187 protein-coding genes and 1 pseudogene are annotated in these 227316 nt (G+C 65.0%); 111 read left to right on the plus strand and 77 right to left on the minus strand.

Going from position 1 to position 227316, the window contains the following annotated elements; translation table 11 throughout:
• From SCA01S_RS13670 to SCA01S_RS13680, 4 genes are all read left to right on the plus strand, one after another.
• Positions 1 to 775 (plus strand): cytochrome ubiquinol oxidase subunit I (locus SCA01S_RS13670; protein WP_174544803.1); only part of this gene is annotated, 775 nt, incomplete at its 5' end.
• Positions 776 to 787: 12 nt separating this feature from the next.
• On the plus strand, positions 788 to 1936 hold the full coding sequence (cydB, locus tag SCA01S_RS13675; protein ID WP_062786458.1) for a cytochrome d ubiquinol oxidase subunit II: 1149 nt from the start codon (positions 788 to 790) through the stop codon (positions 1934 to 1936).
• A 12-nt stretch (positions 1937 to 1948) separates the two neighbouring features.
• Entirely contained in the window at positions 1949 to 2059 is a 111-nt protein-coding gene (gene cydX, locus SCA01S_RS21860; RefSeq protein WP_022674874.1) for a cytochrome bd-I oxidase subunit CydX, read from the plus strand.
• Positions 2060 to 2288: 229 nt separating this feature from the next.
• The gene (locus SCA01S_RS13680; RefSeq protein ID WP_062786461.1) at positions 2289 to 4607 is read left to right on the plus strand and encodes a TonB-dependent receptor; all 2319 of its coding nucleotides are present in this window, start codon (positions 2289 to 2291) and stop codon (positions 4605 to 4607) included.
• Between the two features lie 65 nt (positions 4608 to 4672).
• On the opposite strand, the gene SCA01S_RS13685 is transcribed toward SCA01S_RS13680, so the two are convergent.
• Positions 4673 to 5977, minus strand: a complete 1305-nt coding sequence (locus tag SCA01S_RS13685; protein ID WP_062786464.1) for a metal-dependent hydrolase family protein — start codon at positions 5975 to 5977, stop codon at positions 4673 to 4675.
• Positions 5978 to 6127: 150 nt separating this feature from the next.
• Here SCA01S_RS13685 and SCA01S_RS13690 point away from each other — a divergent pair, with 150 nt between their 5' ends.
• A complete protein-coding gene (locus tag SCA01S_RS13690; protein ID WP_062786466.1) occupies positions 6128 to 7486 on the plus strand; it encodes an amidohydrolase in 1359 nt (452 codons plus the stop codon).
• Between the two features lie 17 nt (positions 7487 to 7503).
• Here the strand turns inward: SCA01S_RS13690 and SCA01S_RS13695 are convergent, their stop codons facing one another.
• Genes SCA01S_RS13695 through ptsP form a run of 4 tightly spaced genes read right to left on the minus strand, consistent with a single transcriptional unit; the run spans position 7504 to position 14165 of the window.
• Complete coding sequence (locus tag SCA01S_RS13695) at positions 7504 to 8892, minus strand: carbohydrate porin (protein ID WP_062786469.1); 1389 nt, start codon at positions 8890 to 8892, stop codon at positions 7504 to 7506.
• Between the two features lie 45 nt (positions 8893 to 8937).
• A complete protein-coding gene (locus tag SCA01S_RS13700) occupies positions 8938 to 10584 on the minus strand; it encodes a PTS fructose transporter subunit IIC (protein ID WP_062786471.1) in 1647 nt (548 codons plus the stop codon).
• 42 nt (positions 10585 to 10626) lie between these two features.
• The gene (gene pfkB / locus SCA01S_RS13705; RefSeq protein ID WP_062786473.1) at positions 10627 to 11577 is read right to left on the minus strand and encodes a 1-phosphofructokinase; all 951 of its coding nucleotides are present in this window, start codon (positions 11575 to 11577) and stop codon (positions 10627 to 10629) included.
• Positions 11577 to 14165, minus strand: coding sequence for a phosphoenolpyruvate--protein phosphotransferase (gene ptsP / locus SCA01S_RS13710; protein WP_084391003.1), 2589 nt, complete (start codon positions 14163 to 14165; stop codon positions 11577 to 11579). The genes pfkB and ptsP overlap by 1 nt, the downstream gene beginning before the upstream one ends.
• 162 nt (positions 14166 to 14327) lie before the next feature.
• On the opposite strand from ptsP, the gene SCA01S_RS13715 reads away from it, so the two are divergent.
• Positions 14328 to 15314: a LacI family DNA-binding transcriptional regulator gene (locus SCA01S_RS13715; protein ID WP_062786476.1), complete on the plus strand. Its 987-nt coding sequence runs from the start codon at positions 14328 to 14330 to the stop codon at positions 15312 to 15314.
• Here the strand turns inward: SCA01S_RS13715 and SCA01S_RS13720 are convergent.
• Positions 15311 to 16483, minus strand: coding sequence for an acyltransferase family protein (locus SCA01S_RS13720; RefSeq protein WP_062786479.1), 1173 nt, complete (start codon positions 16481 to 16483; stop codon positions 15311 to 15313). The genes SCA01S_RS13715 and SCA01S_RS13720 overlap by 4 nt on opposite strands.
• 486 nt (positions 16484 to 16969) lie before the next feature.
• Here SCA01S_RS13720 and SCA01S_RS13725 point away from each other — a divergent pair, with 486 nt between their 5' ends.
• From SCA01S_RS13725 to SCA01S_RS13735, 3 genes are all read left to right on the plus strand, one after another.
• Positions 16970 to 18046, plus strand: coding sequence for a class 1 fructose-bisphosphatase (locus SCA01S_RS13725; RefSeq protein ID WP_082349994.1), 1077 nt, complete (start codon positions 16970 to 16972; stop codon positions 18044 to 18046).
• 36 nt (positions 18047 to 18082) lie between these two features.
• A complete protein-coding gene (locus SCA01S_RS13730) occupies positions 18083 to 19027 on the plus strand; it encodes a LysR family transcriptional regulator (RefSeq protein WP_062786482.1) in 945 nt (314 codons plus the stop codon).
• A 147-nt stretch (positions 19028 to 19174) separates the two neighbouring features.
• Positions 19175 to 20407, plus strand: a complete 1233-nt coding sequence (locus SCA01S_RS13735) for an MFS transporter (RefSeq protein ID WP_369405412.1) — start codon at positions 19175 to 19177, stop codon at positions 20405 to 20407.
• A gap of 99 nt (positions 20408 to 20506) precedes the next feature.
• On the opposite strand, the gene purU is transcribed toward SCA01S_RS13735, so the two are convergent.
• Positions 20507 to 21394 (minus strand): formyltetrahydrofolate deformylase, encoded by an 888-nt coding sequence (gene purU / locus SCA01S_RS13740; RefSeq protein ID WP_051146502.1) that lies wholly within the window; start codon positions 21392 to 21394, stop codon positions 20507 to 20509.
• A gap of 158 nt (positions 21395 to 21552) precedes the next feature.
• On the opposite strand from purU, the gene SCA01S_RS13745 reads away from it, so the two are divergent.
• The 5 genes from SCA01S_RS13745 (at position 21553) to SCA01S_RS13765 (ending at position 28054) form a co-directional block, all read left to right on the plus strand.
• The gene (locus SCA01S_RS13745) at positions 21553 to 22839 is read left to right on the plus strand and encodes a sarcosine oxidase subunit beta family protein (protein WP_062786484.1); all 1287 of its coding nucleotides are present in this window, start codon (positions 21553 to 21555) and stop codon (positions 22837 to 22839) included.
• 15 nt (positions 22840 to 22854) lie between these two features.
• Positions 22855 to 23118: a sarcosine oxidase subunit delta gene (locus SCA01S_RS13750; protein WP_022678459.1), complete on the plus strand. Its 264-nt coding sequence runs from the start codon at positions 22855 to 22857 to the stop codon at positions 23116 to 23118.
• Positions 23115 to 25994, plus strand: a complete 2880-nt coding sequence (locus SCA01S_RS13755) for a 2Fe-2S iron-sulfur cluster-binding protein (RefSeq protein ID WP_062786487.1) — start codon at positions 23115 to 23117, stop codon at positions 25992 to 25994. The genes SCA01S_RS13750 and SCA01S_RS13755 overlap by 4 nt, the downstream gene beginning before the upstream one ends.
• Positions 25987 to 26481 (plus strand): sarcosine oxidase subunit gamma family protein, encoded by a 495-nt coding sequence (locus SCA01S_RS13760; RefSeq protein WP_167542903.1) that lies wholly within the window; start codon positions 25987 to 25989, stop codon positions 26479 to 26481. The genes SCA01S_RS13755 and SCA01S_RS13760 overlap by 8 nt, the downstream gene beginning before the upstream one ends.
• 256 nt (positions 26482 to 26737) lie before the next feature.
• On the plus strand, positions 26738 to 28054 hold the full coding sequence (locus SCA01S_RS13765) for a spinster family MFS transporter (RefSeq protein ID WP_412103068.1): 1317 nt from the start codon (positions 26738 to 26740) through the stop codon (positions 28052 to 28054).
• Here the strand turns inward: SCA01S_RS13765 and SCA01S_RS13770 are convergent.
• A complete protein-coding gene (locus tag SCA01S_RS13770; protein WP_062786495.1) occupies positions 28051 to 29634 on the minus strand; it encodes an AMP-binding protein in 1584 nt (527 codons plus the stop codon). The genes SCA01S_RS13765 and SCA01S_RS13770 overlap by 4 nt on opposite strands.
• 237 nt (positions 29635 to 29871) lie before the next feature.
• Between SCA01S_RS13770 and SCA01S_RS13775 the strand changes: the two genes are divergently transcribed.
• Genes SCA01S_RS13775 through SCA01S_RS13795 form a run of 5 tightly spaced genes read left to right on the plus strand, consistent with a single transcriptional unit; the run spans position 29872 to position 36910 of the window.
• Positions 29872 to 32139: a TonB-dependent receptor gene (locus SCA01S_RS13775; protein ID WP_062786498.1), complete on the plus strand. Its 2268-nt coding sequence runs from the start codon at positions 29872 to 29874 to the stop codon at positions 32137 to 32139.
• A gap of 17 nt (positions 32140 to 32156) precedes the next feature.
• Positions 32157 to 33395, plus strand: coding sequence for a cytochrome P450 (locus tag SCA01S_RS13780; RefSeq protein WP_062786800.1), 1239 nt, complete (start codon positions 32157 to 32159; stop codon positions 33393 to 33395).
• A 32-nt stretch (positions 33396 to 33427) separates the two neighbouring features.
• Entirely contained in the window at positions 33428 to 34312 is an 885-nt protein-coding gene (locus tag SCA01S_RS13785) for a helix-turn-helix domain-containing protein (protein WP_022676838.1), read from the plus strand.
• 7 nt (positions 34313 to 34319) lie between these two features.
• Positions 34320 to 35786, plus strand: coding sequence for an aldehyde dehydrogenase family protein (locus SCA01S_RS13790; RefSeq protein WP_218016411.1), 1467 nt, complete (start codon positions 34320 to 34322; stop codon positions 35784 to 35786).
• 23 nt (positions 35787 to 35809) lie between these two features.
• Positions 35810 to 36910 (plus strand): NAD(P)-dependent alcohol dehydrogenase, encoded by a 1101-nt coding sequence (locus SCA01S_RS13795; RefSeq protein ID WP_062786501.1) that lies wholly within the window; start codon positions 35810 to 35812, stop codon positions 36908 to 36910.
• 11 nt (positions 36911 to 36921) lie between these two features.
• Here the strand turns inward: SCA01S_RS13795 and SCA01S_RS13800 are convergent, their stop codons facing one another.
• Positions 36922 to 37458, minus strand: a complete 537-nt coding sequence (locus SCA01S_RS13800; RefSeq protein ID WP_022677949.1) for a TlpA family protein disulfide reductase — start codon at positions 37456 to 37458, stop codon at positions 36922 to 36924.
• 195 nt (positions 37459 to 37653) lie between these two features.
• Between SCA01S_RS13800 and bchI the strand changes: the two genes are divergently transcribed.
• The 4 genes from bchI to SCA01S_RS13820 are packed head-to-tail and all read left to right on the plus strand — an operon-like array spanning position 37654 to position 41421.
• Positions 37654 to 38649 (plus strand): magnesium chelatase ATPase subunit I, encoded by a 996-nt coding sequence (gene bchI / locus SCA01S_RS13805; RefSeq protein ID WP_062786503.1) that lies wholly within the window; start codon positions 37654 to 37656, stop codon positions 38647 to 38649.
• On the plus strand, positions 38646 to 40355 hold the full coding sequence (locus SCA01S_RS13810; RefSeq protein WP_062786506.1) for a magnesium chelatase subunit D: 1710 nt from the start codon (positions 38646 to 38648) through the stop codon (positions 40353 to 40355). The genes bchI and SCA01S_RS13810 overlap by 4 nt, the downstream gene beginning before the upstream one ends.
• Positions 40352 to 41245, plus strand: coding sequence for an alpha/beta fold hydrolase BchO (gene bchO / locus SCA01S_RS13815; protein WP_062786509.1), 894 nt, complete (start codon positions 40352 to 40354; stop codon positions 41243 to 41245). The genes SCA01S_RS13810 and bchO overlap by 4 nt, the downstream gene beginning before the upstream one ends.
• On the plus strand, positions 41242 to 41421 hold the full coding sequence (locus tag SCA01S_RS13820; protein WP_062786511.1) for a hypothetical protein: 180 nt from the start codon (positions 41242 to 41244) through the stop codon (positions 41419 to 41421). The genes bchO and SCA01S_RS13820 overlap by 4 nt, the downstream gene beginning before the upstream one ends.
• Before the next feature lie 326 nt (positions 41422 to 41747).
• On the opposite strand, the gene SCA01S_RS13825 is transcribed toward SCA01S_RS13820, so the two are convergent.
• Together SCA01S_RS13825 and crtD are read right to left on the minus strand one after the other, a co-directional pair.
• On the minus strand, positions 41748 to 42653 hold the full coding sequence (locus tag SCA01S_RS13825; protein ID WP_084391024.1) for a carotenoid 1,2-hydratase family protein: 906 nt from the start codon (positions 42651 to 42653) through the stop codon (positions 41748 to 41750).
• The gene (gene crtD / locus SCA01S_RS13830; RefSeq protein ID WP_062786514.1) at positions 42587 to 44143 is read right to left on the minus strand and encodes a 1-hydroxycarotenoid 3,4-desaturase CrtD; all 1557 of its coding nucleotides are present in this window, start codon (positions 44141 to 44143) and stop codon (positions 42587 to 42589) included. The genes SCA01S_RS13825 and crtD overlap by 67 nt, the downstream gene beginning before the upstream one ends.
• A 90-nt stretch (positions 44144 to 44233) precedes the next feature.
• Here crtD and SCA01S_RS13835 point away from each other — a divergent pair, with 90 nt between their 5' ends.
• From SCA01S_RS13835 to SCA01S_RS13880, 11 genes are all read left to right on the plus strand, one after another.
• Positions 44234 to 45373 (plus strand): methyltransferase, encoded by a 1140-nt coding sequence (locus SCA01S_RS13835; RefSeq protein WP_062786809.1) that lies wholly within the window; start codon positions 44234 to 44236, stop codon positions 45371 to 45373.
• A 125-nt stretch (positions 45374 to 45498) separates the two neighbouring features.
• A complete protein-coding gene (bchC, locus tag SCA01S_RS13840) occupies positions 45499 to 46458 on the plus strand; it encodes a chlorophyll synthesis pathway protein BchC (protein ID WP_062786517.1) in 960 nt (319 codons plus the stop codon).
• Positions 46455 to 47441: a chlorophyllide a reductase iron protein subunit X gene (locus SCA01S_RS13845; protein WP_062786519.1), complete on the plus strand. Its 987-nt coding sequence runs from the start codon at positions 46455 to 46457 to the stop codon at positions 47439 to 47441. The genes bchC and SCA01S_RS13845 overlap by 4 nt, the downstream gene beginning before the upstream one ends.
• Entirely contained in the window at positions 47428 to 48972 is a 1545-nt protein-coding gene (gene bchY / locus SCA01S_RS13850) for a chlorophyllide a reductase subunit Y (RefSeq protein ID WP_062786521.1), read from the plus strand. The genes SCA01S_RS13845 and bchY overlap by 14 nt, the downstream gene beginning before the upstream one ends.
• Positions 48969 to 50429: a chlorophyllide a reductase subunit Z gene (gene bchZ / locus SCA01S_RS13855; protein WP_022677063.1), complete on the plus strand. Its 1461-nt coding sequence runs from the start codon at positions 48969 to 48971 to the stop codon at positions 50427 to 50429. Before bchY ends, bchZ begins: the two co-directional genes overlap by 4 nt.
• Before the next feature lie 139 nt (positions 50430 to 50568).
• Positions 50569 to 50724 carry a light-harvesting antenna LH1, beta subunit gene (gene pufB, locus SCA01S_RS21865; protein WP_022677062.1) on the plus strand — a complete coding sequence of 52 codons (156 nt, stop codon included), beginning with the start codon at positions 50569 to 50571 and terminating at the stop codon, positions 50722 to 50724.
• Positions 50725 to 50803: 79 nt separating this feature from the next.
• Positions 50804 to 50989 carry a light-harvesting antenna LH1, alpha subunit gene (gene pufA / locus SCA01S_RS13860; protein WP_022677061.1) on the plus strand — a complete coding sequence of 62 codons (186 nt, stop codon included), beginning with the start codon at positions 50804 to 50806 and terminating at the stop codon, positions 50987 to 50989.
• A 118-nt stretch (positions 50990 to 51107) separates the two neighbouring features.
• Positions 51108 to 51932 (plus strand): photosynthetic reaction center subunit L, encoded by an 825-nt coding sequence (gene pufL / locus SCA01S_RS13865; protein WP_054131572.1) that lies wholly within the window; start codon positions 51108 to 51110, stop codon positions 51930 to 51932.
• Positions 51933 to 51946: 14 nt separating this feature from the next.
• Entirely contained in the window at positions 51947 to 52921 is a 975-nt protein-coding gene (gene pufM / locus SCA01S_RS13870; RefSeq protein WP_062786811.1) for a photosynthetic reaction center subunit M, read from the plus strand.
• The gene (gene pufC / locus SCA01S_RS13875; RefSeq protein ID WP_062786524.1) at positions 52918 to 54030 is read left to right on the plus strand and encodes a photosynthetic reaction center cytochrome PufC; all 1113 of its coding nucleotides are present in this window, start codon (positions 52918 to 52920) and stop codon (positions 54028 to 54030) included. The genes pufM and pufC overlap by 4 nt, the downstream gene beginning before the upstream one ends.
• A 261-nt stretch (positions 54031 to 54291) precedes the next feature.
• Entirely contained in the window at positions 54292 to 54819 is a 528-nt protein-coding gene (locus SCA01S_RS13880) for a c-type cytochrome (protein ID WP_157088981.1), read from the plus strand.
• Positions 54820 to 54989: 170 nt separating this feature from the next.
• On the opposite strand, the gene SCA01S_RS13885 is transcribed toward SCA01S_RS13880, so the two are convergent.
• From SCA01S_RS13885 to SCA01S_RS13895, 3 genes are read right to left on the minus strand one after another with little or no spacing between them, the layout of a single operon-like run.
• On the minus strand, positions 54990 to 55439 hold the full coding sequence (locus SCA01S_RS13885) for a nuclear transport factor 2 family protein (protein WP_062786530.1): 450 nt from the start codon (positions 55437 to 55439) through the stop codon (positions 54990 to 54992).
• The gene (locus tag SCA01S_RS13890) at positions 55436 to 56773 is read right to left on the minus strand and encodes an aromatic ring-hydroxylating oxygenase subunit alpha (protein ID WP_062786533.1); all 1338 of its coding nucleotides are present in this window, start codon (positions 56771 to 56773) and stop codon (positions 55436 to 55438) included. The genes SCA01S_RS13885 and SCA01S_RS13890 overlap by 4 nt, the downstream gene beginning before the upstream one ends.
• 13 nt (positions 56774 to 56786) lie before the next feature.
• Complete coding sequence (locus SCA01S_RS13895) at positions 56787 to 57980, minus strand: aromatic ring-hydroxylating oxygenase subunit alpha (RefSeq protein ID WP_062786535.1); 1194 nt, start codon at positions 57978 to 57980, stop codon at positions 56787 to 56789.
• Between the two features lie 164 nt (positions 57981 to 58144).
• On the opposite strand from SCA01S_RS13895, the gene SCA01S_RS13900 reads away from it, so the two are divergent.
• Positions 58145 to 59803, plus strand: a complete 1659-nt coding sequence (locus SCA01S_RS13900; RefSeq protein ID WP_245652620.1) for an AMP-binding protein — start codon at positions 58145 to 58147, stop codon at positions 59801 to 59803.
• On the opposite strand, the gene SCA01S_RS13905 is transcribed toward SCA01S_RS13900, so the two are convergent.
• Positions 59769 to 60899, minus strand: a complete 1131-nt coding sequence (locus tag SCA01S_RS13905) for an AI-2E family transporter (RefSeq protein ID WP_062786538.1) — start codon at positions 60897 to 60899, stop codon at positions 59769 to 59771. The genes SCA01S_RS13900 and SCA01S_RS13905 overlap by 35 nt on opposite strands.
• Positions 60900 to 60955: 56 nt before the next feature.
• The gene (locus SCA01S_RS13910) at positions 60956 to 61753 is read right to left on the minus strand and encodes an SDR family NAD(P)-dependent oxidoreductase (RefSeq protein ID WP_062786540.1); all 798 of its coding nucleotides are present in this window, start codon (positions 61751 to 61753) and stop codon (positions 60956 to 60958) included.
• A gap of 151 nt (positions 61754 to 61904) precedes the next feature.
• On the opposite strand from SCA01S_RS13910, the gene SCA01S_RS13915 reads away from it, so the two are divergent.
• Positions 61905 to 62666, plus strand: a complete 762-nt coding sequence (locus tag SCA01S_RS13915; protein ID WP_062786543.1) for an SDR family NAD(P)-dependent oxidoreductase — start codon at positions 61905 to 61907, stop codon at positions 62664 to 62666.
• 149 nt (positions 62667 to 62815) lie between these two features.
• On the opposite strand, the gene SCA01S_RS13920 is transcribed toward SCA01S_RS13915, so the two are convergent.
• Positions 62816 to 63847, minus strand: a complete 1032-nt coding sequence (locus tag SCA01S_RS13920; RefSeq protein ID WP_062786546.1) for an NADP-dependent oxidoreductase — start codon at positions 63845 to 63847, stop codon at positions 62816 to 62818.
• A 217-nt stretch (positions 63848 to 64064) separates the two neighbouring features.
• On the opposite strand from SCA01S_RS13920, the gene SCA01S_RS13925 reads away from it, so the two are divergent.
• Positions 64065 to 66338 carry a TonB-dependent receptor gene (locus SCA01S_RS13925; RefSeq protein WP_245652622.1) on the plus strand — a complete coding sequence of 758 codons (2274 nt, stop codon included), beginning with the start codon at positions 64065 to 64067 and terminating at the stop codon, positions 66336 to 66338.
• 81 nt (positions 66339 to 66419) lie between these two features.
• On the plus strand, positions 66420 to 67199 hold the full coding sequence (locus SCA01S_RS13930) for an SDR family NAD(P)-dependent oxidoreductase (protein WP_062786552.1): 780 nt from the start codon (positions 66420 to 66422) through the stop codon (positions 67197 to 67199).
• Between the two features lie 79 nt (positions 67200 to 67278).
• Here the strand turns inward: SCA01S_RS13930 and SCA01S_RS13935 are convergent, their stop codons facing one another.
• Both SCA01S_RS13935 and SCA01S_RS13940 read right to left on the minus strand, forming a co-directional pair.
• Positions 67279 to 68079, minus strand: a complete 801-nt coding sequence (locus tag SCA01S_RS13935) for a ThuA domain-containing protein (protein ID WP_062786555.1) — start codon at positions 68077 to 68079, stop codon at positions 67279 to 67281.
• Positions 68079 to 68507 (minus strand): nuclear transport factor 2 family protein, encoded by a 429-nt coding sequence (locus tag SCA01S_RS13940; protein WP_062786557.1) that lies wholly within the window; start codon positions 68505 to 68507, stop codon positions 68079 to 68081. Before SCA01S_RS13940 ends, SCA01S_RS13935 begins: the two co-directional genes overlap by 1 nt.
• Positions 68508 to 68801: 294 nt before the next feature.
• Here SCA01S_RS13940 and SCA01S_RS13945 point away from each other — a divergent pair, with 294 nt between their 5' ends.
• Both SCA01S_RS13945 and SCA01S_RS13950 read left to right on the plus strand, forming a co-directional pair.
• A complete protein-coding gene (locus tag SCA01S_RS13945) occupies positions 68802 to 70271 on the plus strand; it encodes a GH1 family beta-glucosidase (protein WP_062786560.1) in 1470 nt (489 codons plus the stop codon).
• A 16-nt stretch (positions 70272 to 70287) separates the two neighbouring features.
• Complete coding sequence (locus SCA01S_RS13950) at positions 70288 to 71277, plus strand: alpha/beta hydrolase (RefSeq protein ID WP_062786563.1); 990 nt, start codon at positions 70288 to 70290, stop codon at positions 71275 to 71277.
• A gap of 1 nt (position 71278) precedes the next feature.
• On the opposite strand, the gene SCA01S_RS13955 is transcribed toward SCA01S_RS13950, so the two are convergent.
• The 3 genes from SCA01S_RS13955 to SCA01S_RS13965 form a co-directional block, all read right to left on the minus strand.
• Positions 71279 to 72148 (minus strand): hypothetical protein, encoded by an 870-nt coding sequence (locus SCA01S_RS13955; protein ID WP_157088982.1) that lies wholly within the window; start codon positions 72146 to 72148, stop codon positions 71279 to 71281.
• Between the two features lie 215 nt (positions 72149 to 72363).
• Complete coding sequence (locus SCA01S_RS13960; RefSeq protein WP_062786567.1) at positions 72364 to 72717, minus strand: Rieske (2Fe-2S) protein; 354 nt, start codon at positions 72715 to 72717, stop codon at positions 72364 to 72366.
• Positions 72718 to 72748: 31 nt separating this feature from the next.
• A complete protein-coding gene (locus SCA01S_RS13965; RefSeq protein ID WP_062786817.1) occupies positions 72749 to 73792 on the minus strand; it encodes an NADP-dependent oxidoreductase in 1044 nt (347 codons plus the stop codon).
• Positions 73793 to 73947: 155 nt separating this feature from the next.
• On the opposite strand from SCA01S_RS13965, the gene SCA01S_RS13970 reads away from it, so the two are divergent.
• From SCA01S_RS13970 to SCA01S_RS13985, 4 genes are all read left to right on the plus strand, one after another.
• Positions 73948 to 74355: a nuclear transport factor 2 family protein gene (locus tag SCA01S_RS13970; protein ID WP_022677902.1), complete on the plus strand. Its 408-nt coding sequence runs from the start codon at positions 73948 to 73950 to the stop codon at positions 74353 to 74355.
• Between the two features lie 21 nt (positions 74356 to 74376).
• The gene (gene bktB / locus SCA01S_RS13975; RefSeq protein ID WP_062786570.1) at positions 74377 to 75567 is read left to right on the plus strand and encodes a beta-ketothiolase BktB; all 1191 of its coding nucleotides are present in this window, start codon (positions 74377 to 74379) and stop codon (positions 75565 to 75567) included.
• A gap of 106 nt (positions 75568 to 75673) precedes the next feature.
• Complete coding sequence (locus SCA01S_RS13980; protein ID WP_062786573.1) at positions 75674 to 77035, plus strand: malonyl-CoA decarboxylase; 1362 nt, start codon at positions 75674 to 75676, stop codon at positions 77033 to 77035.
• Positions 77036 to 77285: 250 nt separating this feature from the next.
• Positions 77286 to 79670, plus strand: coding sequence for a TonB-dependent receptor (locus SCA01S_RS13985; RefSeq protein ID WP_062786575.1), 2385 nt, complete (start codon positions 77286 to 77288; stop codon positions 79668 to 79670).
• Between the two features lie 53 nt (positions 79671 to 79723).
• Here SCA01S_RS13985 and SCA01S_RS13990 read toward each other — a convergent pair whose 3' ends face one another.
• Both SCA01S_RS13990 and SCA01S_RS13995 read right to left on the minus strand, forming a co-directional pair.
• Complete coding sequence (locus tag SCA01S_RS13990; protein WP_062786578.1) at positions 79724 to 81265, minus strand: carboxylesterase/lipase family protein; 1542 nt, start codon at positions 81263 to 81265, stop codon at positions 79724 to 79726.
• 3 nt (positions 81266 to 81268) lie between these two features.
• Positions 81269 to 82795, minus strand: a complete 1527-nt coding sequence (locus SCA01S_RS13995; RefSeq protein WP_062786820.1) for a malonate--CoA ligase — start codon at positions 82793 to 82795, stop codon at positions 81269 to 81271.
• Positions 82796 to 82951: 156 nt separating this feature from the next.
• Between SCA01S_RS13995 and SCA01S_RS14000 the strand changes: the two genes are divergently transcribed.
• From SCA01S_RS14000 to SCA01S_RS14015, 4 genes are all read left to right on the plus strand, one after another.
• Positions 82952 to 83632: a GntR family transcriptional regulator gene (locus SCA01S_RS14000; protein ID WP_022674637.1), complete on the plus strand. Its 681-nt coding sequence runs from the start codon at positions 82952 to 82954 to the stop codon at positions 83630 to 83632.
• A 52-nt stretch (positions 83633 to 83684) separates the two neighbouring features.
• On the plus strand, positions 83685 to 84050 hold the full coding sequence (madL, locus tag SCA01S_RS14005) for a malonate transporter subunit MadL (protein WP_062786580.1): 366 nt from the start codon (positions 83685 to 83687) through the stop codon (positions 84048 to 84050).
• The gene (madM, locus tag SCA01S_RS14010) at positions 84043 to 84804 is read left to right on the plus strand and encodes a malonate transporter subunit MadM (protein ID WP_062786583.1); all 762 of its coding nucleotides are present in this window, start codon (positions 84043 to 84045) and stop codon (positions 84802 to 84804) included. The genes madL and madM overlap by 8 nt, the downstream gene beginning before the upstream one ends.
• 347 nt (positions 84805 to 85151) lie before the next feature.
• On the plus strand, positions 85152 to 87518 hold the full coding sequence (locus SCA01S_RS14015) for a TonB-dependent receptor (protein WP_062786586.1): 2367 nt from the start codon (positions 85152 to 85154) through the stop codon (positions 87516 to 87518).
• 49 nt (positions 87519 to 87567) lie between these two features.
• On the opposite strand, the gene SCA01S_RS14020 is transcribed toward SCA01S_RS14015, so the two are convergent.
• Both SCA01S_RS14020 and SCA01S_RS14025 read right to left on the minus strand, forming a co-directional pair.
• On the minus strand, positions 87568 to 88668 hold the full coding sequence (locus SCA01S_RS14020; protein WP_022674641.1) for a DUF475 domain-containing protein: 1101 nt from the start codon (positions 88666 to 88668) through the stop codon (positions 87568 to 87570).
• A gap of 180 nt (positions 88669 to 88848) precedes the next feature.
• Positions 88849 to 91320, minus strand: a complete 2472-nt coding sequence (locus SCA01S_RS14025) for a TonB-dependent receptor (protein ID WP_245652623.1) — start codon at positions 91318 to 91320, stop codon at positions 88849 to 88851.
• 213 nt (positions 91321 to 91533) lie between these two features.
• Between SCA01S_RS14025 and SCA01S_RS14030 the strand changes: the two genes are divergently transcribed.
• On the plus strand, positions 91534 to 92538 hold the full coding sequence (locus SCA01S_RS14030) for an NADP-dependent oxidoreductase (protein WP_062786591.1): 1005 nt from the start codon (positions 91534 to 91536) through the stop codon (positions 92536 to 92538).
• The gene (locus SCA01S_RS14035) at positions 92535 to 93068 is read left to right on the plus strand and encodes a nuclear transport factor 2 family protein (protein WP_233250817.1); all 534 of its coding nucleotides are present in this window, start codon (positions 92535 to 92537) and stop codon (positions 93066 to 93068) included. Before SCA01S_RS14030 ends, SCA01S_RS14035 begins: the two co-directional genes overlap by 4 nt.
• 7 nt (positions 93069 to 93075) lie before the next feature.
• Here SCA01S_RS14035 and SCA01S_RS22575 read toward each other — a convergent pair whose 3' ends face one another.
• The 5 genes from SCA01S_RS22575 to SCA01S_RS14055 all read right to left on the minus strand — a co-directional run bounded on the left by SCA01S_RS22575 (position 93076) and on the right by SCA01S_RS14055 (position 96271).
• Positions 93076 to 93216 carry a hypothetical protein gene (locus SCA01S_RS22575; protein WP_022674645.1) on the minus strand — a complete coding sequence of 47 codons (141 nt, stop codon included), beginning with the start codon at positions 93214 to 93216 and terminating at the stop codon, positions 93076 to 93078.
• A gap of 69 nt (positions 93217 to 93285) precedes the next feature.
• Positions 93286 to 93900: a pyridoxamine 5'-phosphate oxidase family protein gene (locus tag SCA01S_RS14040; protein ID WP_062786593.1), complete on the minus strand. Its 615-nt coding sequence runs from the start codon at positions 93898 to 93900 to the stop codon at positions 93286 to 93288.
• Positions 93900 to 94523, minus strand: coding sequence for a TetR/AcrR family transcriptional regulator (locus tag SCA01S_RS14045; RefSeq protein ID WP_062786596.1), 624 nt, complete (start codon positions 94521 to 94523; stop codon positions 93900 to 93902). The genes SCA01S_RS14040 and SCA01S_RS14045 overlap by 1 nt, the downstream gene beginning before the upstream one ends.
• On the minus strand, positions 94520 to 94984 hold the full coding sequence (locus tag SCA01S_RS14050; RefSeq protein WP_062786598.1) for a nuclear transport factor 2 family protein: 465 nt from the start codon (positions 94982 to 94984) through the stop codon (positions 94520 to 94522). The genes SCA01S_RS14045 and SCA01S_RS14050 overlap by 4 nt, the downstream gene beginning before the upstream one ends.
• 183 nt (positions 94985 to 95167) lie before the next feature.
• Positions 95168 to 96271 (minus strand): LysR family transcriptional regulator, encoded by a 1104-nt coding sequence (locus SCA01S_RS14055; protein ID WP_022674649.1) that lies wholly within the window; start codon positions 96269 to 96271, stop codon positions 95168 to 95170.
• Between the two features lie 82 nt (positions 96272 to 96353).
• On the opposite strand from SCA01S_RS14055, the gene SCA01S_RS14060 reads away from it, so the two are divergent.
• The 15 genes from SCA01S_RS14060 (at position 96354) to SCA01S_RS14130 (ending at position 117458) form a co-directional block, all read left to right on the plus strand.
• Complete coding sequence (locus SCA01S_RS14060; RefSeq protein WP_022674650.1) at positions 96354 to 97619, plus strand: aromatic ring-hydroxylating oxygenase subunit alpha; 1266 nt, start codon at positions 96354 to 96356, stop codon at positions 97617 to 97619.
• On the plus strand, positions 97609 to 98865 hold the full coding sequence (locus SCA01S_RS14065) for a cystathionine gamma-synthase family protein (protein WP_062786601.1): 1257 nt from the start codon (positions 97609 to 97611) through the stop codon (positions 98863 to 98865). Before SCA01S_RS14060 ends, SCA01S_RS14065 begins: the two co-directional genes overlap by 11 nt.
• Before the next feature lie 2 nt (positions 98866 to 98867).
• Positions 98868 to 100460 (plus strand): FAD-dependent oxidoreductase, encoded by a 1593-nt coding sequence (locus SCA01S_RS14070; RefSeq protein ID WP_062786826.1) that lies wholly within the window; start codon positions 98868 to 98870, stop codon positions 100458 to 100460.
• 17 nt (positions 100461 to 100477) lie between these two features.
• Positions 100478 to 101635, plus strand: a complete 1158-nt coding sequence (locus tag SCA01S_RS14075; RefSeq protein WP_062786604.1) for an NAD(P)/FAD-dependent oxidoreductase — start codon at positions 100478 to 100480, stop codon at positions 101633 to 101635.
• 102 nt (positions 101636 to 101737) lie between these two features.
• A complete protein-coding gene (locus tag SCA01S_RS14080) occupies positions 101738 to 103675 on the plus strand; it encodes a CocE/NonD family hydrolase (protein ID WP_062786606.1) in 1938 nt (645 codons plus the stop codon).
• Positions 103676 to 103886: 211 nt separating this feature from the next.
• A complete protein-coding gene (locus tag SCA01S_RS14085) occupies positions 103887 to 104885 on the plus strand; it encodes a LysR family transcriptional regulator (RefSeq protein WP_082209252.1) in 999 nt (332 codons plus the stop codon).
• A gap of 349 nt (positions 104886 to 105234) precedes the next feature.
• Positions 105235 to 107496 carry a TonB-dependent siderophore receptor gene (locus tag SCA01S_RS14090; RefSeq protein ID WP_062786609.1) on the plus strand — a complete coding sequence of 754 codons (2262 nt, stop codon included), beginning with the start codon at positions 105235 to 105237 and terminating at the stop codon, positions 107494 to 107496.
• A gap of 17 nt (positions 107497 to 107513) precedes the next feature.
• Positions 107514 to 109316 (plus strand): ABC transporter ATP-binding protein/permease, encoded by a 1803-nt coding sequence (locus SCA01S_RS14095; RefSeq protein WP_245652625.1) that lies wholly within the window; start codon positions 107514 to 107516, stop codon positions 109314 to 109316.
• Complete coding sequence (locus SCA01S_RS14100) at positions 109313 to 110662, plus strand: TldD/PmbA family protein (RefSeq protein ID WP_062786612.1); 1350 nt, start codon at positions 109313 to 109315, stop codon at positions 110660 to 110662. Before SCA01S_RS14095 ends, SCA01S_RS14100 begins: the two co-directional genes overlap by 4 nt.
• Complete coding sequence (locus SCA01S_RS14105) at positions 110659 to 112119, plus strand: metallopeptidase TldD-related protein (protein WP_062786614.1); 1461 nt, start codon at positions 110659 to 110661, stop codon at positions 112117 to 112119. The genes SCA01S_RS14100 and SCA01S_RS14105 overlap by 4 nt, the downstream gene beginning before the upstream one ends.
• 28 nt (positions 112120 to 112147) lie before the next feature.
• The gene (gene trxA / locus SCA01S_RS14110) at positions 112148 to 112471 is read left to right on the plus strand and encodes a thioredoxin (protein ID WP_062786617.1); all 324 of its coding nucleotides are present in this window, start codon (positions 112148 to 112150) and stop codon (positions 112469 to 112471) included.
• The gene (locus tag SCA01S_RS14115) at positions 112472 to 113359 is read left to right on the plus strand and encodes a hypothetical protein (protein ID WP_062786620.1); all 888 of its coding nucleotides are present in this window, start codon (positions 112472 to 112474) and stop codon (positions 113357 to 113359) included.
• Positions 113356 to 114369, plus strand: a complete 1014-nt coding sequence (trxB, locus tag SCA01S_RS14120) for a thioredoxin-disulfide reductase (protein WP_062786622.1) — start codon at positions 113356 to 113358, stop codon at positions 114367 to 114369. Before SCA01S_RS14115 ends, trxB begins: the two co-directional genes overlap by 4 nt.
• An 11-nt stretch (positions 114370 to 114380) precedes the next feature.
• A complete protein-coding gene (locus SCA01S_RS14125; protein WP_062786625.1) occupies positions 114381 to 116414 on the plus strand; it encodes a M3 family metallopeptidase in 2034 nt (677 codons plus the stop codon).
• A gap of 129 nt (positions 116415 to 116543) precedes the next feature.
• Positions 116544 to 117458, plus strand: a complete 915-nt coding sequence (locus tag SCA01S_RS14130; protein ID WP_082209250.1) for a sterol desaturase family protein — start codon at positions 116544 to 116546, stop codon at positions 117456 to 117458.
• A 338-nt stretch (positions 117459 to 117796) separates the two neighbouring features.
• Here SCA01S_RS14130 and SCA01S_RS14135 read toward each other — a convergent pair whose 3' ends face one another.
• The 12 genes from SCA01S_RS14135 to SCA01S_RS14190 all read right to left on the minus strand — a co-directional run bounded on the left by SCA01S_RS14135 (position 117797) and on the right by SCA01S_RS14190 (position 132145).
• Positions 117797 to 118804: an NADPH:quinone oxidoreductase family protein gene (locus tag SCA01S_RS14135; protein WP_062786628.1), complete on the minus strand. Its 1008-nt coding sequence runs from the start codon at positions 118802 to 118804 to the stop codon at positions 117797 to 117799.
• Positions 118804 to 119976 (minus strand): acetyl-CoA C-acyltransferase, encoded by a 1173-nt coding sequence (locus SCA01S_RS14140; RefSeq protein WP_062786832.1) that lies wholly within the window; start codon positions 119974 to 119976, stop codon positions 118804 to 118806. Before SCA01S_RS14140 ends, SCA01S_RS14135 begins: the two co-directional genes overlap by 1 nt.
• A 17-nt stretch (positions 119977 to 119993) precedes the next feature.
• Complete coding sequence (locus tag SCA01S_RS14145) at positions 119994 to 120446, minus strand: MaoC family dehydratase (protein WP_062786630.1); 453 nt, start codon at positions 120444 to 120446, stop codon at positions 119994 to 119996.
• A complete protein-coding gene (locus SCA01S_RS14150; RefSeq protein ID WP_062786633.1) occupies positions 120443 to 122164 on the minus strand; it encodes an acyl-CoA dehydrogenase family protein in 1722 nt (573 codons plus the stop codon). Before SCA01S_RS14150 ends, SCA01S_RS14145 begins: the two co-directional genes overlap by 4 nt.
• Positions 122164 to 123282 (minus strand): acyl-CoA dehydrogenase family protein, encoded by a 1119-nt coding sequence (locus SCA01S_RS14155; protein WP_062786636.1) that lies wholly within the window; start codon positions 123280 to 123282, stop codon positions 122164 to 122166. Before SCA01S_RS14155 ends, SCA01S_RS14150 begins: the two co-directional genes overlap by 1 nt.
• 3 nt (positions 123283 to 123285) lie before the next feature.
• Complete coding sequence (locus SCA01S_RS14160; RefSeq protein ID WP_022677731.1) at positions 123286 to 124485, minus strand: acyl-CoA dehydrogenase family protein; 1200 nt, start codon at positions 124483 to 124485, stop codon at positions 123286 to 123288.
• A 79-nt stretch (positions 124486 to 124564) separates the two neighbouring features.
• Positions 124565 to 126217 carry a long-chain-fatty-acid--CoA ligase gene (locus SCA01S_RS14165; protein WP_062786638.1) on the minus strand — a complete coding sequence of 551 codons (1653 nt, stop codon included), beginning with the start codon at positions 126215 to 126217 and terminating at the stop codon, positions 124565 to 124567.
• 35 nt (positions 126218 to 126252) lie between these two features.
• Positions 126253 to 128286, minus strand: a complete 2034-nt coding sequence (locus SCA01S_RS14170) for a 3-hydroxyacyl-CoA dehydrogenase NAD-binding domain-containing protein (RefSeq protein ID WP_062786641.1) — start codon at positions 128284 to 128286, stop codon at positions 126253 to 126255.
• A 13-nt stretch (positions 128287 to 128299) separates the two neighbouring features.
• Positions 128300 to 129097, minus strand: a complete 798-nt coding sequence (locus tag SCA01S_RS14175; RefSeq protein ID WP_062786644.1) for an SDR family NAD(P)-dependent oxidoreductase — start codon at positions 129095 to 129097, stop codon at positions 128300 to 128302.
• Positions 129094 to 129870, minus strand: a complete 777-nt coding sequence (locus tag SCA01S_RS14180; protein ID WP_022677727.1) for an SDR family NAD(P)-dependent oxidoreductase — start codon at positions 129868 to 129870, stop codon at positions 129094 to 129096. The genes SCA01S_RS14175 and SCA01S_RS14180 overlap by 4 nt, the downstream gene beginning before the upstream one ends.
• Before the next feature lie 14 nt (positions 129871 to 129884).
• Complete coding sequence (locus tag SCA01S_RS14185; RefSeq protein ID WP_062786647.1) at positions 129885 to 130901, minus strand: phosphotransferase family protein; 1017 nt, start codon at positions 130899 to 130901, stop codon at positions 129885 to 129887.
• Positions 130898 to 132145, minus strand: coding sequence for an acyl-CoA dehydrogenase family protein (locus SCA01S_RS14190; protein ID WP_062786650.1), 1248 nt, complete (start codon positions 132143 to 132145; stop codon positions 130898 to 130900). Before SCA01S_RS14190 ends, SCA01S_RS14185 begins: the two co-directional genes overlap by 4 nt.
• 255 nt (positions 132146 to 132400) lie before the next feature.
• On the opposite strand from SCA01S_RS14190, the gene SCA01S_RS14195 reads away from it, so the two are divergent.
• The 3 genes from SCA01S_RS14195 (at position 132401) to SCA01S_RS14205 (ending at position 135592) form a co-directional block, all read left to right on the plus strand.
• Complete coding sequence (locus tag SCA01S_RS14195; RefSeq protein WP_062786653.1) at positions 132401 to 133630, plus strand: TetR/AcrR family transcriptional regulator; 1230 nt, start codon at positions 132401 to 132403, stop codon at positions 133628 to 133630.
• Positions 133631 to 133724: 94 nt separating this feature from the next.
• Positions 133725 to 134423, plus strand: coding sequence for a response regulator (locus tag SCA01S_RS14200; RefSeq protein ID WP_082350005.1), 699 nt, complete (start codon positions 133725 to 133727; stop codon positions 134421 to 134423).
• The gene (locus tag SCA01S_RS14205) at positions 134420 to 135592 is read left to right on the plus strand and encodes an ATP-binding protein (RefSeq protein WP_062786656.1); all 1173 of its coding nucleotides are present in this window, start codon (positions 134420 to 134422) and stop codon (positions 135590 to 135592) included. Before SCA01S_RS14200 ends, SCA01S_RS14205 begins: the two co-directional genes overlap by 4 nt.
• 34 nt (positions 135593 to 135626) lie before the next feature.
• Here the strand turns inward: SCA01S_RS14205 and SCA01S_RS14210 are convergent, their stop codons facing one another.
• On the minus strand, positions 135627 to 136403 hold the full coding sequence (locus SCA01S_RS14210; protein ID WP_062786659.1) for a class II aldolase/adducin family protein: 777 nt from the start codon (positions 136401 to 136403) through the stop codon (positions 135627 to 135629).
• 256 nt (positions 136404 to 136659) lie between these two features.
• On the opposite strand from SCA01S_RS14210, the gene SCA01S_RS14215 reads away from it, so the two are divergent.
• On the plus strand, positions 136660 to 137724 hold the full coding sequence (locus tag SCA01S_RS14215; protein WP_231627623.1) for an amidohydrolase family protein: 1065 nt from the start codon (positions 136660 to 136662) through the stop codon (positions 137722 to 137724).
• A 121-nt stretch (positions 137725 to 137845) separates the two neighbouring features.
• On the opposite strand, the gene SCA01S_RS14220 is transcribed toward SCA01S_RS14215, so the two are convergent.
• The 3 genes from SCA01S_RS14220 to SCA01S_RS14230 all read right to left on the minus strand — a co-directional run bounded on the left by SCA01S_RS14220 (position 137846) and on the right by SCA01S_RS14230 (position 141104).
• Entirely contained in the window at positions 137846 to 138196 is a 351-nt protein-coding gene (locus SCA01S_RS14220) for a cupin domain-containing protein (protein ID WP_062786662.1), read from the minus strand.
• 79 nt (positions 138197 to 138275) lie between these two features.
• On the minus strand, positions 138276 to 139703 hold the full coding sequence (locus SCA01S_RS14225; protein ID WP_062786664.1) for an aldehyde dehydrogenase family protein: 1428 nt from the start codon (positions 139701 to 139703) through the stop codon (positions 138276 to 138278).
• Between the two features lie 123 nt (positions 139704 to 139826).
• Positions 139827 to 141104, minus strand: a complete 1278-nt coding sequence (locus tag SCA01S_RS14230; RefSeq protein WP_062786667.1) for a cytochrome P450 — start codon at positions 141102 to 141104, stop codon at positions 139827 to 139829.
• Between the two features lie 164 nt (positions 141105 to 141268).
• Between SCA01S_RS14230 and SCA01S_RS14235 the strand changes: the two genes are divergently transcribed.
• From SCA01S_RS14235 to SCA01S_RS14265, 7 genes are all read left to right on the plus strand, one after another.
• Positions 141269 to 141916 (plus strand): class II aldolase/adducin family protein, encoded by a 648-nt coding sequence (locus SCA01S_RS14235; RefSeq protein WP_084391009.1) that lies wholly within the window; start codon positions 141269 to 141271, stop codon positions 141914 to 141916.
• A 237-nt stretch (positions 141917 to 142153) separates the two neighbouring features.
• Positions 142154 to 143449 (plus strand): aminotransferase class III-fold pyridoxal phosphate-dependent enzyme, encoded by a 1296-nt coding sequence (locus SCA01S_RS14240; protein ID WP_062786673.1) that lies wholly within the window; start codon positions 142154 to 142156, stop codon positions 143447 to 143449.
• 22 nt (positions 143450 to 143471) lie between these two features.
• Positions 143472 to 144413, plus strand: a complete 942-nt coding sequence (locus SCA01S_RS14245; protein WP_062786675.1) for a carbohydrate kinase family protein — start codon at positions 143472 to 143474, stop codon at positions 144411 to 144413.
• A gap of 70 nt (positions 144414 to 144483) precedes the next feature.
• Positions 144484 to 145188: a TetR/AcrR family transcriptional regulator gene (locus tag SCA01S_RS14250; protein WP_062786678.1), complete on the plus strand. Its 705-nt coding sequence runs from the start codon at positions 144484 to 144486 to the stop codon at positions 145186 to 145188.
• Positions 145189 to 145301: 113 nt separating this feature from the next.
• Entirely contained in the window at positions 145302 to 146483 is a 1182-nt protein-coding gene (locus SCA01S_RS14255) for an MFS transporter (protein WP_157088984.1), read from the plus strand.
• Positions 146484 to 147086: 603 nt separating this feature from the next.
• The gene (locus SCA01S_RS14260) at positions 147087 to 149399 is read left to right on the plus strand and encodes a TonB-dependent receptor (protein WP_167542904.1); all 2313 of its coding nucleotides are present in this window, start codon (positions 147087 to 147089) and stop codon (positions 149397 to 149399) included.
• Between the two features lie 93 nt (positions 149400 to 149492).
• On the plus strand, positions 149493 to 150698 hold the full coding sequence (locus SCA01S_RS14265; RefSeq protein WP_158273586.1) for an SGNH/GDSL hydrolase family protein: 1206 nt from the start codon (positions 149493 to 149495) through the stop codon (positions 150696 to 150698).
• A gap of 45 nt (positions 150699 to 150743) precedes the next feature.
• Here SCA01S_RS14265 and SCA01S_RS14270 read toward each other — a convergent pair whose 3' ends face one another.
• The 3 genes from SCA01S_RS14270 to SCA01S_RS14280 are packed head-to-tail and all read right to left on the minus strand — an operon-like array spanning position 150744 to position 154988.
• Positions 150744 to 151742 (minus strand): Rieske 2Fe-2S domain-containing protein, encoded by a 999-nt coding sequence (locus SCA01S_RS14270; RefSeq protein ID WP_062786688.1) that lies wholly within the window; start codon positions 151740 to 151742, stop codon positions 150744 to 150746.
• Complete coding sequence (locus tag SCA01S_RS14275) at positions 151742 to 152512, minus strand: EthD domain-containing protein (RefSeq protein ID WP_062786691.1); 771 nt, start codon at positions 152510 to 152512, stop codon at positions 151742 to 151744. Before SCA01S_RS14275 ends, SCA01S_RS14270 begins: the two co-directional genes overlap by 1 nt.
• Before the next feature lie 19 nt (positions 152513 to 152531).
• Positions 152532 to 154988, minus strand: coding sequence for a TonB-dependent receptor (locus tag SCA01S_RS14280; protein WP_062786693.1), 2457 nt, complete (start codon positions 154986 to 154988; stop codon positions 152532 to 152534).
• 204 nt (positions 154989 to 155192) lie between these two features.
• On the opposite strand from SCA01S_RS14280, the gene SCA01S_RS14285 reads away from it, so the two are divergent.
• The gene (locus tag SCA01S_RS14285; protein ID WP_167542905.1) at positions 155193 to 156104 is read left to right on the plus strand and encodes a LysR family transcriptional regulator; all 912 of its coding nucleotides are present in this window, start codon (positions 155193 to 155195) and stop codon (positions 156102 to 156104) included.
• A gap of 97 nt (positions 156105 to 156201) precedes the next feature.
• The gene (locus SCA01S_RS14290) at positions 156202 to 157422 is read left to right on the plus strand and encodes a GGDEF domain-containing protein (RefSeq protein ID WP_062786696.1); all 1221 of its coding nucleotides are present in this window, start codon (positions 156202 to 156204) and stop codon (positions 157420 to 157422) included.
• A gap of 48 nt (positions 157423 to 157470) precedes the next feature.
• Here SCA01S_RS14290 and SCA01S_RS14295 read toward each other — a convergent pair whose 3' ends face one another.
• Together SCA01S_RS14295 and SCA01S_RS14300 are read right to left on the minus strand one after the other, a co-directional pair.
• A complete protein-coding gene (locus tag SCA01S_RS14295; protein WP_062786699.1) occupies positions 157471 to 158673 on the minus strand; it encodes an MFS transporter in 1203 nt (400 codons plus the stop codon).
• A gap of 86 nt (positions 158674 to 158759) precedes the next feature.
• Complete coding sequence (locus tag SCA01S_RS14300; protein WP_199223762.1) at positions 158760 to 159578, minus strand: TetR/AcrR family transcriptional regulator; 819 nt, start codon at positions 159576 to 159578, stop codon at positions 158760 to 158762.
• Between the two features lie 77 nt (positions 159579 to 159655).
• Between SCA01S_RS14300 and SCA01S_RS14305 the strand changes: the two genes are divergently transcribed.
• Both SCA01S_RS14305 and SCA01S_RS14310 read left to right on the plus strand, forming a co-directional pair.
• A complete protein-coding gene (locus SCA01S_RS14305) occupies positions 159656 to 162004 on the plus strand; it encodes a TonB-dependent receptor (protein WP_062786702.1) in 2349 nt (782 codons plus the stop codon).
• 35 nt (positions 162005 to 162039) lie between these two features.
• Positions 162040 to 162891, plus strand: coding sequence for an SMP-30/gluconolactonase/LRE family protein (locus tag SCA01S_RS14310; RefSeq protein WP_062786705.1), 852 nt, complete (start codon positions 162040 to 162042; stop codon positions 162889 to 162891).
• 57 nt (positions 162892 to 162948) lie between these two features.
• Here the strand turns inward: SCA01S_RS14310 and SCA01S_RS14315 are convergent, their stop codons facing one another.
• Entirely contained in the window at positions 162949 to 163773 is an 825-nt protein-coding gene (locus tag SCA01S_RS14315) for an SDR family NAD(P)-dependent oxidoreductase (protein ID WP_054131511.1), read from the minus strand.
• Positions 163774 to 164002: 229 nt separating this feature from the next.
• Here SCA01S_RS14315 and SCA01S_RS14320 point away from each other — a divergent pair, with 229 nt between their 5' ends.
• The 4 genes from SCA01S_RS14320 to SCA01S_RS14335 are packed head-to-tail and all read left to right on the plus strand — an operon-like array spanning position 164003 to position 167070.
• Entirely contained in the window at positions 164003 to 164464 is a 462-nt protein-coding gene (locus SCA01S_RS14320; RefSeq protein ID WP_167542906.1) for a VOC family protein, read from the plus strand.
• A complete protein-coding gene (locus SCA01S_RS14325) occupies positions 164461 to 164934 on the plus strand; it encodes a RidA family protein (protein WP_062786710.1) in 474 nt (157 codons plus the stop codon). The genes SCA01S_RS14320 and SCA01S_RS14325 overlap by 4 nt, the downstream gene beginning before the upstream one ends.
• The gene (locus SCA01S_RS14330) at positions 164931 to 166247 is read left to right on the plus strand and encodes an amino acid deaminase (protein ID WP_218016412.1); all 1317 of its coding nucleotides are present in this window, start codon (positions 164931 to 164933) and stop codon (positions 166245 to 166247) included. Before SCA01S_RS14325 ends, SCA01S_RS14330 begins: the two co-directional genes overlap by 4 nt.
• 25 nt (positions 166248 to 166272) lie before the next feature.
• The gene (locus tag SCA01S_RS14335) at positions 166273 to 167070 is read left to right on the plus strand and encodes an HpcH/HpaI aldolase family protein (RefSeq protein WP_062786713.1); all 798 of its coding nucleotides are present in this window, start codon (positions 166273 to 166275) and stop codon (positions 167068 to 167070) included.
• A gap of 50 nt (positions 167071 to 167120) precedes the next feature.
• Here the strand turns inward: SCA01S_RS14335 and SCA01S_RS14340 are convergent, their stop codons facing one another.
• On the minus strand, positions 167121 to 167891 hold the full coding sequence (locus SCA01S_RS14340; protein ID WP_062786716.1) for a class II aldolase/adducin family protein: 771 nt from the start codon (positions 167889 to 167891) through the stop codon (positions 167121 to 167123).
• 94 nt (positions 167892 to 167985) lie between these two features.
• On the opposite strand from SCA01S_RS14340, the gene SCA01S_RS14345 reads away from it, so the two are divergent.
• The 3 genes from SCA01S_RS14345 (at position 167986) to SCA01S_RS14355 (ending at position 170490) form a co-directional block, all read left to right on the plus strand.
• On the plus strand, positions 167986 to 168684 hold the full coding sequence (locus SCA01S_RS14345; RefSeq protein WP_062786719.1) for a Crp/Fnr family transcriptional regulator: 699 nt from the start codon (positions 167986 to 167988) through the stop codon (positions 168682 to 168684).
• Positions 168685 to 168783: 99 nt separating this feature from the next.
• The gene (locus tag SCA01S_RS14350; protein ID WP_157088989.1) at positions 168784 to 169083 is read left to right on the plus strand and encodes a hypothetical protein; all 300 of its coding nucleotides are present in this window, start codon (positions 168784 to 168786) and stop codon (positions 169081 to 169083) included.
• A 126-nt stretch (positions 169084 to 169209) separates the two neighbouring features.
• Entirely contained in the window at positions 169210 to 170490 is a 1281-nt protein-coding gene (locus SCA01S_RS14355; RefSeq protein WP_084391017.1) for a cytochrome P450, read from the plus strand.
• A 12-nt stretch (positions 170491 to 170502) separates the two neighbouring features.
• On the opposite strand, the gene SCA01S_RS14360 is transcribed toward SCA01S_RS14355, so the two are convergent.
• Positions 170503 to 171246 carry a maleate cis-trans isomerase family protein gene (locus tag SCA01S_RS14360; RefSeq protein ID WP_062786726.1) on the minus strand — a complete coding sequence of 248 codons (744 nt, stop codon included), beginning with the start codon at positions 171244 to 171246 and terminating at the stop codon, positions 170503 to 170505.
• Positions 171247 to 171276: 30 nt separating this feature from the next.
• The gene (locus SCA01S_RS14365) at positions 171277 to 172461 is read right to left on the minus strand and encodes an FAD-dependent oxidoreductase (protein WP_327196005.1); all 1185 of its coding nucleotides are present in this window, start codon (positions 172459 to 172461) and stop codon (positions 171277 to 171279) included.
• Between the two features lie 170 nt (positions 172462 to 172631).
• Here SCA01S_RS14365 and SCA01S_RS14370 point away from each other — a divergent pair, with 170 nt between their 5' ends.
• Both SCA01S_RS14370 and SCA01S_RS14375 read left to right on the plus strand, forming a co-directional pair.
• Positions 172632 to 173645, plus strand: coding sequence for an isocitrate lyase/PEP mutase family protein (locus tag SCA01S_RS14370; RefSeq protein WP_245652627.1), 1014 nt, complete (start codon positions 172632 to 172634; stop codon positions 173643 to 173645).
• A 140-nt stretch (positions 173646 to 173785) separates the two neighbouring features.
• On the plus strand, positions 173786 to 174577 hold the full coding sequence (locus tag SCA01S_RS14375; protein ID WP_062786735.1) for an IclR family transcriptional regulator domain-containing protein: 792 nt from the start codon (positions 173786 to 173788) through the stop codon (positions 174575 to 174577).
• 70 nt (positions 174578 to 174647) lie between these two features.
• Here the strand turns inward: SCA01S_RS14375 and SCA01S_RS14380 are convergent, their stop codons facing one another.
• Positions 174648 to 175571 (minus strand): polysaccharide deacetylase family protein, encoded by a 924-nt coding sequence (locus tag SCA01S_RS14380; RefSeq protein ID WP_062786738.1) that lies wholly within the window; start codon positions 175569 to 175571, stop codon positions 174648 to 174650.
• A 215-nt stretch (positions 175572 to 175786) separates the two neighbouring features.
• Here SCA01S_RS14380 and SCA01S_RS14385 point away from each other — a divergent pair, with 215 nt between their 5' ends.
• Both SCA01S_RS14385 and SCA01S_RS14390 read left to right on the plus strand, forming a co-directional pair.
• Positions 175787 to 176437 (plus strand): isochorismatase family protein, encoded by a 651-nt coding sequence (locus tag SCA01S_RS14385; protein ID WP_062786741.1) that lies wholly within the window; start codon positions 175787 to 175789, stop codon positions 176435 to 176437.
• Positions 176434 to 177165 carry an SDR family NAD(P)-dependent oxidoreductase gene (locus SCA01S_RS14390; protein WP_062786744.1) on the plus strand — a complete coding sequence of 244 codons (732 nt, stop codon included), beginning with the start codon at positions 176434 to 176436 and terminating at the stop codon, positions 177163 to 177165. The genes SCA01S_RS14385 and SCA01S_RS14390 overlap by 4 nt, the downstream gene beginning before the upstream one ends.
• A gap of 120 nt (positions 177166 to 177285) precedes the next feature.
• On the opposite strand, the gene SCA01S_RS14395 is transcribed toward SCA01S_RS14390, so the two are convergent.
• Entirely contained in the window at positions 177286 to 179463 is a 2178-nt protein-coding gene (locus SCA01S_RS14395; protein ID WP_022677686.1) for a TonB-dependent receptor, read from the minus strand.
• A gap of 188 nt (positions 179464 to 179651) precedes the next feature.
• Between SCA01S_RS14395 and SCA01S_RS14400 the strand changes: the two genes are divergently transcribed.
• A complete protein-coding gene (locus SCA01S_RS14400; RefSeq protein ID WP_022677685.1) occupies positions 179652 to 180917 on the plus strand; it encodes an MFS transporter in 1266 nt (421 codons plus the stop codon).
• Positions 180918 to 180941: 24 nt separating this feature from the next.
• On the opposite strand, the gene SCA01S_RS14405 is transcribed toward SCA01S_RS14400, so the two are convergent.
• The 4 genes and pseudogenes from SCA01S_RS14405 to SCA01S_RS22300 all read right to left on the minus strand — a co-directional run.
• On the minus strand, positions 180942 to 181391 hold the full coding sequence (locus SCA01S_RS14405) for a DUF3429 domain-containing protein (RefSeq protein ID WP_028658232.1): 450 nt from the start codon (positions 181389 to 181391) through the stop codon (positions 180942 to 180944).
• Positions 181392 to 181446: 55 nt separating this feature from the next.
• A complete protein-coding gene (locus SCA01S_RS14410) occupies positions 181447 to 183834 on the minus strand; it encodes a membrane-bound PQQ-dependent dehydrogenase, glucose/quinate/shikimate family (RefSeq protein WP_211183200.1) in 2388 nt (795 codons plus the stop codon).
• Positions 183835 to 184179: 345 nt separating this feature from the next.
• Positions 184180 to 184536 (minus strand): transposase, encoded by a 357-nt coding sequence (locus tag SCA01S_RS14415; protein WP_051146323.1) that lies wholly within the window; start codon positions 184534 to 184536, stop codon positions 184180 to 184182.
• A gap of 551 nt (positions 184537 to 185087) precedes the next feature.
• Positions 185088 to 185863: pseudogene (locus SCA01S_RS22300) on the minus strand (IS5 family transposase); the annotation flags it as partial.
• Positions 185864 to 185960: 97 nt separating this feature from the next.
• Between SCA01S_RS22300 and SCA01S_RS14430 the strand changes: the two are divergent.
• Positions 185961 to 186245: a hypothetical protein gene (locus SCA01S_RS14430; RefSeq protein WP_062786745.1), complete on the plus strand. Its 285-nt coding sequence runs from the start codon at positions 185961 to 185963 to the stop codon at positions 186243 to 186245.
• Between the two features lie 192 nt (positions 186246 to 186437).
• Here the strand turns inward: SCA01S_RS14430 and SCA01S_RS14435 are convergent, their stop codons facing one another.
• Entirely contained in the window at positions 186438 to 187217 is a 780-nt protein-coding gene (locus SCA01S_RS14435; RefSeq protein WP_245652629.1) for a FadR/GntR family transcriptional regulator, read from the minus strand.
• A 413-nt stretch (positions 187218 to 187630) separates the two neighbouring features.
• Here SCA01S_RS14435 and SCA01S_RS14440 point away from each other — a divergent pair, with 413 nt between their 5' ends.
• The 4 genes from SCA01S_RS14440 to SCA01S_RS14455 all read left to right on the plus strand — a co-directional run bounded on the left by SCA01S_RS14440 (position 187631) and on the right by SCA01S_RS14455 (position 193201).
• Positions 187631 to 188233: a DUF3237 family protein gene (locus SCA01S_RS14440; RefSeq protein WP_084391018.1), complete on the plus strand. Its 603-nt coding sequence runs from the start codon at positions 187631 to 187633 to the stop codon at positions 188231 to 188233.
• Between the two features lie 202 nt (positions 188234 to 188435).
• The gene (nov2, locus tag SCA01S_RS14445) at positions 188436 to 189962 is read left to right on the plus strand and encodes a lignostilbene-alpha,beta-dioxygenase NOV2 (RefSeq protein WP_245652631.1); all 1527 of its coding nucleotides are present in this window, start codon (positions 188436 to 188438) and stop codon (positions 189960 to 189962) included.
• A gap of 96 nt (positions 189963 to 190058) precedes the next feature.
• Positions 190059 to 192581 (plus strand): TonB-dependent receptor, encoded by a 2523-nt coding sequence (locus SCA01S_RS14450; RefSeq protein WP_084391019.1) that lies wholly within the window; start codon positions 190059 to 190061, stop codon positions 192579 to 192581.
• 77 nt (positions 192582 to 192658) lie between these two features.
• Positions 192659 to 193201, plus strand: coding sequence for a nuclear transport factor 2 family protein (locus SCA01S_RS14455; protein WP_084391020.1), 543 nt, complete (start codon positions 192659 to 192661; stop codon positions 193199 to 193201).
• 55 nt (positions 193202 to 193256) lie between these two features.
• On the opposite strand, the gene SCA01S_RS14460 is transcribed toward SCA01S_RS14455, so the two are convergent.
• The 3 genes from SCA01S_RS14460 to SCA01S_RS14470 form a co-directional block, all read right to left on the minus strand.
• A complete protein-coding gene (locus SCA01S_RS14460) occupies positions 193257 to 194180 on the minus strand; it encodes an alpha/beta hydrolase (RefSeq protein WP_245652633.1) in 924 nt (307 codons plus the stop codon).
• 107 nt (positions 194181 to 194287) lie between these two features.
• Positions 194288 to 195892: a carboxylesterase/lipase family protein gene (locus SCA01S_RS14465; RefSeq protein WP_062786752.1), complete on the minus strand. Its 1605-nt coding sequence runs from the start codon at positions 195890 to 195892 to the stop codon at positions 194288 to 194290.
• A gap of 63 nt (positions 195893 to 195955) precedes the next feature.
• Positions 195956 to 196888: a poly(ethylene terephthalate) hydrolase family protein gene (locus SCA01S_RS14470; protein ID WP_167542907.1), complete on the minus strand. Its 933-nt coding sequence runs from the start codon at positions 196886 to 196888 to the stop codon at positions 195956 to 195958.
• A gap of 281 nt (positions 196889 to 197169) precedes the next feature.
• Between SCA01S_RS14470 and SCA01S_RS14475 the strand changes: the two genes are divergently transcribed.
• Entirely contained in the window at positions 197170 to 198024 is an 855-nt protein-coding gene (locus SCA01S_RS14475) for an alpha/beta hydrolase (RefSeq protein WP_158441970.1), read from the plus strand.
• Between the two features lie 94 nt (positions 198025 to 198118).
• A complete protein-coding gene (locus tag SCA01S_RS14480; RefSeq protein WP_245652639.1) occupies positions 198119 to 199141 on the plus strand; it encodes an alpha/beta hydrolase in 1023 nt (340 codons plus the stop codon).
• 255 nt (positions 199142 to 199396) lie between these two features.
• Here SCA01S_RS14480 and SCA01S_RS14485 read toward each other — a convergent pair whose 3' ends face one another.
• Genes SCA01S_RS14485 through SCA01S_RS14500 form a run of 4 tightly spaced genes read right to left on the minus strand, consistent with a single transcriptional unit; the run spans position 199397 to position 204994 of the window.
• Positions 199397 to 200440, minus strand: coding sequence for a Rieske 2Fe-2S domain-containing protein (locus SCA01S_RS14485; RefSeq protein ID WP_022676243.1), 1044 nt, complete (start codon positions 200438 to 200440; stop codon positions 199397 to 199399).
• A 17-nt stretch (positions 200441 to 200457) separates the two neighbouring features.
• Positions 200458 to 201411 (minus strand): PDR/VanB family oxidoreductase, encoded by a 954-nt coding sequence (locus SCA01S_RS14490; protein WP_062786754.1) that lies wholly within the window; start codon positions 201409 to 201411, stop codon positions 200458 to 200460.
• A complete protein-coding gene (locus tag SCA01S_RS14495; protein WP_062786755.1) occupies positions 201408 to 202481 on the minus strand; it encodes a Rieske 2Fe-2S domain-containing protein in 1074 nt (357 codons plus the stop codon). The genes SCA01S_RS14490 and SCA01S_RS14495 overlap by 4 nt, the downstream gene beginning before the upstream one ends.
• A 2-nt stretch (positions 202482 to 202483) precedes the next feature.
• Positions 202484 to 204994, minus strand: a complete 2511-nt coding sequence (locus SCA01S_RS14500; protein WP_062786756.1) for a TonB-dependent receptor — start codon at positions 204992 to 204994, stop codon at positions 202484 to 202486.
• 198 nt (positions 204995 to 205192) lie between these two features.
• Between SCA01S_RS14500 and SCA01S_RS14505 the strand changes: the two genes are divergently transcribed.
• On the plus strand, positions 205193 to 206995 hold the full coding sequence (locus SCA01S_RS14505; RefSeq protein WP_062786759.1) for a sigma-54-dependent Fis family transcriptional regulator: 1803 nt from the start codon (positions 205193 to 205195) through the stop codon (positions 206993 to 206995).
• Here the strand turns inward: SCA01S_RS14505 and SCA01S_RS14510 are convergent.
• Positions 206981 to 207898, minus strand: a complete 918-nt coding sequence (locus SCA01S_RS14510) for a LysR family transcriptional regulator (protein ID WP_028657838.1) — start codon at positions 207896 to 207898, stop codon at positions 206981 to 206983. The two genes, SCA01S_RS14505 and SCA01S_RS14510, sit on opposite strands and share 15 nt — an antisense overlap.
• A 109-nt stretch (positions 207899 to 208007) precedes the next feature.
• Here SCA01S_RS14510 and SCA01S_RS14515 point away from each other — a divergent pair, with 109 nt between their 5' ends.
• From SCA01S_RS14515 to SCA01S_RS14550, 8 genes are all read left to right on the plus strand, one after another.
• Positions 208008 to 209165 carry a muconate/chloromuconate family cycloisomerase gene (locus SCA01S_RS14515; RefSeq protein ID WP_062786761.1) on the plus strand — a complete coding sequence of 386 codons (1158 nt, stop codon included), beginning with the start codon at positions 208008 to 208010 and terminating at the stop codon, positions 209163 to 209165.
• Positions 209166 to 209170: 5 nt separating this feature from the next.
• Positions 209171 to 209461 carry a muconolactone Delta-isomerase gene (gene catC / locus SCA01S_RS14520; protein WP_062786764.1) on the plus strand — a complete coding sequence of 97 codons (291 nt, stop codon included), beginning with the start codon at positions 209171 to 209173 and terminating at the stop codon, positions 209459 to 209461.
• A gap of 47 nt (positions 209462 to 209508) precedes the next feature.
• Complete coding sequence (locus SCA01S_RS14525) at positions 209509 to 210420, plus strand: dioxygenase family protein (RefSeq protein ID WP_062786765.1); 912 nt, start codon at positions 209509 to 209511, stop codon at positions 210418 to 210420.
• A 53-nt stretch (positions 210421 to 210473) separates the two neighbouring features.
• Entirely contained in the window at positions 210474 to 211181 is a 708-nt protein-coding gene (locus tag SCA01S_RS14530) for a CoA transferase subunit A (protein ID WP_022676234.1), read from the plus strand.
• Positions 211181 to 211873 (plus strand): 3-oxoacid CoA-transferase subunit B, encoded by a 693-nt coding sequence (locus SCA01S_RS14535; protein WP_062786861.1) that lies wholly within the window; start codon positions 211181 to 211183, stop codon positions 211871 to 211873. Before SCA01S_RS14530 ends, SCA01S_RS14535 begins: the two co-directional genes overlap by 1 nt.
• Positions 211861 to 212631: an alpha/beta fold hydrolase gene (locus SCA01S_RS14540; RefSeq protein WP_062786768.1), complete on the plus strand. Its 771-nt coding sequence runs from the start codon at positions 211861 to 211863 to the stop codon at positions 212629 to 212631. Before SCA01S_RS14535 ends, SCA01S_RS14540 begins: the two co-directional genes overlap by 13 nt.
• Before the next feature lie 6 nt (positions 212632 to 212637).
• A complete protein-coding gene (gene pcaF, locus SCA01S_RS14545) occupies positions 212638 to 213840 on the plus strand; it encodes a 3-oxoadipyl-CoA thiolase (protein WP_062786770.1) in 1203 nt (400 codons plus the stop codon).
• Positions 213841 to 214257: 417 nt separating this feature from the next.
• Positions 214258 to 214521, plus strand: coding sequence for a hypothetical protein (locus SCA01S_RS14550; protein ID WP_062786779.1), 264 nt, complete (start codon positions 214258 to 214260; stop codon positions 214519 to 214521).
• Between the two features lie 183 nt (positions 214522 to 214704).
• Here SCA01S_RS14550 and SCA01S_RS14555 read toward each other — a convergent pair whose 3' ends face one another.
• The 6 genes from SCA01S_RS14555 to SCA01S_RS14580 all read right to left on the minus strand — a co-directional run bounded on the left by SCA01S_RS14555 (position 214705) and on the right by SCA01S_RS14580 (position 223073).
• The gene (locus SCA01S_RS14555) at positions 214705 to 215181 is read right to left on the minus strand and encodes a MarR family winged helix-turn-helix transcriptional regulator (protein WP_022676230.1); all 477 of its coding nucleotides are present in this window, start codon (positions 215179 to 215181) and stop codon (positions 214705 to 214707) included.
• A 150-nt stretch (positions 215182 to 215331) separates the two neighbouring features.
• A complete protein-coding gene (locus SCA01S_RS14560) occupies positions 215332 to 216657 on the minus strand; it encodes an MFS transporter (RefSeq protein WP_084391022.1) in 1326 nt (441 codons plus the stop codon).
• Positions 216657 to 218360 carry a thiamine pyrophosphate-requiring protein gene (locus SCA01S_RS14565; RefSeq protein ID WP_022676228.1) on the minus strand — a complete coding sequence of 568 codons (1704 nt, stop codon included), beginning with the start codon at positions 218358 to 218360 and terminating at the stop codon, positions 216657 to 216659. Before SCA01S_RS14565 ends, SCA01S_RS14560 begins: the two co-directional genes overlap by 1 nt.
• Positions 218360 to 219271 carry a ketopantoate reductase family protein gene (locus SCA01S_RS14570; protein ID WP_062786781.1) on the minus strand — a complete coding sequence of 304 codons (912 nt, stop codon included), beginning with the start codon at positions 219269 to 219271 and terminating at the stop codon, positions 218360 to 218362. The genes SCA01S_RS14565 and SCA01S_RS14570 overlap by 1 nt, the downstream gene beginning before the upstream one ends.
• A 25-nt stretch (positions 219272 to 219296) precedes the next feature.
• Positions 219297 to 220214, minus strand: coding sequence for a DUF8021 domain-containing protein (locus SCA01S_RS14575; protein WP_062786784.1), 918 nt, complete (start codon positions 220212 to 220214; stop codon positions 219297 to 219299).
• Between the two features lie 57 nt (positions 220215 to 220271).
• Entirely contained in the window at positions 220272 to 223073 is a 2802-nt protein-coding gene (locus SCA01S_RS14580; protein ID WP_245652641.1) for a TonB-dependent receptor plug domain-containing protein, read from the minus strand.
• A 170-nt stretch (positions 223074 to 223243) separates the two neighbouring features.
• On the opposite strand from SCA01S_RS14580, the gene SCA01S_RS14585 reads away from it, so the two are divergent.
• From SCA01S_RS14585 to SCA01S_RS14595, 3 genes are all read left to right on the plus strand, one after another.
• Positions 223244 to 224644, plus strand: coding sequence for an aldehyde dehydrogenase (locus tag SCA01S_RS14585; RefSeq protein WP_062786790.1), 1401 nt, complete (start codon positions 223244 to 223246; stop codon positions 224642 to 224644).
• Between the two features lie 185 nt (positions 224645 to 224829).
• Positions 224830 to 225750 (plus strand): LysR family transcriptional regulator, encoded by a 921-nt coding sequence (locus SCA01S_RS14590; RefSeq protein ID WP_062786792.1) that lies wholly within the window; start codon positions 224830 to 224832, stop codon positions 225748 to 225750.
• Between the two features lie 139 nt (positions 225751 to 225889).
• Entirely contained in the window at positions 225890 to 227080 is a 1191-nt protein-coding gene (locus tag SCA01S_RS14595; protein ID WP_233251117.1) for an acyl-CoA dehydrogenase family protein, read from the plus strand.
• Positions 227081 to 227316 lie beyond the last annotated feature (236 nt).

Genomic DNA, 227316 nt, shown 5'->3' on the forward strand with positions numbered 1-227316 from the left:
GATCACGCTGGTCGGTCTGCCCGACGTGGCGGCGCGCACCACGCACTTTGCAGTCAAGGTGCCCTATGTCATGGGCCTGATCGGCACGCGCAGCCTGACCGGCAAGATCGATGGGATCGAGGAACTGGTGCTGCGCGCCGACGGGCGCATCCACAGCGGGCTGATCGCCTATGACGCGGTGGAGCGGCTCAAGGCCAACCGCACCGACCTTGCCGCGCGTGCCGCGTTCGAGGCGCACAAGCAGGACATCGGCTTTGCCATGCTGCTCAAGCGCTATGTCGCCGATCCGCGCCGCGCCGATGACAAGCTGATCCTCAAGGCCGCCTGGGACACGGTGCCCAACGTGCCGGTGATGTTCTTCCTGTTTCGCGGCATGGCGGCGCTCGGCTTTGGCTTCATCGCCTTGTTCGGTGCGGCATTCTGGTGCGCGTCTACCTGCCGGTTCCGCCGGCGCTGGTTCCTGAAACTGGCGGTGGTGGCGATCCCGCTGCCATGGCTGGCGATCGAGGCGGGCTGGGTGCTGGCCGAGATCGGCCGCCAACCCTGGGCCGTCGATGGCGTGCTGCCCACGTTTCTGGGTGCGTCCTCGCTCACCGTGCCGCAAGTCTGGGCCACGATCGTGGGCTTTACCGCGCTCTATGGCGGGCTTGCCGTGATCGAGGTGCGGCTGATGCTGGCACAAATCCGCAAGGGGCCGATCGAACACCACGACACCGACGATCAAGACGCAACGCAACCCCTGGACGCGGGCTTTGCCCCGCTGCCGGCAGAATAAGGGGCAAGGGCCATGCATATTCCCCTCGATTACGAAACCCTGCGGGTCATCTGGTGGGCGCTGTTGGGCGTGCTGCTGATCGGCTTTGCCCTGACCGATGGCTATGACCTGGGCGTGGCCGCGCTGCTGCCGTTCGTGGGGCGCAATGACAGCGAACGCCGCCTGGTGATCAACGCCGTGGCGCCGCATTGGGAAGGCCACCAGGTGTGGCTGATCCTGGGCGGCGGGGCGATCTTTGCCGCCTGGCCGTTCGTCTATGCCGTCAGCTTTTCCGGGTTCTACCTGGCGATGTTCCTGGTGCTGGCGGCGCTGATCCTGCGGCCGGTGGCGTTCAAGTATCGGTCCAAGAAGCCCGATCCGGCCTGGCGCACGCGGTGGGACTGGGCGCTGTTCGTCGGTGGCTTCGTGCCGGCGCTGGTCTTTGGCGTGGCCGTGGGCAATGTTCTGGCCGGCGCGCCATTCCGCCTCGATAGCGATCTGCGCATGACCTATGAAGGCAGCCTGCTCGGCCTGTTCACTCCGTTCACGCTGCTGACCGGGTTGCTGTCAGTCACCATGCTGGCGCTGCATGGCGCGGGCTGGCTGGCGATCAAGATCGAGGAAGGGCCAGTGCTGAACCGCGCCCGCGCCATTGCCCGCGTGGCGGCGATTGCCAGCATCGCGCTGTTCGTGATCGGCGGGGTGATGGTAGCCAAGGGGCACATGGGCATGGCCCTGGCCGGTACGGTCGATCCGCAGGGGCCGTCAAACCCGCTGCTGTCCGCCAGCGTGGCCACGCCCGGCGCGTGGCTAGCCAACTATGGCGCGCACCCCTGGATGATCGCGGCGCCGCTGTTGGGCCTGGCCGGGCCGATCGTGGCGCTGTGGGGCATCGCGCGCCGGCAGGGCCTGGTAAACCTGGTGGGCACGGCCATGGCCACCACCGGCATCATCGCCACGGTGGGCTGCTCGATGTTTCCCTATATCCTGCCGTCCTCGATCGATCCGCGGTCCAGCCTGACAGTGTGGAATGCCTCGTCCAGCCATCTCACGCTGTTCATCATGCTGGTGTGCACCATCGTGTTCCTGCCGATCGTGCTGGCCTATACCGCCTGGGTCATGACCCTGCTGAGCGGGCGCATCACCCTGCGCGATGTGCGCACCAACCCTGACTTTTACTGAAAGGACGTCGCCATGTGGTATTTCACCTGGGTGCTCGGTCTGGGCCTGGCCGTGGGCTTTGGCATCATCAACGGGCTGTGGCACGAATTCAATTCGCCGATCGACGATGACCCGGCGATTTGACCGTAAAGCCTGATGCGCCGCGCCGGTTTGCGCGGTGACAGGGACCTGAAAACGCGGCGCCCGGCCTTGGCCTGGCGCCGTTTTTCGTTGCGGGTGCAGCAACTTGGCAACAGATCTTTGCGATATGATGCGGTGCTTGCGGATTCAAAGTTGAAAGTCGGTTCACCTTTCAGTATTGTGCCCTCACCAAGCGACGGCAAGGCAAGACCGTCGCGCCAAGGAGAGGACCATGGCCCTGACCGCCAGCACCCGCATTCGTTCGATTTCCGCCATTCTGTTTGCCGGCGTGGCGCTGGGCGCGCTGCCGGCCCCGGCCCTGGCGCAGGACACCAGCGACGCGGCCGCGCAGGCTGGCGCCGCCAGCGACGGCGAGATCATCGTCACTGCCCGCCGCCGCAGTGAAACGCTCAATTCCGTGCCGATCGCCATCACCGCGTTTTCCGGCGATGAACTGCAGGCCAAGGGCGCCGGAGACATCACCGCGCTGGCCGACGAAGTGCCCAACGTGACGCTGGAGCCTTCGCGCGGGACCAACTCCACGCTGTCTGCCTTCATTCGCGGGGTGGGGCAGCAAGACCCGGTATCGGGGTTCGAACAGGGCGTGGGCATCTATCTCGATGATGTCTATCTCAACCGCCCGCAGGCCGCCGTGCTCGATATCTATGACGTGGAGCGGGTCGAAGTGCTGCGCGGGCCGCAGGGCACGCTCTATGGCCGCAACACCATCGGCGGCGCGATCAAGTATGTGACCCGCAAGATCGACGATGCCTTTCATCTGCGTCTGCGCGGCACTTATGGCAGTTATGACCAGGCCGATGGCGTCGCCACGGTCAGCTCGCCGCTGACCAGCGATGGCGTGCTGCGCGCCAGCGGCACCGTGGCGCGGCTGACGCGCGGCGGCTTTGGCCGCAACCTGACCACGGGGCTTTCGAACTACAACAAGGATATCTGGGCCGGCCGTGGCACGGTGGAAGTGCACGGCACCGATTTCTTCGCGCGGCTCACCGGCGATTATACCCACGATATGTCCAACCCGCGTGGCGGCCACCGCGAAATTCCCGGCCAGCTGACCGGTGCGCCGGTGCTTGCCAACGTGTTCGATACCCAGGCCGGGCTCAACAGCCCCAAGCAGGACGTCAAGGCCTGGGGCTGGTCGCTGTTCATGGAAGCCAAGCCGACCGACCACCTCACGCTGCGGTCGATCACCGCGTTCCGCAAGGATGACAGCGCCTCGCCGATCGATTTCGATGCCACCGCCTCGCAAGACGTGGACGTGCCGGCCTATTACCGCAACAAGCAGTGGAGCCAGGAAATCCAGCTGCTCTACAACTCGGGCAAGTTCAACGCGCTGCTGGGCTATTACTATCTCTATGCCACGGCGCTGACGCAGTTCGACGTGCGGCTGTTCACCACCGTGCCGGGGCTGGCGGCGTTCACCGGCGCCAATATCCGCACCGATACCTCGGCCGCGTTTGCGAACCTCAGCTATGATTTCAGCGATCATCTCAGCCTGGAAGCGGGCGGGCGCTATACCTGGGACAAGCGCTATGCCCAGATCCTGCGGCAGAACTACCTGGGTGGCGGCTCGCCGGTGTTTGGCGGGGCCGGCGTGGCGTTTGGCGCGCCCAGCACCAATTTCCTGGGCAGCGCGGACTACAAGAAGTTCACGCCGCGCGTGTCGCTCAACTGGAAGCCGAACACCGACAACACTGTCTATGCCAGCTTCAGCCAGGGCTTCAAGGGTGGCGGGTTCGATCCGCGCGGGGTGGGCGTCAATGCGCCGCCGGGGATGAGCCAGGGCGAATTCCTCAGCTTCCGCCCGGAAAAGGTCAACAGCTATGAACTGGGGGTCAAGACCCGGCTGCTGGACCGGCGCCTGTCGCTCAATCTGGCCGCGTTCCGCATGGACTATACCGATGTGCAGATCCCCGGCTCGGTGGCCTGCACGGTGGGCGGGCTGCCCAGCTTCTGCGGGGTGGTGTCCAACGCCGGCAAGGCGCGGATGCAGGGCGTGGAAGCCGAAGGGCGGCTCAAGCTGGGCGGCTTCACGCTCAATGGTTCACTTGGCTATATCGATGCCAAGTACTTGAAATACATCACGCTGATTGCTGGCCAGCCAACCGATGTGGCCGCCTATCGCAAGGTGCAGAATACCCCGGCGTGGACCGGCAGTGCCTCGGCCAGCTATTCCATTCCGGTGGGCACGGGTGCGGTCGACGTGACCGGCGGCGTGTCGTGGAAGAGCAAGACCTATCAGTTCGAAGTGCCCAACCCCTATCTCGACCAGCCCGGCTATGCCCTGTTCGACGCCAGCGTGTTCTACCGCGCGCCGGGCGGGCGGTGGACCTTTGGCGTCTATGGCAAGAACATCCTCGACAAGCGCTACAAGACCTCGGGCTATACCTATGTCGCGGGCAATGCCACGACCGGGGCGCTGACCTATACCCCGGCGGGCAACCTGATCCCGACCCTGGGCAAGGAAGGCGTGCTGACCACCTACTGGGGCAATCCGCGCCAGGTGTTTGCAACGGCGACGCTCAACTTCTGAGTTCAGCAACTGCAAAAAGGGGGGGATGGGGCAGCGCTGCCCCATCCCCCCTTTGGTCATGGCGCTCAGATGCGCGGTTCGCCGTGATCCTTCACCACGCGGCCGCCCTGCATGACAAAGCGCACGCGCTGCAGTTCGGTGATATCGGTCATGGGGTCCTTGTCGGTGGCGACGATATCGGCGAAGGCGCCCGGGCGGATCGCGCCGATGCGGCTTTCCCCGATCAGGTTGGCCGCGCCAGTGAACGAGCTGCGCAGCACGTCAGCCACGGGCATCCCGGCCTTGACCATCAGTTCGAACTCGCGCCCGTTCTGGCCATGGTGATAGACGCCGGCATCGGTGCCGAACGCGATCTTCACGCCCGCTTTCCATGCGGCATAGAGGTTCTTGGCCATGATCGGCCCTACCGCCATGGCCTTTTCCGCCATCGACGGGCCGAGCAGTTCGGGATGCTTCTGCGCGAATTCCACCACCGTAGCCCCGGCGATCAGCGTGGGCACCAGATAGGTGCCGTGTTGCTTCATGATCGCATAGCTTGTCGGGGTGGCAAAGCTGCCATGCTCGATCGAATCCACGCCGATCGCGCTGGCATGGTCGATCGCCTGGGCGCCATGGGCATGGGCCGCCACGGGCAGGTGCAGGGTGTGGGCAGTATCGACCACGGCCTTGATTTCGGCGTCGGTCATCAGCTGGGCCTGTGGATCGTCACCCACGCTGGCGACGCCGCCCGAGGGCACGATCTTGATCAGGTCGACGCCGTCGCGGAAATGCTCGCGCACTTTCTTCACCGCCTCGTCCGGCCCGTCGACAATGCCATCCTGCCAGCCGGGCTTGGTCAGCGCCGGATCAAAGCCGTTGGCCGGATCGCCATGGCCGCCGGTGGGGCTCAGGATGCTGCCTGAAACCCACATGCGCGGGCCTGCAATGGTGCCTGCCTTCTGCGCGCGCTTGAGCGCCACGACCACGGCGGTATCGCCGCCCACATCGCGCACCGAAGTGAACCCGGCCAGCAGGGTGAGGCGGGCATTGCCCACGCCATCGAGCGTTTCGTCATAGCTGCTGTGCGTGACGCTTTGCAGCAGGGCATTGCCCTTGGTGAGATCGAGCGTGAGGTGCACGTGCGCATCGATCAGGCCGGGCATGACCGTGCCCTGCGACAGGTCGATCACCTCGGCCCCGGCGGGCGTGACAAAGCCATCCTGCACTGCGGTGATCTGGTCATCGTGCACCACGATCGAGACCTGGCTGCGTTCGCCAGGATTGACGCCATCGATGAGGTGCCCGGCATGGATGACATAGTCGCGCGCCATGGCCGGTCCACTCGCCAGCGTGAATGCCAGCGCGACACCGGCCAGCAAGGTCTTCTTCATTGGCTAAGCTCCCCTGAAACGAATGGCTTGGTTGTTGTGCTTGCGGCACAGCCCTACCCGTCACGCTAGCCAAGCGGGGCGTCGTTTGGCAAGCTGGCGGGCAATGAGGGCAGCACCCGCAGGCCGCAATCTGCAAGCAAAGGAACCGTCATGGCTTTTACGCACACATTCCGCCGCCGGCTGGCGCGGGCCAGCGGCCTTGCCCTGGTGCTGGCCGCCGTGCCGCAGGTGGCCCAGGCCGCGCCGCTCGATCCCGTGGCGGCGCGCGCCGCGATCGATGCGCAGCTCGCCAAGATCTATCCCTCGCTCGATGCGCTGTACAAAGACCTTCACCAGCATCCCGAAGTCGGCTTTCAGGAAACCCGCACCGCCGCACTGCTGGCGGCGCGGATGCGGGCACTGGGCTTTACCGTGACCGAGCATGTCGGCCAGACCGGGATCGTGGCGGTCTATCGCAATGGCGATGGCCCGGTGGTGCTGGTGCGAACCGAGCTGGACGCGCTGCCGCTGGAGGAAAAGACTGGGCTGCCCTATGCCAGCCATTATCAGCAGACCATCGATGGCAAGCTGACCCCCACCGATCACGCCTGCGGCCATGACAGCCATATGGCCTGGTGGGTGGGCACGGCGCAGACGTTGCTGGCGCTGAAAGACAAGTGGCACGGCACGCTGGTGTTCATCGGCCAGCCGGCCGAGGAAAAGGCCGGCGGCGCCAAGGCGATGCTGGCCGATGGCCTGTTCACCCGCTTTCCCAAGCCCGACTATGCCTTTGCCGCCCATGTCGGCCCGGATGTGGCCGGGCATGTGACGGTCAAGCAGGGCGCGGTCAGCTCTGCCTCGGACTCCGTGATCGTCACCTTCCATGGCCAGGGCGCGCACGGCTCCATGCCGGACAAGAGCATCGATCCGATCGTGATGGGCGCGCACTTTGTCGATGATGTGCAGACGGTGATCAGCCGGCAGAAAGACCCGCAGAAGTTCGGCGTGATCACCGTGGGCGCGTTCAACGCCGGTTTCGTGCCCAATATCATTCCCGATACGGCGGTGCTCAAGCTGACGCTGCGATCCTATGATCCCGATGTGCGCAAGCTGCTGCTCGATGGCGTGGGCATCACCGCGCGCGCCGTGGCGAGCATGGCCCGCGCGCCCGAACCGGGGGTTGACCATACCGAGGCGACAGCATCGGTGGTCAACGATCCCGCACTGGCCGGGCAATTGGCCGGTATCCTCAAGACCGCGCTGGGCGAGAACCAAGTGGCGCTGGTGCCGGCGATGATGCCCGGCGGCACGGCGAGCGAGGACTATTCCGAATACGTCAACGCCGGGGTGAGCAAGTCGGTGTTCTTCGGCGTGGGCGGCAGCGATCCGGCGATGCTCGCGCGGCTCAAGGCCGAGGGCAAGCCAGTGCCGGTCAACCATTCGCCATTCTTTGCGCCGCAGCCCGAACCGACGATCCGCGCCGGGGTGGAAACGCTGACCCTGGCGGTGCTGGGCGTGGCGGGGAACTGATCCCCCGCCACTGCGCGTCAGCGGCCGAAGAAGGTCGGGCCGTCGAGCGTGAACTTGAAGCCGAACACCAGCGCATCGCGGGTGTTGGTGGTGTTGAACGGCGCCCCGGTGTTATCGGGGTGCAGGACATATTGCACATTGGGCGAAATGCGCAGGCCCGGCATCACATCGGCGCCATAGGCCAGCTCCATCATCACCTCGTGGCGGTGCACGTTGTCTTCGCCGCCGGCGGCCAGGCGCGCGGCGCGCATGCGCTGCATCGCCAGGTCGGAAAAGCGCTGGTCGTTGATGACAAAGCCCAGCGTATCGGTATCGCGCCCCTTGAACGTGCCGGTCTGGACGATCCCGAAATCGAGATAGCGGCTTTCCTCCACCTGGCCCGACAGGTTGGTCATCGCCACGCCAAAGATCGAAAGGCCGCGCCGGGTGGCGGAATCGGGCCGGGTCAACTGCTGGTCAAAGCGGGCATAGATGCCGCTGCGACCGTGCAGCGTGCGCGCCGGTCGGCCGGTAAGGATGGCGATGCCGCCGGCATCGTCGCGCAGCGGATCGGCATAGTCGGCGCGGTCGAACCAGCCGCCCAGGATATAGTGGCCGGGCAGGCGGGTTTCACCCTTGTCATCGGCATAGCCCACTTCCCACGGCACGATCACCCCGGTGCGGTTGGCCGAGGAGAAGTTGAAGCCATCATCGTTCCAGCGCTTGCGATCGGGGTTCACTTCATAGACCCCGGCATGGGCGAACCAGCGCGGCGCCACCCACAGCTTGGCCTGGGCCATCCAGCTGGACGCCGGGAAATAGGTGAAATTGCTGTTCTTGAACACGAAGGTGGGGTTGCCGCAGGTCGAATTGGTCTGGAACAGGCAATAGAGCGGCGAATTGAGGAAGTGGATGTTGGCTTGGCTGCGCCCGGCCTCGATCACCAGGCGATCATTGAGCAGCTTCTGCTCCCAGGTCAGGATCGCCAGGTGGGTGTTCTGCGTGCCCCACACTTCCTGGACCGAGGTATTGTTGCCCAGCGCAATGCCCGACAGGCTCTTGCCGTGGCGGTTGGTCACGGCAAAGTGGATTGTGGCGCCACTGATCCCGGCGATGCGATCCATGTCGAGATCGGCACCCAGATAGACCTGGCCGGTATAGGCGCTCTTGCGTTCCAGGCCGCCGGTCACGTTGCCGGCGGCTTCGCCGGTATAGCTCCATTGCAGGGTGACGCCTTTGTCGGCCAGCGGTTGCAGCGGCTGGCGCGCGGCGGGCGTCTGCCCGGTTGCCGGAAGCGTCGCTGGAAGCGTTGGCGGGGGCGGGGGAGCGGCATCATCGGCCAGCGCCGGGGCGGCAGAGGCGAGGAGAGCAGGCAGCACGAGGGCGAGGGCGCCTGCGCGGCAGGCACCATGGGGCAGGGCGAACATGGGTTTTGCTCCTTGCGGCCGGGGGCTGGCCGCATGTGAAAGGGTTCAGGCGGTGGCGGGCAGCGTGGCCGGGTCTTGGGCGGGGTTTGCGGCCAAGGGGCGGCGCAGCAGCCCGGCGAGCAGCGCGGTGGTGAGCGTGCCGGCGGCAATCGCCACGGCATAGGCGGCCAGGTGGGTGACCGCGCCGGGGATCGGCAGCACGAACACGCCGCCATGCGGTACGCGCAGTTCCACGCCCATCGCCATCGAAATGGCCCCGGCCAGCGCCGACCCGGCAACGAAAGCCGGGATCATGCGCAGGGGATCGCGCGCGGCAAACGGGATCGCCCCTTCGGTGATGAACGCCAGGCCGAGCACCGCCGTGGCCCCGGCGCCATCGCGTTCCTCTGCCGAAAAGCGGTTGCGGAACAGGACCGTGGCCAGCGCGATGCCAAGCGGCGGGGTCATCCCGGCGGCCATCGTCGCGGCCATCGGCGTATAGACCTGGCTGGCGATGAGGCCGACGGAAAAGGCATAGCTGGCCTTGTTGACGGGGCCGCCCATGTCGAACGCCATCATCGCGCCCAGGATCAGGCCCAGCGCAATGGCGCTCGATCCCTGCATGCCGCGCAGCCATTCGGTCAGGAACGACAGCACCGCCGCCACCGGCGTGCCCACGGCATAGACCATCAGCAGCCCGGTCAGCAGCGTGCCAAGCAGCGGCAGGATCAGCATCGGCTTCAATCCGGCCAGGTTGCGCGGCAGGCGGATGGCGCGGTTCAGCGCGTCCACGCCATAGCCGGCGATGAAGCCCGCGACGATTCCGCCGAGAAAGCCCGCGCCCTGGCTGGCCGCGATCATGCCGCCGATCATGCCCGGGGCAATGCCCGGCCGATCGGCGATGGAATAGGCGATATAGCCTGCCAGTGCCGGCACGATCAGGGCAAAGCCGCCCTTGGCGCCGATCTCGAACAGGGTGTGCGCCAGGGTGCCGGCGGCGGCATCGTCATTGGCGTGAATGCCGCCCAGGGCAAAGGCCAGCGCGATCAGCAGGCCGCCCGCCACCACGAAGGGCAGCATGAACGAAACCCCGGTCATCAGGTGCTTGTAGGGGCCGGTGCGCTCTGCCTTGGCCGGCGCGGCGGTTCCTTCACCGCCTGCCTGCACGCCTGCTTCGGCGAGGGCGCGGGTGATCAGCGCGGCCCCGCCGGTGATGGCGGGCTTGGTGTTGCTGGCAAACACGCGCTTGCCGGCAAAGCGGGCGCGATCGACCTCGCGGTCAGCCGCGATGATCACCACCTCGGCCTCGGCAATTTCCTGCGCGGTGAGCGGCGTGCCGGCGCCTACCGACCCTTGCGTTTCCACGCGGATGGCATGGCCCAGTTCAGCAGCGCCCTGTTGCAGCCCTTCGGCCGCCATGAAGGTGTGGGCAATGCCCGTGGGGCACGAGGTGATGGCGACAATGCGTGCTGGCGCGGCGGCGCTGGCCGCCGGAGCCGCCGCCAAACCACCCAGCACAGCGGCGGGATCGGCCAGCACGGCATCGACCGGGACCACCCGCGCGGACGGATCGGCCAGCGGCGCGGCATCGTCGAGGGCAAGCTGCACCTCGACGTCGAGCCCGGCCTCGCGCGCGGCCTTGCGCAGCGCTTCGGCGGCAAGCACCGCTTCCACATCGCGCCCCGGCGCGGCGATCAGCACATGATGTTTCATGGTCAAACCCAATCCCAAGGTCATTTCTGTTGCAGCCGCGCGTTACGGACGCGGGCCGATGATCACGTCTTGCGCCAGCGCCATCACGCTGGCCTTTTCCGGCAGGTTCGGCCCGGCCATGCCCAGCTTGGCCACGGCAAAGGCAGTGGCGAGCCGTGCGGTTTCCGCCAGGCCCAGCCCGGCGACATGCGCGGCGGCGAGGCCTGCCACCATGGCATCGCCCGCACCCACCGTGCTGGCCACGCCCAGCGGGCCGAGCGGGGGCAGGGCAAGCTGGGCATGGACCGCGCCATCGCCGGTCACGAACAGCGCGCCCTGGCTGCCCATCGACACCACCACCTGTTCCACCCCGCGCGCATGCAGCGCCCGCGCCGCAGCGAGCACGGCAGTGCAATCGGGCAGCGCCTCTCCGGCCCAGGCGGCCAGTTCATCGCGGTTCGGCTTGATCACGTGTGGCAGCACCGGCGCGGCCAGCGCGCGCGCCAGCGGATCACCACTGGCATCGAGCAGCACGTGCACGCCCTGCCCACGCAGCCGCGCCACCAGCGTGGCATAGCAGGCTGGCGGACAGCCGGGGGGAAGGCTGCCCGCCAGAACCACCATGTCACCCGGCGCGGCCATGGCCGTCAGCCCGTCGAGCACGGTGGCAAGGGTTTCATCGGTCACCGCCAGGCCATCAAGGTTGATGTCGGTGGTATCGTCGGCATCGACCAGCTTGAGGTTGACGCGCGTGGCGCCATCCACCCGCACCATCGCATCGGTGATTGGCTTGGCGGCAAACAGCGCCTCGAACGGGGCGGCATTGTCGCGGCCGAGCAGGCCATGGGCCGAAACCGGGGTGCGCCAATCGGCCAGGCAGCTGGCCACGTTGATGCCTTTACCCCCGGCATTCTGGCGCACGCCACGGGCGCGGTGGACCTGGCCGGGCACCAGGCGATCGAGCGTGATGGTCTCGTCGATCGCGGGATTGAGCGTGAGGGTATGAACGCGCATCAGGCCGCTCCTGCATCGAGCGCGCGCACTTGCGCGGCGCCGGGCTGGGCCAGCGCGCGGCGCGCCAGGTCTTGCAGATCAGCCAGGCTGGCGCCGCGCAGCCGCGCCTTGACGGCGGGAATGTCACGCGGGGTCATCGACAGTTCGCTCACCCCCAGGCCGGTGAGCAGCGCGGCGCCGAACGGGTCGCCGGCAAGGCCGCCGCACACCCCGACCCAGCGGCCGTGGGTGGCGGCGCCTTCCACCGTCAGCGCGATCAGGCGCAGCACGGCGGGGTGCAGGCTGTCTGCCTCGGCGGCCAGATCGGGGTTCTGGCGATCGATCGCCAGGGTATATTGCGTCAGGTCGTTGGTGCCGATCGAAAAGAAATCGGCATGTTCGGCGAGCGCCGCTGCCTGGACGGCGGCGGCCGGCACTTCGATCATGATGCCGATCGGTACGGCAGGCGCATCCAGCTCGGCGCGGATTTCCTCGCAGCGGGCGCGCAGCCGCTGCAATTCCCAGGTAGAGGTGATCATCGGGAACATGATCGACAGATCGCCGCCCTGCCTGGCGGCGCGATAGAGCGCGCGCAGCTGCGGATCGAGCAGGTCGGGCCGGCGCAGCAGCAACCGCGCGCCGCGCACGCCCAGAAACGGGTTTTCCTCGGTCGGCAGGTCCAGATGCGGCACCTGCTTGTCCCCGCCGATATCGAGCGCGCGCACGATCAACGGGCGATTGCCGTCCGGTCCATCACCCAGCGCAGTGATCATCGCGCGATAGATCGCTTCCTGTTCGTCCTCGCTCGGCGTGTCGCCGCGCTCCAGAAACAGGAATTCGGTGCGCATCAGGCCGACGCCTTCGGCGCCTTCGGCGAGGGCAAAGGCCACCGAATCCGGGCGGTTGACGTTGGCGGCAATGGCCACCTGGTGCCCATCGGTGGTGATCGCCGGGCGGCTGCGTTCGGCCTCTTGCGCGCGGCGGCGCGCGGCGATGCGATCGATCCACCCTTGCGCGCTGGCGATGTCTGCCGCCGTGGGATCGAGCCAGACGCGGCCGGAATCGCCATCGACGATCACCGTGGCCCCGGCGCCCAGCGCCAGCAGGTCATTGCCCAGCGCCACCACCGACGGCAGCCCCAGGGTGCGCGCCAGGATCGCGCTGTGCGAGGTGGGGCCGCCCAGCGCCGTGGCGATGCCCGCCACTTTGGCGGGATCGAGCGTGGCGGTGTCGGACGGCGAAAGATCGCCCGCCAGCAGCACGCAAGGCGCCGCATCCGGGCCATCGGGCAGGGTTTCGAGCGAGCCTGTGGCCAGTGCCGGATCGATCGCGGCCAGCACGCGGCGGCCCACATCGTGCAAGTCTGCCGCGCGGGCGGCGAGCACCGGATTGCCCAGCGCGGAAAGCTGCCCGGCAATGCGGCTGACGGCCTGGTGCCACGACCAGGCCACGCCATGACCTTCGACCATCAACTGGCAGGTGAGGGTGATCAGGTCGGTATCATCGAGCAGGTCGGCCTGCGCCTTGAAGATCGCCGCATCGCCCGCGCCCAGACGGCGCGTGGTATCATCGATCAGCGCGGTCATCTGCGCGCGGGTGCGGCGCAGTGCCTCGTCCAGCATGGCGCCGCCCCGGCCCAGATCCACCGGCTCGTCCGGCACCGTGAGTTCGGCGGCGGCAACTACATGGACGCGGCCGATCGCCAGGCCCGGGCTGGCTGCCACGCCCGCCAGCATGGCCAGCGGTGTTTCCGGCTGCCAGCCCTTGCCGCCATTCTGGGCGGCAGCGGCGGCGACCTTGGCGGCGGCACGGGCAGCGTCTTCCTTTTCGCGCGCGGTCAGGCGGCGGGCCACGGCCAGGAACTGGTCCACCGCGGCGCGGCCCTGCGGGCCATCGGCCGACACGGTGATCGTGTCACCCTGCTTGAGGCCCAGTTGCAGCAGGGACACCAGGCTTTTGGGATCGGCGCTGTCATTGCCGTGGCGGACGCGCAGCGCGGCGGGCGCGGCGCGGGCCGCATCCATCCAGGCAGAAGCGGGGCGGGCGTGGAGGCCTGCGGGATAGTCCACCGTCCACTGCGCGCTGTGGGCCAGATCGGCCACTGGCGCTGCGGATGTCGGGGCGGCGCCATCTTCGCCCAGGGCGCGGGCAATGGCATGGGGATCATCGCTGGCCATCAGCGCGGCCAGGCGTGCCTCGTCCTGGATCAGGCGGGTCAGCCGGCGCAGGATGGCGATATGGCTGTCGGAACTGGCGGCAATGCCCACCACCAGCTGCGCGGTTTGCCCGGGGTTCCATTCCACCCCGTCGCGCAGTTGCAGCACGGCGATGCCATCGCGCCGCACCAGGCCCTTGTCTTCGCCCAGGCCATGCGGGATCGCCACGCCTGCGCCCAGGAAGGTGTTGGCCACGTCCTCGCGGCGGACCATGCTGTCTTCATAGCCCGGCGCCACGCATCCGGCCGCCACCAGCATCTGCCCGGCCTGGCGAATCGCGTCTTCCTTGCTCGTGGCCGTGGCGGCGATGCGCACCAGAACGGCATCGCCAGCGGCTGCGCCATGTGGCGCATCTTCGGGCAAAATCGCGGGGTTGGGCTGCATTTCGCGCATCTCTCCTGGGGCCATTGGTCGGCGAGCTTGGGCCGCCGCTGTGCATTGAGAAAACGTTTTCTCGTGAATTTTGTCAAGAGGCTTGCGTAAATGGGCGGATTGGGGTCATGCTTGCCACGAAAACAGGCTGCAAGGCCGGGGGTTTGGAGAGAACGTTTTCTGATGGCGGTGGGGATCAAGGATGTAGCGCGGGTGGCCGGCGTTTCGGCGGCCACGGTTTCGCGGGTGCTGGCGGGCAAGGCGGTGGATGCCGCCATGCAGGCGCGCGTGCTCGATGCAGTGAAAAGCACCGGCTATCGTCCCAACCTGGCGGCGCGGCGGCTGCGTTCGCGGCATTCCAACGTGATCGGCCTGATCGTCGCTGATATCCGCAACCCGTTTTTCACCGCCGTGTCGCGCAGCGTGGAAACCGTGGCGGCGGCGCGCGGCATGCAGGTGATCTTGTGCAACACCGATGAAGACCCCGCGAAAGAGGCGATGTACCTTGACCTCATGCACCAGGAACGCGCCGCCGGCGTGATCCTGGCGCCTTCGCGCCAGCGCGTGGCGCGCACCGAATGGCCGGGGGGAGAGCGCCCGGTGGTCCTGATCGACCGCGCCATTCCCGGCGCCGATCTCGATTGCGTGCTGCTCGACAACGAACGCATGGCCGCTGTTCTGGTGGAGCATCTCCACACCCAGGGCCATCGCCGCATCGCCGGCCTGTTCGGCGCGATGAGCATGACCGGCCTGGAACGCCGCGCCGGGTTCGAGCGCGCGGCGAAGGCGCTTGGGCTGGAGACGCAGGCGATCGCCGTGCCCCACAGCGCCGGCGAGGCCGAGCGCGCGCTTACCGGCCTGCTGTCTGGCCCGCACCGCCCCGATGCAGTGGTGGCGAGCAACGGGGTCATGCTGCTCAACGTGCTGCGCACCCTGCGCGCGCAGGGCCTGTCGGTGCCCAACGACATGGCGCTGGCCGGGTTTGACAACAACGACTGGATGGATTTCGTGGGCCAGGGCGCCAGTGGCGCGGGCGGGATCAGCGTGATCGAGCAGCCGGTGGAGGAAATCGGCCGCACTGCCACCACCATGCTGCTCGACCGGCTGGACAATCCGCGGGCGCCCACCCGCAAGGTGGTGCTCGCGGGCAAGTTGGTGGCGCGAGGTTAGACCACGACAACCTCGCGAGAAGGACGGCGCACCCGGCTAGCGATGCGCGCGCCCAACTCCATCCCCGGACGCTCGACCAGGCGATAGGCATAGCGTGCCACGGTCACGATGACGAAGAGGTAGAGCACCGTCACGCCATCCATGATGAACGGCGATTGCTTGATCGTGGCCAGATCGGTGCCGGGCACCACGGCGGGCGAGTGCAGCAGCTTGGCCACGACTTTCAGCACGTTGGCGACGACGAAGGCGATGAAGAAATGCACCATGTAGATCGAATAGGAGGTGCGCCCGAGGAACAGGCAGAACGGCTTTTTGAGGAGCTTGGCAACCGCGCCATCTTCGAACGACACGGCCGCGATCACGAGCAGGAACACGATCGGCCCCACCATGAACAGGCCATAGCCCGCGCCGAAAGTGAGCATGGCAAAGGCCGCCGCGATGGCGACGATCTGGAACGGCGTGGCCGGAATGCGCGAGAACGTGCCACGATAGTTCCACAGCGCCACGCCGATGAAGAACGAATAGATGCAGCGCGGTAGAAACGCATAGAAGCCCGGTTCGCCATCGGCATGGATCAGCCAGGCCAGCCCAAGCGCGATGGCAGCAAACTGGCACAGCCGCACGTGCCGCTTGGCCAGGAGCAGGATCAGGGCGAACAGGACATAGCTGACCAGCTCGACGCTGATGCTCCAGCTCGGCCCGTTCCATTCCGATCCGGGAATCGGCAGGAAGCCGTTGAGCAGGAAGAAGTTGGCTGGAACGCCCGACAGTGTGCGATTTTCGCTGAACGGCGGGCGGGCCAGGGGCAGCGCGATCTTGTGCGAGAGAATATAGAGCGTGGTTTCCGCGCAGAGGAACGCGGCCAGCATGACGAGATGGAGTGGCCAGACCCGGGCAATGCGCTTGATCGCGAAAATCTTGAAGTCTTGCTGGTTATGGATCTTGTCCTGATAGGCGCAGGCGATGACAAAGCCGCTCAAGACGAAAAAGAATTCCACGAACAGGAACGAATTGCGCACATAGTGCCAGAAATAGATGTGGCTGCCCACTTGCAGATGATGCAGCGCCACCGACAGCGCCGCGAAACCGCGCAGGCTGTCGATCGCTTCGAAACGATGGGGCGAGGGCCTGCTGCTGATGGCGACGTTCGAGATTGGCTCTTGTGCCATGGTCTAGCGATCCTGAAAGGGGGCAGGGATCAGTCGCGTCTCGGCCCTGTTGGGCGAGATTGCGGCAGGGCCATTTGCAAAGCATGCAAATAAAGGCCGATATGGCGTTCAGAATTGCTGATTATTATTTTTTAAAATCATTCCGATATAGCAGTTTTATAAGTCAAAGCCGATGACGGTCACAAGACGTGCGGCGGAAACCTGTAAAAAAGTTCATGTTGTTTTGGAAATATTCGGCAATGTTGCTGATGTGGGCGGCATAATTCCAAGCGCATGACGATTTTTTAATACCGAGTTCATGCGTTTTTGCCGGCCTTGCCGGCGCTTCGCCTCCCGCAACGTGCGCTTGGCCGCACACGCCGCAGGGGGCAGGCAGCACCGCTGGGCGCAAATCATGCCCTTTCGTCTTCGCATTTGCACAAGACTTGGCCTAGAGAGGGCCGCATTGCCCGGCCAGGCCGGGCCCAGGCAGGAGAGATTCGCCCGATGAGCACCCAGACCCCCGTGATCGACAGCGCCCCCGCCGCACCCGCTGCGCCGGCGCCCAATCCGCAATCGGGGCAGCCGGTCACGCTCACCCGCTTTCTGATCGAGCAGCAGCGGCGGCCGGATTCGCCCTGTCCGCCGCAATTGCGCCTGTTGCTGGAAACCGTGGCGCGCGCCTGCAAGGCAATCAACTTTGCCATTTCCAAGGGCGCGCTGGGCGATGTGCTGGGTTCGCTGGGCAGTGAAAACGTCCAGGGCGAAGTGCAGAAGAAGCTGGACGTGATCGCCAACGACCTGCTGCTCGATGCCAACGAATGGGGCGGGCAACTGGCCGCGATGGCGTCGGAAGAAATGGAATCGCTGCATCCCATTCCGGGCCGTTTCCCCAAGGGCGAATACCTGCTGGTGTTCGATCCCATCGACGGGTCGAGCAATATCGACGTGAACCTGTCGGTCGGCACGATCTTTTCGGTGCTGCGCGCGCCCGAGGCCTGCGCCGGGCGCGACGTGGCCGAGGCCGATTTCCTGCAACCCGGCACCAGCCAGGTGGCCGCCGGCTATGCCATCTATGGCCCGCAGACGCTGCTGGTGCTGACCGTGGGCACGGGCGTCTATGAATTCACGCTCGACCGCGAGATCGGTTCGTGGCGGATGACCGACGGGCCGATGCAGATGCCGCGCGGCAACCGCGAATTCGCCGTCAACATGGCGCGCCGCCGCCAGTGGTCGCCGCACGTGGCGCGCTATATCGAAGAGCGCATTCAGGGCAGCGAAGGCCCGCTGGGCGTGGATTACAACATGCGCTGGCCGGCCTCGATGGTGGCCGACGTGCACCGCATCATCAAGCGCGGCGGGATTTTCCTCTACCCGGCCGATCACCGCAAGGGCGGCAGCGCACGCCTGCGCCTGCTCTATGAAGCCAACCCGATGAGCATGCTGATCGAACAGGCGGGCGGCGCATCGAGCAATGGCCACGCACGCATTCTCGATCTGGTGCCCACCGGCCTGCACGAACGCGTCGGCGTAATCCTGGGCGACCCGGAAGAAGTGGCCGCCGCCAGCGAGCCGCAGGGCTAAGCGCCGGGCGCGCGCGCGGCGGCGGGGGCCGGAGCCATGGATATGTTCGCCGCGTTGCAGGCCTTCGTGGCGGTGGTGGACGAGGGTGGCTTTGCCCCGGCAGCGCGCCGCGCCGGGCAGGCCACGTCATCGTTCACCCGCCATGTCGATGCGCTCGAAGCGGCGCTGGGCACCCGGCTGTTGACGCGCACCACCCGCCAGGTCAGCCTGACCGAGGCGGGCGAGGCCTATTACCCGCGCGCCCGCGCCATCCTCGATACTCTGGCCGAGGCCAACCGCACGGTGCGCGAGGGGCCGGGCGCGGCGCGCGGGCTGTTGCGGGTGAGCCTGCCGGTCAGCTTTGCCCGGCTGCATGTCACCCCGATCCTGCCCGCGTTCATGGCGGCCCATCCCGATATCACGCTCGACGTGGTGGTAACCGACACCCCGCTCGATCTAGCGACGCAGCGCATAGACGTGGCTGTGCGGCTGGGCGCGCTCGATTCCTCCAGCCTGGTGGCGCGGCGGCTGGCGCCGCAACGCCGCCTGGTCTGCGCCAGCCCGGCCTATCTTGCCGCGCATGGCACGCCCCAGGTGCCGCAGGACCTGGCCGATCACGCCTGCCTGACCTTTGCCTTTGCCGATGGCGAGCGGCGCTGGCGGCTGACCCGCGACGGTCAGCACGAATGGGTGCGCGTGGCCGGGCCACTGCGCACCAACCACGCTGATACGATCCGCGAAACCGCGCTGGCTGGGGCGGGGCTGGCGCTCTTGCCCACCTGGCTGGTGGGTGAAGACGTGGCGCAGGGGCGGCTGCGCCCGGTGCTGGCCGAGTGGCACGGCGACATTGCCCGCCCCGGGGCGCCGCCGCCCGGCGATCCGGGCATCCACGCGCTTTACCTGCCCGATCGGCGCGGCATGGCCAAAGTGCGCCTGCTGGTCGATTTCCTGGCGGAAAGCTTTGGCACGCCGCCCTATTGGGAGCGGTGTCTGCCGGGCTGAGCTCTGCCCTGCATCATTGCGTGAAATGCAATAGTGCGTGCCACTTGGGGCAGATTATCATTTGCCGGCCAATGGTGCATAGGGGGTGCAACCAAGCCCGGCAGCAACCGTTTCCCCCCGGCCTGCCCCTGCACGAGAGCCCTGATCATGTCGGACACCATCCTTGCCGGCGCGTCCGCGCGCCAGGCGTCTCAGCCATCGGCGCAAACGCCACGCCCGGTTCTGGGCAATGCCCTGATCCTGGCGATGGCCGCCACCACCGGCCTCGCCGTCGCCAATATCTATTACAACCAGCCGATGCTCGGCCTGATCGAGACCAGCATGCCCAGCGGGCTGACGGCGCTGGTGCCCACGGTCACCCAGCTGGGCTATGCCCTGGGGCTGTTCCTGCTGGTGCCATTGGGCGACCGGGTCGAGCGGCGCGGACTGATCGTGCTGCAATTCCTGCTGCTGTCGGTGGCACTGGTGCTCGCCGCCGTCGCGCCCACGCCCGCGCTGCTGCTCGGTGCCTCGCTCGTGCTTGGCGCGCTGGCCACCGTGGCGCAGCAGATCGTGCCCTTTGCCGCGCATCTGGCCCCGGCCGAACGCAGCGGCGCGGTGATCGGCAAAGTCATGGCCGGGTTGCTCTGTGGCATCCTGCTCAGCCGCACCTTGGCCGGCTTCGTGGCCGAACATGCCGGCTGGCGCGCGATGTTCTGGCTAGGCGTGCCGCTCGCGCTGATCGCGGCGGCGATCCTGCGGGCGATGCTGCCCACTTCGCGCGCCAAGGGTGACCACCACGGCGAAGGGCCGCGCTATGCCCAGCTCCTTGCCTCGCTGTGGCACCTGTGGCGCCGCCACCGCGCGCTGCGCCTGGCGACGCTGACGCAGGGCCTGCTGTTTGCCGCGTTCAGCGCATTCTGGAGCATTCTTGCCCTGCGCCTGGCGCAAGTAGGCCAGGGCGCGGGCGTGGCCGGGCTGTTTGGCGTGATCGGCGCCGTGGGCATTCTCGCCGCGCCGATGGCCGGGCATGTTGCCGACCGGCGCGGGCCCCATGCCACGATCGTGGTGGGCGTGGCGCTGATGGTGGTGGCCTGGATCATCGCCATGACCTTTTCGGGCGTGGTTGGCCTGGCGCTGGCCTGCGTGGTGCTCGACCTTGCCGTGCAAAGCGCGCTGATTTCGCATCAGCATATCGTCTATGCGCTGGACCAAGGCGCCCGCGCGCGGCTCAACACGCTGTTCATGGGTGGCATGTTCCTGCTGGGTGCGGCTGGCTCTGCCCTGGCGGCGCTGGCCTGGCACGGCGCGGCCTGGACCGGGGTGAGCGTGCTCGGCCTGGCGCTGGGCATGGGGGCGGGGCTGGTCAACTGGCTGGCGCGGCGTCCGCAGGAAGCATAAAAGAATAATAATTACAGATGTATATGGGATTTCCCCGGGGAAACCTTGCGGTTGCTCCGGGGAAATTCCTAAAAATGCTGCACTGCACAATAATGCAGTTCAGCCAAACACGATGGTCTTGTTGCCATCGACCATCACGCGCCGTTCGATATGCCACGACACCGCGCGGGCCAGCACCTGGCATTCCACGTCACGGCCCAGCGCCACCAGCGTGTCGGGCGCATGGACATGGCTGACGCGGCGCACGTCCTGCTCGATGATCGGCCCTTCATCCAGGTCGGTCGTGACATAGTGCGCGGTGGCGCCGATGATCTTCACCCCGCGCTCGTGCGCCTGGTGATAGGGCTTGGCGCCCTTGAAGCTGGGCAGGAAGCTGTGGTGGATATTGATGCAGCGCCCCGCCACCTTGGCGCAGAGCATCGGCGAGAGTATCTGCATGTAGCGCGCCAGCACCACCAGATCGGGCTGCGTCTCGTCGATCAGCGCGGCAAAGCGGGCTTCCTGCGCGGCTTTGCCATCCGGCTTGGTCGGCAGGTGGTGATAGGGCAGGCCGCTCCATTCGACAAAGCTGCGCATGTCATCATGGTTGGAAACCACGCCGACGATATCGACCGGCAGCAGCCCGGCGCGCCAGCGGTGCAGCAGATCGAACAGGCAGTGCCCGAATTTCGATACCGCCAGCAGCAGGCGCGGGCGTTGGGCCATGTCGTGCAGCGACCAGTCCATGGCAAAGCGATCGGCGATCGGGGCAAAGCGCTGGCGCAGCGTGGCCACATCGGGCAGCGGCGCGCCATCGCCGGCAAACGCGGTGCGCATGGCGAACTGGCCCTTGGTGCCGTTGTTGAAATGATTGGATTCGGTGATCGTGGCCCCCTGTTCCGCCAGGAAGCCGGCCACCGCCGCGACGATGCCGCGCTGATCGGCGCAGCGCAGCAAGAGGGCCTGACCTGGCATGGCCAGCGCCCCCGGATCAACAATTCCGGTCATGCTTTGCATTCCCCCCGGCGGGCCGGCCGTGTGCCGCCCGCGCTTTCACGCCCTGCAAAGGCCGGTCGCCGCGCGTTTTTGGCAAATCACATTTTCGGCCATGGGGATGACATTTTTAGACGCGACGGGATCGCCCTGCGCCACTTACCCATGATGGCGTGACAGGAACCCGATCAACCCGCTGGCCACAGGGCCGCTATTCCGCGCTGGCCTTGCTGCGTGGCGCGCTGGGCGGCCATCGCCACTGGGGCCGTGCCTGGCGCGCGGCAGAGCCACGCGCGAGCTATGACGTGGTGATCATCGGCGGCGGCGCGCACGGCCTGGCCACGGCCTATTACCTGGCGAGCCAGCACGGCATCCGCAATGTGGCGGTGGTGGAAAAAGGCTGGATCGGCGGCGGCAACACCGGCCGCAACACCACGATCGTGCGGTCCAACTATCGCCAGGCCCCGCTGCAGCGTCTGCTCGAGCATTCGCTCAAGCTGTGGGAAGGCCTGTCTGACGAACTGAACTACAACGTCATGTTCTCGCCGCGCGGTGCGCTGTTCCTGGGGCATTCCGATGCCGACATGACGCGTCTGGCCGAACGCGGCGACAGCTTGCGGGCGATGGGCATCGATGCCGAACTGATGGACGTGGATGCGGTGCGCCGCCTGGTGCCGCTGCTCGATTTTTCCCCCCATGCGCGCTGGCCGATCCAGGGCGGGATGATCCAGCATCGCGGCGGCACCGCGCGGCACGATGCCGTGGCCTGGGGCTATGCCCGCGCGGCCGACAACCTGGGCGTGGACGTGATCGAGAATTGCGAGGTGACCGGCTTTGTCCGCGAGGGCGACCGCGTGACCGGCATCGAGACCACGCGCGGCGCAATCGCGGCGGGCAAGGTGGCAATCTGCGTGGCGGGCAACAGCGGCCATGTCGCGGGCCTTGCCGGACTGCGCCTGCCGATCGAAAGCCACACGCTGCAGGCCTATGTCACCGAGCCGGTCAAGCCGATGATCGATACGGTGATCATGTCGCAATCGCTGCACTGCTATATCTCGCAATCCGACAAGGGCGGGATCGTGGCGGGCGGCGATCCCGATGGCTTTCCCAGCTATGCCCAGCGCGGCCAGCCAGTGCGGCTGGAAGATGCGATCGCCCAGGCGATTGCCCTGGTGCCGGCGCTCAGCCGGTTGCGCATGGTGCGCTGCTGGTCGGGCGTGACCGACATGAGCTTTGACGGCTCGCCGATCATCGGCGACCTGCCGCTGCGCAACCTCTATATCAACGGCGGCTGGTGCTATGGCGGGTTCAAGGCGACGCCGGGATCGGGGCATCTCTATGCCCACCACCTCGCCACGGGCCAGCCGCACCCGATCGCCGCGCCGTTCGACCTGCCGCGCTTTGCCCAGGGGCGCACCATCGACGAAGCGGGCGTTGGCCCGATGCCGCAGCACCGCTGAGGGGGAGAGCAGGCCATGATGCTGATCGATTGCCCCCATTGCGGGCCGCGCGCGCAGGAAGAGTTCACCTATGAGCGCACGCGCGACAGCGTGGTGCCGCTCGATGCCGCGCCGGCCGCGGCGATGGCCACGCTCTATGCCCGCGCCAATCCGCGCGGCGAGGAGGACGAGATCTGGCGCCACACCCTGGGTTGCCGTGGCTGGCTGGAACTGCGGCGCCACCGCATGACCCACGCCATCGTGGCAGTGCGCCCGCTGGGCCCGGCGGTGCTGCCATGAGCGGCGCTGCGCTGACGTTCACGTTCGACGGCAAGACCTATGCCGCGCGGCCGGGGCAGACCCTGGCGGCGGCGCTGCTCGACAACGGCGTTGCCGTGGTGGCGCGCAGCTTCAAGTATCACCGCCCGCGCGGCGTGATGGCGGCAGGCGTGGAAGAACCATCGGCGCTGGTCACAGTGGGTGAGGGCGGGCGGGCCGAGCCCAATACCCGCGCCACCGACGTGTTCGTCTATCAAGGCCTGGTGGCGCGCAGCCAGAATGTCTGGCCCAGCCTGGCGTTTGACGTGGGCGCGATCAATGGCCTGGCATCGCGGCTGATCCCGGCAGGCTTTTACTACAAGACCTTTTTCGGGCCGCCGCGCCGCTGGATGGTCTATGAGCGGTTCATCCGCAAGGCCGCTGGCCTGGGCCCGGCACCGGCCGATGCCGATCCCGACAGTTTTGACCACCGCGCCGCGTTTTGTGACGTGCTGGTGGTGGGCGCCGGGCCAGCCGGCCTGGCTGCCGCGCTGGCTGCGACGCAGGCGGGCCAGCGCGTGATGCTGGTGGAGCAGGACAGCGTGCCCGGCGGCGCGCTGCTGCGCGAGGATGTGCGCATCGATGGCGTGGGCGGGCCCGAGTGGGCCGCGCAGGCCGTGGCGCAGATTCGCGCGGGCGGCGGGCGCGTGCTGCTGCGCGCCACGGCGACCGGCTATTGGGATGGCAACCTGGTTTCGGTGGTGCAGCGCCTGGCCGAGCCGGGGCAGGTGCCGGCGGCGGCCGCGCCGGTGCAGCGCCTGTGGAAAGTGCGCTGCGGCAAGGTCTTGCTGGCCACCGGCGCGATCGAGCGGCCGCTGGCCTTTGGCGGCAACGACCGCCCCGGGGTGATGCTGGCGCAGGCCGTGCGCGCCTATGTGCGGCGCCATGGCGTGGTGCCGGGGCGCCGCGCGGTGGTGGCGACCAGCAACGACGATGGTTATCGCACCGCCTTTGCCCTGGCCGATGCCGGGGCGCAGGTGGTGGCGGTGCTCGACAGCCGCGCCGCGCCTGACAGCGCGATCGTCGATCAGGCGCGCGGCCGCTTTGCCGTGCTGACCGATGCCCGGCCGATCGATACCCGCGCGCGGGGCCAGCGGCTGGCCACGGTGATCGCGCAAGTGGGCGGCGGCGAGCAGCGCCTGGCGGCCGATCTGCTGGCGATGTCGGGCGGGTTCACCCCCGTGGCGCATCTGCACAAGCAGGCCGGGGGCGATCTGGCGTGGGACGCGGCGGCCCAAGCCTTTGTGCCCGGCACGGCGCGGCAGGCGCAGGCCAGCATCGGCGCGGCGGCGGGCGGGCACGACCTGGCCGCGATCCTGGCGCAGGGCTGGGCCGCGGGCAGCGGCGGGGCGCCGCGCGGCTTTGCCGTGGACGATCCGCTGGGCATGGGCACGCCGGCCGGCGCGGCCGAGGTGCCGCAGGCCGCGCGCGGCAAGGCCTTTGTCGATTTCCAGAACGATGTGACGCTCAGCGATATCGATCTGGCCTGGCGCGAAGGCTATCGCTCGGTCGAGCATCTCAAGCGCTATACCACGCTGGGCATGGGCACCGACCAGGGCAAGACCGGCAATATGGCGGCGCTGGCCCGGCTGGCCCAGGCGCAGGGCGTGGATATTCCGCAGGCCGGGCTGACCACGTTTCGTCCGCCCTATACGCCCACCACGCTGGGCGCGTTTGCCGGGGCGGCGGTGGGCGAGCATGCCGGGCCAGTGCGGCGCCTGCGCCTGCACCAGGCGCACGATGATCTGGGCGCGGCGTGGCAGCCGGTGGGCTATTGGTTTCGCCCGCGCAGCTATCCACGCGCCGGGGAAAGCCTGGGCGCGGCATCGCTGCGCGAGGCGCGCATGGTGCGGCAAAGCCTGGGCATGGTGGATGTTTCCACGCTGGCCACGTTCGAGGTGAGTGGCCCGGATGCCGCCGCGTTGCTCGAAATGGCCTGCGCCACCACGATCGGCCGCCTGGGGGTGGGGCGCGGGCGCTATACCGTGATGCTGCGCGAAGATGGCCTGGTGATGGACGATGGCACCGCCTGGCGCCTGGCCGAGCAGCGCTATCTCCTCACCAGTTCGACCGGCGGGGCAGACCGCATGGCGCAGCACCTGTCGTGGTTGCGCAACGTGATGGCGCCGCATTTGAAGGTCAGCGTGGTCAACGTGCAGGAGCATCTGGGCGCGGTGGCGCTGGCCGGGCCACAAGCGGCGCGCGTGCTGGCCGGGCTGACCGGTGCGGAAGCACCGGCGCACATGCGCTGTACCCGCGCGGTGCTGGCCGGGGTGGACGTGCTGATCCTGGCGGCAAGCTATAGCGGGGAGCGCGCGTTCGAGGTCTATGCCCCTGGGCACCAGCTGCGCGCGGTGTGGAATGCGCTGCACGGCGCGGCGGTGGCGGCCGGTGGCGGCGCCTATGGCCTCGATGCCATGGACCACTTGCGCGTGGAAAAGGGCCACGTGGTGATTGGCGCTGAAGTGGACGGGCGCGTCAGCGCGCACGACATTGGCCTGGGCGGTATGCTGCGCAAGAGCGGCGGTTTTGTTGGCTGGCAGGGGCAGCAGCGCCTGGCGATCGCCACGGCCAGCGGGCGGCGCCAGCTGGTAGGCCTGACGGTGATCGGCGGCCAGGCCCTGCCCGAAGGCGCGATGCTGGTGACACAGGAAGGGCAGGAACCGCTGGGCCATGTCACCACCGCCGCGCCGCGCGTGGCGGGCGAGGGCTGGATCGGCCTGGCGCTGTTGAGCGATGGCAGGGCCCGCGATGGGCAGGAACTGCTCGCCTGGTCGGCCACGCGAAACCTGCGCGTGCCGGTGCGGGTGTGTGATCCGGTGTTCTATGACCGTGAAGGGGCGCGTTATCGTGATTGAGCTTTCGGTTCACGATGCCGCCGATGTACTGGCGCTGGAGCTGTGGGATACTGCTGGTGCGCCTGCGGTGGCGCAGGCGCTGGGCTTTGCCCTGCCGCCGGCCGGGCGCAGCGCCGGCGATGATCAGCGGCGCGCCATGCGTTTTGAACCCACGGTGTGGCTGGTGGAAGGCGCCGCGATCGACCGCGCCGCGCTGGACGCGGCCGTGGCGGATCATGGCGCAGTGACGCCGATTGGCGGCGGGTTGGTGCGGGTGCGGCTGGTGGGTGCCGCCTGGCGCGGCCTGCTGATGCACGATGGCGTGTTCGATGCCGAAAATCCCGCGTTTGCGCCGGGCTGTACGGCCGCCACGGTAATCGCGCATGTGGCGGTGCGCCTCAACGTGGTGGCGCCCGATCGCTGCGACGCGCTGGTGCCGGCGAGCCTCGCCGATGGCCTGATCGCGCGCTGGCGCGAGGTGGCGGCAAGGGTAGATACGCCGGCATGACCCTGCGAAGGTGAAAGGATTAGGCACAAGAGACTGGATTGTATCGCATTGATCTCGTCATCCCGGGCTTGACCCGGGATCCCGCTGCCTGTTCCTGCGAGAAGGCAAGAAAGCGGGACCCCGGGTCAAGCCCGGGGTGACGGAATTGCGATAAATTCGGGTTTTGCCATGCTGGGCGAACGAGAACAGAGCCAGTGGCCGGGGAGAAAAGACAATGCGCGATGGTGAGGCAATGCTGGCCCCGGTTCCGCCCGTGATGGGTGCGCGCGGGCCTGCGCCTGTGGCATCGGCCCGGCAATGGTATGTGCTGGTGCTGCTGTCGCTGGTCTATGCGATGAACATTGCCGATCGCTATGTCATCACCACGGTGATGGAATCGATCCGGCTCGATCTCAAGCTGACCGATTCGGGCGTGGCCCTGCTCACCGGCGTGGCGCTGGCGCTGTTCTATGTGACGATCGGCATTCCGGTGTCGGCGCTGGCCGATCGCTTCAACCGGCGCAATATCATTTCCGGCGCGCTGCTGCTGTGGTCGGGCCTGACCATTCTGACCGGGCTGTCTGCTACCTTTGGGCAGATGCTGCTGGCGCGCATTGGCGTGGGCATTGGCGAAAGCGGCGGCACCCCGCCATCCACCTCGATGCTGGCAGACTATTTCCGGCCGGCGCAGCGACCGGCGGCGCTGACCGTCTATGCCCTGGGGTCGTGCCTGGGGGCATGGATCGGCGCGGACGTGGCCGGGCGTGTGGCCGATCTCTATGGCTGGCGCCATGCGTTCCTGGCGCTGGGCGTGCCCGGCGTGGTGCTGGCGGCGCTGATTTTCCTGACCGTGCGCGAGCCGCGCCGCGGGGCGATGGATGCGCCGCGTGCAGCCGACGCCGCACCTGCCGCGCCGCGCCTGCCCTTGTTGCGCGCGCTGGCGTTCCTGCTGCGCCAGCGCGCCACCATGCACCTGATGATGGGCGGCGCGGTGACGGCGCTGTGGGGCTGGGGCCTGATGTGGTGGACGCCCACCTATCTGCAGCGCGCCTATGGCCTGACGGCGGGCCAGGCGGGAGAGATCCTGGGGCCGATGCACCTGATCGCCGGCAGCCTGGCAACCGTGGCCACGGCCGTGCTGATGGCCAGCAAGGCCATGGCCGATCCGCGCCGCGTGCTGATCCTGATGGCGGTGGTGGTGGCGGTGATCACCGTGCCATCGTTCTTCATCTTCTGGACGCATGATCTGGGCGTGGCCAAGCTGTGTCTGTGGCTGTTCGTGCCGGCGATGTATTTCTATATCGGCCCTTCGTTCGGACTGTTGCAGAACGTGGTGCCCGCGCAGATGCGCGCCACGGCCTGTGCGCTCACGCTGCTCATGGCCAATATCGCCAACCTGGTGATCGCGCCGCAGTTCGTCGGCCTGGTCAGCGATCATATGGCCGGTGGCCATGGCGCCGATGCCGCATCGCTGCGCATCGCGCTGCTGATCCTGGCGCCCACCGGCCTGTGGGCGGCATGGCATTACTGGGCCGCGACGCGCAATATCCTGGCTGAACAGGCGCGCGCCACCGCCGGTGACCACGCCGCCTAACGCGGGTTTGGCGGCGCGGCGGCGCGCAATTCGGCAATCAGGCTGGCTTTCATCAGCTTGCCGGTGGGCTCGCGCGGGAGAGTGTCGCGAAACAGGATGCGCTTGGGCGTCTTGATCGCGCCGAGGCCGGCGCGGGCAAAGGCGGTGAGGCTGGCGGCCAGGGCATCGTCGGCCACGGTGCCTGGCGCCGGCTGGATCACGGCGACGGCCACTTCGCCCAGGTCGACATCGGGCGCGCTGACCACGGCGACATCGGCCACGGCATCATGGCCGATCAGCAGGTTTTCGATCTCTTGCGGGTAGATGTTGACCCCGCCCGAGATGATCATGAAATGCTTGCGGTCGGTCAGATAGAGGAACCCATCGGCATCGAGATAGCCGATATCGCCCAGAGTCGCCCAGCCCTGGGGCGAAAGCGCGGCGGCGGTCTTCGCCGGATCGTTGTGATAGGCAAAGGCCGGGCCATTGGCGAAATAGACATTGCCCGGCGTGCCGATGGGCAGTTCGTGGCCATCATCGTCAAGGATATGCACCTCGCCCAGCACGGCCCGGCCCACTGATCCGGGATGGCTGAGCCATTCGGCGGCGCTGAGCGCGGTGATCCCGCAGGTTTCGGTGCCCGAATAGTATTCGTGCACGATCGGCCCCCACCAATCGATCATCGCCTGCTTGACCGTCACCGGGCAGGGCGCCCCGGCGTGGATCGCCGCGCGCAGCGATGACAGATCGTGCCGCGCCCGCTGCGCCGGATCGAGCTTGAGCAGGCGTACGAAATGGGTGGGCACCCAGGTGCCATGCGTCACGCGCCAGCGCTCCACCAGGGCGAGCGCGGCCAGGGCATCGAACTTGTCCATCACCACCACGGTGCCGCCGAGGCGGTGGATGGTCATCGCCCAGCGCAGCGGCGCGGCATGATAGAGCGGCGAGGTGGAGAGATAGACGGTGTCTGCCGCCATGCCATACAGCGCCTGCCCCATGTTCACCAGCGGCGTGGGATCGCCCAGCACGCCATCGGGCAAGGCCGGCTTGACCCCCTTGGGCCGCCCCGTGGTGCCCGAGGAATAGAGCATGTCGGTGCCCGGGCTTTCATCACCCACCGGGGCAGCGGGCATGGCCTCCACCAGCGGCGCCCAGCCGGGCAGGCCATTGCCGCCCGCGCCGGTCAGCAGCACGGTAACCGCCGTGCCCTGCGCGGCGAGCAACTGCGCCACCTGCGCTGCCAGGGGGGCGAGGGCATCGGCCACCACCAGCAGCTTGGCGCCGCTGTCGGCGACGATATAGGCAGCGTCTGCCGGGCTGAGCCGGGTGGAGATGCTGGTAAGATAAAGCCCGCTGCGCTCTGCCGCCCAGCCAATGGTGAACACCTCGGCCGTGTTGTGCAGCATGACCGCGATCACGTCTCCGCGCGCCAGGCCCAGCCGGCGCAGCGCCTGCGCGCCCTGGTTTGCTGCAGCCTCGAGTGCAGCATAGGTCAGCACGGGCGGCTGGCCGGCCGTGGCATCGGCAAAGATGCAGGCGGCCTTGTCGGGGCTGGTCTGGGCGTGGGCGCGGGGGTGAAACACCGGTGATTCCTCTTCCATGACGGGCGCCGGGGTCGCTGCCCTGGCCGTTGCCACCGACAAGCCGCTCCACGCGCGATCAGGCAAGCGCAGAGCAGGAAATGCACAAATCGGCGACAACCACGACTAAAGCCAGTGCCGCGCCGCGCGGCTAGAACAGGCAAATGAGGACAGCGGCCCCGGCACTGGCCTGGTGCCGCTGTCTTCACGCCAACAACAAGAATGACCCGGCCCAAGCAGGACGGGAGGAGAGGAATCATGAAGGCATCTGCCCGCGCGCAGTTTCACGTCTTGGCCAGCCTTGCAGCGCTGGCCGCCGCCACCGCCGCGCCGCGCGTCGCGCTGGCCCAGGATGCCCCAGTCGCCCAGGATGCTGCACCCACGCCGGCGCCGCCCGTTGGCGAAATCGTGGTGACGGCGCAGCGCCGCGCGCAATCGGTGATGGACGTGCCGCTGGCGATTTCGGCGGTTTCGGCGCAGGGCCTGGTGGCCAAGGGCGTGACCAATTCGGCCAACCTGGCCCAGGCGGTGCCCAATCTGCAGGTCAGCACCAATTTCGGCGCGGCGCAGCCCAATTTCTCGATGCGCGGCATTTCGGTGGCCAACGAATACAATTCCAACCAGGTTTCCCCCGTGGGCGTCTATATGGACGACGTCTATCTCGCCGCGCGCGCCAGCCATGGCATGGGCCTGTTCGATCTCGATCGCGTGGAAGTGCTGCGCGGGCCGCAGGGCACGCTGTTTGGCCGCAACACCACCGGCGGGGCGATCAACTTCATCACCCGCGCGCCCTCGCTTTCGGGCAGCAATGGCTATGCCGAAGTGGGCTATGGCAACTTCAACACCTTTACTGCGCAGGGTGCGGCCGAAACCACCCTGGCCGATGACCAGGTGGGCCTGCGCGCGGCCGTCAACTATGTGAAGGGTGACGGGCAGATCCACAACGTCTATCCCGGCGGCCGCGATGCGATGAGCCTGGATACCCTGCAAGGCCGCGTGGCCCTGCGCATCAAGCCGACCGGGTCTGGCCTCGACATCAAGATCCGCGCCTATGCCGGGCGTGACAATCCCGTGGGCGCCGGCACGATCGGCCTGCAGGCAGCCCGCACCGGGCTGGGCTTCTTCGAGGTGAACGAAAAGAACCTGGGCGATTTCCGCACCCGCGCCTGGGGCGTGGCCGCCAACGTTTCCTATGAACTCTCGCCCGCCGTCACGCTTACCTCGATCACGTCATACGATGGTGGCAGCCTGGACATGGGGCAGAATGCCGATGGCGCGCCGGCCGATATTCTCTTCATCAACTGGAAATCCAATTTCCGCCAGTTCGCCGAAGAAGCGCGCGTCAACTATTCGTCTGACAAACTCAAGCTGGTGGCGGGCGTGTTCTATGGCTGGGACCGCACGATCACCGACAACGATTTCAACATCGGTAGCGCGCTGGCGCCGGGTGTGAACGGCGGCTTTTTCCAGCACTTTCGCCAGAGCCGCTTTTCCATGGCCGGGTTCACCCAGGGCGATTACAGCCTGACGCGCAGCCTCACGCTGACGCTCGGCGGGCGCTACACCTCGGACAAGGCGCGCTATCGCGATGGCTATGCCTATCTCTTTGCCGGCGGGTTCGGCGCGGGCGAAACGCCGCTGGCCACGACTGTGCCATGCGCAACCGGGCCGGGCACCTGCGCCTATGATCCCAACGCGCGCTACAACCTTGATGGCAACAACAACGCCTTCACCGGCCGCGCCGCGCTCAGCTACAAGTGGGACAGCGGGCTGCTCGGCTATGTCAGCTATAACCGGGGCTATCGCTCCGGCGCGTTCAACGGCGGTTCCTATACCTCTTCGGCGGGGATCAACTTCGTCAAGCCCGAGACGGTCAACGCCTATGAAGTGGGGCTCAAGGGCCGGCTGTTTGACCGCACGCTGTCGTTCTCGACCGCGGCATTCTATTACGACTATTCCAACCAGCAGCTGCAGGACACGCGCCCCGGCCCGGTTTCGATCCTGGTCAATGCGCCCAAGTCGGAAATCTATGGCGCGGAAGGCGAGTTTACCTGGACGCCGAGCACGCGCTTTTCGATCAACGGGTCGGTGGGCCTGCTGCATGCCACGTACAAGGAACTGACGCTCCAGGGCACCAACCTCGCCGGCAACGACCTGCCGTTTGCCCCGCACGTGACCGCGCAACTCGGTGCCGATATCGTGCTGCTCGACAATGGGCCCGATCGCGTGACGCTGTCGCCCAACGTGGCCTATGCCGGGCACCAGTATTTCACGCCGTTCAACCTGACCAATGCTGCCGGCACGGCGCAGAACAACGCCGAATTGCAGCAGGACGCCAATGCCAAGGTGAACGGCCAGATCACCTGGCAGCACGCCAACCTGCAACTGCGGGCATGGATCAAGAACGCCTTCAACGCGCGCACTTATGCCTATGGGCTCGATCTGCGCGGCGCGGGCTTCCCCTACAACTTCCTGGTGCAATCGGCCCCGCGCACGTTCGGCGCCAGCGCCAGGGTCACGTTCTGATGCAGGATACCCCGGCCATGACCACAGCGACCAGCACCCGGCCCGATTTCAAGAACCCCGATCTCTATGTAGCCGGGGTGCCGCACGACCTGTTTGCCCAGGTGCGCGCGGATGAGCCGGTCTATTGGAATGCGGAAGCGGACGGGCCGGGGTTCTGGGCGGTGTTGCGCTATGCCGATATCGTCGAGGTATCGCGCCAGCCGCTGCTCTATTCCTCGGCCTATGCCAATGGCGGCCACCGCATTTTCAACGAAAACGAGGTGGGCCTGACCGGGGCGGGCGAAAGCGCGATCGGCGTTCCCTTCATCTCGATCGATCCGCCGGTGCACACGCAGTATCGCAAGTTCATGATGCCGGCGGTGGCGCCGGGCCGCCTGGCCGGGATCGAGGAGCGCATTACCGAGCGCTGCCGCGCCCTGCTTGATGCTATACCGCTGGGTGAGCCGGTGGACCTGGTTCAGGCCCTGTCGGCGCCCCTGCCGCTGATGACGCTGTGCGAGCTGTTCGATCTGCCGCCCGAGATCGGCTGGCATGATCTTTATGACTGGACCAACGCCTTTGTCGGCGAGGATGACCCCGAGTTCCGCCAGAGCCCGGAGCAGATGGCGCAAGTGCTCGGCAGTTTCTTTGCCCTGATGCAGACGCTGTTCGACACGCGGCGCCACCAGCCCGGCGCCGATCTGGCGACGCTGCTCGCCAATGCCGAGATCAACGGGCAGCCGGTGCAGTTTCGCGATTTCTTGGGCAATATGATCCTGGCGCTGGTCGGCGCCAACGAGACGACGCGCAATTCGTTGAGCCACACCGTGGTGAACTTTGCCGCCCATCCCGCGCAGTGGCAGATGGTGCGCGATGATCCGGCGATCCTGGCCACGGCGGTGCGCGAAATGGTGCGCCATGCCAGCCCGGTGATGCACATGCGCCGCACCGCCACCGCCGATACCGTGCTGGGCGGCCAGGCCATCGCCAAGGGTGACAAGGTGGTGCTGTGGTACACCGCCGCCAACCGCGACGAAAGCGTGTTTGCCGATCCCGACACCTTTGACATCACGCGTGGAAATATCCAGCATCTGGCATTCGGCAGCGGCCAGCACGTGTGCATCGGTTCGCGGCTGGCCGAGATGCAATTGCGGGTGGCGTTTCGCCTGCTGGCGGAGCGGGTCAAAGGGTTCGAGCTGGTTTCGGCCCCGCGCCGGTTCCGTTCCAACTTCATCAACGGGCTCAAGAACCTGGACGTGAAGCTGGTGGCAGGATGAAGCAGGCGGCACCGCAAGGCGGGAGAGATGGGATGCAGGAATTGCCGCGTTTCAATCCGGCGGGCACCAACGAGGCGATCATTTCCGATGCGCTGGGGCGTGGCCCAGACATGCAGCTGGGCTCGCGCGAGGATGGCTGGCAGCTGTGCCGCTGGCGCCAGTTCGTCGGCTCCTACACCGTGCCCGCGCTGCCCGAGCCGCTCTATACCATGCATATCGCCGGGCAGCAGCACAACCGCACCTGGCTCAACGGCGGGTGGAGCGAGCATGCCTCGATGCCCGGCTGCGCCACGATCGTGCCGTCGGGCCAGCAGACCGGCTGGCTGGTGGATGGCGAACTCGACGTGGTGACGCTGAGCGTGTCGTCGCAGCAGTTGCAGCGGGCGCCGGCGGCCGACCAGTTCCGCACCATGCGCTTTGCCTTTTCCGATCCGCTGGGCGCGGCGTTGACGCGGCAGGTGCTGTCCGAACTCTATGCCCCGCAAAGCGCGGAGCGCGAGGTCTATATCGGCGCGCTGGTCAATGCGCTGAAAGCCCATATCCTGCGCGGGGCCAATTCGGTGACGGCGCAGGATATCCCGATTTCCTCGTTCTCGTCCTATCGCATTCACCATGTGATGAACGCGATCCTGCAAAAACCCGAGGCGCAGCATTCGCTGGAAGAAATGTCGGCCGTGGCAGGCCTGACGCCATCGCATTTCTGCCGCGTATTCCGCAAGGCCACCGGCCTTTCGCCGCACCAGTATGTGATGAAGACCCGCCTGGATAAGGCGCAGCAGATGCTGCACCAGAGCGACCTTTCCATTGCCGCCATTTCCGAAAGCCTGGGCTTTACCAGCCAGAGCCATTTCACCCGCGCCTTTCGCCAGTTCACCGGCGAGGCGCCCAGCGATTTCCGCAAACGCACCAGGAATTGAACGCCTCATGACGATGCAGCCCGGCTTTGCCGATCTTGCCCTGCCGGACCTGCGCCTGCGGGTGGGAGATGATATCCTGCCCGCGAACGGCGCGGTCGATGTGGAAGACCCGAGCACCGGCGCCACTGTGGCGCAAGTGCCGCTGGCCGGCGATGCGGCGGTTGATGCCGCCGTGGCTGCCGCGCGCGCCGCGCTGGTGGCGCCGGCCTGGCGCGACCTGGCCCCGCTGGCGCGCGAGCGGCTGCTGCACCGCCTGGCCGATGCGATGGAGGCAGACCTGCCGCGCCTGGCCGCGCTGGAAGCGCTCGATACCGGCAAGCCGCTGACAATGGCCGAAACGGTGGACATCCCCTCGGCCATTGCCTGGCTGCGCTGCTATGCCGGGTGGCCATCCAAGCTGGCCGGGCGGGCGGGCACGCTGAGCGCCACGCCGGGGGATTATCACGTCTATACCCGGCGCGAACCGGTGGGCGTGGTCGCGGCGATCACGCCGTGGAATTTCCCGCTGGTTCTGGCGATGTGGAAGATTGCCCCGGCGCTGGCGGCCGGCTGCACGCTGATCCTCAAGCCGGCGGCGGAAACCCCGCTGTCGGCGCTGCGCCTGGCCGAACTGGCCCGCGCGGTGGGCTTTCCCCCTGGCGTGTTTACCGTGCTGACTGGCGATGGCGCCACGGGCGCGGCGCTGTCGCGCCATCCCGGCGTGGCCAAGGTGGCGTTCACCGGCTCCACCGCCACGGGCGGGGCGATCCTGGCGGCGAGCGTGCCCGATTTCAAGCGCGTGACGCTGGAACTGGGCGGCAAGTCTCCTTCCATCGTCTGCGCCGACGCTGATCTGGCCAAGGCGATCCCGCAGGTGGCGATGGGCTGTTTCTTCAACAGCGGGCAGATCTGCTATGCCGGGTCGCGCGCCTATGTGCACCGCTCGATCTATGACCAGGTGCTCGATGGGCTGGCCGATGTTGGCGCCGCGCTGCGCCTGGGGCCGAGCGCCGATCGCGAGAGCCAGCTTGGCCCGCTGGTGAGCGCGCGGCAGCAGGCGCGCGTGGCCGGCTTTGTCGCGCGCGCACGGGAGGCTGGCATTGCCGCGGTGGAACGCCGTGTGACGCTGCCGGAAACCGGGCATTTCCTGGCGCCGACCGTGCTGCGCGATGTGCCACCCGATGCCGAGGTGGCGCGCGAAGAGGTGTTTGGCCCCGTCTTGGCAGTGACCGCGTTCGACGACCTGGACGAGGCGATCGCGCTGTCCAACGACAGCGCCTATGGCCTGGCCGCGCATGTGTGGACGCGCGACCATGCCACCGCGCACCATGCCGCAGCGCGGCTGGAGGCCGGCACGGTCTTTGCCAACTGCATCCTGGTGGCCGATCCCGCCTTTCCCTTTGGCGGGATGAAGGCATCGGGCATCGGCCGTGAAAACGGCAGCGAAGTGCTCGACGCCTATCTCGAACCCAAATCCGTGATCATGGCGCTGTAAGGCGCCGCGAAAGGACGATGCCGATGAAGATTACCGCAGCCCTGGCCGTGGCGCCGCACAGCGATTTCAGCGTGGAAACGGTGGACCTGGGCGCGCCCCAGGCCAACGAGGTGCTGGTGCGCATTGCCGGGGTGGGGCTGTGCCACACCGACCTGGTGTTTCGCGATCAGTTCGTGCCGCTGCCGCTGCCGGCCGTGCTGGGCCATGAAGGCGCCGGCGTGGTGGAGGCGGTGGGCAGCGCGGTGACCGACCTGGTGCCCGGCGACACGGTGGTGCTGGGCTTTTCCAGCTGCGGTCACTGCCCGCGCTGCGCCGAGCATCTGCCCAGCTATTGCCGCGAGTTCGTGCCGCGCAACTATGCCGGGGCGCGGCCCGATGGCACCAGCCCGATCAGCCGCGATGGCAGTGCGGTAACGGCGGTGTTCTTTGGCCAATCCTCGTTCGCCAGCCACGCCATTGCCGATCGGCGCAACGTGGTAAAAGTGGCGGCGGGCGATGACCTGGCGATCATGGGGCCACTCGGCTGCGGCCTGCAGACCGGGGCCGGCGCGGTGCTACGCTCGCTCGATTGCCCGGCGGGCAGCACGCTGGCGGTGTTTGGCGGCGGGCCGGTGGGCCTGGCGGCAGTGATGGCCGCGCGCTATCGCGGGTGCAGCCGGATCATCCTGGTAGAGCCAGTGGCGGCGCGGCGCGCACTGGGCCTGGAGCTTGGCGCGACCGACGTGATCGACCCGGGCGAGGGTGACGTGGCCGCCGCGATCCGCGCGCTGCTGCCCGATGGCGTGGATTTTGCCGTGGAAAGCAGCGGCCGGGTGGCGGTGATGGAAACAGCATTGGCGAGCCTCGCCAGCCGGGGCGCGCTGGGCTTGGTTGGCGTGCCGCCGCGCGCCGAAGATGCCCTGGCGATCAACATTGCCGGCATGATCACCTTTGGCCATCGCGTGATCGGGATTATCGAGGGGGACAGCGACCTGCAGGGCTTCATCCCCGAACTCGTCGCGCTGTATCGCGCCGGGCATTTCCCGTTCGATCGGCTGATCAAGACCTATCCCCTGGCGCAGATCAACGAGGCGGTTGCTGCGCAGCATCGCGGCGAATGCGTCAAGGCGGTGCTGATTCCCTAGCCCTGTGCCTCCTAACCCTGGGGCGGCGCCTCGCGCAGCAAGGGGACCAGCACATTGTTGAGATCATCGAGATCGAAGGCGCCGGCCTTGGCATAGCGAACCACGCCGGCGCGATCGATCACGAAGTTGGTCGGCACGCCGGTGAGCGGGGCATAGGGCCCCTTGAGCGTGCGCACTGCCGGAATGTGCATGACTGCAAACAGCTTTTTCAGCTGATAATTCGGCAGCGAATCCTCGGTCGTTACGGCAAAGACGCGCAACCCGTGCTTTTGCTGCAGGGCATAATATTGATCGAGCAGGGGCAATTCCGCCTTGCACGGGCCGCACCAGGTGGCCCAGAAATTCAGGACCACGACCTGGCCCTTGAGATCGGCGAGCGACAGCTTGGTGCCATCGATCAGGCGCAGGTCAAACGGCGGGGCGGGCTGGCCGACCACGGGGTCTTTGGCCAGCGCCGGCGCGGTTGGCGCAAACGCCGTGGCGGCAAGCAGGGCGGCGGCGCCAGCCATGGCCAGGCGGCGCGGAACGGCAAAGCGGATCGGCATCATCTCGGTTCCTGTTGGTGCGCGCGGTGCCGGTGCCCCCGGTCGCCCGCGCAGACTGTCACACCGCGCCGATTGTCGCCAGTCTTGCCGCTGATATTCCCACCGTTTCGGCACAAATCTCGTCCCGCGCAGATGGGCGTTGCAAGCATGGCGATTTTGCTTGTTCTTACACTCATTGATGTCCAGAGTGTTGGACATATGTCCCGCTTCCCTTTCTCTGCGATCGTCGGCCAGGACGAGATGAAGCTGGCGCTGCTGATTGCGGCGGTCGATCCGGCGATCGGCGGAGTCATGGTGTTTGGCGATCGCGGCACGGGCAAATCCACCGCCGCACGCGCGCTCGCGGCGCTGCTGCCGCCGATCATGGTGGTGGAGGGCTGCCGCTTTGGCTGCGAAACGCCGGGCCAGTGCCCCGGACCGTGCACCGGTGGCAAGACCGTGCGCCAGGCGGTGCCGTTCGTCGATCTGCCATTGGGCGCGACCGAAGACCGGCTGCTCGGCGCGCTCGACCTGGAACGCGCGCTGCGCACGGGCGAGCGGGTCTATGAACCCGGCCTGCTGGCGCGCGCGCATCGCGGGTTCCTTTATATCGACGAGATCAACCTGCTGGAGGATCACCTCGTCGACCTGCTGCTCGACGTGGCGGCATCGGGCCAGAACGTGGTGGAGCGCGAAGGGCTGTCGGTGCGCCATGCCGCGCGCTTTGTGCTGATCGGCAGCGGCAATCCCGAAGAGGGCGAACTGCGCCCGCAACTGCTCGATCGCTTTGGCCTGTCGGTGGAGGTGCGCACGCCGCGCGCGATCGATACGCGGGTGGAGATCATGCGCCGCTGCGCCGCCCACGATGCCGATGCGGCGGCGTTTGCGGCGCAATGGGCGCAAGAGGATGACAAGGTATTGCAACAGATCGCGCGCGGGCAGCGGCGGCTGGCGCGGATCACCGTGCCCGATGCGGTGATGACCGATGCCGCGCTGTTGTGCAGCGAACTGGGCGTGGATGGCCTGCGCGGGGAATTGACGCTGATGCGCGCCAGCCGCGCGCTGGCTGCGCTCAAGGGCGCCAAGCTGGTGCGGCGCGAGCATCTGGTGGCAGTGGCGCCGCTCGCGTTGCGCCATCGCCTGCGCCGCGATGTGCTGGACGAAAGCGGATCGAGCGCGCGGATCGAGCGCGCGCTGGCTGAACACTTATCATGAGCGGCGGGCTGGCAGATGCGCTCATGGCAGCGCGCCTGCTGGCCCATAATCCTGCGGCGCTTGGCGGAATGTGCCTGCGCGGCGGCGGCCCGGCGCGCGATCTGGTGACGCAGGCGCTGGCTGCGCTGTTGCCGCCTGGGACGGCGTGGCACCGCCTGCCCGGCCATATCGACGAAGAACGGCTGTGCGGCGGCACCGATATCGCCGCGAGCCTGGCCAGCGGCACGCTGGTGCACCAGCGCGGCCTGCTGGCGGCGGCGCGCGGCGGAGTTCTGGTGGTGCCGATGGCCCAGGGCCTGCGTGCCGATATTGCCGGCCGCGTGGCGCAGGCGATGGATGATGCGGGCGGGCCGATCCTGGTTTTGCTGGACGATGGCACAGCGGACGAACCGCGCCCGCCCGCCGCGCTGATGGAACGCATTGCCTTCGACATTACGCTGGATGGGCTGCGGCTGGCGGACCTGGCAATGCCACTGCCGCACGCTCTGGCGGCAACGCCTGTTCCACCCGCGGATAACGCCATGCTGGCCGCGCTCGCGGTGGCGGCGCAGGCGCTGGGCATCGCCTCGATGCGGCCGCTGTTGCAGGCCGCCGCCGTGGCGCAGGCCCATGCCGCGCTGGCGGCGCACGCAGCGGTGGACGCAGAGGATGTGGCGCTGGCGGCGCGGTTGGTGCTCTCGCCCCGCGCGACGCAAGTGCCGCCCGACAGCGCGCCACCCCCTGATGCCCCGCCCGATATACCGCCCGAGCAGGAGCGGGACACGCGCGATGGCGAGCAGGAAGGCGAGGGGTCGGAGATTCCCGAAGACCTGGTGATCGACGCGGCGCGCGCGGCGATCCCGCGCGACGTGCTCGATCGTATTGCTGCCGGGCAGGCGGGTCGGGCCAAGACCGGTGGCGGCGGTGGCTCGGGGCAGCGCTTGCGATCGGGCCGGCGTGGCCGGCCGCTGGGCGCGCGGCCTGGCATGCCCGGTGGCGGGGCGCGCCTGGCCCTGATTGACAGCCTGCGCGCGGCCATCCCCTGGCAACCGCTGCGCCAGCGCGATCCCGCGCCGGATGGCGCGGGGCCGATCCGCTTTCGCCGCGACGATCTGCGCGTGCGCCGGTTTGAAGAGCGGCGCACCACCGTGACGGTGTTCTGCGTCGATGCCTCTGGCTCTACCGCGATGGCGCGCCTGGCCGAGGCCAAGGGCGCGGCCGAGCTGATCCTGGCGCAGGCCTATGTCAAGCGCGCGGAAGTGGCGGTCTTGGCGTTTCGCGGCGAGGGGGCAGAGGTGCTTTTGCCGCCGACCCGCTCGCTCACCCGCGCCAAGCGCGCGTTGGCCGCGCTGCCCGGCGGCGGCGGCAGCCCGCTGGCGCATGGACTGGTCCTGGCGCGCCAGCTGGCAGAGGCGGTGGCCGCGCGCGGTGGCACGCCGATCCTGGTGTTCATGACCGATGGCAGCGCCAATATCGCGCTCGATGGTGCGCGCGGCCGTGCCCGCGCGCAGGATGATGCGCAGCGCGCGGCCCGCGCTATTGCCGTGGCCGGCCACGATGCCGTGGTGATCGATATCGCCGCGCGTCCCCGGCCGGAGGCAGCGGCCCTGGCCCAGGCGATGCGCGCGCGCTATCTGCCGCTTCCCTGCGCCGATGCGCGCGCGCTGCATGCCGCTGTGGCCCAGGCCACCCCGCCAGAGCCGGCGCTACGCCGGGCGCGGGCATGAGCAGCGGGCCGCGCTGGGCCGTGGAGGGCCGGAACTGGCCGCATCGCGCTGCCAGCCGCTTTGTCGAAACGCCTGGGCTGACCTGGCATGTGCAGCAGATGGGCGATGGCGCGGGTCCAGTGGCGCTGCTGCTGCACGGCACGGGAGCGGCCACGCACAGCTGGCGCGATGTCATGCCGCTGCTGGCGCGCGATTATACCGTAGTGGCGCCCGATCTGCCCGGCCATGGCTTTACCCGGGGGCGGCCGCAAGGCGGGCTGACACTGGTGGCGATGGCGCGGGCGGTGGATGAGCTGCTGCGTGCGCTGGGCCAGGTGCCGGCGGTGGTGGTGGGCCATTCGGCCGGCGCGGCGATTGCGCTGCAACTGGTGCATGGGCGGGGGGATGGCGTGCCGGTGGTGGGCCTCAACCCCGCGCTGATGCCCTTTCCGGGCCTGGCCGCGCAGCTGTTTCCCTCGCTGGCGCGTATGCTGTTCGTCAACCCGCTGGTGCCGCGCATGCTGGCGGGGATTGCCCGCCTGCCGGGAGAGCCGGAACGCTTTCTGCGCCGCGCCACCGGCTCTGCCCTCGATGCCCAGGGCCTGCGCTGCTATGCCGCGCTGCTCGGCAATGCCGGCCATTGCGCCGGGGCGATGGAAATGATGGCCAGCTGGGATCTCGATACCCTGAGCCGCACTTTGCCGGCGATCACCGCGCCGGTGCAACTGGTGCATGCGCGCGGCGACGTGGCCGTGCCGCTGGCATCGGTGGAAAAGGCCGCCGCCCTGCTGCCCCATGCACGGCTGGAGGTACTGCCTGGGCTGGGCCATCTGGCGCATGAGGAGCGGCCCGACCTGGTCGCGGCCTTGATCCACGCCCATGCCCGGCAACAGCGGGAGAGAGTGGGATGAGCGGCTGGAGCCAGCATTTCGGCTGGGTGGAAATCGTCTTTACCGCCACGATCGCCATCGGCTTTGGCGTGTGGCAGCTGTGGTCAGTCAACCGCGAAATCCGCCACGACCGTGCGCGCAAGGCCGAGCAGGAGCGGGCGGATGCCAGCGATGATGGGGCGCCGCCGGCTGTTTGAGCAAAGATTTCGCGCAGAGGCGCAGAGGCGCCGAGAAAATCTGAATCTCCGCGCCTCTGCGCCTCTGCGCGAACCAAATTATGTTCGGCACTGCCCGTCGTAGACGTGCGCGCGTTGCGTCAGAAGAACAGCTGGACCCCGGATCAAGTCCGGGGTGACGAATAAACAGAGATATAATTCATCGTCACCCCGGACTTGATCCGGGGTCCAGCTTGATAACTTGCGCTATCCTTGAATTCATCGCTGGAACGCCAAACCGCGCCGTCAAAGAATGCGCTGTCCATCCAATATCGCGGTCTCAATCGGCGCCATGACTCAACCCCGGCCTAAACCACCCGTGGAATGCGATAGGGGAGCATGAATTGCACGATCGGCGAGGAGAAGCGATCCATGTCGAGGCTTTCCTGGACCGAGACGACCGGTTCGCCCAGCAGCGTGGAGCGCAAGGTGGAGCGGGAATAGAAGGGGGCGTCTTCCCAGGTGCGGACCACGCTGGCGTGGCCGCGATCGGCGCGGGTCTTGCGTTCCATTTGCCATAACGTGTTGGGCAGGGGCGCCACGGGTGGCAGTTCGGCCTCTTCGTGCGGGGTGCCATCGGCGGCAAAGCGCAGGGCGCTGGCAAAGGGGCGGCCGTCGCGGCGGATGCCTTCGTAGAATACGAAAGAGCCGTGGCGGCCATGGGCGCGAGACCAGTGCCACACGCGAAAGCCCTGTTCCAGCGCCTCGCTGCCGAAATTGGAATCGAGATAGGCGCTGCCCTGCCAGGCCAACCCTGGCTGCTGCATCGTCACCTCGATCCGCGCGCGCGGGGCGAGGCAGTGCCAGCGGTGCCGCCCTTGGGGGTCGAGCGCGAAGGCCTTGGCGTTCATCGCCTCGGGAATGACGCGCACGCGCCCGGCCACGCGGCGCTGCCATGGCACGCCGACGCGCTTGTCCATTTCCTCGATCTCGATTTCCAGCGCGTCGCCGGTCCAGCGCATGGCACTGGGGCCGATCTGCAGGCAATCGGCATCGCGGCGAACGGCGCCGCGTCCGCGCTCGGTCATTGTCCAGCGCGCCCCGGGGCCATAGAGCGCGACGTTGAGCGCGCAGTGATCCAAGGGCGTGCCCCGGCCGCTTTTCTTGTAATAGGGGGAAAACACGCTGCCGATGAAGGCGATGATCGTCAGCCCGTGGCGCCCGCACTGGCTGATGGCATCGACATACCACCAGCCATAGCCACCGGGTGGAATCGCCGCATCGAAGCGAGGTCTTGCAGCACCGCCCGGCTCGCCAGCCGTGCCGACAAGGCGGCCATCGGCACCCCCGCTCCGGGGTGGGTGCTTCCACCCGCGCAATAGAGCCCAGGGATCCGGGTCCGCGTGCCCTGCCGCAGGAATGACGCCGCCCAGCCGTGCGAGGCCCGTCCATAGATCGCTCCGCCGGTCGAGGGCAAAAAGGTCTCGAACTCGTTCGGCGTCAGCAGGATGCGGGGACAATCCGTTTCCAGCTCCAGCCCGCAGCGGCGCAGCGTCTTGCGCATGGCCAAGGTGCATTGGTCCCTCTCCTTTTCGCTATAGGCGTGGCTGTCGCCGTTGGCCGGGGCATTGACGATGATCTGCAGGCGCTCGCGCCCGCCGGCCTGCGCAGTGGTGCCATCGCGATCCTGCGCGCAGGCATAGACGCTGGGATCGCTGGGCGGGTGGCCGCCGCGAATATCGCTGAATTCGCGCGGGTAATCGGGCGAGAACAGCACGTTGTGCCGTTGCAGGGGGAAGCCGCTGGTCTGCGCATGGGCGAGCCAGACCATGGCCGAAAGCGAGCGGTGACGCACGCCGTGGCTGCTGACCGCCATGGCGCCGATCGGGCCAAGGCGCCCGGCAGCAAGCGCTTCGGGATCGGCATTGGTGATCACGGCATCGGCCGGCACATGCTCGCCATTGGCCAGCACCACGCCCGAGGCGCGGCCATTGTGCGTTTCCAGCATGGCCGCACCGGTGCCAAAACGGAACTGCGCGCCATGGCGCTGCGCCAGGTTCATCAAGGCCTGGGCCAGGGCGCTGATGCCGCCATCGATCAGCCACACGCCCTGCGCCTCGACATGGGCGATCAGCATCAGTGTGGCCGGCGTGGCAAAGGGCGAGGAGCCGCAATAGGTGGAATAGCGCGCGAAAAGCTGACGCAGCCGTTGATCGGCAAAGTGCTCGCCCAAGACCTTCCACAGGCTTTCATAAGGGCGGATGGCGAGGAGATCGCCCACCCGCCACAGCCCGATGCGCCACATCAGCGAGGGCGGCCAGGCGAGCTTTGATCCGCGCAGCATGGTGGCATCGAGAATGCCGTGGATGCGCGCCGCCTCTGCCCGGAAGGCGCGAAAGCCAGCTGCTGCCGCAGCCCCGGCAAAATCGCCGATCGCTTCCTCGCTGCGCGCGGGATCGGCATGGAGATCGAGCTGACCGTCCCCGTCCCAGGCATGGCGGGCGAGCACCTGGGCGCGGCGGATCGTGACATGATCGGTCAGGTCAGCGCCGCAATCGTGGAAGATATCGGCAAACACATCGCGCAGGGTGAACACGGTGGGGCCGGCATCGATGCCCACGCCATCGACGGCCAGTTGCCGCGCCTTGCCGCCCGGATGCCCGGCCTTTTCGATCACGGTCACCGCCAGGCCGCGCGCGGCGAGCAGCGCGGCCGCTGCCAGCCCGCCAATGCCTGCGCCGATGATCGCAACCCGTGCCGCCATGCGCGTCGTGCCCCTTTGCGAAAGGAATCACCCTCGGGAATAGGAATTGATCTTTACACCAATGATGTCCATTAAAATAGACATATGGAAATGTCCACTATTCCAGACCAATTGGACCCGCCGTCTGCCGTGGCGCCTTGGCGTCGACGGTGGACGGCGTGGCGCAACGGGGTGCTGGCCAGCCCGCGCTTCCAGTTCTGGGCGGCGCGGCTGCCAGGGATTGCGATCGTGTCACGCCGCCGCGCGGCGCAGGCGTTCGATCTGGTGGCGGGCTTCTGTTATTCGCAGGTGCTGATGGCGGCGGTGCGGGTTGGGCTGCTTGATCTCTTGCGTCGCGGGCCGTGCAGTGCAGATGACGTGGCGCTGGCCAGCGGCCTTTCGCCCCAGGCCGCGTTGCGCCTGGTGCGCGCGGCGGCTGCGCTCGACCTGGCCGAGGAAGTGGCACCGGGGTGGTGGATGCTGGGGCAACAGGGCGCCGCCCTGCAGGCCAATCCCGGCGCGATCGCGATGGTGCGCCATCATGCGCTGCTCTATGCCGATCTGGCCGATCCCGTGGCGCTGCTGCTGCGCGACCGGGCCATGCCCACCGCGCTTTCGTCGTTCTGGCACTATGCCCAGGATGCCAGCGAACACGAGGCGGCATCCTATTCCGCGCTCATGGCGGCTTCGCAGGCGATGGTCGCGCAGCAGGCGCTGGCGGCCTATCCCTTTGCCCGGCATCGGCGGTTGCTCGATCTCGGCGGTGGCCATGGCGCCTTTGCCAGCGCGGTGGCAAAGGCCTGTCCGGCGCTGGAGGTGGCGGTGTTCGATCTGCCGCCGGTGGTGGCCGGCGCCGGCGCCTGGCTGGATGCAGCGGCGATGCGCGGGCGCATCGCGTTGCATGGCGGCGATTTCTTTCGCGATCCGATTCCGCCGGGCCATGATTGCATCACGCTGGTGCGGGTGCTGCACGATCACGATGATGATGCCTGCCTGGCCCTGCTGCGCGCCGCGCGCCAGGCGCTGGTTTCGGGCGGGCGACTCGTGGTGGCAGAGCCGATGGCCAAGACGCCGGGCGCGGCCGCGATGGGTGATGCCTACTTCGGATTTTATCTCTGGGCGATGAATGCCGGGCGCCCGCGCAGCGCGGCTGAATATGGCGCGCTGCTCAAAAAGGCCGGATTTGCGGGGTGGCGGCGCCATCGCACGGCATATCCCGTGGTTGTCAGTGTGGTTGTCGCGTTTGGATGACACTTAAAAACGTCAAGATAGATTGACGTATGTCAAGGTTGGCGTATGGTGATCCTTGCCGGAACGTACCCGCTTTCGGGTGAACGCGACGGGGTCTGACCGACCGTTGGGAGAAGGACCGGGGCATGGATGCGCTGGCCGTCATACTCGAAGCACCCAGGTGCATTGCGCTACGCAAGCTGACGTTGACCAGTTCGGTCGCCGGCAACGGCGCCGTTCTTGGCCCGAGCGACGTGGTGGTCGACATCCGCTGGAGCGGCATCAGCACGGGCACCGAAAAGCTGCTGTGGTCGGGCGAAATGCCGGTCTTTCCCGGCATGGGCTATCCGCTGGTGCCTGGGTATGAGTCGCTGGGCCGCATTGTCGACGCCGGGGCCGAGGCGCAGGGGCGCATTGGCGACTGGGTCTTTGTGCCGGGCGCGGCCTGTTATGCCGATGCGCGGGCGCTGTTTGGCGGCACGGCGCAGCGCGTGATCATTCCCTCGGCACGGGCCTTTCCCGTGGCCGAGTCGCTGGGCGCCGATGGCGTGCTGTTTGCCTTGGCGGCCACGGCGCTGCATGCGCTGCAAGGCGGCGCGGCGCCCGATCTCATCATCGGGCATGGCACGCTGGGGCGCCTGCTGGCGCGGCTGACCATCGCCATGGGCGCGCCTGCGCCCACGGTGTGGGAACGCAACGCGGTGCGGCGCGAGGGCGTCAGCGGCTATCGCGTGATCGCGCCCAAGGACGACGATCGGCACGATTACGCCACGATCTATGACGCGAGCGGCAATGCCGATTGCTTGGATCAGCTGATCGCCCGGCTGCGCCACGGCGGCGAAGTGGTGATGGCCGGGTTCTATGCCAACCGTCCCAGCTTTGACTTTGCCCCCGCATTCCGGCGCGAGGCGCGCTTTCGCATCGCCGCCGAATGGCAGCCAGCCGATCTGGTGGCGGCGCGCGGCCTGATCGACAGCGGGGCGTGCAGCCTGGCTGGCCTGGTCAGCCACATGCGCCCGGCGACCGAGGCCAAGGACGCCTATCCCGAAACCTTCCTCGCCGCCGACTGCCTCAAGATGGTTCTCGATTGGAGCGCTTGCGCATGACCTTGCTGAACACTGCCGATGCCCTGCGCGCCGAAGCCGCGATCGAGCCCGATGCCCCGCACACGGGCGAGGTAACCAAGCAGACCCAGGTGATTGCCATCTATGGCAAGGGCGGATCGGGCAAGAGCTTTGCCCTGTCCAACCTCAGCTACATGATGGCGCAGCAGGGCAAGCGCGTGCTGCTGATCGGGTGCGATCCCAAGTCTGATACCACCAGCCTGCTGTTTGGCGGGCGCAGCTGCCCTACGATCATCGAAACCTCTGCCGCCAAGAAGCTGGCGGGCGAAGAAGTACGTATCGAAGACGTGTGTTTCCAGCGCGATGGCGTGTTTGCGATGGAACTGGGCGGGCCGGAAGTGGGCCGTGGCTGCGGCGGGCGCGGCATCATCCATGGCTTCGAACTGCTGGAAAAGCTGGGCTTCCATGATTGGGGGTTCGACTATGTCCTGCTCGATTTCCTGGGCGACGTGGTCTGCGGCGGGTTCGGCCTGCCGATTGCACGCGATATGTGCCAGAAGGTGATCGTGGTCGGCTCCAACGACCTGCAATCGCTCTACGTTGCCAATAACGTGTGCAAGGCGGTGGAATACTTCCGCAAGATGGGCGGCAATGTTGGCGTGGCCGGCATGATCGTCAACAAGGATGACGGCACCGGAGAGGCCGCTGCCTTTGCCGATGCCGTGGGCATCCCGGTGTTGTGCGCCATTCCCGCCGACGAAGACATTCGCCGCAAGTCGGCCAATTACCAGATCATCGGCCGGCCCGATGGCCAGTGGGGCAGCCTGTTCGAAGACCTGGCGGTCAACGTTGCCACCGCGCCCGCGCAGCAGCCGCGCCCGCTCGACCAGGATGGCCTGCTCGGCCTGTTTTCGCCCGAGCAAGTGGGCGGCGATGTGGTGCTGCGGCCCGCCACCCAGGCCGATATGCGCGGCGCCAGCTTTGTCCAGAAGCCCTCGCTCGAGGTGATCTATGACGAGGCTTGACGCACCCGCGCCGCCGGCCGCGCGCCAGGCAGACCGCATCGCGCTCGATCCGCCGCCGGCCAGCGGCGGGGGCTGCCATGCCGATGCCGGCGTGCTGCGCGCGGCGACCGACCAGGCCCAGGGCAGCGCGCTGCTGGAACGCTATGCCGCCGATTATCCGGTGGGGCCGCACGATCAGCCGCAAAGCATGTGCCCGGCGTTCGGGTCGCTGCGCGTCGGGCTGCGCATGCGCCGCACCGCCACGGTGCTGTCGGGCTCGGCCTGCTGTGTCTATGGCCTGACGTTTACCTCGCACTTTTACGGCGCGCGGCGGACGGTGGGCTATGTCCCGTTCAATTCCGAAACGCTCGTCACCGGCAAGCTGTTCGAGGATATCAAGGACGCGGTGGAAGGGCTGGCCGATCCGGCGCTCTATGACGCCATCGTGGTGACCAACCTGTGCGTGCCCACGGCCAGCGGCGTGCCGCTGCGCCTGCTGAAAAAGCAGATCAACGGCGTGCGCATCATCGGCATCGACGTGCCCGGCTTTGGCATTCCCACCCATGCCGAGGCAAAGGATGTGCTCGCCGGCGCCATGCTGGCCTATGCGCGGGCAGAGGCCGAGCAAGGCCCGGTGGCAGCGCCCCGGGTCAAGCCCGATCGCCCGACGGTCACTTTGCTGGGCGAGATGTTCCCGGCCGATCCGGTGGGGATCGGCATGATGCTGGAGCCGCTGGGCCTGGCCGCCGGGCCGGTGGTGCCCACGCGCGAATGGCGCGAGCTTTATGCCGCGCTCGATTGTGCGGCGGTGGCGGCGATCCATCCATTCTACACCGCCAGCATGCGCGAATTTTCCGCCGCCGGGCGCGGCATCGTCGGCTCTGCCCCGGTGGGGGTGGAAGGCACGGCCAGCTGGCTTGATGCGATCGGCGCGGCCTGCGGCGTGGCGCAGGACCGTATCGATGCAGCCAAGAACCGTTTCCTGCCCGCGATCGGCGGCGCGCTGGCGGCCAATCCGATCAAGGGCCGCGTCACCTTGACCGGCTATGAAGGCTCGGAACTGCTGGTGGCGCGGCTGTTGATCGAAAGCGGCGCCGATGTGCCCTATGTCGGCACGGCCTGCCCGGCGACGGCGGCCGGCGAGGCTGACCGCGCCTGGCTGGAGGCGCGCGGCGTGCGTGTGAACTATCGCGCCAGTCTTGAGCAGGATATTGCCGCTGTCGAGGAATTTGGCCCCGACCTGGCCATCGGCACCACGCCGGTGGTGCAGCATGCCAAGCAGCGCGCGATTCCCGCGCTCTATTTCACCAACCTGATTTCCGCCCGCCCGCTGATGGGTGTGGCCGGCGCGGGCAGCCTGGCACAGGTGGTCAACGCGGCGATGGCCAACAAGCCACGCTTTGATCGCATGCGCGCCTTTTTCGATGGCGTGGGCAGCGGGCCGGGCGCGGGCGTGTGGGAAGATACCCCGCAGGACCGGCCGCAGTTCAAGAAGAAATACGCCGCCCTGAACGAAGCCGCGCGCAAGGCGGCCGAGGCGGTGGGATCATGACGCTGGTTCTCGATCACGATCGCGCCGGCGGCTATTGGGGGGCGGTCTACGTCTTTACCGCGGTCAAGGGTCTGCAGGTGATCATCGACGGGCCGGTGGGCTGCGAAAACCTGCCGGTGACATCGGTGCTGCATTATACCGATGGCCTGCCCCCGCACGAGCTGCCGATCGTGGTCACGGGCCTGGGCGAAGAGGAGCTGGGCAAGACCGGCACCGAAGGGGCGATGAAGCGGGCGTGGAAAACGCTCGATCCCGATCTGCCGGCGGTGGTCGTCACCGGCTCCATCGCCGAGATGATCGGCGGCGGGGTGACGCCCGAAGGCACCAATATCAAGCGCTTCCTGCCGCGCACCATCGACGAGGACCAGTGGCAGAGCGCCGATCGCGCGCTGGGCTGGCTGTGGAAGGAATTTGGCCCCAAGGGCGTGCCCGCCGCCCGGCCGCTGCGCGAAGGGGAAAAGCCCCGCGTCAACATCATCGGCCCGTCTTACGGCATGTTCAACATGGCGAGCGACCTGCACGAGGTGCGCCGCCTGATCGAGGGAATCGGCGCGCAGGTCAACGTGGTGTTCCCGCTGGGGTGCCACCTGGCTGATATTCGCAAGCTGGCCGATGCGCAGGCCAACGTGTGCCTCTATCGCGAATTTGGCCGGGGCCTGTGTGAGACGCTGGAGCGGCCCTATTTCCAGGCGCCGATCGGGCTGGACAGCACCACCTTGTTCCTGCGCGCGCTTGGTGCGGAACTGGGGCTTGATCCCGAACCGTTCATCGAGCGGGAAAAGCATACCACGATCAAGCCCTTGTGGGATCTGTGGCGCTCGGTGACGCAGGATTTCTTTGCCACCGCCAGCTTTGGCATCGTGGCCAACGAAACCTATGCCCGTGGCATCCGGCGGTTCCTGGAAGACGACATGGGCCTGCCGTGCAACTTTGCCTTTGCGCGCAGCGCCGGGGTCAAGCCGCGCAACGAGGACGTGCGCGCGGCGATCCATGCCAATCCGCCGCTGGTGCTTTTCGGTAGCTACAACGAGCGCATGTATAATGCCGAGCGTGGCGGGCGCGGGATCTATATCCCGGCCAGTTTCCCCGGCGCGGCGATCCGGCGCCACACCGGCACGCCGTTCATGGGCTATTCCGGCGCGACCTATTTGGTGCAGGAAGTGTGCAACGCGCTGTTCGACGCGCTTTTCCACATCCTGCCGCTGGCGACCGAAATGGACAAGGTAGAGCCCACGCCCGCGCGCGGGGTCGGCGAAGCGGCGTGGCGCGAATTGCCGTGGGATGACGATGCCAAGACGCGGCTGGACGAGGTGGTGGCAGCGCAGCCCGTGCTGATCCGCATTTCGGCGGCCAAGCGCCTGCGCGATGGCGCCGAGCGCGCCGCCCGCCGCCATGGCGAAGACCGCGTATCGGCCGATCGGCTGGCCGATGCCCTGCTTGAGGCGCAGGTCGCATGACCCGCGCCCGTTCCATCCGCCCGGAAGCCTGCCGCGTGCAGCCCGGCCCAGCCATTCTCACGGTGCATTCGGGCGCCGCGAGGATACCCGAAGAGGTCGTTTCGCCTCTCGCACACCACCAACGAAAGGAGATTGGGCTATGAGTGATCGTGACGATCGCTTTGGGCTGAGAACGTATCTCACGCCCGAGGAAGCCAAGGAGTTCCACAAGCTGTTCATGAGCAGCTTCCTGGGCTTCACCGGCGTGGCCGTGGTTGCACACGTCCTGGTCTGGATGTGGAAGCCCTGGCTGTAAGCCGCCCACTCCCTCGCGATATCGGGCCAAGGGGGCCTGATGGGGCGAGGGCCAACACTCTTGCACAAGGATAAAACCCATGTGGAGACTTTGGCTGATTTTCGATCCGCGCAGGACATTGGTTGCCCTGTTCGGCTTTCTGCTCGTGCTGGCACTGATCATTCACTTCATCCTGCTCAGCACCGACACCTACAACTGGCTCGACGGCCCCAACTCGGCGCAGGGCGCCGCGCATGCCGCCGCTGCCGCAAAACCGGCCAGCTGACGCAAGCCCGTGCGAGAGGCGGCGGCGATCCCGACCGCCGCCTCATGGGCGCTGACGCCTGAAAAAACTGGCATCTGAACACAACAGCCGCCGCATCCAGGCGGAGAGGGGGATGGCCATGGCACTCCTGAGTTTCGAACGAAAATATCGCGTGCGTGGCGGCACCTTGATCGGTGGCGACCTGTTCGATTTCTGGGTGGGCCCGTTCTACGTCGGCTTTTTCGGCGTGGTAACGGCGATCTTCGCCTCGCTGGGCACGGCGCTTATTTTCTATTCCGCATCACAAGGCCCGACCTGGAATCCCTGGCTGATTTCGATCGCGCCGCCCGATCTCAAATATGGCCTGGCGCTGGCGCCGCTCAAGGAAGGCGGCTTCTGGCAGATCATCACGGTCTGCGCGCTGGTCTCGTTCGTGTCATGGGCGCTGCGCGAGGTGGAAATCTGCCGCAAGCTGGGCATGGGCTATCATGTGCCGGTGGCCTTTGGCATGGCGATCTTTGCCTATTTCACGCTGGTGGTGATCCGTCCGGTCCTGCTGGGCGCGTGGCACTGGGGCTTTCCCTATGGGATCTTCAGCCACCTCGATTGGGTGTCGAACACCGGATACCAGTACCTGCACTTCCACTATAACCCGGCGCACATGCTGGCGGTGTCGTTCTTCTTCACCACCACGCTGGCGCTGGCGCTGCATGGCGCGCTGGTGCTCTCGGCCGTCAACCCGCCCAAGGGTGGCGAGGTCAAATCACCGGAATACGAAGACACCTTCTTCCGCGATCTTATCGGCTATTCGATCGGCACGCTGGGCATTCACCGCCTGGGCCTGTTGCTGGCGCTCAACGCCGGGTTCTGGAGCGCGGTGTGCATAGTCATCAGCGGCCCGTTGTGGACGCGCGGTTGGCCCGAGTGGTGGACCTGGTGGCTCAACCTGCCGATCTGGTCGTGAAGGAGCACCGTGCGATGACGACCTACCAGAACATATTCACCCAAGTGCAATTGCGCGGCGAACCGGAAATGGGCGTGGCCCTGCCACCGGGCAGCGAGGAGCGCATCGGGCAGGGCGGCTTCGTCCACCTCCTCGGCCTGGTCGGCCAGGCGCAGATCGGCCCGATCTACCTCGGCTGGACCGGCATTTTCGCGCTGATCTTCGGGTTTACCGCGTTCGAGATCATCGGTCTCAACATGCTGGCCTCGGTCAACTGGAACCCGATCCAGTTCGTGCGCCTGCTGCCGTGGCTGTCGCTGGAGCCGCCCGGCCCGCAATATGGCTTTTCCCCGTTCGTGCCGCTGGCCAAGGGCGGGTGGTGGATCATCGCCGGTTTTTGCCTGACCACCTCGGTCATGCTGTGGTGGGTGCGCACCTATACCCGCGCCCGCGCGCTCGGCATGGGCACGCATGTCGCCTGGGCCTTCCTCAGCGCGATCTGGCTGTTTTTGGTGCTGGGCTTCATCCGCCCGTTCTTCATGGGCAGCTGGGCCGAAAGCGTGCCGTTCGGCATCTTTCCGCACCTGGATTGGACCGCTGCGTTCTCGATCCGCTATGGAAACCTGTTCTACAACCCGTTCCACTGCTTCTCGATCGCGTTCCTCTATGGCTCCACCCTGCTGTTTGCCATGCACGGCGCGACGATCCTGGCTGTCGGCCGCTATGGCGGCGAGCGCGAGATCGAGCAGATCACCGATCGCGGCACCGCATCGGAACGCGCCGCGCTGTTCTGGCGCTGGACTATGGGTTTCAACGCCACGATGGAATCGATCCATCGCTGGGCCTGGTGGTTTGCCGTGCTGACCACGCTGACCGGGGGCATCGGCATCCTGCTGACCGGCACCGTGGTGGACAACTGGTATCTGTGGGCACAGCAGCACGGCTATGCGCCGCACTATCCCGCAACCGGGGTGATTGACCCCGCCACCTTGGGGAGCACGGGGAAATGAGACGGATCACCGCTATTGCCCTGGCGGCGCTTGCCGCGCTGTCCCTGGGGGGCTGCGAACTTTCCCACAAGGTTTCGGGCCAGAACGGCTATCGCGGCACCGGCATGGACCAGGTCACGGTCAAGAAAGTGGCCATGGCCAAGGACGAGGTGCCGCCGCCGCCCTATGACCCGCCATCCACCGACGGGCCGCGCGCCAAGGAGCAGTTCCAGAACCTGCAGGTGCTGGGCGATGAATCCGCCGAGCAGCTGAGCTATACCATGGCCGTGATGACCGCCTGGGTGGCGCCCAAGGAAGGCTGCAACTATTGCCACAATCCCAACAACATGGCGTCTGACGAACTCTATACCAAGGTGGTTGCGCGGCGCATGTTGCAGATGACGCGCAACATCAACCACAACTGGCAATCGCACGTGGCCCAGACCGGGGTGACCTGCTGGACCTGCCACCGTGGCCAGGCCGTGCCGACCAACCACTGGACCATGCCGCCCGCGCCACCCAGCGGCATCATCGGCAACCGCCATGGCCAGGACGACCCGATCGCCGCCACGGGATTTTCGTCGCTGCCCGATGCCTCGCTGGCGCTCTATCTGACCGGCGACCCGAAAAAGGACCAGAATATCCGCGTCCAAGCCACGGCCGCGCATCCTTCGCCGGCTGACAAGACCAGCGTGATGCAGACCGAAAATTCCTATGCCGTGATGATCCACGTGTCCAAGGCGCTGGGGGTAAACTGCACGTTCTGCCACAATGCCCAGGCGTTTGGTGCCTGGCCGATCAGCACGCCCAAGCGGGCCAAGGCCTGGTACGGCATCCGCATGGTGCGCGAAACCAACGGGCAGTATATCGGCTCGCTCACCAGTGCCTTCCCGGCCTATCGCAAGGGGCCGATGGGCGATCCGTTCAAGGTCAGCTGCGCTACCTGCCACCAGGGCAAGAACAAGCCGATGGGTGGCTATCCCATGGCAAAGGATTACCACGCCCTGTGGGGTGCGCCGGGCAATGCAACGGTGCCCGCCACGTTCCCCACGCCGTTGCAGGCGCCAACGCCCACCCAGCCCGTCGCCTCGGCTGCTCCGGCGCGTGGGGCGGCCACACCGCAGGGGTAGGCGCGATGCCGCAAAACAGCCATCCGCCGTAATGCGCAACGCGATGGAGCATTCGGGAACGGTTCGGGGGGCCAGCCGTTACCGCGCCAGGGAAGTATTGGAAAATGCGGGACGATTGGCACGGACTGCCTGCTGTTGCCGCACCCTGGCTTAGGTATGTTTTCGCCCTAACGGCCGTATTGCGTGGCACTATCGGACACGTTCTAGTTTCCCGCCGTCCCGTGTGACGCGCAGCCTCATAAAACATAACGGAGGATGCAGATGATATCCAAGGTCCACACTCTTGCATTGGGCACCGCCACGCTTTTGCTTGCCGCGTGCGGCGGTGGTGGCAGCAAATCGGCAGCGGAACAGACGCCAGCTGCCAGCGAAACCACGACGGCCGCTGCAGCGGCATCGATGACCCCGGCCGCAGCCGCCAGCACGCCCGCGCCGGCGGCTGATTCCACCGATACGCTCGATCACACCACGCTGGCATCGTTCACCGCCGATCCGGTGCACGGCAAGCAGATCTTTGCGCAGTGCCAGGCCTGCCACTCGGCCGAACCGGGCAAGAACATGATCGGCCCCTCGCTGGCGGGCGTGGTGGGTCGCAAGGCTGGCTCGATCGCCGGGTTTGCCTACTCCAACGCCAACAAGAGCAGCGGCATCACCTGGACCGCCGAAAAGCTGTTCCAGTACCTGGAAAAGCCGCAGCGCGTGGTGCCGGGCACCAAGATGACGTTCCCCGGCCTGCCCAAGGGCCAGGACCGCGCAGACGTGATCGCCTATTTGAAGAACCCGACCTGATCACAGACGCTATTGCGATTTGTACAAAGGCGCGAAGGCACTGCGGTGTTCTTCGCGTCTTTGTGTGTGGGTGGAGGACAGCGTGCCGTCCTGCTCTGCGATGTTCGAGACCGCGCCCCTCCGTCAGCCCTGCGGGCTGCCACCTCCCCGCTGGGCGGGGAGGATCGTGTTCAGGGCGCCGGGGTGTGGACCGGGGGCAGCAGCATGGTCATGCCCAGGCGCGCGATGCGCCAGGTGCCCTCGTGCTGGGCAAGGTCGAAGGCGTAGCGGGCTTTGACTTCCAGTAGCGCGCCATCGGTGCCCAGGCTGAAGGCGTGGCCATAGGCCGTGACCTGGGCGGTGTTGGCGGCGGCGTCATAGGCGCCGAGTGCCACGTTGCCGACAAAGTGGGCGTTGCTGGCCATGGTGTCAAAGGCGGCTTCGAAGAACCCCTGGATGCCTGCACGCCCGACGATCCGGTCCATGCCCAGGCTGGTCAGGTCATAGCAGCCATCGGGCGCGAACAGCGCGGCAACGCCGGCCGCATTGCCGATATCGTCCACCGCCATGGCATAGGCGGTGACGAGATCAGCAAGGGCCTGGCGCACGTCTGCGGGGCAGGGCGGCGGGGGATAGGTCATGCCGGTTGCACCGGGCCCTTGCTGGCCACGTAATCGTTGAGCAGTTCGTGGAAGCGCTGGATGCGCTTTTCCTGGCCGGGCAGGATACAGCCCTTGAAGCCGCGCGAATTGAGGCCTTGTTGCTGCGTGGTGCCGATCGAGAGATCCTGATCGGCGACAAAGCCCAGCGAGACGCCATCGCCATAGCGGCTGTGCCGTGCCACGGCATCGTGGCGCAGCGGCACGGTGCCGATCGGGGTGACCACCTCTTTCATGCCCTTGACCGGGGGATAGAGGCACCAATGCTGGAACACGCATTTTTCCGGGTCGGTGGGATGCGGCTCGGTGCGCAGCACCTGCATCTGTTCGGGCGACATGGTGAGCGTGAGATTGGGAAACAGCGTGCAGTGGAAATAGTCCACCAGTTGCTGGTCGGTCATGTCTTCGTACATGGTATAGCCGCGCTCTGGCCCCAGCTTGCGCTTGGCGGCGATCACGGCGGCGCGGATTTCGCCGGTGCGGCCCTGATAATCGGCCGGATCGATGCCCCAGGCGCGGGCGATATCATCGAGCGGGGCAGGCACTTCGGCGCTGTGATAGTCCACCCGCGTGGTGGCCTGGTGGCCGATCATCCACATCGCGTTGTGGCCGCTGGGATACATCTCGAAGACCGTGGTGGGCAGGCCGTCGTTGATGAACGTGGCCAGTTCGGGATGGATCGTGGGGAGGTGGTAGCTTTCGTTGAAATTGTCGCGGATCACCTTCCAGTTGAATTCCGCGTCGCACGACAGCTTGAGCACGCGCACCCAGTTATCCAGGCCATAGTTGGCGAGGCGTTCCTGCAAGGGCGCCATCCACTGCGCCAGTGGCGGCACGTCATCATCCATGCACCAGAACACGAACGGGCCCCAGGTTTCGCAGCGCAGTTCCGACAGGTGCACTTTGCCGCAGGGGTTGCCGCCGGCAAAATCATCCGGGTCCTGCACTTTGGCGAGCAGGCCATCGGGAGTGAACTGCCAGCCGTGATAGCCGCAGGTGATGCGCGGCAGCGAGCCGGCATCGCCCAGCACCAGGCGGTTTCCGCGATGCGGGCAGCTGTTGTAGAACGCGCGCACGCTGCCATCGGCCTGGGCGATCATCAGGATCGAATCCTTGCCGAAATCGTGGCGGATGAAGTCGCCTTCCTCCTCCAGTTCGGCCAGCATTCCGCCCAGGTGCCACACCTTGGGCCACAGATTCTGCCCTTCCTTGTCCATCCAGTCGCGCGAGATATAGCGATCGGCTGTGATCGTGTCGCCGCGCACCGGCATGTCGAAATCGGGCGAATAGCGCGATTTGTTGTCCTGGACTGTCATGCTCGCCGCCCTCTCACATTACCGGCTTGGGCAGGGTGGCATCATCCTGCAGATACCAGTTGAGCCATTCGTGGAAATACTGGTTGCCGCGTTCGTTGCGGCCGAACACCAGGTTGTCGTGCGCGCCGCTTTCCAGGCCTTTCTGGATTTCCATGCCGATCACATAGTCTTCCTGATAGGTCACATCGCGGAAGAAGTTGATAATCTGCTCCACCGCGGCGCGATCGGCCTCGTCGCGGATCGGCTCGCGCCGCAGGTAGTGCAGCACGGTGCGGTTGCGATCGGGCGTCGGCCCGGGGAACAGCTGGGCCACCTGGGTAATTTCGGGCGCGAGGAACGCCGAGACATTGGGGAACAGGATGCGCACGAAATCAAAGCCGTTGTTTTCCTGGTCGCCCCAATCCTCGCGCGGCACGTCTTTCAGCGCCTCGGCAATGCGGTGCTGGGGAAAGCCGATGCGCATCGAGGGGCCGAACCCTTCGTAGAACATGCGGTTCGATGGCGTGCGCGGTTCGATCGTGGCGGGGTGCAGCGAGGCGAAGTGATAGCCTTCGAGATAGCCGTCGAACGCGATCTTCCAGTTGGCGCCCTCGATCGTGCGGCTGCCGAGATAGGCCCAGTCGGCAAAGCCGACATTCTCGAAGTCTTCAAGGAAGCCCTGGAAATAGTCATCGAGATCGAGCGGGGCATTGGGCGTGAGCGCCACGAAGATCATGCCCGCGCGTTCCTCGCACGGCAGCGCGCGCAGGGCGAGGCCGGCCTTGTCGACATCGCCAAAGTTGGCGCTTTCCGACACGCCCAGCAGCTTGCCATCCTGGCCATAGGTCCAGCCGTGGTACTTGCAGGTGAAGCGGGCGCACTTGCCGTGCCCTTCGGAAGCGACCGGCGCGCCGCGATGCGAGCAGACGTTGAGGAACGCGCGCACCTCTCCTGCCTTGTCGCGCACGATCAGCACGGGCAGGCCCATCGCGTCCATCGCCTTGTAGTTGCCCGGCTCGGGCAGTTCGGCGGTGAAGGCCAGCATCAGCGGCACGCGGCGGAACACCAGTTCCATCTCTGCCTTCCACTGATCGGGATCGGTATAGGTGGCCGTGCGCACGCGCGCCACCTGCTGGGCCTGGTAGGTGCTGTTGTGCTCGACGTAATCCAGCATGATCTCGGCAATATCGCCGATCCGCTGGCGCCGCTCGGCCCGTTCATTGCTCATCTGCGGCCTCTCCTGCCTGTTTTGCTTGTGTCGCTAATGGCCAAAGCTGCCGCAGGCAGATCGCCTTGCCAAGCTGGGACAGGTGACAGGTTCCTCGCATTTTGGCCAAGTGGACAGGCGCCCGCTTTGCAGCGAACAAGCGCAAAACGGGCAAGGCGACGAGGATGATGAACGACAGCGGCGAATCAGCGCGTGAACCTGCCCGATCCTGGCCCGCCGTTCCGGCCGCGCACCAGGCGCCATTCGTGAGCGACGGGCTGTGGCCGCATCAGACGATAGCCGATCGCGCTGCCGATCTGGCGGCTACGCGGCCCGATGATCCGTGCATCATCGATGATGCCGGCGTGCTGACGTTTGCGGCGCTGTGGGCCGATGCCCAGGCGCTGGCCGCTTCGCTGCGCGCCCGGGGCCTGGTGCCGGGCGACGTCGTGGCGTTCCAGTTGCCCAACTGGCGCGAAGCGGCGGTGCTCAACCTGGCCTGCGTGGTCGCCGGGCTGGTGGTCAACCCGATCGTACCGATCTATCGCGATGCCGAAATGCGCATGATGCTGGGCGATGGCGCGGCCCGCGCGCTGTTCGTGCCCACGGTGTTCCGCAAGGTGGACCACGCTGCCATGGCCGCCCGGGTGCAGGCCGATCTGCCCGCGCTGACGCATGTGTTCACCGTGCGCGGCGAGGGGCCTGACGATCTTGCCAGCCTGGTGGCGGCCGGGCGCAGCCTGCCCGATGCACGGGTGGTGGTCGATCCCATGGCGGTGAAGATGGTGCTCTATACCTCGGGCACCACGGGGCGGCCCAAGGGCGTGCTGCACAGCCATGCCACGCTGGGCCGGGTCATCGGCCAGAGCGGCACGTTCTGGGGGTTGAAACCGTGCGCGGCGGTGCTGATGCCATCGCCGGTCACGCATGTGTCGGGCTTTGCCAATGGCCTGGAAATGCCGCTGGTGATGGGCACCTGCACGGTGCTGATGGAAAGCTGGAACGCGCAGGAGGCGCTCGTCCTGATCGCGCGGCATGGCGTGGTTGGCACGGTGGCGGCCACGCCGTTCCTGGTGGAACTGGCCGCTGCCGCGCGCGCGGCGGGGGAAACCCTGCCAACGTTCCGTTTCTTTGCTTGTGGCGGCGCGGCCGTCGCGCCCGAGGTGATCCGTGAGGCGCGATCAGCCTTTGCCCGCTGCGCGCCGTTTCGCGTGTTCGGCAGTTCCGAAGTGCCGCTGGTCAGCTTCGGCTGGCCCGATGATCCTGCGCGCGCGGCGCAGACCGATGGGCGCATCGTGGACTATGCCGTGCGCATCGTCGATGAAGCCGGCCACGATCTGCCCGATGGGCGCGAGGGCGAAATCCTCGCGCGCGGGCCGGCGATGATGATCGGCTATACTGATCCTGCCGAAACCGCCAAGGCGATCGACGCGCAGGGCTTTTTCCGCACCGGAGACCTGGGCGTGCGCGACGCCGCCGGCGCCATCACCGTTACCGGGCGCAAGAAAGACCTGATCATTCGCGGCGGCGAAAACATTTCCGCGACCGAGATCGAGCAGGTGCTGGCCACGCATCCGGCCGTGGCCGATTGCGCGGTGGTGGCCATGCCCCATGCCCGGCTGGGCGAGGGGGTCTGCGCGTTCATCGTGGCGCGGGGCGCTGTGGCGGCGGCCGATCTGGCCGCGCATGTGGCGGCCAGTGGCCTTGCCCGGCAGAAGATTCCCGAACGCTTTGAAATGATCGCGGCCCTGCCGCGCACGGCGGCGGGCAAGGTGCGCAAGGATCAGCTGCGCGCGCAGATCGCGCAGATCATTGCGGCAGAGACGCTTCCGGCGCCGGGTTGAGCGGGCCCTGGTGCGCGCCAACCCATTCGCGCCACAGCAGCATCAGCACGGCGATCAGCGCCGGCCCGATCACCAGCCCGATCAGCCCCCAGGTTTCGATCCCGCCCAGGATGGCCAGCAGCACCCACAGGAACGGCAGCCGCGTGGCCCCGCCGATGAACACCGGGCGCACGAAGTGATCGGCCACGAAGATCACCACGCTGCCAAAGACCAGCACGATGACCGCTGCCGCCGCCTTTCCGGCCGCGGCGAGCAGGGCAGCGGCGAGGACCACCGCCGCCACCGCGCCGAGCGGAATGGCCGACAGCAGTGCGGTGAGCAGGCCGAGTAGCGCGGCATGGTCCACTCCGGCAAAGCCATAGGCCAGGCCCATCAACACGCCTTCGCCAAAGCCGATGATGATCAGGCCATTGACCGTGCCGCGCACCGCCAGCACCGCCTGATCGGCCACGCGCAGGCCCAGTTCGCCAAAGGCGCGGCGCGTGCCGATGCGCAAGGCATGGGCCACACGCGCGCCATCGCGCATCAGGAAGAACAGCGTCAGCAGCATGAAGCTGACCAGCAGCACGCGATGCGCGACCAGGCCCAGGATCTTTTCGCCCGACGTAAAATGCAGCTTGTGTGCCTGCATCGACAGGCGATCGATCGCCTCGGGCGTGGCCAGGGTCTGCTGCCACCAGGCGACCAGGTGATCGCCATAGGGCAGGTGCGCCACGAAATCGGGCACCGGCACGCCCTGGGCATGGGCCTGCGCCAGCCACTGCGTCACGGCCATGCTGTCGTGCGCCACGGCGGCGGCGACCATGACCAGCGGGATGACAAACACCAGCAGCACCAGCAGGGTGAACACCGCAGGCAAGACCAGCTTCTGCCCGCGTGGCCAGCGCTGCGCCGCTGTAACGTGGAGCGGCCAAAGCGAGACCGCCAGGATGACGCCCCAGCCCAGCGCGGGCAGGAACATCCGCAAGGTCCACAGGCCAGCCAGCGCCAGCAGCACGATGGCAACGACACCGGTTATCCGTTGCGCCCGCGTGGCGTGGTTGGCCCCTTGCGCGGTCCAGGTTCCGGGCGCGTCGTCATCATGGCTTGCTTGCATCAGGCCTGCCTAGCGCAGCACACCGAGCGAAACCAGATGGCAGCGGGCGGTCTTTTTCAGCCGCCCTTGGCCATGGCCGCGGCCATTTCCACGCGGGTGGGGTTGCGCCGCAAGGTAAGGCCGCCGTTTACCTGGAGGTTTTCCCCGGTCATGAAGCATTCGTCGCTGGCCAGGAACACGGCGGCGGCGGCGATATCGTCGCTCGTGCCGATGCGGCCCAGCGGATAGCCCGCCAGGAAGCTGTCGAACAGGCCGGGCACGGCCTTGGCCTGCGCGGTCATCGGCGTTTCGGTGAGGCCCGGCGAGATCGAATTGGCGCGGATGCCTTCCTCACCAAATTCGTGCGCGACGCAGCGCACCACGTGGTCGGTGCCGGCCTTGGTGCCCATGTAGGCGGCGTGATCGTTGAGCATGATCGTGGCCGTGGCGCTGCTGATCTGGATCAGGCTGCCGCCGCGGCCGCCCATGCTGCGCGCCATCTTGCGGATCATCGCCTGGTAGAACTGGAACGGGCCGATGTATTGCAGCGCGGTGATGGTATCGAGTTCGTCGCGCGTGGTATCGAGGAACGGCTTGAGCAGGCCCCAGCCCGTGGCGTTGACGGCAATATCCACCCCGCCCATCGCGCCAACCGCCGCATCGGCCATGGTGGCCAGGCTATCCGGGCTGGTGATGTCGCACGCCGCCCAGTGGCATGCATGGGCGCTGGCAAAATCGGCGAGCACGCTTTCCTTGCGCCCGGCAACCAGAACCTGTGCGCCTTCGTCCAGAAAGCGGCGGGCGATGTGCTGGCCCATGTTGCCTTCGCTGCTCGCGCCCAGAACCACGGCGCGCTTGCCGTCCAACCTGCCCATCGCTCTCTCCCGCATGGCGTTATCCCCGCTTGCTAACACAGGCGCAGGCGGGCCATTCCTCTCCAAAAGGGCAGTGGAGTGCGGCCGGGGCGATGCGCCAGTCTGATCCTGCTATCATGGCGCGGCGTGCGCGTCCGAAAGGAACGAGAACATGGATCTGGGACTCAAGGGGAAAAAGGTGATCCTCACCGGCGGCAGCCGGGGCATCGGACGCGCCACGGTAGAGCTGTTCGCCGCCGAAGGCGCCGATGTCGCGTTCTGTTCGCGCAATGCCGAACAGGTGGTAGAAACCGCCGCCGCGCTGGCCGTGCATGGCGGCAAGGTATTTGGCAGCGCATTCGACATGGAAAGCGGCCACGATGCCTATCGCGCGTGGCTGATGCAGGCGCGCGACGCGCTGGGCGGATGCGATATCTTCGTGCCGATGATCTCCACCAGCGGCGCGGGCGCGACGGGCGATTGGCAGAAAAGCCTGGATTACGACATCATGGGCCTGGCCATCGGGGTGGAGGTGCTGGAAGACGCGCTGGCCGCCTCGGGCGAGGGCAGCATCGTGGTCACGGCCAGCACGGCCGGCGTGGAAACCTTCATCGTGCCGCAGGGCTATAACGCGCTCAAGGGCGCGCTGCTGGTGCATGCCGGGCAGTTGAGCCAGGCGCTGGGCGCCAAGGGCATTCGCGTCAACAGCGTGTCACCGGGCCCGATCCGTTTTCCCGGCGGCAACTGGGAAGCGATCGAGGGCGTCATGCCCGAACTCTATGCCGCAACGCAGGCGCAGTTCGTGCTGGGCCGCTGGGGCGGGCCCGAAGAAGTGGCGCGCACCGTGGTGTTCCTGGCTAGCCCGGCATCGTCTTTCACCACGGGAACCAATGTGGTGATCGATGGCGGCTATACCAAGCGCGTACAGTTCTGAGGTTTTGGAGATTGTGCCGTTTGGGGGGTGAAGCGATTTCTCCCCTCCTCTTCAGAGGAGGGGGCGGGGGTGGTGCGAAGCCTTGCACTACCTTTCCACCACCCCCCGACCCCCTCCTCTGAAGAGGAGGGGGAGAGAGTTTACGCCCCTCACTCCACCGCCAGCACCAGCTTGCCGGTATTGGCGCCAGTGAACAGGCGCATGAATGCGTCATAGGCGTTTTCCAGGCCGTGCTGGATATCCTCGTCCACGCGCAGGCGCCCTTCGCCGATCCATTGCGCCACGGCCGCGCCGCCTTCGGCAAAGCGGGGGACATAGCCGGCAATCAGGAAGCCCTTGATCGTCGCCTGTTTCACGATCACCTGCCACAGGTTGCGAATGCCGATCTTTTCCGGGGCGTTGTATTCGCTGATCAACCCGCACAGCACCACGCGGGCGTGCAGCGCCAGGTTCATCAGCACCGCATCCATCACGTCTCCGCCGACGTTTTCGAACATGATATCCACCCCCTGCGGCGCGGCAGCGGCGATTTCGGCTGAGAGGGCGTCGACCGGCTTGGCCCCGTGCGCGTCCTTGTAGTCGATTGCCATGTCAAAGCCGTAGTCCTGCACCAGCCGGCGGCACTTTTCCGCGCCGCCGGCAATGCCGATGACCCTAAGGCCCAGGATCTTGCCGATCTGGCCCACCATCGATCCTACCGCCCCGGCAGCGCCAGTAACCAGAAGGGTTTCTCCGGCGCGCGGTGACGCTGCATCGGTAAGCCCGAAATAGGCCGTCAGGCCCACGGCGCCCACGGCCGAGAGATAGCGCGAGGGGCTATCGACGATCGACACGTCGATCTTGCTGGTAAAGCCGCCGGGGGTGACCACCGAGTAATCCTCGATCGCGTTAAGGCCCAGCACCCAGTCGCCCACCGCGAAATCCGGATTGCGCGACTCGTGCACGGTGCCCACCGTCGTCGCGCGCACGGCATCGCCCAGCGCGATCGGCGGCATGTAGCTGGGCGCATCGTCCATCCATCCGCGCTGCGCCGGATCGAGCGAGATGAAATGGTTGCGCACCACCATGCCGCCTTGCGGGGCAGCTGGCACGGCGCCGGTTTCCAGGTGGAAGTCATCGCGCTGTGGTGTGCCGTGTGGGCGCCGTTGCAACAGGAAACGGCGATTTTCCAGGGGGTTCATCATTGCTCTCCCAATCCGGCGGGGCTGCCTTGGCCAGCCCCGATCATGCGCTTGCAGCTTGGCCCAAACCCCGGGGCAAGCACCTATGATTTGTTGCAGTAGGTGTGCGTGCCCTCCCCGGCATAGGTTCCCATCATCAAGGGGCAAGAACCCTGCGGGATAAAGATACTGGGGGAGTGAGAGGATGAAAGGCTGCTTTGCCAATCGTGCTGCGTGCGTGCTTCTGGCCGGGGTCAGCGTGCCGCTGTTCCCTGGGCTGGCCCTGGCCGAAGGGGCGCCTGCGCCGCAAGCGCCGGCGGCCGATGCTGCCCCGCAGGCCGATAGCGCCGTGTCGCAAGACACCAACGCCATCATCGTGACCGCCCGCCGCCGCGCGGAATCGCTGCAGACCACGCCGGTGGCGATCACCGCGGTCAATGCCGCGATGCTGGAAAACAAGGCCGCGGTGAATATCGGCGATCTGCAGGGCGCGGCGCCCGGCCTGCTGATCACTCAGCAGAATTCCGGTGCCCAGGCGGCCAACCTGTCTATCCGCGGGTTGACCTATGCCGACATCGAAAAGAGCCAGACGCCGACGGTCGGCGTGGTCGTCGATGGCGTGACCATCGGCACCAACACCGGCCAGTTGCAGGACGCGTTCGATATTGCCCAGATCGAAGTGCTGCGCGGGCCGCAGGGCACGCTGTTTGGCGCCAATACCATCGGCGGCGTGGTCAACATCACGCGCAGCAAGCCGACCATGACCGCGGGCATGAAGGCCGAGTTCACCTATGGCCGCTGGAACACCTGGTCGGGCAAGGCGATCGGCAATTTCGGCAATGGCGAAACCCTGGGCCTCAAGCTGTGGTACTTCCACAACCAGAGCGATGGTTTCTATCACAACGCCACCTACAACCGTTCTGACGGCGCGTCCAAGGGTGACAGCTTTGGCGGCACGATCCTGTTCAAGCCGGCCGATTCCGATTTCACCGCGCAGTTCACTATCGAGAATGTGATCCAGTCGTTCGTGCCGGTGGTGAGCAACCTGGCCAAGACCGGCGAAGTGTTCTGCGCGTTTGAGCCGGCGCAGGAATGCAACCGCAACACCACCACCGATCTCTATACCACGTTCGGCCAGCCCGCGCTCAGCACCTATCATGCCCCCGATGCCACGCTGGAAATGAACTATAACCTGGGCAGTGTTAAGTTGACCTCGATCACTGGCTGGCGCCACAGCGCCGAGCGGCAGACCCAGGATTTCGACGGTTCGTCCACCGATCTCTATTACGTCGATCGCATCCAGAACTACACGCAGTGGAGCCAGGAACTGCGCGCCGCCGGCAACCTGATCCAGGGTTTGGACTATGTGATCGGCGGGTTCTATTTCAACAGCAAGTATGATTTCAAGCAGTGCTCGCGCGTGTTCGGCTTTTCGCCCAATACGCCGCCGTGCACGTTTGACGCCGCGCCGCAGATCGAAAACGCCAAGTCGGAAAGCTATGCCGCGTTTGCCGATTTCAACTGGGCGATCATCGAGAAGGTGCGCCTGTCGTTCGGCGGGCGCTGGTCGCACGATTACAAGTACCTGGCCAATGGCTTCCTGGGGGCGCCATTCCCGCCCGGTTCGGCCAACTTCTCCAAGTTCACGCCCAAGGTGGGCATCGACTATCGCCCCAATTCCGATGCGATGTTCTATGCCAGCTGGTCGCGCGGGTATCGTTCCGGCGGGTTCAGCCCGCGCGCGGGCGACGCGAACTATGCCACCCGGCCGTTCCAGCCCGAAACGCTCGATTCCTATGAAGTGGGTGCCAAGCTTGATCTGTTCGATCACCGCCTGAACATCAACCTGGCCGGCTATATCTCTGATTACAAGAACATGCAGCAGAACACGACGATCCCGTGCGCCTGCTCCACCGGCAACCAGACGATCACCAGCAACGTGCCGGGCGGCGCGCTGATCAAGGGGATCGAGTTCGACGGCTCGCTGCGCGTCAGCTCCAACTTCAAGATCACGGCCTCGGCCGCGCTGATGCAGTCGCACTTCCGCCGCTTCGTGGTGGGCGGCCTGGTCGGTACCACGATCACGCCGTTCGATTACACCGCCAACCGCCTGATCTATGCGCCCACGTTCTCGGGCTCGATCAGCGGCGACTATACCGTCCCCACCGATTTCGGCAGCGTGGTCAGCTCGCTGTCGTGGCGGCACATCAGCCCCTATGACGAGCAGATCTCGATCGCATCGAGCGCGGCGGGCACCACGGCGCTCGGCACGCCCGGCCAGATCGTGAGCGGCAACGATGCGCGCGTGCGTACGGTGACCCAGGATCTGGTCGATGCCAGCCTGACGCTCAATTTCAAGATCAACAAGACTGATGCCTATCTGCGCGTGTTCGGGCGCAACCTTGCCGATATCCGCACCACCACCCATGCCTTTACCGTGGCGGGGCTGTGGTCATTCGGCATGGCGCTGGAACCGCGCACCTATGGCGGCACGATCGGTTTCAAGTTCTGATGGCCGCTCGGGATCGGGCGGCGCCCGGTCCCGACCCCTGCCCGGTCGCTTAAGGCCAGGTCGCACAAGAAAGGAAACAGCATGAAGCGCTTGGAAGGCAAGATCGCCCTCGTTACCGGCGGGGCATCGGTGCCCGGGCTGGGCAGTGCCACGGCCATCCGCTTTGCCCAGGAAGGCGCGCGGGTCTATGTCACCGATCGCGATCTGGCCGGCGCGGAACAGGTGGCGCAATCGATCCGCGATGCCGGCGGCGTGGCCGCGGCCCTGGCGCACGACGTGACATCGGAAGCCGATTGGGACCGGGTGATCGCCGCGATCGATGCCGCCGAGGGGGCGCTCGACATTATCGTCAACAATGCCGGCATCGCCGTGCTGGGCGAATTCGACAAGGTGACCACGGCCGATTGGCTGCGGCAGAACGACGTCAACCTCAACAGCGTGTTCCAGGGCACGCAGCGCGCGTTCGTGATGATGCGCCGTCCGGGCGCCGATGGCCGCGCGCGCGGCGGATCGATCATCAACATTTCGTCGGTGGCCGGGCTGATCGGCGTGCCGGGCTGCGCCGCCTATGCCGCCAGCAAGGGCGGGGTGCGGCTGTTTTCCAAGGTCGTTGCACTGGAAGGGGCCACCGATGGCATCCGCTGCAACACGGTGCATCCCGGCATGATCGCCACCAATATCCAGGGCGTGGCGCTGGAAGACAATGCCGCCAACTATGACGCGGTGATGGGCCTGGTGCCGATGGGCTATATGGGCGCGCCCGAAGATATCGCTAACATGAACTTGTTCCTCGCGTCGGACGAGGCACGCTATATCACCGGCGCAGAGTTCGTGGTGGACGGCGGGATGACCGCGCGCTGAGGGCTTTCGGGGCAGCAGCTGAGGCCCTTTTTCACCACTGTCACCCCGGGCTTGACCCGGGGTGACGTAGCATATTGGCTCAACGCAGGTCTTGGTGCGCCACCCAGCGCATCGCGTTTTCCAGCAGGGCGCGATAGGGCGCGCTGTTCCATGCACCGGGGCCATCGCCGGGCTGGAGATAGACCAGCCGGCTGGCCAGCGCCTGCTTGGCCCAGCCGATTAACGGGGCGGTGGGCGGATGATCCCAGCCGTGGTTGGCGAACATTGCGCCACGCACCGCAAGGTCTGCCGACCAGAAGTGATCGCGTGTGAACGGCGCATCGCAGGTGAGCAGCGGCACCACCTCATCGGCAAAGACCTGCGCCAGGTAAAGCTCGTCCACCACAGGAAATTCCGCGGGGATTCCGTGGGTAACGGGATGGGCATGGGTCTGGGCGGTATAGGCCACATCGTGGCGATAGCCGCTGTCGGGCGCAAGTTGGCCGCGCACCATGGCCGGCCGGTACAGGAACTGGCCGCCCAGCCATTCATGATAGTCGGCCCAGGTGGGCCAGGCCGCCAGCGCATGGTGCAGCGCCACCACGCCCTTGCCCTGCTCCAGCAGCGCGCGAAAGCCGGCCTGCAACTGCGGCGAGGGCGCCAGCATGGCGGGCGGCTCGGCTGCCTCGAAATCGAGGCCGGGCATGTCGTAGAGCACCAGCACGTCGAATTCGGCCATGCCATCGGGGTTCATCAGCAGGGCGGCGGCGGGCTGGTCCACCAACGTCGCGCTAACGCCGTCCATCGCCTGGAACATGGCATCAAAGCCGGTGCGATCAAACGGATGGCCACGCACCGCCACCAGCGCGCGCAGCCCGGCGTGATGACGAATGATAGGCATTACAACCCCTTGGGCGCGATCTGCCGATGGATGTTGCGGAACGTGCGCGCTTTGAAATACCAGCGGCCATCGATGCGGATGCATTCATCGTCATACTGCCCGCGATCGCGGTGCACGCCATCGGGCCAGTCATAGACCTCGGCGGTGTAGGACCGCAGCGTGGCGCGATCGCCATCCACCACGATGCTGCCGGGCCAGGCTTCGAACATGATGCCGGGATAATGCTTCATCGCTTCCACCCACATCGCCACGATCGCGGCGCGGCCACAGGTGGTGCCGATTTCGGGATAATCGGGCAGCGACCATTGCGCATCCTCGGCCCAGGTTTCCCCCCAGGCCTGGGCATCGCAGCGCGTGACCGCATCGGCATAGGTTTCAAGCAGTTCGCGCAGGGCCAGGCGATCTTCGGCGGGGCCGGCAAAGGGCATGGGGTCTCTCCCGTTATGGCTTTGGCGCCGACCATAGCCGGGGGGCAGGGCCACGGCGCCTAGCCGATTGCACAGGCGGCGCACGGCCGGTGAGCGCGCGGCAATCGATTTTGTCAAACACAGGCATTGTCAGCAGGGGCAATGATAGCGTAACCATTGCCGAGAATACGGGGGTTCGAGCCCGATTGGCAGCAGCCCTGGCATTGGCCCTGGCGGCCTGATCTGGTGCAGTGATCCGCACACTTTCGCGCCAGAACACAACCAAGCCAGAACACTATCAAGGAAGAGGACAGCATGAGCAGAATCAGTCGTCGCGATCTGGGCCGTGGGTTGGGCGTGGCCGCCCTGGGCGCATCGATCGGCGGGACGCACCCCGTGCTGGCACAAACCGCAACTGCGGCCGGCACCGCGGCGGGCGCGGGCGATGACCTGGCATTCCCGGCCGATTTTGCCTGGGGCTGCGCCACCGCAGCCTATCAGATCGAAGGCGCGGTGAAGGAAGACGGGCGAGGGCCCACCAACTGGGATATTTTTTCCCACACCCCCGGCAAGGTTGCCCACGGCGATACCGGCGATGTGGCGTGCGACAGCTATCACCGCTATCCCGAGGATATTGCCCTGATGAAGGCACTGGGCGTCAAGGCCTATCGCTTTTCGGTGGCTTGGTCGCGCATCTTCCCGGAAGGGAAGGGCAAGCCCAATGCCAAGGGGTTGGATTACTACAACCGCCTGGTCGATGGCCTGCTGGCCGCCGGCATCACCCCGCATGTCACGCTGTTCCACTGGGACCTGCCCGCCGCGCTGCCCGGCGGCTGGCAGAACCGTGACACCGCGCTGGCCTTTGCCGACTATGCCGGGTTCATGGCCGGCAAGCTGACCGACCGCGTCAAGCATGTCATGACGGTCAACGAACTGCGCTGCTTTACCGACCTGAGCTATATGACCGGGGGCAAGGCGCCCGGCCTCAAGCTGCCGATGGGCGAGGTTAACCAGGTGCGCCACCATGGCGTGCTGGCCCATGGCCTGGGCGTGCAGGCGATCCGCGCCCATGCCCGCCCCGGCACGCAGGTGGGCCTGGCGGACAACGCGACGATCTTTGTGCCTGCGCTGGAAACGCCCGAGCATATCGACGCGGTCAAGCGCGCGGTGCGCGAGGAAAACGCCATGTTCCTCACCGCCATCATGGAAGGCCGCTACATCGACAGCTACCTGGCCGCGCAGGGCAAGGACGCGCCCAAGGTGCAGGCCGGCGACATGGCCGCGATCGGCAGCCCGCTCGATTTCGTCTCGGTCAACATCTACACCGGCAACACCGTGCGCGCCGATGCCAGCAAGCCGGGCGGCTATGAGATCCTGCCTCACCTGCCGCAGTCGCCGCGCATGGCCTCGCCCTGGCTCTATGTCACGCCCGAGGTGATGTATTGGGGGCTGCGCACCATTAACGAGCTGTGGAAGCCCAAGGCGCTGTACATTTCCGAAAACGGCTGTTCGGCCGATGATGCCGTGGCCGCTGATGGCAAGGTCTATGACGCCGATCGCGTGATGTACCTGCGCAACTACCTCACCCACCTGCAGCGCGCCACGCGCGAGGGGCTGCCGGTGAAGGGCTATTTCCTGTGGAGCCTGATGGACAATTTCGAATGGGAAGATGGCTATACCAAGCTGTTTGGCATCCACCACGTCGATTTCGCCACGCAGAAGCGCACCCCCAAGATGAGCGCGGACTGGTATCGCGAAGTCATCCGCACCAATCGCCTGGTCTGAGCGAAAGGACCGACCGATGACCACCACGATCGCGCCCTCGCGCCGCGCCTTACTGGGCGGCCTCGCCACGCTGGGCGCGCTTGCCGCCGCCAGCCCCAAGGCGAGCGCCGGCCCCACGGCGATCCACTATGGCGGCCCCTCAATTCCGCTGTGGCCCGGTGCCGCGCCGGGCGCGCCGGCCATCTTGCCCAAGCGCCGGATCGAGCAGCGCAGCCAGAGCGCAGCGTTCGACGATCGCTGGCTCTATGGCGTGGCCACGCCCACGATCGAGGTGCGCCGGCCGGCCTATCAGGATGGCTCGGCCGTGATCCTGGTGCCGGGCGGCGGCTATGGCTTCCTCTCGATCGATAACGAGGGGGAAGAGCAGGCCAACTGGCTGACCCAGCGCGGGGTGACCTGCTTCATCCTCTATTACCGCCTGCCGGGCGAAGGCTGGGGTGATCGTGGCCTGGTGCCCTTGCAGGATATGCAGCGCGCGATCCGCCTGGTGCGTCATCGCGCCGGCGAATTCGGCATCGATCCGGCCCGCGTTGCGGTGCTGGGCTTTTCGGCCGGCGGGCACCTTGCCGGCAGCCTGGCGACGCGCTTTGCCGAAAAGACCTACGCCCCGCGCGACGCGGCCGACGCGCTGTCGGCGCGGCCCGATCTGACTGGCCTGATCTATCCGGTGATCACCTTGAGCGAGACATTCGTCCACGCCGGTTCGCGCGACAACCTGCTGGGCCCCGGCGCCTCGGCGGCGGCCGCGCGGGCAGGCTCGGTCGAACAGCGGGTGGGCGCCGATACGCCGCCCACGTTCCTGACCGCCGCCTCCGACGATGGCCTGGTGCCGATCCAGAACAGCCTGGCGATGTATCAGGCCCTGCTGGCCAAGGCCCGGCCGTGCGAATTCCACGGCTTCGACCAAGGCGGCCACGGTTTTGGCGCGCGCCTGCCGCAAACCGTGCCTGCGCACGCCTGGCCCGACCTGTTCCACGCCTTTGGCCGGCGGCATGGGGTGTTCTGAGCTAACCAATGATAGTAATATTGTCCGTAACCAGAACGTTGTTGATATGATAATTTAAGGCGTCGTAATAAATATCGACACTCCAGGTTTGTTCGGGAATTGGGTATTTTGCATGGTCTTTTTCGAAATCAATCGTTAGGCATTTTAGGTCGTTGAATTTTTTGCATTCGGAAACGCTTACAATTCTCCTGGAATTAACTGCTGCGAGATCGCCGCGAACGTTAGCTGTGCACTGGGGTGATTTGAAGCGGGTTGTCGGTTCACATTCCAGCTTGAAAGGTATCGGGCCTGGTTTCCTTGCTGATGCGACGATGGCATCGGCAAGGCGCACCGCGGGATAGGCTTGCTCAGGCTTGGCCTGAAACCAGGCATCGAGATCCGTGCGGCTTAGGCAGGCCTGTTCGAGGCGTGCCTTGTAGGCATCTGTGGCCGGCTTGCTTAGCGGGGCAACGCTGCCCACGACGGCATAGACAGTGGTTTGCGAGATAGTGCTCGACTTTGCTTGCCCATAGAAGTCAACGTCGTAGCGTTGCGCGACGCAGATCCCTGGTCCGGGCCCTGCGTGCGGGCGCGAAAAGAACACGTTCCTGTATATGCCGGATTCCAGCAAGTCTTCGCTATGCGGGACAAACATTCTAACCCGTTCCGCGATCAGTCGCGGCGACCCTCTGAGCGACTGCATATCGGGCGCATGATACGCCGTCACGCGGGCGGGCGATCCGGTGTAGAACACCAACACAGTGTTGGGATAGGGGTCAATATAGCCCGCTTCCATGCTGTAGGATAACATGGCTGGAGGCTGTTCCTGCCGTTGGCATCCCGCCAGCAGGATAGGAAGGGTCAAGGTGAGCACCAGATTGTACTTTGCCACGCCCATCGCCTGTCCCAGCTATTTCTCTTACGATGGCTACTTGGCGTAAATTTGCAGCGCCTGCAAACGAACGAGCGTAACACTAGCGCCAATCGACCCAAAAAATGCCAATCAAGATCGCGCTGCGCTTGTTACGGGCTAAACACGTTTCTTGGTTCTAGAAGGAATGGCGCCAACACGCTCGCGCAGCGTATGATGCCCGATCGCCGCAGCCCTCAAGGATCGACCGGCAGTTCTTCCATGCCGGGCGGCGCTGCGGGCACGGCGACTTCCACCACGCCATCGCTTTCGCGCACCGGGAAGCGGCGCAGGGATGGATAGGCGCCGCCGATGCAGTGGCCGTCAGCCAGGTCGAACCGCGCGCCGTGAAGCGGGCACATCAGCGCGCCGCGGCGGATGCGGCCGGTGGAAAGGCGCGCGGCGGCGTGGGTGCAGCGGTCGTTGAGGGCCACGATCGCGTCTTCATGGCGCGTCAGCAGCACCTGCCAGCCGCCGACTGCGTGCACGCTGGCTTGGCCTTCGGCAATATGGTCTGCGCTGCCGATCGGGTGCCAGACTTGCTCTTCCACGGCGCGTTGCTCCTTGTCGGTGGTCGGTTGGTCAGATTTCCACCAGCGTCTTGCCGGTGGTTTGCCCCTGCATCAAGGCGATGAATGCGCCCGGCAGGCTTTCGAAGCCGTGGTGGACGTTTTCGAGCGGCACCAGTTCGCCCCGGCCGTGCAGATCATCGAGCATGGCCTGCGCCTCGGCCAGGCGATCGGCGTGGTCATAGGTCAGGAAACCGCGCAAGGTCAGCCGCTTGACCACCAGTTGCCATAGCTGCGTCACGCCGTGGGGATGATCGGCATCATTATATTGCGCGATCATGCCGCATAGCGCGATGCGCCCGCCTTCGCGCATGCGTGGCAGGACCAGATCGAGCAGCGGCCCGCCGACATTGTCGAAATAGACATCGATGCCCTGCGGCGCGGCGGCATCGAGCGCGGCGGCCAGCGCATCTGGCGCCACGCGGTGGTCGATCGCAGCGTCGGCGCCCAGGCGCTGCACCAGCGCGGCCTTGTCTGCCCCACCAGCCAGGCCCACCACGCGGCAGCCCATGGCGCGCGCCAGCTGCACCACCGTGCTGCCGGTGGCGCCGGCCGCCGCGCTGACCAGCACGGTATCGCCCGGCCGCGCCTGGCCCACCGCGACAAGGCCCACCCACGCCGTCAGCCCCACCGGCCCCAGCGCGCCCATATAGGCACGTAGCGGCACGCCCGGCTGCGGCGTAACGCGTTCCAGCCCCAGCGCATCGGGCGTGATGACATAGTGATCGGACCAGGTGCCGAGCACGCGCACCAGCGTGCCCACCGGCCAATCGGCGTGGCGGCTGGCCACCACCTCGCCCAGCGACATACCGGTGACCGGCGCATCGATCGCCACCGGCGGCAGGTAGGATGGGCGATCATCGAGGAAGCCGCGGATCGCCGGATCGACCGAGCCGACGCGCATGTGCACCAGCATCTGGCCATCGTCCAGCACCGGCATGGGGGTTTCCACCAGGGCAAAGCAATCGGGCGTGGGCACGCCCACCGGCCGGCGGCGCAACACGATGTGGCGCACCGTTGCGGGCAGGGCGGCCATGGGGTGAGCAGCAGACGTCATCTGATCAGGCATCCGTCTTTCAGCATTGTGTTCTTGTCTATCCATGCCTGATAGGCGCTTGGCCCGCTGTGGCGCTCTAGCTTTTTCGCTAGGTGGCGTGGCGCTGGGGCGGGGCGATGATGGCGCAATACCCAGCGGGAAGAGGAACGCCGGCCATGACGCCTGCCGAAATGATCGCCTTTGTCGATGAACTGTATGGCCTGACCGCCACCGGGCAATGGGATGCCGTGGCCGCGCGGCTGACCGACGATTTCGTGGTGGTGGAGGCCGATGGCCTGCCCATGGCCGGCACCTATCGCGGGGTGCAGGGCCTGCAGGATCTGTTCACCAAAGTGATGGGATTGATGGATGTGGTGGCGATGGACCGGGTGGAAACCACCGCCGGCGCCAATCACGCGGTGACGATCCTGTCGCTGCGCTTTGCCGATCCCGCCCTGGCGCCGGCGGAGCTGTGCGAGCTGTTCCGTTTTCGCGATGGCAAGGCCTGCGCGATCATTCCCTATTACTTCGATCCGGCGCCCGTGCTGGCCGCTACTGCTGCCAAGCGCGCCGCGCTGGCCTGACCTCCAAGGACCATCACGACCATGACCGACAAGCCCGACGACATCATGATCCTTGGCCCGGTGCGCACCGCCATCGGGGATTTTGGCGGCGCGCTGAAAAGTTTTGCCGCGGCCGAGCTGGGCGCGCGCGTGATGGCCGAGGCGGTGCGCCGGGCGGGCCTGGCGCCACAGGACGTGGAGCACGTGGTGATGGGGCAGGTGATCCCGTCGAGCGGCAAGGACGCCTATCTGGCGCGCGCCGCCGCGCTCAAGGCCGGGGTGCCGGTGGAGGTGCCGGCCTTGACCGTCAATCGCCTATGCGGATCGGGGCTGCAGGCGGTGATCTCGGCGGCGCAGATGATGCAGTTGGGCGAGGCGGAGATTACCCTGGCGGGTGGCGCGGAAAGCATGTCGAACACGCCCTATCACGATCATGGCCAGCGCTGGGGCCGCAAGATGGGCGATGCCACGCTGGTCGATGCGCTGGTGGAAACGCTGTCTGATCCGCTCGATGGCTGCCACATGGGGATCACGGCGGAAAACATTGCCGCGCGCCACGATATTTCGCGCGCGGACCAGGATGCGCTGGCAGCGCAAGGCCATGCCCGCGCCCTGCGCGCGATTGCCGAAGGGCGATTTGTCGAACAGATCCTGCCGATCGAGCTGGTGACGCGCAAGGGCACGACGGTGTTCGATACCGACGAGCACCCGCGCGCCGGCACCACGGCCGAGGCGCTGGCTGGCATGAAGCCGGCATTCCGCAAGGATGGCACCGTCACCGCGGCGAATGCCAGCGGTATCAACGATGGCGCGGCGGCCATGGTCCTGGCGCGGCGCAGCGTGGCACAGCAGCGCGGCCTGGCGCCGATCGCGCGCATCGTCAGCTGGGGTCACGCCGGGGTGGAGCCAGCCTATATGGGCATGGGCCCGGTCAAGGCCGTGCCGATTGCCCTGGCCCGCGCCGGGCTGACCCTGGCCGATATCGACGTGATCGAGGCGAATGAGGCCTTTGCCGCGCAGGCGCTGGCGGTCTCGCGCACGCTCGGGTTCGATAGCGAGCGCGTCAATCCCAACGGCAGCGGTATTGCCCTGGGCCATCCGGTGGGGGCAACCGGCGCGATCCTGGTGGTCAAGGCTGCGCACGAATTGCGCCGCACGGGCGGCCGGCGTGCGCTGGTCACGATGTGCATCGGTGGCGGACAGGGTATCGCCATGGTAATCGAAGCGGCCTGATCATATGCACGATTATTGAAAACGCCATATTGCGTATGCGGTGGTGCGATTAAATGCGATAGTGTATATCCAAGGCCGGATATCGGCCTTGGGAGAATCACGCGCCATGCCGCTCGACCGATCGCGCCTTGCCCGCGACATTCTCGAAAGCCTGTTTCAACGCTGGCGCCGCCCGGTCGCCGGCAAGGGTGCGCCGGGCGTGGCTGCGGTGCCAGCCGATGCGCCGCTCATCGATCGTGCCGCAGCCCTGCTGGAAGAACGCAGCCAGTCTTCGGGCGTGCATCTGGCGGCTGGCATCCTGGCTGATTATGCCGCGTGCGACGATGCCGGGCGCCACGCGTTCCTGCGCGCCCTTGCCACGCGCTTTGCCCCCGATCCGCAGGCCATTCGTGCGGCGCTCGATGCGCATGATGCCGATCCCAGCCCGGCGCGCCTGTCGGCAGTGACCCGCGCGGCAGAGGCGCCGCGCCAGGAGGTCTTGCGCCGGCTGAACCAGGCGCCGGCCGGCACGGCGGCGCTGGTGGCGATGCGGGCCGATCTGCTGCGCCACTTGCCGCAAGACCCGATGCTGGCGCCGCTGGAAGACGATCTCGTGCATCTGTTGCGCTCGTGGTTCAACCGCGGATTCCTGGTGCTGCGGCGCATCGACTGGAGCAGCCCGGCCGATCTGCTGGAGCGGATCATCCGCTATGAGGCGGTGCATTCCATCGCCACCTGGGACGATCTGCGCGCCCGCCTGCTGCCGGCTGATCGGCGCTGCTATGGCTTTTTTCATCCCGCGCTTGGCGACGAGCCGCTGATCTTCGTGGAGGTGGCGCTGTGCGCGCAAGTGCCGGATTCGATTGGCGCGCTGTTGGCGCAAGACCGCGCCGTGCTCGATCCGCAAGCGGCGCGCGTGGCGGTGTTCTATTCGATATCCAACTGCCAGGCGGGCCTGGCCGGGATCAGCTTTGGCCAGTTCCTGATCAAGCAGGTGGTCGAGGATCTCGGCGCCGAATTTCCCGGCCTGGAAAGCTATGTGACGCTTTCGCCGATCCCCGGATTTGCCCGCTGGCTGCGGGATGCGGCGGCCAAGGGCGATGCGGCGGCCGGGCAGGCCCTGGCACAAGGCGCGCCCGATGCCGGCTGGGCAGGGGATGATCCCCGCCGCCACGCGCTGATGCGGCTGGGCGCGCGCTATCTGCTGGCCGAGCGCGATGGGCGCGGGCGGCTGCGCGATCCGGTGGCGCGTTTCCATGTCGGCAATGGCGCGCGGGTAGAGCGGCTGTGCTGGCTGGCCGACACCAGCCCGCGCGGGATGAAGCAATCGCTGGGGCTGATGGTCAACTACCTCTACGATCTTGCCAGCGTGGAGGCCAACCACAACGCCTATGCCCGCCACCGCGTGGTCAATGCCAGCGGCGCGATGCACGCACTCTTGGCGCCGGAGCGACACACGCATGCCAAATTGGTATTGCCAGCTGCCTGACCTGTTTTGCTGCTCTGTTAAGCCAGATGGTGGGCGCAACACGGCGTCTTGCCCGATCGCGCGCGGCATATGCTGCATTCTCGCCACATATTCGGCTTTGACTGCGGCGTGGCAACGCCGACTTTGACGCCTTTGCATGCATGAAACAGATGGATAACGATAAAATGAATTGATTTCCGTTCTCCCTAAAACCAAGTCAAGGATATTGGTAAGGCCAAAATGTGTGGCCAAATTAATGAGGGAGGAACCTGTGCGCACACTTACCATCGCGGCTTTGCTGTCGGCATCGATGCTGGCCGCACCAGCTGCCCTGGCCCAGGCCGCGGGCGCTGCGGACGCAGGTGGCGATGCCGTGCAGAACGGCGAGATCATCGTTACCGCGCAGCGCCGCAGCGAAAGCCTGCAGCGCGTGCCGGTCAGCGTTATGGCGCTGACCAAGGATGCGCTGGCGTCGCAGAACCTCAACGATCTGACCCAGATTGCCCGCGCTGCGCCCTCGCTGCAGGTGGGCGTGGACAATTCCTTTGCCGTGCGCGGCATCGGCACGCTGGCCTTTGCCGGCACGATTGACAGCAGCGTGGCCATCGCCATCGACGACGTGAACCTGGGCCGCCCCGTGCTCAACAGCCCGCTGCTCAACGATCTGGCGCGCGTCGAAGTGCTCAACGGGCCGCAAGGCCTGCTGTTCGGCAAGAATGCCTCGGCCGGCCTGCTCAACATCGTCACCGCGCGGCCCAAGCTGGGTGACTATTCCAGCTCGGCCAACCTCGAACTGCTCAGCCGCGACAAGCCCTCTGAATCGGGCAATGCCTTTGGCGTTATCGCGCGCGAGACGCTGAACATCCCGGTGACCGCCAATTCGGCGCTGCGGTTGAGCGGCCTTTATTCCTATCAGGAGCCGGCCACCACCCATGTCGGCGCCTATGCGCCCGGCTCGCGGCACGATCTCAATGCCACCAGCTTTTCCTTCAAGGGCAAATACCTGGCCGAGCTGACCGACCAGCTCTCGTTCTATGCCATTGGCGATTACAACGAAAACCACGGCATCGCCGGGATCTTCGACAACACTTATCGCCAGGTCGACGTAGCCAGCGTCAACCTGCCGTCGCTCAACTCTGTCGGGATCACGCCGGGCAGCCGCAATTTCCTGTTCGGGGGCGAAGCCAGCCAGTTCCGCGACATCAAGACCGGCGGCGCGCAGGGCCAGCTGTCTTATCGCATGGCTTCGGGCATCGAGATCAGCAATCTGTTTGCCTGGCGGTTCTATACCCAGAACCAGGCGGTTGACGGCGATTACCTGCCTGGCAACGGCTTGAACACCAATGCCTCGCAATCGCGCTATGACCAATATTCCAACGAATTGCGCGTGGCGCTTCCGGCCGAGAACCGCTTGAGCGGCCAGGTCGGTCTCTATTGGTTCAAGTCGAAGCTCGATCTGGCGCGCCAACTGGCCGGCAACAGCTACCTGCCGGACGCTGCCGTGCGCGGCTATCCCTTCTGCGTGGGTGCGGTTGCCGTTCCAGGCGCCAACCCGCCGACGTGTTCGCGGTCCAACGTGGCGCAGCTGGGCAGCGATCGCAACTATGTGCAGAACACGCAAAGCTATGCCGGCTTCGGCCAGTTGACCTACAAGGTGGTCGATGGGCTGCAACTGATCGCCGGTGGCCGCGTCACGCACGACAAGATCGACGTGGTCCTGTCGCAGAACCAGCTGAACTATTTCCAGGCGCTGGGCGGCCCGCGTGGCGTATTCTCGTCCAGCTACGCCAACACCGATTTCAGCTGGAAGGCCGGGGCGCAGTTCCAGGCGACGCCCACGATCATGGTCTATGGTTTCTATGGTCGCGGCTACAAGGGGCCGGGCTTCAACGATACGTTCCCCACCGCGACCGCCAATGTGGTGGTGCGCCCGGAGACCTCGCGCACGGCCGAAATCGGCGTGAAATCCAGCTTCTTCAACCGCAAGCTGACAGTCAACCTGTCGGCGTTCCACACCAAGTTCGACGATTTCCAGGTGCAGTCGTTCGACGCCACCCTGGCGACCTTCCAGGTGCAGAACGCCGCCAGCGTCACCTCGAAGGGGATCGAGGCCATGGTCATCGTGGCGCCGTTCACCGGCTTCACGCTGACGAGTTCGGCCTCGCTGCTGTCTTCCAAGTTCGACAGCTTTCCCGGGGCGCAATGCTATCCCACGCAAACGACCTATGGGTGCTCTGCCACCCAGTCCACCTTCAATGCATCAGGCCTGACCTTGCCGGCCGCGCCGCGCTTCACCTCCAGCATGCTGGCGCGCTATGAAGTGCCGCTGGAAGGAACGGTCAAGCCGTTCATCCAGGGCAACTGGTATCACCGCTCGTCGATCAACTACACCGTCAACCAGGCGCCCGGCGCCACGGTTGGCCAGATCGACGTGTTCGGTGCCAGCATCGGTGCGAAGCTGTCCAACCGCGTGGAAATCTCGGTGTTCTGCAAGAACTGTACGAACGAGATCAACCCGACCGCGATCGGCGTCGATTCGGGCGATTCCAACGCCCGCAACGCGCGCGGCCAGGCGACGCCGAAGCTGTCCTACACCCAGCAGTTCGGGCTGGATTCGGTGCGATCGTTCGGCCTCAACCTTGCCATGAACTTCTAAGCCATTATCCGGTCAAGGCCCCTGCAGCGCCATCGCGGCGCTGCAGGTTGGTATTATTCGCCCCAGATTTTCCGTTCCACGCCATCGGGATCGCTCACCAGGGCCGGCACCTGGTCCAGCACCATGGTGGCGTGTGCCCCGGCGTCATAGCCGTGCCAGGCGGGAAGCCCTGGACCGGCCGGTGCCTGTCCCTGCACAAAGCGCACCATCGCCCCGTGCATGCCATCGGCGAGCGGCTGCTCGGCGACCGAAAGGCCAAAGAACTGCGCCATGCCCGGCGATGTCAGGTGATCGAACGTGAACGGCAGATCAAGCACGTGGGGGCTGTGGCCCTTGAACGGCCCACCCGGCGCCGGAAACGCCAGGCGATAGCGCCACACCGGCGCGCCGCTTTGCGCATGGGCCATCGCCAGGCGCAGGCATGGCATGCCGTATTCCTCGGCCGTGATCAGGCGCCAGTGGCGCTCTGCCGTGGAAAGATCGGGAAAGGCCTGGGCATAGGCGGCATCGCGCGCCACCATCTCTGCGACCGTGGCATTGGACAGCGCCTGGGGCTGGATCGGCCCGGCGGCCTGTTCGGCATTGAGGAACAGGCGGCTTTCATCGGCATTGCTGCCGATCAGCAGCGGCACGCGCGGCGCGTTGCCGGCGCGCAGACGCGCCAGCGGCACCAGCGGCAGCGCCTGGCCATCGACCACAGGGCGGAACGGGAAGTTGCGCGGCCAGGCCGATCGCGCCGCGGCCTGCGCGGCCAGCAACTGGTCGGTCGTGGCGGTCAGCAGGCGATCCGCGCCGCCGAGCTTGGCCACGAACAGGCGGGCAAATTCCTGCGCTTCGGCCAAGGTGTGCACGGTCTGGCCGCCGCCGCTGAAGATCGCGGCGCGGGTATAGAGGCCATCGGCCATGGGCATGCCCATCAGCGTGCCGACGTTCTTGCCGCCGGCGGATTCGCCCGCGATCGTCACTCGCGCCGGATCGCCGCCGAACGCGGCGATATTGGCCCTGATCCAGCGCAGCGCCAGCACCAGATCGCGCATGCCGTTGTTGCCGCTGCCGGCATAGGCATGGCCCAGGGCTTCCCCGGTTTCCAGGAAACCAAGCGCACCAACGCGATAGTTGACCGTCACCGCCACGACGCCATCGGCGGCAAAGCGATCACCTGCTGTCAACGCCTCGCCGCTCCAGCCGCCTTCGTTGCCACCGCCGTGGATATAGACCAGCACGGGATGGCGCCCCGGCGTGGCCGGTGCCCAGATGTTGAGCGCCAGGCAATCTTCGGTCATCGTGCCGGCAAACGGCGTCATGCCGGGTTTTTGCGGGCAGACCGGCGCGGGCGCGGTGGCATCGCGCACCCCGGCCCAGCGCGGCGCCGGGCGCGGCGCGGCAAAGCGGGCGGCCTGGCCATAGGGAATGCCGGTGAACACCCGCACGCCGCCGGCCATCTGGCCGCGCACCAGGCCACTGACGGTGGCGATGGTCAGCCCATCGTGGGCCAGGGGAGCGCGGGCGAGGGCGGGCGCAAAGGGCGGCGCGAGCAGCGCACCCGCGCCGATCAGGCCCAGCGCCTGGCGGCGATCGATCGTGGTGGCGCGCATGGCTCAGTTCACCTTGGCGGCAAAGAGGGTGGCATAGGTTTCGCGCAGGGCCTTTTTCTGGATCTTGCCCATGGTGTTGCGCGGCAGTTCGGGCACGAACACCACGCGGCGCGGCTGCTTGAAGCGGGCCAGCTGCCCCTGCAACGCGCCCAGCACGGCTGCTTCGTCGAGCGCGGCATCGCGCGCCTGGACCACCGCCACCACGCCTTCGCCCATGTCGGGGTGGGGCACGCCGATCACCGCGCTTTCGGCGATGCCGGGGATGGCATCGATCAGCGCTTCCACTTCGGCCGGATAGACGTTGAACCCGCCGCAGATGATCAGGTCCTTGGCCCGGCCGACGATCGCAACATAGCCAGCCGGATCGATCACGCCCATGTCGCCGGTGATGAAGAAGCCATCGGGGCGCAGTTCCTCGGCGGTCTTTTCGGGCATCTGCCAATAGCCCTTGAACACGTTGGGGCCGCGCACCTCGATCCCGCCGACCGCGCCCTGGGGCAGGACAGCGCCGGTTTCAGGATCGGTGATGCGCAGTTCCACGCCGGGCAGCGGCAGGCCGACACTGCCGGGAATGCGCGGCCCGTCATAGGGGTTGGACGTGTTCATATTGGTTTCGGTCATGCCATAGCGTTCGAGGATGGCATGGCCGGTGCGCGCAGAAAATTCCTTGTGCGTTTCGGCCGATAGCGGCGCCGAGCCGGACACGAACAGGCGCATGTGCGCCACCAGATCGTGGGTGAACGCCGGCTCTGCCAGCAGCCGCGAATAGAACGTGGGCACCCCCATCAGCACGCTGGCGCGCGGCATCAGGCGGATCAGTTCGGCCACGTCGAACCGGGGGCACAGGATCATCGCGCTGCCCGCCGCGATGGTGATGTTGGTGGCCACGAACAGGCCGTGGGTGTGGAAGATCGGCAGCGCGTGCAGCAGCACGTCGGCTGCGCCAAAGCGCCAGTAATCCTTGAGCGTGAAGGCATTGGACGCCAGGTTGGCGCGCGTGAGCATGGCGCCCTTTGACCGGCCGGTGGTGCCCGAGGTGTAGAGGATCGCGGCAAGATCGCCTGGGCTCGCGGCATATGTGGCCAGATCGGGCGCGTGGTGGTTCAGGCCAGCAGCCAGCGTGCCTTGCTCATCGGCGCCCAAGGTCAGCCGCGCGGGCACGCCGATTTCGGCGCACAGCGCGGCCATGGTGGCATCGTCCTGCGGGCGATGGATGAACAGCGCCGGGCGCGCGTCTGCCAGGAAATAGCGCACCTCGGCGGCGGTATAGGCGGTATTGAGCGGCAGATAGACCGCGCCGATCGCCTGCGCGGCCAGATAGGTCAGCAGGGCCGTGGGGCTCTTTTCCACCTGAACGGCCAGCCGGTCACCCGGCTGCACCCCGGCGGCGCGGAACAGGCCGGCCATCTGTCCACAACGCGCCAGTGCGGCGCCATAGGTGATCGTCGAAAGATCGGGCAGGATCAGGAATGGCGTATCGGGGGCATCCAGCGCACGGGCCTGGAAAGTGGTGAAAAGGTCCTGCTCCATGCTCATCCTTTTGTGTGTCCGCGATATCGGCGCCGCGGCCGGTTCATATCCCGGCGGGGGCTCGGTGTGCTGTGTGGCACATACATGATGGTTGAATAGGCTTCTAGTGTATGCAAGATGTGTTGTGGAGAAAATTTGCGCATGCAGGATAATCCAATGAACCCCGTCGAGGAAGCGCCCGGCCTGCTCCTTTCCGAGCGGATCCGCATTGCCCTGGCCGACGAGATCACCGCCGGCAGCCTGGTCCCCGGCGCCACGCTGGATGAACAGCAGATTGGCGATCGCTTTGGCGCGTCGCGCACGCCGGTGCGCGAGGCGATCCGCCAGCTGTCTGCCGTGGGCCTGGTGGAAATGCGGCCCCGGCGCGGCGCGGTGGTCTCGGGCTTTACCACCCAGCGCATCATCGACATGTTCGAGATGAGCGCCGAGATCGAGGCCATGTGCGTGCGCCTGGCGGCCTATCGCATGAACCCGATGGAGCGCAGCCGCCTGGCCCAGTTGCACGAGGATTCGCTGGCGATGGTGGAGGCGGGCGATCTTGATGCCTATGACCGCCTGAACTGGTCGTTCCACCAGGTGATCTATGAAGGCACGCACAATGCCTTCATCGCCGAACAGGCCATGGCCCTGCGCGATCGCATGGCCGCGTTCCGCCGTACCCAGCTGCGCGAAACCGGCCGCCCGGTGCGCTCGCGCGCAGAGCATGGCGATGTGGTGGCCGCGATCATGCGCGGCGATGGCGAGGAAGCCGCGCGCTGCATGCGCGCGCACATGTTCAACGCTTCGATCGCGCTGGAGCGCTTTACCGCCAAGCGCGAGGAACTGGGCGGGGGCTGACGACACACAAGCCGCTGTTTTTCAAAAACGATAATCGGGAGAGGGCAAGGCGATGGCAATTTATGGAACGGCGCTTCTGGCGCTGTGCACGCTCCTGGGGGCGGTGCTGGGGGAATTGCTGGGCCATGTCCTGCATGTGAAGGCCAATGTCGGCGGGGTGGGGCTGGCCATGTTGCTGCTGATCGCGGCCAAGGCCTGGCTGGCGCGCCGTGGCAAGTTGACGCCGGGCCTGCGCCTGGGCGTGGAATTCTGGGGCCTGATGTATATCCCCATCGTGGTGGCCATGGCCGCGCAGCAGAATGTGCTGGCCGCGCTGGAAGGCGGGCCGATGGTGGTGATTGCCGGGATCAGCGCGGTCACCCTGTGCTTTGCCCTGGTGGCCGTGCTGGGCCGGGTGATGGGCGGCCGCCATGGGTGAGATCGTGCAAAAGATCCTGGCCGATCAGGGCTTGGTCTTGGCCTTTGCCGTGGTCGGCGGGCTGATGCTGGCCAGCGTGGCGGTGTCGCGCCATCTTACCGGCGGGCGCATCCACGCCAGTGCCATCGCCATCCTGGCCGCGCTGGCTCTGGCCTGGTGGGGCGGGGTCTTGACCGGCGGCAAGAAGGGCCTGGCCGATGTGCCGGGCCTGGCTGGGCTGGCGCTGATGGGCGGCGCGATGCTGCGCGATTTTGCCATCGTCGCCACCGCGTTCGAGGTTGACGTGATCGAGGCGCGCAAGGCCGGCTTGATGGGCGTGATCGCGCTGGCGCTGGGCACGATCGTGCCCTTTGCCGTGGGCGTGGGCCTTGCCTGGAGCTTTGGCTATCGTGATGCCGTGTCGCTCACCACGCTGGGCGCGGGTACGGTTACCTATATCGTCGGCCCGGTGACCGGCGCGGCGCTGGGCGCTTCGTCTCCGGTGATTGCCCTGTCGATCGCCACCGGCGTGCTCAAGGCCGTGTTGGTGATGACGTTCACGCCGATGGTCGCACGCCTGATCGGGCTCGACAACCCGCGCAGTGCCATGGCCTTTGGCGGGCTGATGGGCACGGTCAGTGGCGTGGCGGGTGGCCTTGCCGCCACCGATGCGCGGCTGGTGCCCTATGGCGCGCTGACCGCCACGTTTCACACCGGCATCGGCTGCCTGGTGTGCCCCTCGATCTTTTTCCTGATCGTTCGCGCACTGGCCTGACTGCGTATACAGCGCGGCATGGCTGGGTCGCCCGCCAGGTGTTTGACGCGCCGGGCTGGGCATGTCGTGCGCGCTGTGTGCACATAAATGCCACATCACCCAAAACTGGCATACACTATGCCGATCAGGGTTTGACAACGCCGTCAGCGTGAAATACAAAATTACGAAATAGCCGCATTCGGTATGCCCAATCGTGCAGCGAGCCACGAATCAGCATACAGAGCTTGCGCGGTGAACCGGGTTGAGGGTGTGGTGGGGGCAAAATCTGCCGGGGCCGAAGGCTGCCCGGCCGGCGCGTGCGCCTCCCTCATACCAGACATAGAAAAATGCCTGATGGGAGCAGACGCATGACAACCACCTTTGCCATGCCCACCGTATGTGGGCCGAAAATTTCCGCAGCGATTTCGCTGGGCGCGCTGGCGCTGGCCTTGGCCATGCCGGGCGCGGCACTTGCCGCTGCGCCAGCCGCGCCGGCTGCCCCTGCGGCTGACACGCCGCCCGCCGGCGTGACCGACATTGTCGTCACCGCGCAAAAGCGCAGCGAGCGCCTGCAGGATGTGCCTGTCGCGGTCAGCTCGGTCAGCGGTGACATGCTCAAGGCGGCAAACCTTACAAATATCACCGATATTCGCTTCCTGGCGCCCAGCGTGCAGTTTGCCGAATCCAACAGCGTGCGCGGCGAAGGCTTTGCCATTCGCGGCGTGGGTACGTTCGCCTTTGCCGATGGCACCGAACAGAGCGTGAGCGTGGTGGTCGATGGCGTGGTGCTCGGCCGGCCGGGCATGGGCACGGGCGATCTTGCCGATGTGGCGCAGGTTGACGTGCTGCGCGGCCCCCAGGGCATGCTGTTCGGCAAGGGCGGTTCGGCCGGCGTGGTCTCGATCTCCACCCGCAACCCGACCCAGAACTTCGAAGGCAGCGCGCGCGTGTCTTACGGCACCGACAACGAGACCAAGCTGGAAGGCGTGCTCAACGTGCCGCTGACCGAAAACCTCGCCTGGCGCACCACCGGCTATTTCAACCATCGCGATGGCTTCATCAACAATGTATACACGGGCCAGACGCTCGGCGGGCAGAGCGAGGGCGGCTTCCGCACCAAGCTGCTGTTCAAGCCGGACAGCGACCTGTCGGTGCTGGCCTCGTTCGATTGGGGGCACCATTCCTCGGCCTGCTGCCAGTCGGTGATTGTCGGCACGGTGGGCGCGGCGCCCAACAACTATGTGGTGCAGCGTCTGGCCGCCTACAATATCGTGCCCAGCCTGGATAACCGCGAAACCAATGTGGGCGGTCCGGTCTATCTCAACATGACGCAGTGGGGCGGCTCGCTGCAGATCGACAAGTCGATCGGCGATTACACACTCACCTCGATCACCGCGTTCCGCCGCTGGGTGCTGCATGACAACACCGACACCGGCTTTACCGATACGCCGTTCTTCCCGATCAACGGGGCGGATGAAGCGCAGCAGCAGTTGACCCAGGAACTGCGCCTGGCATCGCCCAAGCGCGGCCTGGTCGATTATGTGGTCGGCCTCTATTACTTCAACCAGAACCTCAAGGCGGCCTATCCGCAGCAGGGGCAATTGGGCCTGCCCGCGTCCACCGCGGTCTATAGCCGCAAGGCGCAGCCCGATATCCAGACGCTGAACTATGCCCTGTTCGGCCAGGGCAACATCAACCTGACGCCGCAGTGGAAGCTGATCGTGGGCGGGCGCTATACCCACGATGACCTGACCATGATCCGCTACAACCGCACGCTGGTCAGCCCCACCGACAATGCGTTCCCCGGCGCACCGCCGCTGTCGTTTGACCAGACCACCTATCCCAGCAATCGCAAGGCCGACAATTTCAGCTACAAGCTGGGCACCGAATACAAGATCACCCCCGATGTGATGACCTATTTCACCTATTCGCGGGGATACAAGGGGCCGGGCATCGGGCTGGTCAGTGGCTATCTGCTGGGCCAGCCGCTGTTTTCCAACCCGGAAATTCCCACCAACTATGAAATTGGCCTGAAAACCGCGTGGTTCAACCGCCGCCTGGTGTTCAACATCGATGCCTTCACCACCGACATCAAGGATTTCCAGACGCAGATTTCCACGCCGTTCATCTTCAACGGCACCAACCTGGCGATCCTGCAGATTGCCAATGCCGGCAAGGTGCGCTCGCGCGGGATCGAAATGGACTTTTCCGCGCGGCCGACCGACCGGCTGACGATCAGCGGGAACGCCGCCTATATCGATGCCAAGTTTGCCTATTTCCCCAACGGCACCTGCAACTATCCCACGCAGCCCGGCTGCTTTGTCAGCACCACGATCCCCGGCACCACCACCACGGTTCCGGCCACGCGGTTCTTCAACAACACCGGCAACGTGCTGCCCAACAGCCCCAAGTTCACCTATTCGCTCAACGCCAATTACGACGTGCCGGTGACCAGCGAGATCACCGGTTTCATCAAGGCGAACTACAACTATCGCAGTTCGGTGAACTTCAGCGCCAATGGCGATCCGCTGACCTATCAGCGCGGCTATGGCATTGCCGGTGGCCAGATCGGCGTGCGCGATGCCGATGGGCGCTGGAACGTGGCGGTGTTTGCCCGCAACCTGTTCAACACCCGCTTCGTCACCGCGATCAGCAACAACGGCAGCTATCAGACCGCGTGGCTGACCGCACAGGCGATGCGCACCATCGGCGTGCTGGGCGACGTGAAGTTCTAAGCGGCCAGCCGCGCGCGGTTTTGCGGAATCGCGCGCGGCGGCCCTTGGCTCAGGCGGTGTGCTGGCCGGGCTGCACATCGCCGCTGGGCAGGATCGCGTCGGCCTCGCCGGCTTCCTCGTATTCGTGGGGGAAGCGCCGCTTGTGGCGGATCGAGGCATAGAGTGAGGCACCGATGATCACCGCGCCGATCAGGCCGGTGACGATCTCGGGCACGTGCACGCGGATGCTGATCAGCATGATCACCGCAAGCGCGACGATGGCATAGAACGCGCCGGGTTCGAGAAAGCGAAACTCGCTCAAGTGCCCGCCCCGCACCAGGGCCACGGTCATCGAGCGCACGAACATCGCGCCGATGCCCAGGCCCAGTGCGATCAGCAGGATATCGTTGGTGATGGCAAAGGCGCCGATCACCCCGTCGAACGAGAACGAGGCATCGAGAAACTCGAGATAGACGAACGCCGCCGCGCCCGAGCGGACCACCTTGCCGGTGGCAGCATCTTCTTCGCCGCCCATCAGGTCACCGAATTTCTGGACCGCGAAATAGGTTGCCACGCCGGCGAGGCCCGCGATCAGGAACGTCTGCTGTTCGCCCGGGTGCAACCAGAACGAGAGCGCGCCAACCACGATCGCGGTGACCAGATAGGGCGCCAGGGGCAGCCGCGCGAAGGCCGCCAGCGGCCGTTCGATCAGGCCGATCCAGTGATGCTCGCGGTCGGTATCGAAGAAGAACGAGAGGCCCACCAGCATCAGGAACGCGCCGCCAAAGCCGGAAATGCCCACATGCGCGCCGGTCACGATCGCTTCGTAGCGGGCATGATCGGCAATCGCGATGCGCGCCGCTTCCCAGGGGGAAACCAGCGCGGCGACCGAGACGATCAGGATCGGGAAGACGATGCGCATGCCGAACACGGCGATGATGATCCCCCAGGTCAGAAAGCGGCGTTGCCACAGCGGGTCCATGTCCTTGAGAATGGACGCGTTGACCACGGCGTTATCGAGGCTGAGCGAGGTTTCCATCACGCCGAGCACGCCGGCGATGAACACCATCGAGAGCGCCGGGCCGATCAACCCGGTCTCGACATAGCCGAGCACGCCGGCGAGGATCAGGCAGACGACCGTGAAGATCATCGAGCCGCGAAAGGCTTGCATGGGAATGACGCTTTCTTGTTGCACTATTGGGTCCCGCACCGGGCGGGCCGGCACGCGTGCTGCGTTAACGGATCGCTGGCGCGGCGCCAACCAACGCTTCACCATGAAAAAAGGCGCGGGTGCCGAATTGTCCGGCACCCGCGCCTCACGCGGTCCTGCTGATCGCGCGCGGTGCGCCGATCAGAAGTTCTTGGTCAGCGAGATCTGCACCGTTCGGGGCAGCGCGCCAAAGCCCATGAGATCGGCATGCAGCGCATTGGCCGTTCCGGTGCCGCTGCCGGTGAGCGGCGCATCGACGCCGCCGTTGATATACTGCTTGTTGGTCAGGTTCTTGCCGATGATCGCCACTTGCCAGTTATCGTCCGTGGCGCCCAAGCGCAGGCCTACGTCGAGCACGGCATAGGCGGGATTGCGCGAGAACTGCTCGCCAAAGCCGGAGACGAGATACGACGCGCTGTAGCGCGTATCGATGTTGAGCCCGGCCTTGAGGCCATTGCCCACCGGCGTTTCATAGTTCGCGCCCAACGTGCCGGTCCAGTGCGGGGCCATGCCCAGCGGCTGGCCGGTCAGGTTCTGGCGCGCGCCGGTGCCGCCTGCGGCGATCGGGGTGCCGGCGGTGGTCAGGTTGCAGCCTTCGGCAATGCTCTGCCCGCCAAAGCACGGGGCGACGGGGAAGTTGCTGTATTTTGCATCGTTGTAGTTCATGCTGCCATGCAGGTTGAGGCCCGAAACCGCGCGCGGAGCAAATTCGAACTCCAGCTCAACCCCCTTGGTCGTGGCGTCGGCCGTCAGCGTCTGGAACGCCACCTTGACCGAGTCGAAATAGTCGGTCTGCAGGTTCTTGTATTTATAGGAATATAGGTTGAGGTTGAGGCGCAGCTGGTGATCGGCCAGCGTGCTCTTGATGCCGCCTTCAAAGCCCTGCACGGTTTCGGGATTGAACACGAAATCCGCCGCCGGGTTGGCCGAGGCGAGCGAATAGATCCCGCCGTTGGAGAACCCGCCCGACTTGTAGCCCGTCTTGTACGAGGCATAGACCATCACGTCTTGCAGCGGCTTGTAGGTCAACGAGAAATCGGGCGACCAGTTGTTGAACACCTGATGCGCGGTAACCTGCGAGCCGGCCCCCATCGGCCACACGCCGATGAACGTGGGGCTGGTATAGGGCTGGATGAAGAAGCTGTCCTTGGTTTCGTGGGTATAGCGCACGCCGGCATCGAATTCGACCTGGGGCACGATCTTCCAGATCGCCTGGGCAAAGCCGGAAATGGTCTGCCCGCGGGTATAGCTCGATTTGGTGCCGTCCTGGTACTGGTTGATGCCCTGGCTCGGGATATTGTTGTAGCTGTAGCTGACGAACTGCGCGAAATCGCGGCGGGTCTTTTGATAGAGCACGCCGGCCATCAGGTTGACCGGGCTGTCATAATGCGTGAGCGCGCGCAGCTCGTTGGAAAAGGCCTGCCAGCTGGAATTTTCCGTGGCCCAGACCGAGCTGGCGCTGGAATTGAATTCGCACGCGCATAGCCACTGGTTGTTGTTCCAGTTGTAGTTGGTCACGTTGGTGATCGTGACCTTGTCGAGATCATAGTTGAAATTGTTGGTGACGGCTGCGGATTTGTAGCGGTTGTAGAGGCTGCCATCGCCGGCATAGGGAAAATTCTTGGCCACTTCGCTCGGCAGGTTGTTCTGGTGCGTCACGAAGTTGTAGCCGCAGGTATAGCCGTTGATCTGCGTCTTTCCGGTGGGGCAGTTATAGGCCACATAGTTATAGCTGGAATTGTTGGCCTTGTTGTAATCGAACGAGGCTTTGAGCGTGTCGGTCAAGGCGCTGCTGGGTTTGTATTTCAGCGTTACGCGGCCGAGGAATTCGCGGTTGCCCGGCTGGTTGCTGCTCGTGGGATACGAGGTGTAGGTCGGGCTGGGCGTGGGCGAGAGCGGATAGGTGATGGCAAAGGGCTGCGACACGTTGTCATAGTATCCGCCCCAGGCCTTGGTGCCGCGCACCGCCACGCGCAGGCCCAGGTCATCGGTCAGCGGGCCCGATGCCACGCCTTCGAGTTGTGCCTGCTTGGCCTTGAATTCATAGCTGGCCTTGGTGCGGAACTGCCAGGTGGGGGTGGGATCGGCGGTCTTGATCGAGATGACCCCGGCCGTGGCGTTCTTGCCGAAGAACAGCACCTGCGGGCCCTTGAGCACTTCCACGCCGGCCAGGTCGAAGAACCCTTCTTCCAGCACGCGGCCCTGGCCGTAATAGACCCCGTCGACCACGGTTGCCACCGATTGCTCGATTCCGATCGAGGTGGAGGACGAACCGATGCCGCGCAGCGCGATCTGCGCGGCCGATCCGTTGGAGGCGTGGCCCACGGTAAGGCTGGGCGTGGCGGCGGCGATCTTTTCGATGCTGGTGATGTCACGCTGCACCAGGGTCTGCGCGGAAATGGCCGTGACGGCGACCGGCACCGACTGTGCGCTTTCCACCCGCTTGCGCGCGGTCACGATGATTTCGGCAAGGCCGCTTTCGTGTTCGGCGGCAGGCGGTGCATCGGCGGCTGCGGGCGGTGGCGCTTCGGCGGCGAGGGCGGCGGTGAACGGGGCAAGGGCCAGCGGGCCAAAGGCGGCCGCAGCCATCAGGCGATGGGCTTTGCGAGGCATGGTACTCTCCCTGGCGAGCGCTGTGGTGCGCGTCTGTTGTGCGTGGCTGGGGTATGGTTGAACTGTTCTGGTCCCAAGCCTTGAGGTTAAGCCACGAGCACCGCGCCGCCCCTGCCTCCGACAATGGATAGGCCTAATCCTTTGACTAGGTGGCGTGAGCCCGGCGCAGCGGGCAGCACATCGGCCAACGAACCGAGAGGATGATGGCTGGCCATGGCGCAGAACCGCTTCTGGAGATTGGATGCGCGCCCGCAGGGCCACGATTTCGCCAACGCCCTGTCGCTCTGCACCGAAACGCTGGCGCCGCTGGGCGATGGCGAGGTGCGGATCGCGGCCGAATACCTGTCGATGGATGCCGGCACGCGCATGTGGATGAGCCCGCGCACCGATGGCTATCAACCGCCCCTGCCGCTGGGCGCCAAGATGATGGGGGTGGTGCTGGGCCGGGTGTGCGACAGCCGCGATCCGCGCTTTGCCAGCGGCACGCTGGTGCGCGGCTTTGGCCAGTGGGCGCAGTTCAGCACTGTGATGCCCGATCCCGCCGGCCTGCTGGCGGTGGACGATGACGTGGCCGATATCCGCCAGCATTTCGGCGCGCTGGGGATGAATGCCTGGACCGCTTATGTCGGCTTGGCCGAAGTGCTGGACCTGGCCGCCGGGCAATGGCTGGTGGTTTCGGCCGCCGCCGGGGCCACGGGCAGCCTGGCCTGCCAGATCGGGCGCAACCTGGGGCTGCGCGTGATCGGCATTGCCGGCGGGCCGGACAAGTGCCGCTATCTGCTGGAAACCCTGGGGGTTGACCAGGCGATCGACTACAAGAACGAGGATGTCGCCGCCCGCCTCGCTGCAGTCGATGGCGGAGTGCACGGCTATTTCGACAATGTCGGCGGCCCGCTGCTCGATGCGGTGCTGCCCAACATGGCGCATTATGGCCGCGTTGCGGTATGCGGGCTGGTGGCAGGCTATGATGCCGACAAGCCGCTGCCCGGCCCGGCGCGGTTTGACCAGATCCTGATGCGTCGGCTGCGCGTCGAAGGCTTTTTCATTCCCGATTTCCTGCATCGGGGCGCCGAATTCATGCCGCGCCTGCGCGCCTGGTTCGACGCCGGCAAACTGGTGGCGACGATCGATGAAACCGTGGGCCTGGAAAACACCCTTATCGCCTATGATCGCATGCTGACCGGCAAGAGCCTGGGGAAAGTGGTGGTGAAGCTGTGACGCAGACAAGGCTGGCCACCCTGGCCGATCCCCTGGCCGATTACGTCGCGCGGCGCGACATCACCGATGCGCTGCACCGCTATATGCGCGGGCTGGACAGGCTGGACGAGGCACTGTTCCGCAGCGCGTTCCACCCCGATGCCCAAATCGATTGCGGCGTCTATGCCGGCGATCTCGATGGGTTCGTGACTTTTGCGTTTGGCTTTCTGGGGCAGATGCAGGCCAGCCATCACATGCTGGGGCAAAGCCGCATCGCGATCCACGATACCGCCCGCGCCAGCGGGGAAAGCTATTTCCAGGCGTGGCACGGTATCCGCGACGCCGATGGCGCTCCGCGCGATCTGTTCATCGCTGGCCGCTATATCGATGCCTATGCCTGCCGCGACGGGCAGTGGTGCATCGTGCGCCGTACCCTGATCAGCGAATGGGCGACCGATATGGCCGCCACCGGCCAGGCGCACATGAATGCACCGCAAACCCTGCGCAGTGCGCGCGGCGGCCACGATCTCTCCGACAGGCCCGCCTGGTAGGCCCGGTTTACGGGCGCAGCTTGTTCTGCGCCACGCTCACCGCGATAAAGGCCACGATCCCGATCGGAAACCACAGGCCGAACTTGTGGGTCAACAGACCGATCGCAGCACAGATCAGCAGCGCGCCAAAAGGTGTGAGGTTCTTCATGCTTGCTGTCGTAACGTATTGAAATGTGCTTTGGCCACCGTAATTTCCGCGTGCCGAGCCGAACGCAGGTCAGCGTTGTGGCGTCACGGCTTCCAGGGTGGCAATGCGGGCGCGCAGGCGGGCTATCTCATCCTGGAGCGGCTGGGTTATCTGCGCCAGGTCTGCCGCGCCGAACCGGGGCGTGATGTGTTGCGGGCAGTTCCAATCGAACCCGACGATGTCGATCGCAAACGCGCGCTCGCCGATGGCGGCATAGTCTGCGGGCATCAGCGCCGCGACATCGTCGGGGTCGCTGGTGGTGTGGGCATGGCCGATCAGTTTCAACCGGCGCCGCGCGGGATAATCCATCAGGAACAGGCAGACCCGATCGTCGGCCGTGAGGTTGCCAGTCGAGAGGAACTGCCGGTTGCCCTGATAATCGGCAAAGCCGATGCGGTTGCCGGAAATCCGGCGGAGAAAGCCCGCCGGCCCGCCGCGATGCTGCATATAGGGCCAGCCGTGTTCACTGATGCTGGCGATATAGAAGCTGTCACGCGCCGCGATGAAGTCGAGTTCACGCGCCGTGAGGATGTCCACGTCGCCCGCTTGCGCTTCCATGCGCGCATAGGCGGTGCGCGAGCCGTCCTGCTCTTGCAAGGCGCGGGACTGGGGGCCGAACATGGTTCGCAGGAATGTCTGTGCCATCAGGTTGCATCCTTCGTGACCGTGTCGGGCGCGGTCCCTGCCTCCGGGGAAGCGGCAAGGGCGGCCAGCAATGTGGCCTGGAGCCGCGCAACGATGCGTTGGAACGAGGCTGCCTCGTCCAGCGCCCGTGCCAGCACGATCGCGCCCTGGATGCCCGACACCGCTTCTTCGGCAAGCGCCAGCGCCAGGCCCTGTGGTATCCCGCCTTTTTCCAGGCAATGGGCCAATGCGCTGATCCAGCGCGCAAAATACCCTGCCAACTTGCTGGAAAAAGCCTGGCCGGCGGTGTTGAGGCCAAGGCACCCGACGATGCACACCCGCCTGCCCGATCGGAAGTAGGCGGTCACGTCAGCGAACATGGCGATGATCGCCGCTTGCGGGTCGGGCCCATCCTCTAGCGGCTGGAAGATCGCATCGACGAACCAGGTGTCGATGTTGTCGAGCACCGCTGCCATCATTTCCTCCTTCCCGCCGGGGAAGAAGTTGTAGAGGCTGCCTTTGCCCAAGCCCGTCGCCTTGGACAGCACGGCCAGGCTCGCGCCCTCGAAGCCGTGCTCGCGGAATGCTTCGGCCAAGGCGGGCACCGCGCTCTGGCGATCGGTGAGCACGCGCCGGGTTTTCACAGGCCAAGCTCGCTCAGCGACGGATGATCGTCGGGGCGCCGGCCCAGCGGCCAGTGAAACTTGCGGTCGGCCTCGGCGATCGGCATTTCGTTGATGCTGGCGTGGCGATTGGACATCAGGCCATCTTCGGCAAACAGCCAGTTCTCGTTGCCATAGGCGCGGAACCATTGCCCGCCATCGTCGCGGTATTCATAGGCATAGCGCACGGCGATGCGGTTGCCGGTGAATGCCCACAGTTCCTTGATCAGGCGGTATTCGTGTTCCTTGTTCCACTTGCGCGTGAGAAAGGCCTGCGCCTCTTCGCGATTGGTCGCGAATTCGACGCGGTTCCGCCAGCGGGTGTCGGGGGTATAGGCCAGCGCCACCTTGGCGGCATCGCGGGTGTTCCAGCCATCTTCGGCCAGGCGCACCTTTTCGGCCGCTGTTTCGGGTGTGAACGGGGGGAGGGGAGGACGGGACACGTCTGTTCCTTTCGGGAATCCGGCAGCGGTTCCAGCAGCGAGAGCCGTGGAAGCGAGACCAGCATTGCAATGATGACGATGGAGCGATCGATCGCTCGACTCAGCACGACCGTGCCTTGTACTTATCAGTACATCATTTGACCGAATGGTACAAACGGAATTTCGCGCTGCGTTCGCGTGGTGTCAGGCCTTGGCCATGATCTGGGCCTTGTGCTCTGCCTCGGCGGTCTCTTCCTGGCCGCGCTGCCGGGCGAAGTGGCGGATGATCCATTCGCGGAACAGGTAGATTGCCGGGTCCGACAAGTCTTCGGCGTGGAGCTTGAGGTAATAGCCATAGCCATCGCCGGCCACCGCATCATAGGGCATAACGAGGTTTCCGGCGGCGATTTCGGGGCCGAACATGTCGATATCGGCGAGGACCACGCCCGAGGCGCCAATGGCATAGCGCACGGCAGAAAAGGCAGTGTCGAACGCCAGGCCATCGGTGCAGTTGAGCGTGAGACGCTGCTGGTCTGCATAACTGCTCCACAGCAGGCCGCGCGGCTCGTTATCCAGCTTCACATGCAGCAGTTCTGCGGAATTGAGGAATTCCTCCAGAGACTTGCCCTTGTGCTGTTCCCATGTGGCGGGCGAGCACAGCGGCGCGACACGCACCATCCACAACAGGTCGGTGACCATGTCGCCCACGTTGGGCCGGTCGAACACGATCGCCATGTCGAGATTGCCCGGCGGCGCGCCCGTCGCGTTGGAGGTGGACACATCGATGCGGATTTCGGGATGCTCGCGGCGGAAACCGTGGATCAGCGGCAGCGCCGTCTGATAGAGCAGCGAGGGCGGGATATGCACGCGCAACGGGCGGCTTTCCATGTCCTGGTTGCGCACCACATTGAGCGTCTGCTCCATGCGGTCCAGACACTTGCTGACCACGGGCAGCAAGACTTCGCCCGCCGGGGTCAGCTTGAGGCCGGAAGCGCTGCGTTCGAACAGCGGCTTGCCGATCAGGTCTTCCAGGCTGCTGACATGGCGGCTCATCGCGCTTTGCGTCACCGTCAGCGCCTGCGCGCCGGCGGTAAAGCTCAGGTAGCGGCCCACCGCTTCGAACGCGCGCAGGGCGTTCAGCGGCAACCAGCGGCGATTGATGAGCCCGTTCGGTCCGATGGTGGTGGCTCCCGTTCTTGGCAGTCCGCCCGGCCGGAAAATGCCGGCACGGCCGAAAATGCGCGTTTCCTTGATCTGCGTCAATTCCATCGGATTTTTGTTGCGCGCCGGCCACGGCGAAAATCGCATGCGGGCATGACTTAATCGGATTCGCGAGAGCCGCGCTGCCCGTGCCAAGACCCATGGTGCCATTTTGAAAGGACGCACAAGGGTGAACCTGGTCGACATCAAGGCCAAGCTTGACGAACGCCGCCCCGGGCACAGCCTGCCCCAGGCGCTGTACAACGATCCGGCCATGTTCGATTTCGACATGACCGCGATCTATGGCCGTTCGTGGCTGATGGCCGGTTTTACCTGCGAACTGCCCGAGGCGGGATCGTGGTCCTCGCTCAAGGTCGGGCGCTGGCCGATCCTGATCGTGCGCGACAAGGGCGGCGCGATCCGCGCGTTCCACAATTCCTGCCGCCACCGCGGCGCGATGCTGTGCAAGGAAGGCACCGGCCGTTCGCCGCGCCTGGTGTGCCCCTATCACCGCTGGACCTACAACCTCGATGGTTCGCTGCTGAGCGCGGCGCGCATGCCGGCAGATTTCGACAATGCCGATCATGGCCTGCGCGAAGTGAAGATCGAGATCGTCGCCGGCGTCATCTATATCTGCCTGGCCGACGATGCGCCGCCGTTCGAAACTTTCCGGCGCGAGATGGAAGCCCTGCTGGCGCCGCATGACCTGGCCAATGCCAAGGTGGCCCATGTCGAAAGCCTGACCGAATACGCCAACTGGAAGCTGGTGCTGGAAAACGGGCGCGAGTGCTATCATTGCCAGGCCTCGCACCCCGAACTGGCGCGCACGTTCCCGGTCAGCGCATCGTCGTATTTCGAATTTGGCGAGGCCGATCACGCCGCGCAGTTCGAGGCGCGGATGCAGGATCTGGGCCTGGCCATGGGCCCGGTGGGCGAGGATTGGTGGCAGGCGATCCGCTTCCCGCTCAACCCCGGTATGCAGACCATGTCGATGGATGGGCAGCCGCTGGTGGCGCGGCCGATGGTGGCGGCGGGCGATGGCGACGTCGGCTCGCTGCGCTGGGCGCTGGAGCCGCACAGCTTTGCCCATGCCGTGGGCGATCACCTGTTCTTCTTCAGTGCCATGCCGGTCGGCCCGCGTGAAACCGTGGTGACGGCCAAGTGGCTGGTGCACAAGGATGCAGTGGAAGGCGTGGACTATGACCGCGCCAAGCTGGTGGAGCTGTGGAACACCACCAACCTGCAGGACAAGGAACTGGCCGAAAACAACCAGGAAGGCGTCGATAGCCCCGGCTACACGCCCGGTCCCTATTCGCCCGAGGCCGAAGTCTTGGTGGTGCGCTTCGTCGATTGGTATTGTGCCAAGGCGCGCGAATACCTGGATATGCAACTGGGCACCGCGACCTCCGATGGCGCTCCTGTGGCAGCGGCCAAGGATCTCAGCCATGCCGCATGATGCCGGCGGCGTGCGGCCCGAAACCCTGGCCGTGGCGGCGGGCTATGATCCGGCCCAAGCGGGCGGCGCGGCCAAGCCGCCGGTCTATCTGACCAGCACGTTTGTGTATGAATCCGCCGCCCAGGCCAAGGCCATTCACGAGGCCTATTTCGATGGCACCGGGCCGGAAGTGGGCCAGACGCACCATATCTATGCCCGCCTGGGCCATCCCAACCTCGACATGCTGGAAAGCCGCTTGGCGGCGGTGGACGGGGCAGAGGCGGCCGCAGTGTTTGCCTCGGGCATGGCGACGCACAGCGCGATTGCGCTGGCGCACTTGCGCCCAGGTGACAGCGTGCTGCATTCCCGCCCGATCTATGGCGGCACCGATGGCCTGCTCAACCAGTTCATGCCGCAATGGGGCGTGACCACGGTGGACATCATCGATGGCTGCAACGCCGATCACGTGCGCGCGCAGGCCGATAAGGCGCTGGCCGCCGGGCCGCTGGCGATGATCGTGATCGAAACCCCGGCCAATCCCACCGCCGCGATCACCGACCTGCCGATGATCGTCGCCCTGGCGGACGAGATCGGTGCGCGCACCGGCCGCCGCCCAGTGGTGGTCTGCGACAATACCCTGCTTGGCCCCTTTGCCCAGCGCCCGATCGCGCTGGGGGTGGACCTGTGCATGACCTCGCTTACCAAGTATTGCGGCGGGCATAGCGATCTTCTGGCCGGCGGTGTTTCGGGCAAGCTGGACCTGATCGCGCCGCTGCGGCTGCTGCGCACTACGCTGGGCAGCCATTGCGATCCCTTCACCAGCTGGCTGGTGCTGCGTTCGATGGAAAGCGTGCACGTGCGGTCGGAACGGGCGATGCACAATGCCCGCGTGATCGCCACGTTCCTGCGCGATCATCCCAAGGTGGCTGGCATCACCTATCTGGGCTTCCTGCCCGAAGGCTCGCCACAGCGCGCGGTGTTCGATCGCCAGTGCAGCGGCGCGGGATCGACCTTTTCGTTCCACCTCAAGGGTGGCGAGGCCGAGGCGTTCCGCCTGCTCGACGCGCTGCGCCTGATGAAAGTTGCCGTCAGCCTGGGCGGGTCGGAAACCCTGGTATGCCATTCGGCCAGCACCACGCACTATGCCGTGGCGCCCGACAAGCGCCTGGCCGGGGGGATTACCGATGGCACCATCCGCATGTCGGTGGGGATCGAGCATGAGGACGACCTGACCGCCGACCTGGCGCAGGCGCTGGAGGTGGTGTGAGCGTGGCTGACAGCAACAACGAAGGTTTCACCGGAACCGATGCCCACGCCGTCAACGGCAAACTGCCTGGCGCCGATGCGCATTACGACCTGGTCGTGGTCGGCGCCGGGCCGGCCGGCCTTGCCGCCGCGCTGGAAGCGGCCGCGAACGGCGCCAGCGTGCTACTGGTGGACGAGCACCCGGTCAGCGCCGCGCAGATGGGCAACGACGTGCCCTATTGGTTCGGCGGGCGGATGACTGGCGCGGTGGCGGCCAAGGCGCGCATGATCGAGCAGGTGTTCATGGCCGAGCCGCTGTTCGAGCAGGCGTTCGACGCGGGCATCGAGGTGCAACTGGGTGTCTATGCCTGGGGCCTGTGGCGCAACCGCGCCAACCTCGGCGCGCTGCCCGAGGCGATGCTGGGTCTGGCCGATGAAGAGCGTTCCTGGACCGTGGGGTTCAAGGCGATCGTCCTGGCCACCGGCGCGCGCGATCTGGCGCTGGCGTTCGATGGCTGGGCCCAGCCTGGCGTGATGGGCGCGCAGGGGCTGCATGCCCTGCTCACGCGCTATGACGCCTTTGCCGGGCGGCGTCTGGTGGTGCTGGGCTCGGGCGATCTGGCGCTCGATACTGCGCAACTGGCACTGGACAAGGGGCTGGAAGTTGCTGCCCTGGTCGAAGTGGCAGACGCGCCGCAGGGCGACGCGGCCAAGGCGGCGGCGCTGCAGGCGGCGGGTGTGCCGATCCGCTGCGCCAGCGTGATCCGGGGGGCGCCCAGCGGCATCGACGGAGTGCGCGCGGCGGTGATCGGCCCGGTGTCGGGCGAGGGGCCGGGCGAAACCCTCGAATGCGACACGATCTGCATGGCGGTGGGCGTGGTGCCGGCGATCGAGCTGCTCGACGTGGCCGGTGGCCGCATCGTGACCGATAGTGCGCGCGGCGGCCATGTGCCCCAGGCGCTGGCCGGCATGGCGCTGCCCGATGTGTTCATCGCCGGTGATTGCGCCGGGCTAGGCCATGGCCGCGAGGCTGCCGCCGCGCAGGGCCGCGCCGCTGCGCGCCAGGCGCTGGGCCTCGATGCGCCAGCGCTCGATCACGAGGCGCAAGCGGCCGATCGGCTGGCCTATCGCCAGGCATGGCTGCGCGCGCTGGTGGCCGCCACGCCCGATACCGTGCACGTGTGCCAGTGCGAGGAAGTGAGCCGCGCCGATCTGCTGGGCGTGCAGCCGCCGCAGTATCTCGCCCGGCCTGAAAAGCTCGGCTGCCGCAGCCTGGAAACGCTGCTGCACGATGGCCCGCCCGATCAGGAACAGATCAAGCGACTGACGCGTGCCTGCATGGGCGCCTGCCAGGCGCGCCGCTGCCGCGAGCAGGTAGGCATGCTCTTGGCGATGGGCGCCAACCTGCCGATCGACCAGGCGCCCCGCGCCGGCTGGCGTGCACCGGTGCGGCCCCTGGCGCTCAAGGTTTTGGCCGATTGGGACGAGGCCGAAGCGATGCGCGAAGGCTGGGACGTGTGGTTCGGCATTCCCACGCAATGGACGCCCTATCGCGACATCGGCACCGAGCGGGAGGCGATGCACCGCGAGGCGCTGGGCGGCAACATGCACCTTTGATGACGACGGGACGCGACATGACGAAATCGGCAAATGGCGCCTCGGTCATCGTGATCGGCGCAGGGGTGACGGGGCTTTCGGCGGCATGGTGGCTGGCCCGCTCTGGCGTGGACGTGATCGTGCTCGACAAGGGCGTGGTCGGCTGGGAAGCATCGAGCCGCAACGGCGGCGGCGCCTCGCACTATCAAAGCCCGCTGTTCGATGAAGAACAGCGCCTGTGGCCGATGATGGATGAATTGCTCGGCTATCCCACCGAATACCAGCGCGAGCGCGTGATCATTGCCGTGAGCGAGCGGCAGCTGCATCACTATCACTATATCGCCGGCATGTGTGGCGACATGGGCTATCAGGTGGACAAGATCGACGCGCAGCAGGCGCGCGAGATGGTGCCACTGGCGGGCGACAATTGCCTGGGCGGCATCCACCTGCGCTTTGGCGGGCATGCCAACCCGCAGCGCACGGTGCAGGCCTATGCCTGGGCCACGCAGGATCTGGGCGGGCGGATCATCCAGCATTGCCCGGCGCTGCGCATCGAAACCAGCGCGGGCCGCGCCACCGGCGTGGTAACGCCGCAGGGCACCTTGTCGTGCGACGCGCTGGTGGTGGCGGCCGGGCCGCAGATCTCCGGCCTGATGGCGCCGCTGGGCGTTGACGTGCCGCTCGCCGCCGCGCGTGCGGAAATGATCGTGACCGAGCCGGCGCCGCTGATGCGCTGGGGCGGGGTGGATGGCAACGGCCTCTATGGCCGGCAGACCCTGCGTGGCAACCTTGCCTATGGCGGCGGGCCGCACGAATGGCTTGATACCGATCCTGCCGGCCCCACCGCGCGCCCATCGACGCCGCTGGCGCGCAACCTGGCGCGGCGCGTGGCCGAACTGCTGCCGGGCGCCGCACATCTCAACGTGATCCGCTCGTGGTCGGGCATCATCGAGAACACGCCCGATGGGCGCCCGATCATCGACCGGCTGACTCACCCCGAAAACGTGACCATTGCCACGATGTCGGGCGTCGGCTTTGGCCTGTCGCCGGCTTCGGGCCATGCCATCCGCGATCTGGTGATCGATGGGCAGGTCAGCTTTGCCGAGATCGACAAGCTCGCCCTGTCACGCTTTGCCGACCTGGCGCCCGATTGGCGCAGCCAGCGCGGGTGGGAGGCCTTGGCCAGCGCGGCGTGAGGCGCTGGCCAATGTCCGTTTGTCTTTGCGCGATCGCGCGGTAGTAAGGTTTCCCGCGCAACCACCCTGCGCGCCTTCCTGCTGTTCGAAAGTTGCACCCCCATGCGCGCATTCCTGTCATTGGCAACGGCTTCCCTGTTTTCGCTCGCCATCGCCGGCCCTGCCCTGGCGCAAGGCGCCGCCCCGGCGGCCGATGCCCCGGTTACGCCGATGACGCCCGATGTGATCGCGCATTTTGACCAGGTGCTGCCCTCGGCCGATTTCATCCGGCGCGAGGCGATGGTGCCGATGCGCGATGGCACCAAGCTCTATACCGTGATCGTGATGAAGAAGGGCACGCGCGGCGGCCCGATCCTGCTCTCGCGCACGCCCTATGACGCCTGGGGATCGACGCACCGCGTGGCGAGCCAGCGCATCGTCGATATCCTGGAAACGATGGACGCCGAATTTGCCGAAGACGGCTATATCCGCGTCTATCAGGACATTCGCGGTATGCACCGCTCTGAAGGCACTTATATCATGAACCGGCCGATCGCCGGGCCGCTCAACAATACCGGCATCGATGAATCGACCGATGCCTATGACACGATCGACTGGCTGGTGAAGAACGTGCCGGAAACCAACGGCAAGGTGGGCGTGATCGGTTCGTCCTACCTCGGTTTCACCACGCTGATGGCCGAAATCAATCCGCATCCCGCATTGAAGGCTGCCGTGCCGGAAAGCCCGATGGTCGATGGCTGGATGGGGGATGACTGGTTCCACAACGGTGCGTTCCGCGTCACCTCGTTGAGCTATGCCACCACGCAGGTGGTCAACAAGGGCGATGGCGGCGGCGATTTCGCGCTGGGCAAGGGGGATGATTACACCCGCTGGCTGGAAGCGGGATCGGTGGGTGATTTTGCCGCCAAGCTGGGCATCAGCCAGGTTCCCGGCGTGCGCAAGTGGCTGGAAAACCCGGCCTATACGCGCTTCTGGTCGGAACAGGCGGTGGACAAGTGGCTGGCCGCCCGCCCTTTGACCGTGCCGACCATGCTCGAAGTGGGGCAGTGGGACCAGGAAGACAGCTATGGCGCGCCGGCTGTCTATCGTGCGCTGGAGCCCAAGGACAAGAACAACGACATGGTCACCCTGGTGATCGGCCCGTGGCGCCATTCGGGCGCCAACCACGGCGGATCGAGCCTGGGCGCGCTGGATTTCACCGGCGACACCGCGCACGAATGGCGGGTGAAGTATCTGAAGCCGTTCTTCGATCACTGGCTCAAGGATGCGGCCGATCCGCACACCCCGCCGGTGCTGACGTATGCCACCGGCATCAACCAGTGGCAGGAAAGCCCGCGCTGGCCGATGGGCACGGGCCAGGCGCTCTACCTGGGTGCCAATGGCAGTGCCGGCTTTGCCAAGCCGGCGGCGGCCGGGCATGACGATTATGTCAGCGATCCGGCCCATCCCGTGCCGTTCATCCCGCGCCCGGTCGACATGGACGATGGCGCGCAGTGGAAGCCCTGGCTGGTGCACGACCAGCGCTTTGTCTCCGGCCGGCCCGACGTGGCCGAATGGCAGACCGCCACGCTCGACAAGCCGGTGCACATCATGGGCGCGCCCGAGGTGGACCTCTATGCCGCCACCACCGGCACCGACAGCGACTGGGTGGTCAAGCTGATCGACGTCTATCCCAACGACGTGCCCGAGGCCGCCGACCAGGGCGGGCGCCCGTCGATGGCGGGATACGAGCTGCCGATCGGCATCGAGATTTTCCGCGGCCGCTATGCGCAAAGCTTTGCCAAGCCCGCGGCGCTCAAGCCGGGGCAGGTGGTGCACTATCATTGGGCGCTGCCCAACGTGAACCACGTGTTCCTGCCGGGCCACAAGCTCAAGGTGCAGGTGCAGTCCACGCTGTTCCCGCTCTATGACCGCAACCCGCAAACCTTCGTGCCCAATATCATGTTTGCCAAGCCCGGCGACTATCGCAAGGCCACGCAGAGCGTGTGGTTCGGCGGCGACAAGGCCAGCGCGGTGGTGCTGCCGGTGGTCGCCGAATAGCGGTCTCCTGCGCTGGCGGTGGCCTTTTTGGGATCCCCGATGCTGTGTCGGCTGGGGGCAAGGGGCGTGTGCGCGGTAGCGTGCCAGCGCTTTCGCGCCCAGGGCCGATATGGCACAGTGACGCGCAATCCCAAGCCTGTGGCAGACGCGAGGCGTTCAACCCGCTTCGCCTGCTGCGGCGCCGAAGGGAAGGTACGAAGGACTGGCTAACTTGCGCATCGATAAACCCAGGGGGGACAGGGGCCGTAGCCCGGCCGAGACCCCGGAGCCCCCGGTTCATCGCCTCAACCTCAACCTGCTTTATCCGCTCGACGCGATTCTTCATGCGCCGACGCTGACCGAGGCGGGGCGACGGGTAAGGCTCAGCCAGTCTGCCATGAGCCATGCGCTGCGCCGCCTGCGCGACCATTTCGGCGATGACCTCGTCATTCATCATGCGGGTGGGGACCAGCAATTGACTTCCCTCGGCATGGCGCTGCGTAGCGAGGTTCGCCGCGTGTTGCGCGATGTGGACGGGACACTCAACTTCGCATTGTCGTTTGATCCGTCGACCAGCACGGGTACGATCACCGTTGCCGCATCCGACGTGGTCGAGCAGATGTTGCTTGGCCCTGTGGTCCAGCGCCTGTTGGCGGCCGCTCCCGGCCTCGCGATCAACATCGTTCCGCTGGATATCGATGTGCCGCAACGCGCCCTGGATCGTGGCGCCGACTTGCTGTTGCTGCCGGCGGAACTGGCATTGCCCGACCTGGAAACGCTCCCCATCCTTACGGAATATATTTCCTGTCTGATATGGACGGGCCATTCCGAACTTGCCGACCGGTTCGACATAGACGAGGCCCAGTATCGCGGCGCGCGCCACGTCATCGCCGGCGACGAGCGGATGCTGACCATGACGGTCGATCGCAGCACGGCCGACCTGCTCAAAGCACGTCGCATTGCGATGCGCACCAGTTCGCAGGCTGCCCTGCCGGGGATCATCATCGGCAGCGATCTGTTGGCGACCGGCAGCAGTTGGCTGTTTCAGTACTTCGCTTCGATCATGCCGGTCAGGGCCGTCGCGGCGCCATTCGTGCAGGAAGGCGTCGTGACCGTGGCGCAATGGCCAGCCTATCGGCGACGGGATCCCATGCTCGCCTGGTTCGTGGCCCAGATCGAGGCCTACGTCGCACTGTTTTCAGCCAACGTCAGGGCCAGAGATGGCCATTGAACGTGTTCATGCCCGGCATGAACACTTCGAATTTGCGTGTAACCCAAGTGACGCATAGCTTCGGCTTCGACAGCAAAATCCCGCTGGTGCCAAGGGCGCCAAGACAGGGAATGCCGTCGCGCAGGAGGACGGCCGCGGTCGCACCCGATCGGGAAGCGACCGATCTTTCGCCGTAAGGCGAGTCCGTTTTTTGTCACAGGGTCTTGGGTTCACCGGACGGGCAACTGCGCCCGTCTGGGGATGGCGCTCGACCGTGGGGGGAGGGAGTTGCATCGTGCACATGACTGCTAAACGCCGTTATCTTTTGAGCGCCGCAAGCCTGGGTATTCTCGCGCTGGGGGGCGCCACAATGCCTTCGACTGCGTCGGCGCAAGGTGCGCTGGCCAGCACGGTTATCGACCTGCCAGCAATGCCGATGGCCGAAGCGCTTCAGGCGATTGCAGCGCGAACGGGTGAGCCGATCAATTACGATCCCGATGCGGTCAAGGGCCTGACCTCGCGGCCGATACGCGGTGCGACGGATGCGCAACACGCGGTCCAGGCGGCGATCAGGGGCAGCCACCTTGTGGTCATGCCGGGGGCACAGGAAGGGCTGATTGTCGCCAACGACATCATCGTTACCGCCCGGCGTGACGAGGCGGAAACGAGCGTGCTCGTCCGCCAGGCGACCACGTCTGATCGCAACGGCCTGGGCCTGCGCAACCAACCGCGCAACACCCAGGTCATTACTGCCAAGACGATCGAGGAGCAGCAGGCCCTCAACATTACCGATATTCTGCGCAATGCCGGCAGTGTTTCGGTGCTGTCCAACAGCCCGAACAGCGGCGCCAGCTATACGATCCGCGGTTTTTCCGCCGCGGGCCTGGTCAATGGCCTATCGACGACATCGCAGTACGGTGTCAGCGCGGGTGCGGATCAGCCGGTCGCCAATATCGAGCGCGTCGAAATCCTGAAAGGCCCTGATGCGCTGATGGCCGGCTTTGGGAATCTGGGCGGCAACGTCAACGTGGTGACGAAAAAGCCCAGCGCCGAGCAGCGCCTTGCCGTCAGCTTTGATACCGGATCGTTCGGGCTGGTGCGCGGCGTGGTCGATGGCAATAATGCGATCACCGCCGACAAAAAGCTGTCGGCGCGCTTCATCGCCAGCGCGCAGACGATGGATCATAACTATGGTGGCTATACCGGTGACAAGAGTTGGCTGGTTGCGCCTTCGCTACGCTACAAGGACCGCCTGACCGACATCATCATTGGTGTCAGCATCAACGAGGCGACGAGCGGTATTGGCGCGTTCACGCTGTTCGACAACAAGACGCGGCAACTCATCGATCGCGACCCGTCCCGGCCGATCTACGCGGCCAACCAGGGCATCAAGATCAACACCAACCGCTATTACTTCGAGGCGACGCGGCAACTCGTGCCCGGCATCGACCTCGTCGCGCGTGGATCGCACGATGATACCCTGTTAACGACCCGGGCCGCCAACGTCGGCTACAGCCGCCAGGGCGCGTTGATAGCTGACACCCAAGGGTCGCAGCAGGATGGCTCGTCCAACGCGCTGGACACCTTCCTGCGCATCAAGACTCAGCCTGCCAAGGGCCTGAAAGCCAATTTCAACCTTGGCTACAACTACAGCGATGGTTCGGCCGCGCAGCGCAGCGGGCTGGTCTATAACCGCGCCACCAACCCATCACTGGGCGCCAATACTCCCTTGGTCGTGATCCCGTGGTCCTCGTTCGGCAACGTGCAACTTATCAGCGGCGGCAAGCAGAACGGCGTCTATGGCCAGGCCCTGATCGAGTTCTGGAAGCTCAAGATTCTCGGCGGCGTGCGCAAGAACTGGTTCGAGACTACGTCACAGACGTTCTTTGCCGGGCCTTCGCCCGTGCTGATGCAGCGCAAGAACGGCACCTCGCCCAGTGCCGGCATTATTCTGGATGCCACCCCCGACCTTTCGATCTTTGCCAATTACGCGCGCGGCGAGCAGGCCACGTTCACCGCGGCCAAGGACGGCAGCATCCTGCCCAATGTGATCACCACCAACAAGGAAGCGGGCATCAAGCTCGATCTCTTCCACAAGCGTGCGACGATCAACGCGTCGTATTTCGATATCCAGCAGGATAACATCATCATTCGCGATCCGGCTGACCCCACCAACCTGTTGCCCGGACCGGGCCAGCGCGGCCGCGGCGTGGACCTGAACATTGCCGGACAGCTGTTGCGGGGGTGGACGGTGCTGGCATCGCTTACCCGCACCAATTACAAGCTGTTGACGACCAATGCCCTGCAGACCGTCGTCGCGCAGCAACCGCGCGATACCTACAGCGTCTATTCGACCTATCGGACAAAGCTTTCGGACGACCTCAGCGGCGGTGTGGCGGCGGGCCTGTACGGACGATCAAGTTCCTTTGCCAATCTGCTGGGACAATATGTCGTGCCGGCGTCGCGGCAGGTGGACGCCAACGTGTTCCTGAGCTTCAAGGGTTTCAACCTCAATCTGGGCGTCCGCAACGTCTTCGATCGGCGGAACTACGGCTCGGCCTCGGTCTATACCTACGTGCCGGTGGGCGAGCCGCGCACGGTGCGTCTCAGCATTTCCAAGCGCCTTTTCTGACTGGGTATAATCGAGCGATGATGCCACCGCCTGCCAACGTCGAGGAGGCCCGCCGCGAAGCGGGCCTCCAGTCCAACCAACCGGCACGGGAGCGCTGGGCCCACGCGTGGCGGTTGACCACGCGATACTTCGTGTCCGACGATTGGAAATGGGCGTGGCTTCTGGTGGCGTGCTATTGCGCGATCGAGGTGGGCACGACCTATGCGCTGTTGCTGGCCAACCAATGGCAGCGCCACTTCTATGATGCGATCGAGCAGCGCCAGGGTGGGCTGTTCCTGTCGCTGGTTCTTGCTTTCGCGACCATCATTGCAATTCAGATCGGCACGGCGACTGCCCACAACATCGTCGGCTGGACGCTGTCGATCCGGTGGCGGCAATGGCTGACGAACTGGTATCTGGGCCGCTGGTTCGCGCGCGATCGCTTTTACGAGATCGAGCGGCTGCGGATGATCGACAATCCCGACCAGCGCATCGCCGAGGATGTGAAGGAATTCACGTCCATGGGCCTGATCTATGGCACGTCCCCGCTCAGCATCCTGGTTTCGCTGGTGTTCAGCCTCGTGCGGGCGATCGCGTTTGCCGCCATATTGGTGCAGACGGCGAGACCGCTTGCCATTCCCTTGTTTGGCTACCGCATCCCGCTGCCCGGTGGCGACCTTGTCTGGTTCGCCATCGGCTATGTCCTGTTCGGCACGGTGCTTATCACCTGGATCGGCAAGCCGTTTGTCCGGCGGCGCATGCGAGAGCAGCATTACGATGCCGATTTCCGCAGCGAACTGCTCCACGTCCGGCGCAACAGCGAACAGATCGCCTTTTCAGGCGCCCAGGGCATCGAACTGCACGGCCTTCGCCAGACCTTCGCCAACATCAGGCGCAACTGGTATCGGCTGATGCTGGCCAATGCCGGGTTGCAGGCGGGGCAGAGCATTTATCAGCAGGTCATGGCGATCGTGCCGCTGTTCCTGACAGTGCCCAAGTATTTCGCTGGCGCCATTACGTTCGGACAGGTGCAGGCCGCCCGCGATGCCTTCACACAGTTTTCCAGCAACTTGTCTTATATCGTTCTCGGCTATCCGGGCATTGCGCGCCAGATCGCCAACTTCAACCGCTTGAAGGCCCTGGACGACGCGATCGATCAGGAACGCCCGCGCGGCATCGGTTTTGCGCCGGGTGGCACGCCCGATGGCGTGGCCATCAGCGCAACCGGCTTGATGCTGCGCCGCCCGAATGGGGAGCCCCTGCTGTCGGTGGCGGACTGGACGATCCGCGACGGCGAGCGCTGGGTGATCGAAGGGCCTTCGGGTACGGGCAAGACCACGCTGCTGCGCGCCATGGCTGGCCTCTGGCCCGACGGGACGGGCCAGGTCGCGATGACCCGGCGCGGCACGGCGATGCTGGTGCCGCAGCGGCTCTACCTCCCGCTCGGCACGCTCAAGAACGCGATCTGCTTTCCCGATCGGTCGGAAGATCATAACGACGCGACCATCGCGGCATTGCTCGAACGCGTGCGGCTCGACGCCCATGTCGCGGACATGCACGCGCTGCGCATGTGGCAGGACGAACTGTCGCCAGGGGAGCAGCAGCGCGTGGCGCTTGCCCGCATCCTGCTGCAGCGGCCCAGCCTGCTGGTGCTGGACGAGGCGACGAGCGCGCTGGACGCCGACAATGCAGCGTATTTCTATCAAGCAGTCCTGGATGCGATGCCGCACGCGACCATCGTCAGCGTCGTACATAACGAGCGGTTGGCGGCCTATCACACCCACCGCCTGACCCTGCATCATGGCCATGCCAGCTTTGCGCGGGTTGAGGGCGCGGCATGACCGCTTTGTTGACCCACGATGAGGCGGCCTTGCGCGATGCGGCGCAGTGGGCGGTCGAACAGGCGGCCAAGCGCGGCGCGCGGGCGCGCGCCTCGGTTCGGCATGAGGGCATCGCCAAGACGGCAGTGCGCGATGGCGAGATCGAGATGGCCGAGCGCAGCGGCAGCCAGAGCCTTGGCTTGACCGTGTTTCACAATGGCCGCCGGGGATCGGCCTCGACCGCGGGATTCGACCGGGCGGCGATCGACCGCGTGGTGGAAGAGGCGATGCTGATCGCCGCGCATGTCCAGCCCGATCCCGATGCCGATCTGCCGCCGGCCGATCGCCTGACCTTTGCCGGCCCCGCACCGTTGCTCTATGGCGACAGCCCGCGCAGTGCCCAGGCGATGCTGGAAGCAGCGCGCGCGCTGGACCGGATTACCGCCGAAATCGCTGCGTCGGACAGCCGGCTGCGCGCCGGGGAGTCCGTGGCCTTGGCTACCGAGGGCCTGTGGGCCCTGGCGACCAGCGACGGGTTCTGTCGCACTGCATTGCGCTCCAACGATGCGCGCTGGACGGTGATGCTGGCGCAGGACGATGGTGGCAGCATTTCCGATTTCTGCCAGTCGCAGGAACGGCGGATTGAGGCCCTGATCGCGCCCGAAACGCTGGCGCGCGACGCGGCGGCGCGCGCGCGCCGGGCACTGGGTGCGCGGGCCGTGGGCAGCCGCCGTTGCGCGGTGTTGTTCGACCCGCGCACGGCCGCAACCCTGATCGACATCGTGGCTGGCGCGCTGAACGGGGCGTCGCAATATCGGCGCATGAGCTTCCTGCCAGACCCGGTGGGGCGCTGCGTAGCCGCCGCGCATCTGGACCTGCGCGAAGATCCGTTCGAACCTTTGGGGCTGGCAAGCGGCGGCTTCGATAGCGAGGGGATCGCCGGCTCCTCGCGCGCGATCCTGCGATCGGGTGTTGTCGAGGGCTTGTTCCTGTCAAGCTTTTCCGGCCGCAAGCTGGGAATGGCATCGACGGGCAACGCCGATGGCTATTACAATCTTGCACTCACCAGCACGGCCGAAAGCGGCGACTGGGCCGCGATGCTGCGAATGCTGGGCAGCGGGCTGGTCGTCACCCACTTCCATGGCGGCAAGACCGATCCTGCCAGCGGCAACTGGACGCAGGCAGTGCGTGGCTTCTGGGTCGAGGGCGGCGAAATTGTCCATGCCGTCACCGACGTGACGCTTGCGGGCACTGTTCCTGCCATGCTGGCCGCCATTCGCACGGTCGGGCGCGACGTGGCGCGGATCGGGGCGATCCGTACCGGCTCTATCCTGATCGACGACATGCAATTGGGGGGCAGGGCATGAACGGCGGCGACATTGCGCTCGACCGCGCGCGGGCGCGGTTGTTCGAACCGGCCGGGCTGGACGAGGCGGCGATCGGCCGCGCGCTGGGCGAGCTGGCTGGCGGTGGCGCCGATCTGGCCGATCTCTATTTCGAAGCAAGCAGCACGCGCAGTTGGCAGCTTGAAGGTGGCCGCGTGTCCCAGGGTATGTTTGCGATGCGGCAGGGGGTAGGCGCGCGAACGGTCCACCGGGGCGAGGTGCGCTTTGCCCATTCGGCCGATATCCGCCCGGGCGCGCTGCTCGATACGGCGCGTGCGGTAAGAACGCTGGCGCCTGGCGGCGATGTCCAGCGCCATTCACCAGGTGTCGCACTCAGCCGCCGCACCGCCGGCCATACGCTCTATCCCGCGCTCGATCCTGTCGCGGTTACGGACGCCACTGCCTGGATCGCCATTCTGGAGCGGATCGACGAACGCGCCCGTGGCCAGGATCATCGCATCGTGCGGGTCGATGCCAATGTCCGTTTGACCGACACGACGGTGCTGGTTGCCGATGCCGATGGCCTGCTGGCGGGTGATGTTCGGCCGATGACCATCCTGTCGATGATCGTGATCGCGGAGCAGGGTGGCCGCCGCGCACGCGGGCAGGCGGGCCTGGGACGGCGGGCGGGGCTCGATGGCTTCGATGCCGCCGCGATCGACGCCATGGTCGCGACGGCGACGCGTATGGCGCTCAACAATCTCGAGGCCATCCCGGCGCCCGTTGGCGAAATGCCGATCGTGCTGGGGCCGGGCTATCCCGGCGTGCTGTTTCACGAGGCGGTGGGGCACGGTCTGGAGGGCGATCACCATCGCAAGCATCTCTCTGCCTTCGACGGCAAGATGGGCGAGCGGATCGCCGCGCCCGGTGTGACCGTGATCGATGACGGCGGCATCCCAGGGCGCCTGGGATCACTCGGTATCGACGACGAAGGCACCGCGCCCGATCGCACCGTGCTGGTGGACGACGGCGTGTTGACCGGGCTGATGCAGGACCGGCTCAACGCTGGGCTGATGAATGCCCGCTCGACCGGGAACGGCCGCCGCCAATCCTATGCGCACTTGCCGCTGCCGCGCATGACCAACACGTTTCTGGCGAACGGCCAGGCGGACCCGACGGACATCATCGCCTCGATCGATCGCGGGATCTACGCCACCGAATTCGATGGCGGGCAGGTCGATATTGTCACCGGTCGGTTCAACTTCACCACGATCGAGGCCTGGCTGGTCGAAAAGGGCCGATTGGTTGTGCCCTTGCGCGGCGCCACGTTGATCGGCGTGGGTCATGAGGCGCTGCGCCACGTCTCGATGGTCGGCAATGACCTCGCGCTCGACAGCGGCATGGCGACCTGCGGCAAACAGGGCCAGTCGCTGCATGTCAGTGTCGGCCAACCTACGCTGCGCATCGACCGGATGATGGTCGGTGGGCAAGCCAGCTGACCTTACTTCCCCCCGAAAGGATCACTTCATGCGCAATGCCAACGAGCAGGATTTGGACGAGATCGTCATGAACAGCGACAAGCCCGTACTGGTCGATTTCTGGGCGCCCTGGTGCGCGCCGTGCAAGGCGCTCGCTCCGACGCTCGACGAGATAGCCGAGGAATATGCCGAAGAGATGGAGATCGTGAAGGTCGATATCGAGACCAATCCCGGCCTGGCCGAACGTTTCGAAGTGCGCGGCATTCCGCTGCTGATGATCGTGAAGGACGGGGCGGAAACCGCGCGGACGTTTGGCACCCTGTCGCGCAGCCGCCTCGACGCCTTTGTCGATGCGCATGTGGGAGCAGAGTAAGTGGCGGTGATTGCGTTTCACGGCGACCCCCTGGTCAAGGCGCAGGCGCTCGATCGCCTGCAGCGGCATGTCGCAGCGGGTAGCTTCGTCTATTTCCCGGCCTGGGAAAACGGAAACGCGAACGTTATCGGTGCGGTCGTCGAGGCCGATGATACGCCCGCTTATGCCGAGCGGCTGGGATACCCGCTTGCCTTGGCTGAGACCCTGCCGATGCTGGTCAACGGCTTTCGTCCGCAGCCTGAGGCGGTGCGTTTCGCGCTAGCCTGGCTAGAGCGGACACCGGTGGGCGCGGATCTTACGACGATCGTTTCGCAGCTCGTGCTTGACCTGCTCGCCAACGCGGACCTGGTGAAGCTGACTGAACGATATCCCGATGTCGAGCAGAGCCGGCAGGCGATCATGGCGCTGCACTGCCGCGCGATCGACGGCGAGGAACCCGATCGCAAGACGTGGAAAGCCGCGCGCCTCGCCGCCGTGGCTGCGACGGATGCTGTAGATGAAGCGGCGCTGGAACGCCGGGCCGCACAGGTCGTGGAAGCTGCGGCTTGGCCGGGCACCATGCGGACCGTGCTGCGCGACACGCTGAACGGGCTGGGCACCGCCGAACTCCATCTGTCCCTGTCCGAGGCTGGCTGGACCGAGGAAAACGAGAGTCGCGTCTTCCATATTCGCCAGCAGGCAGAGACCGACGGATACAAGGCCGAACTTTCCGGGCTCGACCGCGTGCTGGCGATCCTGGATGCCGATCATCCGGCGCTGGCAGAGCAATTTCGCGTGCGGCTGGATCTCATGGAGGAATCGAGCGCGCGATATCGGGCCCTGGCCTGGAAGGCGATCGAACGGATGGAACAGGCACCGATTGCCGCAACACGGCTTGCGGCGCAATGACGCTGGAACGCGAAATCGCGGGGGTCGCCGAGGTAGATAGCCGGCACAGCAAGGTGCTGATCATCGGCTCTGGCCCGGCAGGATATACTGCGGCTGTCTACGCCGCGCGGGCGGCGCTGGCGCCCACGCTGGTCGAAGGACCGCAGCCCGGTGGGCAATTGACCATTACGACCGATGTCGAGAACTGGCCGGGCGACGCCAGCGTGCTCGGTCCCGATCTGATGGCGCGAATGGGCGAACAGGTGCGCCAGGCGGGCGTCGACGTGGTCGGCGACGTCATCGTCAAGGTCGATCTGGGGCGGGCGCCGTTCCTGGCAATCGGTGATGGCGGCGTACACTATACCGCTGACACGATCGTCATCGCCACTGGTGCGTCAGCGCGCTGGCTGGGGCTGGGCAGCGAGACCGAATTTCGCGGGCGCGGCGTATCGGCCTGCGCGACGTGCGACGGATTCTTTTACCGGGGGCGGATTTGCGCGGTCGTCGGCGGCGGCAATACGGCGGTCGAGGAAGCACTGTACCTGACCAATTTCGCCGAGAAGGTCTATCTGATCCACCGCCGCGACACCTTGCGGGCCGATCGGACCAACCAGGCGCGCCTTCATGCCAATCCCAGGATCGAGATGGTGTGGAACGCTGAAGTGGCCGAGGTGCTGGGCAACAGCGCTGGTGTAACCGGCGTGGCCCTGCGCGACACGCGTGATGGCGCGGTATCGCAGCTGGCGGTGCATGGGCTGTTTGTCGCGATCGGCCACGATCCGGCCACTGCCCTCTTCCAGGGGCAACTGCACATGGACGAGGAGGGCTACATCCTCGTCACCCCCGGTTCCACCGCAACCAGCGTGCCCGGTGTGTTTGCGGCGGGTGATGTGCAGGACAAGCAGTTTCGCCAGGCCGTTACGTCTGCCGGCATGGGCTGCATGGCTGCACTGGAAGCCGAGCGCTACCTGGCCGGGCACAATAGCCATGCGATCGCAGCCGACGACGCCGACACCGGCCTGACGGTCTGAAAGGGACATCGATGACACCGAACCCGCTGCTCGACACGCTGGCACTGCCGCGTTTTGAGGATATCCGACCTGAGCACATCGTACCCGCGCTTGATCAGGCGATTGCCGAACACCGCGCAGTGGTTGCCAGGATCGTCGAGACCCGGCCGACCCGATTTGCCGAGGCATGGATGCCATTGGAACGCGCCGACACGGCGATTGCGGGCATCTGGTCTGCCGTGTCGCATCTTCACGGCGTTGCCGACACGCCCGATCTACGCGCGGCCTATGCTGCCGGAGAGGTTCTGCTGGTGGAAAACCACCTTCGGGTCATGCAGAACGAGGCGCTCTATGCTGTGCTGGTCGCGCTGACCCGGACCGGCGAGTTTGCCGGGCTTGCCGATGCGGATCGCGCCGCCGTGCTGCACAGGGTCCGCGACTTCACGCTCGCCGGCGTGGCCCTCCCGTCTCAGGATCGCGCTCGCTTTGCCGCGCTTTCGGTGGAACTGTCGCAGCTCTCGACTGCGTTCGGCAATGCTGTACTCGATGCCACCGATGCCTGGTTTGAACATATCACGGACGAAGCGCTGCTCGCCGGGCTTGCAGATACGGACAAAGCGATGTTCGCCGAGGCGGCGCGGGCCAAGGGCCTTTTGGGGTGGGTCGTCACGCTGCAGATGCCGAGTGTCAGCGCCGTCCTGACTTTCGCGGCAAACCGCGACCTGCGCGAGCGGGTCTATGCCGCCGCCGGCACGCGCGCCTCTGATCAGGGGCCCCATGCCGGGCAGTTCGACAATTCGCAGCGGATCGCCGATATCCTCGTGCGGCGCCACGAGGCTGCCCGGCTGCTCGGCTTTGCCGACCCGGTCGAATGGTCGCTTGCCACCAAGATGGCGCCGGGCGCGGGCGAGGTCATTGCTTTCCTGCGTGATCTTGCTGACCGCGCGAAACCTGCCGCAACGGCAGAGATCGCCGCGCTGGCCGGCTATGCGGCGGCATATCTGGGCATCGCCGACCTGCAACCGTGGGACATCGCTTATGTCGGCGAGCGGATGCGCGAGGCGCAGTATGCGATCGACGAGCAGCAGGTGCGCGCCCATTTCCCGGTGGAGCGCGTCGTCGCGGGCTGGCAGCGGCTGCTCTACCGCTTGTTCGGCATTCGCCTGACTGCGCGGCCCGACATTGCCGTCTATCATCCCGATGCATGCTATTACGACGTAGCCGACGAACAAGGGACGGTCTTCGCGGGCGTCTATGTCGATCTGCATGCCCGCCCGGGCAAGCGCGGTGGCGCCTGGATGGCGCAGGCGCGGCCCCGGCTGAACGACGGCAATGTCCGGCGCGTGCCCGTTGCCTACCTCGTCTGCAACTTCGCGCCGAAGACGCACGATGCGCCTTCGCTGCTCAGCCACAAGGAGGTTGTCACTTTCCTGCACGAGACCGGGCATTGCCTGCATCACCTGTTCACGCGCGTTGACCGCCCCAACATTGCCGGCACCAATGGGTTCGAGTGGGATGCAATCGAACTGCCCAGCCAGTTGATGGAGGATTTTGCGTGGAACCGCGCCACGCTGCGCGACATGTCGGGCCACCATGAAACCGGTGCGCCGTTGCCCGATGCGGTGTTCGACACGCTCGTTGCCGCGCGTCATTTCCTGTCGGGCATGTTCATCGTGCGCCAGGTCGAATTGGCGCTGTTCGACCTGTTCCTGCATCTCGGAACGCTGGGAAGCGACCCGATCGAGGTGATCGCGGCGGTGCGCGACGAGGTGGCCGTGGTGCATCCACCGGCCTGGCACCGCTTCCCGCATGCTTTCACCCATATTTTCGCGGGCGCCTATGCATCTGGCTATTACAGCTATCTCTGGGCAGAAGTGCTGGCTGCCGATGGGTTCCAACGCTTTGCCGAGGCCGGCACGATCGATCGCGTCACGGCGGAAAAGCTGCGCGACGACATCCTCGCGCGGGGTGCCAGCCGTTCGGCAGCGGAAAGCTTTCGCGCGTTCCGGGGGCGCGATGCACAGCCGCATGCGATGCTGGCGCGGCACGGACTGGTCCGTCTGTGATTGCCGATGCGGGCGGCGTCCTTGTGGGCGTCGCCACGCATTGGCCTTCGCCACGCGCGCTCCAACTTCCCTCCACATTTCCTCCATTGAAGCTCGGTACGGCGGGCCGGCTCAACGCGAGGAAATCCCATGGCGACAAGAGAAGGCCCGATAAAGTCGACACGCACGCCGATCTGGATCGGATTGGGCGGCGCCGGCGCAGCCTTGCTGGCCACCGTCATCAATCCCCTGCTCGGCTCGGAAGCCAACGAGCAGGTGCAGATCTTTTTTAGTGAAACCGCGAAGTACATCGCCTTTGCGACTACCTTCTTCGTGGTGTTCTGGGTGCTGCTCGACAAGCCCCTGAAGAAACGCAAGCTGTCGCGCAAGCCTTGGCCCAAGCCCAGCCAGGTGTTTCGCGAGGCGCTGTTCAGTACCTGCACGCAGGTGATTTTCATTGCTGTCGATATCTGGACGGCGTTTCTCGTCCCGGCATCGGAAAAAAACAGCTATAGCGACATCGCCACCCACGGGTGGGCCTATTACGCGATGATCCTGTTCTTTGTGTTTGTGATCCACGATGCGTATTTCTATTGGATGCATCGCATCATGCATCACCCGAAGCTGTATGATCGGGTGCACAAGGTTCACCACGAGAGCACCGACCCGACGCCTTACTCGGCGTTCCACTTCCACCCGCTGGAGGCGCTGGGTGAAGCAGGCGCGGCGGTGGCCATGCTCCCCCTGTTTCTCCTCTTGCCGTGGCACGTTTCGATCCCGGTGGTCTGGGGGCTGGGCCAGCTGGCGTTGAACGTGATCGGCCACCTTGGTTATGAGGTCTATCCGTCCTGGTGGCTCAAGGTTCCGGTGCTGAAGTGGAAGAACACCGCGATGCATCACTACATGCATCACCAGATGGTCCGCGGAAACTATGGATTGTATTTCCGCTGGTGGGACAAAATCTGCGGGACCGAGTTCAAGAACCTCGAAACCAAGTATGACGCCCTGTTCAAGGACGCCAAGGTGGCCGAAGTTCCAGCCGGCCAGCCGGCGGGCCAGGCCTGATCGATACTGCTCGCTGCTGCTTGCCCGACGGAAGGCAGCAGCAGCGAGAAGTCTCACTGGCGGGGCAACCCCGGCGCGGCGCCCAGCCCGCGTGGACAAATCCAGCGCTTCGGGAACGACCGAAAGTGGCGGCTGGCTGCCGCATGCGCGATGACGGCAGCCGAGGTGCAAGTTATCAAGCTGGACCCCGGATCAAGTCCGGGGTGACGAAGAATTTGAGAGAATATATGTACTTATCGTCACCCCGGACTTGATCCGGGGTCCAGCTGTTCTGCTTGTGTAAAACGCCAGCATGGCCGCAAGGGGGCGTTTCCGGGCATCGCATTCGTCCACAGACCTTAGTCGTCGTGCGACAGTCTCACGACGACCTTGCCGATGGCCGAACGGTTGGCCAGCCGCGCGATCGCGGCGCCGCCTTCGGCGAGGGGGAAGACGCGGTCGATCCTTGGCTTGATCTGTCCGTTCTGCCACCAGTGCAGCAGTTCGCGCACATGGGCGCGATGGCGTTCCGGTTCGCGGGAAACGAAGCCGCCCCAGAAAACGCCGCGCACGTCGCAGGCTTTCAACAGCGTCAGGTTGAGCGGCAGATGCGGTATCCCCGCCGGGAAGCCGGTGACGAGGTAGCGACCTTCCCAGGCAATGCTGCGGAGCGCCGGCTCGGCATAATCGCCACCCACGGGATCGTAGATCACATGCGCGCCGTGTGGGCCCACGGCCGCCTTGAACGTTTCGGCCAGCGCCTTGGACGCGGCCTTGTCCAAGGGGCCTGATGGATAGATCACCGTGCTGTCGGCACCGGCCTGGCGCGCGGCGGCGGCCTTTTCCGCGCTGGAAACGGCGGCGACGACCGTAGCCCCAAGCGCCTTGCCGATCTCGATCGCAGACAGGCCGATGCCGCCCGCCGCGCCCAGGACCAGCAGCGTTTCGCCAGCCTTGAGTTGCCCGCGATCCTTCAGCGCGTGGATCGTGGTGCCATAGGTGAACACGAGCGCGGCGCCTTCGACCGGATCGGCGCCGTCGGGCAGGCGGATGGCCGAGGCGGCGGGAACGATGACCTTTTCGGCCAGCCCGCCGCCAAGCGTGATCGCGATCAACCGATCGCCGATCGCCCAATCCTCCACGCCCTCGCCCAGCGCATCGACGATACCGCAAACCTCCGAGCCCGGTGCGAAGGGGCGGGTTGGCTTGAACTGGTACTTGTCCTCGATGATGAGCACATCGGGATAGTTGATGGCGCAGGCGATGACGCGGATCCGCAGTTCCGATCGGCCGGGCTGCGGCGTTGGCAGCTCGGCCAGTTCCAGCGTTTCAGGGCCGCCGGGCGCGCGCGAGATGAGCGCCTTCATCACAGCACCTCGAACAGGCCGGCCGCGCCCATGCCGCCGCCCACGCACATCGTCACGACAACGTGCCGCGCACCGCGCCGCTTGCCCTCGATCAACGCGTGACCGACCATGCGTGCGCCCGACATGCCATAGGGATGGCCGATCGAGATGGCGCCGCCATTGACGTTGAGCCGGTCATCGGGAATGCCCAGCGTGTCGCGGCAATACAGCACCTGCACGGCAAAGGCTTCGTTAAGCTCCCACAGCCCGATGTCGTCCATGCCAAGGCCGAACCGTTCGAGCAGCTTGGGCACTGCAAAGACCGGGCCGATGCCCATTTCATCGGGCTCGGTGCCGGCCATTGCCATGCCGACATAGCGGCCGAGCGGCGTGAGCCCGCGATCGGCAGCCAGCCTGGCTTCCATGACCACGCAGGCCGAAGCGCCATCGGACAGTTGCGATGCGTTGCCCGCGGTGATGACGCCGCCTTCGACCACCGGCTTGAGCGCGGCGAGCCCATCTGCCGTGGTCTCCGGGCGATTGCCCTCGTCCTTGGTCAGCGTGACGTCGCGGTGCGAAATTTCGCCGGTGGCCTTGTCGGCGACGGCCATCGTCGCGGTTACGGGTACGATTTCCTGGTCGAAGGCCCCGGCGGCCTGGGCTCTGGCCGTCTGTTGCTGCGAGCGCAACGCATAGGCATCCTGCGCGGCGCGCGAGATGCCATAGCGCTTGGCGACAATCTCGGCGGTCTGAAGCATCGGCATGTAGATGTCTGGTACCATCGCGAGCAGCGCGCGATCGGGCTCCACCCGCATTTGCGGCGTCTGCACCAGCGAAATGGATTCAACGCCGCCGGCAACGACCACGTCCATGCGATCGACGATGACCTGCTTGGCAGCCGTGGCGATCGCCATGAGCCCGGAGGAGCATTGCCGGTCGATGGTGAGGCCCGAGACCGTTACCGGCAGGCCAGCGCGCAAGGCGGCGGTGCGCCCGATCGTGTGCTGCACGCCCTGCGGCAAGGCAGAGCCGATGATGCAATCGTCAATTTCGGCCGGGTCCACGCCGGCCCGCTCGACGGCGCTGCGGATCGCATGCGCGGCGAGGGTGGGGGAGGGGGTGGCGTTGAACGCGCCGCGATAGGCGCGGCCGATCGGCGTACGGGCGGTGGAAACGATGACGGCTTCGCGCACGAGAATCTCCTGATTTTTCAAATCGTGAATTGGGTGAGCCACACGGCGGCAAGAGCAGGCTTGGCGTGCCCCTCGATCTCGATCGAGACATCGAGTGTCTGCTGAAAGCGGCCGGGCGCCTTCTCGGTGATGTCGACAAGTGTCGACGCCAGGCGAATCCGGCTGCCAGAGCGAACCGGCGAGATGAACCGCACGCGGTCCAGCCCATAGTTCACGCCCATCTTGACAGGCGGCATGGCGGGGCGGGTGATCGAGCCATCGAGCCAGGCGAGCAATGACAGGGTGAGGAAGCCGTGCGCGATCGTGCCGCCGAACGGCGTTTGCGCCGCGCGCGCCGGATCGACGTGGATGAACTGGTGGTCGTGCGTCGCATCGGCGAAGAGATCGATCATCTTCTGATCGACGATGACCCAGTCCGAATGGCGGGTGATGCCGATCTCTGCCTGGATGGCAGCGGTAAAATCGGTCATGCGAATGCCTCTTCCGGCAGGTTGCGCACCAGATCGCTGTGCGTGTCGACCACGCGGAGCCACGCCAGCGCCTGTGGCAGTTCGGTTTCGGCCATGAAACGGCACGCAGCGAGGATGCCTGGGCGCAGCGGACTATCGACGGCGGCCTTCCCGGCCTGGTCCAACCACAACCACATCACGACACCGTGGCCGAAGGCGCGCAGAAACAGCGTCGCATCGTCAAAGGTGTCAGCGCCGCTGCGCTTCTGCAGCCCGGCAATGGTCTGTGCCAGTCGGTCCCAGAAGGCAGTCAGGGCAGTGGCGCAACCGGCCAGGGCGCTATCCGCGCATACCGCCGTGGCGGTGATCCTGTCGCGCAGCATGGCAAGGCCGCGCCCGTCGGAAAACAGGATCTTGCGTCCCAGCAGGTCGATCGCCTGGATGCCCGTGGTGCCTTCGTGGATCGGGTTGAGGCGGTTGTCGCGGTAGAGCTGCTCGACATCGAAATCGCGCGTGTAGCCGTATCCGCCCAGAACCTGGATGGCGAGGTCGTTGGCGGCGAGACCGAACTCGGACGACCACGTCTTGGCCACCGGGGTGAGCAGCGCGAGCAGCGCCTCTGCATCCTCGCTCGCCTGATCGACAAGGTGCGCGCAATAGAGGCAGAGCGCGATCGCACCCTCGGCATAGACCTTTTGCCGCAGGATCATGCCGCGAACGTCGGGATGGTCGATAATCGGCAGCGGATCGCCGCCCTTGGTGCCGACAGCGCGGCCTTGCACCCGTTCGCGCGCATAGCGCAGCGATTGGCGATACCCGCGATAGGCCAGGGCGGCCGCGCCCATGCCAACCCCGATCCGGGCCTCGTTCATCATCATGAACATCTGGGCCAGCCCCTGGCCCGGCGCGCCGACGCGCCATCCGATCGCGCCCTCGCGCTCCCCGAAATTGAGCAGGCAGTTGGACGTGCCGCGAAAGCCCATCTTGTGGTTGAGCCCGGCCACGACGACATCGTTGGGCGATCCATCCGCAAGCCATTTGGGCACGATGAACAGCGAGATGCCCTTCGATCCGGCCGGAAGCGCGCCATTTTCGTCGGTGATCTTGGCGAGTACGAGGTGGACGATATTCTCGCTCACATCCTGGTCGCCGCCCGAAATCCACATCTTGTTGCCGGTGATCCGATACCGGACGCCGTGCTCGTCCTCGCCATCGGGGGTGGCGCGGGTGCGGATATCGCCCAGGCTCGAACCGGCTTGCGGCTCCGACAAGCACATCGTGCCAAACCAGCGCCCTGCGATCTGCGGCCGCGCGAACCGCGTGATTTGCGCGGGCGTGCCAAACGCGCTGATGAGACGGGCATTGGCCGTCGTCAGCATCGGATAGGCAGAGGTCGACACATTGGCTGCGGCAAAGACCGCATACAGCGCCAGCGACGTCGTCGTGGGAAGGCCGAGCCCGCCCAGCTCTTCGGGGAAGCTGATCCCGAACAGGCCGAGTTCGGCATAGCGGGCCAGGGCCTGCTTGATCGCGGGCAGAATATGCACGCCATCGGTATCGAGCGTTGGTTCCTGGAGGTCGGCCTGGCGATAGTGCGGCATGAATTCGTCTGCCGCGAGCTTGTGCGCCATTTCCAGCATGGCGAGGAACGTGCCATGGTCATCCCCGCCCAGTGCGTCCAGCCAGTCGCCCAGCTGGAAGGCAAGCAGTGCGGCCGAGGGCAATGCGTCGCTGCTCATCAGGCGTGCCCCAACGCGATGAAGCGGCCAAGATGATGGTCTTCGTCGCCGAGCTGGTGGCCAATCATCGTCAGCCGCTTGGCGTAGTGCGAGAGTGGCAGCTCCCACGTCATGCCGATGCCGCCGTGCATCTGGATGGCTTCCTCAGCCACCAGCGTGCCGACGCGGCCGATCGTGTACTTGGCGGCCGAGACGGCACGCTCGCGGGTGCGCCGATCCTGGCCCAGCGCATCGGCGGCGCTGATCGCGGCAGAGCGCGCCAGCTCGATCTCCAGCGCCACGGTGGCCATGCGATGTTGCAGCGCCTGGAACTTGCCGATCGGCACGCCGAACTGTTTGCGCGTGCGCAGGTAATCGAGCGTTGCGGTCTTGAGCACGTCCATCACCGCGACGGCCTCCCAGGCAAGCGCGACGATGCCGGCGGCGATCGCCTGCTCGATGAGGGGGAAGCCGTCCTCGGCCACCAGCGTGGCAGGCGTATTATCGAGGACCAGCTCGCCGCCGCGCCCACCATCGACCATGGGATAGCCGCGCACCTGGGCCGCCGCCTTGTCGAGAAGGAACAGGCCGATGCCGGCTTCATCGCCCGGTGCGCCGGCTATCCGCGCCGAGACGAGAATGCGATCGGCCGCCTCGATCTGCGGGACAACCGCCTTGCGCCCATGGAGCGCCCAGCCCTCGCTGTTGGGCAAGGCATGGGTTTCGACGTCGTGGAGATCGTACCGGCTCTGCGGCTCTTCATGCGCAAAGGCGAGCAGGGTGGTCCCGGCGACCACCTCGGCCAGCACCTCGGCCGGCAGCGCGTCCTGCCCGCCCGCGGCCTTGGCCAGTGCCTGGCCGGCGATCAGCGTGCCAAGGAACGGCTCGACCACGAGTGCCTTGCCCAATCCTTCGAACACGGCCGCAATGTCAAAGCCGGTGCCGCCAAAGCCGCCCGCTTCCTCGCCGAACAGGGCGCCCACGACACCCAGTTCCGCCAGTTCCGCCCAATGCGTGCGTGACCAGCCTTCCGGCGACGCGCTGATCTTGTTGCGGATGTCGAAGGGGTAACGCTGCTGGAGGTAGCGGCCGAGCATGTCGGCCAGCATCTGCCGATCTTCGCTGTGGTGGAAATACATGGCTCAGAGCTCCAACAGGGCTTTGGTGATGATCTCGCGCTGCACTTCGTTGGAGCCGCCGAAGATCGAGAGCTTGCGGTTGTTGAAATAGTCCACCGCTACTGGCGCGGCATAGTCCGGCCCGATCGGCGCGCCGTTGAAGCCCTCGTCCAGCGCCTCGCTGACAAAGGGCTGGGCGTATGGCCCCAGCGCGCGCCGGGTGAGGCTGGTGATCTCCTGGCGGATCTCGGTGCCGCAGATCTTGAGCATCGCGCTCATTTCCAGCGGCGCCGACCCGCCGCTTCCCGAAGCGGCCAGCACGCGCAGGTTGGTGAGCTTGAGGTTCTCGAGGTTGATTTCCAGCCGGGCGAGACGCGCGGCGAACAACGGGTCTTCCGCGAGCGGCCGGCCCCCCTTGCGCTGACTCTGCGCGATTTCCTTGAGGTGGTTGAATGCCGCCATCGAGCCGCCAACCCCGGCCAGACCCGCGCGCTCGTAAGTCAGCAGGTATTTGGCATAGGTCCAGCCCTTGTTCTCCTCGCCAACCAGGTTTTCCGCCGGCACGCGCACATCGGTGAAGAACACCTCGTTCACCTCGTGCTCGCCGTCGAGCAGGATGATCGGGCGAACTTCGACGCCAGGTGTTTTCATGTCGATCAGCAGGAACGAGATGCCCTCCTGCTTCTTGCCCTCGGTCGAGGTGCGCACCAGGCAGAAAATCATGTCGGCATACTGGCCAAGCGTGGTCCAGGTCTTCTGGCCGTTGACGACGTAGTGGTCGCCATCGCGCACCGCGCTGGTTTTCAGGCTGGCAAGGTCAGAGCCGGCACCAGGTTCGGAATAGCCCTGGCACCACCAGTCGGTACCGTCGAGGATACGCGGCAGCCAATGATCCTTTTGCGCCTGCGAACCATATTTGATCAGCACCGGACCCAGCATCGAAACGCCGAACGGGACGATGCGCGGTGCGTGGGCCAGCGCGCTTTCGATGTCGAAGATCGCCGCTTGCGCCACCGACCAGCCGGGGCCGCCATATTCCTTGGGCCAGTGGTTGGCATACCAGCCGCGTTCGTTGAGGATGGCGTGCCATTCGACCATGTCCTGCTTGGTGAGCCGCTTGCTGGTGCGCACCTTTTCGGCGATGCGGGTGGGCAGCCGATCCTTCAGGAAAGCCCTGACTTCCTCACGGAAAGCCATTTCCTCGGGCGAGAAGTGGAGATCCATCAGATCAACCTTTCAAACAGGCCGCCGTGCGGCGGGCAGGGAGCAGGGCGGAGGCTGCCGGGACAAGCGGAGCAGGGCATCAGGCCACGCCCGCCTGGGCGTTATCGGCATGGGTGGCGCGGATCAGCTTCTTGTCGATCTTGCCGACGCTGGTGCGGGGCAGGCCCTCGACCACGGCAAAGCGCTCCAGCTTGGCATAGCGGGTGATGGTGCCCTGGCTGATCGCCGCCTCGATCGGCGCGTTGAGCGTTTCGAGCGTCAGCGCGGCGCCAGGCCGCACGACCACGACCGCCAAGGGCCGCTCGCCCCATTTGGCGTCTGGCATGGCCACCACCGCCACTTCCACCACACCTTCGGCAGTGGCGACGAGTTCCTCCAGCTGGATGGAATCGATCCATTCGCCGCCGGTCTTGATCACGTCCTTCAGCCGGTCGCGGATGCGGATATAGCCATCGGGATCGATTGTCGCGATGTCCTGCGTGTGCATCCAGCCGCCGCGCCACAACGTTTCCGAGGCCTTGGCATCGCCGGTGTAGCAGGGGGTAAGCCAGGGCGCGCGCAGCACCAGTTCGCCGCGCGTCTGGCCGTCATGCGGCAGATCATTCATGTCATCATCGACGATCCGCGCAGAAATCAGCGGGGCCGGGACCGTCGCGGTCAATGCCTGGATTTCCACCGCGTCATCGCCTTCGGTGCCGGGGCGGATACGCGCGACCGAGACCAGCGGCCCGGTTTCCGACATGCCGTACCCCGCGATCAGACGCATGCCCTTGCGGCGCCCTTCGGCGCAGAGTTGCGGCGACAATGCCGATCCGCCCACGGTGATCGTCCAGCCACTGACATCGGTGCCGGTCTTTTCGGCCGCATCGAGCAGCATCCGCAGGATGGTCGGCACGCAGTGCGAATAGGTCACCTTGTGCTGCGCGTGCAGCCGGCACAGCATCTCGGGCTCGTACCGACCCGGATAGACTTGCGTCATGCCCAGCATCGTCGCGACATAGGGCACGCCCCAGGCATGGACGTGGAACATCGGCGTCAGCGGCATGTAGACGTCTTTGTAGGCAAAGCCGGTGCCGTCGGCCGCGCCGAACGGCGCGTTGCACGCCAGCGTGTGGAGGACCAACTGGCGGTGGGTAAAGCACACGCCCTTGGGATTGCCGGTGGTGCCGGTGGTGTAAAAGGTGGTGGCAACGGCGTTTTCGTCGAAGTCCTCGAACGGATAATCCGGCGAGGCTGCGGCCGACAGCGCTTCGTACTCGCCCTTGGCAAAGGCCGGCAGCGCGCCTTGCGTGCCATCCATGATGGCGACCACTGCCTTTACGCCGGGCAGCGATGGCAGCACGGCTTCAACCAGCGGAAAGAAATCATGGTGGACGAGCAGGATCTCCGCCTTGGCGTGGTTCAGCGTGTAGGCAACCTGCGGCGCGGGCAGACGCACGTTCACCGTCTGCAGCACAGCGCCCATCATCGGAACGGCGAAATAGGCCTCGAGATAGCGGTGGCTGTCCCAGTCCATCACCGCGATCGTCATCCCCTGCTCGGCACCCAGGTCCGCCAGCAGCGAGGCGAGCCGGCCGACCCGCCCGGCAAACTCGCGATAGGTCCAGCTGCCCTGGTCGCGATAGACGATCCGCCGGTCGCTCGCCGTGGTCAGGGCACTATCGAGCAGGTGGCGGATGGTCAGCGGGAAGCGATAGGCCTCGGTCGCCGGTTCAGCGAAGCGTAGCGGCATGATGCTCTCCTCTTGTCTTGTCTTTTTTGCGTCGCTTATCGGTCGAGCGGCTTGCCTTGCGCGGCGCATTCCAGCAGCAGCGGCGAGAGCGTGAATTCGGCGCCCAGCGCTTGTTGGTAGCGTGTCAGGGCCTGCGCGATCTTGTCCAATCCGACCGTGTCTGCCCAGAACATCGGCCCGCCCTTGTGACGCGGCCAACCATAGCCATAGTTCCACACGACATCGATATCCGAAGCGCGTTGGGCGATGCCTTCTTCCAGGATCTTGGCGCCTTCGTTGACCATCGAGTACAGCGTGCGCACCATGATCTCCTCGTCGGAAATATCGCGCGGGACGATGCCAGCCCTGGCGCGGAAATCATCGATGATCGTCGCAACGACCGGCGATGGCGTCGGCCGCCGCTTTTCGTCGTAATCGTAGAAGCCGGCCTGCTTCTTCTGGCCCCAGCGGCCCTCGGCGCACAGCGCGTCCTGAAGGCTTTCGATGCGGCTGGGATCGCGATGCCAGCCGATATCGACGCCGGCGAGATCGGCCATCTGGAACGGCCCCATCGGCATGCCGAAGTCGGTATGCACGCGATCGACCTGTTCCGGCGTGGCGCCTTCCAGCAGCAACGCGTTGGCGTTGGCCTGGCGCGGGATCAGCATGCGATTGCCGATGAAGCCATAGCAGACCCCCGCCACAACCGGCACCTTGCCGATTTTGCGCGCGATATCCATGCCGGTGGCCAGCGCATCGGGCGCGGTTTTGGCGCCGCGTACCACCTCGACCAGCTTCATCACGTTGGCGGGCGAGAAGAAATGGAGGCCGAGCACGTCCTGCGGGCGCGTCGTTGTCGCCGCGATTTCGTCGATCGAGAGATAGGAGGTATTTGACGCAAGCATCGCGCCCGGCTTGGCGATGCCGTGGAGCCTGGCAAAAATCTCCTTCTTCACGTCCATGTTTTCATAGACCGCCTCGATGATGAGGTCGCAGTCGGCAAGCGCTGAAAAGTCGAGCGTCGGGGTGACCAGGCCCATCGCCTTTTCCACCTGCTCGGCGGTGAGCCTGCCCTTGGCGGCAGTCGCCTCATAGTTCTTGCGCATGACGCCGATGCCACGGTCCAGCGCATCCTGCGCCATCTCGACCATGGTTACCGGGATATTCGCCGAGAGGAAATTCATCGAGATGCCGCCGCCCATCGTGCCCGCGCCGATCACGCCGACCTTGGTGATCGGGCGGAGCTGGATATCCTTGGGCAGGCCATCGATCTTGGCCGCGGCGCGCTCGGCGAAGAAGACGTGGCGCAGCGCCTTGGACTGCTCGCCGGCGACGAGTTGCTGGAACAGCGCGCGTTCCTTTTCCTGCCCTTGGTCGAGCGGCAGTTCGGTTGCCGCCTTCACCGCCGCGATGCAGGCTTGGGGCGCGTCGAGGCCCTTGATCTTGCGGGCATTTTGGGCCGCAAACTGTTCAAACACTGCCGGATCGGCCGAAACCGAACGATCGCCGGTGCGGCGGGGCGCAGTGAGCGTGCGGGCATAGGCGATCGCCTCGGCGGCAAGGCTTTCGTCACTTTCGGCCAGTTTGTCGACGAGCCCGGCCTGCGCCGCCTTGCTCGCCGCGATCGGCGTACCCGAGACAATCATGCCAAGCGCGGTTTCCACGCCGACGAGGCGCGGCAGCCGTTGCGTGCCACCGGCACCGGGCAGGATGCCAAGCGAGACTTCGGGCAGGCCCAGCCTGGCCTTGGGGCTGGCGATCCGGTAATGCGCGCCCAGCGCCACCTCCAGCCCGCCGCCCAGCGCCATGCCATGAATGGCGGCGACCACCGGCTTGGCGCTCGCCTCGATCGCATCGACCACCTGCGGCAGCCAAGGATCGACCGGCGGCTTGCCAAACTCGGTAATGTCGGCGCCACCCGAGAACATCTTGCCGGCGCCGCGAATGACGATCGCCTTGATCGCCGGATCGCCCTGCGCATCGGCCAGCGCCTTGGCCAGCCCCTGGCGGACCTGCGCCCCCAGTGCATTGACCGGCGGGTTGGCCATGACAATCTCGAGGACGTCGTCGTGAAGCTTGGTCTCGATCATGGGATATCTCTCGTCAGAAGGACGTCTCGCCCAGGCCGCGCGGCCGGGCGAAGGGATGGGAGGAGGAGAGGCCGGCATCGACGACCAGGGCATGGCCGTTGACGTAGCTGGCTTCGTCGGACGCGAGGAATGCGACCGCGGTGGCGATCTCGATGGGCTGGCCGCCGCGCTTGAGCGGGTTGAGTTGCCCCAGTTGGTCGCTTTTGCCCTTGGCGCGGGCGCGTTCGTAGAATGACTGGGTCATGCCCGTCTCGATCAGGCCAGGGCACACCGCATTGACGCGAATGCCCGATCCGCTGAGCTGCTGTGCCGCAGTCTGCACAAGATTGATCACCCCCGCCTTGGATGCGGAGTATGCCGGGCCACCCGCGCCGGCCCGCAGCCCTGCGACCGAGGCGGTACAGATGATCGCACCGGCGGTTCCGGCATCGAGCATGGCCTTGGCGCCATGCTTGATGGCAAGGAACGGACCGATCAGGTTGACCTGCAGCAGGGCCTGCCAATCCTCCGCCGACTGGTCGAAGATGCCGGCCATGCCGCCGCTGATCCCGGCGTTGGCAAAGATCACATCGATCCCGCCATGGGTCTGGATTGCGGCGGCGATCATCGCGATGACATCGCCCTCATTGCCCGCGTCCCCGCGCATCGCGGTAATCGCGGGATGTGCGGCAGCCGTCGCTTCCACGCCATCGGTGAGGTCGACCGCCAAAACCTTTGCGCCTTGTTCGGCAAACAGGATGGCCGCGGCGCGGCCAATTCCCGATGCCGCGCCGGTGACGAGGACACTCTTGCCGGCAAACCGCGCGTTCACAGGCCGCCCCGGATAGTCGTGCCACCGTCAACGACAATGCCCTGGCCGGTGACATAGGCGCCGGCTTTCGAAGCGAGGAAGACCGCCGCGCCCGCGATCTCGTCGGGCTCGCCAATGCGGCCGAGCGGGGTGACGCGCTTGAGCGCGGCCTCTGCCTCCGGGTCTTCCCACAGCGCCTTGGCAAAGTCGGTGCGGATCACCCCGGGTGCGATGGCGTTGACGCGCACGTTGTGCCTGCCAAATTCGATCGCAAGGTTGCGGACCAGCTGGAAATCGGCGGCCTTGGACACGTTGTAGGCGCCGATCACGTCGGACCCGATCAGCCCGCCGATCGAGGAGACGATCACGATCGCGCCGTTCTCGCGCTCGATCATTTCGGGCACGACCATGTTGACCAGCCAGTGATTGGCCAGCACGTTGTTGTCGAAGATCTTGCGGAACTGTTCGTCGGTGATCCCCGCCATGGGCCCGTAATAGGGGTTGGAGGCCGCGTTGCAGACGAGGATGTCGATCTTGCCGAACCGCTGGCGCGTTTCCGAGACCAGCGCCTGCAGCATCGCCTTGTCAGAGATGCTGGCCGCGATGGCGATGGCGCGTTCCTCGCCATGCGTGGCGTTGATGGCGTTGGCAACTTCCTCGCAAGCCTGCTGCTTGCGGCTGGAGATCACCACCTTGGCACCGGCATCGGCATAAGCCTCGGCGATGGCGCGGCCAATGCCGCGCGACGATCCGGTGATGATCGCGACTTTGCCGGTCAGATCGAACAAGTCCATGTTTATCGCTCTCCTTATGCGGTGGCGCCGGCCTGGCGTGCTTGTGCCCAGGCGGCCTGGGCCAGCGGCCGCAATTTGGCGACGGCTTCTGCGGCCCTGCTGCTCGAGGCATTGCCATCGATCAGACGCTTCTTGATGCCCTGGACGATGCCGACCAGGCGGAACAGGTTGTAGGCAAAATACCAATGCAGATCGGGCAAGGCGTCTCGCCCGCTTGCCGCGCAATAGCGGTCGACCATGGCGCCAAGCGGGGGCAGCCCTTCGGCAGCGAGATCGAGGCCGGCGAGCCCAGACCGCCCGTCACGCGGCATCGCCCAGTTCATCGCGAAATACGTGAAGTCGGCCAGCGGATCGCCGATCGTGGTCAACTCCCAATCGAGCACCGCTGCCACCCTGGGGGCAGTGGGGTCATAGATCAGGTTGTCGATCCGGTAGTCGCCGTGGATGATCGCGGTGCGGGTCTGCGCGGGCACTGTACGCGGCAGCCAATCGATCAGCTTGTCCACCTCGGCAATGTCGTCCGTCTGCGCGGCGCGATACTGCTTGGTCCAGCGCTGGATCTGCCGCTCGAAATAGTTGCCTGGCGGTCCGAAATCACCGAGCCCGACGGCCTGGTGATCGAGCGCGTGAAGCGCCGCCAGCGTATCGACCATCGCCTCGTAATAGGCATGGCGATCGGGCTTGGGGATATCGGGCAGCGTGCCATCCCACAGCGTGCGGCCCTCCACCAGCTCCATCAGGTAGAAGACGGCACCGATCACGCTCTCGTCCTCGCACAGCGCGATTGGACGGGGCACGGGAAATCCGGTTGGGGAAAGGGCCGAGATCAGGCGAAATTCACGATCGACCGCATGGGCCGACGGCAGCAACTGGCCAAACGGCTTGCGCCGCAGCACGAAATTTCCGGCCGAGGTTTCGATGCGGTAGGTGGGGTTGGACTGCCCGCCGGCAAACTTCTCCACCGCGCGCAGCTCGGCAGCGGTGGCCTGTTTGAGCCATCCCGCCAGCCTGTCCTGGTCGAGATCGCTCATCGCGCGGCGTCACGGTATTTGCCGAGTTCCGCGCGGGCGATGGCGCGGGCGTGCACCTCGTCAGGGCCGTCGGCAAGGCGCAGCGTGCGGATGTTGGCCCAGTCTGCCGCCAGCTGAAAATCGCCCGAGACACCAGCGCCGCCATGGGCCTGCACGGCATCGTCGATGATTTTCAGGGCCATCATCGGCGCCTGCACCTTGATCATCGCGATCTCGTTGCGGGCGGCCTTGTTGCCGGCGCGGTCCATCATGTCGGCCGCCTTGAGGCAGAGCAGCCGCGTCATCTCGATGTCGATGCGGGCACGGGCGACGCGTTCCTCCCACACACTGTGTTCGGAGAGGCGCTTGCCGAACGCGGTGCGCGATACCAGCCGCCTGGCCATGGCCTCCAGCGCCTCCTCGGCGGCGCCGATCGTGCGCATGCAGTGATGAATGCGGCCCGGCCCGAGCCTTCCCTGGGCAATCTCAAAGCCGCGGCCCTCGCCCAGCAGCAGGTTTTCCGCCGGCACGCGCACATCGGTCAGCGTGACCTCGGCATGGCCGTGGGGGGCGTGGTCATAGCCATAAACCGACAGCAGCCTCTCGACCTTCACGCCGGGCGTATCGACATCGACCAGGATCATCGCCTGCTGGCTGTGCGCGGGGGCATCGGGATCGGTCTTGCCCATCACGATCGCCAGCTTGGCGCGCGGGTCGCCCATGCCAGACGACCACCACTTGCGCCCGTTGATCACATAATGATCGCCGTCACGCCGGATCGAGGTGCGGATGTTGGTCGCGTCGGACGAGGCGACCTCGGGCTCGGTCATCAGGAACGCCGAGCGGATGGTGCCCTCCATCAGCGGCTTGAGCCAGCGATCCTTCTGCGCCCGCGTGCCATAGCGGTGCAGCACTTCCATGTTGCCGGTGTCGGGCGCCGAGCAGTTGAACACTTCCGAAGCCCAGCCGATGCGCCCCATCTCTTCGGCGCAGAGCGCATATTCAAGATTGCTGAGCTGCGTTCCCTCGAACACGAAGCTGTCGTCCACATGGCTATGGCCCGACGCCGGCGGCATGAACAGGTTCCACAGCCCGGCAGCCTTGGCCTTTGGCTTGAGCGCCTCGATCGTTTGTGATGGCGCCCAGCGATCGCCGGTGTTCACCTCTGCCCCATAGGCTTCGACCTGCGGCCTGACGTGCGCGGCGATAAAATCACGCACCGCGCCTTGGAAGTGCCGCTCACGTTCGGTGAAGGTGAAATTCATGGACCTCTCCAGAGGCTGGCCGACTCAAGGGCCATACCCTAAGTTCTAATTATGCCTGACCATGACGCATCTCTGCAGACCTGTCCAGCAGGACTCGACAAGCAAAACGAGATATATTGCGTAAAATCGGCACGGCTCGTCGCTTTGTCAAAACTGACCCGATATTCGAATAGCAGTTTGGGGTGGTTCAATCTGTGGGTCGACAGCCGCGGCGCGAGTGGCGATAAGGCATGCATGTGCGACACCATCCCCCCCATGCCTGGCGCGGAAACCGGCGCTGCCTTGGTCGATAGCGCGACCCGCTTTGACAGGCAGAAGCAGCGCATCGTCGATGCGGCGACGGCGCTGTTGAACGACAAGGGCATGCGCGGGATGACGCTGTCTGACGTGGCGACCGAGCTGGGCCTGAGCACGACCAGCGTGACCTACTACTTCCGTCGCAAGGAGCAGCTGCTGACGGCGGTGTTCGAAGACACGCTCGGCCGGCTGGCGGCGATGGTGGATGCAGCGCAGGCAGAGGCGACGCCCCGCGCGCGCGTTGCCCGCTACGTCGAACTGCATTTCGAGCACTTTGCGGGAACCCTGCGTCAGTCGGAGCGGCCGCTGGCAAACCTTTCCGAAATTCGCTCGATGGACGAGCCGGCGCGATCATCGCTGATCGAGCAATATCGCGGCACGCTGCGGGCGATCCGCAGTTTCTTTGGCCCGGCCCGCGATGCCTCGCACCGCGACGTGCTGATCGCGCGCGCGCACATCCTCAACGAGGCGCTGCTATGGCAGCGCACATGGCTCGGGCAGTTCGCGATCGGGGACATGCCCAATGTCCGGCAGCGTTTTTTCCGGATTCTCGACGGCGGTATCCTCACGCCCGGCACGGCCTGGGACGTTCGCGTGTTCACGCCGGGGGCGGTAACCGATGCGGGCGACCAGGAAAGCTTCCTGCGCGTGGCAACGCGTTTCATCAATGCCACCGGCTATCGCGGCGCGTCCGTCAAGCGGATCATGGCGGAATTCAATCGCACCAAGGGCAGCTTCTACCATCATCTCGATTCCAAGGATGATCTGGTCGTCGCGTGCTGGCGGGCCAGCCACCGTCGCCTGGCCGATTTGCAGACCAGGGCCAGGGCCGAGCAGGCATCGGCGTGGAAGCGGCTTTCCGCTACGGTGCAGTCGGCGCTGCAGTTGCAGTTTGCCGACGAGTTCCCGCTGCTGCGCGTGACGGCCTATCAGGCGATGCCGCCTGCGGTCCGCGCGCTGGCGCTGCGCTATGCCCAGCGCACGGCGCTCGGCATGATGGGCGAACTGGTGGAGGGCATGGCCGAAGGCGCCGTTCGCCTGGTCGATCCGTTCATTGCCGCACAGTTTCTGCTGGCGGCCATCAACGCGGCTTACGATCTGCAGGGGTGGCGCAAGGATCGCTCGCTGGCCGTGGTGATGGACGCCTACAAGTCGGTATTGGGCAACGGCTTGTTCGCCCCGGAGTGAGGGGAGGGCATTTTCCGCGCCGCTCGGCTGGCTTGTATAATATAGTCAGGGCTATAATACCTGCGGCCATGTCGCAATCGCTGGGCAACAATGCATGACCGAGTCCGGGCCCCTGGTGCTGGTCGTCGAGGACGAGCAGAAAATCGCTGACATCATCCGGGCCTATTTCGAGCGCGAGGGCTACCGCGTGGTCCGCGCCGCCGATGGGGAGGAAGGCGTCCAGAACCACTACCGGCTGGCCCCGGACCTCGTCATCCTCGATGTCAAGCTGCCCAAGCTCGATGGGTTTCAGGCCTTGGCGCGGATGCGCGCGCATTCCGACACGCCGATCATCATGGTAACCGCGCTGGGCGAGGATTACGAACGGCTTGCGGGGTTGCGCATCGGGGCAGACGACTATGTCGTCAAGCCTTTCAATCCGGCCGAACTGGTGGCGAGGTCTGCCGCCGTACTGCGCCGGGCAAGGTCGCAAAGCGTGCCGCAGCGGCTGCGGATCGGGGTGATCGAGATCGATTGCGATGCGCATCTCGTGTCGGTTTCCGCAGGCGAGGGACCGCGCCGCCTGATCGAGACGACCATCACGCAATTTCGCTTGCTCGAATATCTCGCCCGCGCGAGCCCGCGGGTGGTCGGTCGTGGCGCGCTGCTTGATGCCTGCCTTCCGGAAGGAGAGGCGCTCGAACGGACCGTCGACAGCCACCTGTCGAAATTGCGGCGCAAGCTGGAGATGGCCGGGGCCGGCGACGTGCTCGAAAGCGTGCGCGGCGTCGGCTATCGATTGTCGGCGCGATGATGTGGCGCACGCTGCGCCTGCGCACGCAACTGGCGGCGGCGATGATCCTGGCCATCCTGCTGGCCATTCTGTTCGGCTATGTCGGGCTCAATCTCTTCGCGCGATGGCAAGAGCAGATGATGCTCAATGCGCTCGATCCGGTTGCGCGCCAGACGCTGATGGAGGTCAACGCCGGGGGAAGGCCGCCGGCGGCAGCCGCTGTCGCGCTCTACAAGGAACGGGTGCGGATCGCGCAGACCATCGACCACGAACAGAGCGTGCTGCTGATCGGATTGGCTGCGCTGGCATCGATGTTCGGCATCGCGGTTGGCCTGGCGCTGGCCACCCGCCTGGCCCGCCCTATCGAGGCAGTGAGCCATGCGGCGCGCGCGATCACCTCGGGCGATCTGTCGGCGCGGGCGGCCGAAGGGCCGCCTGGCGCGGGCGAGCTACGGCAATTGCTGTCCGATTTCAACAGCATGGCCGAGGCGCTGGAAGCCTATGACCGTGATCTGCGCGAAGGCTCTGCGGCCATCGCGCACGAGTTGCGTACCCCGCTGACGATCTTGCGCGGGCGGCTGCAAGGCCAGTTGGATGGCGTGTTTGCCACCGATGGTCCCGCGATCGCCGCGCTGATCCAGGAAGTGGATCTGCTCGCGCGCATCGTTGAGGATTTGCAGACGCTCAGCCTGGCCAATACCGGCCGTCTCGAACTGAATGTGCGTTTGGCCGATATGGCGCTGCTCGCCGCCACGCACCTGCACGCCCTCGAGCCGATCCTGGCCACGGCCGGTATGCGCCTGGAAACGCGCCTCGCGCCGACCCTGGTCGAGATGGATGAGCAACGGCTGGGACAGGTCCTGCTCGCGCTTGTCGACAACGCCCGCCGGCATGCCGCAACAGGTAGGGTGGTCGAAGTCGAAACGAAAATCGATGGTGCCAGCGCCTTGCTGATCATTACCGATCGTGGTCCCGGTCTGCCGTCGCACGAGCCCGATCAGGTTTTTCGCCGCTTTTGGCGGGGTGAACCGTCGCGCAGCCGGGTGCACGGAGGCAGTGGCCTTGGCCTCGCCGTGGTGAAAGCGGTTGTCGAGGCGCACGGCGGGACAGTCCTGGCAGGCGACCGCCCGGATGGTGGCGCGGTGTTCCACGTACAGTTGCCCCGGCAGCAAAGGCGGGGCAAAGCCTGATACGCTGCCCCGCCGTGGCCAAACCGGCAGGACCTCAGCTGTCGTAACCGGGCAAGCGGCGATCGAGCTGGCGCAGGAAACCCGGCCAAGCCAGCATCGCCGATTTTGCGCGTCCGGTACTCACCTGCTGCCGCACTTCTTCCTGCGCAGCGGCTGGCGCAAGCATCACCTTGTCCCGCCCGATCGACAGCGCAGCCACCTGCTGGGCACATGCCTTTTCAAGGTAATACATGCCGAGCCACGCTTCTGCCGCCGTTTCTCCCACCGCAAGCGTGCCATGGTTGCGCAGGATCATGGTCTTCTTGTCCCCCAGGTCGGCGACGATCCGCTTGCGCTCCTCAAGGTTGAGCGCGATCCCTTCATACCCGTGGTAGCTGATCGAGGGCAGCGCGATGAGCGCATGCTGAGTCAGCGGCAGAAGCCCCTCGCTATGGGTGGACACGGCAACGCCGTGATCGGAGTGGAGGTGCATGACGAAACGGGCGTCTTCGCGCGCGCCGTGGATCGCCGAATGGATCGTGAAGCCGGCCGGGTTGACCTTGTATGGCGTCGGCTCGATGATCTTGCCGTCCAGATCGATCTTGACCAGCGACGAGGCCGTGATCTCTTCGAAAAACATCCCATAGGGATTGATCAGGAAGTGGTGATCATCCCCGGGCAGTCGCGCCGAAATGTGGGTATAGATCGCGTCATCCCAGCCGTGCAGGGCGACAAGCCGATAGAGCGCGGCCAGCTCTACGCGGATCTGCCATTCCTGCGATGCGGTATCGGTCTGTGCGGCTGTCCGGTCTGCCGGGGCGAGCGTGTCCATTTCAGTTCTCCTGTCCATCAATCGCTATCGTTATTGCAACCGCGGCGCTGATCTCGGCTGGGCCTCGCCGCGCCCAGTTTCCGGGCCGCTATGCGTAGTACGCATGCTACCGCACCGGCTTGACCCAATCAATAGCGATAGCTATTAATATGCGTGCCCGCCGCTTTGCCGGCCCGGAACCGCATTTCACAGGGTCAAGATGGCCGAGGCGCTGGGGCAGGGGCGGTGTTTGGCCACAGCAAAGGACAGCGATAGCATGGGGCTGGGTAACGCAGCGCGGATAATGCCGCGCGAGGACGCGATCGATCCCGATCTGCCGATCATCGATCCGCACCATCATCTTTGGCAGGATCATCCCGAAAGCCACTATGCGGCAAAGGCGGTGCATCCGTTCAACGATATCTTTGTCCAAGACCCTGTGTATCTGCGCGACGAGTTCGTGGCGGACTTGCGCACCGGCCATAACATCATCGCCACGGTCTATGTCGAATGCGGCGCATTCTACCACGAACACGGATCGGAGAACGATCGCGCGCTGGGTGAGATCGAACGGGTCGTGGAAATCGCGCAGGCAGGCGCGGGCGATCCTTCGGGAGGCCAGCCGTGCGCGGCGATCGTGGGCTATGTCGATCTGACCAGCGATGATGCCGCTGCGGCGCTGGCGCGCGCGAAAGCGGCCGGCGCGGGCAAGCTGCGCGGCATCCGCAACATCGGCCCGCATGACGACGAACGCGTGCTCGGCCCGGTCGCCCCAGCGCCCCGTGGGCTCTATGGCAGCGACGCCTTTCGGCGCGGCTTTGCCGCATTGGCCGAGGCAGATCTCTCGTTCGATGCCTGGGTATTCGCGCCGCAGATCGGGGAAGTGACGGACCTCGCCCGTGCGTTTCCGCACGTGCCGATCATGCTGGATCACGTTGGCACGCCGCTGGGGATCGCGCGGCATCGCGGCACGCTGGCAGCGACCTTTCCCGATTGGCAACGCGCCATCCGGGAACTGGCGACCTGCCCCAACGTCCACGTCAAGTTGGGCGGGCTGGGCATGCCCTTCACGATGCTCGACGGCCTCGGACCCACGCAACGCGTTGGCTCCGAGACTCTCGCACGCCTGTGGCAGCCCTATATCGAAAGCTGCATCGAAGCCTTTGGGCCGGACCGTGCGCTGTTCGAAAGCAACTTCCCGGTCGACCGCTGGGGCGCAGACTATGTCGAAACCTGGAACGCGTTCAAACGTCTGACGCGGTCCGCCTCGGCAGACGAGAAATCGTGGCTGTTCGCGCGCTCTGCTGCCAAATTCTATCGTCTCGACGTTCCCATCGCCTAACATACCCTCGACCGCCAGAAACGGTCCTGTTGCGCGCCCTAATAAGAAGGCCTGCCCCGGCATGCGGTCGGAGCAGGCCTTCTCGCGACGGCGGTCTGCGCGCCTGCCTCTCAGGCGGGGATTACGCCAGCCGCAGGCAGAACCGCTTCTCCACCGGTTCGGTCACTTTCCAGGTCCCGGTGAACCCTGCCTCGACCATGAAGGCATCCCCGGCCTTGACGCTGACCGTCTCGCCGCCATCCGCCGTCAGTTCGATCGCGCCTGCGATCAGATAGATATATTCGTGATAGGGCGTGTTTTCGGAATGCCAGGTGCCGGTGGTGGAATGCCAGGTGCCGGTCACCATGGTCTTGTCTGCCGTCTGGAATTCGAGCCACGTCTTCATCGTGGGAGACCCTTCCACAGGTTTCCAGTTGTCAGACGGGTTAGGATTGAAGAGCCCGGTTTCCGGGGCCGAAATTGCAACGCTCATATCGCATCCTTTTCATGCGTGCTGGGTCAGGTCGATTTGGAATTGTGGGAGAAATTATTCAGCGCTGCGCGGCGCAGGTTTAACCCTGGCCGGCATAACCCAGCACGGCCTTGACCTCGACGAACTCGTGGAAGCCGAAATCGCCCCATTCGCGGCCATTGCCGCTGCGCTTGTAGCCGCCGAATGGCGCCATCAGATCGCGCGCGCCATTGATCGATACCTGGCCCGCGCGCATCCTGGCTGCCACCTTGCGCGCCGTTTCGATATCTGCCCCGCTGACATAGGCGGCGAGCCCGTATTCGGTGTCGTTGCCGATTTCGATTGCCTCGTCGAGCGTCTGGTAGGCCATGATCGACAGGACGGGACCGAAGATTTCCTCCCGCGCGATGGTCATGTCAGGCGTCACGTTGGCGAACACCGTGGGCTGGACATAATAGCCCTTGTCCAGGCCTTCGGGGCGCGCGACCCCGCCGGCGACCAGCGTGGCGCCTTCATCGATGCCTGACTGGATAAGCCCGCGAATCTTGTCGAACTGGGCCTGCGAGGCAACGGGGCCGATCTGGGCGTTGCCATCAGGCGGCCCGACCGTGATGCTGCTTGCGGCAGCCCGCGCACTCTCGATCGCTTCGGCCATGCGCGCGGCCGGCACGAGCATGCGCGACGGCGCATTGCAGGACTGGCCGGAGTTGATCATCATGCCCTGCACGCCGCCGGCAACGCTTTGCGGCAGATAGGCATCGTCGAGCACGATGTGCGGGCTCTTGCCGCCCAGTTCCTGCGCCACCCGCTTGACGGTTGCGGCGGCGTTGCGCGCCACTTCGATGCCTGCCCGCGTCGATCCGGTGAACGACACCATGTCGACTTCGGGATGCGAGGAAAGCGGCACGCCCACACCAATGCCGTCGCCATGAACCAGGTTGAACACGCCAGCGGGAAGCCCGGCGGCCTCCAGAATCTCGGTAAAGATCTGCGCGGAAAAGGGTGCGATCTCCGATGGCTTGAGCACCATGGTGCAGCCTGTGGCAATGGCCGGCGCCACTTTGCAGGTGATCTGGTTGAGCGGCCAGTTCCACGGCGTGATCAGGCCGCAGACCCCGATCGGCTCGCGCGCGATCAGCGTCTGTCCGCGCTCCTGGGTGAATGGAAACGTCTTGAGAATTTCCAGTGCGGTGGCGAGGTGCGCCAGCCCGATCTGCACCTGGGCATTGCGCGCCAGCGAGACCGGCGCCCCCATTTCCTCGGTCACGGCGGCGGCAAGATCGTCGGCGCGCTTCTGGTATTCCGCCAGAATGCTGCCCAGGATGGCGAGCCGGTCTTCCCGGCTGGTGGCAGACCAGCCAGGAAAAGCGCGCCGCGCCGCGTGAACGGCCTTGTCGACGTCGGCAGCGGTGCCCAGCGCAATACGGCCGGCGACCGCCTCGGTCGCGGGATTGAGGACATCGAGGGTCTCTTGGCCTGCCGGTTCAACCCATTGGCCGTCGATGTAAAATCGTGTGTACTCGCGCATGTCGGCTCCTCTCAAATCGGCGTGCCCGCGGTTCATCCGAACCAGGCGGGGTGGTTGTATATAGGGTAGCTATCAATATCGTTGTTGGTCGTGCTGGCGCTGCGTCGGCAAGGCGTTGTGCAGTCAGGTTGCTGGCACGAGGCGAAGCGGAAAGCGCTCCATCTGGCCCATGGCGTGCGCCGGAATCCATTCCGGCGCTGCCGTTCCGGGGGTGAGCGTCAGGCCGCGGGCCATTACCGCGTCGAGCAGCACTTCGATCAGCATCACGGCCACATACCGGCCGGGGCAAATGTGCTGGCCACCGCCGAACGTCGTGCTGCCCTTGCGCGAGCGATCGAGGTCGAAGCGCAGCGGGTCGGTCACAGCCGCTGGGTCGAAGCCGCCGATGCCCCACATCAGCGAGACGATCGCGCCGCGCGGTATGCGCACGCCCGCGAAGATGACCTCCTCCATCGCCCAGCGGGGCAGGTGGATCACGGGCGGCTCGATGCGCAATGCTTCGAAGATGGCACTGGTCACAAGTTGCCGGTCAGCAACCACCCGCGCCAGGGCGTGTGGATTTTTCAGCAGCGCGAACAGCGTGTTGGCGGCGCCAAGGGCCGCGGTATGAAAACCGTCGATCAGGTTGCCGGCCAGCATGGCGCCAACGTCGCGCGGAACGATTCCCGCCTCGTCGGGATCGTCCGGCAGATCGATCCGCCGGAGGTCGTCGGCCAAGGCAACGACGAAGAGATTCTCGCCCCGACGAAGGCTGCGCTCGGCCGCTGCCCTGATCACGCGCCAATATCCGCGCATGGCGTTGTCGAGCACGATGTAGTCTTCGGCGTTTCGGTCGAAGTGAAAAAGCCGGGTCAGGTCCTGCGTATAGGCCTGCATCGCCACGATTTCGTCGGCGTCCATCTCCAGCATGCGGCCCCAGAACCCGCAGGTGAGCCGTTCGGCGACGTCGCTCACGACGTCTATCTCGCCAAAAGGCGCAAGATCATCGAGGATTTGCTGTACGGTTTCCTCCGCCACCGGCCGCATCGCGCTCACCTCTTTGGGGCCGAGGCGGGAAACCAGCGCCTTGCGCACCGGCCGATGGATCGGCGGATTGGCGGTGAAGACCTGGTTTGCCACCACGCGCGCGACTTCGGCACCCAATGGCGGCGTGGGATCGTCCATCCGCGTGAGCGATTCGCCAAACAGCACCCCGGCGGGAACGTTGCCGATCTGGGGCAGGGCGCCCAGTTTCTGCAAATCAGCATTGCGGAAAACCGCCAGGTTCCCGTCCTGGTCCTGAAGGAAACGAGGCTCCGGGCCGGCAAAAACGCGCTCTGCAAAGGGGCGGATGCTATCGCGGCCGCCGGTGAAACCGAACTCGGCAAGCGTTCCCAGGCTTCCGATCTCGACACTGTCCATTCGTCGCATCCCTTCTCGTCAAGCGCAGCGGCAGAGTAGCGCATGCAGTCGACATAAACAATAGTCTGGACTATTCTATTGGCTGCGGTATCTGTGCATCTGGATGGAGCGAATCGTGCCTTTGAGAGGCGCTTTCGGCGGCGCGTTTCGCGCAAGGAGGGCTCATGAGCGATCAAACCGAAAAGCAGGCAAGAAACCAGCTGGCAGAGGCTTACCGACGGGTTGTGGACCTCGGCCTGACCGAGCTGTCCTCGGGAAACCTGAGTGTCCGTTTCGGTAATGGCATGCTTATTTCACCGGCGGGCGCTGATGGCGACAATATTTGCGAGGAGAGCATTGTCTACGTCAACGCATCGGGGGACTGGGACAAAAGTCTCGATCCGTCGAGCGAGTGGCAGTTGCATGCCGGCATATATCGCAACGATGTCAATACCACAGCAATCGTGCACACGCACTCCGACAATTGTGTTGCGGTGTCGTGCCATTGCCATTCGTTGCCGCCGTTTCACTACCTTGTCGGCCTGTTCGGTGGGGACGACGTTCCGTGCGTGCCGTATTCGACCTTTGGCAGCGAAACGCTGGCGCAAGATGTCTCGCACGCGCTGATCGACCGCTACGCCTGCCTCATGGCCAACCACGGCATGACCGCGCGCGGGCCTTCGATGCCCATTGCGATGATGTTCGCCCATCGGCTCGAGATCCTTTGCCGGCAATATCTCCTGGCGCAACAGTTGGGTGAGCCAAACCACCTGACGGCCGAAGATATGGATGCGTTTCGAGAAAAGATCTCGAAGATTTCCTATGGACGATAGGGTATATCTTCTTCTGGCGGAATTTTCCGTAACCGACTGAAAATTATATGCACTGCTGTATTTTGCTGAAAGCTGATGAGTGCGTGATTTTATTATGTCGACCGTAGCGGATGATTTCCGTCGTTTCGTTGCAGATGGGGTTGGCCTGGTTCGATATTTCCGATCTTTGCGGAAAGCGAATTGACAATCTCACAAGCTCAAAATTACATAGTCAACACTATCATTGTCGAGGTTTCTATGGATCGTACTGCCGATCGCGATCTCAAGGCTCGCGCACTCAAGGTCATTCCCAACGGCATGTATGGCCACGAGGCGGTGCATGCGCTGCCTGCCACGTTCCCGCAGTTTTTCGAGCGAGCGGAAGGCGCATACATCTGGGATGCCGATGGCAACCGCTATCTTGATTTCATGTGCGCCTATGGGCCGAGCTTGCTGGGGTATCGGGATCAGCGGGTGGACGCGGCGGCCGCTGCGCAGGCGGCAAAAGGCGACACCATGACCGGACCATCGCCGGTGATGGTCGATCTTGCCGAAGCACTGGTTTCGATGGTGACCCATGCCGACTGGGCGATGTTCTGCAAGAACGGCACGGATGCCACCAGCATGGCGATGGTCGCCGCCCGCGCGCAAACCGGCAAACGGATCGTGCTTCTGGCCAAAGGCGCCTATCATGGCGCGGCGCCCTGGTGCACGCCCAATCCCGTTGGCGTCGTGGCCGAAGATCGCGCCATGCTGCGCTATTACGAATACAACAATGCCGAGAGCCTCGAGGCCGCGGTTCGTGATGCCGGCGAAGACCTGGCCGCTATTTTCGCCACGCCGTTCAAGCACGATGCCTTTTTCGACCAGGCGCTGCCCGATCCGGTCTATGCGCGCCGTGCACGGGAGCTGTGCGACGAAACCGGGGCGATGCTGGTTGTCGATGATGTGCGCGCCGGTTTCCGGCTGGCGCGGGATTGCAGTTGGTCGCTTGTCGGCGTGCAGCCCGATCTGAGCTGCTGGGGCAAGGCCGTGGCGAACGGACAGCCCTTGTCCATCCTGCTGGGATCGGATCGCTGCCGCAAGGGCGCTGGCTCGATCTACGTTACCGGCTCCTATTGGTTCGCGGCCGTGCCGATGGCAGCCTCGCTCGAGACGCTGCGCATCATCCGCGAGAGCGATTACCTTGAACAGATAATCCGCATGGGTGACCGGCTGCGGGCCGGGTTGGCCAGCGCTGCCGAGCGGCACGGGTTCGGCCTGCGCCAGACGGGGCCGTCGCAAATGCCGATCATGCTGTTCGACGACGATCCCGATCTGCGCGTCGGCTTTGCCTGGGCAGAAGAGATGCTGCAGCGCGGCGTCTATATTCATCCCTGGCATAACATGTTCATCGCCGCCTGCATGACGGAAGCTGACATCGATATGGCGGTTGCTGCGGCGGATGGGGCGTTTGCCGCGACCCGGGCGCGCATGGCCGAACTGCAACCTTCGCCGGTGATCCTGGCAATGGCAGCAGCGAAAGCTGCGGAAGAACTCCAGGCCCTGGCCTGAACGCAAGCTGCGAGGAACAACCATGGACCAGTCGATTGATCTTCTCACTGTCGGCCTGCTGACAGTCGATATCGCGGTGCGGCCGGTGAACGAGTTGCCGCCGATCGATAGCGGCATGTTGGTGGAATCGATCCTGCTCTCCCCTGCGGGAACGGCGGGCGGGGCTGCCATGGTCGCCGCAAAGCTCGGGCTGAAGGTCGCCCTTGCATCGGCAATCGGTGACGATCTGCAGGGGGTGGCGGTTCGCCATGGCCTGGAAAAGGCCGGGGTCGATCTTCGTTTCCTCGTCACCAACGAGCAGTTTCCCACCTCGTCGACGGTGCTTCCCGTGCGCAGCATCGGCCAGCGTTCGACCTATCATATGGTCGGCGCGAGCATGGTCACGCCCCTGCATGAGGACCTGGCAGCGGCGCTGCCCCAGATCCGGGCCATTCATTGGGGAGCGGTAAACTTCCCTGGCATTGGAGAACAGGCCGTCGCGATCCTGAAGGCGGCAAAGGCGGCGGGCGCGTTCGTTACCTGCGATCTTGTTTCCCCGCGTGAGGGGACGATGGAGGATCTTGCCCGCATCCTGCCTTATGTCGATCTCTTCATGCCGAGCCTTGCCGAAGTGCTGCACCTGCACGGCAATGACGATCTGCGCGCGGCAGCCGATCGGTTCATTGCAATGGGCGCGGGGGGATGCGTCTTCAAGCTTGGCCACGAAGGCGCCATCCTGTTGAAGCCGGATTACGCGGTGCAGGTGCCCGCTTTGCCCATTGATCCTGTCGACACGACAACCTGCGGCGATTCCTTCTGCGTGGGGTTCCATGCCGGGCGGCTGCGGGGCCTTGATGAAGAAGCGGCGCTTCGTTTCGCGACGGCAACCGCGGCGCAAGTGGCGATGGGCTTGGGCACTGTCGGCGCGCTGTCCAGCTTTGACGAAACCATGGCGCTGTCGCGGAGTGTCGGCGCGTCTTCCTAGCGATTGCTGGATATTGCCCGGCACTGCGGATAGTGGATCAGGAGGTAATCTGAAAGTTCAAGGAACAGCGATGGCACGGCCGAGAAGAGCAAAGAGCGGGAGCGACCAGGATGTCGAACTCAATACCAAGCTCGCGCCGTCGCAGGATCGCTCCAAGGTCACGTTTGAAATCATTCTCAAGGTCGCCGGCGAGTTGCTTGGCGAGGTGGGCATCGAACGTCTTTCGACCAATATGATCTGCGAGCGTGCGGGACTGACCCCGCCTGCGCTTTATCGGTATTTCCCAAACAAGTATGCCATTCTCAGGGAGATGGGCGATCGGGCGATGAAGGCCGAGGATCGTGTCGTGTTCCGCTCGATCGCGACCGGGCAGCTCGGTTTCGATGGTCCGCTCGAGCAGGTTGTCGAACATCGTCTGGATCTTTTGACGAAGGTGCGGCGGGCCGCGCGCAGAGTTCCGGGCGGCGAATGGATCTTGCGGGTCATGCGGGCGGTACCCGTGTTGCAAGAGGTGCGGATCAGCTCGACGCAGGCTGTTTCCGACGTGCTCTTTGCCAAGCTCCACGCGCAATATCCCGGCGTGGACGAAACGCGGTTGAGAGCCGCGACCCTGCTGAGCACGGCGCTGGGCAGTGCGACGAATGATCTGATCTCCGACATGCCCGAGTGGGGCGACGAGATCGGGCGCGAGTACGCGAACATGGTCAGTCTCTATTATCGCAACCTGCTGGGTGTGACCGTCGAGGCAGCAGCAGGCGACGAGAAGGCAAGTTGACCCAGGGCGGCGGTGGGCGTTGCGCGCCACCCGATGGCCATACTGTGTTGCCGATGCCGACGGAGCGAAGTTTGAAATAACAGTACCTTGACCTTGCAAAAAGGAGCGGCACGGTGACAGCAGATAGCCAGGCGAACGCGGGGCGAAGCGCCTCCAGCCGGGGCGCAATGGCAGCGGCGCTCTTGATCGGTACGGTCGGGCTCGTCATTGCCGGCGTCCAGCCGGTCTTCTTCGGGGCGCTGCTCGCCGCTGACCGTCTTTCGGCGGCCCAGGTGGGCCATGTCGCGGCAGCCGAACTGGTCTCGATCGGTATCGGCGTCGTCATTGCCGAGTCGTTTCTCGAGCGCGTTTCGGTCTGGCTTTCCACGCTCGTTGCCCTGGCGCTGGTCGCGTCGCTCAATCTCGCAACGGTTTGGACCAGCGGCTTGGGCGTTCTTTTCGTGCGTGGGCTGGTCGGCCTGTCGGCGGGTGTGCTGGTGTGGATGACCACCGGCGTCATTGTCCGCTCCGCGCGCCCTACGGCGTTGTCGGCTGCGTTTCTGTTGACCCAGGCGATCGTTCAGTTCGCAACCTCCACCGGCCTTGCCATCGCCGCTCCCAATGCCCGCGATGGCGTGCCGGTAACGATCGCCGTCCTGGCGGCTGCCGCGATGCTGCTGGTTCCGTTGCTGCCCAAGCGCTTGAATCCGCTGCCGCGTGATCCCGCGCAGGTATCGGGTCTGCCCCCGCTGCGGGGGTGGGTTGTCCTGGCGGCGTCGCTTTTGATCCAAAGCTGCATCGTTGGGGCATGGGTCTATTTCGAGCCGCTTGGCCGCCAGGCCGGCATGACACCGCAGCAGGTTGCGTTTGCGGTGCCGGCGTCGCTAGGCGCGCAGGTGGTGGGTGGCTTTGCCGCGATATTTCTTGCCCGGCGCCTGCCCTGGTTTGTCTCGCTGATCGTGTCGAGCATCGCATTGAGCGCCGTGCTGTTCATTTTGTCCACTCCGCCAGGGGCCACGGCCTTTTTCGCGCTCGAAACGCTGTTTGGTGCGGTATGGATTTTCATCACCCCATTCCTGACGCCGTTGTCGATCGAAAACGACCCGACGCGCCGCACGGCACTGTTGGTCCCGTCCGCAGTCCTGATCGGATCAGGGTTGGGGCCGCTCGCTGCATCCACGCTGGCTGATGATGCCAGCGCGGGCCGCGTGCTTCAGCTGTGCGCATTGCTGGCCATTGGCGCGACTCTGCTCATCGTCGGTCTCTATGTGACGCGATCACGCGTCGCAGGCGGTCAGGCCGCGCCCCATGCATGATCGTCAGGCACGTCGAAAGCGGCCGAAAATAACGATTGCATAGACTATCATAATATAAGGGATTCGGCAGTGCTCGGGGCTGCTTTTCAGCAGCGTCGCGGGCCTGTGCCGCAGCGTCACCGATCCTGCAGCGATCATTCGTGATTCGATTCGCCAAATTTGCGGTGACATCGCCAGGGCGCGCCAGTCTGGCAGCGAGCCTTCAATCCGCAGTGATCACACTATAGCGCTGTAAATACGCACAAAAAGTGACGACTCCGCAGCGATCGAGTCGTCCTTTTGCCGGGTTTGGACGCGCCGCCGGCGGTCCTGCTCAAATCGGGGCGACGGCGATAATTGCTGCGTTTAGGCGCCGGGAAGGCGATACGGGATAGCTGGATTTTCGGCGGTCTTGTGCGGGTTGCGATGGGTCCAATTACGCTAAATCCACCGCCCCATTATTCCCCTATTGCCAAGGTATGTCGAACATGTTTCAATAGCACTAGCTATCGCAATGAGGCCGCATTCGCCCACTGCGAAAAGGCCACGGTCCACAACAAAATATGAGGGGGGCTTATGTCCGAGCAGTTGCTAAATCGAACGCTGTTGATGACGAGCGCGATGATGGTTCTGGGATATGCTGGAAGCGCTGCCGCCCAGGCGGCCCCTGCGACCACGGCGGTAGCCGTGGCCCCGGATTCCAACCAGGTCGGTGTGATCGTGGTCACGGCGCAGCGCCGAAACGAAGATATTCAGAAGGTGCCGGTGTCCGTCCAGGCGCTGTCCGGCCAGGACCTCCAGTCGATTGGCGTCAAGAGCACCGAGGATATCGCCCAGGCGACCCCGAACCTCATGATCCAGAGCCCCATGGGGGTCGGCAACCAGCCCTTGATCAGTATTCGCGGCATTGGCCTCAATGACTTTGACAGCAACAACGCTGGCCCCAACGGCGTCTATATTGACGACGTCTATATCAGCGCACCCTCGGCGCAGAGCTTTGCGATTTTCGATCTCGACCAGGTGCAGGTGCTCAAGGGGCCGCAGGGCACGCTCTATGGGCGCAATACCAGCGGCGGCGCCCTGCTGTTCACGTCGAAAAAGCCGACCGACCAGCTGACGGCCGACGTCCATATCGAGCAGGGCAACTATAACACCACGTTTGTCACCGGCGCGGTCGGCGGGCCGATTACGGACAATCTCAGTGCGCGCATTGCGGTCGTCTACAATCATTCCGATGGCTTCATGCACAACGACTTCTACGGCATTTCCGCCAATGGCATGAACAGCAAGGCCGTGCGCGCACAGTTGCTGTGGAAGCCGACGCCGAACCTGAAAATCCTGCTCAGCTCGACCGCCGGCCTGGTCAACAACGTGCCTAACGAATATCGCCATATCGGCACGTTGAAGCCTGGCACGCAAAGCGATCCGGCGCCGGTGGTGTGCTCGGTCACCGATGCCTATGCCGGCAACTGCGTCGATATGTTCGGCTTCGGCACGCCGTCCAACTTCTATCGCGGCCAATACAACCGCACGCAGTATCTGCGGAACCTCAATCTCAACGAAACCGCCCGGATCGACTACGACCTCGGCCGCGTGACGTTGACCTCGATTTCGGCGTTTCAACACAACGACAAATACTTCCCCGAGGACAGCGACGCCAACCCGGCCAATCTGGTCGAAGCGACATTTGGCGTGAAAACCAACACCTACACCGAGGAATTGCGCGCGGCGTACACCTCCGCAAAATTCAACTGGGTGTTCGGCCTGTACTACCTCCACGAAGATCTCCGGCAGGATCAACCGCTTGATCTCTTCATCGATGGTGATCTCTACGGCGGCTTCGGCATTCCGGCCGGCGCCGGCAATTTCGATGGCATCGCCCAGCGTGCCTATGACCACAGCCATCAGAAAACCGATTCCGTGGCTGCGTTCGGCCAAGCCGACTATACGCTCGGCAACGTGACGTTCACGCTTGGGGGCCGGCTGACTCACGAACGCAAGACGTTCGAGTATGACGCGTCGCGGCAATACCAGTCCGGCGGTCGCGGCAATTTCGGCCCGCTGGAAGGGTTCATTTCTTCGGACCAGACCCAGACCAACACCAACGCCACCTGGCGCGCTGCGGTCAGCTATCGCCCGACCGACGCGATCCTGACTTATGCCAGCGTCGCGACCGGTTTCAAAAGCGGCGTGTTCAACGGCAGCTTCCTGAGCAGCGACCCCGAGCAAGCGCTGTTTCAGCTGCAGCCGGTCAAGCCCGAGCGGGTGACGGCCTATGAAATCGGGGCGAAGACCAGCTGGTTTGATCGCCGGCTGATCTTCAACGTTGCCCTGTTCTACAACGACTATATCGACGAGCAGATCTTCGCGCAGGTTCCGCAAACCGTGAACACCGCGGCCGGGCCGATAGAACAGATCACGCAGGTTCTGGCCAATGCCCACAAGGCACGTACCGAGGGCATTGAGGTGGAATTGACCGCCGCCCCTGTTCGCGGCTTGACCTTCACGCTGGCGCCGGCGTGGCTCAATGCCAAGATCATCAGCGCAGGCTTGCCGATGTTCGAGGGCGCCACGCCGCTCGATGGCAATCGTCTTGCCAATGCGCCCCGGTTCAGCTTTTCCGGAACCGCCAGCTACAAGATTCCGCTCGACGCGTTGAACGGGGATCTCAATTTCCGCTGGAATTCAAGTTATCGCAGCTTCCAGTATTTCGACTCGACCAACGATCCCTATATCACCCAGAGCGGGTACTGGATTCATAACCTGAACATTGTTTACCAGAACAAGCATGGCTTCGATATCGGTGCCTATGTCCGCAACGTTGCCAACAAGAAGTACGCGATCGGCGCGGCCGACCAGACGGCGCCGTTCGGGATGATCACGCAGACGGTGGGCGCGCCGCGCACCTATGGCGTGCAGGTTTCGTTCCATTATTGATCATCGTTGCAAGCATGGGTCGGCCAGGACGTGTGATCGCGCCGGCCCATGCGTGATGAATCTTTTGCAGGAGTGTTCGGCACGATGCCCTGGATGGCTGTTCGCGCTGCTGCGCTGATCGTGGCTGCCTTTGCGGCAGGAGCGCCGGCGGGCGCACAGGTATGGCGGGCGAGTTGGACGGCATCACCCGCGCCGTCGTTGCAGGCGGGCCCCGGTGTTCCGCCGGAATTTGTCAGTCCGGTCATCGCGAACCAGACGATCGTTCAGGTCATCCGCCTGAGCGCGGGTGGCGATGCGGTTCGCCTCCGCCTGTCCAACGAGTTCGGTGCGGCGCCGTTGCACATTGGTCGCGTGACGGTTCGCCTGCTTGATGCGGCAGGGGCCAAGACGGTTGGCGAGCCGCGGGTGGTGACCGCCAATGGCAACGCCGACTTTACCGTGGCGCCCGGATCACCGCTGGTCAGCGATGCCATCGCGATCCGCGTTCCCGCGCGCGCCCAGCTCAGCGTGGCGATATACGTCGCAGACGAGAAGGTCGCATGCACGTGCCACGCCGATGGGCAGGCCTATACGCTGCTCTCGCCACCCGGCGATTACACCACGCGTGCGTTTACCCCGGCGTCCCGCTCTCCGGCGCGCCCGTTCTTGACGGCGGTCGAGGTGCAGGGCCCACCGGGCCGGGTAATCGCGGCATTGGGGGACTCGATCACCGACGGCTATATGTCGACCCCCGGCGCCGACCGACGGTGGCCAGACTTTTTCGCCGCGAGACTGCATGGCACGGCGGACCTTGCGTCTGCGGCGGTGGTCAACGTGGGGATCAGCGGCAATCGCGTCCTTGCGCCTGATCCTGTGGCGATCTTCGGGGTTCCAGCCCTGGCGCGGCTCGATCGGGATGTGTTTGCCATGACCGGGGTTACCGACCTGATCGTGTTGGAGGGTATCAACGATATCGGCAGCGCGCCCGAAACGCCGGCCGCCGCGCTGATCGCGGCCTATCAACAGATCACCGCGCGGGCCCACGCCCATGGGATCAAGGTTCACCTGGCGACCATACCGCCGTTCGAAGGCGCCGACTATTATTCCGAGGCGGGCGAAGCGACGCGGCAGGCGGTGAACGCCTGGATCAGAAACAACCCCGGCGATGGCCCCGTGATCGATTTCGACGCGGTTATACGCGACCCGCTTCGTCCCAAGAGGATGCGAACGGATCTGCAGTCGGGCGACTGGCTACATCCCAACGATGCGGGCTACCAGGCGATGGCCGATGCCATCGCAATAGACATGTTTCGGAAATAGTGGACAAGCCCGGCGCGGCGATCGATCCGCGCCGGGCTCGCGGCCTTATTCAGCAGCCTCGATCAGCCTGGCAACACGGCGGCGGGCCAGCACGGCGCCCTTGTCGATCGGCAGCATCTTTGGCCCCAGCGACCACAGGTCCGGCGTTCCCATCTGCCGCTGGACCTTCTCGATCATCGGTTTGTCCTCGACCTGGAAAGCGTGGATCAGCTGTTCGCGCAGGACAGCGTTGAACGCGGCGTCATCGATCAGGAAATTGCGCGTGTTGCAGCTGAAATAGTGCGTGCTGGTCAGCGTTTCGGGCGTCATGTTGTGCAGGTTGAGCGTGTCGATGCCGCGCTCGGGCTTGCCCACCGGATGCCCGCCAGCGCGCAGGACCATCAGCGCCGGCGCATACCAATCCACCTCGGTCCACAGTTTGGCCGGCGATTCCAGGTTGAAGGCCGGCGGCGCATCGTCGCTGTCCGAACGCCAGGCGATGGAGAAGTGATCGGCATGTTCTTCCACTGTCGACTTGGCCCGTGTGTTGAACCCGCTGCCCAGGCTGCTGGCGTGCAGATAATCGGCGTGGCTCAGATCGAGGATATTGTCGGCGAGCAGTTCGTAGTTGGCCTGGACCGCGGTGTGCAGGCGCAACTGTGCCGTTTCCGGCGCGGCATCGATAAAGGAAAGATCGGGCAGCAGGTTTTCGTCCGGCTCTTGTTGGCCGACCCAGATCCACACCGCCTTATGCCGCTCCAACACCGGGAAACTGGCGACCGCAAGCGTCGAGGTCGCCGCGCCGTGCGGGTTGCGGACGCATTGGCCGGCGGTATTGAACACCAGGCCGTGATAGGGGCACGCGATGGTGTCGCCTTCCCGCTTGCCTTCGCTGAGCGGCGCAAAGCGGTGGGGGCAGCGATTGTCGAGCACGGCCATCTTGCCGGCGTCGGTGCGGAAGGCGACCATGGGAATATCCAGCACCGTGCGGGTCAGCACGGCACCATCGGCAATTTCATCGGCCCAGGCGAACTGATACCAGCGGTTTTGAACAAAGCGGACCATCACGTCATCTCCACTGCTGCGTTGGGTGCCGTGTGATCGGCCACGATCGTGCGCTCCTCGACCACGAACAGCGCTTCCTGCCGGCGGTCCAGCAGGCCGGAAAAGTGTGATTGGGGTTCCTCGATCACCGCGCGATAGGCATCGATCGCGCGCCACGTGTCGTCACTGTCGAACCACAGGCTTTCCACCCCGGCAAAGGGGCTGAGCGGCGCATTGGCGATGAAGTTGGCGGGAAGGTTGGCGTCGGCCTCTCCCGCGATGCTGATGCTGCGGGTCATGCGCCGGAGGAACGGGGCAAGGGCCGGATGATCGGCGATGCGGCCGGCTTCCTGCGCCCAGGCCTGGGCAAACGCGGCAGGCGGCGACGCGTGGTTGCTGGCAATGAACCGCATGAGCTTGAGTGGGGCGGCGCCCGGCGCGCGCACGCCAACCTCCTGAGTCCGGGTGGCCAGCAGGATGATGGCACTGTGGCAGACGAAGTTGAGCTCGTCGGGCTGGATCGTTTCGCGATAATAGGGATCAGCGATCGAACGGGCAAACGCTGCCCCGTCGGGAAAGCTGATCTCGCTGAACGAGTCAAAATCAGGCCCGGCCACCCATCCTGCCGCATGGGTGCCATAGACTGCATCGAGAACGTGATTCTGGATGTAGCTCGTCATGTAGCCGGGGTTATGCGCCACCGTTGCACCATGAACCTGCTCGGCATAGCGGGAATAGTCGCGGTGAGTCATTCCCGCGCGGCGGCGCCCGCCGATGATCATCTTCAGCATCACGTTCTCTCCGGCTTGATCAGTACTTGTATCCAAGGCGCACGCCATACGTCCGGGGCGGGGCATAGACCGACGACAGCACACCGCCGGCTGGCGCCACGTACTGTGTGAACAGTGGCACCGCCTGGTTCGTGATGTTGCGAATATAGCCGGTGATCGACCAGCGTTCGTCGGTCGATCCGAACGTGGCCGAGGCATCGAATGTCCAGAACGAACCGCTGTTCTGCTGCGCGAGATATTCGAAACCGACGACGCTGTTGGACCGGTAGCGGGCATCGCCGTTCAGCACGAGCTTGCGATCGCCGAGCGGAATCGTCTGCTCGATCCCGCCGTTGAGCGACCAGCGCGGCGAATTGTAGCTGGGCTTGCCGGCGCAATCGATCGCGTAGACAGCCGCGCCGCCCGCAGTTGTCGGCGTTACGGCACAGCCCACGGCCGGCGGGGGTGAAGCCGCATCACGGGGCGTGTTGTAGGTATAGCTGGTGGCCTTGGCGTCGAGATACTGGACCGTCCCGCTCAACCGCGTGTTGCGCGTAACCAGAACCTGCGCTTCCACATCGACACCCTTGATGGTCGAGCTGCCGATGTTCTCTGTAAAGTAGTTGGTGGCGTTGTTGGCATCCAGGCCATAGTGCGACACCTGCTGGTTGCGATAGCGCCAGTGGAACAGTTCGATGTTCAACTGCACGCGGCTGTTGAAGAACCGGTTCTTCGAGCCGAGCGTCCACGCCTCGACATATTCCGGGGCGAAGGTTTCGTGCCCTGGGGCGTTGGAGAAGCCACCCGAGCGATAGCCCGTTTCATAGCTGGCGTAGAGCAGCGATGCGCGCGCGACATCGTATTCGGCGGCCAGGCGATAGGTCACGCGGCCCTTGCTGATCGCGGCATTCACCTGGTTGGGAATGTAGAACAGGATGTTGCCGGCCGAACCATAGGGCACCGCGTTGGCTGGCCCGGGCAGGGCAGGTACACCTGGCACCTGGGCAAGGGTCTGGACAACCGGCAGCGATGGCCCGCCAAAGCAGCCGGTGCCGAACGGCGGCGGCGCATTGTTGCACAGTTCGACGAGCGTGTCGGAGCTACCGTTGAACGTCTTGCTGTCGTGCGTGTAGCGCCCGGCCGCGACAAACCGCAGCGCATCGCCAAGATGGGCGGTTACCCGTCCAAAGGTGGCGTAAGACTTGGTCTTCGACGTGAAATCCTGGAAGGAGATGATCTGGTACTGGTTGATGCCATACTGCCCCTTGACGGTTTCGTCGAAGTAGTAGCCGCCGATCAACCAGTCGAACGGACCGACCCGCGGACCTTGGAAGCGCATTTCACCGCTGAACTGGCTGTCGTTCTCGCGGTTGAGCGACCCTCTGAACGACGGGCCGTTGAACAGGTTGTCGAGTTTGGAGTGCCGGTAGGCCGGCACGATAGTGAGCGTGCCGCCGGCCAGATCGGCATTAACCTCGCCGGTCAGGCCCCAGTAGGTGTTGTTGAGATAGGGGCGCACCAGCGGCGCCGGATTGATGAACGTGCCGGGAATGACCGCTTGTGCAAAATAGGCGCTGCCCGAACGCGACAGGAGGCCGCTGTACGGATCAACGTTTGCCGGCGTGAACGTGTAATTCGCCGGGGATGTCGCGGTTGCGGGCGTGCCTGGCGTGAAGTTTTCCGTGCCGACATAGCTGCCGCCAACGCCCCGGCCGCCCTGATGCGAATAGTCACCGCTGATCCTTACGGTCACGCCGGGGCTCGGGCGGACGAGCAACTGGGCGCGGATGGCCTGGCCCACTTCATCAGACGTGCCGTCCTGGTTGTAGCCGTCGCGGTTCACGATCTTACCGGCCAGGCGGAACGCTGCATTGTCACCGATCGGCAGATTAGCCGCTGCTTCGACGTCAATGGCATTGTAGTTGCCGAAACCGCCCGAAAGCGAGACCGACCGCTCGCCCAGCTTGGGCTTGGCCGGAATGACGTTGATGGCCCCGCCCGTGGCGTTGCGGCCGTACAGCGTGCCTTGCGGCCCCTTGAGCACCTCGATCCGTTCCAGATCGAAGAACGTGCCGGTGGTCGATGTCGGCCGGCCCAGATAGACGCCATCGAGGTTGAACGCGATCGCCGGGTCGGAATAGCCGTTGTTGGTGAAGTTGCCGACGCCGCGCACGAAGAACGTGGTGTTGGCGCCGCCGCCTTGCTGCACCGTCAGCGCGGGAACCGTGGCGTTGAGCGTCGTTGCCGTCACCACCCCGGCGCGCGTCAGTTCCCCTGGCGAAACGACATCGATCGCCACGGCGGCGCGCTGCGCGTTTTCGACCCGGCGCTGCGCCGTGACGACGATCTCGGCAAGCCCGGTGGTTTGCCCGGATGGTTCGGCCTGGGTAGTGGCTGCAGGCGCCACGGCAGCGCCAGGCGTGGCGACTTGCGCGGCAGCGGTCATGGGAAGCGACACCGCCGCAAACGCAGTGCCGACCAGCAATAGTGCCTTCATCATTTCTCCCCTTCGTGGCTCTCTTGGGCCTTGTTGGGGTGATTAAGCCTGGTTTGCCGGGGTTGGGCAAATTGCATGTTCGCACCACATTATTCGCATAGTGAATGATCTGGGCATTTCCCTCGTTTTCAGTGATGATCCCTTGCTGCTATAGCCGGGGGCATGACGGCTCCGCTCAACCTGGCTTCGCTCGACCTCAACCTGATGGTCATCTTCGATGCGCTGATGAAGGACCGCCATCTCTCGCGCGCCGGCGATCGGGTCGGGCTGAGCCAGCCAGCGATGAGCCACGCCCTGCGTCGCTTGCGCGGCGTGCTGGGCGACGATCTGTTTATCCGCCGCGGCGGTGCCATGGACCCAACCCCACGCGCGCTGGCTCTGGCCGACCCGATCGGCGGTGCGCTCGACCGGCTGCGCGCCGCGTTGGACACCGAGCCCGAGTTCGAGCCGGCCACGGCGGAGCGCAGCTTCACGCTTACCATGTCGGATGCGAGTGCAGCGCACCTGCTGCCCAACCTGATTCCCCGCCTGCGGACCAGCGCTCCTGGCGTGGACATCGACCTGCTGGCATCGGGCGCGCGCGAGGGGACCGAGCACCTGCTATCCGGCGCGGCCGATCTTGGCCTGGGCGTATTTCCCAACCTGCCCGAACGCCTGCACTGCGAGCCTGTCCAGACGCTGAAAATGGTCTGCATCGCCGATCGCGCGCACCCGGCACTGTCTGGCGGAATGACGCTTCAGGCTTTCCTGACGCTGCCGCATGTCGGCGTGGATATCGGCCAAGGTACCGGGGCGAATGTCGACTCGCTCATCGAAACCATGGGCCTGCGCCGCCGCATCATGCTGCGCGTGCCGCATTTCCTGATCGTTGCCAGCGTCGTGATCGGGTCAGATCTTCTCGCAGTCGTGCCATCGGCGATCCTGCGCGAGGAGGAGAAGGCCCATCTGACGATCCACGAGCTGCCGGTTGCCCTGCCGGAAATTGCCATCCACATCGCGTGGCGCGCGCGTCAATCGCAGGATCCCGCCCTCCGCTGGCTGAGGAAAGCGGTGGCAGAGGCCATACGTCAGCCGTTCTGGAGAGCCACGCCGATCCAGAATTGCGCCTGCCGCTGATTGGCCGTGGATCAAGGCACTCAAAAACCCGCCTGTTAACAATTCATTCTTGCAGCCGATGTACCCTGAAATGGGAGTTGCTGCGGGTAGACACGGGATGGACGACCTCCACGGCAAGAGTGCGGTCGATCTGCAGTTCGCGCTGATCGATCAGGCGCTGGACAAGAGAGGCTTTGCGCTGCGCTTTCCGCGCGCGCTGGAAGAGCAGTTCGAGCAGGAGACCGGGCCGGTGCGGGTGCGCTGGTATGTGCGCATGGCGCTCTTGTCCCTGGCGCTGTTCGATTCGCTTATCGTGCTCGACTATTTTTCCCTGCCCGATGCATTTGGCTTGGCGTTGGTCCTGCGGTTCGGGCTGGTGACCAGCCTGACGGTCGCGGCGGTCTGGATAACCGCGCGCCATCCTCCCGCCGCCGTGCGCGAGGGGCTGCAGGTGGCACTCTCCACGATCATGGCGCTTTCCATCTATATGCTGGTCGTCGCCAGTGCGAGCCCGCTGCGCGAGAACTACCATCTGGGCATCCTGTTCGTCATGATGTTCACGGTGATGGTGCTGCGCCTGCGATGGCGCTACGCCCTCTTGGCAGCGGCCGCCACGGTGACTGTCCAACTCCTGACCCTGGCCAGTCTCCAAGACGCCTCGGTACAGTCGAAAGGCGCATCCGCCTTCCTCTCGCTCGCCTTTGCCGGTTTCGCGCTGGTGGCGCTCTACAGCCTGGAAAAGATGGAGCGGCGCGGCTGGCTGCGTTCGGTTCGCGATCGCCTGTGCGCGCAGGTTTTCGAGGAACTGTCGATCATCGATCCGCTGACCGGGCTGGGCAATCGGCGTGCCCTGGAACAGTGGGTCACTATCCAGCGGCAGGTTCATGTCGGCCGGCCGGTATCCGTGGTCATGGTCGATATCGATCACTTCAAGGCCTATAACGATACGTTCGGCCATCTTGCCGGGGACGACTGCCTGCGCCGCATTTCGGGGTTGCTGGTATCCGAGGCGCGCAAGACGGGTGACCGGGTATGCCGGTTCGGCGGGGAGGAGTTCATTGTCTTCCTCATCGACATCGATCAGCCGACCGCGATCCTTGTTGCCGAACGCATGCGGCGCGAAATTGCCGCGCGGCGCATACCGCACAGGGCACCGATCGGGCCGCCCTTTGTCACTGCCAGTTTCGGCATTGCGACAGGCGCATTGACGGATGATTTCGATCTCAATGTGCTGATCGAAGGCGCCGACGCCGCGCTCTACAAAGCCAAGCAGCGCGGGCGCAACTGCATCGAGCCGCCGCTGCTGGGCCTGGCCGAGCCCTTGCACGCCACCGGATAAGTGCTGGCGCTGCCTTCGCCCTGCGGCGGTCAGACGACCAGCAACGCGTCAGGTCGAAGGGAACAGCTCGGGATGGGACAGAAGCCGCCGCTGGCGGGCATGGAGGCCCATGACGATGACCAGGAAGCCGAGAAGACAGGCGCCCGCGACGATCAATGCCCCTCTGCTGTCGGTGGCCGTAACGCTCAGGGCACACAGCAGCGGGCCAAGGCTGGCACCGAGCGCCTGGGCGCCGGGGACGAGCAAGGTGGCCCGCCGGGTGGGATCGACTTCGGCGGTGAAGTTGAGCTGATACGGCATCAGCAGGCCCCAGAACACGCCGAAGCAGACGGCGCACAGCGCAAAGCCGATGGGCCCGGGCAATTGAAACAGGATGACGATCAGCGCCGCGTTGCACGCCACCGAAATGCCGTAGATCCGGAAAAACGAAACCTTCGGCGCGATCGCGGCGGTCAGCAGCGACCCCACGATCGAGGCTGCCACCGTCAGCGCGAGGACGAGGCCGATCAGGTCTGATCCGAGGTGGGCTTCCGTGCCGATTTGTCCGAGGTAGGAAAAGAAGCCGAAGACAAAGGCGTAGACCAGCACCACGCCCAGCAGGCTGAGCGCGCCGGCCGGTGGCAGCTTTTGCGCGGGCTCCCCATCGGACTGATCGTCGGCGACGGCGGGCAGCCGGTTGGGCACGCCAAGCACGAAGACCGCCGCGAGCGTCGACGTGCCGGCCAGCGCCAGGAACCCGCCGTTGGCGCCCCAGGCCGGCATCAAGGTGAGCGGCAGGAGCGCCGAAAACGCCACCTGGACCAATCCCTGCAACACCATCAGCACGGCGCCGAGCTTGGAGGGATTGCGCGAGCGCGCCAGCAGAAGCGAAGGGATCGACAGCAAAACCCCCGCGCTGAATCCGGCGATCCCGCGATCGACGTACAGCAGCGGCGCTGCATGGCGCATGCTCATCACGTTGGCAGCGATCAGCGCCATGGCCGCAAGCAGCCCGCGCAGCCGCAGATGAACCGGCTGGAGCCTGGCACTGGCCAGCGCCACCCCGGAGGCAAGAGCAAGGAACTCCACCGTCACCGCGCCGCCCAGGCCCGCGGCCGATATCCGGCCTTCGTTTACCAATGCCCCGAACAGCAGCGGCTGAATGCCGGCGATCACCAGGGCAAATGTCCCCACCGCCATCACCGCTGCAAGCTCGCGGTGCGACGGCGGATCGAGCAGCCAGGCCTGCCGACGCTTCACCGATGTAGCCATACGCGCTCTCCTCGCCGGTGGACCGCCGACGCATTGAGGCTAGCTAAAACTATACACCTGTCAATGGCGTGTCGCCGCCGTCCGGCTCATGACGTGGTCAAGCGGCTCATGCCGGTGAGGATCAGGGCAGCTTCCTTGAACAGAGTCGAGCGGGCAACCCGGTCTTCTTCGAGGGCCAGTTCATCGACCACGAAGCCGAATTCGGCACGAATGCGCAGCCTGGCCCACAGCGTTTCATCGGAAAGGTCGGTAATGGCCGGGCGGTAAAACCGGAACATCTGGTCGGTGAACCGCCGCTGCCATTCCAGCCGCACATGGGCAAGATGGGGCAGCGCGCGCATCGCGCGGATGGTCCACACGCCGCCGGGCTGCGTTTCGATGATCTCGGACGCGGTGCGAAACCAGTCTGCCAGCAGGATCGGGTTTTCGCTGGTGTCCAGCGTCGCGCCATTCTTGAAAAGCCAGACGGCAAAGGCATCGAACTGCCGCTTTTGCAGCCGCGTGGCGAGTTCCTCGATGATTTGATACTTGTCATCGAAGTAGCGATAGAGCGCTGGTGGGGTGAGCTGCGCGCGTTCGCAGATCGCGTTGGTCGTCAGCCGCTCGAACCCGACTTCGCCCAGCAATTCGCCGGCCGCGGCGATTAGCTTCTCATAGGTTTCGATCGCCCTGCGCGAGCGCGGAACCACCTTCGTGTCTTCCAGATCCTGGTTGCGCGCGGCGTCTCGCTTTGGAGTCGCGCGGGGGCGTGCGGCCTTGCTTCCAGCCGACGATGCGCGCGCTTTCTTGAGAACTTTATTCTCGCCTGTCGCAGTGTCTGCGACGGTTTCCGTTTTTCCTGCCATGCCTTTCCCTAACCGAAAAAGCGCCGCCACGCGACAGCTGGCGGCGGGAAATGCATCCATGATCCCCCTTGTCGATCGGCCTATTGCCAAATGGATAGTTTTAGCTAACTTGTCACAAACAGATGAGGAGCAGATCGATGGGGAGAAGCACCAAGACCAATCGCATGATCGGCGCAGCAAGCGCGACGGCGCCCATGGCACTGATCGTCGCAGCCTTGCTACCCGGCCATGCGCTGGGCCAGACCGCACCGGCTGCTGCGGGCCAAACCACGCCAGTGTCGAGCCAGAGCGGCGCTGTCGGCCAGGGTGATATCGTGGTGACGGCGCAGCGTCGTAGCGAAAACATCCAGGACGTGCCGATCACCATCGAGGCGTTCTCGGGTGACTCGCTCAAGAAGCTGGGCGTCGAGGCTGCCGCCGATCTCGGCAAGATTGCGACCAACGTTGTGGTCTCTCTGCCGCAAGGCGCCGGAAACCAGCCCGCGATCACCATCCGCGGGATCGGGCTGAACGTGAACAATTCCAACAATTCCGGGCCGAACGGCATCTATGTGGATGAGTTCTATCTCAGCGCTCCCACCTCGCAGGCCTTCGCTATGTTCGACCTGGATCGTGTCGAGGTGCTCAAGGGGCCGCAGGGGACGCTCTATGGCCGGAATACCTCGGGCGGCGCGATCAACTTCATCACGGCCAAGCCGACGAATACGTTCGAGGGCTATCTCGATGCGCGCTACGGCAATTTCGATACCTCGCAGATCAGCGGCGCGGTCAGCGGCCCGCTGAGCGACACGCTCTCGGCCCGCTTTGCCTTTGTCCGGAACTATTCGGAAGGGTACAATTACAACACGTTCCTCAATCGTCGCCAGAACGGCGCCGATGATGAGTCCTTCCGCGCGTCGCTGCTCTACAAGCCGACGCCGGATCTGCGCATTCTTGTTGTCGGGCACGTTTCCCATGTCGATCGGCTGCCCGACAATTACGCGCATCTCGGCGCGTTCGAGCCGGGCTCGGTCGAAACCGGATCGCCCGTGGTCTGTTCGGTTGCTGCAACCTATGCCTCGCAGTGCGTCGACATCTACAACCAGCCGAGCGACCCCAAGCGCTATTCCATCGCGTCCAGTCGGACAGAGCATCTGAAAGTGACGGACAGGGGCGTTGTCGGGCGGATCGAATGGTCGCCGGGCACGATCACTGTCACGTCCGTGACTGGCTATAATTACAACCAGCGCTTCTTGCCGGAAGACAGCGACTCCTCGCCCTATCGCGAGTTGGAGGTGAACTGGGGCAACAACAGCAACGAGTTCACCCAGGAACTGCGCGTCAACCAGACCAAGGAAAACTACAACTGGGTGGCGGGTGTCTATTACCTGCACGAGCGACTGAACCAGAACCAGGATTACGCGCTTCTGCTCGACATCGACCGGTTTTACGGTCCTGGCGCGGGCGATGGTCTGGCCAGCCGGCAGTTTGCCCGCAATACGCAGGTGACAGACGCCTATGCCGCGTTCGGGCAGGGCGAATACAACCTGACCCGCGCGCTGCGCCTGGTGCTCGGCGGCCGGTTTACCCACGAGCGCCGTTCGTTCCTGTTCAACAGCCAGGTGCAGTACCAGAGCGGCGGCATGGACAACTTCACGCCACTGGCTCAGGTTGCCGACAGCACGAGCCGCCTGCAGAATTCCGCATTCTCCTATCGCATCGGCCTGAATTTCAAACCGATGCCTGGCGTTCTTGCCTATGCGACCCTCACGACAGGCTTCAAGGGTGGCGATTTCAATGGAGGCTTTCTCAGCCCCGATCCCGCCCAGGCCGCCTATCAGCAGCGCCCGGTGAAGCCGGAAAAGGTGACAACCTACGAAGTGGGCATCAAGACGACGTTCCTCGATCGCGCCGTCACGTTCAATGCCGCGCTGTTCTACAACGATTATCGCGACATGCAGCTGTTTGCCCTGGTGCCCAGCCCGATCGGGCCTCTCAATCTTGCGGCCAATGCCGAAAAGGCGCGCACCTATGGCGCGGATATCGACCTGACCGTTCGCCCGGTCCGCAATCTGACGTTGAGCGCGCAGGTGGGTCTGCTCAACACCAAGCTCGTGCGGTTCCTGCTGGTGGCCGATCCCACCGTGCCAGACTATTCGGGCAACCAGCTGGCGTTCTCGCCCAAGTTGAGCACCTTCCTGCAGGCGCAGTACCATATCCCGATCGGCGAAAGCCAGGCGATAGATCTGCAATACAGCGCCACCTACAAGGGCCGGCAGTTCCTGGACGCGACCAACGATCCCTATACGACGCAGCAGGCCTATTGGACGCAGGACGCACGCGTCGCGCTGACCATCTCGCAGCTTGAGCTGTCGGCCTTCGTGCGCAATCTCGGCAACACCTACTACGCCACCGCTGCGTTCAACAGCATCAGCCCGTTCGGCTACGTCCAGCCCAACTATGCGCCGCCGCGCACCTATGGTGTTGGCGCGAAGATAAACTTCTGATCCAGGCACAATCCCTCTTCAGCGAGCGAACCACCATGACCCATACCCTGACGCTGCTGGCCGACGACCTGGCCTTCGGCGAAGCGCCACGCTGGCACAACGGCGCGCTCTACCTTTCCGACATGCACGCCAACCGCGTGCTGCGCTATTCGGAAAGCACCGGGTGGGAGGTTGTGGCCGAACACGATGGTCCCGTCTCTGGCCTGGGCTGGTTGCCGGATGGCGACATGCTGGTCGTGTCGATGCACGACCGCAGGATCCTGCGCCACCGCAACGGCGTGTTCGACGTGCATGCCGATCTTTCAGGCATTGCCACGTGGCACGCGAACGACATGATCGTGGCGCCAGACGGGACTGCCTATGTCGGCAATTTCGGCTTCGATATCGACACCCATCCCATTTCGCCCTGCACCGCGAGCATCGCGCGGGTTACGGCCGATGGCACGGTGTCGACGGCGGCGGCCGGCTTGTGGTTTCCCAACGGCATGGTCATCCAGCCCGACGGCGCCACGATGATCGTTGCCGAAAGCGGCACGCGCGTGCTGACCGAACTGACGATCGCAGCCGATGGCGCGCTGGTCGAACCGCGGCTCTGGGCGCGATTGCCCGACGATGCACTGCCCGACGGCATTTGCCTGGATGCCGCCGGCTGCGTCTGGGCTGCCTCGCCTACATCGCGCGAAGTGCTGTGCCTGCGTCGGGACGGCGAAGTGGTCGATCGCATCGCGACCGAGCAGGAAGCGATCGCCTGCGTGTTCGGCGGTGAGGACCGGCGCACCCTGTTCATCCTCACCGCCGACAGCAGGACGCCGGCGATCGCGCGCGACGTACGGACGGCCCGGGTCTATGCCGTGCGAATGGACGTGGCCGGCGCCGGTTTGCCCTGACCGATCATCGTTGCAGAAGGTGCCTCGGTCCGCGTACGCGGGCCGAGGCACGCTGTTTCAGGCCGCTTCGCTCTTGCTCTTGCGGCGCTCCGCCAGGTTATGTGCGCCCAACTGCTCGGCCTGGCCGGCAATCTTCAGCAGTTCGGCCGCATTGCCACCCAGCCGCCGCACGAACTTGGCGCGGTCTGCGGGCATGAACACCTCCAGCTTGCGCCGGCGCATCGCTTCCAGCACCACTTGCGCGACATAGTCGGCGCTTACCGCGTCAGAGAGGAATGCCATGGGTACTTCGTCGCTGGCCGCCTCTGCCTCCAGCATCGGCGTTTCTGTCGATGTGGGGTGGACGATCGTGAAGTTCAGCGGCGAATCCCGCTCTTCCATGGCCAGGCCGAGGTGGAAAGCGCGCAGCGCGAACTTTGCCGCGGCATAGCTGGCGAGCCCCGGGAAGGGCAGGAACGCGGTCATGCTGCACACCGTGACGAAGTGCCCATGCCCCTGTTCCCGAAAGCGCGGCAGCGTGGCGACCATGCCGCGCATTGGCCCCATGGCATTGACTTCAAGCGTCAGCGCATGATCGTCCATCGCCACGTTGCGAACGTAGCCGGTCCGCACGATAGCCGCGTTGTTGATCAGCACATCGAGCCGGCCGTACTGCGCCCATGCCAGGTCGAGCGCCGCAGACCATTGCGCGTCCGAGGTAATGTCGAGCGCGACGCTTTGCGCGCGCTCGCCGATGTCCTGGGCAACGCGGTCCGCGCCGGCAACATCGATGTCGGCGATCAGCACCCTGTGTCCCTGCGCGGCAGCAGCGCGCGCGATGGCAGCGCCGATGCCGCTTGCGCCACCCGTCACAAGGACAATCTTTTCCTTCGTCTTCCGCATTCGTCTTCCTCTCTGAACCGACGGCAACGGCATCCCCGCCCAATGGGGCCGGCGTGCCGCCTGCGCGGAGACTCTCGCAAGCGGCGCAGCCCTGACGGAGGTGCCCCCAAGCCTTGGTAGGGCGTCCACGCGCGGATTGACAGATAAAAAATATAGTGAAAGCTATACAGATTGAATGGTCTGCGGATATGATGGTTCGTCCGGTGCGGACAGGAGAAGGAAGATGGGCATGGCGGAGCCAGAAGCACCCGCGGCAACAGCCGCCGGCGGCGGGCATTTTCGGATCAGGGGATTGTCGCATCTCGCGCTCGTCGTGGCCGACGTGGCGGTGACCACGGCCTTTTATCGCGATCGCCTGGGCATGGCGGTGATCCACGACGGCAGGGCCGAGGCGGTGCCGAACGCAAAGGGCATGATCGGGCAACTGCTGCTGGAACTGGAGCAGCGCGAGGCCAAGGCTGGCACCGATACCATCACGCCTGCGCTCACCGTGGACGATATCGATGCCGCGTTCGCGGCGCTGGGCGATGTGCGCATCGGCGTGGCGGACCAGCCCGACGAGATGTTCGGCGTCCGCTATTTCTCGGTCCGCGATCCCGATGGGCGCGCGGTTGAGCTTATTGCCTTCCCCAACGGGGAGGCTGACCTGGGCGCCTTCGGGCGCAAATTCTTGGAAGGCAGCGCCGCATGACCCAATCGCTTTCACCCGAAGCCCGCTTGGAGGAACTCGGCCTCGTGCTGCCGCCGGCGATCCCCTCCATCGCCAACTTTGCGCCTGCCCTGCTCGATGGCGGCTTGCTCTATCTTTCCGGGCAAGGCCCGCGCGATGCGACCGGCTACCGCTTTGGCAAGGTCGGTGCCGACGTTTCGGCGGACGAAGCGCGCGAGCATGCCCGGCTGGTGGGGCTTTCGCTGCTTGCCGTCATACGCCAGGAACTCGGCTCGCTCGATCGCGTCCGGCGCGTGGTGCGCCTGTTCGGCATGGTCAATGCGACGCCGGACTTCGTGCTGCATTCGCGTGTGATCGACGGCTGCTCTGACCTGATGTGCGCGGTGTTCGGCGAGGAGGCTGGCCGCCACGCGCGATCGGCAGTGGGCGTGGGCTCGCTGCCGGGGAACATCACGGTCGAAATCGAGGCCGTTGTCGCGGTGCATTCATGAGCGGCGCAGAGCAGACCCCGCTGCGCTTCGATGGTGATCTGTCGGGCACGCTCATGCCCTGGGACAAGGGGGTGCCGGGTGGCGGCGGACCGATCCCGCTGGCAGACGTTGCGGGCAAGCGCTGGAATCTCTTGCGAGAAGACCTTCCCCTGCCGGTCGCGGTGCTGGACGGAGACAGCCTGGAGCGCAACAGCCGCTGGATGCGGAGCTTTGCGGCCGAGCACGGCGTGGCGCTGGCCCCGCACGGCAAGACCACGCTCGCCCCGGCGCTGTTCGACCTGCAGATGCGCGATGGCGCGTGGGGGATTACGGTATCGACACCCCACCAGATCGCCGTTGCCGTGGCGGCCGGGCATCGGCGCATCTTTGTGGCGAACCAGCTGATCGGGCGCAGCGGCATCGCCTATGTGCTGGATCAGCTTGAGCGGGATCCTGAGCTTGCCATCTATTCGCTGGTCGATTCGCTCGATCTGGTCACACAGCTCGCCGCCGTCGCAGCCGGGAAAGGCGGTCGTCGTGCGCTGCCGGTGCTGGTCGAAATGGGCTTTGAAGGCGGGCGCACCGGATGCCGAACGGTGGAGCAGGGCCTTGCCGTCGCGCGGGCAGTGGCTGCCTCGCCGTACCTCGAACTTGCCGGGGTCGAAGGATTTGAAGGTATTATCCGCAAGGCGGACCTGGAATCCACGCTCGACGCCGTGAACGCCTTCCTGGGCCAGGTTGTGATGCTTGCACAGGCGTGTGACCGGGAAGGGCTGTTCGCCTCGGACGATGTGCTGCTGAGTGCGGGCGGATCGGGCTTTTTCGATCTGGTCGTTACCGCGTTCAACGCCGCGCGGTTGCAGCGCCGTACCACCACGCTGCTGCGCAGCGGCTGCTACATCACGCACGACTCCGGCCTGTACACGTTCCTTTTCTCTCTGCTGAACATGCGGGCGCCCGAACTGCTGGCCGAGGATGCGCCAAGCCCGGCCTTGCGCGTTTGGGCCTATGTGCAATCCATGCCAGAGCCCGGCCGCGCGATCGTCACCATGGGCAAGCGCGATGTCGGCTTTGACGAGATGCCCAAGCCGGAACTTTGGCATCGCCCCAGCGCAGACATGTCGGCGCCGCAGGCGCTCACGCCAGACCATCAGGTCATCGCACTCAACGACCAGCACGGGTTTCTCGATATCCCGCGCGATTCCCCGCTGCGGGTGGGCGACATGATCGGCTTCGGCATCTCTCATCCGTGCCTCACTTTCGACAAGTGGCGGGTGCTGCACGTGATCGATGGCGCGTTCGACGTCGTCGGATCGATCCGGACCTATTTCTGAGCACACAAAAAACTGGAGAGGAATTATGGCAAACCCGCTTATCGAACGCCTCAAGCGCGGCGAAGTCTGCGTCAACGGATGGCTGCTGGCACCTGACAGCTATGTTGCCGAGATCATGGCGCAGACCGGCTGGGACAGCCTGACGATCGATCTGCAGCACGGGCTGCATGACTATCGTTCGGCGGTAGAGAGCCTGCAGGCCCTGCATGGCCGCGGCCCGGTGCCGCTGGCGCGCGTGCCGTGGAACGAGCCGGGCATCATCGGCAAGATCCTGGACGCGGGCGCATGGGGCATCATCTGCCCGATGGTCAACAATGCCGAGCAGGCGCGCGCGCTGGTGGATGCCTGCCTCTATGCGCCGGAGGGTGCCCGCTCCAACGGGCCGGTTCGCGCCGGTTTCTATGGGACGGCGTCGCCCTATCAGGGGATCGCCAATGCCAATGTCCTGGTTCTGCCACAGATCGAGACGGTCGAGGCGGTGGAGAATCTGGAGGCGATCCTCGATGTGCCGGGCATCAGTGGCGCCTATGTGGGGCCGAGCGACCTTGGCCTGGCGATGGGGCTCGCGCCCGTGCTCGATCGTCAGGAGCCGGAAATCCTGGCCATCTACGATCGCGTGATCGCGGCCGTGCGTGCGCGCAATCTTGTCGCCGGCATCCAGAACGGAACGGCCGCCTATGCTGCGGAAATGGCGGCGAAAGGCTTCCAGATCGTGACCGTGGCCACCGACGTCAATCTGATGGGCATGGCCGCGTTCCAGGCCGTGACGACGACGCGCTCGCTGATCAAGCAGTCGGCATCCGCAGACGCCGCGACCGCCTGATCATCACTAAGACACTGGTGCGCGGCCTGGCCCGCGCACCAGCTCTTCCGTCAGTCGCGGTAGCTGGGATCGATGCGGTCGAGCTTGCGCAGCAGCGCCGGCCATGCCAGCCGCTCTGCCACCAGGCCCATGCCGGCAGGGGATGATTGCAGCGCGACCTTGGACAGGGTCTCGGGCGGCGGAGCATGCAACGCATCGCGACCGGCCGACAGCATCAGGACCTGCGCCTCGCAGGCGCGCTCGAGGAAATAGAGGCGCAGGAAGCAGGCAGCGACGCTCTTGCCCACCACCAGCGTGCCATGGTTGCGCAGGATCATCAGGTTGGCGTCTCCCAGATCAGCCACCAGGCGTTCCCGCTCCGTCAGATCCACCGCCAGCCCTTCATATTCATGATAGGCCAGGCCGCTACCGGCGATCATCGCGGTCTGAGTGTGGGGCAGCAGCCCGCCCTCCATGGCCGAAACAGCCTGGCCATGCGGGGTGTGAAGATGCATCACCGCGGCCGCGTCCTCGCGCGCCATGTGGATCGCCGAATGGATCGTGAAGCCGGCGGGATTGACCGGGTGCGGCGTCGGGCTCACCGGATTGCCATCGACATCGATCTTCACGAGGCTGGACGCGGTGACTTCCTCGAACATCAGGTCGTATGGGTTGATCAGGAAATGATGCTCTGGGCCGGGGATGCGCGCGGACAGATGGGTGAAGATCAGGTCGTCCCAGCCGAAATGGGCGACGAGCCGATAGGCCGCGGCCAGGTCGATCCGAATCTGGCGTTCCGCCGCTTCCACGGAATCAGGGGCTTGCGTGGCGTTCAGGGTCATGCGTCTCTCCAGTGGTTATTGGCGCAAGGATGCCACAGACCGGCTGGTCGCTTTGTCGATTGGCCGACATTCCTTGCGGCCCGAGGATGATCGAATGACAAAGGAAGCGCAGTTCCTTGCGGCCATGCAGGGCAAGAGCGAATGGTTTGCGAGCCTGGCCGATCCGATCCAGGCGCAGCTGGCCGCCGCCGCGCAGGTGCGCCGGGTCAAGGATGGCGAGGCGGTCTATCGCCAGGGCGATGCGCCCGACGGGCTGTACGCCATGCTGCAGGGCCGCGTTCGCCTGATCGCGTGGAGCCCGGGCGGCGTCGGCTGCCTGCTGCTGCTCGCCGCCGAGGGCATGTGGTTCGGCGAAGTCTCGACCATCGATGCCGCGCCCCGCCAGCAGGACGCCATCGCGCAAGGGGCTTGCCAGGTTGCCCGGATACCGCTTGCCGCGATTGCGAAGATTGCCGCACAGCAACCCGAACTGTGGCGGCATATCGGCCGGCTGGCCTGCACGCATCAGCGCCAGGCGATCAGCCACATTCAGGATCTCCTCAGCCTGCCGCGCGCCGCCAGGGTGGCCAAGGTGCTGCTCGCATCAAGCGCGGGTGACGATGCCCCGGTGGCGATGACCCAGGACGAACTTGCCGGCACCTGCGGCATGGGACGGCAGACTGCCAATGCCATTCTGGGCACGCTGGAGCAGGCCGGCATGGTGCGGCTGGGGTATCGCGTGATCTGGATTCTCGATGCGGAACGCCTGGCGCGCGTCGCCATGGGCGAAATCTGCCGCGCCAACAAAGAATAGTATTTACTATATGAAATTTTGCGGTAGCGTGCGGCAACAGGCACACCGCTTGCCGGCGGGCAGGCGTCCACCGCGCGGCGAGCCAGGGAAGGAATATCTATGTCTGTTGCCGGAACATGGAACATCATCGTCAACTCGCCGATGGGGCCGATGAAAAGCGTGACCACCTTCACGGTTTCGGGGGATAGCCTGACCGGCATTGCCACCGATGCAGATGGCGCGCCGCACCCCATCCAGGACGGCAAGATCACCGGCGATAAGGCGAGTTGGAAGATCGACATCACCAATCCGATGCCGCTCTCGCTCACGTTTGATGGCACCGTGGCCGAAACCAGCCTGAGCGGCAGCGTTTCGGCCGGCCCGTTCGGCGCGTTCTCGTTCACCGGCGAGCGCGGCTGAGCACCTTTTAGCGCACCTGCTTCGACCCTGGCGGGCCGGGGCGTGCGCGGATCATCCACCCATCCTTCCACGTCCGGTTCCGGCGCGCCCATCGCCCCGGGGCTTGCTTGTCCGGGGCAGTGTTCCATGTCAGCGCAACCATTGCAGGGCGACGTCACGCGCCGGTCGATCAGCGACCTTGCGGACCTGCCCCATCCTTTCGAAGCGGGTTTTTCCGAGGATTTCGCCGCGCTGTTCGTAACTGCTGAACGGCTGTTCAAAGCGGGTAGCAAGCGCATCGTCGTGTTTCGTGGCGAGGATCTGCGCAAGATCGCCGCGCTTCCGGCGGTGGGCAACATGCCGCTTCGCGCCCTTGCCGAGCGGGCGATGGAAGAGGCGGGGGACGATCGGGCCGAGCACGACCAGCCCGATGTGTCGAACTTTGGCCGCATCCTCTTCAATCAGGTGTTCACCGCCAATCCGCCGCTCCACGGCCCGACCCGCCAATTGCTGGCCAAGCCATTCGGCATGAAGCAGGTGGCCGCGTTCGACGATCTGGTACGCGGCGTGGTGGACAAGGTCCTGGCCGAGGTTGCCGGGGCGGGCGAGATCGATTTCGGGTTCGACTTCACCGAACAGGTCACCGCGGGATTCTGGGGCGCGCTGATCGGCCTTACGCCGTCGGAGCAGCGCCAGGTCGTCGAGCAGGTGCGCGCGATGACGCCGTTCTTTTTCCTCGTGCGCACCGCTGCCGAGACGGTTGAGGCCAACGCGGCCATCGGCGCCTATCTGTCGCTAATGGCCACGGCGATCGAACGGACATTGGCCGAAGGCAACAATCCGCTGCTCGCCACCATGGCGGCGGAGTTCGACGCGATCACGATTGAAGGCAAGCCGGAAAGCGTGGCGCTGTCGCTGGCCGCCAATCTGATCGACGGGTTCCATACCGCCGCGCTCGCTGCCGCCAACGCCACATATCAGCTACTCCGCCATCCCGCTGCGGCGGCAGAGGTGCGGGCGGACCCGCAGCGTGTCGGCGCCGCGATCGACGAGGGCCTGCGGATGTCGTCCCCGGTCATCGTGACACACCGCTATGCGCTGGAAGACTTCGTGTTCGACGACGTGCTGGTCCCGGCCGGAACCGCGATTGCCATGCTGTGGGCGGCAGGCAATCGCGATCCCGATATTTTTGACGATCCCGGCACATACAGGCTGGAGCGGATGCGGCGCTATGACGCCACGTTTGGCGGCGGCATCCACCTGTGCCCGGGCCGCAATATCGCCCGGTTGATGGTTCATCGCATGCTCGCCCGGCTGTTCGCCCCTGACGTGCGGATCGAACTGGCCGGGCCGGTGGAGTGGATCACCCAATCGACCATGCGCCAGCCTTACCGCATGCCGGCGCGGATCGACATGGTGCCAGGCTAGGCTGTTTATGGCCTAAAATTCCGCCAGCAGCCGTCCCAGACCGGAAATGCGGTCCTTGATCCCAAAGCTGCGGAGCGCGTGCCAGTAGGTGGCGGTGTTGATCGCGATCACCGGCTTGCCGAGGCGGGCCTCGTGCCGCGCGGCGATGTCGACCATCGACAGGTTGGTGCCGACCTGGACGATGGCGTCGACATCGTCGCCATCGAGATGGTCGATGACAGCGTCGAGCCGATCGGGCGTGACTTTGGCGATATCGGTCCAGCGGCGGCATTGCAGCGGGACATCACGCTTCACCGCAAAGCCGCTTTCTTCCAGGAAGCGGCGGACTTCGGCGTTGGCGACAGGATAATAGGGCGAGACGAAGCTCACCGATTTTGCGCCATAGGCATGGAGCGCAGCGGCAACCGATTCCGCGCCGGTAGACGCGCCTACGCCCGCCACCTCCTGAACCTGGGCCTTCCATGCCCGTGCGCCTTCGACGCCGCCGTAGAAGGTAACGGCCGACATGCCGAGCACGAGGTAGTCGGGCTTGCAGGTCATTACCGATCGCACCGCATCGAGGGTGTTTTGCGCAATCGCCGTGGTGCCGGCGATGAAGTCCTCGTTGGTGAGGGCGTAGGGGTCTTCCACCCAGATGCGCGAGACGTGGTTGGTCACGCCGTCGGGGCGCATTCGCTCCATATCGGGTTGGACGACGGTGTTGGTCGAGGGCGCGACCACGCCGAACAGCGCGCGCCAGCCCAGTACGTCGGTCATTTTTGCAGGTCTCCTGTAGTCACCACGCCGTCACGCGATCTGCGCGGCGAGGTCGAGGCTTTCGAACATGGCCTGGCGCAGCATGTAGGCGCGGCGCTTGTCGTCATCGGCCAGGATATCGAGCATGGCGCGGCGACGGGCTTCATGCGCATTGTCCTGGTTGCCGCGGATGAATTCCATGTTCTGGCGGGTCTGCGTCTGGGTGAACGTGTGCGTCACCGTGCGACGCTGGCGGTCGAACAGCGCCAGGCCTGCCTCGGCACTCGTGTTGCCGGTGATTGCCGGCGCCAGCTTGTCGAACAGGTTGAACGCGTCATGGATGCCCGAATTCATGCCGAAGCCGCCGAGCGGGTTGTTGAGGTGGGCGCTGTCGCCGATCAGCATCACGCGGCCTTCGCGGAACGACTTGGCGACGCGCTGGTGCACCCGGTACAGTGTGCGGTGTCGGGTTTCCACACTCGCGCCGTCGCCGGTGATGCGGTCAAAAATGGCGTTCTTGTTGGCGTCTGAGCGCAGCGTCGTCTCGTCCACATCGCCGTTGACCGGCACCAGCACCCGCCACAGCGAGGGCACGCGCAGCAGCACCAGCCACTCGGCGGGGTCGCTGACGTAGTTCACGTAGGCGAGGTTGGGCAGGTAGTCTGCCAGCTCCACCTCGGTAGACAATGTCAGGAAGCGCTCGGGATAGGTAAAGCCATCGAATTCGATGCCCAGCCACTTGCGCACGATCGAATTCGCCCCGTCGGCGCCGATCAGGTAATCGGCGCGGATCGTCTCGACGCCGGTCATGGTTTCTACCCACAGGTCGACCCCGGCCTCGTCCTGGCGGAATGTCAAAAGGCGGCTGTTGAAGCGGATGTCGGCGTGCGGCAATTGGGCGAGACCTTCCGCCAGTGCGCGCGAGAGATGATACTGTTCGCACTGGATACGGAAGGGATAGCGCGTGACGTCGGCGATCTCGGAGAGGTCGAACGCGATCACCTCGCCGCTGGCGCGGTCGCGCCAATGAAACACCGGTGCTTTCAAGCCACGATCGAGCAGCATTCGGGTCATGCCGATGCGGTCGAGCATCTCGAGCGTCGGGGGATGAAAGGTGGATGCGCGCAAGTCTTGCGCGCAGTCGGCGCCCGTCTCGAGTACGATTACCGAGATACCTTCCTGCGCCAGCAGAGTCGCCATGACCGTGCCGACGGGTCCGGCACCGGCGATGGCCACCTGGCAGCGATTATGCCCTGTCATTTCCGCATTCTCCGATCAGCACCGACCCATCGCAGGAGCCGGTGAACACCCGGCGGTTATGAACGCGACCACGGTGCCAGGAGCGGGACGCGGGCACTCTATCCACCTGCCGGTTAGGCGATCAGCACGCGCGTTTTTCCAGTCACTTGGCGGCGCTGGAGAGGCCTTGCACGAGCGGCAGGCTCACCGACTGTCGGCGATTTTTGGGGCAAGCGGCGGCGCGCGCAGCCGCGCATGCGAACGCCTTGGCAACGGGCCCTGCAGTTCGGGGTCGATGGAAAAGGCAGGCAATTTCGATGGCGGACCCTCTTTTGCGTGCGCGCCTGGCCGAGGGCCGCTTCTTCATGGTGCCCGGCGTGCAGGACATGATCGCTGCCGTGATCGCGCGAAAGGTCGGTTTCGAGTTTGTCTACGGTACCGGCTATTGGCTGACTGCCTCGGCCTTTGGCCTGCCCGACGCCGGCATCGCGACCTATACGCAGATGCGCGACCGGATGGAGACCCTTGTGCGCACCAGCACCGCGGCTGTCATTGCCGATGGTGATACCGGCTATGGCGGCCTTATCAACGTGCATCACACGGTGCGCGGCTACGAGGCTGCCGGGGTCACTGCGATCCAGCTTGAGGATCAGGAGTTTCCCAAGAAATGCGGGCATATGCCCGACAAGCGGATCGTGCCGGTGGAGGATATGGTCGAGCGCATCAAGGTTGCCTGTGCGGCACGGCACAGCCGCGATTTCGTGGTGATTGCCCGCACCGACGCCCGCCAGTCCGAAGGCGAGCAAGGGGTGCTGCGGCGGCTGCGCGCCTATGCCGAGGCCGGGGCCGACGTGCTCTTTCCCGAAGCGCTGGTCGAGGAAGAGGAAATGGCACGGGTCTGCGCCGAACTGCCGCTGCCCTGCATGGTCAACATGGCAAACGGCGGGGCCAGCCCGATGCTGGAGCCGACGCTGCTGGCAAAGCTCGGCTTCGCCTTTGCGATCTACCCCTCGCTGACCAGTCTGGCTGCGGCGCAGGCGATGGAGACCGTGCTGCGCGCGCTCAAGGACACCGGCGCCGGAGACCCTGAGGGACTGTTTGATTTCAGGGAATTTTCCGCATTGATCGGGATGGACGAGGTGCGCGAATTCGAACGCCGATGTGCGCGGCCATCCGTCTAGGCGGCGCGCAGGATGGCACGATCTGGGCGTGGTGCGAGGCTGATTTATCCGCCTGTCGGATAAAACCTTGATAAAATCGGTGAAACGTCATTTTCTCGTCACTCTTTGATCCGGGTCAAAGACGTGGGGAAATTGGTCACATGGAAAAAGGCGTTCCGATTCGGTCCATCACCCGCTCGATCGCGGCGCTGCGCGCGATCAACCGGGCAGGTTCGCTCAACATGATGGAGATCGCCAAGGCTTCGGAGGTGCCATACGCCACCGCCTGCCGGATCGTGCAGACGCTGCTGTATGAAGGGCTGATCGAGCAGGAGCCGGCGCGCAAGCGCTACCGTGCGACGATGCTGGTGCAGACGCTGGCCACCGGATACCAGCAGGACGATGCGCTGGTTCGTGCCGCGCGGCCGCACATTGTCGAGTTGACGCGCCGGTTCGGTTGGCCCGTGTCGATCGCCGTGCGGGTGGGGCGCGAGATGATGCTGCGCGATTCCACGCATTCCAACTCGTCGCTCACGTTCGAGCACTATTATCCCGGCTTTACCCTGCCGATCCTCGACAGCGCGTCTGGCAAGGTCTCGATGGCCTTTGCGCCGGACGAGGAGCGCGAGATGATCCTGCGCTTCATGCGTGTGTCGCAGGACATCGACCTCAATTACCTGGCAACGGCGGAAGTCGGCCTCGATGTCGAACGCATCCGGGCAGATGGCTATGCCGTGCAGGGGCGCAACTATCATAACCTGACACCGGGCAAGACGTCGTCGATCGCCGTGCCGATCTTCCGCAACGGCCGCTTCGAAGGGGCGATGACGCTGGCATTCTTCGTGGCGGCGATGAAGCTGTCCGAGGGGATCAACCTCTATCTGGCCGACATGAAGGCCAGCGCCGACGCGATCAGCCACGCGCTCAGCAACGAGGTCATGGGTCACGCCTGACCAGGCGTGAGCCTGATGAAAAAAGGGGCGGCATCGTGGATGCCGCCCCCTTTCTGTCGCTCGCCCGGCCTCAGGCGTCGCGCGTCAGCTGGCCAGGAATGTGGCTTTCATGATTGGCGAGATACCATGCGGCGATTTCCTCGCGGGTGGCCCACCACACGCCGGGCAATGACTTGGCGTGCGCGATGAACTCGCGCAGCGCGCGCACGCGGTGCGCACGGCCCGATACGTGGGGGTGCAGGCCCACGTTCATGATCCGCCCGGTTTTGGCACCCTCGGCATGGAGCACGTCCAGTTCCTCGATCAGTGCATCGCGGAACTGGTCGGTGGTGTAGTTCTTGCGGGTGATGAACGTAAAGTCGTTGATCTCGTTGGAATAGGGTACCGAAACGATCGGGCCGTGCGGGGTGCGCAGCAGGAACGGCTGATCGTCGTTCATGATGTCGCAGTAAAAGGTGCAGCCATATTCGGCGAGGATATCGGCAGTCTGCATCGTGCCGCGCAGCGACGAGGAGAGCCAGCCCTTCGACTTGCGCCCGACATAGTTTTCGAACTGCGCCAGGCTGCGCAGCACGATCTCGCGCTCTTTCTCGGGTGCTTGCGCAAAGCTGGTGAGCAACTCGCCCTGTTCCCAGTTGTGCGTCAGCAGCTCCCACCCGCGTTCGAGTACCGCATCGGTCATCGCCTTGCGGCGTTCGAACGTGACGGCATTGGTGGTGCAGCTGGCCTTGACGCCCATTTCGTCGAACAGCTCGATCAGCCGCCAGATGCCCACGCGCTGGCCATATTCGCGCCAGGTATAGTTGGGAAAGTCGGGCGTGTTGCCGGGCAGGGTGTCGGGCAGGATCGACGGACCACCGGCGTAGTAGGGCTTGTCGGTATCCTTGGTAAGGTCCCAGGTTTCCAGGTTGAAAGTCAGGATCAGCGCGACGCGGGCCCCGTTCGGCCAGATCAGGGGCTTGCGCTGCGGCAGCGGGACGTAATCGTATTCCATAGTGCAACTCTCTGCTGAAACCGGGACCGAACCCCAATGGGGGGCAACGGGACGAATACCTACCTTTGTGGCCGTGGTGTCGATCCGATCGCCCGCGATGACCACCAGTCGGATAGGCCGGGCGGAAAACCGGGCGCACCCCGGCCGGATGCTAGCTTGAAGGTGAATCGCCAAGGCTTTGCAATGGCCTGCATGCACGAAAGAAGGGCACGCCGATGCGCGACAATGATGATCTGATGGCCAACTATCGGAAAGCCTATGACAATCGCGTGGGATTTGGCCACCGTCCGGCGCTGATCCTGGTCGATTTCTGCCAGGCCTATTTCGAGCCGGGCAACCTGCTGTACGCGCCCGTGAAAGCCGCGCTGGAATCCGCGCTGCGCCTGCGTGCGCTCGCCCGCGCGGCGGGCGTTCCGGTGGTTTTGACCAACGTGGTCTATCAGGCCGGTGGCTTGGACGGCGGGCGCTTCTTTGAAAAGGCAGTGCCCTTGCGCAATTTCCTCAAGGGCAGCCCCACTGCCGCGTTCGGCCCCGGGCTTACCCCCTTCGCCGACGAACTGGTGGTCTCGAAACAGTATCCCAGCGCGTTCTTCGCCACCTCGCTTGCCTCAACATTGACGGCGGCAGGCATCGATTCCGTGATCCTCACCGGCCTGACGACATCGGGCTGCGTGCGGGCTAGCTGCGTCGATGCCATGTCGCACGGCTTTCGCACCGCCGTGGTGGCCGAGGCCTGCGGCGATCGGCATCCCGACCCGCACGAGGCCAACCTGTTCGACATGAACGCCAAGTACGCCGACGTGGTCAGCGAGGACGAAGCCGCGCAGTTCCTGCGCTCGCTCGTCTCCGGGGCCGCAGCGGTATGACCGCGCCTAGCGCCGCGCGCGTGGCCCTGGTGACCGGCGCGGCCGGGGGGCTGGGTAGCGCGATCGTCGAGCGCTTCAGCGCCGATGGCTATACCGTCGAGCGCGCCGACCAGATCCGCCCGGGCGGGGCAGAAGACATGCGCGCCCACGTTTGCGACGTGCGTGATCCCCGCGCGTGGGAGGGGCTGGCCGCAACGCTTGCGGCGCGCCACGGGCAGATCGATGCGGTGGTTCACGCCGCTGGGTGGTATCGTCCGAACCTGCCCTTTGCCGAACTGTCGCCCGATCTGTGGCACGACCATCTCGCCGCCAATCTGCACAGCGCCTACCTGGCCTGCCGGTTCCTGTTTCCGCTGCTGTCGCGTCACGGCTCGGTCGTGCTGTTCAGCTCCACCCTGGCCAGCCGACCGACGCCACTTTCGCTGGCCTATTCAGTGGCGAAGGCAGGCGTCGAGACCCTGGTCCGCGGGCTCGCTGCCGAGGCGGGCGCCAAGGGCCAGCGGATCAACGCTATTGCCCCCGGCCCGGTCGACACCCCGATGTTGCGTGGCAATGCCCTGGGCGCGGAAGGCGCGGCGGCCCTGATGGCCCGCCTGGAAGCGCGCGTACCGGCCGGGCGGCTGGTTACCCGTGAAGAGGTGGCGGCGCTGGCCGCGTACCTGTGTTCACCCGCTGCAGCGATGGTCAACGGGGCAGTGATCCCGCTCGATGGCGGCCAGGGTATCTGAGACCAGACGCCCAGCGTCACGCCCTGAGGCAAGACCAGCGGCAATCCCCCCGTCACCCGGCGCCAAAACCCTTCCGCCCGCGTGGGTACGGACGGAAGGGCATGGTCGATGCAGGGCGGACTAGAGCTTGTAGGACACCGCGATCTTGACCAGGCGCGGCTCGTTTTGCAGGCGCGACTTGCGGTTGATGCCATAGTTGGAGCCGGTGACGTAGAAGCGATTGTTGGTGAGGTTGTCGGCCGACAGCGTCACGTCCAGCTTGCCGTTGTCCGAGGTCCAGCCGACTGCGGCATTGAGCAGCGTCTGTGCCGGCATCTGCGAAATCGCGACAAGGCCCGGGTCCACGTTGTAGGAACTGCGATAGGCCAGGCTGCTCGACGCGTGCAGCGTCCCCATACCCTCGCCGCCCAGGCTGTGGCGCGCGTTGAAGCCGATGTTGTATTGCCACTTCGACACACGCGGCAGGGCATCGGCGTTGGCGCGCGCGGCGGCGGTATTGGCGTTGAGCTTGAGGTACTTGTCCAGCGTCAGCGATCCGTTGCCGAACAGCGTGAGGCCGTGGACCGGCTCGGCCGTCACTTCCAGTTCGGGGCCATGGACCAGCGCCGTGCCTGCGTTCTGCGTTACCACCGAAGTGCCGATGTAGGTGTTGGTCTGAATTTCGCCAAAGCGATTGACGAACCAGTCCGCGTTGACACGCAGGTGATGGTCGAAGAATTCGCTCTTCATCCCCGCCTCATAAGCGGTCACCGTCTCGGCGCCATAGGGCGTGTTGAACAGCGTCGGGTTGGCAACGACCGAGGCGTTGAAGCCGCCGCTCTGGAAGCCGCGCGAGATGCTGGCGTAAATGAAGATGTCCCGGGTCGCCTGGAAATCGATCTCGCCCTTAGGGCTGAAGTTCGTGAACGACAGGTGCCCGCCAACGGCGGTCAGCGTCTGGCTGGGGAGGAACAGGCCGTTGGACAGCGTGGCGTCGATGTCCTTGGTTTCGCGGGTGTAGCGGCCGCCCAAGGTCAGCGAGAACCGCGGGGCAAAGCGCCAGGTCGCCTGGCCAAAGCCGGCATAGCTGTTGGTGACCTGGTGAATCGTGTCGGGCAGGACCTGGTAGCCCAGCACGGTGTCGTTGAAGACCTGGCGGATGGTCTCGTGGAAGTAATAGCCACCGAGAATGAACTGGACGTTCCCGCCGACATCGCCCGAGAGCTGCAGTTCCTGGCTGAACTGGTGGTTGATCATGTCGCTGCGGCGGTCAAAGCCCGCGGTGTAGGCGCCGGTGGTGGCATCGACCTGCCCGCCATAGACGTCGAAGCGGAAGCGATCGTCGCCGCGGATGTAGCCGGTGATCGCCTTGAGTTTGAGGCCATTGTCAAAGTCATAGCCCAGCGTCAGGTCGGCATTGATCTGCTCGTTGAAACTGGAAGACGGGATCGGGCTGATATAGGTGCCAAAGGCGCCGCCGGTTTCCTTGAGCCCTTCGGTGAAGTTGATCTGCGCGGCGCCGTCGCCCTTTTCATGGGTGTAGGATACATTGGCCTTCGCGCTGAACGGACCGTCGCCGATCCAGGCCAGGCCAACACGCGCGCCATATTGTTCGTCCTTGCCGCGCTTCCCGCCGATCGCGGGCGCATCATAGTAGTCGCCCTTGTACTGGTGGAAGCCCGAGACAATCACGGCCAGCTTGTCGGGGGCGATCGCGGTGGAGAAGGTAGCCTTCTGGTCGTTGTAGTCGCGGCTGCCATAGCTGCCCTCGGCCGAGCCGAACGTGGTGCCGTCGGCCTGCTTGCGCACGACCTTGACCGCGCCGGTCAGGTTGTTGCGGCCATAGAGCGTGCCCTGCGGTCCGCGCAGAACCTCGATCCGGTCGATGTCGTTGAACAGCAGGTTCGTGCCGGAAAGGCGCGCGTGATAGACATCGTCGACATAGAAGCCGACCGCCGAATCCGTGAAGGCGAAGCCGGCGTTGGCCTGGCCCGCGCCACGGATGAAGGCCGCCACGCTCGATGAACTGGCCAAGGCCGACGTGAACGAGACGTTGGGCACATGCTGGGCCATGTCGAGGACCGAGCTGACCTGCATGGTCTTGAGGGAATCGCCGGTAAAGGCGGTGACGGCGACCGGGGTGGCCTGCAGGTTCTCGCTGCGGCGCTGCGCGGTCACGGTGATCACCTGCAGGCCGTCGCTCGCGGCTTCGTCCTGCGCGGCGCTGGCGTTCTGGGCATAGGCCGAAGGGCTCGCCGTCAGGATGGCAAGCCCGGCCCCTGTCAGCAGGAGGCCCTTGAAGGAGAGTGCAGTCCTCATGTTGTCCTCGTCTTTCTCGTTGTGACGCCTTGGCAGCGTTTCACCGATGAATAGGCCCTATCAGCGGCGCGAAGGCCCGATGCTTGCGCAAGACTCTCCGACTGGCGATCAGCCGCGCGTAGGTGATGTTGCGTTGCGGCAACATTTTCCTAGGATCAGCTGGCAAACGGCACAGGAGCAGGCGGTACATGGATCAGCGCGTTGCAGCAAAACCGCAGGTGACGGCAACGCCATCGGCTCTGTCGGAATTTCGCCGCGGGTGGAGCAGCGTGCTGGCTGCCGCGCTTGGCGTGGGCGTGGGTACCACCGGGCTGCCGTTCTACAGTTTCGGCCTGTTCATTGCGCCGCTCTCCGCCGCCTACGGCTGGTCGCGCGGCCAGATCGGGCTGGGCATGACCTGCCTCAGCCTGGGCGCAATCCTGCTCTCGCCGTTTCTGGGAACGGCGATCGACCGGCTCGGCGTGCGCCGCATCGCGCTCGTGTCGCTGGCAGGCCTTGCCGTCGGCTTTGCCTTGCTGGCCGCTGCGCTCGGCTCGCTGCCGGCTTTCTATGCGGCCTGGATCGCGTTGGCATTTCTGGGGGTTGGCACAACGCCGATCACGTGGACGCGCCCGATCGCACTACTGTTCGATCGCGGGCGCGGGCTGGCATTGGGCCTCACGCTGCTGGGCACTGGGCTTGTCGCGCTGACGGCGCCGCCGCTGCTGGCCGCGATCATCGCCACCTGGGGGCCGCGCGGCGGCTATCTGGCGATGGCGGGCGTGGTCGTGCTGGTGGTCATGCCAGTGGTCGCGGCCGGCCTGCGCGAAGGCCCGTCAGGGCGCAGCGACGCCGTGCCGCACCCCCGTTCTGGCCTGACGCGCCAGCAGGCACTGCGCTCGCGCCAGTTCTGGCAGATTGCCATCGGCGTGTTCCTTCTGATCGTGGCCCAGTCGGGCGCGACCGTTCATCTCGTGCCGTTCCTGGCTGACCACGGTCTTACCCCTGGCCTTGCCGCCAAGATGGCAGGATCGCTTGGGATTTCGGTCATCGTCGGGCGCGTGGTGATTGGCCTGCTGCTCGATCTGCTGCCGGGCACCCTGGTGGCGCGCTGCGTCCTGCTGATGCCCGCCGCTGCCTTGGCGCTGCTGTTCCTGGCAGGGCCTTCGCTGCCGATGACGGCCTTGGCGATCCTGCTGCTGGGGTTTGCCGCCGGTGCCGAGACCGATCTGGTTGCCTACCTGACGAGCCGCTATTTCGGGATGCGGGCCTATGGCGCGATCTATGGCCTGCTCATGTCCTGCTTTTCGCTGGGCGCAGCCCTGGGCGCGCCGCTGGCGGGCTGGTCGTTCGACCTGACGAAAAGTTATGACGGCGCAATTTTCGGCGGCATCGCCTGCTTTGTTGCCGCTGCGGTGCTGCTGGGAACGCTGGGCGCCTATCCCACAGACCGCGTGGACGAAGAGCCGGCCTGAACAGCGCCGCGATCCGGGATGCGGTCAGGCCAACAGCCCGATCGCCATTGTCAGCAGCCCCAGCCCGGTTGCCATCATCAACCGCAGCCTCTGCCATCCTGCCGGCCACTGCACGTGCCGCGCCAGCGCGCGGTCTGCCAGCGGGCTGGCCAGGATCAGCAGGCCAAGCGTCATCAGTTCCGGCCGTGGCCAAGGGGCGCCGACGCACCAGGGCAGCAGCATGGCCCAGCCGATCAGGCTGGGCACCACGGCCAAGACGTGGAACCAGGCTTCCTTCACCCCGGCCAGCATGCCGGCCATCCACCACAATCCTCCCAGAAACGACAGGATCAGCGCGGCATAGCAGCAGGCGGCGGCCAGCGCGGTCCAGCGATCCTCGCCACCATGGAGCACCATCAGCAGGCAGAACGCCTGCGGCGCAATGCCGGCAAGGCCAAGGACAACGAGCGGGCGGGGCAGGGCAGTGATCGACATGGCCGAGCAAAGCACCATTACCGCCCCGCCCGGCAAGCTGCCCTTTCAGGCGAGATCAGGATTTGGGCAGGGCATAGGCAATGATGGAATCGCCCAGCCGTGTGCCCAGCGAACCGTGGCCGCCGGCCACCACCACCACGAACTGCCGCCCGCTGGCCGGAGAGCGATAGGTCATCGGCGTGGCCTGGGCCCCAGCGGGCAGCCGTGCGCGCCACAGCACGCGGCCGGTGGTGGTGTCATAGGCGCGCAGGTAATAGTCGAGCGAGGCGGCCATGAACGAGAGCCCGCCGCCGGTCATCATCGGCCCGCCGAGCGAGGGCACGCCCAGCTTGAGCGGAATGGGCAGCGGCGTTTCATCACGGATCGTGCCGTTGGCATGGCGCCACGCCACCTTGCCGGTGACAAGATCGATCCCGGCGACATAGCCCCACGGCGGCGATTGGCACGGCAGGCCAAGGCGCGAGAGGAATGGCCCCATCGACACGGCGAACGGCGCGCCGGCGTTGGGATTGAAGCCATGTTCGGCCGAACCGCCGCGATCGGATGCACCCGCCGGCCCGTCCTTGCCATTGCCTGCGCCCGGCCGCTGCGGGATCAGGCGATCGACAAAGGCCATGTAGTTGGGATGGGCAAAAGCCACCTGGCGCACCGGATCGATGGCGAGGCCGCCCCAGTCCATCACCCCGAAATTGCCGGGAAATACCAATGTGCCGCGGGTCGAGGGCGGGGTGAACGGCCCTTCGTGGCGATAGCGGCGAAAGGCGATGCGGCAGGCCATCTGGTCAAACAGCGTGGCGCCCCACATGTCTGCCTCGCGAATGCGCGGCGGCATCAGCGAGATTGCCGAAATCGGCTGGGTGGGCGAGGTGAAATCGCCTGGCGCTGCGCCGCCGGGCACGCGCATTTCGTGTACCGGCTGGACGGGCAAGCCGGTGCGGCGATCGAGCACGAAGATGTTGCCGGTCTTGGTCGATTGCACCAGCGCGGGCACGCGGCCCTTGCCGGGAATGGTCAGGTCAACCAGCGCGGGCTGGGCCGGTACGTCCATGTCCCACAGATCGTGGTGCACGGTCTGGAACACCCAGCGCGCCTTGCCGGTCTTGATGTCGAGCGCCAGAATCGAGGTGGCAAAGCGCTCGGTATTGGGCGGGCGGTTGCCGCCCCACTGGTCGATCGCGCCCATGCCCATCGGCAGGTAGATGAGGCCAAGGTCTTCATCGGCCGCCGCCGTGCTCCAGCTGTTGGGGGTGGAGGGCACGGGGGGATGGTTCGGCCCGAGGGGAGCGGTGTCTTCCGGCCGGCCGGGATCGAACGCCCACACCGGCTTGCCGGTGGCGATGTCAAAAGCCTGGATCGCGCCCGAGGGCATATGGATCGACGCGTTGTCATAGATCGCCCCGCCCACCACGACGAGGCCGCGCGTTACCAGCGGGGCCGAGGTGAACTGGAACCAGCCCGGCTTGAGGCCGGGGCCGGTGACGGCAAGGTTGACGGCGCCACCCTTGCCAAAGCCGGGGCACAGCCGCCCGGTATGCGCGTCGAGCGCGATCAGGCGGGCATCGGCCGTGGCCATGATGATCCGCTGCGGGCACGATCCATCGGCGCTGCGCGTGGCGCCGGGCCAGTTGGCATCGTGATACGATACGCCCCGGCAGGTCAGGTGCTGAACATGGCTGGGCACCTGCATGTGCGGATCATAGCGCCAGCGCACTGCCCCGGTTTCGGCGTCGAGCGCCAGCACGATATTGTGCGGGGTGCAGGCATAGAGCGTATCGCCGACCTTGATCGGGGTGAGTTCATAAGTGATTTCTTCCGGGTCCCCCGGGCGGCGGCTGTCGCCGGTGTCCATCCGCCAGACCTGCTTGAGTCCGCTGACATTGGCCGGGGTCAACTGCGCGAGCGGCGACCACTTGGTGCCGGCCCAGGTATGGCCATAGGCCAGCCAGTCCCCGGCGTCGGTGCCGGCGGCCAACGCCGGCGCGGCGCCACGCGCGCCGGGCAAGGCGCCTTCCCATTCGTGCGGGCTGCGCAGCATGGCGGCAAGGCCGATCGCGCCGGCCAGGATCAGGGCGAGCGCCAGCGGCCCGGCATTGCGCCACCAGCCCGGCCGGGCGGGCACCAGCCGCCGCGTGATCCAGGGCAGCAACAGCAGGGCGCCGAGGATAAAGATCACGTCGCCACGCGGCACCAGCGCCCACCAGTCCAGCCCGATTTCCACCAGTGCCCAAGCCAGCGTGGCCACCACCAGCGCGGCATAGAGGTGCAGCGCCGCCACCTGGCGCCGCCACAGCAGCACGGCGCAGGCGATAAGGGCCAGCCCCGCCGGGGCATAGAACCAGCTGCCGCCTTCGATCGCGAGCCACAATCCCCCGCCCAATAGCACCAAGCCGCACAGGGCCAGGACGATCGCCATGATCGCCAGGAGCTTGGAAGTCTTGGCCATTGCTGCTGTTTCCCTGTCTTCGCCGGTGGTTATGGGGCGCCAGGAGAGAACTCGTATTTGCACCCATTTATCCCTCAATTCCGCCACTTTTTTTGGCAGCGATCTTCTGCATGGTACCCTAAGCGATACCCTCAAAATTTTCTTGGGGAGGTTTGAGTTCTTGGTGCCATCGAATCACCCCGCCGAGGGCGCGGCGTAACTATTACGGAGTCCGGACCGTGAAGATACAGTTGTAGGATAGTGGCGCCGGAACGTGGGGCCGCTGCATCATCGAATATGATGGGGCGAGCTACTTTTATACGATTCATCAACGGTTGCACTTACGCTTCTCACGCCGACATCGTGTCAAACGGCGTGCAAATTTGGGTTTGACTCACATTCCGTGCAATTCGGCTCATGTTGGCGCCATAACCCTGGCTTTGAGCAGGTCGATTTTGGCGCGCCCAGTACCATCTGGCGCGTGATGACCTTTAAGCGGTTGACCTTGCCCTCGACCTGACGGCTGGACCGCGGCGTCGAGATCGCGGCGGCCATCGCATCCTTGTCGGCCTCGACGCTAGCGGCGAACGCAGCGAGCTTGGTCTTCGCCGCCATGGCGATCCACGGATCGAGCCGTGCCTTCTCCTTCGAGCGCATCATCGCGTGGAAGCGATCAAGCGCATCGCGTGTGGCGATCAGCGCGGGCACGGCCTTCTCAATCACTGCGTTGATTAGGGCGGCCTGGGCCGAATCGGCATTGCGATCGGTAGTCTGGGATTAGTTCGGCCTATCGGTGACGCGCTTTACATTGAGACGCAAGCTGCAGGCGATGGGCTAAAGAAAGCTGTCCGCCCGTCCCCGTCGCCCTGGGGCCATATCGCCGGCCAACCTACGGAGTCAGCGGCTCGCTGAATGTGTACCGGGGGCAAAGCACGTGCGTGCAACGGAACCGTCAAAACGACAACTGCAGTCTGACGCCATTCCCGCTGATCGGCGCTCGGATCGGCTGTGAATCGACGTTGAGGGCATCGCACCGTCCGAGCAAATCGCGAGGGTGGCCGCCAGCTGGCGTGACATGTCGACAATCCCGTTGACCACAATCCGCCGTTCCACGAGCAAACCTGGTAGCCGCCAGTTCGGCGGCGTGAACAAATTCCACAACCCCTTCGGGGCTGGACCTAAAATCGTCATTTCCGCGTCGGCTCGTCGCACAATATTCCCGATATTGCGCGTCCTCGCCTCCTTGAACTGGCGGTTTTTGCCTCCAGCCGGGCGCTGTGGACAAATTTGAGCCAGTATCTGGTTGTGGCGAGATGGACCATGCCGAGGAAGCTGTTTGCCAGTTGGTCGTATCTGGTGGCGATGGCGCGGTTGATCTTGAGATGGCCGAACATACACTCGATGCGATTGCGCTGCTTGTAGAGCGCCCGATCATATTCGATCTTCACGCGGCGGTTTGACCGGCCGGGGATGACTGCCTTGATCTTTCGCTCGGCGAGATCGGCGCGGATGGCATCGGCGTCATAGCCTTTGTCCGCAAGGAAGGCATCGGGTGCCTGCTCAGGCAGGTCGATCAAATCATCATAGGCCTTGCAATCCGCCGCCTCGCCGCCCGTCAGGTGGAAGGCGACTGGCCGTCCATGGGCATCAGCCAGACAGTGAAGTTTACTGGTGAACCCGCCCCGCGAGCGGCCAAGAGCGCGTCGATGAGTCCCCCCTTTCCGCCCGCTGCCGAAACATGGGCGCGAACGGTGGTGCTGTCGATGCTGTAGTGGCCGCTGTCCGCCATGATCTCGGCCAGCGTCACGGCGACGGCCTCCCAGACCCCGGCCTCGCTCCACCGCCGGAACCGGCTATAGATGGTGTTCCAACTGCCATATTTGGGCGGGACATCGCGCCACGGAGCGCCGCAGCGGAGGCGCCACAGGATGCCATTGATGATGGAGCGGTTCTGCTCGGGCGGCATGCCTCGGCCACGGTTTGCAGGCTCGATGGGCAATAAGCCCTTCAGAACACGCCATTCCGCTTCTGTAAGATCGCCCCTGCTCAAGCCTGCCTCCAAAAAAGCAGCCTTGAATCAAGGCTTGGTGGCAGCGTCAGCTATAGATCCGGTGGCGATAGCGATCCGAACCATATATGCCTGCCATATGGCATCGGACCTCTTCACATTCATCTGCGAATACGAGGGCGGGACATACGTCTCCCAAGTCCTTGCCATCGATCACGAAAAAGCACTGGTCGAATGGGCCACCCTGCTGCGCAAAGAACAGCCGATCGAGGGGGCATCGGATCACATCGCACAAGCCGCCTGCGATGAGTTGTACAGCCATATTGTGCCCCTGACTGGACTAACAGGTGTTTGGTGCTGGAGCGCAACGGTCATGGATGACCTTGCTCTGGTCAACATCGTCCGTTCAGCGCAACCGTCATAACCGATAGTCCGCTTCAAGCGCCAATTTGTCTACGCCGCCTAATGTCCCATGCTTTTGAGGCCATTGCTGTGCACTCACTGCTGAACCCCAGTGGAGTGGGGTAGACAACGCGCGGAAATGTCAAATTAGAAAGGAATGTGAGCCAGATCTACCTTTGAACGTCTAGGGACAACCTTGATTGTTACCGATTGGCTACCTTGAGCATTGCATTGCGATATTCTGCCGCTCTGGAAAGTCTGCCTGGTTGGCGCGGATGAGCTTTTCCATCGCGATGCCGGCCTGGTCGACCATGCCTGCTGCAACGGCATCGAACAGTTCCCAATGCTCGGCAATCGTATCCCGTGGCTTCGAGCCGCTGTTGCCCTGGAATTCGGTGTACCAAAGCACAAAAGTACCAAGGCTGTTGCCGAGGTTGACCAGCGGCGGATTACCAGTCGCCTGCACGATGATGCTGTAGAACCGACGGTTTGCCGCCTGGCCTTCGTCGGTGGCGAGCGTATGGCGTTCCATCGTCTGGAGCGATTTGCGCATATCGGCGATATGGTCGAGCGTGCGGCGCATCGCGGCCAGGCGCGCCATCGCCGGCTCGATGATCAGGCGCATTTCGAACAGCCCATCCAGCACCGATTCGGAGGCGCCGCCTTCAAACATCCAGGCCATCACGTCGGGATCGAGCATGGCCCAACGCGTGATCGGCAAGACGATCGTTCCCGTGCGTTGGCGGGATTCCACCAAACCCTTGGCGGTGAGAATACGGATCGCCTCGCGATAAGCGCTGCGCGAGACGCTCAACTGCTCGCTCGATTCGATTTCAGTGCTGAGGATATCGCCGGGCTGGTGCCGGCCGGTGACGATCGCGACTCCCAAATCATGGGCTATGCTTTTGTGAAGGCTTGATTTTTTCTTTCGGCCGCCACCTTTCGCCGAAGGACTCGCAGGATGGGCTGCAGCAGTCATATCTTGTTCTTCCAATTTGCGGGGCAGATCATGGAGCCCGACAGCATCGCAATATCAGCAGGCGCGGGTTAGCGGAACCTCATCACGGACGGTCATTACCCTGACAATTCATGCTGCCCTCAACCGTGCAATGCATAGTCACCAAAAGTGCCCCGATGGCAAGCCGTTGAGCGGGCAATTCGATGATTTATAATGCACTGAATCAGAAGGAATTGCACGTTTAGCCTTGGCAGATATCAGGCGATGGCGTGCACCCATGTTCCTTGCAATCGATGTCATTTTATCGCTCGATTGGCTGATATCCGGGAAAAGCTAAATCGAATCGGCTTGAAAAAGCAGACATTATATGGTTAGTCCGCTGCAGCAGGCGCACGAATGCGTCACAATTGGAGCTGGAAATCGCCAGCCCAGGCCGGGAGAGACATCTGATGACCGCTGAAGTATCGCGCCGGAGCATGATTGCAGGCACAGTGGGCGTCGCGGGAATGCTGCCAACCCTGGCTAACGCCGCCACCGAAGTTGTCAAAACCCAGACGAGCGCAAACGGCTTCTTGATCCCGCCTGATGCGCGGCCGCCAAGTTTTGAATTTGCCTTTCAGATCCGGATCGAACTGGGCGAGCGGCTGCGCTATGGGCCGACGTACTGGGGCTTTGATCGTGGCTACGTCGGCGTTCTTGGGGGCACGGTGACGGGGCCGCGTTTTTCCGGAAAAGTCATTCCGCACAGCGGTGGCGATTGGCCGACCATCCGGCCCGACAACAGCGTGCGTTTTGATGCGCGCTACCTGCTCCAGGCAGATGACGGCACTATCGTTGCGCTTCACAACACCGGAATCCGCCACGCCGACAAGGCTGTGCTGGATCGCATGCAGCGGTACGAACACGTCGATCCGTCGGAGTATTACATGGGGCTGACGCCTCGCTTCGAAGCGCCCGAGGGGCCCCATGAATGGCTCAGCCAGACTATCTTCGTGGGCAAGGCGGATCGCGACAAATCGCACTCCATCTTCACCTATTGGGCACTGGTGTGACAGGGCATCGCGTCGGCGCCCGCTCGGTGAGCCGTTCGGAAGCCTGACGCCCATTGGGTTGCTGTAAATTCAATTGTCCGGTTTTTTATAGATGTTCGGCGATTTGCCGATATCCAAATCTCAGAAAGACCGGGCAGGGCCGCCATTCTCGATATTTTCAAGCAACGGATGGCGGGCCGCAAGCCCGATCTAGGAGAGACACGTGCACGACGAACGCACCCTGCCGGTCAGCGAAAAGCCTTGGGTGGCCAGCGATCACGACGCCTATCCCGATACTGTCCATTTTCGCGGCCTTAACACCCCGGTTGGCATCGAGGCCTCGGTGCCCGGCCTTACTGTGGAAGGGACGCTACCGTCCGGTTTGGAAGGATCGTTTTTCCGGGCCGTGCCAGACCCGGCCCATCCACCGATGTTTGCCGACGACAACATCCTGTCGGGCGATGGCATGATTTCCCGCTTTCGCTTCAGGAAAGGTGCGGTGGATTTCGACATCCGCTACGTCCAGACCGCGCGCTATCTCGCTGAGCAACACGCTGGCCGGGCCTTGTTCGGCGGCTATCGCAATCCGTTCACCGATCACCCCTCGGTGGCCGAAACCGATCGTACCGTCGCGAATACGACGCCGCTGTGGCACGCCGGGCGCCTGTTCATGACCAAGGAGGATGGTCTCCCCTATGAGATCGATCCGGACACGCTGGCCACCAAGGGGGCATGCGATTTCGACGGGGCGTTGCGTTCGCAAACCGTAACGGCGCACTCTCGCGTCGATCCCGAGACCGGCGAATTGTTCCTGTTCGGTTATGAAGCCGATGGCGCCTGCTCGCGCGACGTTTCCTATGCGGTGCTTGACCCGCGCGGGCATCTGATGCGCGAGCAGTGGTTCAAGCAGCCTTATCACGGCATGATCCATGATTTTGCCATCACGCGCAGCCGCGCGATCTTCCCGTTCTTCCCCACTACGACCGATCTCGACCGCTTGCGGGCAGGGGGGCCGAAATGGGCGCACGACCAGAACCTGGAATGCTGCGTGGGGATCATGGGCCGAGACGGCGACGTGGCGGGAATGCGGTGGTTCAAGGGTGCCAAGGGCGCTTCGGCCTTTCACATCATGAATGCCTTCGACGAGGGCGATGTGGTGCACCTGGATCTGTTCGTTTCGGAAACCAATGCGTTTGGCTTTATGCGCGAGGCGGGTGGTATCCATATCGATCAACGCGCCATTCGCGGGGGATTTGAACGCTGGACGTTCGACCTGGCTGGCGAGGGCGAACATTTCACGGTGACGCCGCTCGGGCCGCCCGGAGACATGCCGCGGATTCGCGATGCGGATTGTGGGCGCGACTACCAGACCGGCTGGTATCTCTCGATGAACCCGCAGGGGGGGCCGCCGCTGCCGGGTGGGCCAGTGGGCGCTGCCTTCAATTGCCTGATCCGCATCACGCTGCCGCATGGCGAGATCGACATGCTGGCGCTGCCGCCGGGCCATGCGGTCAGCGAGCCCGTTCACGTTCCGGCGACAGAGCCCAACGGCAGTGAATGGCTGTTGTGCATTGTCGACAAGGCCAATGGCGACGCGGGTTTTCAATCCGAACTGTGGGTGCTCGATGCCGATCGGCCCAGCCGCGGCCCGATCGCCAGGGTGCATGTCCCGCTTCCGTTGCGGGCGCAAGTTCATGGGTGCTGGGTTCCTGCCACTGTCCAAAGCCAAGCCAGTCAAATGACGCGATAACGACCATCGCGTTTTTGTGCCCAAAGATTCAATCGATTGCACGTTTAACGGCAAACAAGGCGGCCAGAACCCGCCATTATTAGGAGGGGAGTTATCATGACCGATAGAATTAACGCTTCGACGTTGCGCAAGACCTGGCTGCTGAAGTCTGCGGCGCTTACCACATTTGCCACTGTGCTTGCTTTCCCGGGCAGCACTTGGGCCCAAACCGCGCAGAGCCCGGCTGAAGAACCGCAAGGCGCTGCGCAAAACACCGCCACCACCGAAGGGGCGATCGGCGAAATCGTCGTTACCGCGCAGTTCCGCGCGCAAAGCGTCCAGCGCACGCCGCTGGCGATCACGGCCCTTTCGGCCGAGACGATGTCGGCACAGGGCCTGACGAACGTGAGCGACATTGCGGCGCAGGCGCCCAACGTTGTCTTGCAGCCGGCGCAAGCGGGTGCTGGCCCGTCGGTACAATCGTTTATCCGCGGCGTAGGCCAGGTCGATTCCAACCCGGCGGTGTCGCCCGGCGTGGGCACCTATATCGACGACGTCTATTACGGTTCGATCGCCGGGGCGAACTTCGATCTTGTCGACCTTGACCGCGTCGAGGTGTTGCGCGGGCCTCAGGGGACGCTGGCGGGGCAGAACTCCATCGGTGGTTCGGTCAAACTCTATTCCAAGAAGCCGACCGGTGATGGCAGCGGCTATGTTGCGCTGTCCTATGGCCGGTTCAACAATGTCCGGGTCAATGCTGCGGCGGATATCCCGCTGGTCCGCGATCGTCTGTTCATGCGCATCACCGGGGTTTCCGACAGCAAGGATGGCTATGTCACGCGCTATGACTTTGCCTGCACCCATCCCGGCACGGCGGTCCCCTCGTTCGGATCTTCGGGCGATTGCAAGCTGGGCACGCTGGGCGGCAAGTCGGTAACGGCAGGCCGCGTGCAGCTGCGCTGGGTTCCCACCGACACGCTCGAGGTCAATCTGGCCGGCGACTACATCAACGACAATTCGGAAGGCACGCCGCAAACGCTGCTCTATGCGAAGAACCCGGGGCAAACGCCCAAAACGAGCATCAACGGCGTAAGCCTTGGCACCGCCAGCGGCGCATCACAGTTCATCAGCTATTCGCCCTATGGTGCCTATGCCACCGATCCGTACAGCAAGAGCGCCTATGTAAGCTACGCGACGTATTGCGATCCGTCGCCCAGCGACAAGACCGCGGCCTATTGCGTCCAGCCACGTTCGGCCACGCATGGCGGCGGTGGTTCGCTCACCATCGACTACAAGATCGGCGATCATGTCTCGCTCAAGTCGATCACGGCCTATCGCCGTCAGCGCATGGACTATGTCGATGACAGCGACACCACCCCGATCGGCGGCGCATTGTTGACCAATGCCTTGACCTATCGCGAATTTACCCAGGAACTCCGTCTCAATGCCGGCTTGTTCGACAACCGCGTCAACCTGACGCTGGGCGGGTTCTACATGAACGAGAAGACCAAGCTGGATTCGCGCATCGATATCCCACCCTTCGATTTCCTGGGGCGTGATCGCGTGCCCGCCACCACTTACGCTGCGTTCGGCAACATCGACTGGAAAGCGACCGACAAACTGCAGCTGATCGGTGGCCTGCGCTATTCCAAGCAGGAAAAGACTTTCAACTTCGGGCGCCTTGGCGTGCCGGGGTCGGTCGCTGGCTTCCATCCCGATGGCCCGCCCTATTTCCCGTGCCCGCAGGCAGGCGGAACCGTGGTCAACGTGGCAGTCTGCCCGGTGAACGGCCTGTCGGGCACGTTCAAGGGAGACAACGTCGATTATCGCGTGGCCGCGCAGTATCAGTGGACGCCGACGTTCATGACTTATGCTTCGGTCGCAACCGGCTTCAAAGGTGGCGGGGTCAATCCCCGGCCGTACAACCTCTATCAGGTTATCCCGTTCGATCCCGAACGGCTGACCTCGTATGAAATTGGCTTCAAGAGCGACCTGTTCGATCGCCGCCTGCGCGTCAACGCCAGCCTGTTCTACGGCAACTATACCAACCTGCAGCTGCCGGTCAGTTCTTGCCCGGCCAATCCGGCCTATCCCGACGTTCCGTTGGCCAGCTATGCCCAGCCATGCAGCGCCCTGCTCAACGCCGGCAAGGCCCGGACCCAGGGTGGCGAACTCGAAGTGACCGCCCGCCCGATCGACAAGCTCACGCTGCAAGGAACGCTCGGCTATCTCGACATCGGGTTCAAGTCGCTGCAGGCTGCGGCCATCAGCGCGGGGACGACGCTCAATTCGCAGTTCCCGCTGGCATCGAAATGGAAGGCTAGCGCAAGCGCCCAATATCGGATCGACACGGAATCTGCCGGAGCGATCACGCCGCGCCTCGACATGACGTACCAGTCGAGTTTCTATACCTCGATCCCCAACACCACCTTCAACAAGGTGCCGGGCTACACCCTGCTCAACGCCTCGCTCGCGTGGGAAGCGCCCGACGGCAAGTGGATGGTGATCGGTAACCTGATGAACCTTACCAACAAGCTGTACTATTATGCGCTGCTCGATGCGCGTGCCGTCAATGGCCTGGTGACCGGCTTCCCGGCCGCACCGCGCCAATGGCGCATCACGGTCAAGCGCTCGTTCTGATCGATCGGATCGGGAGCTTCTCCATCTGGTAGAAGCTCCCGATCTCCTTTCCTGCATCTTCCTGTTTGGATACTCCGATGGCCCTGTCTTCCCTGCTCTTCCTGGCTGCGGCCGCCAGCGCGCCTGCCGCAGTGCCGCCTGGCGTTACGGCCACCCCGCCCGCCGCACCTGTGGTGGTCCTCGCGGCCAAGGATCAGCGGGCTCTGCTCGCCAGTGCCGATCGCAAGCTGGCGGCGAACAAACGCCTGGTGTTTGATATGTATCGGATCGTGCTGCAGGCCGGAGACACCGACCGTGCGCATGAATTCATCGCCACGGACTACATCCAGCATAATCCGAATGCCGCGCAGGGGCTTGCCGGGCTCATCGCCTATGTCAAGGCGACCCGGCCAGTACGGCCGGTGCTCGATCATCTCGAAATCCCGATGATACATATCATAGCAGAGGGCGATTATGTGATGATCGCATTCGCACGGCCAGAAACCGACGCGGCCGGGCAGCGCTATGTCACCACTTGGTTCGATCTGTTCCGCATTGCGCATGGCCGGATCGCCGAACACTGGGACCCGATGCTCCGCAGCGATCGCAAGATCGATCCCAACAAGCAGAAGCTGCCCTGAGCAGCGTATGCGGCATCAGGCGGAGCCAAACCGCCCGATGCCGCCCACTTGGCGCTTAAAAGCCCTTGCGCTGCACAGTCCACGCCGGATCGACGCAGAGGCGGCACATCGGGCCCGTGAACGTTCGCCCAGCCGCTGCATTGCCATCGAGTTGCCAATCCAGCCAGTCGAGTGCCACCTGCGCAACGCGCCCGCCATATGGCTCGTCCATGCTGCCGCGATGGCCGAGCTGGATATTGACCATAGCCACCGGCACACGGCTGATCCGGCGGAAATCGTCCATCCCGTTATCGTAGGCAATGTCGCCCGGGCCGCCCATGATATAGAGGACCGGGGTATGCAGGCGCTCCAGCGCTTGCTTGGGTGTCGTCAGCCCGGGAATGAACGGCGTCCCATCCGGAAAAATGCCGCTGTTGTGGATGATGACGGCATGGACGCGCGGATCGGACGCGGCATCCAGCGCTTGTACGCCGCCACAACTGTGCCCGGAAACTGCAACGCGGCGCGGATCGATCCTTCCATAGAAATCACTTCCCGGCCGGGCGTTTTCGGCAAGAATCCAATCGAGGCCCTTGAGGATATCCGCCGGCATCGTCGCCACCGGGCGCAACGCGTGATCAGGCATGATCCCGCGCAGCGCAGCAGGTGCGTCTGGCCCGGTCAACGCGGTGCCGGGCGCAATGGCGACATAACCATGCGAGGCAATTTCAAGCAGGTGGAGCCGCGCGCTGGCCGCATCGGCCGAGCATCCGCTGTTGCCCCACAGCAGGACGCCCAGCTTGCCCCCATCCTTCGGGAGCGAAGCCGGGCGATAGACAAGGTGGTTGGGGAGCGTGGCGCGGTTTTCTACGATCGCGGCCATCGGGCCAGTACCCGGCAGGTCTGGCAACGCGAAATAGCCCGCATAGCGCGCCAGTTCGATCGGCGAGGGACCGCCGGCTGGCGCTGGTGGCGTCTGGGCACTGCTGGAGAGCGGCATGGCAGCCACGGCGCCCGCAATCAGTGCACGGGACCAACACCGGGTTCGCTTTGTTTCGGTCATCGCTGTTGTCCTGCCTGATTGCCTTGCTGGCTTTGATGCGCTGGTCATGGGCGGATCCAGGGCCCGGGGGGCCTTGGCTCGAAGCGATCGAGTTGCTGCGAACCGAACGGCAGCATGGTTTCGCGATCGGCACGATACGGATCGGACAAGACACGGATGGTCTTGCCGATCACCATCGTCGATCGCGTCGCAACGTCAAAACGCGGCCATGACGGCAGTCGCGGCCCATGGGGCACGCCCGTGTGGGCAAAACCTGCCCAAGTGCCTGACATCGTGTCGACCAGCCGCAGCGCCTCTGCCGATGGCGTGACATAGCGCCAGGCCGGCAGCGTGCCGAAGATGAACGGAACTTCGGCCACATGCGGGGTCACGTCATGAAATGCGCCGACGGTCATGGGATAGTCGAACGCGTAGAGGTAGGCGGGCGCTCCGCCTTGCGCCGCCTTGTGCTCGGCAAGCAGAATCGCATCGAGCAGATAGCTGCGATCGGTGGTCAGCCGCGCGAACAAGCGGCCATTGTCGAGCGCGGGATAGCGCGCTCGATAGGCTTGAATAACCGCCTCGGCATGGCTGGACGGCAGAAATGGTTCCAGCTGCCGCCGCAACTCCGCTTCGCCAAGCGTGGCATAGGCAGGGTCGGCGCCAAGGAACAGCGCTGTTTCATCGCGCGCCGTTCCGACGATGAGTGGCACATGGGCACTGGGGGCCAAGCCGCCAGGATCGACGGGCTGCCGGGGCAGTACCACGCCATCCACGTTGGGCCGGAACTGCCCCATGGCGTTGCGCACGGTGATGCCCGCTGCGGTGACCGTCGCCACGGGAATATCGGCAAGTTTGCTCACTTCACCGGCATTCAGCCCAAGCGTGTGCAACAGGCGATCGGCCCGCTCGAACGAAAGGTCGGCATCATCCATGCGCAGCGCTGGCCCGCTTTCCGACGCACAGCGATGGAACAGGCCCGCCGCGCCCGGCACCGCCAGCATCACGCTGGCCTTGCGCCCTCCGCCCGATTGGCCGAAAATCATCACGCGGTCAGGATCGCCGCCGAATGCCTCGGCATTGTGTCGCACCCATTGCAGGGCGAGGACGATGTCGAGCAGCCCGGCATTCCCCGAAGCGGCGTACTTCTCGCCCCCGGCGTGGGCGAGATTGAGGTAGCCAAAGACATTCAGGCGATGGTTGATAGTGACGACGACAATGTCCTGCGTGCGGGCGAGGAACGCCCCATCGGTGAGCGGATCGAAGCCCATGCCGGCTTCCCATCCGCCGCCGTGCAGCCATACCATGACCGGCTTGCGCCCCTTGAGCGCGCCGGTCCACACGTTGAGCGACAGGCAGTCTTCCGAAGCCTCTGGGGTTGAGCCGTCATGGCCCTTTTGTGGGCAACGCGGGCCGATCTCAATGGCCGGGCGGATGCCGCTCCACGGTCGACGCAGGCGGGCAGGGAGGAACCGGGCCGCTCCTCCGGTTGGCTCGCCATAGGGAACGCCGAGGAAACGGTGCACCCCGTCAGCCAGCACGCCCGCAACCCGGCCAGCGGTCGTCCGCGCCACCGATGTTGCCGCCGCACCATGCGCAGGGCGATCAAACGCCATGAGCGCGGCACAGCCAAGCGTCGCGCCCATCGCGCTGCGGCGGTCAAACAGCATGGCGTATTTCCTTTCGCTTCGCCGGCTTGCCAGCTGGCGTATCGGCCGGGTCGCGCCCGATCATCATTTCAGGTTCTTGCGGGCGATATGCCAGCGGGTGTCGCGGCACAGCCCGCAATCCGGCCCCGAAAACAGCGATGCAGCGGCGCGATCACCCTTGAGGCGCCATTGCAGCCAGTTGACAACCACGCTGCCAAACGTGCCGCCGCCCGGCTCAAAGTAGGTTCCGCCATGGCCGACCCCGTCCGGATAGGCCCAGACCGCTGGAATGGAGGTGATGCGCTCGAAATCGTCACGGCTGTTTTCGTGCGCGCCATCTGACGCGTCACCGCCGATATAGAGCACCGAGCCGTGCAGCTTGGCCAGGCTCGCCTTGGTCACCGGCGCGCCGGGCAAGCCACCCGTGCCCTTGTTCCAGACCCCACTGTTCATGACCAGCGTGGTCTTGATCCGTGGATCGGCGGCGGCCGCGATAGCCTGGAGTCCTCCGCACGAGTGACCCATCACGGCCACGGCAGCGGTATTCACCTTGGCGAACAGCGCGCTTTTGCGATCGCGGTTCTGCGCTGTCGCCCAATCGAGCGCGTCGGTCAGCTGGGTATAGTTCGACAGGGCCGGGGCGGTCATGCTCACTGGCGGCGGGGGCATGCCCTCTTCCGAGCCACCCTCGATCGTGGCGGGCCCAATCCCACCGATCGAGATCACCAGATACCCGTGCGAGGCGATCTCGGTCAGAAACGTCCGGTAGCGGTTGCCATAGGCCATGCATCCGCCGTTGGCCCACAGCACGACCGGCAGCTTCGATTGAGTGGCGAGATGGGCCGGCGCGAATACCGTGTAGCCGGGAAACGATGCCGCCTGCTCCATCACGGCTGGAAAGCGGCCGCTACCGGCCGGCGCGCGCGCATCCACCCGCGCCAGGTCGGGCTGGGCCGGCGCTGCCGCCATGGACAGCACGGCGCAGATCGCCGCTATGCCAGTTGAATATTTCTGCATCATCAGGGATCCTCTCGTGGCCTCGTCAGCCTTGCCGAAACCATAGCGAGAATCTTGCTGCAATCAATTGCATTTTCTACCATTTGATATAAATGGACTGGGAATAAGCGAGAGAGGATGCAGCGATGGACGGAGGCAACCGGCGGGCAGCAGGGTGGACGCGCCGCGCAATACTGCCTGCGCTTGGCCTAGCCGCGGGGGCCTGCGCAACCGGCCCGGCGCTGGGGCAGGTACTGCCCAGAGGATTGCAACTGCCACCGCTCCCGGCGTCATGGAATAGCGTGGAACGCGTGCCGCTGTGGCCAGGGGCAGTGCCGGGCACGGGGTTCCAGGCGCAGCCTTTGCCCGCTGGCTTTCCCGATATTCTGATCCGCAATGTCGCGCGCCCCGAAATCCGGGTCTTTCCGCCACCAGCAGGCGTGCCATCCAACGGCCTTAGCCTGCTTCTCCTTCCCGGCGGGGCCTACAGCTGGGTGTCGATCCTCAACGAGGGCATCGAGGTTGCCGCGCGGTTCGGCGCGATGGGCTATACCACGTTTGTGCTGGTCTATCGCTTGCCGGGCGAGGGGTGGGAGCAGCGCGCAGACGTTTCGCTCGCCGATGCGCGCCGCGCCGTCCAAGTTATCCGCCTTGACGCGGCGCGCCGCCAACTCAGGCCTGACGGCATCATGGCAGTGGGATTTTCGGCCGGTGGGCATCTCGCGGCTTCACTCGCTAGCGGCTATGGCAATCGGGTTTTTCCAGCGGTGGACGCGCTGGATGATTCCGATGCACGGCCTGCTGCCGTGGCGGCGATCTATCCGGTCATCAGTCTTTCCCCAGACCTCGGCCACCATGATTCGACCGCCAATCTGCTCGGCGCCAATCCGACGGCGGAGCAGATCGCGCGCCACTCCCCAGCCTTGCACGTGACCGCCGATACGCCGCCGATGTTCCTGGCGCATGCCCTGGATGACCCTGCGGTCAAACCGGAAAACACGCTGGTGATGATGCGTGCAATGACGGCAGCGCAGCGGCCTGTCGAGGTTCATATGTTCGAAAAGGGCGGCCACGCCTTTGGCGCGGGTCGGGCCAATCAACCCAATAAAGCCTGGCCGGATCTGTTCCATGCCTGGGCGCAGACGCAGCTTTCCTGAAAACCCGTTACACGATTGGAAATCGATCATGGCACTCGAGATCACGCGCCGGAATCTTGCGCAATGGGCCGGCAGTTTGGCCGTCAGTCAGTTGGTGCCTCCCATCGCCCGCGCGGCGGCCGGATCCGCAACTGGCGGCGCGCTCACCCCGGGCGATGCGCTGCGCTATGTAAATCCAGCCTTGCGCCCGTCGGCTGAAATGGTTGCCCGCATGAGTGCCGAACACGGCACGCCCAACGACAGCACCCTGGCTGAACTGCGCCGTCCGCACCCTGAATTCATGCCCAAGCGACTGCCCGATGTTGCGGTGGAAGAGCGCCTGATCCCCGTTCCAGGTGGCGCGCCAGCGGTAAAGGTGTTTGTCATCAACGCCCGCGCCGGCAGCAAGCGACCCGCCATCGTGCACATGCATGGCGGCGGGTATATCGCCGGCACAGCCGCCTTCGAGGTGGGCAAGCACCAAGCAGTGGCCAAGGAACTCGATTGTGTCATCGTTACGGTGGATTATCGCCTCGCCCCCGAAACCCGTTTCACCGGTTCGGTCGAGGACAACTACGCGGCGCTGAAATGGGTGCATGACAATGCAGCCACGCTCGGTGTCGATCCTAACCGCATCGCCATCATGGGCGAAAGTGCCGGCGGCGGCCATGCTGCGCGTCTGGCGATCACCGCGCGCGATCGCGGCGAGGTGCCCGTACTGTTGCAGGTGCTGATCTATCCGATGCTGGACGATCGCACCGGCAGCACTGTTATTCCGCCGTTTCCGCTCGGTTCGATTGGCTGGGATGCGCCCAGCAATCGCTATGGCTGGTCCTCGTTCTTGGGCATGCGGCCAGGCGGTGCAAACGTGCCGGCGGCAGGCGTTCCTGCTCGTGTCAAGGACCTGGGCGGACTGGCGCCGGCGTTCATTGGCGTTGGTGGCATCGACTTGTTCGTGTCTGAAGACGTTGCCTATGCGCGTCGGCTGATCGAGGCGAAGGTGCCATGCGAATTGCTGGTGATCGCTGGTGCCTATCACGGCTTTGATGTTGTCGCTGCCGATACGGCACCGGCACGCCAGTTCACCAAGGCCAAATTCGATGCCCTTCGCCGCGCGTTCGGCAATTCGGATGTTTAACGTGACGGGGGGTGGCGCTGTTCTCGCCGGCTCAATTGAGGTGGTGCCGGAAATCTGGACAGGGTGCCGGCCTAGTGGCGCAATCGCGCTTTTCTGCATGCTGGCCGATTATCTTGTGCCGCGAGCACGTGCACCAGATGAAAAGGCGGGCAGCCTGGCGCAAACCACGCTGCCCGCAGGACGTGAGGTTATCGCGCCGGCGCCCTGTTCGGCTTGAGGCTCCGGTGCGGCGTCCCCCAGGGTGTTCGCGTGGCGCTAGGCCTCGGCGCGTTCGGCGCGGATCATGCGATCGAGCATCTTGCGCACTTTCACCGGCGCGACGTCGTTGGACATCAGCACGGGGTTGAGCGAGAAGAACTCGGCATCGCCCATTTCCTGCTGCACTGCTTTAACCAGCGGACCATCCTCGTCTTCAAAGGCGGCATGCATGCCGGCGATCTTGGCTGCGTTGTAATCTGCATCCTCCACCACGTGATTGCGCCGCGTGGCGAAGAAGTAGTGGGTGGAGAAGGCATCGGCGGGCGTGCAGCTGTGCAGGTCATATTGGTCGAGCGCGTCGTCGAAGCGGTCACTGTCCTGCACCGCGGCAACGGTAAGCTGAATGTTGGCCGGCGCGCTCCAGGTGATGTCGAAAAACTGCCTGGCCTCGTCTTCGGGACGCGGCAGGAACGGGGCGAAGATCATCATCGCCGGCTGTTGCGACCATTCCCAGCGCGCGCTCACGTTCTTTTCGGTTTCGCGCAGTTGCGGCACGATCGGCGATAGCTTGCCGCGCGTGGTGATGATCTCGCCATGGACGTGGTCGATGTGGCTAAGGTCCATGACATTGTCGATGATCAGCTCGTAATTCACGGGCAGGTGCATGTAGGTATAGGCCACGGCATTTTCGTGGCCGATATCCAGCGGGGAATAATCGGGCAGCAGGGTGAGATCGGGTTCGGATGCGTCCATCCAGATCCACAGGAAGCCGTGGCGTTCGACCAGGGCAAAGGTATCGACCTGCGCTGCCTTGGGAATATGGCCAGTGCCATGGGGATTGTGGGTGCATTGCCCCTGCGCGTTGAAGCGCAGCGCGTGGTAGGGGCAGGCCACCTCGTCGCCATGGCGCGTACCCATGCTGAGCGGGGCAAAGCGGTGCGGGCAGCGATCGTGCAGCGCCACTGCGGTGCCATCGGCCTGGCGATAGATCAGCACTGATTTGCCCAGCAGCTTGCGATGGAACAGTTGCGCGCCGTCCACCTCGGTGGACAGGGCGGCGATGTACCAGGCCTTCATGAGGAAATGATCACGGGTTTTCATGGCAAGACCTCTCCAATCTAGATTTCGATGACAAGGCGCGGCGTGCGCGCGCGCGAACAGCAGGGCGTGAAGCAGTCGTTGGCAGCCTGTTCGGCCGCGGACAGGTACATGTCGCGATGGTCAGGAATGCCGGCGAGCACAGTGGTGAGGCAGGTGCCGCAAATGCCCTGTTCGCAGGACAGCGGCACTTCGATCCCCGCCTCGGCCAGCGCGGTTGCCGCGCTTTGGCCAGACGCAACGGGCACGATCTGCCCGGTTCCGGCGATCTCTATCTCGAAGGCATCGCCCGTATCCTGCACTTCCGGCGCGGAGAAATGCTCCACGTGCAGGCGTGCTTCGGGCCAACCGGCCGCCCGCGCCGCGCCGATCACAAAATCCATGAAGCCGGCCGGGCCGCAGGCATAAAGGTGTGCCTGCGGATCAGCCTCTGCCAGCACGCGCGCCATGTCCAGCCGCGTCTGCGGCACATCGTCGAAATGGTAATGCACGTGGTGGGGCGCGTGCGAGTGCGCGATGCGTTCGCGAAACGCGATGCGCGCGTGCGTTCTGGCGCAATAATGCAGGGCATAGGGCGTGCCGCTGCGCGCCAGATGATCGGCCATGGCGATGATCGGGGTGATCCCGATGCCGCCGGCAAACAGCAGCGCGGGCTCTCCTGGCACCAGGGCAAAGAGATTGCGCGGTGCGCTGATGTCCAGCATGTCGCCCACGTTTACCTGCTCGTGCACATGGCGCGATCCGCCACGCCCGGCGGTCTCGAGCAGGATGCCCAGTTCATAGACCGTTGTGTCGCCCACCTGGCCGCACAGCGAATATTGGCGGATCATGCCATTGGGCATTTTCAGGTCGATGTGCGCGCCCGGTTCGTATGGCGGCAGGCTGGCGCCGGGCAGCGGCGCGAGGACGAGGCCGACAATCCCCTCGGCTTCCTCGCGCCGCTCGGCGACCCGAACGGAAATCCATCCGTTCATGCAACGGTCTCCGCCACGTGGTCCGATGCTTCCTGCTCCAGCAGCTTGTCGAGCACCCACAGCATGCGGCCGGGGCCGGCATCGTGGACGATGTCGATTTGCGGGGCGTCGGGATATTGCAGTTGCCGCTCGCGCTGACCTTCCAGAATGCGCTTGTCTTCGAGAAAGGCATCGAGGTTGGTGGCATGCATCAGTTCGACGATGCCGGGAAACCAGGTGGCCTTGCTGGTGCCCCACGAGAAGTAATAGTCGATCGATCCATCGTCGCGCGGCGTGACCGCCTGGCTGGTAAACGTATCGAGCAGCAAGTCTCCGTTGCTCTCTCCCGACGTGGCATCGCCGGCAGACTTGATGCGGAAGCTCATGATGAATTTGCACGGCACGGTAAGCGTGACATGCACATCGATATCGAACCGGGCCGCCGGATCGAACAGGTGCTTGGCAAAGTTGGGCGCCGGTACGCCGCGCACGGTGTAGCGCGTCTCGATCCCGCGCGGCAGGTTCTTGTGGCGGGGGCGGATCAGGCTCCAGTCGTCAGACCCGCCAAAGGTTTCGCCATGCACCCAGGACACGTGGCTGAGATCGGCCAGGTTGGCGATTTCCTGCCGGTAATTGGTCTCGATGCGGATCGCGTTGGTCTTGAGCACCCAGTCGGGATCGGCCGGCCCCACCGCCTCGCAGATCAGCGCGGGGTCGGCCGTGGCGGGATCACCCAGCCAGACCCAGATCCAGCCGTCCTTTTCCACCGCCGCGAGCGTCGGCACATCAGCGCCAGGCGGGATCTTGTCCATGCCGGGCACCTGGCGGCAGCGGCCATCGGGGCCGAACAGCATGCCGTGGTACATGCAGCGCACGGCATCGCCTTCCTTGCGGCCCAGCGAGAGGGGGGCGGAACGGTGTGGACAGCGATCCTCCATCGCCACCAGCGCACCTTGCGGCGTGCGATAGAGCAGGATCGAGCGGCCCGCGATCTTGCGCACGACAAGATCGCGGCTGCCGAGCCCGACATCGGTGCCCCAGCCGGCGCAATACCAGCAGTTTTGCAGGAAGGTTTCAGTCTTGGTTGGCATGGTCAGAACTCCACGCCCAGCCGGGCATACCACTCGGTGGGACGGTTGTAGGTGCCGAAGATGAGGCCGGCGGCCTGGAGATTGCCGCTGACGATGTAGCGATCGTTGGTCAGGTTGGTGCCGCCCACCGTGGCGCTCCAGCGCTTGTCCGGGGCCCGATAGGTGAGGCTGGCGCTGAGCGAGTTCACGCCGGGGCGCTGGAGCAGGAGCGTGCGCTCGGTATCGTTCCACAGGCTGCTGGTGCGGGTATAGTCGAGCAGCGCGACAACCGAGCCGCCGTTGCCCAAGCGATATTCATAGCGCGGGCTGATGTTGAACTTCCAGTTCGGGGCCTTGGGCAGCGGGGCGCCGACAAAGACGCCGGCCTGGAGCGTGTTGGGGGCCACTACGGCGCCGGGCAGCACGCTGGTATACTTGGCCTGGGTGTAGCCGATCGAGCTGTTGATTGTGAGGCCGGCGACCGGGGCGAGCACGGCCTCCACCTCGAAACCCTTGATGCGGGCATCGCCGGCGTTCTGGATGGTGGGCGAAATGCCAAGCTGGAAATTGAGCTGAATATCGGAATACCGTGTGGTGAACACGGCAGCGTTGATCTGCAAATGGCGATCGAGCAGTTCGGACTTGATCCCGGCCTCGAACGTCTCGGCCTTTTCCGGGTTGAACGTGGGCGCATAGTTGAGCGGCGCGGAAAGTCGCGTGGTCCAACCCCCGGTCTTGTAGCCCTTGGACCACGAACCGTAGACCATCACATCGCGTGAGGGGTGCAACTGGATGCCCAGCTTGGGCGAGAAGTTGTTGAATTTCTGATGCTGGTCTTGCGAAACAAAGAAGCGCAGCGGCTGGTTGGGATCGGGGAACCCGAGCAGCGACGAACAGGGATTGCCATAGGTCGTGCAGCCGCTGACCTTGTAGAAAAATCCGTTGAGGTCGCTCTGGCCGCCGTTGAAGGTCTTCTTCTCGTTGGTATAGCGCCCGCCGACGGTGACCGAGACAAGCGGTGAGATTTCATAATCGACCTGCCCGAAGAAAGCATAGTTCTTGGTGTCGAGATAATTCGGGCCATCGATCTGGATCAGGCCTTGGTCGAACGTCACATAGTCGTTCATGTGGCTGCGTTCTTTGAAGTAATAGCCTCCCAGAACAAACTTGAGCTTGTTGTCGAGGGTCTGGCCAACCAGCTGCAACTCCTGGCTGAATTGCCAGTTCTTGAGGCCGAAAGAGAATTCCAGGATGTTGAGCGGCGAGCCATCGGCATCGAGGCCGGTTGCCCAGTCAAGATCACGATAACCCGTGATCGATTTCAGCGAGAGGCCATCGGCCAGTTCGTAATCGACGGTGGCGGAAAGCCCCCAGGCCTTCATCTTGGAAAAGTTGATGCCGGTGGCATAGCTGGTATCGATGCTGTTGGTAACGAAGCGGTCGTCATACGGTAGGCGGTTGTTGTTCGGATCGGCATCGACATTCACGCCGCCGATACCGCCGAGCATCTGCCCCGGATTGAGCGGCGTGCCGCGCGAACCGCACAGCGCGCTCAGCCCTGCTGCGGCCAGCCCCGCCTGCGGGGTGTTGATGCAGGTGTTGTAGAGAAAGGCCAGCGTCGAAGGCATGCTGGATGTCGTCTTGATCAGCTTGTTGGCCGTGCCTTGCTGGTTCTGCCGCATGTAATCGCCCGAGACGCGGATGGTCAGGCGGTCTGTCGGGCGCCACACCATCTTGCCGCGCAGCGACCATTCGCTTTGCCCGCCTTCCTGGGCGGAGCGATCGGTACCGTTGGCACGGAAAGCGGATTCCGGATCGGTGGCGTAGGTCGCCGCGCCAGGATAGGGAATGCGGTTGAGATAGCCATCGCGGTGGCGCGAGGCGCCGGTTATCGCGAAAGCAAGCGTGTCGGACACGGGCAAGTCGACACTCGCATTCATGTCGAGCCGATTGTAGCGGCCGGTGGTGATGTCGCCGCGAAACGACGTGGTGTTGCCCGGATCGCGCGTGACGATCGAGATCGCGCCGCCGATCGTGTTGCGGCCAAACAGCGTACCCTGCGGCCCCTTGAGCACTTCGATGCGCTGCACATCGGGCAGATCGAGATTGGCGCCCACGGTGCGGGCAAGATAGACGCCATCGAGATAGACGCCGACGCCTGGATCGAAGTTGGCGGCAAAGTCGCTTTGGCCGATGCCACGGACATAGGCTGACAGGACCGAGGACGAACCCGAGAACGGCGAGCCGGCATCGAGCGTCACGTTGGGCGAGATGTTCGAAAGGCTCGACACATCAGCCACGGCGCGCTCTTTCAGCGCATTGCCGGCAAAGGCTGAAATGGCGATGGGCACGTCCTGCACGTTCTGCGCACGCTTCTGCGCGGTGACGACGATTTCAGCGATGCCGGTATCGGCGGCAGGAGCATTCTGCGCGGTGGCAGCCGGTTCGGTGCCGGCTGTGGTTTGGCCCATGGCGGGAGTTGCCAACGCCGCAGACAGCATGGCGGTCCCGGTGAGCAAGGCTGCTTTGATCATTTCTACCCCTCCGTAATGGCCCCCGTTGTTTCGGAGTGCCGTTGCGCAGAGTGTAAGAGCAGGGAATGTGCCAGTTTAAATAAGGGCATGAAATAATTGGCATGATGCGCGAGATCGTTCGTGTAGCAGGAGAGCTGTTGCGCAAAATTGGCCATTCACTATGCTGGAGTTGTATAAAAACAAACACAGGGGAGAGTGATGCCCAGCGAGCATCCTTCGCATCCGGCCTGGGCCGGAGAACGCGATGCCGCGCGCGATCTGGCGCGCAAACTGGTCGTGGCCGGTGAGCCATCGTTCGACGATCTGTGGAAGTCCTTCCACTACGATCCCGATCGGGCCGAGATCACGCTGAACGGCCAGCGCATGGTGCTGACCGACAACAATGCCTTGGGGATCATGCGGCGCGAGCTGGTGTCCTCTTTGGGTTATGACAAAGCGCGCGGGCTGGTGACGCGGATCGGGTACGGCATCGGTTCGGCCGATGCGCAACTGGCACTGGACCTGCGCAAGGAAGATGACATTTTCGCTGGCTTCGCTGTCGGGCCGCAGCTTCATGCGCTCAAGGGATCGGTCAAGGTCGAGCCGCTGGTGTTCGAAGCGGATCGCAAGACCGGCCATTTCTACAGCGAATATCATTGGCACAATTCTGCCGAATGCCTGTCGCACCGGCAGGAGCTGGGCATCACGCCCTATCCCGGTGGCTGGCAGCAGGTGGGCTATGCTTCGGGCTATGCTTCGGCGTTTTTCGGGCGGGCGATGATCTTTCGAGAAGTGCAATGCGTCGCCATGGGGCACGATCGCTGCTTCCTCGTCGGCAAGGCGGCCGAGCAGTGGGAAAACGCCGACGAGGAAATGCGCTGGTTCCGCACGGAAAACTACGCACAGCGACAGGGCGGGGTGGCGGCGGGAAAGCTGCTACCCGATGAAGACCTGCGCATCGGCCAACGCTCCATCGTCGGCGCCTCCTCGGCGTTCAACCTGGCGCTTCACCTCGTGAACAAGGTGGCGAGAACCGATGCGCCGGTTCTGTTCACCGGCGAAAGCGGCGTGGGCAAGGAGGTGTTCGCGCGCGAGTTGCACAAGCGCAGCAACCGTGCCGATGGTCCGCTGGTGTCGGTCAACTGCGCCGCCATTCCCGAAACGCTGATCGAGGCGGAATTGTTCGGCGTGGACAAGGGGGCGTTCACCGGCGCTACGGCGTCGCGCCCCGGTCGCTTCGAGCGGGCCGAAGGCGGTACCCTGTTTTTGGACGAAATCGGCACCTTGTCGTTCGCGGCTCAGGCCAAATTGCTGCGCGTGCTGCAAGAAGGCGAATACGATCGCGTGGGTGGAAGTCGGCCGCTGCGCACCAACGCCCGGCTTGTCGCTGCAACCAATGCGGATCTGCACCGGGACGTGGCAAACGGCACGTTCCGGTCAGACCTGCTGCACCGGATTTCCACCTTTCCGATCACGATCCAGCCGCTGCGCCGGCGCCGCGCCGATATCCCGCTGCTGGCCAACTATTTCCTGCGCAAGATGTGCGCCAAGCACGGGCGCACCCAGGTGGCGTTCGACGATGCGATCATTCGCCATTTCCTGGAATACGATTGGCCGGGCAACATTCGCGAGATGGAAAACCTGATCGAGCGGGCGGTGATCCTGGCCGACGATAACGAGCTGATCGGCATCCACCACGTCACGATGACGGCGCAATCGTTCGACGGCGGACACACCGATGGCGGCGATGGCGACGGGCGAGCCGGTGAGCCATTTTCCGCCTATGTGATGGATCGCATTCGCCGCGGGGCGTCTGGCCTGCCCGAAGCGTCCGATAGGATCGATGCCCTACTGCTCGATGCGCGCCTGACCCGCGACGAGGTGGTAGACCGTCTGATCGGCGCAACGCTCGTGGCCACCAGCAACAACGTCACCGAAACGGCGCGGCGCCTTGGCATGACGCGCTCGCAGGTCAACTATTGGTTGCGCGGGCAACGCGGGGCATCGTCACAGTTGGCCTGACAAAGGCGCATCATGGCCCCAATCGCGGTATTTGCGGCGCACAACCTCGGTCATGCTGGCAATATCGGGCGAAAGATCGCCCACGCGGTGGCTCATGATGATCGGCGATGTCGCAGGCTCGGCCAGTTCGCGAAAGGCAATATCGTGGCTGCGCGCGCGGCGCACCGACTCAGGGACGATGGCCATGCCTTCCTCCGCCGCGACAAGGCCAATGGCGATCTGGAGTTCGCGCGCCTCGTGGACGATGCGTGGTTCGATCGCCTGGTCGCGGAACAGCGATAGAACTTGGTCGGCATAGCTTGGGCGCGGAGAGCGCGGATAGAGAATCTGCGGCTCGTTCGCCAGGTCGTGCAGCGAGATCGGCCCTTCACCGCGCGCCAGGGGATGGTCGACCGGGAAGGCGGCGATCAACCGCTCGTTGTGCAGAACGATGCGGCGTACGGCCGGATCGTCGAAGCGGATGCGACCAAAGCCTACGTCGATGCGCCCGTCCTTCAACTGTGCGATTTGTTCGAGCGTCGTGCTTTCGACCATCACGATCTCGACATCTGGCGCGACCTTGCGGAACTCGCGGATCATTTCGGGCAGCCGGGCATAGATCGTGGAGGCGACAAACCCGATGACGAACCGCCGCCGGCGGCTGGTGGCGGCGGTCTTCACCATCGTGTCGACATCCTCCATCCGCGCCAGCAATTGCACGGCCTGGGCATGGAGCAGGCGACCAACCTCGGTAAGGCGCAGCGGCCGCATCGTGCGATCCAGCAAGGGCGCGCCGACATGGGCTTCGAGCTGTTGGATCGCGCGCGACAATGGCGGCTGGGCAATATGCAGCCGCTCGGCCGCGCGGCTGAAATTGCCTTCGTCGGCAACGATCACGAAATAGCGCAAGAGGCGCAGGTCCAGCATGGTTCATACCTATCAGGTATAGAGATTAGACCCAATAGATGTTGGATTGCTTCCGGCGCAAGGCTTATCGATCATTGAAATTCTGCTGTTTGGGGCAATTTCTGCAATGGCAACGCTGAGTCGGGCTGATACCTTCATTGTCGATGTGCCGACGATCCGCCCGCATGTCCTGGCCATGGCGACAATGCATGCACAATCGATGGTGATCGTGCGCCTGACCGACGCCGACGGCATCGAAGGCGTGGGTGAGGGCACGACGATCGGTGGTCTCAGCTATTGCCCGGAAAGCCCCGAAAGCATCAAGTCGGCGATAGACACCTATATCCTGCCCGTGCTGAAAACCTGCGATATCGCGCAGGTCGGCGCGACCATGGCCAAGGTTTCCGCCAGTGTGCGCGGCAACCATTTTGCCAAATGCGCAGTGGAATCCGCCTTGCTCGACATCGCAGGCAAACGGCTTGGCGTGCCGGTCTCGGCGCTGATTTCCGGGGGAGCGCGGCGCGATCGGCTGCCCGTGGCCTGGACCCTGGCCAGCGGCGATACCGGGCGCGACATTGCCGAGGGTGAGGAAATGCTCGATCGGCGCCGGCACCGCATCTTCAAGCTCAAGATCGGCAAGCGTGCGGTGCGCGATGACGTTGCCCACGTCGGCGCGATCTGCAAGGCGCTGGGCGATCGCGCCAGCATTCGCGTCGATGTGAACCAGAACTGGTCGGCAACGCAGGCCAGCCTGGGCATGGCGATGCTGCACGATGTGGGCTGCGATCTGGTCGAGCAACCGATCGCGGGCGATGACATCGCGGCGATGGCCCGCCTGACCGCGCAGCAGACGATCCCGCTGATGGCCGACGAAGCCTTGCACGGGCCGCGCAGCGCACTGCGCATCGCCTCGGCCGGCGCGGCCGATGTGTTTGCGCTCAAGATCGCCCAATCCGGGGGGCTGTTTGCTGCGGCCGAAGTTGCGGCAATCGCCGCGGCCGCAGGCATCGGTCTCTATGGCGGGACGATGCTCGAAGGCAGTGTCGGTACGGCCGCCTCGGCCCATGTCTTTGCCACCATCCCGCATCTGGCCTGGGGAACCGAGTTGTTCGGCCCGCTGCTGCAGACCGAAGAGATTCTGCGCGAGCCGCTCGACTATCGCGACTTCTCGTTGGGCGTGCCCGACGGGCCAGGGCTTGGCATCGCTTTTGACGAGGACAAGCTCGCCTTCTTCCGGCGCGACCGCGACGGGCCGCGTCTTCATCCCGTCAGTGCAGGAGCCTGAAACCCATGCTGTTCATGGTGGAAATGGACGTCAACATTCCGCTGGCCTTCGATGTTGATGAAGCGACGCGGATCAAGGCTGAGGAAAAGGCCTATTTCCAGCAGCTTCAGGCGGCAGGGACCTGGCGCCACATCTGGCGCAAGGTGGGGCTCTATTCGAACGTCTCGATCTTCGATGTGGAGAGCAATGCCGCGCTTCATGACACGCTGATGGCGCTGCCGCTCTTTCCGTTCATGACCATCAAAGTGACCCCGCTGTGCCGGCATCCCTCGTCGCTCCACGACGACGATCGCTGAGCGCAGCGTACGAAAACCGGGCATAAAAGACATCCAGGAGAGTGAACATGGACACCAGCTTCGTCAAATCGCCAGAAGTCCAGAAACTGCTCGATCGCGCGGCGGGCATCGAAGAAAGCGGTGGCAACCCGCGTCTCAAGGCTATCATGCGCGACCTTATCGAAAGCGCCATGGCCGTGATCGTCAAGCATGACGTGTCGGAGAGCGAATTCTGGTTGGCCGTCAAGTATCTTGCCGAAGGTTCCGGCGAACTCGGGCTGATCGTACCGGGCATCGGGCTTGAGCATTTCATCGACCTGTTCCTGGATGCCAAGGACGCGCAAGCCGGGCGGGTTGGCGGCACGCCGCGCACTATCGAGGGGCCGCTCTATGTGGCCGGTGCGCCGCTGGTGGAAGGCGATGCCGCGCTGACGGTCGATCCCGACGAAGGCGCCCACACTCTCTACATGAGCGGCGCGGTGACCGGCCCTGATGGCGAGCCGGTGGAGAATGCGATCGTGCATGTCTGGCATGCAAACAGCCAAGGGTGGTATTCGCACTTCGATCCAACTGGCGAACAGACCCCGTTCAACAACCGCCGGCGCATCAAGCTGGGCAAGGACGGGCGCTATGCGTTTCATTCCAAGCAGCCGAGCGGCTATTCGGTGCCGCCCGGTGGCGCAACGGACCAACTGATGCAGGCCTTGGGCCGGCATGGCAATCGCCCGGCGCACGTGCACTTCTTCATCGAGGCACCGGGCTATCGCACCTTGACCACCCAGATCAATTTCGGCGACGACCCCTTTGCAGCCGACGATTTTGCCTTTGGCACGCGCGAAGGCCTGCTGCCTGTGCCCAATCGCCAGGGTGATGCGGCATATATCGCGTTCGATTTCCAGTTGCAGCGAGCCAGCGATGCCGAAGACGAGGGTTTTTCCGCCCGCGCCCGTGCTGCTGCCGAACCAATGGATGCGGCATAACGCACCGCCAGGGCGGATAAGGCGCATTCTTCGGCTAAAGGTTTCGATACGACATGGACAAGATCTACGCCAATCCTGCCGCTGCGCTTGATGGCCTTCTGTTTGACGGGATGACCATCATGTCGGGCGGGTTCGGGCTTTCGGGCAACCCCGAAAGCCTGATCCCCGAAATCCGCCAAAGCGGGGTCAAGGATCTGACGATCATTTCCAACAATGCCGGTGCCGATGGCTTTGGCCTGTGGATGCTGCTGGAAAGCCGGCAGGTGAAGAAGATGATCTCGTCCTATGTCGGCGAAAACAAGTTGTTCGAGAGCCAGTACCTGTCTGGCGAACTGGAACTGGAACTGAACCCGCAAGGGACGCTGGCCGAGCGGATCCGCGCCGGCGGCGCGGGCATTCCGGCCTTTTACACGAAAACCGGGGTCGGCACTGTCGTGGCCGAGGGGAAGCCGGTGGACGTGTTTGAAGGCGCCGAATATGTGCGAGAGACCTGGCTGCGGGCGGACCTCTCGATCATCAAAGCCTGGCGGGCGGACCCCGCGGGCAATCTCATGTATCGCAAGACGGCGCGCAATTTTAACCCCAACATGGCGACGGCCGGCAAAGTGACCGTGGTGGAAGTGGAGGAAATCGTGCCTGAAGGGACGTTCGACCCCGATGGCATCCACACACCGGGCATCTACGTCGACAGGATCGTCCTCGCCACGATCAATGAGAAGCGCATCGAGAAGCTGACCACGCGTCAGCGGGAGAGTGCATGATGGCCTGGACCCGCGACGAGATGGCCGCCCGCGCCGCGCGCGAACTGCGCGACGGATATTACGTGAACCTGGGCATCGGCATTCCCACTCTGGTGGCCAATCATGTGCCGCCCGGTGTGAACGTAACGCTGCAGTCTGAAAACGGCATGCTGGGCATCGGACCTTTTCCCTATGACGGGGAAGCAGACCCTGACCTGATCAATGCCGGCAAGCAGACCGTTACCGCGCTCCCGACCAGCAGTTTCTTCTCTTCGGCAGACAGCTTTGCCATGATCCGGGGCGGCCACATCGACATGGCCGTGCTTGGCGCGATGGAGGTATCGGCCCAGGGCGATCTCGCCAACTGGACGATCCCAGGCAAGATGGTGAAAGGCATGGGCGGCGCGATGGACCTGGTTGCGGGGGTCAAGCGTGTGGTCGTGGTCATGGATCACGTTGCCAAGGACGGCAGCCCCAAGATCCTGCCTGCCTGCACATTGCCGCTCACCGGCAAGGCGGTGGTGGACCTCATCATCACCGATCTTGCTGTCCTGGCGGTCGATCGCGGCAAGGGCGGGCTCACCCTGATCGAATGCGCAGCGGGTGTAACCGAGGCGGAAGTGCTGGCCAAGACGGCGGCGCCCTTGGCGCTTTCCCTGACCGCGTCAGAGCACGCACCGACCGCATCAAAGGAATTGGCATGCCGTTCCTAGCGCGCCCTGGCGCCCGGCTATACATCAAGCACGACGGGCGCGATCAGGCGCCCGGGCTCGTTCTGCTCAACAGCATCGGCACCGACATGGACCTGTGGGACGCCGTCCTGCCGCATTTGCGCGATCGCTTCGCGCTGCTGCGGATCGATACGCGCGGCCATGGCGCTTCGCTGGCCGATCCGGGGGACTACAGCCTGGCGCAATTGGCAGACGATGTGCTGGCCGCAGCCGACGCCGTTGGATTTGCGTGCTTTGCCGTGGCGGGTGTTTCGCTCGGCGGGATGATCGCCATGGAACTGGCGCTGCGCGCGCCGGGCAGGGTAAGGGCCTTGCTGCCGATCTGCACTTCGGCAACGATGGACCGCGCCGCGTGGGACAACCGCGTTGCCACCGTGCGCGAGCAAGGCATGGCCGGAATCGTCGATCTGGCGATGGGGCGTTTCCTGTCCGATGCTGCCGATCTGGCCATCTATCAAGCGGTCCGGCGTCAACTGCTTGCCATGGACGCGCAAGGCTATGCCGGCTGTGCCTGCGCCATTCGTGACATGGCCCTGGCCGACCGGCTCCACACCATCGCCTGTCCGACGCTGGTAGTGACCGGCACGCGCGACACCTCGACGCCGTTCGAGGGCCATGGCGAACACCTGGTTGCGCGCATTCCCGGCGCGCGCCATGTTGCGCTGGCAGCGGCGCACCTGGCTCCGCTAGAGGCGGCAGAGCCGCTGGCCGCGACCATCGCCGCCTTTCTGGAAAGCTGATACCGCATGCCCGATGCTTTCATCTGCGACGCCATCCGTACCCCGATCGGCAAGCTCAACGGATCGCTCGCCACCATCCGCGCCGACGACCTGGCGGCTGTGCCGCTCAAGGCGCTGATGGCGCGCAACCCGGGGGCAGACTGGGCGGAACTGGACGATGTGCTGCTTGGCTGTGCCAACCAGGCGGGCGAGGACAATCGCAACGTGGCCCGCATGGCCGTGCTGCTGGCGGGCATGCCTGAAACGGTGCCGGGGGTTACCGTCAACCGGCTGTGCAGTTCCGGTCTCAACGCGCTGGGCATGGCAGCCCAGGCGATCCGTGCGGGGGACGCGGATTTCCTCATCGCGGGTGGCGTCGAGAGTATGACGCGCTCGCCCTACGTCATGGGCAAGGCGCATAGCGCATTCGCGCGCGACCAGAAGATCGAGGACACAACGCTGGGCTGGCGCTTCATCAACCCCGCGATGAAGGCGGCCTATGGTGTGGATACCATGCCGCAGACGGCCGAGAACGTCGCCGAGCAATGGCAGATCAGCCGCGAGGACCAGGACCGCTTTGCCCTGGCCAGCCAGGAAAAGGCACATCGCGCCACGGCCAGCGGGCGCTTTGCCGCCGAAATCGTGTCCGTGGCGATCCCGCAGCGCAAAGGCGAGCCGATCCTGTTCGATGCAGACGAGCATCCGCGCGCCACGACGCTGGAAGCGCTCGCCGCTCTCAAGCCCGTTGTGAAGCCTGGCGGGACGGTGACGGCGGGCAATGCATCCGGCCTCAACGATGGCGCCGCAGCCATGCTCGTTGCGACAGAGGCAGCGGCTGCGGCGCATGGCCTGACACCGCGCGCCCGCGTCATCGGCATGGCCGCCGCCGGCATCGCGCCGCGCATCATGGGCGTCGGCCCGATCGAGGCGGCGCGCAAGGTGCTGGCCCGCCACGCGCTGCGGATCGACCAACTCGACGTGATCGAACTGAACGAAGCCTTTGCCAGCCAGGCGATCGCTACCTTGCGCGATCTTGGCATCGATCCGCTCGATCCACGCGTCAATCCCAACGGCGGGGCGATCGCGCTGGGTCACCCACTGGGCATGTCTGGTGCACGGATCGCGATGACCGCAGTGGAGGAACTGCACCGCAAGCAGGGCCGCTATGCCCTAGCGTTCCTGTGCATCGGCGTGGGGCAGGGGCTGGCGGTTCTGCTAGAGCGTGTCTGAGCGGAATACCGGCAAGCGCTGAAAAGTGCTAATGTGAAAAGAAAATCCACCCGCTTGATAAGCCGGTATATCCGCTTCTTGCCGATGCTCACGCATCGCTTCACCTCGGCGATCCGCAGAAGCCGGACATATTCCTCCGACGATCGCGTCATTTTGAACTCTTGCGATCGCGGCTTCGCGGGCGCGGACGAAGCCGCGATCGCTGTCCAGAAAGGCGGATATGGGTCTGTGGCGAGAACGGTCTGCGGTCGATCCTGCCCGGATCGAGCAGGGCCTTGTTACGGTCCTGGCCCATCACAAGGCTACCGAGGCAAGCTTCGCCAAAGGCTGGCCAGGCTTCTCCCCCGCCTTCTGCGAGCCGGGTCAGAAGCCAGACCACGTAAGGTCAGGACCTGGGGCAGGGGCTTCTGGAGCGCCATGAAGCTGGCGCCGGATTGCTGGTCGGTGATCGCCGAGGACGAACGAACCGCCACGCTCGTTGCCCTGTTCACCGGCTTCATGGACATCGGCGAGCCGTGCGATGAACGCGACGACGCCAACACAATCCGCGATGAGCACGCAGCCCTCATACCCTGCGCCCTAGTTGGAATGCGCAAGCTCGCGCTCATGCGCGAGGACAAGAAACCCGCTCTCCGCGCCATGCAGACTGGCAAGACAGGTCGAAACGCGGCTGGGGCATGAAGTACAAGCGCTGCTGCGCGGCAGCCCGACGCCGCGTCAACGCCGCCTTCCGTTGGCGCTTACTATGAAACACCAGAAACATGCACTGCCCCGCCAAGTGAGAGCAAGCATTGCCAGGGCCGTTTGGCCCAATGCGGTGGTGCATAGCGTGCAACTCCGATCGACCCACGCAGCGCGATCTGGTCAGAGCCGGGCTGACAGTTCCTTGAGAAGCGCCAGGAACAGATCGCGATGCTCTGGCCCGATGATGCTGTCGATCCTGGCGTTGTGGGCCGCTGCCTTGAGTTCCAGCTCGGCGAGTTGGGCCTCGCCAGCCGCGCTCAGTTTGAGGCGGAAATTGCGGCGGTCGATCTCGTCGCGCTCGCGCTCGACCAGCCCTGCCTTGCCGAGTTCACGCAAGGACGCGGTCAGGGTGGATTTGTCGCGCCCGCTGGCCGCGCTCAGTTCGGTCTGGTTGATGCCGGGGTTGTCGTAAATGATCCGCAGCAGGGCATACCAGCCCGGCCAGATGCGGATTTCGCCAATGCTGCGGGAATAGGCGGCAAACGATGCCTCCTGCGCGCGGCGCAGATGATAGGCGATGACGTCGTCGAGCCCGCGCGTCCATTGCCTGTCTTCGGTAGCTACGGCCGCTTCACCGCGCCGCTTCTTACCGGCCATGGACCACCGCTGGCGTGACCCGCACAACGAGCGCCGAATCAACATGACAGCAACTACATCGCGGCATCAATGGTCCCAAATCCGGCAGACGGTCCGGATCGGTCGCACGGCTGGCACGGCGGAGTCAAGCTTGGCGGAAATGCCGAGCAATCACCGGGATGGCACATGGCGCACGATCAGGGCAATCGCTGCCAACACCACCACCATCACCCCTGCGATCGCCCAGTGAAAGCCGGCCATGCCGAGCGCGCCAACCACCACTGCCCCCAGCAACGCGCTGGAAATCGCGCCAAGCCGGCCAATCCCGGTTGCCATGCCCACGCCACGCGCGCGGGTTGGCGCCGGATAGATGTTCGACGCCAAGGCATAGAGGCTGGTCTGGGCCCCGTTCACGCAGCCGCCCTCGATCGCGATGAGCGCGAATGTCGCGGCAAGCGGCAGGTGTACATTGGCCAGCAAGGCCAGGGTCGCAGCCGCGCCAACCGCCACCAGCGCCATCGCCGCCATCACCCAGCGCGAGCCGAAGCGGGCCATCAACGCGCCCCCCAGCAGGGCTGTGACAACCCCGCCCATGTTGAACGCCGCCAGACCTTCAGCGGCCTGCGCCACACTCAGACCGCTCTCTGCCAGCAGCGTGGGCAGCCAGTTGAACGCGGCATAGACGGACACCAGGGAAAAGAAGAACGCCGCCCACAACAGCATGCTGTCGGCGCGCAACGCCGGGGCCCAGACGGCCGACAGCGGCGCGGCAGCACCATGCGATCGGGCTGCGGCGCGTTCGGGCAAAACCGCATCGCCCAGGCCCATCCGGCGCAGGCTGCGCAAGACAACCGCGGGGCTCGCGTCGTTCGAGAGCAGGAACGTCACCGATTCCGGCACCGCCAGTATTAGCAGAAGTGCCAGCACCAAGGTGCAGGCGCCGGCCAGCACAAACAGCGCCGGCCAGCCCATCACGGGCAGGATCGCCGATGCCGCCATGCCGCCAACCACGCCGCCCAGCGGCACGCAGACGATCGAGAGGATGACCGCCAGGCTGCGATGGCGCGCCGGCGTAAATTCTGCGGCCAGCGCGGCAACAGTGGGGAAAGCCGCCCCCAGCCCGAGGCCGGCGGCAAATCGCAAGCCTGCCAGTTGCAGCGGCGTGTGGACAAAGCCGATCAGCAAGGTGCCCGCACCAAACAAGGTCGTGCTGGCCACCAGGGCAGCCTTGCGACCGAACCTGTCGCCCACAACGCCGCCGCTGATCGCCCCGATCAACATGCCAACCTGCGCAGCCGCCAGCGCGCTGCCCAGCGCCGCCTTGGGCAGGCCCCAATCCCTCATCAGGCTGGGCAAGGCAAAGCCCAAGGATTGGTTGTCAAACCCATCCAGCAGGATGGTGAGCGACACCAGCGCCAGCAGCAGCTTTTGCCGCCAGCCCCAGGGTCGGTCATCAATTACCCCCGCAACGGACGAAGGCGCCTCTCCCAACGCCATCAGCCCAGCCTCGCCTCGACGACCACCGCGCGGCGCTCGTTCTTCAACACGGCGAAAGCGTCGCCCAGCACGGTGGCAAGGTCGCTCTCGCGGTCCACGACGAAACTGGCCGCACCGCCCGATGCCGCTGCAATCGCGCCGTAATCAGGCGCTGGCGTAAAACTCAAATCAAGGTCGGCGGCCTTGCTGGCATGCCCATCGGGATGAACCGCAAGCGCTGAATGGCGCGGCGCATTCCAGCCGTCATTGTTCAGCACCACTTGCAGGAAAGGCGTGGCATAGCGGCGCGCAATCCAGTGCACGCTGGACGGCACGGTAAACATATAACAGCCATCACCCGACACGGCGATCACCGTCGCTTCGGGATTGGCCAGCTTTGCCCCGATTGCCGCGCCGCCGTTCCAGCCCAGCGATCCGCCGCCGCTGGCAAACATGCTGCCAGCACGCACGGGGGCCAGATGATCGAACACCGGCTGATAATTGGTGATGCCTTCGTTCATCACGATGGTCTGGCCATCGAACTGCTCGCGCAGGGCCGCCATCAGGCGGGCGATCGTAAGCCCCTCGCCCGCGAACACTTCCTGCGCGACGCGGGCGCGACGCGCAGCACTGCGCGCGGCATAGTGCCCGGTCTTTTCGGCCAAGGCAGCGGCATCCGTGTCCAGTGCCGCTGCTGCATCGCCGATGGCCTGCAAGGCTTGCGCGGCATCAGCGCGGAAACTGCGGTGCGGCTCGATATACCATAGCGGCATCTGCTCCTTCAGCGGGTCGATGTCGATGTGATAGATTTCGGCCGCTTCGGACGGGGTGTTCTTGATCGGAATCCACGGCACGTCGCAGTCTACCACCAGCACCAGATCGGCAGCGGCAAGATCGGGGTTCTGCTCGGGATTGTTCCAGTAGTTGCCAAGATAGAACGGGTTGTTGTGCGGCAGGTTGACGTAGCTGGGCACCGATTCCACCACGCCCGCACCCACCTGGGCACACAACGCCGCCAACACGTCAACCGCTGCCGGATTACGGCCGAGATAGGACGTGACGATCAACGGGCGCTTCGCCTTGACCAGCCGCTCGGCCAGAAAGCGCGCATCCTGCGCTGCCAGCGCGCAGGGCGTCACCGGCTGCCAGCGTGCCATGTCCACGCTTACCGGCTCGCACGGCGCCTCCAGCACTTCGCGTGGGGCCATCAGATAGACGGGGCCCTTGGGGTCAGACCTGGCAAATTGCATCGCGCGATGAACCAGTTGCTTGACGTTTGCGCCGGTGCGGATTTCGTTGTCATAGCGCATGTAGCCGCGCACCAGCCCGCGCTGGTCGTGGACATCCTGAATCCACTGGATGAACTCGTTGCGGCTGCCGAGCATTTCCCCGTCCTGGGTAAAGGGCGAAGAACCGGCGAAGATCAGCACCGGAATGCGCGCCTTGGCGGCATTGTGCACCGCGCCAGCCAGGGCCTGCGTCCCGCATTCGACGTGGATGATGACGGCCTGCGGCTGACCACTAATCTGGGTATGGCCATGGGCAATGGTCAAGGCCACCATCTCGTTCGGGCAGGTCACGATGGTCGGAACGGCCCGCCCGTTTGCGCGCGCTTCGGCGATCGCCTCTACCAGCCCCGGATGATCACTACCCAGATTGACGAACGCGTGCGTGATGCCTTGCTCGACAAGGGCTTCCAGAAAGGCAGTGGCGGTGGTGTACATCACGAACTCCGAACGATGTGGTCGATGCTGCGCAACAGCGCGGTGCAATGGGCAAGTGCGTGCGTCGTCACGCCGTGACGGTGGGCTGCGGCCAGCAAACCACCCTGAATGGCATCGACTTCGGTGGGGCGGCCGGCCTCCACATCCTGCAGCATGGACGGCTTGTGGGCGCGGTGATGGGTCATGGCAAAGGCAACGGCTTGGCGCACTCTCTCAACGTCGACCGCCACGTCGTTGGCCAGCGCGATGGTGATTCCTTCCGCCACCACCTGCAACGCGAGATCACGAGCGGGCGCGAAGTCACCGACCTCGCCCACTGTCATCCGCGTCAGGGCGCAGATACCATTGAGCGCGGCGTTGAAAATCACCTTTTCCCAAATCGCGACCTTGACCGAAGGCTCGGCGCTCGCGCCAAGGTCCGCCTCGGCCAATGCGGCGGCAACCTGGTGAATGGCGGGGGTATCCGCGCCTGTCAGGCTCCAGAACTTGACCATGCCATCGCCCGCCACGTGGATGCGCCCATGGCCGAGCAAATCGGCAGGCCAATTGGTAATACCCACCAGCACTCGATCAGCGCCGACAACGCCTGCAATCGCGACACCGTTGCCCAGGCCGTTCTGCAGCGTGAGCACCATGCCATCGGGGCGCAACGCGCCAGCGTTCTGTACCATGGCAGCGGCGGTATGCTGGGCCTTGGTGAACAGGATCAGCAGATCAGTCTCACCCTGCGCCACGCCGGGCAACGCCGCCGCGCAACGGGCGGGGATGTCGTTTTCCCAGACGCCATTGGCGGCAATGGCCGCGACCCGCGCGGGGTCTGTATCGACGAACACCACCTGATGGCCGGCCCGGGCCAAGCGCCCGCCAAACAGGGTGCCCATGGCGCCTGCCCCCACAACCATGATCTTCATGCCGGCGTCTTTCGGATAAGGGCCATCACCACCCGCTGCCCCACTGATAGGGCATGTCCTGGCGGATCACGTTGATCTCTTGGATCTTGCCGTCGGCGATCTTGAAAACCTCCTGGATCAGCGTGTCGTGCGGGCGGCTGAACAGCGGCACAACGGACTGCGGGCCGCCGGGAACGGCCCCGGTGATCGCGGCGCTGGCCTTGGGCTTTGACACCTCGATCACCATGGCGCCGACCACGATGCCGCGTTCCACATCGACGATGGGGAAGCGGCGCTCCTTGATCTTGTCCATGTAGGTGTAGTCGCTCATTACGTTGCAGGCCCAGGTGTTGCCCAGCGGGTTGAGCGAGGTCTGGTTGCCGTTTTCATAGCGCCGGCACCCCAGGGCAGACTGCACCCCAGCCCCATCGTGGCGCTGCAAACCCTCGAAATAGCTGTCGGCAATGGCGATCAGTTGCGCGCGGGTGGAACGGCTCTGCTCCGGCAGAATCTGCTCGAAATAGGGGTTGGGCGCGGCAAGGCCCCGCACACCGCCAGCAGGCCGGTCGCCGATCACCTGCTCGATCTCGGTGATCTGGCGATTCTTCACCGCCAGCCGCAGCCAATAGGCGCCGCGGCCACCCGCCTCGGTCGCAACGCCCAGCATGGCGACCTGCCCGGTGGAAGGATCGGCCAGGATCTGGCGATAGGTGATACCGTCCACCAGCTTCCAGAAATAGTCCGATTGGGCGGGCGATACCCGGCCGTTGACGGTTTCCCTGGCGCCGGCCGCGATGGGCTGGCCAGCGCGATCGTGCGTGGGAATGGCGTCGATATAGCTTTCCATCATCGCGATCAGGCAGGCCCGGTCACACGATGCGGCAGGCGCGGCCTGCAGGGGGGCCACTGTGGTCAGCGCCATCGCGCCGGCCAGCGCGAGACTGGCGATTGAAATCTTGGTCATGGTCGAAGCTCCCCATGCGAAAAAGGCTGGCGCCACAAAGGGCGCCAGCCAACAGGGTCAAAACTTGAAGCGAATGCCGGCGGTCATATAGAGCCCGATGACATCATAGAACTGCGACAGGGTGGAAGACGGGGCAATGCCAAAGGTGGTGGCACCCAGCGGCGGGGCCTTGTCAAACAGGTTGTTGGCCGAGGCAAACACATCGACCCCCTCCAGCTTGCCGCCCAGGTGATAGGTGACATTGAGGTCGGTATACCACACCGCGCCGATATGGTTGTTGGCCACGAACGAGGGCGTATAGGTGCTGTCGATCGCGCGGCTGCCGATCAGCCGTTCTTGCACCAGCACATTCAGCCGGCCAAGGTCGATATCGGCGCTGGCCGTGCCCTGAAAGGGCGTTTGGCTGGCGCGATCGATCGGCGCGGAACCCGGCGTCGTGGTTTGCAGCTTGGTGACGTAGGACGCCAGCGCCCGCAGCGAAACCCGGCTCGGCTGGCCGAACACCGTGCCGATGCCAAAGCCATAGTTCATTTCGACATCGAAGCCGCGCGTCTTCAACGTGGCAAGGTTGAGATTGGGCGTGGAGATCACCGAGATGGCGCCGCCATTGCGTGTGATCAGCGCACACAGGGCCGCATTGCCCGCGGCGCACTCATCCACCGTCTGCTGGTTACTGAGGCGGGTGATCGCGCCATTGATGCTGATGTCGTAATAATCGACCGATGCGCTGAAACCGCGCCAGAAGCTGGGGGTGAGCACCGCACCGATCGTGATGGTGTTCGATTTTTCCGGCTTCAGGTTGGGGTTCCCGGGCAACTGGATCGTCGCCGTCGCCGAGGCATTGGCATTCTGGCGATCGATTACCGTGGCAATCGTCTGCGCCTGAGACAGGTAAAGTTCGCCGAGGTTGGGCGCGCGAATATCGTGCGAGACCGTGGCACGCAGGCGCAGATCGCTTGACGGCGCATAGACCAGGCCCGCCTTGTAGGTCCACACCGTGCCGGCGTTGGAATAGTGCGTGACGCGGGCAGCGCCGTTCAGTTCCAGTGACTTGGCAAAGGGCTTGTCGGCCAGGAGCGGAATCTGTGCTTCGGCAAAGGCTTCGTCCACCAGATAGCTGGCATTGACCGGCGAGGAGTTACCCAGGAAATAGCCGCCCTGGGTGCCCAGCAGGCTGCCGGGAAACCCTTGCGCGCCATTGCCGGTCTGGGTGATGGTGGCCAGCGAGGGCACCACTTGCTTCAGGCCTTCGCGGCGGTGTTCGGCGCCCACGGCCACCTGCACCTTGCCGGCGGGCAGTTCCAGCGGCGACCCACGCAGCGTGGCCGCCAGTACATCCTGCGTGACAGTCTGGTTGGCATAGGCATTGCCGGCAATATACTGGCGCGCCGCGGCCGACGGGGTGCCGGCGCCAAACAGGTTGATGGGCACGCAGCCATTGCCAGGATTGCTGAGCGTCGAGCGGCAGACGATCTGGTTGGTGGCCGGGTTCACCACCGCATCAACCGCGTTGTAGAGATTGGCTGTGATGATGCCGTTGGCGGCGGTAAAGTTGCCCTGCGTGCGGCCATGCTGGAAATAGGCGTCCCAGTTCCAGTTGGCACCGATGCGGCCCCGCGCGCCAATGACGCCGCGCACCACCTCGGTTTCGACCTGCTTTTGGTAGACCCCAAGGTCAATGTTGTAGCGGCCCATCTTGAAGCTGCTGCCAGGCGCCATTTGCGAGGCGATGCTGGCCGGCAGATAGGCATTGTCGGCAAAGATCGTGTAAGCCGTGCCGTTCACGCCATAGCTGTTGGCACCGGCATTGTTGGTGATGTAGGTATGGGCATAGTTGCCCTCGGCGAACACCTCGACGCTGTCCTTGTCGCCATAGGCAACGTGGACAAAGCCCACCTTGGCATCCAGCGGCGTTTCCAGCGTGCCGGTTCCAACCGGACTGGCGCCATCCCCGCCCGACATCGAACCCGACGTGCGGTTGGTGCCAAAGGTGAATGGCGCGGTTGCCCCGTTCGGCAGGAACTGCGTTCCCGCCAGCGGGCCCGACACGATCAGACCGCCTGTGGTGGCATAGGGAAACACCACGTTGTTGGCCACGATCAGCGTGGGGTTGGTGGGCGATGCCGGATTGGCTGGCGACACATTGGGGTTGTTGACCAGGAAGCTGCCAAGACGCTGCCACGCGCGGTTCTTGCCGCCGATGTTGTAGCCTTGGGCGCCAGTGTCCTTGGTGTAATCAAAGCTTGCAACGACGCGCAGCTTGCCATCCAGGAACGACGTGCCGCCGGCCAGCGAGAGACGGGTGGTCTTGCTGTCGCCGTAACGGCTGATGCCTTGCGAGGCGAGGCCCTTGAGCCCGGTAAAGCGATCGTCGAGGATGAAGTTGGTAACGCCCGCGATGGCGTCAGAACCATAGGCCGCCGACGCCCCACCGGTCACGACTTCCACGCGCTTCATCAGCAACTGCGGGAACAGGTTGATGTCTACCGCGCCGGCATCTTGCGTCGACACGAAGCGGCGGCCATCGAGCAGCACGAGATTGCGGTTGGTGCCCAGGCCGCGCAGGTTGAGGTAGCTGTGCCCGGCGTTGGCTGCCGCACCACCCGCCGTCCGCGAGTTGGACCCGTTGAAGCTGGGCAGTGACAGCACGCCTTCGGCCAGGCCACGCGGCGAGGCATCCTGCAGGCGGTCGGCCGACATCACGGTAACAGGGGTTGGCTGGGCATTGCCATTGCTGGCAACGCGCGACCCGGTCACGACAATCTCCTGCGCCACGGCCGCATCCTTGGCCGCCTGATCCGGCGCCTGGTCTGCCGCTTGTGCCTGCGCCGACGCGGCCCACAGTCCCGCTACGATCATCGCGGTCACGCTCGCCGATATCCGTGCATCCATCCCTGCAAGTCTCATTTTTGCTCTCCTCCAGGCCGTCGATTCGTTCACGGCCTTGGCGCGCTGATACAGCATTTTAGTTTGACGACAAACTAATTATGCCCCAAGCTGTCAGCCGGAAAGTTTGAGGAGAAGATCTGGTGACCTTTACCCGTTTGAACCCGATCACCGGCGAAGTGGCATCAACGGCGCGCGCGATGACAGCAGCCGACGTGCCCGCAATTGCTGCGGCCGCAGCGGCCGCACAGCCCGCATGGGCCGCGATGGGCCCCAATGCGCGGCGCACGGTTTTGATGCAGGCAGCAGATGCCCTGGTGGCCCGCAAGGATGATTTCATCGCCGCGATGATGGCCGAGATCGGGGCAACCGCTGGCTGGGCGGGCTTCAACCACATGCTGGGTGCCAGCATGATCCGCGAGGCAGCGGCCCTCACTACGCAAATCGCGGGCGAGGTTATTCCCAGCGACAAACCGGGTTGCCTGGCGATGGCGCTCAAGGAGCCGGTCGGGGTCATCCTCGGCATCGCCCCCTGGAATGCCCCGATCATTCTGGGCGTGCGCGCGATTGCCGTGCCGCTGGCCTGCGGCAATGGTGTGATCCTCAAGGCGTCGGAACAATGCCCCCGCACCCACACGCTGATCATCGACAGTTTTGCCGCTGCCGGCCTGCCGGAAGGATTGGTGCAAGTCGTCACCAACCGACCCGAGGATGCTGCCGATGTCGTTGGTAGGCTGATCGACGCGCCACAGGTCAAGCGCATCAACTTCACCGGCAGTACGGCGGTGGGTCGCATCATCGCCAAGCGTGCGGCTGAAAACCTCAAGCCGTGCCTGCTCGAACTCGGCGGCAAGGCGCCATTCGTCGTCTGCGCCGACGCCGACCTTGACGAGGCGGTCAAGGCCGCCGCGTTCGGCGCCTATTTCAACCAGGGCCAGATCTGCATGAGCACCGAGCGGATTATCGTAGTCGATGCCGTGGCCGATCAATTCACCGCGAAATTCGCTGCCAAGGTCAAGAGTTTGACCGCTGGCGATCCACGTGGGGGCAAGACTCCATTGGGCGCCGTGGTCGATGCCAAGACGGTCGCCCATTGCCTCTCCCTGGTCGAAGATGCCGTCGCAAAAGGCGCGAACCTTCTCGTCAGCGGCGAGACGAGCCAGAACGTCATCATGCCCGCCCATCTGGTGGACAACGTGACCACCGACATGAAGCTGTTCCGCGACGAGAGCTTCGGCCCGGTCGTCGGCATCATCCGCGCCCGCGACGAAGACCACGCGATCGAGCTGGCCAACGACACCGACTACGGCCTTTCCGCCGCGATCTTCACCCGCGACGCGGCCAAGGGCCTGATGCTGGCCAAGCGCATCAAATCAGGCATCTGCCACATCAATGGCCCCACCGTGCACGACGAGGCGCAAATGCCGTTCGGCGGGGTAGGCGACAGCGGCTATGGCCGCTTCGGCGGGCGCCAGGGCATCGACAGCTTCACCGAAACCCGCTGGATTACGGTGGAAACCCTGCCCGGCCATTATCCGATCTGAGCGGAACCAGCGCGCCGATGCAGATAATGCTCGGCATTGGCGGGCCTAGCTCCCGAGCCGGGTAGCCGCGCCGGGCCATATGGCGGCCGTCGTTCCTCTGCCGGGCATCGCCCATCTTTGGGTTGCAAAAGCATGTAGTGTTCCGGTTTAGATGCACGCATCCGCGTAGCTGGGAGAGTGGCGCGATGCGTTTTGACAAACTGGATCTCAATTTGCTGGTCACGCTCGATGCGCTGATCGAATTGAAGAGCGTTTCCAGCACGGCGGAGCACCTGAACCTGACCCAATCGGCGGTCAGTGGGGCGCTCAAGCGGCTGCGTGAATATTTCAACGACGAGCTTCTGGCGAGAGACGGCCGCAGCATGGTACTGACCGGCAAGGCCCAGCAGCTTGCCCCTGCCATTCGCGCGATTCTGCTACAGGTGCGATCCACCATTACCAACCCATCCGAATTCGACCCGGCCACCGCGGTTCGGTGTTTCACGCTGGGGTGCTCGGACTATGTGGCGATGATCGTTGGCCACGACCTTGCGCTGCAGGTTCAAAACGAGGCGCCGGGGATCAGTTTCAAGTTCCTTCCCCCTGATATTAGTGCGCTGGAGATGTTCGAGCGAGGCGACATCGATCTTCTGATCGTTGCCGAAAGTTTCGCCAGGCCGGAACACCCGCGGCGCGTGCTGTTCGAGGATGACGCGCGGGCTGTCTGCTGGGCCGAAAATCCGACGATTGGCGATCACATCACGCTCGACCAGTTCCTCGACATGGGCCATGTCTGTGCCGAATTCAGGGGCGTTTCGCACCCATCCGTGTATGAAAAGCAGTTGACGGAAATGGGCATCCATCGCCGCATCGAGGTGTCGGTCGCCTCGTTCGCCATGGTTCCTTTTGCACTGGTCGGCAGCAGGCACATGGGCGTGATGCACCGCCGCCATGCCGAACGGTTTGCACGCATGTTGCCTTTGAAGGTTCTGCCTTTGCCCCTCGCGCTCAAGCCCGTGGTCGAAATTGCGCAATGGCATCGTCACCGGACATCCGATCCTGGCCTCGAATGGCTGCTGTCGCGGCTCGAAAGGGTGTTGCACACGATGGATGTCCACGCGGCATGAAGGCTGGCGCCATGCCGGCATCTATCATTTTACGTGATGTATCCGTACACGCCTTACGATTTTCCTGAAGTCTGGCTTCCTGACAAAACGCGCCCGCAACGCGCGATGAAGCGCGGTGCCACCGTTCAGGAGAGCCCCCATGAATCACACCCTGCTCATGCCGCCACCAGATTCACATGGCGTCGCGACCGATGGCTTTGGCGCACGGATAGAGCAGATACTGCCGCAGATCGCCGCCGGGGCTGCACAAGGCGATGAGCGCAGTTCGCTTCATCCCGACAGCATCGCTGCCTTGACCCAAGCAGGTGTCTTCCGCGCTCTCGTGCCGGCAATGTATGGTGGCGACGAGGTCGATTTCATCGAATTCCTGGCCGGCGTGCGGCGCCTCGCTGCGGTGTGCCCTGCTTCTGGCTGGATCGCTGGTGTGGTTGGCACGCATTCGCACGGGATTTCCTATTACGGCAAACAGGCGCAGGATGACATCTGGGCCGATGGGCCCGACACCCGCATCTGCTCGTCGTTCGCGCCGGTAGTCACCGCGCAGACGACCGAGGGCGGCTATCTGCTTACCGGCGCATGGGACTTTTCCAGCGGTTGCGACCATGCTGCCTGGGCCCAGCTTGGATTTCGCGTTGAGGGCATGCCGGGCGTGTCATACCTTGGCCTGATCCCGCGCAGCGACTTCAATATCGTAGACAACTGGGACACGGTTGGCATGCGTGCCACCGGCAGCAAGCGGGTGGAAGTGCGCAACGTGTTCGTGCCGCAGCATCGCTGCTGGGGGCCAGGCATGTTCGCGCCGCCAGCAGAACCCGGTCTGCACGACCATTGGCTCTTCCGGATGCCATTTCTGGCCACTGCGGCCAACTTCGGCGCCGTACTGCTCGGTGCTGCGGATGGCGCCCTGGCTGCCTACCGCGAAAGTGTGCAGAAACGCATTCGCCCGCATACCGGCAAGCTGCGGATGGACAATCCACTGTCATTCATCCGGCTTGCTGAAAGCCATATGGAAATCCGCGCTGCCAGTGCGCTGGTCACCGCGCACTGGCAAGGCATTGTCGATCACGCCAAGGCGGGAACCCGTCCGGCGATGGACGAGGTCTTGCGCTCGCGTGGCGACGAAGCATTTGCCGGGCGCATGATCATGAACGCGGTTGACCGGCTGCTCGCCGCCGCTGGCGGAAGCGCGACATTCAAGTCGCGACCGTTGCAGCGCTATTGGCGGGACATCCATACTGCCGGCAATCACATGTTTTTCGATCTCGAAAATCGCCTGGTCATCGTCGGGCGCCATCTGGTCGGCCTTGAGCCGGACCCCGACTTACTGTGATTGATGCGTTAAGTCTCACCGCAGCAATCACGCCGGCATCAGCACCACGGCCGATCTTCACAGCACGCCGTCGATCTCCAGTTCGACCGCACTCGCCTTCGAGCGCCGGCGCCGCTGGCGGCGCCATACCGCGCTCCTCGAACTGCTTACGCAGCTCCCGGAGCTAGGTGAACAGTTGCGATGGGCTCAGCGTATGCCGGCGCGCCACCGCGCAAACCGTCTCGTGGCCTGAAAAT

Origin of the sequence: Novosphingobium capsulatum NBRC 12533, from assembly GCF_001598375.1 — a bacterium.
Taxonomy (GTDB): Bacteria; Pseudomonadota; Alphaproteobacteria; order Sphingomonadales; family Sphingomonadaceae; genus Novosphingobium; species Novosphingobium capsulatum.

Bases quoted from the DNA above. Each gene is read 5' to 3' on its own strand.
- cydB (WP_062786458.1), top strand. From the start codon at position 788: ATGCATATTCCCCTCGATTACGAAACCCTGCGGGTCATCTGGTGGGCG.
- cydX (WP_022674874.1), top strand. From the start codon at position 1,949: ATGTGGTATTTCACCTGGGTGCTCGGTCTGGGCCTGGCCGTGGGCTTT.
- SCA01S_RS13680 (WP_062786461.1), top strand. From the start codon at position 2,289: ATGGCCCTGACCGCCAGCACCCGCATTCGTTCGATTTCCGCCATTCTG.
- SCA01S_RS13685 (WP_062786464.1), bottom strand. From the start codon at position 5,977: ATGAAGAAGACCTTGCTGGCCGGTGTCGCGCTGGCATTCACGCTGGCG.
- SCA01S_RS13690 (WP_062786466.1), top strand. From the start codon at position 6,128: ATGGCTTTTACGCACACATTCCGCCGCCGGCTGGCGCGGGCCAGCGGC.
- SCA01S_RS13695 (WP_062786469.1), bottom strand. From the start codon at position 8,892: ATGTTCGCCCTGCCCCATGGTGCCTGCCGCGCAGGCGCCCTCGCCCTC.
- SCA01S_RS13700 (WP_062786471.1), bottom strand. From the start codon at position 10,584: ATGAAACATCATGTGCTGATCGCCGCGCCGGGGCGCGATGTGGAAGCG.
- pfkB (WP_062786473.1), bottom strand. From the start codon at position 11,577: ATGCGCGTTCATACCCTCACGCTCAATCCCGCGATCGACGAGACCATC.
- ptsP (WP_084391003.1), bottom strand. From the start codon at position 14,165: ATGCGCGAAATGCAGCCCAACCCCGCGATTTTGCCCGAAGATGCGCCA.
- SCA01S_RS13715 (WP_062786476.1), top strand. From the start codon at position 14,328: ATGGCGGTGGGGATCAAGGATGTAGCGCGGGTGGCCGGCGTTTCGGCG.
- SCA01S_RS13720 (WP_062786479.1), bottom strand. From the start codon at position 16,483: ATGGCACAAGAGCCAATCTCGAACGTCGCCATCAGCAGCAGGCCCTCG.
- SCA01S_RS13725 (WP_082349994.1), top strand. From the start codon at position 16,970: ATGAGCACCCAGACCCCCGTGATCGACAGCGCCCCCGCCGCACCCGCT.
- SCA01S_RS13730 (WP_062786482.1), top strand. From the start codon at position 18,083: ATGGATATGTTCGCCGCGTTGCAGGCCTTCGTGGCGGTGGTGGACGAG.
- SCA01S_RS13735 (WP_369405412.1), top strand. From the start codon at position 19,175: ATGTCGGACACCATCCTTGCCGGCGCGTCCGCGCGCCAGGCGTCTCAG.
- purU (WP_051146502.1), bottom strand. From the start codon at position 21,394: ATGACCGGAATTGTTGATCCGGGGGCGCTGGCCATGCCAGGTCAGGCC.
- SCA01S_RS13750 (WP_022678459.1), top strand. From the start codon at position 22,855: ATGATGCTGATCGATTGCCCCCATTGCGGGCCGCGCGCGCAGGAAGAG.
- SCA01S_RS13755 (WP_062786487.1), top strand. From the start codon at position 23,115: ATGAGCGGCGCTGCGCTGACGTTCACGTTCGACGGCAAGACCTATGCC.
- SCA01S_RS13765 (WP_412103068.1), top strand. From the start codon at position 26,738: ATGGGTGCGCGCGGGCCTGCGCCTGTGGCATCGGCCCGGCAATGGTAT.
- SCA01S_RS13770 (WP_062786495.1), bottom strand. From the start codon at position 29,634: ATGGAAGAGGAATCACCGGTGTTTCACCCCCGCGCCCACGCCCAGACC.
- SCA01S_RS13775 (WP_062786498.1), top strand. From the start codon at position 29,872: ATGAAGGCATCTGCCCGCGCGCAGTTTCACGTCTTGGCCAGCCTTGCA.
- SCA01S_RS13780 (WP_062786800.1), top strand. From the start codon at position 32,157: ATGACCACAGCGACCAGCACCCGGCCCGATTTCAAGAACCCCGATCTC.
- SCA01S_RS13785 (WP_022676838.1), top strand. From the start codon at position 33,428: ATGCAGGAATTGCCGCGTTTCAATCCGGCGGGCACCAACGAGGCGATC.
- SCA01S_RS13790 (WP_218016411.1), top strand. From the start codon at position 34,320: ATGACGATGCAGCCCGGCTTTGCCGATCTTGCCCTGCCGGACCTGCGC.
- SCA01S_RS13795 (WP_062786501.1), top strand. From the start codon at position 35,810: ATGAAGATTACCGCAGCCCTGGCCGTGGCGCCGCACAGCGATTTCAGC.
- SCA01S_RS13800 (WP_022677949.1), bottom strand. From the start codon at position 37,458: ATGATGCCGATCCGCTTTGCCGTTCCGCGCCGCCTGGCCATGGCTGGC.
- bchI (WP_062786503.1), top strand. From the start codon at position 37,654: ATGTCCCGCTTCCCTTTCTCTGCGATCGTCGGCCAGGACGAGATGAAG.
- SCA01S_RS13810 (WP_062786506.1), top strand. From the start codon at position 38,646: ATGAGCGGCGGGCTGGCAGATGCGCTCATGGCAGCGCGCCTGCTGGCC.
- bchO (WP_062786509.1), top strand. From the start codon at position 40,352: ATGAGCAGCGGGCCGCGCTGGGCCGTGGAGGGCCGGAACTGGCCGCAT.
- SCA01S_RS13820 (WP_062786511.1), top strand. From the start codon at position 41,242: ATGAGCGGCTGGAGCCAGCATTTCGGCTGGGTGGAAATCGTCTTTACC.
- crtD (WP_062786514.1), bottom strand. From the start codon at position 44,143: ATGGCGGCACGGGTTGCGATCATCGGCGCAGGCATTGGCGGGCTGGCA.
- SCA01S_RS13835 (WP_062786809.1), top strand. From the start codon at position 44,234: ATGTCCACTATTCCAGACCAATTGGACCCGCCGTCTGCCGTGGCGCCT.
- bchC (WP_062786517.1), top strand. From the start codon at position 45,499: ATGGATGCGCTGGCCGTCATACTCGAAGCACCCAGGTGCATTGCGCTA.
- SCA01S_RS13845 (WP_062786519.1), top strand. From the start codon at position 46,455: ATGACCTTGCTGAACACTGCCGATGCCCTGCGCGCCGAAGCCGCGATC.
- bchY (WP_062786521.1), top strand. From the start codon at position 47,428: ATGACGAGGCTTGACGCACCCGCGCCGCCGGCCGCGCGCCAGGCAGAC.
- bchZ (WP_022677063.1), top strand. From the start codon at position 48,969: ATGACGCTGGTTCTCGATCACGATCGCGCCGGCGGCTATTGGGGGGCG.
- pufB (WP_022677062.1), top strand. From the start codon at position 50,569: ATGAGTGATCGTGACGATCGCTTTGGGCTGAGAACGTATCTCACGCCC.
- pufA (WP_022677061.1), top strand. From the start codon at position 50,804: ATGTGGAGACTTTGGCTGATTTTCGATCCGCGCAGGACATTGGTTGCC.
- pufL (WP_054131572.1), top strand. From the start codon at position 51,108: ATGGCACTCCTGAGTTTCGAACGAAAATATCGCGTGCGTGGCGGCACC.
- pufM (WP_062786811.1), top strand. From the start codon at position 51,947: ATGACGACCTACCAGAACATATTCACCCAAGTGCAATTGCGCGGCGAA.
- pufC (WP_062786524.1), top strand. From the start codon at position 52,918: ATGAGACGGATCACCGCTATTGCCCTGGCGGCGCTTGCCGCGCTGTCC.
- SCA01S_RS13880 (WP_157088981.1), top strand. From the start codon at position 54,292: ATGATATCCAAGGTCCACACTCTTGCATTGGGCACCGCCACGCTTTTG.
- SCA01S_RS13885 (WP_062786530.1), bottom strand. From the start codon at position 55,439: ATGACCTATCCCCCGCCGCCCTGCCCCGCAGACGTGCGCCAGGCCCTT.
- SCA01S_RS13890 (WP_062786533.1), bottom strand. From the start codon at position 56,773: ATGACAGTCCAGGACAACAAATCGCGCTATTCGCCCGATTTCGACATG.
- SCA01S_RS13895 (WP_062786535.1), bottom strand. From the start codon at position 57,980: ATGAGCAATGAACGGGCCGAGCGGCGCCAGCGGATCGGCGATATTGCC.
- SCA01S_RS13900 (WP_245652620.1), top strand. From the start codon at position 58,145: ATGATGAACGACAGCGGCGAATCAGCGCGTGAACCTGCCCGATCCTGG.
- SCA01S_RS13905 (WP_062786538.1), bottom strand. From the start codon at position 60,899: ATGCAAGCAAGCCATGATGACGACGCGCCCGGAACCTGGACCGCGCAA.
- SCA01S_RS13910 (WP_062786540.1), bottom strand. From the start codon at position 61,753: ATGGGCAGGTTGGACGGCAAGCGCGCCGTGGTTCTGGGCGCGAGCAGC.
- SCA01S_RS13915 (WP_062786543.1), top strand. From the start codon at position 61,905: ATGGATCTGGGACTCAAGGGGAAAAAGGTGATCCTCACCGGCGGCAGC.
- SCA01S_RS13920 (WP_062786546.1), bottom strand. From the start codon at position 63,847: ATGAACCCCCTGGAAAATCGCCGTTTCCTGTTGCAACGGCGCCCACAC.
- SCA01S_RS13930 (WP_062786552.1), top strand. From the start codon at position 66,420: ATGAAGCGCTTGGAAGGCAAGATCGCCCTCGTTACCGGCGGGGCATCG.
- SCA01S_RS13935 (WP_062786555.1), bottom strand. From the start codon at position 68,079: ATGCCTATCATTCGTCATCACGCCGGGCTGCGCGCGCTGGTGGCGGTG.
- SCA01S_RS13940 (WP_062786557.1), bottom strand. From the start codon at position 68,507: ATGCCCTTTGCCGGCCCCGCCGAAGATCGCCTGGCCCTGCGCGAACTG.
- SCA01S_RS13945 (WP_062786560.1), top strand. From the start codon at position 68,802: ATGAGCAGAATCAGTCGTCGCGATCTGGGCCGTGGGTTGGGCGTGGCC.
- SCA01S_RS13950 (WP_062786563.1), top strand. From the start codon at position 70,288: ATGACCACCACGATCGCGCCCTCGCGCCGCGCCTTACTGGGCGGCCTC.
- SCA01S_RS13965 (WP_062786817.1), bottom strand. From the start codon at position 73,792: ATGACGTCTGCTGCTCACCCCATGGCCGCCCTGCCCGCAACGGTGCGC.
- SCA01S_RS13970 (WP_022677902.1), top strand. From the start codon at position 73,948: ATGACGCCTGCCGAAATGATCGCCTTTGTCGATGAACTGTATGGCCTG.
- bktB (WP_062786570.1), top strand. From the start codon at position 74,377: ATGACCGACAAGCCCGACGACATCATGATCCTTGGCCCGGTGCGCACC.
- SCA01S_RS13980 (WP_062786573.1), top strand. From the start codon at position 75,674: ATGCCGCTCGACCGATCGCGCCTTGCCCGCGACATTCTCGAAAGCCTG.
- SCA01S_RS13990 (WP_062786578.1), bottom strand. From the start codon at position 81,265: ATGCGCGCCACCACGATCGATCGCCGCCAGGCGCTGGGCCTGATCGGC.
- SCA01S_RS13995 (WP_062786820.1), bottom strand. From the start codon at position 82,795: ATGGAGCAGGACCTTTTCACCACTTTCCAGGCCCGTGCGCTGGATGCC.
- SCA01S_RS14000 (WP_022674637.1), top strand. From the start codon at position 82,952: ATGAACCCCGTCGAGGAAGCGCCCGGCCTGCTCCTTTCCGAGCGGATC.
- madL (WP_062786580.1), top strand. From the start codon at position 83,685: ATGGCAATTTATGGAACGGCGCTTCTGGCGCTGTGCACGCTCCTGGGG.
- madM (WP_062786583.1), top strand. From the start codon at position 84,043: ATGGGTGAGATCGTGCAAAAGATCCTGGCCGATCAGGGCTTGGTCTTG.
- SCA01S_RS14015 (WP_062786586.1), top strand. From the start codon at position 85,152: ATGACAACCACCTTTGCCATGCCCACCGTATGTGGGCCGAAAATTTCC.
- SCA01S_RS14020 (WP_022674641.1), bottom strand. From the start codon at position 88,668: ATGCAAGCCTTTCGCGGCTCGATGATCTTCACGGTCGTCTGCCTGATC.
- SCA01S_RS14025 (WP_245652623.1), bottom strand. From the start codon at position 91,320: ATGCCTCGCAAAGCCCATCGCCTGATGGCTGCGGCCGCCTTTGGCCCG.
- SCA01S_RS14030 (WP_062786591.1), top strand. From the start codon at position 91,534: ATGGCGCAGAACCGCTTCTGGAGATTGGATGCGCGCCCGCAGGGCCAC.
- SCA01S_RS22575 (WP_022674645.1), bottom strand. From the start codon at position 93,216: ATGAAGAACCTCACACCTTTTGGCGCGCTGCTGATCTGTGCTGCGATC.
- SCA01S_RS14040 (WP_062786593.1), bottom strand. From the start codon at position 93,900: ATGGCACAGACATTCCTGCGAACCATGTTCGGCCCCCAGTCCCGCGCC.
- SCA01S_RS14055 (WP_022674649.1), bottom strand. From the start codon at position 96,271: ATGCGATTTTCGCCGTGGCCGGCGCGCAACAAAAATCCGATGGAATTG.
- SCA01S_RS14065 (WP_062786601.1), top strand. From the start codon at position 97,609: ATGCCGCATGATGCCGGCGGCGTGCGGCCCGAAACCCTGGCCGTGGCG.
- SCA01S_RS14075 (WP_062786604.1), top strand. From the start codon at position 100,478: ATGACGAAATCGGCAAATGGCGCCTCGGTCATCGTGATCGGCGCAGGG.
- SCA01S_RS14080 (WP_062786606.1), top strand. From the start codon at position 101,738: ATGCGCGCATTCCTGTCATTGGCAACGGCTTCCCTGTTTTCGCTCGCC.
- SCA01S_RS14090 (WP_062786609.1), top strand. From the start codon at position 105,235: ATGCCTTCGACTGCGTCGGCGCAAGGTGCGCTGGCCAGCACGGTTATC.
- SCA01S_RS14095 (WP_245652625.1), top strand. From the start codon at position 107,514: ATGATGCCACCGCCTGCCAACGTCGAGGAGGCCCGCCGCGAAGCGGGC.
- SCA01S_RS14100 (WP_062786612.1), top strand. From the start codon at position 109,313: ATGACCGCTTTGTTGACCCACGATGAGGCGGCCTTGCGCGATGCGGCG.
- SCA01S_RS14105 (WP_062786614.1), top strand. From the start codon at position 110,659: ATGAACGGCGGCGACATTGCGCTCGACCGCGCGCGGGCGCGGTTGTTC.
- trxA (WP_062786617.1), top strand. From the start codon at position 112,148: ATGCGCAATGCCAACGAGCAGGATTTGGACGAGATCGTCATGAACAGC.
- trxB (WP_062786622.1), top strand. From the start codon at position 113,356: ATGACGCTGGAACGCGAAATCGCGGGGGTCGCCGAGGTAGATAGCCGG.
- SCA01S_RS14125 (WP_062786625.1), top strand. From the start codon at position 114,381: ATGACACCGAACCCGCTGCTCGACACGCTGGCACTGCCGCGTTTTGAG.
- SCA01S_RS14130 (WP_082209250.1), top strand. From the start codon at position 116,544: ATGGCGACAAGAGAAGGCCCGATAAAGTCGACACGCACGCCGATCTGG.
- SCA01S_RS14135 (WP_062786628.1), bottom strand. From the start codon at position 118,804: ATGAAGGCGCTCATCTCGCGCGCGCCCGGCGGCCCTGAAACGCTGGAA.
- SCA01S_RS14145 (WP_062786630.1), bottom strand. From the start codon at position 120,446: ATGACCGATTTTACCGCTGCCATCCAGGCAGAGATCGGCATCACCCGC.
- SCA01S_RS14150 (WP_062786633.1), bottom strand. From the start codon at position 122,164: ATGAGCAGCGACGCATTGCCCTCGGCCGCACTGCTTGCCTTCCAGCTG.
- SCA01S_RS14155 (WP_062786636.1), bottom strand. From the start codon at position 123,282: ATGTATTTCCACCACAGCGAAGATCGGCAGATGCTGGCCGACATGCTC.
- SCA01S_RS14160 (WP_022677731.1), bottom strand. From the start codon at position 124,485: ATGGATCTCCACTTCTCGCCCGAGGAAATGGCTTTCCGTGAGGAAGTC.
- SCA01S_RS14165 (WP_062786638.1), bottom strand. From the start codon at position 126,217: ATGCCGCTACGCTTCGCTGAACCGGCGACCGAGGCCTATCGCTTCCCG.
- SCA01S_RS14170 (WP_062786641.1), bottom strand. From the start codon at position 128,286: ATGATCGAGACCAAGCTTCACGACGACGTCCTCGAGATTGTCATGGCC.
- SCA01S_RS14180 (WP_022677727.1), bottom strand. From the start codon at position 129,870: ATGGACTTGTTCGATCTGACCGGCAAAGTCGCGATCATCACCGGATCG.
- SCA01S_RS14185 (WP_062786647.1), bottom strand. From the start codon at position 130,901: ATGAGCGATCTCGACCAGGACAGGCTGGCGGGATGGCTCAAACAGGCC.
- SCA01S_RS14190 (WP_062786650.1), bottom strand. From the start codon at position 132,145: ATGAATTTCACCTTCACCGAACGTGAGCGGCACTTCCAAGGCGCGGTG.
- SCA01S_RS14195 (WP_062786653.1), top strand. From the start codon at position 132,401: ATGCCTGGCGCGGAAACCGGCGCTGCCTTGGTCGATAGCGCGACCCGC.
- SCA01S_RS14200 (WP_082350005.1), top strand. From the start codon at position 133,725: ATGACCGAGTCCGGGCCCCTGGTGCTGGTCGTCGAGGACGAGCAGAAA.
- SCA01S_RS14205 (WP_062786656.1), top strand. From the start codon at position 134,420: ATGATGTGGCGCACGCTGCGCCTGCGCACGCAACTGGCGGCGGCGATG.
- SCA01S_RS14210 (WP_062786659.1), bottom strand. From the start codon at position 136,403: ATGGACACGCTCGCCCCGGCAGACCGGACAGCCGCACAGACCGATACC.
- SCA01S_RS14215 (WP_231627623.1), top strand. From the start codon at position 136,660: ATGGGGCTGGGTAACGCAGCGCGGATAATGCCGCGCGAGGACGCGATC.
- SCA01S_RS14220 (WP_062786662.1), bottom strand. From the start codon at position 138,196: ATGAGCGTTGCAATTTCGGCCCCGGAAACCGGGCTCTTCAATCCTAAC.
- SCA01S_RS14225 (WP_062786664.1), bottom strand. From the start codon at position 139,703: ATGCGCGAGTACACACGATTTTACATCGACGGCCAATGGGTTGAACCG.
- SCA01S_RS14230 (WP_062786667.1), bottom strand. From the start codon at position 141,104: ATGGACAGTGTCGAGATCGGAAGCCTGGGAACGCTTGCCGAGTTCGGT.
- SCA01S_RS14235 (WP_084391009.1), top strand. From the start codon at position 141,269: ATGAGCGATCAAACCGAAAAGCAGGCAAGAAACCAGCTGGCAGAGGCT.
- SCA01S_RS14240 (WP_062786673.1), top strand. From the start codon at position 142,154: ATGGATCGTACTGCCGATCGCGATCTCAAGGCTCGCGCACTCAAGGTC.
- SCA01S_RS14245 (WP_062786675.1), top strand. From the start codon at position 143,472: ATGGACCAGTCGATTGATCTTCTCACTGTCGGCCTGCTGACAGTCGAT.
- SCA01S_RS14250 (WP_062786678.1), top strand. From the start codon at position 144,484: ATGGCACGGCCGAGAAGAGCAAAGAGCGGGAGCGACCAGGATGTCGAA.
- SCA01S_RS14260 (WP_167542904.1), top strand. From the start codon at position 147,087: ATGGTTCTGGGATATGCTGGAAGCGCTGCCGCCCAGGCGGCCCCTGCG.
- SCA01S_RS14265 (WP_158273586.1), top strand. From the start codon at position 149,493: ATGGCTGTTCGCGCTGCTGCGCTGATCGTGGCTGCCTTTGCGGCAGGA.
- SCA01S_RS14270 (WP_062786688.1), bottom strand. From the start codon at position 151,742: ATGGTCCGCTTTGTTCAAAACCGCTGGTATCAGTTCGCCTGGGCCGAT.
- SCA01S_RS14275 (WP_062786691.1), bottom strand. From the start codon at position 152,512: ATGCTGAAGATGATCATCGGCGGGCGCCGCCGCGCGGGAATGACTCAC.
- SCA01S_RS14280 (WP_062786693.1), bottom strand. From the start codon at position 154,988: ATGAAGGCACTATTGCTGGTCGGCACTGCGTTTGCGGCGGTGTCGCTT.
- SCA01S_RS14285 (WP_167542905.1), top strand. From the start codon at position 155,193: ATGGTCATCTTCGATGCGCTGATGAAGGACCGCCATCTCTCGCGCGCC.
- SCA01S_RS14290 (WP_062786696.1), top strand. From the start codon at position 156,202: ATGGACGACCTCCACGGCAAGAGTGCGGTCGATCTGCAGTTCGCGCTG.
- SCA01S_RS14295 (WP_062786699.1), bottom strand. From the start codon at position 158,673: ATGGCTACATCGGTGAAGCGTCGGCAGGCCTGGCTGCTCGATCCGCCG.
- SCA01S_RS14300 (WP_199223762.1), bottom strand. From the start codon at position 159,578: ATGGATGCATTTCCCGCCGCCAGCTGTCGCGTGGCGGCGCTTTTTCGG.
- SCA01S_RS14305 (WP_062786702.1), top strand. From the start codon at position 159,656: ATGGGGAGAAGCACCAAGACCAATCGCATGATCGGCGCAGCAAGCGCG.
- SCA01S_RS14310 (WP_062786705.1), top strand. From the start codon at position 162,040: ATGACCCATACCCTGACGCTGCTGGCCGACGACCTGGCCTTCGGCGAA.
- SCA01S_RS14315 (WP_054131511.1), bottom strand. From the start codon at position 163,773: ATGCGGAAGACGAAGGAAAAGATTGTCCTTGTGACGGGTGGCGCAAGC.
- SCA01S_RS14320 (WP_167542906.1), top strand. From the start codon at position 164,003: ATGGCGGAGCCAGAAGCACCCGCGGCAACAGCCGCCGGCGGCGGGCAT.
- SCA01S_RS14325 (WP_062786710.1), top strand. From the start codon at position 164,461: ATGACCCAATCGCTTTCACCCGAAGCCCGCTTGGAGGAACTCGGCCTC.
- SCA01S_RS14330 (WP_218016412.1), top strand. From the start codon at position 164,931: ATGAGCGGCGCAGAGCAGACCCCGCTGCGCTTCGATGGTGATCTGTCG.
- SCA01S_RS14335 (WP_062786713.1), top strand. From the start codon at position 166,273: ATGGCAAACCCGCTTATCGAACGCCTCAAGCGCGGCGAAGTCTGCGTC.
- SCA01S_RS14340 (WP_062786716.1), bottom strand. From the start codon at position 167,891: ATGACCCTGAACGCCACGCAAGCCCCTGATTCCGTGGAAGCGGCGGAA.
- SCA01S_RS14345 (WP_062786719.1), top strand. From the start codon at position 167,986: ATGACAAAGGAAGCGCAGTTCCTTGCGGCCATGCAGGGCAAGAGCGAA.
- SCA01S_RS14350 (WP_157088989.1), top strand. From the start codon at position 168,784: ATGTCTGTTGCCGGAACATGGAACATCATCGTCAACTCGCCGATGGGG.
- SCA01S_RS14355 (WP_084391017.1), top strand. From the start codon at position 169,210: ATGTCAGCGCAACCATTGCAGGGCGACGTCACGCGCCGGTCGATCAGC.
- SCA01S_RS14360 (WP_062786726.1), bottom strand. From the start codon at position 171,246: ATGACCGACGTACTGGGCTGGCGCGCGCTGTTCGGCGTGGTCGCGCCC.
- SCA01S_RS14375 (WP_062786735.1), top strand. From the start codon at position 173,786: ATGGAAAAAGGCGTTCCGATTCGGTCCATCACCCGCTCGATCGCGGCG.
- SCA01S_RS14380 (WP_062786738.1), bottom strand. From the start codon at position 175,571: ATGGAATACGATTACGTCCCGCTGCCGCAGCGCAAGCCCCTGATCTGG.
- SCA01S_RS14385 (WP_062786741.1), top strand. From the start codon at position 175,787: ATGCGCGACAATGATGATCTGATGGCCAACTATCGGAAAGCCTATGAC.
- SCA01S_RS14390 (WP_062786744.1), top strand. From the start codon at position 176,434: ATGACCGCGCCTAGCGCCGCGCGCGTGGCCCTGGTGACCGGCGCGGCC.
- SCA01S_RS14395 (WP_022677686.1), bottom strand. From the start codon at position 179,463: ATGAGGACTGCACTCTCCTTCAAGGGCCTCCTGCTGACAGGGGCCGGG.
- SCA01S_RS14400 (WP_022677685.1), top strand. From the start codon at position 179,652: ATGGATCAGCGCGTTGCAGCAAAACCGCAGGTGACGGCAACGCCATCG.
- SCA01S_RS14405 (WP_028658232.1), bottom strand. From the start codon at position 181,391: ATGTCGATCACTGCCCTGCCCCGCCCGCTCGTTGTCCTTGGCCTTGCC.
- SCA01S_RS14410 (WP_211183200.1), bottom strand. From the start codon at position 183,834: ATGGCCAAGACTTCCAAGCTCCTGGCGATCATGGCGATCGTCCTGGCC.
- SCA01S_RS14430 (WP_062786745.1), top strand. From the start codon at position 185,961: ATGGCATCGGACCTCTTCACATTCATCTGCGAATACGAGGGCGGGACA.
- SCA01S_RS14440 (WP_084391018.1), top strand. From the start codon at position 187,631: ATGACCGCTGAAGTATCGCGCCGGAGCATGATTGCAGGCACAGTGGGC.
- SCA01S_RS14450 (WP_084391019.1), top strand. From the start codon at position 190,059: ATGACCGATAGAATTAACGCTTCGACGTTGCGCAAGACCTGGCTGCTG.
- SCA01S_RS14455 (WP_084391020.1), top strand. From the start codon at position 192,659: ATGGCCCTGTCTTCCCTGCTCTTCCTGGCTGCGGCCGCCAGCGCGCCT.
- SCA01S_RS14460 (WP_245652633.1), bottom strand. From the start codon at position 194,180: ATGCCGCTCTCCAGCAGTGCCCAGACGCCACCAGCGCCAGCCGGCGGT.
- SCA01S_RS14465 (WP_062786752.1), bottom strand. From the start codon at position 195,892: ATGCTGTTTGACCGCCGCAGCGCGATGGGCGCGACGCTTGGCTGTGCC.
- SCA01S_RS14470 (WP_167542907.1), bottom strand. From the start codon at position 196,888: ATGCAGAAATATTCAACTGGCATAGCGGCGATCTGCGCCGTGCTGTCC.
- SCA01S_RS14485 (WP_022676243.1), bottom strand. From the start codon at position 200,440: ATGAAAACCCGTGATCATTTCCTCATGAAGGCCTGGTACATCGCCGCC.
- SCA01S_RS14490 (WP_062786754.1), bottom strand. From the start codon at position 201,411: ATGAACGGATGGATTTCCGTTCGGGTCGCCGAGCGGCGCGAGGAAGCC.
- SCA01S_RS14495 (WP_062786755.1), bottom strand. From the start codon at position 202,481: ATGCCAACCAAGACTGAAACCTTCCTGCAAAACTGCTGGTATTGCGCC.
- SCA01S_RS14500 (WP_062786756.1), bottom strand. From the start codon at position 204,994: ATGATCAAAGCAGCCTTGCTCACCGGGACCGCCATGCTGTCTGCGGCG.
- SCA01S_RS14505 (WP_062786759.1), top strand. From the start codon at position 205,193: ATGCCCAGCGAGCATCCTTCGCATCCGGCCTGGGCCGGAGAACGCGAT.
- SCA01S_RS14515 (WP_062786761.1), top strand. From the start codon at position 208,008: ATGGCAACGCTGAGTCGGGCTGATACCTTCATTGTCGATGTGCCGACG.
- catC (WP_062786764.1), top strand. From the start codon at position 209,171: ATGCTGTTCATGGTGGAAATGGACGTCAACATTCCGCTGGCCTTCGAT.
- SCA01S_RS14525 (WP_062786765.1), top strand. From the start codon at position 209,509: ATGGACACCAGCTTCGTCAAATCGCCAGAAGTCCAGAAACTGCTCGAT.
- SCA01S_RS14530 (WP_022676234.1), top strand. From the start codon at position 210,474: ATGGACAAGATCTACGCCAATCCTGCCGCTGCGCTTGATGGCCTTCTG.
- SCA01S_RS14535 (WP_062786861.1), top strand. From the start codon at position 211,181: ATGGCCTGGACCCGCGACGAGATGGCCGCCCGCGCCGCGCGCGAACTG.
- SCA01S_RS14540 (WP_062786768.1), top strand. From the start codon at position 211,861: ATGCCGTTCCTAGCGCGCCCTGGCGCCCGGCTATACATCAAGCACGAC.
- pcaF (WP_062786770.1), top strand. From the start codon at position 212,638: ATGCCCGATGCTTTCATCTGCGACGCCATCCGTACCCCGATCGGCAAG.
- SCA01S_RS14550 (WP_062786779.1), top strand. From the start codon at position 214,258: ATGAAGCTGGCGCCGGATTGCTGGTCGGTGATCGCCGAGGACGAACGA.
- SCA01S_RS14555 (WP_022676230.1), bottom strand. From the start codon at position 215,181: ATGGCCGGTAAGAAGCGGCGCGGTGAAGCGGCCGTAGCTACCGAAGAC.
- SCA01S_RS14560 (WP_084391022.1), bottom strand. From the start codon at position 216,657: ATGGCGTTGGGAGAGGCGCCTTCGTCCGTTGCGGGGGTAATTGATGAC.
- SCA01S_RS14565 (WP_022676228.1), bottom strand. From the start codon at position 218,360: ATGTACACCACCGCCACTGCCTTTCTGGAAGCCCTTGTCGAGCAAGGC.
- SCA01S_RS14570 (WP_062786781.1), bottom strand. From the start codon at position 219,271: ATGAAGATCATGGTTGTGGGGGCAGGCGCCATGGGCACCCTGTTTGGC.
- SCA01S_RS14575 (WP_062786784.1), bottom strand. From the start codon at position 220,214: ATGACCAAGATTTCAATCGCCAGTCTCGCGCTGGCCGGCGCGATGGCG.
- SCA01S_RS14580 (WP_245652641.1), bottom strand. From the start codon at position 223,073: ATGATCGTAGCGGGACTGTGGGCCGCGTCGGCGCAGGCACAAGCGGCA.
- SCA01S_RS14590 (WP_062786792.1), top strand. From the start codon at position 224,830: ATGCGTTTTGACAAACTGGATCTCAATTTGCTGGTCACGCTCGATGCG.
- SCA01S_RS14595 (WP_233251117.1), top strand. From the start codon at position 225,890: ATGAATCACACCCTGCTCATGCCGCCACCAGATTCACATGGCGTCGCG.